Source organism: Rhodococcus sp. USK13, assembly GCF_018343855.1.
GTDB lineage: Bacteria > Actinomycetota > Actinomycetes > Mycobacteriales > Mycobacteriaceae > Rhodococcus_F > Rhodococcus_F oxybenzonivorans.
The window spans coordinates 5,575,038-5,805,723 of the sequence record NZ_CP069242.1 but is presented as its reverse complement, the minus strand read 5'-3'; the positions used below and the strand labels follow the sequence as shown (position 1 = coordinate 5,805,723).

General features: G+C 65.8%; 206 protein-coding genes and 5 pseudogenes (1 of these 211 running past the window's edge). 130 read left to right on the top strand and 81 right to left on the bottom strand.

Features of this window, described 5'->3' with window-relative positions:
* Positions 1–67 precede the first annotated feature (67 nt).
* Positions 68–678 (top strand): annotated as a pseudogene (locus JQT59_RS29175) (zinc ribbon domain-containing protein); the annotation flags it as partial.
* A gap of 13 nt (positions 679–691) precedes the next feature.
* Here JQT59_RS29175 and JQT59_RS29170 read toward each other — a convergent pair.
* Positions 692–1,375, bottom strand: a complete 684-nt coding sequence (locus tag JQT59_RS29170) for a TetR/AcrR family transcriptional regulator (RefSeq protein WP_249353938.1) — start codon at positions 1,373–1,375, stop codon at positions 692–694.
* A gap of 168 nt (positions 1,376–1,543) precedes the next feature.
* Between JQT59_RS29170 and JQT59_RS37810 the strand changes: the two genes are divergently transcribed.
* Both JQT59_RS37810 and JQT59_RS29165 read left to right on the top strand, forming a co-directional pair.
* Entirely contained in the window at positions 1,544–1,672 is a 129-nt protein-coding gene (locus tag JQT59_RS37810; protein ID WP_283254026.1) for a hypothetical protein, read from the top strand.
* A complete protein-coding gene (locus JQT59_RS29165; protein ID WP_249353936.1) occupies positions 1,669–2,382 on the top strand; it encodes a carboxymuconolactone decarboxylase family protein in 714 nt (237 codons plus the stop codon). Before JQT59_RS37810 ends, JQT59_RS29165 begins: the two co-directional genes overlap by 4 nt.
* 203 nt (positions 2,383–2,585) lie before the next feature.
* On the opposite strand, the gene JQT59_RS29160 is transcribed toward JQT59_RS29165, so the two are convergent.
* From JQT59_RS29160 to JQT59_RS29115, 10 genes are all read right to left on the bottom strand, one after another.
* Positions 2,586–4,118 carry a 3,4-dihydroxy-2-butanone-4-phosphate synthase gene (locus tag JQT59_RS29160; RefSeq protein ID WP_213573005.1) on the bottom strand — a complete coding sequence of 511 codons (1,533 nt, stop codon included), beginning with the start codon at positions 4,116–4,118 and terminating at the stop codon, positions 2,586–2,588.
* A 372-nt stretch (positions 4,119–4,490) separates the two neighbouring features.
* Entirely contained in the window at positions 4,491–5,639 is a 1,149-nt protein-coding gene (locus JQT59_RS29155; RefSeq protein ID WP_213573004.1) for a cytochrome P450, read from the bottom strand.
* A 164-nt stretch (positions 5,640–5,803) separates the two neighbouring features.
* On the bottom strand, positions 5,804–6,544 hold the full coding sequence (locus JQT59_RS29150; protein WP_213573003.1) for an SDR family oxidoreductase: 741 nt from the start codon (positions 6,542–6,544) through the stop codon (positions 5,804–5,806).
* Between the two features lie 83 nt (positions 6,545–6,627).
* Entirely contained in the window at positions 6,628–6,951 is a 324-nt protein-coding gene (locus tag JQT59_RS29145; RefSeq protein WP_109328131.1) for a 2Fe-2S iron-sulfur cluster-binding protein, read from the bottom strand.
* 14 nt (positions 6,952–6,965) lie between these two features.
* Positions 6,966–8,285: an NAD(P)/FAD-dependent oxidoreductase gene (locus JQT59_RS29140; protein ID WP_249353934.1), complete on the bottom strand. Its 1,320-nt coding sequence runs from the start codon at positions 8,283–8,285 to the stop codon at positions 6,966–6,968.
* Positions 8,286–8,791: 506 nt separating this feature from the next.
* On the bottom strand, positions 8,792–10,102 hold the full coding sequence (locus JQT59_RS29135; RefSeq protein ID WP_213573002.1) for a PucR family transcriptional regulator: 1,311 nt from the start codon (positions 10,100–10,102) through the stop codon (positions 8,792–8,794).
* A gap of 419 nt (positions 10,103–10,521) precedes the next feature.
* Positions 10,522–11,295, bottom strand: a complete 774-nt coding sequence (locus JQT59_RS29130; RefSeq protein WP_213573001.1) for a deoxyribonuclease IV — start codon at positions 11,293–11,295, stop codon at positions 10,522–10,524.
* 142 nt (positions 11,296–11,437) lie between these two features.
* Entirely contained in the window at positions 11,438–11,692 is a 255-nt protein-coding gene (locus JQT59_RS29125; protein WP_213573000.1) for a hypothetical protein, read from the bottom strand.
* Positions 11,693–11,827: 135 nt separating this feature from the next.
* Positions 11,828–12,307 (bottom strand): nucleoside deaminase, encoded by a 480-nt coding sequence (locus tag JQT59_RS29120; protein ID WP_213572999.1) that lies wholly within the window; start codon positions 12,305–12,307, stop codon positions 11,828–11,830.
* A gap of 3 nt (positions 12,308–12,310) precedes the next feature.
* Positions 12,311–12,970 carry a TetR/AcrR family transcriptional regulator gene (locus JQT59_RS29115; RefSeq protein WP_213572998.1) on the bottom strand — a complete coding sequence of 220 codons (660 nt, stop codon included), beginning with the start codon at positions 12,968–12,970 and terminating at the stop codon, positions 12,311–12,313.
* Between the two features lie 147 nt (positions 12,971–13,117).
* Between JQT59_RS29115 and JQT59_RS29110 the strand changes: the two genes are divergently transcribed.
* The 3 genes from JQT59_RS29110 to JQT59_RS29100 all read left to right on the top strand — a co-directional run bounded on the left by JQT59_RS29110 (position 13,118) and on the right by JQT59_RS29100 (position 15,738).
* Positions 13,118–14,641 (top strand): LVIVD repeat-containing protein, encoded by a 1,524-nt coding sequence (locus tag JQT59_RS29110; protein ID WP_213572997.1) that lies wholly within the window; start codon positions 13,118–13,120, stop codon positions 14,639–14,641.
* Entirely contained in the window at positions 14,638–15,252 is a 615-nt protein-coding gene (locus JQT59_RS29105) for a DUF305 domain-containing protein (RefSeq protein ID WP_213572996.1), read from the top strand. The genes JQT59_RS29110 and JQT59_RS29105 overlap by 4 nt, the downstream gene beginning before the upstream one ends.
* A 228-nt stretch (positions 15,253–15,480) precedes the next feature.
* Positions 15,481–15,738, top strand: coding sequence for a DUF7218 family protein (locus JQT59_RS29100; RefSeq protein ID WP_109328146.1), 258 nt, complete (start codon positions 15,481–15,483; stop codon positions 15,736–15,738).
* A gap of 48 nt (positions 15,739–15,786) precedes the next feature.
* On the opposite strand, the gene JQT59_RS37330 is transcribed toward JQT59_RS29100, so the two are convergent.
* Entirely contained in the window at positions 15,787–16,428 is a 642-nt protein-coding gene (locus JQT59_RS37330; RefSeq protein ID WP_249353932.1) for a hypothetical protein, read from the bottom strand.
* Between the two features lie 110 nt (positions 16,429–16,538).
* Here JQT59_RS37330 and JQT59_RS29090 point away from each other — a divergent pair, with 110 nt between their 5' ends.
* A complete protein-coding gene (locus JQT59_RS29090; protein ID WP_249353931.1) occupies positions 16,539–17,756 on the top strand; it encodes a hypothetical protein in 1,218 nt (405 codons plus the stop codon).
* A 63-nt stretch (positions 17,757–17,819) separates the two neighbouring features.
* On the opposite strand, the gene JQT59_RS29085 is transcribed toward JQT59_RS29090, so the two are convergent.
* Entirely contained in the window at positions 17,820–18,113 is a 294-nt protein-coding gene (locus JQT59_RS29085; RefSeq protein ID WP_109328148.1) for a WhiB family transcriptional regulator, read from the bottom strand.
* A 293-nt stretch (positions 18,114–18,406) separates the two neighbouring features.
* Here JQT59_RS29085 and JQT59_RS29080 point away from each other — a divergent pair, with 293 nt between their 5' ends.
* From JQT59_RS29080 to JQT59_RS29070, 3 genes are all read left to right on the top strand, one after another.
* Positions 18,407–19,654 carry an alpha/beta fold hydrolase gene (locus tag JQT59_RS29080; RefSeq protein ID WP_213572995.1) on the top strand — a complete coding sequence of 416 codons (1,248 nt, stop codon included), beginning with the start codon at positions 18,407–18,409 and terminating at the stop codon, positions 19,652–19,654.
* A gap of 154 nt (positions 19,655–19,808) precedes the next feature.
* On the top strand, positions 19,809–20,408 hold the full coding sequence (locus JQT59_RS29075) for a helix-turn-helix domain-containing protein (protein ID WP_249354675.1): 600 nt from the start codon (positions 19,809–19,811) through the stop codon (positions 20,406–20,408).
* 73 nt (positions 20,409–20,481) lie between these two features.
* Positions 20,482–21,078, top strand: coding sequence for a cupin domain-containing protein (locus tag JQT59_RS29070; protein ID WP_213572993.1), 597 nt, complete (start codon positions 20,482–20,484; stop codon positions 21,076–21,078).
* Positions 21,079–21,147: 69 nt separating this feature from the next.
* Here JQT59_RS29070 and JQT59_RS29065 read toward each other — a convergent pair.
* Positions 21,148–21,564, bottom strand: a pseudogene (locus JQT59_RS29065) (ammonium transporter); the annotation flags it as partial.
* Between JQT59_RS29065 and JQT59_RS29060 the strand changes: the two are divergent.
* Positions 21,555–21,974: pseudogene (locus JQT59_RS29060) on the top strand (M20/M25/M40 family metallo-hydrolase); the annotation flags it as partial. The pseudogenes JQT59_RS29065 and JQT59_RS29060 sit on opposite strands and share 10 nt — an antisense overlap.
* A 153-nt stretch (positions 21,975–22,127) precedes the next feature.
* Here the strand turns inward: JQT59_RS29060 and JQT59_RS29055 are convergent.
* A complete protein-coding gene (locus tag JQT59_RS29055; protein ID WP_213572992.1) occupies positions 22,128–22,664 on the bottom strand; it encodes a hypothetical protein in 537 nt (178 codons plus the stop codon).
* 206 nt (positions 22,665–22,870) lie between these two features.
* Here JQT59_RS29055 and JQT59_RS29050 point away from each other — a divergent pair, with 206 nt between their 5' ends.
* From JQT59_RS29050 to JQT59_RS29040, 3 genes are all read left to right on the top strand, one after another.
* Positions 22,871–23,329, top strand: a complete 459-nt coding sequence (locus tag JQT59_RS29050; RefSeq protein ID WP_213572991.1) for a helix-turn-helix domain-containing protein — start codon at positions 22,871–22,873, stop codon at positions 23,327–23,329.
* A gap of 6 nt (positions 23,330–23,335) precedes the next feature.
* Positions 23,336–24,526 (top strand): VapC50 family PIN domain-containing toxin, encoded by a 1,191-nt coding sequence (locus JQT59_RS29045; RefSeq protein WP_213572990.1) that lies wholly within the window; start codon positions 23,336–23,338, stop codon positions 24,524–24,526.
* A gap of 227 nt (positions 24,527–24,753) precedes the next feature.
* Positions 24,754–25,101 (top strand): hypothetical protein, encoded by a 348-nt coding sequence (locus JQT59_RS29040; protein ID WP_213572989.1) that lies wholly within the window; start codon positions 24,754–24,756, stop codon positions 25,099–25,101.
* A gap of 243 nt (positions 25,102–25,344) precedes the next feature.
* Here the strand turns inward: JQT59_RS29040 and JQT59_RS29035 are convergent, their stop codons facing one another.
* From JQT59_RS29035 to JQT59_RS29025, 3 genes are all read right to left on the bottom strand, one after another.
* Complete coding sequence (locus tag JQT59_RS29035; protein ID WP_213572988.1) at positions 25,345–26,466, bottom strand: anti-sigma-D factor RsdA; 1,122 nt, start codon at positions 26,464–26,466, stop codon at positions 25,345–25,347.
* 825 nt (positions 26,467–27,291) lie between these two features.
* Positions 27,292–27,564 carry a hypothetical protein gene (locus JQT59_RS29030; RefSeq protein ID WP_213572987.1) on the bottom strand — a complete coding sequence of 91 codons (273 nt, stop codon included), beginning with the start codon at positions 27,562–27,564 and terminating at the stop codon, positions 27,292–27,294.
* Positions 27,561–27,698, bottom strand: a complete 138-nt coding sequence (locus tag JQT59_RS29025) for a hypothetical protein (RefSeq protein ID WP_213572986.1) — start codon at positions 27,696–27,698, stop codon at positions 27,561–27,563. Before JQT59_RS29025 ends, JQT59_RS29030 begins: the two co-directional genes overlap by 4 nt.
* Before the next feature lie 391 nt (positions 27,699–28,089).
* On the opposite strand from JQT59_RS29025, the gene JQT59_RS29020 reads away from it, so the two are divergent.
* Together JQT59_RS29020 and JQT59_RS29015 are read left to right on the top strand one after the other, a co-directional pair.
* Positions 28,090–29,271 (top strand): thiolase family protein, encoded by a 1,182-nt coding sequence (locus JQT59_RS29020; RefSeq protein ID WP_213572985.1) that lies wholly within the window; start codon positions 28,090–28,092, stop codon positions 29,269–29,271.
* A gap of 11 nt (positions 29,272–29,282) precedes the next feature.
* Complete coding sequence (locus JQT59_RS29015) at positions 29,283–30,431, top strand: acyl-CoA dehydrogenase family protein (protein ID WP_213572984.1); 1,149 nt, start codon at positions 29,283–29,285, stop codon at positions 30,429–30,431.
* On the opposite strand, the gene JQT59_RS29010 is transcribed toward JQT59_RS29015, so the two are convergent.
* Entirely contained in the window at positions 30,412–31,890 is a 1,479-nt protein-coding gene (locus JQT59_RS29010) for a flavin-containing monooxygenase (protein WP_213572983.1), read from the bottom strand. The two genes, JQT59_RS29015 and JQT59_RS29010, sit on opposite strands and share 20 nt — an antisense overlap.
* Positions 31,891–32,055: 165 nt before the next feature.
* Between JQT59_RS29010 and JQT59_RS29005 the strand changes: the two genes are divergently transcribed.
* The 7 genes from JQT59_RS29005 (at position 32,056) to JQT59_RS37320 (ending at position 39,678) form a co-directional block, all read left to right on the top strand.
* Positions 32,056–32,655, top strand: coding sequence for a TetR/AcrR family transcriptional regulator (locus tag JQT59_RS29005; RefSeq protein ID WP_159920744.1), 600 nt, complete (start codon positions 32,056–32,058; stop codon positions 32,653–32,655).
* Between the two features lie 155 nt (positions 32,656–32,810).
* On the top strand, positions 32,811–33,488 hold the full coding sequence (locus JQT59_RS29000; protein WP_213572982.1) for a chymotrypsin family serine protease: 678 nt from the start codon (positions 32,811–32,813) through the stop codon (positions 33,486–33,488).
* 27 nt (positions 33,489–33,515) lie between these two features.
* The gene (locus tag JQT59_RS28995; RefSeq protein WP_213572981.1) at positions 33,516–34,451 is read left to right on the top strand and encodes a LysR substrate-binding domain-containing protein; all 936 of its coding nucleotides are present in this window, start codon (positions 33,516–33,518) and stop codon (positions 34,449–34,451) included.
* A 131-nt stretch (positions 34,452–34,582) separates the two neighbouring features.
* Positions 34,583–35,896, top strand: coding sequence for an MFS transporter (locus tag JQT59_RS28990; protein ID WP_213572980.1), 1,314 nt, complete (start codon positions 34,583–34,585; stop codon positions 35,894–35,896).
* Position 35,897: 1 nt separating this feature from the next.
* Positions 35,898–37,844 (top strand): FAD-dependent monooxygenase, encoded by a 1,947-nt coding sequence (locus tag JQT59_RS28985; protein ID WP_213572979.1) that lies wholly within the window; start codon positions 35,898–35,900, stop codon positions 37,842–37,844.
* A gap of 189 nt (positions 37,845–38,033) precedes the next feature.
* A complete protein-coding gene (locus JQT59_RS28980; protein WP_213572978.1) occupies positions 38,034–38,828 on the top strand; it encodes a hypothetical protein in 795 nt (264 codons plus the stop codon).
* A gap of 127 nt (positions 38,829–38,955) precedes the next feature.
* Positions 38,956–39,678 (top strand): TrbL/VirB6 family protein, encoded by a 723-nt coding sequence (locus JQT59_RS37320; protein ID WP_249353928.1) that lies wholly within the window; start codon positions 38,956–38,958, stop codon positions 39,676–39,678.
* 11 nt (positions 39,679–39,689) lie between these two features.
* Here the strand turns inward: JQT59_RS37320 and JQT59_RS38480 are convergent, their stop codons facing one another.
* Positions 39,690–40,052: a hypothetical protein gene (locus JQT59_RS38480; RefSeq protein WP_502939751.1), complete on the bottom strand. Its 363-nt coding sequence runs from the start codon at positions 40,050–40,052 to the stop codon at positions 39,690–39,692.
* A 1-nt stretch (position 40,053) separates the two neighbouring features.
* On the opposite strand from JQT59_RS38480, the gene JQT59_RS28970 reads away from it, so the two are divergent.
* Together JQT59_RS28970 and JQT59_RS28965 are read left to right on the top strand one after the other, a co-directional pair.
* The gene (locus JQT59_RS28970; protein WP_502939749.1) at positions 40,054–44,226 is read left to right on the top strand and encodes a cation-translocating P-type ATPase; all 4,173 of its coding nucleotides are present in this window, start codon (positions 40,054–40,056) and stop codon (positions 44,224–44,226) included.
* 11 nt (positions 44,227–44,237) lie between these two features.
* A complete protein-coding gene (locus JQT59_RS28965; RefSeq protein ID WP_213572977.1) occupies positions 44,238–44,528 on the top strand; it encodes a hypothetical protein in 291 nt (96 codons plus the stop codon).
* Positions 44,529–44,538: 10 nt separating this feature from the next.
* Here the strand turns inward: JQT59_RS28965 and JQT59_RS28960 are convergent, their stop codons facing one another.
* A complete protein-coding gene (locus tag JQT59_RS28960; RefSeq protein WP_213572976.1) occupies positions 44,539–45,042 on the bottom strand; it encodes a WKL family lipoprotein in 504 nt (167 codons plus the stop codon).
* 218 nt (positions 45,043–45,260) lie between these two features.
* On the opposite strand from JQT59_RS28960, the gene JQT59_RS28955 reads away from it, so the two are divergent.
* Positions 45,261–46,358, top strand: a complete 1,098-nt coding sequence (locus JQT59_RS28955; protein WP_213572975.1) for a GIY-YIG nuclease family protein — start codon at positions 45,261–45,263, stop codon at positions 46,356–46,358.
* On the opposite strand, the gene JQT59_RS28950 is transcribed toward JQT59_RS28955, so the two are convergent.
* The gene (locus tag JQT59_RS28950; RefSeq protein WP_213572974.1) at positions 46,333–47,247 is read right to left on the bottom strand and encodes an MSMEG_6728 family protein; all 915 of its coding nucleotides are present in this window, start codon (positions 47,245–47,247) and stop codon (positions 46,333–46,335) included. The genes JQT59_RS28955 and JQT59_RS28950 overlap by 26 nt on opposite strands.
* A 171-nt stretch (positions 47,248–47,418) precedes the next feature.
* Here JQT59_RS28950 and recC point away from each other — a divergent pair, with 171 nt between their 5' ends.
* Genes recC through recD form a run of 3 tightly spaced genes read left to right on the top strand, consistent with a single transcriptional unit; the run spans position 47,419 to position 55,864 of the window.
* Complete coding sequence (recC, locus tag JQT59_RS28945; protein WP_213572973.1) at positions 47,419–50,679, top strand: exodeoxyribonuclease V subunit gamma; 3,261 nt, start codon at positions 47,419–47,421, stop codon at positions 50,677–50,679.
* Complete coding sequence (locus tag JQT59_RS28940) at positions 50,676–53,999, top strand: UvrD-helicase domain-containing protein (protein ID WP_213572972.1); 3,324 nt, start codon at positions 50,676–50,678, stop codon at positions 53,997–53,999. The genes recC and JQT59_RS28940 overlap by 4 nt, the downstream gene beginning before the upstream one ends.
* A complete protein-coding gene (gene recD, locus JQT59_RS28935) occupies positions 53,996–55,864 on the top strand; it encodes an exodeoxyribonuclease V subunit alpha (protein ID WP_213572971.1) in 1,869 nt (622 codons plus the stop codon). The genes JQT59_RS28940 and recD overlap by 4 nt, the downstream gene beginning before the upstream one ends.
* Before the next feature lie 34 nt (positions 55,865–55,898).
* Here the strand turns inward: recD and JQT59_RS28930 are convergent, their stop codons facing one another.
* From JQT59_RS28930 to JQT59_RS28915, 4 genes are all read right to left on the bottom strand, one after another.
* Positions 55,899–56,396, bottom strand: coding sequence for a DUF4188 domain-containing protein (locus JQT59_RS28930; protein WP_213572970.1), 498 nt, complete (start codon positions 56,394–56,396; stop codon positions 55,899–55,901).
* 133 nt (positions 56,397–56,529) lie between these two features.
* Complete coding sequence (locus tag JQT59_RS28925) at positions 56,530–57,009, bottom strand: pentapeptide repeat-containing protein (protein ID WP_213572969.1); 480 nt, start codon at positions 57,007–57,009, stop codon at positions 56,530–56,532.
* A 233-nt stretch (positions 57,010–57,242) separates the two neighbouring features.
* Positions 57,243–57,632 carry an excalibur calcium-binding domain-containing protein gene (locus tag JQT59_RS28920; RefSeq protein WP_213572968.1) on the bottom strand — a complete coding sequence of 130 codons (390 nt, stop codon included), beginning with the start codon at positions 57,630–57,632 and terminating at the stop codon, positions 57,243–57,245.
* A gap of 254 nt (positions 57,633–57,886) precedes the next feature.
* On the bottom strand, positions 57,887–58,975 hold the full coding sequence (locus tag JQT59_RS28915) for an alpha/beta hydrolase family protein (protein WP_213572967.1): 1,089 nt from the start codon (positions 58,973–58,975) through the stop codon (positions 57,887–57,889).
* Between the two features lie 105 nt (positions 58,976–59,080).
* Between JQT59_RS28915 and JQT59_RS28910 the strand changes: the two genes are divergently transcribed.
* From JQT59_RS28910 to JQT59_RS28900, 3 genes are read left to right on the top strand one after another with little or no spacing between them, the layout of a single operon-like run.
* Positions 59,081–59,935: a tryptophan 2,3-dioxygenase gene (locus JQT59_RS28910; protein ID WP_213572966.1), complete on the top strand. Its 855-nt coding sequence runs from the start codon at positions 59,081–59,083 to the stop codon at positions 59,933–59,935.
* The gene (gene kynU / locus JQT59_RS28905; RefSeq protein ID WP_213572965.1) at positions 59,932–61,167 is read left to right on the top strand and encodes a kynureninase; all 1,236 of its coding nucleotides are present in this window, start codon (positions 59,932–59,934) and stop codon (positions 61,165–61,167) included. The genes JQT59_RS28910 and kynU overlap by 4 nt, the downstream gene beginning before the upstream one ends.
* Entirely contained in the window at positions 61,151–62,014 is an 864-nt protein-coding gene (locus JQT59_RS28900) for a PaaX family transcriptional regulator (RefSeq protein WP_213572964.1), read from the top strand. Before kynU ends, JQT59_RS28900 begins: the two co-directional genes overlap by 17 nt.
* Before the next feature lie 5 nt (positions 62,015–62,019).
* Here the strand turns inward: JQT59_RS28900 and JQT59_RS28895 are convergent, their stop codons facing one another.
* From JQT59_RS28895 to JQT59_RS28850, 10 genes are all read right to left on the bottom strand, one after another.
* Entirely contained in the window at positions 62,020–62,469 is a 450-nt protein-coding gene (locus JQT59_RS28895) for a flavodoxin domain-containing protein (RefSeq protein ID WP_208962239.1), read from the bottom strand.
* 37 nt (positions 62,470–62,506) lie between these two features.
* Positions 62,507–64,276: a sulfite reductase subunit alpha gene (locus JQT59_RS28890; protein WP_213572963.1), complete on the bottom strand. Its 1,770-nt coding sequence runs from the start codon at positions 64,274–64,276 to the stop codon at positions 62,507–62,509.
* Positions 64,273–69,765 carry a glutamate synthase-related protein gene (locus tag JQT59_RS28885; RefSeq protein WP_213572962.1) on the bottom strand — a complete coding sequence of 1,831 codons (5,493 nt, stop codon included), beginning with the start codon at positions 69,763–69,765 and terminating at the stop codon, positions 64,273–64,275. The genes JQT59_RS28890 and JQT59_RS28885 overlap by 4 nt, the downstream gene beginning before the upstream one ends.
* A gap of 372 nt (positions 69,766–70,137) precedes the next feature.
* On the bottom strand, positions 70,138–70,533 hold the full coding sequence (locus JQT59_RS28880; RefSeq protein WP_213572961.1) for a nitroreductase/quinone reductase family protein: 396 nt from the start codon (positions 70,531–70,533) through the stop codon (positions 70,138–70,140).
* A 44-nt stretch (positions 70,534–70,577) separates the two neighbouring features.
* Positions 70,578–71,960: a dicarboxylate/amino acid:cation symporter gene (locus JQT59_RS28875; RefSeq protein ID WP_213572960.1), complete on the bottom strand. Its 1,383-nt coding sequence runs from the start codon at positions 71,958–71,960 to the stop codon at positions 70,578–70,580.
* Between the two features lie 190 nt (positions 71,961–72,150).
* Entirely contained in the window at positions 72,151–73,611 is a 1,461-nt protein-coding gene (locus tag JQT59_RS28870; RefSeq protein WP_213572959.1) for a CYTH and CHAD domain-containing protein, read from the bottom strand.
* Positions 73,611–74,603 (bottom strand): isopenicillin N synthase family dioxygenase, encoded by a 993-nt coding sequence (locus JQT59_RS28865; RefSeq protein ID WP_213572958.1) that lies wholly within the window; start codon positions 74,601–74,603, stop codon positions 73,611–73,613. The genes JQT59_RS28870 and JQT59_RS28865 overlap by 1 nt, the downstream gene beginning before the upstream one ends.
* A gap of 99 nt (positions 74,604–74,702) precedes the next feature.
* Positions 74,703–76,208: an MFS transporter gene (locus JQT59_RS28860; protein ID WP_213572957.1), complete on the bottom strand. Its 1,506-nt coding sequence runs from the start codon at positions 76,206–76,208 to the stop codon at positions 74,703–74,705.
* A gap of 205 nt (positions 76,209–76,413) precedes the next feature.
* A complete protein-coding gene (locus JQT59_RS28855) occupies positions 76,414–77,622 on the bottom strand; it encodes an enhanced intracellular survival protein Eis (protein WP_213572956.1) in 1,209 nt (402 codons plus the stop codon).
* Between the two features lie 75 nt (positions 77,623–77,697).
* A complete protein-coding gene (locus JQT59_RS28850; protein ID WP_213572955.1) occupies positions 77,698–79,080 on the bottom strand; it encodes a DUF2252 domain-containing protein in 1,383 nt (460 codons plus the stop codon).
* Between the two features lie 115 nt (positions 79,081–79,195).
* Here JQT59_RS28850 and JQT59_RS28845 point away from each other — a divergent pair, with 115 nt between their 5' ends.
* A complete protein-coding gene (locus tag JQT59_RS28845) occupies positions 79,196–79,828 on the top strand; it encodes a hypothetical protein (RefSeq protein ID WP_213578184.1) in 633 nt (210 codons plus the stop codon).
* Here JQT59_RS28845 and JQT59_RS28840 read toward each other — a convergent pair.
* Positions 79,786–80,682: a dienelactone hydrolase family protein gene (locus JQT59_RS28840; RefSeq protein ID WP_213572954.1), complete on the bottom strand. Its 897-nt coding sequence runs from the start codon at positions 80,680–80,682 to the stop codon at positions 79,786–79,788. The genes JQT59_RS28845 and JQT59_RS28840 overlap by 43 nt on opposite strands.
* Before the next feature lie 61 nt (positions 80,683–80,743).
* Complete coding sequence (locus JQT59_RS28835) at positions 80,744–81,133, bottom strand: VOC family protein (RefSeq protein ID WP_213572953.1); 390 nt, start codon at positions 81,131–81,133, stop codon at positions 80,744–80,746.
* A 121-nt stretch (positions 81,134–81,254) separates the two neighbouring features.
* Between JQT59_RS28835 and JQT59_RS28830 the strand changes: the two genes are divergently transcribed.
* The 4 genes from JQT59_RS28830 (at position 81,255) to JQT59_RS28815 (ending at position 85,227) form a co-directional block, all read left to right on the top strand.
* Positions 81,255–82,004, top strand: a complete 750-nt coding sequence (locus tag JQT59_RS28830; protein ID WP_213572952.1) for a DUF429 domain-containing protein — start codon at positions 81,255–81,257, stop codon at positions 82,002–82,004.
* 60 nt (positions 82,005–82,064) lie between these two features.
* Positions 82,065–82,520 carry a tellurite resistance TerB family protein gene (locus JQT59_RS28825; protein ID WP_159920810.1) on the top strand — a complete coding sequence of 152 codons (456 nt, stop codon included), beginning with the start codon at positions 82,065–82,067 and terminating at the stop codon, positions 82,518–82,520.
* A gap of 451 nt (positions 82,521–82,971) precedes the next feature.
* Complete coding sequence (locus tag JQT59_RS28820) at positions 82,972–84,396, top strand: aldehyde dehydrogenase family protein (RefSeq protein WP_213572951.1); 1,425 nt, start codon at positions 82,972–82,974, stop codon at positions 84,394–84,396.
* A gap of 69 nt (positions 84,397–84,465) precedes the next feature.
* A complete protein-coding gene (locus JQT59_RS28815; protein WP_213578182.1) occupies positions 84,466–85,227 on the top strand; it encodes an SDR family NAD(P)-dependent oxidoreductase in 762 nt (253 codons plus the stop codon).
* Here the strand turns inward: JQT59_RS28815 and JQT59_RS28810 are convergent.
* The 3 genes from JQT59_RS28810 to JQT59_RS28800 all read right to left on the bottom strand — a co-directional run bounded on the left by JQT59_RS28810 (position 85,221) and on the right by JQT59_RS28800 (position 89,152).
* Entirely contained in the window at positions 85,221–86,603 is a 1,383-nt protein-coding gene (locus tag JQT59_RS28810) for a flavin monoamine oxidase family protein (protein ID WP_213572950.1), read from the bottom strand. The genes JQT59_RS28815 and JQT59_RS28810 overlap by 7 nt on opposite strands.
* A 178-nt stretch (positions 86,604–86,781) precedes the next feature.
* Complete coding sequence (locus JQT59_RS28805) at positions 86,782–87,852, bottom strand: LLM class flavin-dependent oxidoreductase (protein WP_213572949.1); 1,071 nt, start codon at positions 87,850–87,852, stop codon at positions 86,782–86,784.
* Between the two features lies 1 nt (position 87,853).
* Positions 87,854–89,152 (bottom strand): O-acetylhomoserine aminocarboxypropyltransferase/cysteine synthase family protein, encoded by a 1,299-nt coding sequence (locus JQT59_RS28800; RefSeq protein WP_213572948.1) that lies wholly within the window; start codon positions 89,150–89,152, stop codon positions 87,854–87,856.
* Positions 89,153–89,387: 235 nt separating this feature from the next.
* On the opposite strand from JQT59_RS28800, the gene JQT59_RS28795 reads away from it, so the two are divergent.
* From JQT59_RS28795 to JQT59_RS28745, 11 genes are all read left to right on the top strand, one after another.
* Positions 89,388–90,086 carry an alpha/beta hydrolase gene (locus JQT59_RS28795; protein ID WP_213572947.1) on the top strand — a complete coding sequence of 233 codons (699 nt, stop codon included), beginning with the start codon at positions 89,388–89,390 and terminating at the stop codon, positions 90,084–90,086.
* 53 nt (positions 90,087–90,139) lie between these two features.
* Positions 90,140–91,504 carry an aminotransferase class I/II-fold pyridoxal phosphate-dependent enzyme gene (locus JQT59_RS28790; RefSeq protein WP_213572946.1) on the top strand — a complete coding sequence of 455 codons (1,365 nt, stop codon included), beginning with the start codon at positions 90,140–90,142 and terminating at the stop codon, positions 91,502–91,504.
* A gap of 150 nt (positions 91,505–91,654) precedes the next feature.
* A complete protein-coding gene (locus JQT59_RS28785) occupies positions 91,655–93,046 on the top strand; it encodes an LLM class flavin-dependent oxidoreductase (RefSeq protein ID WP_213572945.1) in 1,392 nt (463 codons plus the stop codon).
* 34 nt (positions 93,047–93,080) lie between these two features.
* A complete protein-coding gene (locus JQT59_RS28780; RefSeq protein ID WP_213572944.1) occupies positions 93,081–94,604 on the top strand; it encodes an ABC transporter substrate-binding protein in 1,524 nt (507 codons plus the stop codon).
* Positions 94,601–95,626 carry an ABC transporter permease gene (locus JQT59_RS28775; protein ID WP_213572943.1) on the top strand — a complete coding sequence of 342 codons (1,026 nt, stop codon included), beginning with the start codon at positions 94,601–94,603 and terminating at the stop codon, positions 95,624–95,626. Before JQT59_RS28780 ends, JQT59_RS28775 begins: the two co-directional genes overlap by 4 nt.
* A gap of 6 nt (positions 95,627–95,632) precedes the next feature.
* A complete protein-coding gene (locus JQT59_RS28770; RefSeq protein ID WP_213572942.1) occupies positions 95,633–96,490 on the top strand; it encodes an ABC transporter permease in 858 nt (285 codons plus the stop codon).
* Positions 96,480–97,346 carry an ABC transporter ATP-binding protein gene (locus tag JQT59_RS28765; RefSeq protein WP_213572941.1) on the top strand — a complete coding sequence of 289 codons (867 nt, stop codon included), beginning with the start codon at positions 96,480–96,482 and terminating at the stop codon, positions 97,344–97,346. The genes JQT59_RS28770 and JQT59_RS28765 overlap by 11 nt, the downstream gene beginning before the upstream one ends.
* A complete protein-coding gene (locus JQT59_RS28760; RefSeq protein ID WP_213572940.1) occupies positions 97,339–98,166 on the top strand; it encodes an ABC transporter ATP-binding protein in 828 nt (275 codons plus the stop codon). The genes JQT59_RS28765 and JQT59_RS28760 overlap by 8 nt, the downstream gene beginning before the upstream one ends.
* 196 nt (positions 98,167–98,362) lie before the next feature.
* Positions 98,363–98,869: an NADPH-dependent FMN reductase gene (locus tag JQT59_RS28755; RefSeq protein WP_213572939.1), complete on the top strand. Its 507-nt coding sequence runs from the start codon at positions 98,363–98,365 to the stop codon at positions 98,867–98,869.
* Positions 98,869–99,357, top strand: a complete 489-nt coding sequence (locus JQT59_RS28750) for a flavin reductase family protein (RefSeq protein ID WP_213572938.1) — start codon at positions 98,869–98,871, stop codon at positions 99,355–99,357. Before JQT59_RS28755 ends, JQT59_RS28750 begins: the two co-directional genes overlap by 1 nt.
* Before the next feature lie 723 nt (positions 99,358–100,080).
* Positions 100,081–100,410 (top strand): ANTAR domain-containing protein, encoded by a 330-nt coding sequence (locus JQT59_RS28745; RefSeq protein WP_109328269.1) that lies wholly within the window; start codon positions 100,081–100,083, stop codon positions 100,408–100,410.
* A gap of 31 nt (positions 100,411–100,441) precedes the next feature.
* Here JQT59_RS28745 and JQT59_RS28740 read toward each other — a convergent pair whose 3' ends face one another.
* The 3 genes from JQT59_RS28740 to JQT59_RS28730 all read right to left on the bottom strand — a co-directional run bounded on the left by JQT59_RS28740 (position 100,442) and on the right by JQT59_RS28730 (position 103,741).
* On the bottom strand, positions 100,442–101,305 hold the full coding sequence (locus JQT59_RS28740; RefSeq protein ID WP_213572937.1) for a class I SAM-dependent methyltransferase: 864 nt from the start codon (positions 101,303–101,305) through the stop codon (positions 100,442–100,444).
* 170 nt (positions 101,306–101,475) lie between these two features.
* Positions 101,476–102,429, bottom strand: a complete 954-nt coding sequence (locus JQT59_RS28735) for a DUF808 domain-containing protein (RefSeq protein ID WP_213572936.1) — start codon at positions 102,427–102,429, stop codon at positions 101,476–101,478.
* Between the two features lie 490 nt (positions 102,430–102,919).
* Positions 102,920–103,741: an alpha/beta fold hydrolase gene (locus JQT59_RS28730; RefSeq protein WP_213572935.1), complete on the bottom strand. Its 822-nt coding sequence runs from the start codon at positions 103,739–103,741 to the stop codon at positions 102,920–102,922.
* A gap of 249 nt (positions 103,742–103,990) precedes the next feature.
* Between JQT59_RS28730 and JQT59_RS28725 the strand changes: the two genes are divergently transcribed.
* The gene (locus tag JQT59_RS28725; RefSeq protein ID WP_213572934.1) at positions 103,991–104,593 is read left to right on the top strand and encodes a C40 family peptidase; all 603 of its coding nucleotides are present in this window, start codon (positions 103,991–103,993) and stop codon (positions 104,591–104,593) included.
* Between the two features lie 61 nt (positions 104,594–104,654).
* Here the strand turns inward: JQT59_RS28725 and JQT59_RS28720 are convergent, their stop codons facing one another.
* Positions 104,655–106,241, bottom strand: coding sequence for a GMC family oxidoreductase (locus JQT59_RS28720; protein WP_213572933.1), 1,587 nt, complete (start codon positions 106,239–106,241; stop codon positions 104,655–104,657).
* A gap of 30 nt (positions 106,242–106,271) precedes the next feature.
* Positions 106,272–108,014: an aldehyde dehydrogenase family protein gene (locus JQT59_RS28715; protein ID WP_249353926.1), complete on the bottom strand. Its 1,743-nt coding sequence runs from the start codon at positions 108,012–108,014 to the stop codon at positions 106,272–106,274.
* A 198-nt stretch (positions 108,015–108,212) separates the two neighbouring features.
* Between JQT59_RS28715 and JQT59_RS28710 the strand changes: the two genes are divergently transcribed.
* The 8 genes from JQT59_RS28710 (at position 108,213) to JQT59_RS28675 (ending at position 117,358) form a co-directional block, all read left to right on the top strand.
* Entirely contained in the window at positions 108,213–109,391 is a 1,179-nt protein-coding gene (locus tag JQT59_RS28710) for a PucR family transcriptional regulator (RefSeq protein ID WP_213572931.1), read from the top strand.
* An 88-nt stretch (positions 109,392–109,479) separates the two neighbouring features.
* Entirely contained in the window at positions 109,480–111,423 is a 1,944-nt protein-coding gene (locus tag JQT59_RS28705) for an acyl-CoA thioesterase/bile acid-CoA:amino acid N-acyltransferase family protein (RefSeq protein ID WP_213578180.1), read from the top strand.
* Positions 111,423–112,724: a type I glutamate--ammonia ligase gene (locus JQT59_RS28700; protein WP_213578178.1), complete on the top strand. Its 1,302-nt coding sequence runs from the start codon at positions 111,423–111,425 to the stop codon at positions 112,722–112,724. Before JQT59_RS28705 ends, JQT59_RS28700 begins: the two co-directional genes overlap by 1 nt.
* A 154-nt stretch (positions 112,725–112,878) precedes the next feature.
* Complete coding sequence (locus JQT59_RS28695) at positions 112,879–113,283, top strand: hypothetical protein (RefSeq protein ID WP_213578176.1); 405 nt, start codon at positions 112,879–112,881, stop codon at positions 113,281–113,283.
* Positions 113,280–115,628 carry a WXG100 family type VII secretion target gene (locus JQT59_RS28690; protein WP_213572930.1) on the top strand — a complete coding sequence of 783 codons (2,349 nt, stop codon included), beginning with the start codon at positions 113,280–113,282 and terminating at the stop codon, positions 115,626–115,628. Before JQT59_RS28695 ends, JQT59_RS28690 begins: the two co-directional genes overlap by 4 nt.
* A gap of 104 nt (positions 115,629–115,732) precedes the next feature.
* The gene (locus tag JQT59_RS28685; protein ID WP_249353920.1) at positions 115,733–116,365 is read left to right on the top strand and encodes a hypothetical protein; all 633 of its coding nucleotides are present in this window, start codon (positions 115,733–115,735) and stop codon (positions 116,363–116,365) included.
* Between the two features lie 98 nt (positions 116,366–116,463).
* Positions 116,464–116,934 (top strand): MaoC/PaaZ C-terminal domain-containing protein, encoded by a 471-nt coding sequence (locus JQT59_RS28680; protein WP_109328289.1) that lies wholly within the window; start codon positions 116,464–116,466, stop codon positions 116,932–116,934.
* 91 nt (positions 116,935–117,025) lie between these two features.
* A complete protein-coding gene (locus tag JQT59_RS28675; RefSeq protein ID WP_109328291.1) occupies positions 117,026–117,358 on the top strand; it encodes a hypothetical protein in 333 nt (110 codons plus the stop codon).
* 52 nt (positions 117,359–117,410) lie between these two features.
* Here the strand turns inward: JQT59_RS28675 and JQT59_RS28670 are convergent, their stop codons facing one another.
* Positions 117,411–117,773 (bottom strand): VOC family protein, encoded by a 363-nt coding sequence (locus tag JQT59_RS28670; protein WP_159920866.1) that lies wholly within the window; start codon positions 117,771–117,773, stop codon positions 117,411–117,413.
* 246 nt (positions 117,774–118,019) lie between these two features.
* Between JQT59_RS28670 and JQT59_RS28665 the strand changes: the two genes are divergently transcribed.
* The 12 genes from JQT59_RS28665 to JQT59_RS28610 all read left to right on the top strand — a co-directional run bounded on the left by JQT59_RS28665 (position 118,020) and on the right by JQT59_RS28610 (position 131,279).
* Complete coding sequence (locus tag JQT59_RS28665) at positions 118,020–118,778, top strand: TauD/TfdA family dioxygenase (RefSeq protein ID WP_213572929.1); 759 nt, start codon at positions 118,020–118,022, stop codon at positions 118,776–118,778.
* The gene (locus tag JQT59_RS28660; RefSeq protein WP_213572928.1) at positions 118,775–119,791 is read left to right on the top strand and encodes an AurF N-oxygenase family protein; all 1,017 of its coding nucleotides are present in this window, start codon (positions 118,775–118,777) and stop codon (positions 119,789–119,791) included. Before JQT59_RS28665 ends, JQT59_RS28660 begins: the two co-directional genes overlap by 4 nt.
* Entirely contained in the window at positions 119,788–121,101 is a 1,314-nt protein-coding gene (locus tag JQT59_RS28655) for a KamA family radical SAM protein (protein ID WP_213572927.1), read from the top strand. Before JQT59_RS28660 ends, JQT59_RS28655 begins: the two co-directional genes overlap by 4 nt.
* On the top strand, positions 121,098–122,582 hold the full coding sequence (locus tag JQT59_RS28650; protein ID WP_213572926.1) for a GNAT family N-acetyltransferase: 1,485 nt from the start codon (positions 121,098–121,100) through the stop codon (positions 122,580–122,582). The genes JQT59_RS28655 and JQT59_RS28650 overlap by 4 nt, the downstream gene beginning before the upstream one ends.
* The gene (locus tag JQT59_RS28645; RefSeq protein ID WP_213572925.1) at positions 122,579–123,634 is read left to right on the top strand and encodes an Ldh family oxidoreductase; all 1,056 of its coding nucleotides are present in this window, start codon (positions 122,579–122,581) and stop codon (positions 123,632–123,634) included. Before JQT59_RS28650 ends, JQT59_RS28645 begins: the two co-directional genes overlap by 4 nt.
* Positions 123,631–124,857, top strand: coding sequence for an ATP-grasp domain-containing protein (locus JQT59_RS28640; protein ID WP_213572924.1), 1,227 nt, complete (start codon positions 123,631–123,633; stop codon positions 124,855–124,857). The genes JQT59_RS28645 and JQT59_RS28640 overlap by 4 nt, the downstream gene beginning before the upstream one ends.
* Positions 124,854–126,122 (top strand): GNAT family N-acetyltransferase, encoded by a 1,269-nt coding sequence (locus JQT59_RS28635; RefSeq protein ID WP_213572923.1) that lies wholly within the window; start codon positions 124,854–124,856, stop codon positions 126,120–126,122. Before JQT59_RS28640 ends, JQT59_RS28635 begins: the two co-directional genes overlap by 4 nt.
* The gene (locus tag JQT59_RS28630; protein WP_213572922.1) at positions 126,119–127,039 is read left to right on the top strand and encodes a branched-chain amino acid transaminase; all 921 of its coding nucleotides are present in this window, start codon (positions 126,119–126,121) and stop codon (positions 127,037–127,039) included. The genes JQT59_RS28635 and JQT59_RS28630 overlap by 4 nt, the downstream gene beginning before the upstream one ends.
* Entirely contained in the window at positions 127,036–127,785 is a 750-nt protein-coding gene (locus JQT59_RS28625; protein WP_213572921.1) for a hypothetical protein, read from the top strand. Before JQT59_RS28630 ends, JQT59_RS28625 begins: the two co-directional genes overlap by 4 nt.
* Positions 127,782–129,089, top strand: coding sequence for an MFS transporter (locus JQT59_RS28620; RefSeq protein ID WP_213572920.1), 1,308 nt, complete (start codon positions 127,782–127,784; stop codon positions 129,087–129,089). The genes JQT59_RS28625 and JQT59_RS28620 overlap by 4 nt, the downstream gene beginning before the upstream one ends.
* A gap of 3 nt (positions 129,090–129,092) precedes the next feature.
* Positions 129,093–130,349 carry an ATP-grasp domain-containing protein gene (locus JQT59_RS28615; protein ID WP_213572919.1) on the top strand — a complete coding sequence of 419 codons (1,257 nt, stop codon included), beginning with the start codon at positions 129,093–129,095 and terminating at the stop codon, positions 130,347–130,349.
* Between the two features lie 111 nt (positions 130,350–130,460).
* Positions 130,461–131,279, top strand: coding sequence for an oxidoreductase (locus JQT59_RS28610; protein ID WP_213572918.1), 819 nt, complete (start codon positions 130,461–130,463; stop codon positions 131,277–131,279).
* Positions 131,280–131,601: 322 nt separating this feature from the next.
* On the opposite strand, the gene JQT59_RS28605 is transcribed toward JQT59_RS28610, so the two are convergent.
* The gene (locus JQT59_RS28605; RefSeq protein WP_109328315.1) at positions 131,602–131,820 is read right to left on the bottom strand and encodes a hypothetical protein; all 219 of its coding nucleotides are present in this window, start codon (positions 131,818–131,820) and stop codon (positions 131,602–131,604) included.
* Between the two features lie 169 nt (positions 131,821–131,989).
* Positions 131,990–132,466: a DUF1707 SHOCT-like domain-containing protein gene (locus JQT59_RS28600; RefSeq protein WP_213572917.1), complete on the bottom strand. Its 477-nt coding sequence runs from the start codon at positions 132,464–132,466 to the stop codon at positions 131,990–131,992.
* Between the two features lie 103 nt (positions 132,467–132,569).
* On the opposite strand from JQT59_RS28600, the gene JQT59_RS28595 reads away from it, so the two are divergent.
* The 3 genes from JQT59_RS28595 to JQT59_RS28585 all read left to right on the top strand — a co-directional run bounded on the left by JQT59_RS28595 (position 132,570) and on the right by JQT59_RS28585 (position 136,978).
* Entirely contained in the window at positions 132,570–133,103 is a 534-nt protein-coding gene (locus JQT59_RS28595; protein ID WP_213578174.1) for a PadR family transcriptional regulator, read from the top strand.
* A gap of 244 nt (positions 133,104–133,347) precedes the next feature.
* Positions 133,348–135,702, top strand: a complete 2,355-nt coding sequence (locus tag JQT59_RS28590) for an arylsulfatase (RefSeq protein WP_213572916.1) — start codon at positions 133,348–133,350, stop codon at positions 135,700–135,702.
* 10 nt (positions 135,703–135,712) lie between these two features.
* The gene (locus JQT59_RS28585; protein WP_213572915.1) at positions 135,713–136,978 is read left to right on the top strand and encodes a cation:proton antiporter; all 1,266 of its coding nucleotides are present in this window, start codon (positions 135,713–135,715) and stop codon (positions 136,976–136,978) included.
* A gap of 17 nt (positions 136,979–136,995) precedes the next feature.
* On the opposite strand, the gene JQT59_RS28580 is transcribed toward JQT59_RS28585, so the two are convergent.
* Positions 136,996–138,603: an SLC13 family permease gene (locus tag JQT59_RS28580; protein ID WP_213572914.1), complete on the bottom strand. Its 1,608-nt coding sequence runs from the start codon at positions 138,601–138,603 to the stop codon at positions 136,996–136,998.
* 245 nt (positions 138,604–138,848) lie between these two features.
* Positions 138,849–139,229, bottom strand: coding sequence for an SHOCT domain-containing protein (locus tag JQT59_RS28575; RefSeq protein ID WP_213572913.1), 381 nt, complete (start codon positions 139,227–139,229; stop codon positions 138,849–138,851).
* Between the two features lie 195 nt (positions 139,230–139,424).
* Between JQT59_RS28575 and JQT59_RS28570 the strand changes: the two genes are divergently transcribed.
* The 3 genes from JQT59_RS28570 to nhaA all read left to right on the top strand — a co-directional run bounded on the left by JQT59_RS28570 (position 139,425) and on the right by nhaA (position 142,601).
* On the top strand, positions 139,425–140,126 hold the full coding sequence (locus JQT59_RS28570; RefSeq protein ID WP_213572912.1) for an alpha/beta fold hydrolase: 702 nt from the start codon (positions 139,425–139,427) through the stop codon (positions 140,124–140,126).
* Positions 140,127–140,232: 106 nt separating this feature from the next.
* Positions 140,233–140,673: an SRPBCC family protein gene (locus JQT59_RS28565; protein WP_109334961.1), complete on the top strand. Its 441-nt coding sequence runs from the start codon at positions 140,233–140,235 to the stop codon at positions 140,671–140,673.
* Positions 140,674–140,738: 65 nt separating this feature from the next.
* On the top strand, positions 140,739–142,601 hold the full coding sequence (nhaA, locus tag JQT59_RS28560) for a Na+/H+ antiporter NhaA (RefSeq protein ID WP_213572911.1): 1,863 nt from the start codon (positions 140,739–140,741) through the stop codon (positions 142,599–142,601).
* Between the two features lie 2 nt (positions 142,602–142,603).
* Here nhaA and JQT59_RS28555 read toward each other — a convergent pair whose 3' ends face one another.
* A complete protein-coding gene (locus JQT59_RS28555) occupies positions 142,604–143,860 on the bottom strand; it encodes a serine/threonine-protein kinase (RefSeq protein ID WP_213572910.1) in 1,257 nt (418 codons plus the stop codon).
* A gap of 463 nt (positions 143,861–144,323) precedes the next feature.
* On the opposite strand from JQT59_RS28555, the gene JQT59_RS37805 reads away from it, so the two are divergent.
* On the top strand, positions 144,324–147,434 hold the full coding sequence (locus tag JQT59_RS37805; RefSeq protein ID WP_213572909.1) for a protein kinase domain-containing protein: 3,111 nt from the start codon (positions 144,324–144,326) through the stop codon (positions 147,432–147,434).
* Between the two features lie 47 nt (positions 147,435–147,481).
* Here the strand turns inward: JQT59_RS37805 and JQT59_RS28545 are convergent, their stop codons facing one another.
* Complete coding sequence (locus JQT59_RS28545; protein WP_213572908.1) at positions 147,482–148,204, bottom strand: FadR/GntR family transcriptional regulator; 723 nt, start codon at positions 148,202–148,204, stop codon at positions 147,482–147,484.
* A gap of 301 nt (positions 148,205–148,505) precedes the next feature.
* On the opposite strand from JQT59_RS28545, the gene JQT59_RS28540 reads away from it, so the two are divergent.
* A complete protein-coding gene (locus JQT59_RS28540) occupies positions 148,506–149,384 on the top strand; it encodes an SDR family oxidoreductase (protein WP_213572907.1) in 879 nt (292 codons plus the stop codon).
* A gap of 103 nt (positions 149,385–149,487) precedes the next feature.
* On the opposite strand, the gene JQT59_RS28535 is transcribed toward JQT59_RS28540, so the two are convergent.
* The 3 genes from JQT59_RS28535 to JQT59_RS28525 are packed head-to-tail and all read right to left on the bottom strand — an operon-like array spanning position 149,488 to position 152,202.
* Complete coding sequence (locus JQT59_RS28535; RefSeq protein WP_213572906.1) at positions 149,488–150,555, bottom strand: acyl-CoA dehydrogenase family protein; 1,068 nt, start codon at positions 150,553–150,555, stop codon at positions 149,488–149,490.
* Positions 150,555–151,712, bottom strand: a complete 1,158-nt coding sequence (locus JQT59_RS28530; protein WP_213572905.1) for an acyl-CoA dehydrogenase family protein — start codon at positions 151,710–151,712, stop codon at positions 150,555–150,557. The genes JQT59_RS28535 and JQT59_RS28530 overlap by 1 nt, the downstream gene beginning before the upstream one ends.
* A 58-nt stretch (positions 151,713–151,770) precedes the next feature.
* A complete protein-coding gene (locus JQT59_RS28525) occupies positions 151,771–152,202 on the bottom strand; it encodes an SRPBCC family protein (RefSeq protein ID WP_213572904.1) in 432 nt (143 codons plus the stop codon).
* Positions 152,203–152,445: 243 nt separating this feature from the next.
* Here JQT59_RS28525 and JQT59_RS28520 point away from each other — a divergent pair, with 243 nt between their 5' ends.
* The 3 genes from JQT59_RS28520 to JQT59_RS28510 all read left to right on the top strand — a co-directional run bounded on the left by JQT59_RS28520 (position 152,446) and on the right by JQT59_RS28510 (position 155,472).
* Complete coding sequence (locus JQT59_RS28520) at positions 152,446–153,195, top strand: SDR family NAD(P)-dependent oxidoreductase (protein WP_213572903.1); 750 nt, start codon at positions 152,446–152,448, stop codon at positions 153,193–153,195.
* 10 nt (positions 153,196–153,205) lie between these two features.
* Complete coding sequence (locus tag JQT59_RS28515) at positions 153,206–153,994, top strand: amidohydrolase family protein (protein ID WP_213572902.1); 789 nt, start codon at positions 153,206–153,208, stop codon at positions 153,992–153,994.
* 281 nt (positions 153,995–154,275) lie between these two features.
* Complete coding sequence (locus JQT59_RS28510; protein WP_213572901.1) at positions 154,276–155,472, top strand: cytochrome P450; 1,197 nt, start codon at positions 154,276–154,278, stop codon at positions 155,470–155,472.
* Positions 155,473–155,788: 316 nt separating this feature from the next.
* Here the strand turns inward: JQT59_RS28510 and JQT59_RS28505 are convergent, their stop codons facing one another.
* The 5 genes from JQT59_RS28505 to JQT59_RS28485 form a co-directional block, all read right to left on the bottom strand.
* Positions 155,789–156,145, bottom strand: a complete 357-nt coding sequence (locus tag JQT59_RS28505) for a Rieske (2Fe-2S) protein (RefSeq protein WP_213572900.1) — start codon at positions 156,143–156,145, stop codon at positions 155,789–155,791.
* Between the two features lie 59 nt (positions 156,146–156,204).
* Complete coding sequence (locus JQT59_RS28500) at positions 156,205–157,377, bottom strand: thiolase family protein (protein WP_213572899.1); 1,173 nt, start codon at positions 157,375–157,377, stop codon at positions 156,205–156,207.
* Positions 157,374–158,540, bottom strand: a complete 1,167-nt coding sequence (locus JQT59_RS28495; RefSeq protein WP_213572898.1) for an acyl-CoA dehydrogenase family protein — start codon at positions 158,538–158,540, stop codon at positions 157,374–157,376. The genes JQT59_RS28500 and JQT59_RS28495 overlap by 4 nt, the downstream gene beginning before the upstream one ends.
* Before the next feature lie 76 nt (positions 158,541–158,616).
* On the bottom strand, positions 158,617–159,621 hold the full coding sequence (locus JQT59_RS28490) for a PDR/VanB family oxidoreductase (RefSeq protein ID WP_249353918.1): 1,005 nt from the start codon (positions 159,619–159,621) through the stop codon (positions 158,617–158,619).
* Positions 159,605–160,738, bottom strand: coding sequence for an amidohydrolase family protein (locus tag JQT59_RS28485; RefSeq protein WP_213572897.1), 1,134 nt, complete (start codon positions 160,736–160,738; stop codon positions 159,605–159,607). Before JQT59_RS28485 ends, JQT59_RS28490 begins: the two co-directional genes overlap by 17 nt.
* A gap of 223 nt (positions 160,739–160,961) precedes the next feature.
* Here JQT59_RS28485 and JQT59_RS28480 point away from each other — a divergent pair, with 223 nt between their 5' ends.
* Positions 160,962–162,452: an aldehyde dehydrogenase family protein gene (locus tag JQT59_RS28480; RefSeq protein ID WP_213572896.1), complete on the top strand. Its 1,491-nt coding sequence runs from the start codon at positions 160,962–160,964 to the stop codon at positions 162,450–162,452.
* A 183-nt stretch (positions 162,453–162,635) separates the two neighbouring features.
* Here JQT59_RS28480 and JQT59_RS28475 read toward each other — a convergent pair whose 3' ends face one another.
* Complete coding sequence (locus tag JQT59_RS28475; RefSeq protein ID WP_213572895.1) at positions 162,636–163,424, bottom strand: crotonase/enoyl-CoA hydratase family protein; 789 nt, start codon at positions 163,422–163,424, stop codon at positions 162,636–162,638.
* Complete coding sequence (locus tag JQT59_RS28470; protein WP_213572894.1) at positions 163,421–164,185, bottom strand: SDR family NAD(P)-dependent oxidoreductase; 765 nt, start codon at positions 164,183–164,185, stop codon at positions 163,421–163,423. Before JQT59_RS28470 ends, JQT59_RS28475 begins: the two co-directional genes overlap by 4 nt.
* Before the next feature lie 272 nt (positions 164,186–164,457).
* On the opposite strand from JQT59_RS28470, the gene JQT59_RS28465 reads away from it, so the two are divergent.
* From JQT59_RS28465 to JQT59_RS28415, 11 genes are all read left to right on the top strand, one after another.
* A complete protein-coding gene (locus JQT59_RS28465) occupies positions 164,458–165,324 on the top strand; it encodes a hypothetical protein (RefSeq protein ID WP_213572893.1) in 867 nt (288 codons plus the stop codon).
* Positions 165,324–165,746, top strand: a complete 423-nt coding sequence (locus tag JQT59_RS28460) for a Zn-ribbon domain-containing OB-fold protein (protein ID WP_213572892.1) — start codon at positions 165,324–165,326, stop codon at positions 165,744–165,746. Before JQT59_RS28465 ends, JQT59_RS28460 begins: the two co-directional genes overlap by 1 nt.
* Complete coding sequence (locus JQT59_RS28455) at positions 165,743–167,284, top strand: class I adenylate-forming enzyme family protein (RefSeq protein ID WP_213572891.1); 1,542 nt, start codon at positions 165,743–165,745, stop codon at positions 167,282–167,284. Before JQT59_RS28460 ends, JQT59_RS28455 begins: the two co-directional genes overlap by 4 nt.
* Positions 167,281–168,456, top strand: a complete 1,176-nt coding sequence (locus tag JQT59_RS28450) for a thiolase family protein (protein ID WP_213572890.1) — start codon at positions 167,281–167,283, stop codon at positions 168,454–168,456. The genes JQT59_RS28455 and JQT59_RS28450 overlap by 4 nt, the downstream gene beginning before the upstream one ends.
* Before the next feature lie 37 nt (positions 168,457–168,493).
* A complete protein-coding gene (locus JQT59_RS28445) occupies positions 168,494–169,276 on the top strand; it encodes an enoyl-CoA hydratase/isomerase family protein (protein WP_213572889.1) in 783 nt (260 codons plus the stop codon).
* Positions 169,277–169,490: 214 nt separating this feature from the next.
* Positions 169,491–170,792 carry an MFS transporter gene (locus JQT59_RS28440; protein WP_213572888.1) on the top strand — a complete coding sequence of 434 codons (1,302 nt, stop codon included), beginning with the start codon at positions 169,491–169,493 and terminating at the stop codon, positions 170,790–170,792.
* 218 nt (positions 170,793–171,010) lie between these two features.
* Positions 171,011–172,234: a cytochrome P450 gene (locus tag JQT59_RS28435; protein WP_213572887.1), complete on the top strand. Its 1,224-nt coding sequence runs from the start codon at positions 171,011–171,013 to the stop codon at positions 172,232–172,234.
* 5 nt (positions 172,235–172,239) lie between these two features.
* A complete protein-coding gene (locus JQT59_RS28430) occupies positions 172,240–172,440 on the top strand; it encodes a ferredoxin (protein WP_213572886.1) in 201 nt (66 codons plus the stop codon).
* A 143-nt stretch (positions 172,441–172,583) separates the two neighbouring features.
* On the top strand, positions 172,584–173,627 hold the full coding sequence (locus JQT59_RS28425) for an alcohol dehydrogenase catalytic domain-containing protein (protein WP_213572885.1): 1,044 nt from the start codon (positions 172,584–172,586) through the stop codon (positions 173,625–173,627).
* Positions 173,628–173,810: 183 nt separating this feature from the next.
* Positions 173,811–174,206, top strand: coding sequence for a WhiB family transcriptional regulator (locus JQT59_RS28420; RefSeq protein ID WP_502939747.1), 396 nt, complete (start codon positions 173,811–173,813; stop codon positions 174,204–174,206).
* Positions 174,207–174,248: 42 nt separating this feature from the next.
* On the top strand, positions 174,249–174,578 hold the full coding sequence (locus tag JQT59_RS28415; RefSeq protein ID WP_213572884.1) for an amphi-Trp domain-containing protein: 330 nt from the start codon (positions 174,249–174,251) through the stop codon (positions 174,576–174,578).
* A gap of 26 nt (positions 174,579–174,604) precedes the next feature.
* Here JQT59_RS28415 and JQT59_RS28410 read toward each other — a convergent pair whose 3' ends face one another.
* Positions 174,605–174,952, bottom strand: a complete 348-nt coding sequence (locus tag JQT59_RS28410) for a hypothetical protein (protein WP_213572883.1) — start codon at positions 174,950–174,952, stop codon at positions 174,605–174,607.
* Between the two features lie 127 nt (positions 174,953–175,079).
* Between JQT59_RS28410 and JQT59_RS28405 the strand changes: the two genes are divergently transcribed.
* From JQT59_RS28405 to JQT59_RS28380, 6 genes are all read left to right on the top strand, one after another.
* Entirely contained in the window at positions 175,080–176,471 is a 1,392-nt protein-coding gene (locus tag JQT59_RS28405) for a plasmid pRiA4b ORF-3 family protein (protein ID WP_213572882.1), read from the top strand.
* Positions 176,472–176,740: 269 nt separating this feature from the next.
* Positions 176,741–178,801 carry a TerD family protein gene (locus tag JQT59_RS28400; RefSeq protein ID WP_213572881.1) on the top strand — a complete coding sequence of 687 codons (2,061 nt, stop codon included), beginning with the start codon at positions 176,741–176,743 and terminating at the stop codon, positions 178,799–178,801.
* Between the two features lie 127 nt (positions 178,802–178,928).
* A complete protein-coding gene (locus tag JQT59_RS28395) occupies positions 178,929–180,002 on the top strand; it encodes a DNA polymerase IV (protein WP_213572880.1) in 1,074 nt (357 codons plus the stop codon).
* The gene (locus JQT59_RS28390; RefSeq protein ID WP_249353917.1) at positions 180,003–180,761 is read left to right on the top strand and encodes a DUF6920 family protein; all 759 of its coding nucleotides are present in this window, start codon (positions 180,003–180,005) and stop codon (positions 180,759–180,761) included.
* A 76-nt stretch (positions 180,762–180,837) separates the two neighbouring features.
* The gene (locus JQT59_RS28385; RefSeq protein ID WP_213578170.1) at positions 180,838–182,190 is read left to right on the top strand and encodes a wax ester/triacylglycerol synthase domain-containing protein; all 1,353 of its coding nucleotides are present in this window, start codon (positions 180,838–180,840) and stop codon (positions 182,188–182,190) included.
* 56 nt (positions 182,191–182,246) lie between these two features.
* Positions 182,247–182,588 carry a hypothetical protein gene (locus JQT59_RS28380; protein WP_213572879.1) on the top strand — a complete coding sequence of 114 codons (342 nt, stop codon included), beginning with the start codon at positions 182,247–182,249 and terminating at the stop codon, positions 182,586–182,588.
* Between the two features lie 26 nt (positions 182,589–182,614).
* On the opposite strand, the gene JQT59_RS28375 is transcribed toward JQT59_RS28380, so the two are convergent.
* Positions 182,615–183,265 carry a response regulator transcription factor gene (locus JQT59_RS28375; RefSeq protein WP_213572878.1) on the bottom strand — a complete coding sequence of 217 codons (651 nt, stop codon included), beginning with the start codon at positions 183,263–183,265 and terminating at the stop codon, positions 182,615–182,617.
* 101 nt (positions 183,266–183,366) lie between these two features.
* Entirely contained in the window at positions 183,367–183,813 is a 447-nt protein-coding gene (locus JQT59_RS28370; RefSeq protein ID WP_249353916.1) for a pyridoxamine 5'-phosphate oxidase family protein, read from the bottom strand.
* 249 nt (positions 183,814–184,062) lie between these two features.
* Between JQT59_RS28370 and JQT59_RS28365 the strand changes: the two genes are divergently transcribed.
* Positions 184,063–185,769, top strand: a complete 1,707-nt coding sequence (locus tag JQT59_RS28365) for a sensor histidine kinase (protein ID WP_213572877.1) — start codon at positions 184,063–184,065, stop codon at positions 185,767–185,769.
* Positions 185,770–185,805: 36 nt separating this feature from the next.
* Here JQT59_RS28365 and JQT59_RS28360 read toward each other — a convergent pair whose 3' ends face one another.
* Complete coding sequence (locus JQT59_RS28360; protein WP_349307040.1) at positions 185,806–186,180, bottom strand: alkaline phosphatase D family protein; 375 nt, start codon at positions 186,178–186,180, stop codon at positions 185,806–185,808.
* 282 nt (positions 186,181–186,462) lie between these two features.
* Between JQT59_RS28360 and JQT59_RS28355 the strand changes: the two genes are divergently transcribed.
* From JQT59_RS28355 to JQT59_RS28335, 5 genes are all read left to right on the top strand, one after another.
* Positions 186,463–187,935: a GNAT family N-acetyltransferase gene (locus JQT59_RS28355; RefSeq protein WP_213572875.1), complete on the top strand. Its 1,473-nt coding sequence runs from the start codon at positions 186,463–186,465 to the stop codon at positions 187,933–187,935.
* A gap of 99 nt (positions 187,936–188,034) precedes the next feature.
* Complete coding sequence (locus tag JQT59_RS28350; RefSeq protein ID WP_213572874.1) at positions 188,035–188,211, top strand: hypothetical protein; 177 nt, start codon at positions 188,035–188,037, stop codon at positions 188,209–188,211.
* 166 nt (positions 188,212–188,377) lie between these two features.
* Positions 188,378–191,164 (top strand): cation-translocating P-type ATPase, encoded by a 2,787-nt coding sequence (locus JQT59_RS28345; RefSeq protein ID WP_213572873.1) that lies wholly within the window; start codon positions 188,378–188,380, stop codon positions 191,162–191,164.
* A gap of 45 nt (positions 191,165–191,209) precedes the next feature.
* Positions 191,210–191,572, top strand: coding sequence for a hypothetical protein (locus JQT59_RS37310; protein ID WP_249353915.1), 363 nt, complete (start codon positions 191,210–191,212; stop codon positions 191,570–191,572).
* 220 nt (positions 191,573–191,792) lie between these two features.
* The gene (locus tag JQT59_RS28335) at positions 191,793–193,337 is read left to right on the top strand and encodes an FAD-dependent monooxygenase (RefSeq protein WP_213572872.1); all 1,545 of its coding nucleotides are present in this window, start codon (positions 191,793–191,795) and stop codon (positions 193,335–193,337) included.
* On the opposite strand, the gene otsB is transcribed toward JQT59_RS28335, so the two are convergent.
* A complete protein-coding gene (gene otsB, locus JQT59_RS28330; protein ID WP_213572871.1) occupies positions 193,334–196,969 on the bottom strand; it encodes a trehalose-phosphatase in 3,636 nt (1,211 codons plus the stop codon). The genes JQT59_RS28335 and otsB overlap by 4 nt on opposite strands.
* Positions 196,970–197,181: 212 nt before the next feature.
* On the opposite strand from otsB, the gene JQT59_RS28325 reads away from it, so the two are divergent.
* From JQT59_RS28325 to JQT59_RS28310, 4 genes are read left to right on the top strand one after another with little or no spacing between them, the layout of a single operon-like run.
* Positions 197,182–198,696: a DUF4389 domain-containing protein gene (locus tag JQT59_RS28325; protein ID WP_213572870.1), complete on the top strand. Its 1,515-nt coding sequence runs from the start codon at positions 197,182–197,184 to the stop codon at positions 198,694–198,696.
* A complete protein-coding gene (locus tag JQT59_RS28320) occupies positions 198,693–199,229 on the top strand; it encodes a flavodoxin domain-containing protein (protein WP_213572869.1) in 537 nt (178 codons plus the stop codon). Before JQT59_RS28325 ends, JQT59_RS28320 begins: the two co-directional genes overlap by 4 nt.
* Positions 199,226–199,963: a hypothetical protein gene (locus tag JQT59_RS28315; RefSeq protein ID WP_213572868.1), complete on the top strand. Its 738-nt coding sequence runs from the start codon at positions 199,226–199,228 to the stop codon at positions 199,961–199,963. The genes JQT59_RS28320 and JQT59_RS28315 overlap by 4 nt, the downstream gene beginning before the upstream one ends.
* A 26-nt stretch (positions 199,964–199,989) precedes the next feature.
* The gene (locus JQT59_RS28310) at positions 199,990–200,187 is read left to right on the top strand and encodes a hypothetical protein (RefSeq protein ID WP_213572867.1); all 198 of its coding nucleotides are present in this window, start codon (positions 199,990–199,992) and stop codon (positions 200,185–200,187) included.
* Positions 200,188–200,244: 57 nt separating this feature from the next.
* Here the strand turns inward: JQT59_RS28310 and JQT59_RS28305 are convergent, their stop codons facing one another.
* A complete protein-coding gene (locus JQT59_RS28305) occupies positions 200,245–200,775 on the bottom strand; it encodes a flavodoxin domain-containing protein (RefSeq protein ID WP_213572866.1) in 531 nt (176 codons plus the stop codon).
* A 272-nt stretch (positions 200,776–201,047) separates the two neighbouring features.
* On the opposite strand from JQT59_RS28305, the gene JQT59_RS28300 reads away from it, so the two are divergent.
* Entirely contained in the window at positions 201,048–201,956 is a 909-nt protein-coding gene (locus JQT59_RS28300) for a universal stress protein (RefSeq protein WP_213572865.1), read from the top strand.
* Between the two features lie 393 nt (positions 201,957–202,349).
* Here the strand turns inward: JQT59_RS28300 and JQT59_RS28295 are convergent, their stop codons facing one another.
* On the bottom strand, positions 202,350–203,249 hold the full coding sequence (locus tag JQT59_RS28295) for a universal stress protein (RefSeq protein ID WP_213572864.1): 900 nt from the start codon (positions 203,247–203,249) through the stop codon (positions 202,350–202,352).
* Between the two features lie 238 nt (positions 203,250–203,487).
* On the opposite strand from JQT59_RS28295, the gene JQT59_RS28290 reads away from it, so the two are divergent.
* From JQT59_RS28290 to JQT59_RS28285, 3 genes are all read left to right on the top strand, one after another.
* Complete coding sequence (locus tag JQT59_RS28290; protein WP_213578166.1) at positions 203,488–203,742, top strand: SHOCT domain-containing protein; 255 nt, start codon at positions 203,488–203,490, stop codon at positions 203,740–203,742.
* Positions 203,743–203,778: 36 nt separating this feature from the next.
* Complete coding sequence (locus JQT59_RS37800; protein WP_283254025.1) at positions 203,779–203,913, top strand: hypothetical protein; 135 nt, start codon at positions 203,779–203,781, stop codon at positions 203,911–203,913.
* Positions 203,914–204,009: 96 nt separating this feature from the next.
* Complete coding sequence (locus JQT59_RS28285; protein ID WP_213578164.1) at positions 204,010–205,395, top strand: wax ester/triacylglycerol synthase domain-containing protein; 1,386 nt, start codon at positions 204,010–204,012, stop codon at positions 205,393–205,395.
* A gap of 54 nt (positions 205,396–205,449) precedes the next feature.
* Here JQT59_RS28285 and JQT59_RS28280 read toward each other — a convergent pair whose 3' ends face one another.
* Complete coding sequence (locus tag JQT59_RS28280) at positions 205,450–206,022, bottom strand: CBS domain-containing protein (protein WP_213572863.1); 573 nt, start codon at positions 206,020–206,022, stop codon at positions 205,450–205,452.
* A gap of 198 nt (positions 206,023–206,220) precedes the next feature.
* On the opposite strand from JQT59_RS28280, the gene JQT59_RS28275 reads away from it, so the two are divergent.
* Positions 206,221–207,324 carry a 3-oxoacyl-ACP synthase III family protein gene (locus JQT59_RS28275; protein ID WP_213572862.1) on the top strand — a complete coding sequence of 368 codons (1,104 nt, stop codon included), beginning with the start codon at positions 206,221–206,223 and terminating at the stop codon, positions 207,322–207,324.
* Positions 207,308–208,219, top strand: a complete 912-nt coding sequence (locus JQT59_RS28270; RefSeq protein ID WP_213572861.1) for a 3-oxoacyl-[acyl-carrier-protein] synthase III C-terminal domain-containing protein — start codon at positions 207,308–207,310, stop codon at positions 208,217–208,219. The genes JQT59_RS28275 and JQT59_RS28270 overlap by 17 nt, the downstream gene beginning before the upstream one ends.
* Here the strand turns inward: JQT59_RS28270 and JQT59_RS28265 are convergent.
* Positions 208,184–208,858: a hypothetical protein gene (locus tag JQT59_RS28265; protein WP_349306989.1), complete on the bottom strand. Its 675-nt coding sequence runs from the start codon at positions 208,856–208,858 to the stop codon at positions 208,184–208,186. The two genes, JQT59_RS28270 and JQT59_RS28265, sit on opposite strands and share 36 nt — an antisense overlap.
* Before the next feature lie 147 nt (positions 208,859–209,005).
* On the opposite strand from JQT59_RS28265, the gene ppsA reads away from it, so the two are divergent.
* Complete coding sequence (gene ppsA, locus JQT59_RS28260; RefSeq protein WP_213572860.1) at positions 209,006–211,348, top strand: phosphoenolpyruvate synthase; 2,343 nt, start codon at positions 209,006–209,008, stop codon at positions 211,346–211,348.
* 4 nt (positions 211,349–211,352) lie between these two features.
* On the opposite strand, the gene JQT59_RS28255 is transcribed toward ppsA, so the two are convergent.
* The 3 genes from JQT59_RS28255 to JQT59_RS28245 are packed head-to-tail and all read right to left on the bottom strand — an operon-like array spanning position 211,353 to position 214,325.
* Positions 211,353–212,315 carry a 1-phosphofructokinase family hexose kinase gene (locus JQT59_RS28255; RefSeq protein WP_213572859.1) on the bottom strand — a complete coding sequence of 321 codons (963 nt, stop codon included), beginning with the start codon at positions 212,313–212,315 and terminating at the stop codon, positions 211,353–211,355.
* Between the two features lie 43 nt (positions 212,316–212,358).
* Positions 212,359–213,816, bottom strand: coding sequence for a bifunctional aminoglycoside phosphotransferase/ATP-binding protein (locus JQT59_RS28250; RefSeq protein WP_213572858.1), 1,458 nt, complete (start codon positions 213,814–213,816; stop codon positions 212,359–212,361).
* Positions 213,816–214,325, bottom strand: a complete 510-nt coding sequence (locus JQT59_RS28245; RefSeq protein WP_213572857.1) for a GNAT family N-acetyltransferase — start codon at positions 214,323–214,325, stop codon at positions 213,816–213,818. Before JQT59_RS28245 ends, JQT59_RS28250 begins: the two co-directional genes overlap by 1 nt.
* 176 nt (positions 214,326–214,501) lie before the next feature.
* Here JQT59_RS28245 and JQT59_RS28240 point away from each other — a divergent pair, with 176 nt between their 5' ends.
* The 11 genes from JQT59_RS28240 (at position 214,502) to JQT59_RS28190 (ending at position 223,675) form a co-directional block, all read left to right on the top strand.
* Positions 214,502–214,774 carry a hypothetical protein gene (locus JQT59_RS28240; RefSeq protein ID WP_249353913.1) on the top strand — a complete coding sequence of 91 codons (273 nt, stop codon included), beginning with the start codon at positions 214,502–214,504 and terminating at the stop codon, positions 214,772–214,774.
* 12 nt (positions 214,775–214,786) lie between these two features.
* Positions 214,787–215,074, top strand: coding sequence for a dsRBD fold-containing protein (locus JQT59_RS28235; RefSeq protein WP_249353912.1), 288 nt, complete (start codon positions 214,787–214,789; stop codon positions 215,072–215,074).
* A gap of 131 nt (positions 215,075–215,205) precedes the next feature.
* Entirely contained in the window at positions 215,206–216,360 is a 1,155-nt protein-coding gene (locus JQT59_RS28230) for a 4Fe-4S dicluster domain-containing protein (RefSeq protein WP_213572856.1), read from the top strand.
* On the top strand, positions 216,357–216,818 hold the full coding sequence (locus JQT59_RS28225) for a cyclic nucleotide-binding domain-containing protein (RefSeq protein ID WP_213572855.1): 462 nt from the start codon (positions 216,357–216,359) through the stop codon (positions 216,816–216,818). The genes JQT59_RS28230 and JQT59_RS28225 overlap by 4 nt, the downstream gene beginning before the upstream one ends.
* Positions 216,819–216,822: 4 nt before the next feature.
* On the top strand, positions 216,823–217,656 hold the full coding sequence (locus JQT59_RS28220) for an FAD/NAD(P)-binding protein (protein ID WP_213572854.1): 834 nt from the start codon (positions 216,823–216,825) through the stop codon (positions 217,654–217,656).
* On the top strand, positions 217,656–218,438 hold the full coding sequence (locus JQT59_RS28215; RefSeq protein ID WP_213572853.1) for an NADH-quinone oxidoreductase subunit B family protein: 783 nt from the start codon (positions 217,656–217,658) through the stop codon (positions 218,436–218,438). Before JQT59_RS28220 ends, JQT59_RS28215 begins: the two co-directional genes overlap by 1 nt.
* Complete coding sequence (locus tag JQT59_RS28210; RefSeq protein WP_213572852.1) at positions 218,435–219,724, top strand: Ni/Fe hydrogenase subunit alpha; 1,290 nt, start codon at positions 218,435–218,437, stop codon at positions 219,722–219,724. The genes JQT59_RS28215 and JQT59_RS28210 overlap by 4 nt, the downstream gene beginning before the upstream one ends.
* On the top strand, positions 219,721–220,188 hold the full coding sequence (locus tag JQT59_RS28205) for a hydrogenase maturation protease (RefSeq protein ID WP_213572851.1): 468 nt from the start codon (positions 219,721–219,723) through the stop codon (positions 220,186–220,188). Before JQT59_RS28210 ends, JQT59_RS28205 begins: the two co-directional genes overlap by 4 nt.
* Positions 220,182–221,054, top strand: coding sequence for a universal stress protein (locus JQT59_RS28200; RefSeq protein ID WP_213572850.1), 873 nt, complete (start codon positions 220,182–220,184; stop codon positions 221,052–221,054). The genes JQT59_RS28205 and JQT59_RS28200 overlap by 7 nt, the downstream gene beginning before the upstream one ends.
* 139 nt (positions 221,055–221,193) lie before the next feature.
* A complete protein-coding gene (locus JQT59_RS28195; protein WP_213572849.1) occupies positions 221,194–222,594 on the top strand; it encodes a WS/DGAT/MGAT family O-acyltransferase in 1,401 nt (466 codons plus the stop codon).
* A gap of 40 nt (positions 222,595–222,634) precedes the next feature.
* The gene (locus JQT59_RS28190; RefSeq protein WP_213572848.1) at positions 222,635–223,675 is read left to right on the top strand and encodes an NAD(P)-dependent alcohol dehydrogenase; all 1,041 of its coding nucleotides are present in this window, start codon (positions 222,635–222,637) and stop codon (positions 223,673–223,675) included.
* A gap of 118 nt (positions 223,676–223,793) precedes the next feature.
* On the opposite strand, the gene JQT59_RS28185 is transcribed toward JQT59_RS28190, so the two are convergent.
* The 3 genes and pseudogenes from JQT59_RS28185 to JQT59_RS38475 all read right to left on the bottom strand — a co-directional run.
* The gene (locus JQT59_RS28185; RefSeq protein ID WP_213572847.1) at positions 223,794–224,675 is read right to left on the bottom strand and encodes a universal stress protein; all 882 of its coding nucleotides are present in this window, start codon (positions 224,673–224,675) and stop codon (positions 223,794–223,796) included.
* A gap of 149 nt (positions 224,676–224,824) precedes the next feature.
* Positions 224,825–224,974 carry a hypothetical protein gene (locus JQT59_RS28180; protein WP_213572846.1) on the bottom strand — a complete coding sequence of 50 codons (150 nt, stop codon included), beginning with the start codon at positions 224,972–224,974 and terminating at the stop codon, positions 224,825–224,827.
* A gap of 588 nt (positions 224,975–225,562) precedes the next feature.
* A pseudogene (locus JQT59_RS38475) lies at positions 225,563–225,781 on the bottom strand (hypothetical protein); the annotation flags it as partial.
* Between the two features lie 279 nt (positions 225,782–226,060).
* Here JQT59_RS38475 and JQT59_RS28175 point away from each other — a divergent pair.
* From JQT59_RS28175 to JQT59_RS37295, 3 genes and pseudogenes are all read left to right on the top strand, one after another.
* Positions 226,061–226,666 carry an Rv1733c family protein gene (locus JQT59_RS28175; RefSeq protein WP_213572845.1) on the top strand — a complete coding sequence of 202 codons (606 nt, stop codon included), beginning with the start codon at positions 226,061–226,063 and terminating at the stop codon, positions 226,664–226,666.
* A gap of 52 nt (positions 226,667–226,718) precedes the next feature.
* Complete coding sequence (locus tag JQT59_RS28170) at positions 226,719–227,717, top strand: Acg family FMN-binding oxidoreductase (protein ID WP_249353911.1); 999 nt, start codon at positions 226,719–226,721, stop codon at positions 227,715–227,717.
* Positions 227,717–228,038: pseudogene (locus JQT59_RS37295) on the top strand (hypothetical protein). Before JQT59_RS28170 ends, JQT59_RS37295 begins: the two are co-directional and overlap by 1 nt.
* Before the next feature lie 251 nt (positions 228,039–228,289).
* Here JQT59_RS37295 and JQT59_RS28165 read toward each other — a convergent pair.
* The 3 genes from JQT59_RS28165 to JQT59_RS28160 form a co-directional block, all read right to left on the bottom strand.
* Positions 228,290–229,348, bottom strand: a complete 1,059-nt coding sequence (locus JQT59_RS28165) for a lysylphosphatidylglycerol synthase transmembrane domain-containing protein (RefSeq protein ID WP_213572844.1) — start codon at positions 229,346–229,348, stop codon at positions 228,290–228,292.
* Between the two features lie 192 nt (positions 229,349–229,540).
* Entirely contained in the window at positions 229,541–229,669 is a 129-nt protein-coding gene (locus tag JQT59_RS37795; protein ID WP_283254024.1) for a hypothetical protein, read from the bottom strand.
* Between the two features lie 181 nt (positions 229,670–229,850).
* Entirely contained in the window at positions 229,851–230,051 is a 201-nt protein-coding gene (locus JQT59_RS28160) for a hypothetical protein (protein WP_213572843.1), read from the bottom strand.
* Positions 230,052–230,481: 430 nt separating this feature from the next.
* On the opposite strand from JQT59_RS28160, the gene JQT59_RS28155 reads away from it, so the two are divergent.
* Positions 230,482–230,686, top strand: partial view of an inorganic phosphate transporter gene (locus JQT59_RS28155; protein WP_213572842.1) — the 5' end (the start) only. It continues 800 nt past the right edge of the window; 205 of the gene's 1,005 nt are visible here — the first part of the coding sequence; its start codon is at positions 230,482–230,484; the stop codon falls past the right edge of the window.

Here is a 230,686-nt window from a genome sequence, read left to right as displayed (position 1 = left end):
TACAGGTTCTGCAGCGAGTATGTGATCGCGCTGATCTCGATGCGTATCTCGGCCGACCTGCCCCTGACAAGGTTCCGTCGACGACAAGATCGCTGTCCTCCCCGCCCACCGCGCCGCGGTCGGTGTCAAACGGGGCAAGATCAACCGGGAACTCGCCTTCCATTTCGCCCGTCACACCGTCGACTACGCCGCCGCGGCGGGCGCGGAGGTGATCGGGGTGGAAGATCTCACCACCCTCGAAACGCGGGGTCACGGCCGGGTGAACAACAATCGGGCCGCGCAGTCCGCGCGCCGCAAAGCCGTCGACGCTCTCGCGCACACCGGTGCCGGTGTCGGTGTGACGGTGGTGTTCGTCCCGGCCCGCGGCACGTCGGCACTGTGCCCGGGCTGCAACGAGAAACTCTCCCGCCCGGGCGGCTATCACCGGGCATGGTGCGCACGGTGCAAGGTAGGCGGCAATCGTGATCACGTAGCAGCTGTGAACCTCGCTAAACGTGCACTACTCGGGCGCGGCAGAGTTGTTCGCAAGCGCGGCCAGAACCCTTTGTTCCTGTACCTCGAGCGTCGGTGTGGGGCACGGTCAAGCCCGCAGCATCACAAGGCGCTACGCGCAGCCGTGAAGTACTTACATCTCCCACGTCGGCCACGTCAGTGTCAGAAAGTATGAGAGTTACGTAGACGCTGGACGGATCTAAGCGGGTTTGGCCAGTGCGCCCTGGAAGAACAACGCGCAGAACGCGTCAATGGTCTGTCTGGCGTCAACCCTGTGCGAGCCAGGCTTGAGCCACCGATGGGTCCAGTTGATCATCCCGAACAACGCTTTCGCCATCAGTGCAGTAGGAACATCTTTACGAAAGGTTCCCTCTGCCACCCCCTGCTCGAGGACGCCGGCAACGATTGCCTCGAAACGCTTCGTCTTCCGGAGCATGTCCTTGGCCCACGGGGTCGACTGGAACTCGAGCTTCGCCATGTCCTCCTGGATATACAGGTAGATGTAGGGATAGTTGTTCTCGTACGAGAGCATCAGTAATTCGACGAGTCGACGGAGCTTCTCAGGGGCGTCGGCGTCGATCTCCGCGATCTCTGTTCCAGCAGAAACGTTATCGTCGAGAACGCCGATCACAACGTCCTGAAACAGGGCCTGGAACAATTCCTTCTTACTGGCGAAGTAGTAGTAGATCGACGCCCGATCGGTTCCGAAACGCTCCGCAATGTCGTTCAACGTGGCGGCGTCGTAACCCTTTTCCTGGAACACATCAGCCGCCGTTTGGAGGAGTTCACGGCGTTTCGCCTGATAGCTGGGGCTGCTGTCATTCTGCGCGCTACGGCGGCGCCGGCTCATACCGCTGCTTCTCGTCACTGGTGTTCTGGCCACGTAGGGGATGCTACGCGGCGGAAGACGGGAAATCCATCAACGTTGATGTAAATCTACTTCAACGTTGATTGACACGGTGTTCGCGATCGCATAGCGTCGGAAGGCGGAAAACACGAGTTCTGTGGCCTCACCCAGAAGCCGCTGTACCGACTCACGAGCGAGGCCGACATGACGAATACCGACGACGGGGAACGGATCACGTCCGTCGGTGGTTCCGTGGTGTGCGGTACTCGCCGTAGTCCCGATGAAGCCACCGTTATCGTCCGATTGCTGCACACGGAAGCCGTCCCGCGGTGACCGAGTCCGAGGGCCCGCCCGACTCTGCGCGGCCGTCGGTACCGTCCATCCGCGATGAAGTTTCGCTCGATCAACTGCGCGCCGTTGCCGACGCGTACCTCAATGACGTCGGCGACGGGGAACCGTTGGACCCGCTGACCCGCGCGCTGGTCGAACTCGCAGTCCGCGCGTCCGTGACCACTATGGATATCGTGGGTGCCGAACGCTACATGCAGGAGGCGCTCGACCTGGGAGCGACCGCGGATCAAGTCCACGAGGTACTCATGCTGGTGTCGGGGCTCGGAGTGCACACCCTCTTCGCAACCGCCGAACACCTCCACGCTCTCAACTCGGAACGGCACAACGAGCAGGCGAATTCAGCGCTCGATGCCGACCAGCGTCTCCTCTGGGAGCGATACGTAGGAAGCGACCCCTACCGTCAGCGCCTAGAGGATGAGCTACCTGGTTTCCTTGCTGCGCTGATACGGATCTCTCCCGAAGGATTCGCTGCATTCTGCGAGTATTGCGGTCTCCCATGGAAGACGAAAAACGTGCGCGCCGTCACCAAAGAACTTATTGCCCTGGCGGTGGATGCAACGCCGACCCATCGTTTTCTTCCCGGCATGAAGCTGCACCTGCGCAATGCGATCGAACTCGGCGCCGGCCGCATCGCGATACTGGAGGTCCTCCTGATCGCATCCCACGCGCCACCGCACAGGGGAGTGCGCTGACCGTCTCTATGGGGCCGCAACCAGGGTTGAGGAGGTCGCAACCACGGTTGAGCGCAGCCAGTCGTGACACGTCGTCTGGATTCTGCGGAGTCGCGACGAAGGTTCTGGAGCGGTCACTGATCGAGGATCGCGCCAGCCGCCGAACTATGGCACGCATTCATCACGTCGCTGATCGGTTCCGTCTCCGTCAGGGATCCGCTCAGCTATCCGGCGGTGGGATAAGTGTCGGACAGAAGCTCCTTGGTGCGCCGAACATCGTCCTCGAGCGCGGCAATGAGTTCTTCCTTCGAGGCGAAGGTCGCTTGGCCGCGAATCCAGTATTCGAGATGCACGGTGACTTCGAGGTCATAAAGATTCGCATCGAAATCGAGTAGATGTGCCTCCAGCAATCGCGTCCCCACACGGCCGTAGAATGTCGAACGTCGACCGATCGAAACTGCGGCGGGGATCGACCTGCCATCGGGAAGCGCGCAGTGACCTGCCCACACGCCATCCACCAGGTGAGCCTCGGACGAGGGACTCCCCGCTTCGGTGTCGAGTTCGAGATTCGCGGTGGGGAAGCCGAGTTCACGACCCCGCTGGTCACCATGTCGCACCAGCCCGGCGACGGTGTGTGCGGTGCTTGTCGTAGTGCAGGTCCGTGCCTTCACAGTCGAACCCGCATCAGCTTGGGACAGCACCGACGCCTCGATTCCCATGATCTCCAGGGTCCCGAGAAGATCGGCTGGCGGGTCCAGCAGCTGCAACGACGAAATTCCGAGCTCTCGGATTACCTGTGCAATGTCCGCATTCCGGTCAATGCGTCTGCGGTCCTGCTGCTCTGAGGTGAGGGTGTACGAATCGAGGTCGTTCGTGTTGCGTTCGATCAGTACTACGCCGTCACCGTGTGCGGCTATCCGCGCAAACATGGCCTGACGATCAGGGTCTGTGGAGTCGGCATGCGGGGCGAAGTCTGATTCGCGGTGAACGTGGATCCATGGCGCGTCCGCACTCTGGGGTCGACCGATTCGGTAGGCGATGTAATCGGTGCCGGTCACTTCACTCCGAAATCCAGAGGTGAGTAGCTCGCCGTAAGGGCTTTCCCGAGTGATGGTGAAGGTGCATCGGACGTGTAGTTCGGATACCCGGCGATAGATGACAACGTCGTCCGCAGACAACCATGTCAATTGTTGTGCCTGAGCGAAATCACGGGTTTCGTCCTCGTTCGCGATGCGGGTGGGATCTTTCTCCGAGACGAGCGCAGCAAAGGCGCCGACCGGTCGTAGACCGGCCGCACGAGCGAGGTCCGTTACGACTTCCGCTGGACCGCGGGTCTCGAGTACCCCGTTCTCGCGCGCCCGGGCCGGTACGACATGGCCGGGGCGGGTGAAGTCGCCGGTCGCGCTGTCGGGGTTGGCGAGCATTGCGAGGGTGCGTGCCCGGTCGGCGGCAGAAATCCCCGTACCCACCCCAGCGATCGCATCCACCGAGACGGTATACCAGTCGCTGGCCTGGTCCGGGATCGTCCCCACCATCGGTGGCAACCCGAGACGTTCGCAGACACGCCGGGTGACCGCCGCACAGACGAAACCAGAGCTATGGCGGACCATCGATGCGAGCGCGGCAGGGGATGCCTTCTCCGCCGCCAAGAGCAGGTAGCCATCGGGATCGCCGCCCGCACTGCCCGCGAGCGCAACGGTCCGGCCGGCGGCGAGGTCGGACAGAGCTTGCTGGACTCGGGTCACCGAATTACTCATGCGTGCATCTCCAATCTTGGGGGCGAACGGACGTCGGAGTCCTGCCTTGGTCACGTTCTCGTAAGGCGGCGTTTCCCCTGTGACCAGAATCGCAGCTGCGTCGCGACTTGTCAACGTCAACGTAGATGTGCGCACTGGGAGGATTCTCCTCGGTGATCGATCGGTTCGATGTCGAGTCATCGCGACGGGCAGACACATGCGGAACGACAGCGCCCGCGGCGAGGGAGTGGCTCACGGCGAATAAGGGGAGACCCTTGATAGCCGTGAGGCCACTCCCTCGGCGGCATCCGCTACGAATGCCACCTACGGTGCACTGCCCTCGTTCCTGAGAGGCGTTGATCGGCCAGTATGTCGATCGCGGCGTGTCTTCGATTAATCAGTAGTCCACTGCAATGGAACCGATGTCATGGAGCTCACGATTCCTGACTGGAAGCCCACCCCCGACGGGTCGGCAACCTCGAATTCGGGAATCTGCCCCAACCACTCCTCCAAGGTCGTCTGAATTTCGACACGCGCCAAATGAGCGCCCGCACAATGGTGTACGCCGTGACCGAACGTAATGTGGTCGATTTCCTCCCGACCGAAGTCGACATCCATCGGGCACTTGTTCTTGCGGTCGTCGAGACCGTAGAGCATGGTCGGCAACGCCACCATGTCGCCCGCTTTGAGATCGACGCCGTCGATGGTGATGTCCTTCTTGATCAGGCGGGCATCGGATACCAATCCGAAGCGCCGCAGCAACTCCTCGGTGGCGGTCGGTATCAGCTGGGGATCAGCGACAAGGGCGCGCCGCTCCTCAGGATGCGTGGCCAGGAAGTGCATCGTGAAGCTCAAGAAGTTCACCACGGTGTCCAGCCCTGCCAGCAGAAGAAGGCCGCAGATTTTCAGTGCCTCGTCCTTGGTGATCGGTCGGCCGTTGACCTGGCTTTGCACGACGGTGCTGATCGCGTCATCGCCCGGATTCTCCGTACGAGCGTCGATAAAGGGTGACAGGTACTCGAAGAAGAGATCGATTGCCTCGCCCATACTCATCGAGCCGTCAGGCCTGGTCATCTGATCCCCGATGTACTTCAGCTTCGGGGCATCGCTGAGCGGAAGGTCCACGATCATGAGAAAGATCTTGATCGGGAAGACCTCCGCGTACTCCTTGGTGAAGTCGCAACTGCCGGTGGTGCGGATGTCCCCAATCAGTGCCCGTGCGGTCTCCCTGATGTCATCGCCGATGCGGTCGATGGTATGGGGTCCGACGCTCGCGTTGAGAATGCGCCGATACGGTCGCTGCTCGGGCGGATCCATCGATGTGGGAATGAAACTGTATTGTTCGCCCGCCTCGCGGGGCAGGAAGGGGCATTCGCTCGAAAAGTGCTCGAAGTCCGTGAACATTTGCTGGATCAGTGAGCCCCGCGTTGCAATCCAGTGCCCACCGTTGTGGGGAGTCCACACGAGATCGCGCATGCCGGGATCCTGGAGGTGCTTCCATGCCTCCTGGGCGCCTTGGTCGATGTGGGGCGGGTTGAACATGTCGAAATCAACCACCCGGTCCGGCGAAACATTCGCCGGCAAGTTACTTGCGGGGGTTGGGACGATCGTTTCAGGTGCTGTTCCCATTATTCGCTCACTTCCGCTATAGCTTGTTGGTGATGTGGGACCGTTCGGTCTCTGTTGCTGTCTATCTTCAGGTGGTGCTATTTCGAGCTGAGCGGCCCCATGCCCGCCAGTTCCCCTCCATCGATGAGGAATTCGGCCCCAGTAACGAAGCTGGATTCGTCGCTGGCGAGGTAGATGATCAGTTGTGAAACCTCCTCGACGCTGCCCATGCGTTTCATCGGGTTGAAGTCCGCCACATCCAAGTCGGCGTTCATCGGCGTCGATACGGTCCCGGGATGGACGGAGTTCGACCGAACGCCGTGCTGGGCCAGTTCGAGCGCGACCGATTTGGTCAGACCACGCACGGCGAACTTGGAGGCCGTGTAGCCGTGAAGTTCGGCGATGCCTTGGAAGCCGGCGGTCGACGAAATATTGATGATGGACGATGGCGCAGACGAAATCAGCGACGGCGTGGCGGCTTTGATGCCCAGGAACGGTCCGGTCTGATTCACGGCGATGATGTCGTCCCATTCCTTGATGGAATAGTCGGTCAGCGACCCCATATTGACGATGCCCGCGTTGTTCACGAGGACGTTCAGCTTGCCGAACGTCCTCACTGACAGGTCGACAGCGTTTTGCCAATCGGCGTAATCGGTAACGTCGAGTCGTGTGTAGACCGCCTTGTCCGCTCCCAGTTCCTTTGCCAGACTTTCGCCCTCGTCATCAAGGATGTCGCCGATGACGACCTTCCCGCCCTCGGCGACGATCATTCGAGCGTGGGAAGCGCCCATACCTCGTGCGCCGCCCGAGATGAGTGCGACCTTGTCCTGCATTCTCATGTGAGCTCCTTCATCTGTCTGTCGACGTGTGCGGCATTAAGAACCGCTGATCAGTACTGTTTGGTTTGCGTCTGTTCGGTCAACTACCACTGGGTCGGGGCGACTTCGACGGTGATTCCGTCGAGGTGGTCGTGCATCGCGATCTGGCAGCTCAATCGGCTGTTGTCTTGCACGGGGGAGGAGGCGCATTCGAGCATCTCTTGCTCGTTGGAATCCATGGGAGTGAGCTTGTCGAGGAACTCCTGCTCCACGTAGACGTGGCAGGTTGCGCAGGCACCGCTGCCACCACAGTCACCCACGATCGAACGGATGCCGTGCCCGACTGCAGCTTGCATAAGAGTGGTTCCGGACGCGACGCTCAGTTCGTCGTGGTTTCCGTCAGGGGAGATGAAGGTTGCTTTCGGCATGGTCGGTAAACCTCCTAGGTTCTGGCTGTGGAACTTGCAATTGACGGTTGTGTCGAAGTGACGAGATCCCGGAGCGAAACGTCGCTCGCTGCGAGCAGGTCCGCGGTCACAGGAATTCGCTCCGAGATAAGTCGCTTGGACACGTTGAAATCGGCAGGTCGGTTGATTGTGTCCACCGCAAGCACTCGGTCACCCACTACGTAGAAGGCGCTGAAGGAACGGTCTTCGGGCCTTCCTCGTAACACCAAGCGGTCGTACCCTTCCGACAGGCCGACCATCTTCAGATTCAGGTCGTACTGATCGGACCAGAACCATGGAGCGCCAGTCGGGCGGGTCGGCTTGTCGCACAGTACGGCAGCGGCGTTGCGTGCCTGTTCGAGTGCGTTGGGGACCGACTCGACACGGACAAAGCGGTCGTACAAATGGCTGTACTGGCGAACACAATCTCCTACAGCCATGATGTGGGGATCAGCTGTGCGAAGGTCGTCGTCGACCACGATGCCGTTATCGACCTCGAGGCCTGCTTCTGCGGCCAATTCACTGTTCGGTATCAGCCCGATACCGACGACGACCAGATCGGCGGCGAGTCGTGTGCCATCCGAGCAGCGAACTGCTTCGATGCGGCCGTCTCCTCGAGTCTCCAGCCCTTCTACCACGCAGTTGGTAAGGATATTGACCCCCGCCTCACGGTGAACGGCCTCGTAATATTCGGAGATCGGCTGTGCAGTAACGCGAGCTAGTACGCGGGACGCAGCCTCCAGCACGGTGACGGTCATGCCGATCCGGACGGCGGCCGCGGCCACCTCCAAACCGATGTATCCGGCGCCGATGATAACGACGCTCCGTTGGGGGTGCAGTTCATCTCGAAGCGCGTCTGCATCAGTCCTTGTGCGGAGATAGTGGAGATTCGAGGGCTTCTGGGGAAGCGCGTCTGCGACCGGAAGCGTCCGCGGTCGGCCTCCCGTTGCAAGAATCAGCTCGTCGTATCCGATTTCGGTACCGTCGGACATTGCGACCTTGCGATGCTTGCGGTCGATCGCCTGAGCGCGATGGCCTGCGTGGAGGGTGATCGCACTGCGCTCATATGCCACGTCGCCCCGCAGGTGCAATGATTCTGCGGTGACTTCACCCTTGAGGTAGGTCTTCGAGAGGGGTGGTCGATGGTATGGCTGAAACCTCTCGTCACCCAGCAGGGTAATAGGTCCCTCCCATCCGGAGGTGCGTGCGGCAAATGCCGCTTCGGTACCACCGCAGCCATTGCCTATGACAAGCAGGTGTCGGTTCGACATCTGGAAGTCCCCTTCTCTGTTTTCTTTCGCGAACGAACCGGTCACGCGGGCGTCCGGCTGTTCCCGGACGGTGAGCTACCCGTCAAAGCGTTCTGTCTTCTGCTTTTGCGGCGGTAGCGTTGGTGGCATGAAATCTTTCGTCTCCGAGAGGTTCTGGCCGCCTCCCGGCTCTGTGTCCACATGTCGTCGCGTCGGCAGGATTGAAGTTGTTACTTAGACGCTAAGAGGGTGCCGGCGGCATATCACCGTGCTGGCCGCACACAGATGTGGTCCAGTTTTGTGCGCCCCATCACATTCGGTAACGGCTGTGTGGGTTGTCATAATCTGGGCTGCGTCCGACACTCACCGGCGGCGGCTGCATTGGTGCGCGACAGACCTCAGTTGCCGACTGCACGTTGCCCAGGTGTCCGGCATGAGCGTGCGCGAGCACCGGCACCGAGCGTGCGACTAGGTGATCGCTTCCTCGCGTGGCCCCTACAGGAAGCAGAGACGCCCTTCGCGGGTCGTCCGACGTGTCCGGTTGCCTCTCGGTGCCGGCTATAGACCAGTAATCAGGATGTCCCGGCTTTGTCCGGGTCCGGAGCGAGCACCGCCCCGCCGAGCCAGAAGCACAACTCTAGAGCGTTCTCGAGTTCCAGCCGTCTTTCGCGCACGTTCTGGCCGAGCTGATCTTCGATTTTGTGGATCCTGTAGACGACGGAGTTCCTGTGCATGTGCAACTCAGTGGCGGTGGCGGCATAACTCCCACCGGTGCGAAGGAATTCACGCAATGTAGTGCGTAGATCCTCGGCCGCCGGATCATCAGCGGCCAACGGACCCAGAACTTCGGCGACCCAGGCGCGAGTCGCGCTGAGGTCGCTGCACATCAGCGCGACCGCGCCGATATCGGCAATGGAAATGATTCGTGGGGTCGGGACGCGCGAGGCCTGGGCAACAGTTCGAGCTTGATTGGCCTGGGAGTGAGTGCGGACGAACCCGGCGACGCCCTTCTGAGGTGCACCAACCGCCACCGAAACTGGCTGGTCCCAATTCGCTGTGATCGAAGCGAATTTCTCGAGGTCGAGGTTGTCTTGTTGTCCAAGGGGTAGCCAAGCCCATCCGGTGTGTTCGTCGCGCGGCTCGAACAGCGGGTGGCCGGAGATGCCTAGGTGCCGGGCGAGTGCAATTACCGCTCCTTCATGATGACTGAGCTCGTCATCGGGCCTTTCGCTCCGTACTGTCCACACGATCACCCCGATGTGGTATTGGTTGAGGCGGTAGCCAAGTGCTGCCTCGGCTGAAGCGATATCGATCGCTTGGTTGCCCAGTATGTCCTTGATACGTGCCGAGCGGGAGGCGCTCCGCCGAAGCCGCCATGCATCTCGCTCAGCCTCATACGTCGTCAACAAATTCTGGGCAATCAGGTTGACGTGGGCAGATACCAGTGTGGTGATCTCCAATGCAGCCTGTGCGGTTACGGCCGCGTCGTCACTGCGGATCGCCAGCTCCCGAAGGCACCATCGAACAACACTGTCCTGGTACAGGCGGTAGGCGTGCTCCAGTGCGGTGATCGGAATCTCGCGTTGGGCGAGTAGTCGGGCAAGTTCATTCGCAGGTTCGGACGGATCAACCTGATCGATCTCGATTTCGTGTCGAAGTATCCGCATGGTGATGGCGAAGTTGTGTGCGGCACCAGCGTTCAACTGTTCGACAATGGGCTCGTCGGCGGTGAACTCAGCGATCTCGAAAGTGAGTCGTGCGACGATCTCGTCCGCGATTTCCAAGAGGTTTCTGTCCGCGGCCCTTGTGATGGCGAGGATTACTTCGTGGACACCGATGCCCGAATATGCCACCCACTCGCCGACGCCGTCAGCTCTCTTCATCCGCAAACTCTTTTCTCGAACGTGTGACAAGAATACTGACCACCAGGCACCGAGGTTCGTCGATGGGCACCGCACATCGTGCTGGGGCGCGCCCAAGCGATCGCGACGGCTGCGGCTCGGCCATGATCTCGACCGACACAGTATCTGTTGACCGAGTCGTCCGCCGATGGCTTTGCCTCATATGCATACCCGCCGGTCCACCCCTGGCGAAGCTGCGACTCACCCAGATACGTTGGGCAGTACCAACCGGTTGACTGTCTACGTGGCCAGTTACGTGTGCAGTGATGTCAAGGTACCTCCGGTGTGGATCCACACCAGGCGGTGCTGAAAAGTCTGGCAACTTCGGCCCGAATACGTGAACGTGGATGAATGGGCCCTCGCGTGCACTCCCCGGCTCGTCCCGCGGTTAGCCATACCGGCTAGCTTCCGACCGTCTCCCGGAGAAAAGCCAGATCTTCGGCGAGTCCTTCACCCGGCGTTTCGAGGACTACGGGTGCGTCTGCCGTGCGTACGACCTCGGCGAGCAGTTCCGGGTCGATGGTTCCGTCGGCGAGGTTGGCGTGCCGGTCCCGCGCGGAGTTGAACTCGTCCCGCGAGTTGTTGAGGTGCACGAGGTCGATGCGTCCGGTGATGGCCTTGATCCGCTCGACCACACCCACCAGGTCTTCACCGCCGGCCCAGGCGTGGCAGGTGTCGAGGCAGAAGCCGGCACCGAAGTCGCCGACCTCCTGCCACAACCGGTCGATCGCGTCGAAGTGGCGGGCCATCGCGAAGTCGCCACCTGCCGTGTTCTCGATGAGGATCGGCACCGGGAAACCGCCCTTGTCGGCTTGGCGCTCGAAGAGTTTGCGCCAGTTGACTATCCCTTCGTTGACGTCCTCACCGTCGCGGACGTGGCCACCGTGCACCACCAGTCCGAATGCGCCGATGTCTGCGGCGGCCTGAGCTTGCTGCGCCACAGCGTTACGTGAGGGCATACGGAGCCGGTTGTTGAGGCTCGCCACGTTGATCACGTAGGAGGAGTGGACGACGACGTCGATGGGGCTCTCGCGGATCTCGTCGGTTCGCGGATGCGTGGGCGGTTTGTTCCACTTCTGGGGGTCGGTGAGGAACATCTGGATGATGTCTGCCCCCAGGCGCTCGCCGTATCCAATCGGATCGTCGTCCTGGCGGACATGTGCTCCTATGCGCATGCACTCAGGGTAGGGGGTGGGTGTCGCGTGTGGGGCGCAACACCTGGCCGGAATGCGGTCGATTCGGGACGCACGGACCCGGACACGCCGACACCCCTCGCTCCGTGTGCGGGGCGAGGGGCTCTGTGTCGGCTGGTCTTTGTCAGGCGGGCGGCGGTGGCGGGGGCGGCGGCGGAGGTGGCGGCTGCGCCGGTCCGCCGGGTGTCGATGTGCAGAACTGGCAGCTGTCTCCGAGGTCCTTGGGTAGTGGCTTCGGATTCGGCTGATGGCAGTTGACCTTGCAGGGACGCTCGGCGGAAGCCACAGCCGCCGGACCCACCATCCCGATCGACAATGCAGCGGCGGCTCCTACGAGCGCTGCGATCACGCGGGTTCGGGGTGAACGACTCTTCGACATCTGGTGTTCCTTCTCGGAGGCGGCGAGGGTGTCAGCTCGGTGTTTCTGACGTGATTCCATCTTGTGCGAGCGTGCTCGGTACCGATACCGACCCCGGGGTGAGGATCAGGCCACCCTGCGCAGAGCAGGCTTCCCTCAGTCGGCGACCCCGATGTCCTCGTTCCACAGTTCCGGCTGGGTCTCGATGAACTCGGTCATCAAGTCGATGCAGTGCTGATCGCGGAGAACCGTCACATCGACCCCGTGCTCCCGGAGCCATTCGTGCCCTCCGGTGAAGGTGACGCTCTCGCCGATGATGACCGCCCCGATGTTGAACTGGCGGATCAGTCCACTGCAGTACCAGCACGGCGACAGCGTCGTCACCATGACGGTCGAGCGATAGTCACGCTGACGTCCGGCGGCCCGGAAGGCATCGGTTTCACCGTGCACCGAGGGGTCGTCGTGTTGGACGCGACGGTTGCGGCCACTGCCGAGGAGGTCTCCGTTGCCGGCGAAGAGGGCGGCGCCGATCGGGATGCCGCCCTCCCGGGCGCCCAGTTCCGCTTGGGCAACCGCGGCCGCGAGCAATACTTCCGGATCGAGGGTGAGTCGGGTGGGCTTCGGCGACGTCGACATCCGTCAGCGCTCCGCTGTTCCGGAACTCTGCAGGATCGCTATCGCTGCCCGCGTCATCATCGGAGCAAGCGACGGAAGACTGTGCCCGTCACGCGCGCGCAGATTCGTGCGCAACAGTTCGTCGAAGCCCCCGACAAGTAGCCGCAGAAGGTCGTCGGGCAGGTGGGGGAGCGTGCGATCTTGCTGACGGGCGAGCTGATGAAGTCCGCGCATTCGATCGAGAAGACTGTCGAACATCGCCTCGCGGGCCTGCCGAAGCTCGGGGGTGGCGAACGTCTGCACAGTGAGGGCATACGCTGCGCCGGGTTGTGCGGCCAGGACTTCGAGGTAGCGCTGAATGTGGGCGCGCAGCTGCAGCTGCCAGGGCAGCGAGGTGTCTGTGGCCGCGTCGAGTTCTTCCGCCATGATCCGGGTCGCGAGCGCGCACACGGCGACGAAGCACTCACCCTTGTTCGCATAGAACTCGTAGAACGTGCGTCGGGACACGCGCGCGGAAGTGATGATGTCGGCCACTGTTGCTGCCGCGTAGCCTTTTTCGGCCAGAACGTCGAGGGCGGCAATGTCGATGCGGTACCGCTGGGAGGCCGCTACCGCCGTCGGGTCGAGCCGATGGCGGCCTGCGGGAAGTGGCTCAATGGCTGTGGATCCTGCCGACTCGCGCATGGTGCCAGGGTAGACGTGCACCGAGCCTGTTCGGCGTCGCTACACCCTCGGCACCGTTTCGGCGCGGTGCCGGTGCGCGAATCGAAGAATCGAACTGTTTTCCAGAAACGCCGGTGTTTCTGGTGTGAAATACCTAGCATGTCGCGCATGGGTTCACACCGCTCCCACCGAGGTCGCCGGGTTGCCGCGTTAGCTGGAGTCCTCGCTGTCTGGCTCGTTGCCGCGCCCGCGGTCGCAGACCCGGTGACGGATTTCCTTTCCGTCCAACGCACAGCGGTCGATCGCGCCGAGTGCGGACCGGGGTCGGATCAGGAGTCGGGGATACAAGGGCAGGTGCCGCTCGCGGACCGCCGGAGTGGACGCAGCCAGGAACCGTACTCGTGCAACCTCGGACTGGTCGGCCAACTCCAGGGTCAAGGGGCGGGAATCGTCAGCGCCGCGTATGGCAACTGCGTGTATGTGGGATCGAATATTCCCACCCGGCTCGACCGCCCAGGCCCTGGCGTCCAGGTAGTGGATGTATCCGACCCGGCCCGCCCGCGTCACACCGGGACCCTGATCGAGCCGCCGATGCAGGCCGGCACCTGGGAGTCGCTCAAGGTCGATCCAGGGCGCGGTCTGCTCGCGGGCACGGGCGTCGGACTGTTGACCGGCATCGGCGGATTCTCGATCTACGACGTATCCCAGGACTGCACGCGTCCGCGGCTCCTCAATCCGGGGACGGGAACGCAGCTGTCGCTCCCGCTGCCGATCACGACGCACGAGGGCGGCTTCTCGCCGGACGGCCGGACATATTGGGCTGCAGGCACTGCCGGCGGCCAGTTGTCGGCTGTCGACGTCAGCAACCCCGCCGAACCCCGCGTGGTCTGGACGGGCCTGACCGGTGTGTCGAACCACGGCTTCGGGATCACGCCTGATGGAAACCGCATGTATATTTCGACGCTGGCGGGTATCACCGTGCTGGACATCAGCGCCGTTCAGCGCCGCGATCTCTTTCCCGTAGTGCCGCACGTGGGCCGCAGACTGTGGTCGGACGGTCAGCTGACGCAGCACACCATCCCCGTCACCGTGGACGGCGCACCGGTCATCTTCACCGTGGACGAAGGCGGATCCGGTGGCGTGAAGGTGATCGACTCGTCCGATGATGCGAATCTGCGTTTGATCAACACGATCAAGCTCGAGGTGAACCTGCCGCAGAACATGGACGTGTGGGCCCAGGACAACGGTGGCAACGGCGCCTTCGGTTACGACGCGCACTATTGCAGTGTGGATCGGCCCGTGGACCCCACGGCGCTGGCTTGCGGCTGGATCCAATCCGGTATTCGCGTCTTCGACGTCCGCGACTTGCACGACATCAAGGAGATCGCGTACTTCGTTCCGCCGGGGCAACCGGACAAGGCCGGTCGGCTCGAGAACTCGACGCACGCGACTCTGGGCTCGATAGTCGGCCTTCCGCTGATCGGTTCGATCGCGGTCGCGCGGGCCGCATTGGAGGGCGATATCAACGGAGCGGACGCGGTCGGGCCGGGTACCCGGCCGATCGGAATCGACATGTCCAGCGATTGGTGCATGTCGCCTCCGGAGTTTCGCGGCGACCAACTATGGGTGACGTGCATGGACAACGGCTTCCTGGCGCTGCAGTTCCGGAACGGTGTGTACCCGCTGACATGAAACGTCTTGCTTATGCGGCCGCAGGGCTCGCGTGTGTCCTTCTCGGCGTGGTCGTCGGGGCATGGTGGCAGCACCAGCCCGACCAGCCGCGCGCCGCCACCATGTCGCTCGAGCCTCTGGAAGTGGGCTTCGCACAGGACATGTCGAGCCATCACCTGCAGGCGATCGAACTGTGTCACGCCCTGGCGTCTCCGCGTGAGCCCATGATCGATGCACTGTGCACGCAGATCACCGCCGCCCAGAACCAGGAGATCGGTGTGCTCAGCGGCTGGCTCATGCTGCTCGACCAACCGCAGACTTCCCCGCAACCGATGGCGTGGATGGGAACCGACCGTCACCACTCCGGCGCCCACATGCCTGGAATGGCGAGCTGGGCCGAGATGGACGAGCTTCGTCGGCTCACGGGACCGGCGGCCGAGACGGCCTTCCTTCAGCTCATGATCCGCCACCATCGTGGTGGCCTCGACATGGCCTCCTACGCCGCCCAGCACGCCACCACGCGCGCGGTGGCGCAGCTGGCGACATCGATGATCAAGGAGCAGAGCGAGGAGATCGGCGTCGTGGAGCCGATCCTGGCGGCCCGCGGCGGCGAGCAGCTTCCGTACCCGTAATGCCGCTCCGGGGGAGCCGCCACTTCCGATGCACGCCGTCACAGCAGTGCATCCGCTGACACCCCGCTCGTCACAGACGTCGGCGACCGTCACCGCATTGACGACAAGCTGATTCCCCGGAACCACCATCGTTGATCCGGCCGGCGTGACGCCGAGTCATCTTGTGTGATCTACAGCCGCCCGGGTAATCGGACAGTGCCGGACCTTTTCCCATCGAGGAGACACACCATGCCGCGGTCATCGATCAAAGACGAGAAGGTATACGAGGAAGTACGCAAGGACGGCGCGTCGAAGCAGAAAGCGGCGCGGATCGCGAACGCGGCCGCCAAGCGCGGGCGCTCCGGAACCGGCCGTAAGGGCGGAAAGTCGCAGTCGTACGAGGACTGGACCGTCGACGAGTTGAAGAAGAAAGCCAAGGATGTCGGACTATCCGGATACTCGTCGAAACGCAAAGGTGAGCTGATTGATGCCCTGCGAAACCACTGACAGCGGATGCCACCGTACGCACCCGGCTGCGCCGTCGTGAGGGGCCCTTCACCACACGCGGAACTTCCTGTCGGACACGGTGAATCCGTGCCCGGCGTCGCTCGTGCAGGTGACGCCCGCGGTCTCCTCGACGTGGCAGGTCAGATCATTCACGCGTAGCGACCTGCCGTACGGCAGAACGGTGGCCGGCGAACCGCCCAGCGGGTAGTACCGCGGATCACCCGCGCTGATGAACTGACCCGAGCGGGAACCAGTCACTTCGACGGCGTTGGGCGGTACCGGGATGTCGGGGGCGCCGGATCCGGGAACCTCCGGAGCCGACTCCGGCATCTGGCCGTGACAACCTGCCGTCGGGAGGTCGCCGCCGGTCAGGATCGCGCAGTGGAACTTCGTACTGGGCGTCGTGAAGTAGGAGCTCCCCGCCGCGGTACCCGCGTAATGCTGCGGATCGACTTCCCGGGTTCTTGCGGGCACGCTCGTCACTGCACTGGGAACCACGCTCGGAGTTGACGGGGCCGCACTCCGCATCGAAGTAGGGGGCGTCGACGTGGTCGTTTTCGACGGGGTAGTGGCGGAAAAGGCGGTCGACGGGGCGGCCGCGGTATCGGCGGATCCGCTCACCGAGCCTGCGCACCCGGTCATCAGCAACGCCGTGGTGAGTAGCAGCACCGCGCGGACCGAGAGACTCATGCGGAGAGCTTAGAACTGCGTCCGGCCGAAGCGGTCGCGGCGCGTCCGTCGACTTTCTGGGACAGTAGTTAGAGAGCGATCTGCCCAGAAGCCGGTGTGCAGGAGGTCCGATGTCGGAGAGTGGCCAGTCCCCGTACGGCGAGATCCCGCCGATGATCGACACCGACGAAGAGCGTAGGGCTCGGATTTCTTTCGAGGTTCGGCGTTGGTGTGAGCGAGCCACGATTTCGGGAACGCACCCGCCGTTGTCCGATCAGGCTGCCGTGCTGATCGCTGCCGGACACCTCGACGCGGCCACCCGGCAGGTGCTCGCGAACCGCCGTCGCACCGGCAGGACGATCCCATCGATCGGTGGGTTCGGTCACCTGCGTCTTCTGACGGACGAATACCACCAGGTGGCCCATCGTTGCGACACACTGCGCCCCGGGCCGGCGCAGCTGCTCTTCAAGTACCGCGCCACCGAACTCGCCAGGAAACTGCAGGCGTATCGGTCGGCAGTGGTGATGTCGACAGCGCATTACGGTAGCGGTGTGAGGGCGATGCGCCGTGATCGGAGGGAGGGCGTGCATCTCGACCTCGAGAAGCGTGAGGCGCTCTTTCGGGCTCTGCAGCGGACGCCGACACCGTTGACCGGAAGCGCCTTCGAGCGGGCTGCGAAAATTGCGCGCGGTACCGCTGCGGAGCGGATCGGCCAGGCGTCGCAGAACACTGTAATGGCGGCGGCCGGAAGAATGGTGGCCGACGCTCTCGGCCGCGGCGTCGACCTCGACGAAGACACCTTCGCCGACGGTTACGACACGCTCCTCTACCTCGCCGGAATGCTGTACGACAGGATCGACGGGTCCCCGGTGTGGCGCTCCGAGCACTTCGCTGTCCAGCGGCACCAACTCGACCTCGCCGACGAGCTGACGCAGATCGCTGTCGACACCGTGGCGTTGCGCGGCATTCGCCTCGAGCTCGACGAGGCACTGCGCGTCACGCACTCCGACAGTGGTCGGCGGCAGATTCAACTCCGGCAGACTGCACTGACACCGGTGTGGGACCAGCTGGTGGACCGCGTTGCGGCGCTGGCGCGGATCGGTGACCTGCTCTCCCGAGCCGAAGTGCAGTTGCGCTCCGTGCTGGCCGTCAACCGGGCGATGAGCCTGGACAGTCGAATCGACGACCTCATCGCCCGCTCAGGCGACCGGGAACTATCGGCCGTGAACACCCACCACGTGGGAGATCAGTTCGACGGAGTGGAGGAGCTGATGCTCACCTACCAGTCGGCGCTGTACGGCGACATCGCCGAACTGACGGCATGGTCGGGGAGTCCGGAGCGCAAATAGAGCCGCTGCACCGGATTTGAACCGGCGCGCACACGTATCCAATCTACGGGCCGAGGTCGGCGATCATATGGCGATGTCGCCTCGCCGGTGTTCGATGGCGGCTTGCCGCTCGGATTCGGACATTCCTCCCCACACTCCGAAGGGCTCCTCGACAGCCAGCGCGTGCTCACGGCACTGGACGATCACCGGGCAACGGTTGCACAGCTGCTTGGCTCGCAGCTCACGCTGCTTCCGGATGCGCCCGCGCTGTCCGTCCGGGTGGAAGAACAGCGACGAGTCGACGCCACGGCACAAGCCATGCACCTGCCATTCCCACACGTCCGACAGTGGCTTGGGAAGGTCCGTATATGAAGGCATGTGAACTCCTCGATCGTGACGTGACGTAGGTGGCGGCGTTCTCGCCACCCGACGCTCACCCAGCCCGCACTGCTGGAGCGCGGTGAACATGTGAGGAAACCTGTACCCAGAAACGGGATGTGTCACGCACGCGTCAGAAAACTTTCACGTCGAGGCGTCGGACATTGTCATTCGCCCGATGAACGAGGAGTCCCCTTCGGAAGCTCGGAATGTTCAACTTCCGATCAGCCGGGTAATCGGCTGCCCACGACGCCGGGGGACACGCGCCGCGGCAGTTAATGAAGGAAGAGCACATGGGCGAGGGGCAACCGATCGATCCAGCCAGCATGCTGGCCACCCACTTCCCGCGCGACCTCACCGACACGGTGATGAGCGGCGAGTCGGCCACCGTGGTACTCGACATCGCCGGTCACGGTCACTGGACCGTGTCGATCGACAGCGGTGTCGCAGAACTCCGCAGTGCGGACGGTCCTCGGAAGCCCACGTGCACCATCCGGACCGACGCAGACACGCTCGCCGACGTCCTGATCGGTCGACGTAGCGGGGTCGACGCGTTTCTGGACGGCGACCTCGTCACACGCGGCAGCCTCGCGACCGTGCTTCAGATCGGCGGGGCGTTTGCGCCGGATGTCGAGTTGTCGACGCGGCCGCAGTCGCGGGAAGTCGACGCAGGTGGCGTACGCACGGCCTACCTGGAAGCGGGCCGAGCCGACGCGCCGCCAGTCGTTCTCCTCCACGGCCTCGGTGCCACCAACGCGTCCATGCTCCCGGTGCTGGCCGACCTGGCCGAGGACCACCGCGTCATCGCGCCCGACACCCCGGGGTTCGGTGCCTCAGAAGCACCGTGCTGGACCTATACCGCCCATCAGCTGTACTCCTGGCTTCGCGCCTTCCTCGATGCGGTCGACGCCCGCGGCGCCATCGTCGTCGGCAACTCTCTCGGTGGCCGCCTCGCACTCGAGTTGGCCATGCACGATCCCGAGGCGGTCGCCAAGCTGGTCCTGCTCTGTCCGTCGCCGGCGTTCCGCCGATTCCGGCAGTTGGTACCACTCGTCAAGTTGCTGCCCGTGGATGTGGCGCGCCTACCCACGGCTCCCGTGCCGCGTCCTGTTGTGATGGCGGGTGTGAAGGCGATGTTCGCCGACCCGAGCCGAGTGCCACAGAGTTGGTTCGACGCTGCCGTCGACGAATTCGAGATTGCCATGAGCTCCGGTGCACACCGTCGCGCTGCGCTGTCGGCCTTGTTCAACATCTATACCGAGGAAGCTTTCGGCGATACCGGGTTCTGGGGACGACTCCCCAACCTTCGGACACCGGCGTTGTTCCTGTGGGGGAGCGAGGACCGACTCGTTCCGGCCGGCTTCGCTCGCCACGTCAGCGAGGCGATGCCTACCGCGGAATCGGTGGTCATTCCTCATTGCGGGCACGTTCCTCAGCTGGAGCTGCCCGCTCTGACGATGCAACTGGTCCGCGAATTCCTGAACTCGGAACGCACTCCGAGCGCGCATTCGTCGACCGAGTATGACCTGGCTCTGGGCTGAGCTCGGGAACTCTCTTTCATGATCAGTGTCGTCGAGGTGGTTGCACGGCTCACCAGTAGAAGATCGCCGCGGCCGGGAAGTCCGCTGCAGCGAGGCGCGCCCGGAGACCGGGGTTCACCGCGACACGGGTGATCCCGCGCCCGTCGAGCGTGAGGTGCCGTCCGATACGCCGACCGGCCCTGATCTCGAGAAGGTGATCGGCAAGCAGGTGCGCGCGCTCCGCAAGGCCAGTGGGCTTTCCGTGGGGGACATGGCGACAAAAGTCGGGATCTCCAAGGCGATGTTGTCGAAGATCGAGAACTCGCAGACGTCGTGCAGTCTGTCGACGTTGGCGCGGCTAGCGGCGGGACTGGACGTACCCGTGACCTCACTCTTCCGGGGTGCGGACACTGCCCGCGACGCCGTGTACGTCGAGGCGGGCCACGGTGCGGTCATCGTCGGGCGAGGGACCCGGGTGGGGCATCACTACGAACTTCTCGGCGCACTGCGCGGGCAGCACAAGCGACTCGGACCGGTGCTGGTCACACTCACCGACGCCAGCGAGACGTTCCCGTTGTTCCAGCACGCCGGCACCGAACTGCTCTACATGCTCGAAGGTGTCATGGTGTATGGGCATGGTGAGGCCGAGTGCACGCTGCGGCCGGGGGATTCGCTGCTCCTCGACGGTGAAGGTTTGCACGGTCCCAACGATCTCGTGCGGTTGCCGATCCAATTTCTCGCGGTCACCGCATACCCCGACCACCACGAGGACTGACGGCAGTCATCGAGATTTCTACCTTCCTCTGCCTCCGCGCCGGGCGTAGAGTGGCGGTTGATTTCGAAAGGTCGTGGTTTCCGTGTTAGCGACAGTTCAGATAGCGTCCGACGACGGGTCCGCGTTGCCCTTCGATCGTCTGGAGCCGGTTTATCTGGCCACCGCGGGCGCGATCGGGCTCTACTATTTCGACTACGGCACCGATGCGCGGATGAGCTCGGATGAGCTCGGCGACTTCTTCCTCGTTCAGATCCCGCTGTCGGGTACGGCCCGAATTACCTCTGGCGCTGAGGAGTTCGATTCGACGATGTCGGTCGCGTCGATTCTGCAGCCGGGACGCCCCGCGACCATGCAGTGGCATGAAGGGCAATCTCAGCTGATCATCCGGCTGGCGCGCCGAAGTCTCGAGGAGCACTTGCAGGAAATCCTGGGAAGCCCTCTCGCTGAACCGCTGATATTCGAGCCGCAGATGGAACTCGGAAGCCCCGCAATCCGCGGCTGGCGTGATGCGGTCGAACTTCTGGAGCGCGAGGTGTCGAATCATGATCCGATTACTGCAGATTCGGCCGCCATGGAGGAATTCGACACGATCTTGCTGAGTCAGTTCCTGTCCGCTCAGCCGAACAACTACAGCGCGAGGCTGCGGAGTCTGGCTCAGAGTCTGACGTAGCTGATCACACGGTGGCCCTGCCCCGCGGAGTGCTGCGGGGCAGGGCCATCGGCTGTGTCGAGACCGGGATCAGGCCTTGGCGGGGTCCGCCGCCCTGGTCGTGATTGCTTCCGCACCGAGCACCGCGTCGGTGCCGTGCTTCGAGGCGCCGGTGAGGCCGACGGCATCGAGCACGTAGGCCGTCTCGCCGTGCACGGACACGTCGAGGCCGTCGTATTCGCTGTCCTGGTCGGCGCGGATGCCCATGAACTTCTTCAGCGCCGCGGCGATCACCAGCGTGACGATGAAGCAATAGCCGACAACGGCTGCCACGGCGACACATTGGCGCCACAGCACGTCCACACCGCCGCCGTAGAAGAGTCCCGCGGCGCCGCTGGGTGCGGCCGGATCTGCGAGGAATCCGATCAGAACGGTGCCGAGGATGCCGCCGACGAGGTGCACGCCGACGACGTCGAGCGCATCGTCGTAGCCGAGCCGGTACTTCCACCATTCCGTCGGAAGTGCGGGCGTGGCTCGACGCGCGGGCCGCCGACGAGGAGACGTTGACCAAGCTGGTCCAGCAAATCACCGCGGAGGCACGGGCATACGCGGCCGCCGACGGTATCGGTCTCGACGTCGACGCCGAATCCGTCACACCGATCGTCGAGTTCCCGCAGTCCACCCGCGAACGACTGCGCCACTCACTCGCGCACCTCGGTGACGTGCCCGTTCTGCCGACGGCGGCCGGACACGACGCCGGGATCCTGTCCGCAAAGGTGCCCACGGCGATGATGTTCGTCCGCAACCCCACCGGCGTGTCCCACTCGCCCGCCGAGTTCGCCGAACCAGGCGACTGCAACCGCGGCGCCCAAGCCCTGGCGGACGTGATGGCGGACTGGGTCAGCGAGCAGCAGTAGGCACACCAGGGGCAGCGCCAATCCCTCAGCGTTTCGGCGACCGCGGTGACGGTGTCCTCGACGTCCACGACGGGGTTCGGCGTCGACGGGAAAACGTGAAGTCCCTCGTCCGGAAAGGCTGGTCCCGTCAACCGCATCCGCCCTGGACGGCTGTCAGCGTTGGTTCGCGTTCGCCGACGGTTCTGTGCTGCCCTCAAATACCTCTGTGCCGATAACCTGCGGCACTAGTTCTCGTTGTGGTGGGGTGTCATTCCATGCGCGGAGAAGGTCGTTGCAGAGGGTGGTCTTGAGGTTGCGCAGGTGGCCCAGGTCTGATGGTCGCGGGGTCATCGCGGCTTGGAGGAGATGGAGGAACCTGTTGCGTTGTACGCCGAATCTGATGAACAGGTCCTCGGCGTCGGCGCCGCCGTAGGGGGCCCATTCGATGGCGAAGGCAACGAGCGCCCGGTCCGTGGGGCTGATGGAGTGCACGCTGGTGAGGAGATCGCAGGCGTGCAGGGATTGTCGTAGCCAGTCGAGCTCGGGAGAGCCGGTGGGAACGCCGGTGCGGGCGGCGCGTCGTCGCCGGGCCAAGCGGTTGCCGGTTGGGCTGGGCTCGGGGCGATCCCGGCAGAGGGCGCCGGTGTCTGCAGCGGAGGGGTTGAGCGTTGCCGGTGATGTCCTCGGGGGTGGGGCGGGGTTTTCAAGCATGGAAGCCTCGAGCGTGTGAAGAATTGATCGGGTGTTTCTATAGTTCTCCATGCCCCACCGATCCGGACCGGCCATTCGGCGGGGTGAGGTGCCTGTCCAGGTGCTCGCGTGCAGCTCGGCGTGGGATTGGCCGGCTCGGTAGGTGCGCGGCCAGGCCTGGCGGTGGCGCTGATTGCGTGTTCGTTTTTTTCGTTTTATGGTGGGCTATGGCCGCTCTGATGAACCGCACGGTGTTGCCGCCACCCACCGACGATCGGGATCGTCTCGCCGCGCTGAAGGATGTTCTCGCTGGTTCTGAGGAGGTATCGATCTCGACTCCGGAAGGGTCGGTGCCCCTGCCGGACAGTGTCCGAGGGTTACTCGTCGACGCGGTCACTGCGTTGGATCGGGGGCAGGCGGTGACGGTGGAGCCGCATCGCACGGTGCTGACGACGCAGGAGGCCGCGGACCTGTTGGGCGTCACCCGGCCAACGTTGGTGCGGTTGTTGGAGGCGGGGAAGATCCCGTACACCTCACCTGGTCGGCATCGGCGGGTGGAGTTGGCGGACGTGCTCGAGTTCCAGCAGGGTGAACGGGCGCGTCGTGGCCAGGTACTCGAGGAGATGGCCCGCGAGGAAACCGCGGATTCCGGCGATGCCGCTGACGGCTTCATCTCGACCCGCTGATCCGAGATGGCTGCCTTCCGGGTGGTTCTCGACGCGTGCGTTATGCTTCCCCAGACGCTGAATGATCTGCTGCTCACCCTCGCCGATGCCGAGTTGTTCCGGCCGGTCTGGACGCCGGATCTACTCGACGAGGTCGAACGGAATCTGTCTGGCGAGCGGTTCGGGAATTCACCCGAACAGGCGGCGCGGCGAGTGCAGCAGATGCGCAGGGCGTTCCCCTTCGCGGAGGAGGAATCACGCGGATATCGGGAGCTGATTCCCGCGATGGCCAACGAGCCGAAGGACCGGCACGTTCTGGCTGCGGCGGTACGATCCGGCGCGGCTTTGATCGTGACCGCCGATCTGAAGGACTTTCCGCGTGCGGTGCTCGACCCGTTCGACGTCGAGGTCGTCCACCCCGACGAATTCCTGTGCGATCAACTCGATCTGGACCCGGAAGCGGTGTTCGAGTGCATACACGTGCTGGTCGCCCGCAACACGCTCCCGCCGCGCACGGTGGGGGAGTTGCTCGAGTTACTCGCGCGGCTGACCCCGCGGTTCGTCGACGCCGTCCGGGCATTGCTCGGTGCCCCGGACGAAGCCCCCGGCGCAGGTGCGGAATCGGTGGCGTCGTCTCTTCCGGAGCTGACCGACGAGCAGATCGACTCCCTGCCGCCCGAGGTGCGGCAGACGTACCGGCAGCTTCGTGCGATGGATCCGGTCGAGCGGGTGCGGTTCCTCGGGCATGCCGAGTTGGTGAGTGCGGCGTGGGCGTTCTTGACTCCGGTGTGTGTGGACGGGGATCTGCTGTCGGTGTGGCCGAATGTGGATCCCGATTTCCGGGTGGTACTGGCCCGGAACTGGGTGCAGGACAATCGTCGCGATATCGATGCGGACGGTTGGGATGGTGAGGCAGTTGCGGCAGCCCTCGCCGAACCAGAGCCGGATCATCCGTTGTGGGTACATTTCGAGCGCGTACACGTGCGGTCGTTCCGGGCGATGCTGCCGGATCCGGCGACATGGGGAATCGGTAGCGGCACACGGCTGGTCGCCCCGGGAGTCGAAGTGCTCTATGTGTACGACACCTCGACACTGGCGGGTGGCGTGTGGCAGCCATACGACCCCCGCTATGTGTGCCCGGTCCTCATGCATCTGGTCGACGGGCGATGGCTGGTGCGAAACTTGGGGTCTGAGGAGGACCCGGTCATTTGGGGCTGAGTCGACGGTCTCTCCGGCGAATACCCGCACGGGGAGATCGTGTCGGTCGCAGTGAACTGGGTGCTGGGTGTGTCATGGAGGACGCCGGAGCCCACGGCTGTCGCAATAAGGCGGCGATCGGGACGATAACCACTGGGCGCGAGCGCGCTCTGCGGAGAATGTGGAAATCAACAACGGGACTTAAGGCACTAGGCACAAGGTATTTCGTCGTGCTTACGATTCCGAGCGTGACACTCAGCTCCCTGCCCTTGGCCCTTCTACGTGTGAACTATCGACTGGCGCGGCTTCCGCTGCAGTTGGTCGAAGACGTGGCGGTGGCTCGGCTCGACGAACAGGCGCCGATACGGCTTGCGTACGAGCAGATCCTGATCGAGTGTGACCGTGCTGCGGCGTACTTGCTCGGCGATCGGACAGCGGCCAGGCGGGCGACCGAGCTGACGCGGCGGACCGCGTCGGTGCGCCTGCTGATTGCCCGTGAACATCACCGCGTTCAGCACCGTGGTGTGGTGTTGCTCGATGATCAGCGCGAGCGGTTTCTTCAGCGTCGTCAGCGGGGCGTGGGTTCGTTGACATGACGTGTGTCGTTTCGCCGTTCCGGTGCTGCGTGGTCGGCATACTCGACCGGTGAGCCGACGGGCCCAGGTGGGGCGTAGGGAAGTTTCGCGCATCATCGGGGCGCGCCCGCCGCGCGGACCTTCCACCTTTCGTCCGGTGTCAAGCGTGCATCGCATCTGACTTCGGGCCGGGCGCGTCCTGGTGCCCAGCATTCGCAGCGAATGTTTGCGGGAACCGCAGAGCGCCGCGCGGCCGCCGTGTCCTCAGCTGGTCGGGATTGGCGGCGGGAGCGGTGCCGGAGAAGGCTCCGGTGGTGGTTCCTGGGTGGGCGGTTGGGTACTCGGGTTGTCCGACGGTGGGGGTGGCTGCATGGTCGGGTTGTCCGACGGTGGGGGTGGCTGCATGGTCGGGTTCTCCGACGGTGGGGGTGGTTGCGTGGTCGGGTCGTCCGGTGGCACAGGCGCGGGCAGCTGCGGAGGCGGGACCATCGTGATGGTGGGTTCAGGGCTGGGGGACTGCCATGTCTCGGGTGGAAGCGTGAGCGTCGTCGTGAGGAGCGGCGGCACTGACGTGGGCGGTGGTCCGGGAAGCTGCACATCTGGGGGCGGGGTTTCCGGCAGCTGCTCGACTCCGGGCGCCGTCGTGGAACCCGGTGCTTCCAGCACGGTAGCCGGCAGTTCGGTGGTCGTCGTCGGCGCTTCGGTGGTGGCGGTACCGGCCGTTGTGGTCGTCGTCGGCGGGGTGGTGGGAGCGATCTTCTCGAGTTCTGCGGCCAGCTTCGCCCGCCATGCTTCGAGTTCGTTGCGGGTGTCGGCGTCGCGGACCCCGCCGGCACGGTCGGCGGCCCCCTCGAGCAGGTTCTTCGCCGCCTCCGCGTCGCCCGCGGCGATCAGCCGCTCGGCTTCCTGCAGCTGGGAGGTGGTGTCGATCTGCGCGACGGTCGAATCGGCCTGCTGGCTGAACACCACCGATTTGACGCTCCAGAGTGGATCGCCGGGTGCGGCGTTGTAAGAGAAGATGGTGACGCCACCTATGACGATCGCGATCGCGGCGGCAGCGCCGGCGATGGGTCGCAACAGGCGGAGCGTGCCGCGGGCGGCGCTGCGTGCGGAACGGGTGTCGGAGGCGTCGATCGCCGCGATCACGTCGTCGAGCAGCGGACCGGTTGGCATCGGCGCCGCGACGATATCGGCGCGCCAGTTGGTCAGCAGAAGCGCGAGTTGGTCCTGTTCCGACGAATCCGATGCGACGGGACCACCACCGGCGATCGCGTCGATCAGCGCGTCGTCGCGGCGTACTGCCGCGACGTCCACCGGTGCGTCGTCGTCTGGGAGATCGGCATCGGGATTGCCGTTGCGGGTGATGCCCCTAGCCAAATCTCTCACCTACCCTCGTCACCTGCGATGGCTCGGTGTTGAGCCATGCCGCCAGCTTCCGTGGTACTCCCCACGGCCGGGTCCTGGCTGACTTACCGACCACGAGGCGAAGGATCACGATCTCCCGGTGCCATTCCGGCAGCGTGCTGAGCAGTCCGTTCACCTGCCTGCTCGCCTTTCGGCTCCAGCGCCCGCGGTTGACTGCGTCATCTGTTATTTCGGTGACGGGCTCCGACTTGTTACCGCATGTCAGCGAAGAAAGATCAATCGGAGCGCTCCACGTCGGTCGTTGCTTTCCGGTGTGGGTCCGCACGCAGTTTGCTGCCGCACGAGCACACCCGTCCTGCTCGGGCCGACCCCGGCACACTCGGGCGGTCCTGAGGCCCTGGGCCGGGGTCGACGTTTGTGCAAGGGCATCGTCTTCGGCGCGAACGATCCTCCTAGTGGGATTATCCCCCGGCAGCCGGTACTTGGCGAGGCCCGGCGGTTGCCGAGGCGTGACCCCCACGGATCTCAGCCAGCTTACAACTGCGGAGGCTTGTTTCCGGTATACCCCGGTGGCGGTGGTCACCGGCAGCGGGTTGTCGCCGCACCTGTGGATGTGTCCGCCCGATCTCGATCAGTTCCAGTGGGCAATCACCCCAAGCTTCGGGACTGTCGCGGTGTCCTAGGTCCGCCGGCCGAGGCTGGTGGACTTGCCCTTTTTGGGAATTCGTTCGGGGTGTGCGTCGGTTCGAACCGATTCACGACCATTCGCCGAGGAGAGGTGGGGTGGACCTTCGGCGGACTTTCCAGCGAGTTGAACCGCCGGGACACCGCGGAAGCCGGCCGCGGTCATTCGCGCCTTTTCAGCCGTGAGGTGTGTCGTTTCGCCACGTCGAGGTCGGCGTCAGCAGTTCCGAGGGTGTCCTGGGCGGCGCGGAGGGCATCGACGGCGCTCTCCAACACCTCCGGCGCCGTGGCCGGGGCACCGAGGTCGTCCACCGCGAGCGCGGTCGCATCGAGGTCTGCGTAGTTGCGCTCGAGGTCGAGGAGGGTTCGGCGTAGGCCGTGTAGCGCATCCCGCACTGCGGTGACCTGCTCGTCAAGGTCGGCGGGCGTGCTCATTCGATCACGTCCGCGAACACCGCGGCGGCGTTGTCGAGGTGGCGCTGCACGTCGCCCAGCGTGCCCCACTGCTTGCACACGTCGGCTGTCTGCTGGCCAAGGTCGGTCCTGCGATTGCTTCGTCTGTTGTGCATGACTACAGCATGTCGTGCCGGACGGCCCGTCCGATAGCACTTGGCACGCAACGCGCGTCTGATGTGCCGCTCGGCGGGCAGGACGGGCATCGGCGCCCTAAAGGGAGCGGCACTGCGCGAGGCCCGGTTATGGGTGGACCGAGAGACGTCCATGGGCATCTCTGGATCGGCAAGATCGGGGTGCCACGGTCACGCGGAGACGCCGAGGTGCAGTGCTGTCTGCACAAATAACGGCCCTCTGGGCGTACCCGGGATAAAGACGACGAAGTTCGTCGACGCAGTGGGGTCGCCGAGGAACCACACGCAGGTCACTCGACACCCGTTTCGACGGGCGCGCTACTTTGATGTCCTACTATCTCCCCGGACCGGGAGCAAGACGGAAGGGCATCTGATGAATTCTTCTGAACCGATCGTGGTGATCGACGGCGCGCGGACGCCGGTCGGCAGCTTCGGTGGCACGCTCGCCGGTGTGCCCGCGCACGAGCTGGGTGCGACCGCGGCGCGGGCAGCGCTGGGGCGGGCCGGGGTCGCCGGTGACGACATCGACGAGGTGGTCATGGGCTGCATCGGTCAGGTGGGGCCGGACGCCTACAACGCCCGCCGGGTCGCCCTCGCAGCCGGTCTGCCCGAGAGCACCCCCGCCTACACGGTCAACCGGCTGTGCGGCAGCGGCCTGCAGGCGGTGTGGTCCGCGGCGCAGCAGATGCGCTGGGGTGGAGTGAACTTCGCCCTCGCCGGTGGCGACGAGAGCATGTCCCGGATGCCGTTCTACGACTTCGGCGCCCGGTCGGGGTACAAGCTCGGTGACCGTTCGCTCGTCGACGGCACAGTCGCGATCCTCACCGACCCGTTCGGTGGTGTCCACATGGGCCGCACCGCCGAGGCCGTCGCCCGCAAGTGCGACGTGAGTCGGCAGCAGCAGGACGAGTTCGCTGTCGAGAGCCAGCGCCGCGCCGCCACCGACGCCGCGAAGGCCGCATTCGCCGAGGAGATCACCCCGGTCGCGATCAGCGGGCGCCGGCCGATCACCGTCGAGGTCGACGAGCACCCCAAACCCGGCACCACCCTCGAGACCCTGGCGAAGCTGCGTCCGGCGTTCGAGGAGGGCGGCTCGGTGACCGCCGGCAACGCGTCCGGTATCAACGACGGAGCCGCGGCCCTGGTGCTGGCCACCCAGTCCGCCGCCCGCGAGAAGGGCCTGACCGGGCTCGTCACCCTCGAGGCCGTCGCGACCGCGGCGATGGACCCGGGTCTGATGGGGTACGCCCCCGTTCTGGCGCTCCAGAAGCTGTTCGAGCAGACCGGCACCACCCCGGGTGATATCGACGTGATCGAGCTCAACGAGGCGTTCGCGTCGCAGGCGGTCGCGGTGATCCGGGACGCCAAGCTCGACCCGGAAAAGACCAACCCGTACGGCGGGGCCATCGCGCTCGGGCATCCGGTCGGCGCCACCGGCGCCATCCTGAGCTTGCGGGTCGCCAAGGACCTGGTCCGCCGGGACCTCGAACTGGGCATCGTCACCATGTGCATCGGTGGGGGCCAGGCCCTCGCCGCGCTGTTCCGTCGAGTCTGAGGCGTACGGACATGAAGAAGCATGTCCCATCGTGGCACGACGACGAAGTAAGGGCCTTGTCCGAGCTCGCGACCGGGTTCTTCGAGCGAGAAGTGGTCGCGCACAACGACAAGTGGGACGCGCAACATCGCATCGACCGATCTGTGTGGCACACTGCCGGTCAGCTCGGACTGTTGTGCTGCTCCGTGCCCGAGGAATACGGCGGGGGCGGGGGCACGTTCGCCCACGACCTTGCCGTGTTCGAGGCCCAGGGCTACGCCGGTGACCTCGCGTTCGGAATCGCCGTGCACAGCGGTATCGTCGCGCACTACCTCGTCGAGTACGGCTCGGAAGCGCAGAAGAAGGCGTGGCTGCCGGGAATGGCGACCGGGGAAATCCTCGGTGCGATCGGCATGACGGAGCCGGGCGCCGGTTCCGACTTGAAGGCGATCAAAACCACGGCCATCCGTGACGGCGACGACTATGTGATCAACGGTTCGAAGACGTTCATCACCAACGGTGCGTCCGCCGACATGATTGTGCTGGCGGTCAAGACCGATCCGAAGGCCGGCGCCAAGGGTGTGTCGCTGGTGATCGTCGATCTGCGGGACTGTCCCGGCTTCACCGTCGGACGCGTCCTCGACAAGGTGGGCCAGCAGGGGGCCGACACCTCGGAGTTGTCTTTCACCGACGTGCGGATACCCGTCGATAATCTGCTCGGTGAGTCCGAGGGGCAGGGCTTCGGGCAGTTGATGGCCCAGTTGGTGCAGGAACGGTTGATCATCGGGGCGCAGGCCGCGGGTGCGATGAAGCGTGCGGTCGAAGACACCGTGGCGTACACGAAGTCGCGGCAGGCGTTCGGTCACAGCCTGTTCGAGTTCCAGAACACTGCGTTCGAGCTTGCCGAATGCCAGACCATCGCGCGCACCTGCCAGGTGTTCCTCGACCATTGCATCGAGGCGCATCTGCGCGGTGAACTCGACCCGTCCGAGGCGGCCATGGTCAAGTACTGGCTCACCGAGAAACAGTGCGAGGTGATCGACCGCTGCGTCCAATTGCACGGTGGATACGGCTACATGCGCGAGTACCTCATCGCCCGCATGTACGAGGACGCCCGCGTCCAGAAGATCTACGCGGGCGCCAACGAGGTGATGAAGGGCATCATCGCGAAGTCGCTGTAACCGCAGGCTCGCGCGACACCTCGTACGCCGCCTCGTCGAAACGGCCGAGGCGGCGACGCATTCGATCGGTCGACCACGGCCAGTTGAAGCTGTTGCGCCCGTTGACGTCCAGGAAGTAGCTCTGGCACCCACCCGCGTTGTAGACGGTGGTGGCCAGAGCCTTCTGCACCTGCGCGTTGAAGGCGTCCTGCACCTCTCGGCGCGGTTCCCACCGGCTCCACCCCCTGTTGCGGGCGTGCGTGAGCGCCTGCATCACGTAGTCGAGTTGCGCCTCGAGGATCATGAATGCCGAAGTGTGGCCGGTGCCCAGCGCGGGTCCCAGCAGGACGAAGGCGTTGGGGAAGCCAGCGACGGTGGTGCCCAGATACGCCTGAGGACTGCCCTTCCAGTGATCGTCGAGGCTCCGGCCCTCGCCATCGAAAACTCGTGCCCCGATCGGCATGTCGAGAATGTGGAAGCCGGTGCCGAAGACGATGGCGTCCACCTCCCGTTCCTCGCCGTCGGTGCCCACCACCACGTTCCCACGCACCGACGCGACGGCATTGGCATGCACCTCCACGTTCGGCTGCGTCAGCGCCGGATAGTACGTGTTCGACATCAGCAGGCGCTTGCACCCGAGCGTGTAATCGGGCGTCAGGGACGCTCGGAGTTCGCGATCACGCACCTGGGCCAGCAACTGTGCCTTACCGATCTGCTGTACCACCTTCAGAATCCAGGGGTGCCGGAATCCGAGTCCGAGCGACTCCATGATGGCGTACTCGACCCGCCGCAACGCCCGGATCGCGCCGGGAACCCGGTGCAGGACGGCGCGCTCGACGCCGCGCAGTGCGACATCGGGTTTGGGTAGAACCCACTGCGCCGTCCGCTGGTAAAGGTGCAGTTCCGCCACGTGCGGTTGGATCGCGGGAACGAACTGCACCGCGGACGCCCCGGTTCCGACGACGGCGACGCGTCGACCGGTGAGGTCGAAGTCGTGGTTCCAGCGGGACGAGTGGAAGACCTCACCGGGAAAGGTGTCGAGTCCGGGGACGTCGGGGACGAGCGGTTCGTTCCATGGTCCCGCCGCGGCGATGATCGCGTCGGACGTGAAGGTTCCTGCGGTGGTGGCGACCGTCCATCGCCGGGTGTCCTCGTTCCACTGAGCGCGCTGGACTTCGGTTCCGAACTGCACGTGCCCGGGAATTCCGTGGTGGCCGGCCGTCCGCTCGATGTAGCGGCGAATCTCCTCCTGCCCGGCGAACAGTCGAGACCATTCCCTGTTGGGGGCAAAGGAATAGGAATACAGAGCGGAGGGTACGTCACACGCGCAGCCCGGGTAGGTGTTGTCGCGCCAGGTCCCGCCGAGCGCGTCGCCCTTCTCGAGAATCACGAAATTCTCGATGCCGTTCTGTTTCAGCCGGATGGCCGCTCCGATGCCGGATATGCCGGCGCCGATGACGAGGATGTCGTAGTGCGTCATGCGCGCATTCCCTTCGCGAGTTGAGTTCGAGTGCTACCAACGACCACCAAGCCGCTACTGAGATGTGTGTCACTGGGCGTCATACACAGAACCTAGCAGATTTCAGATACCGACGGTATATGAAAAGTTGGATTAATCTCGAAGGCCGCCGAAGAAAGGGTGCACATGGGGCGTTTGACCAGGTCGGAGAGTCAGGCGCAGACGCGTGCGCACCTCGTGTCCACGGCACGGGACCTGTTTCTGGCCGACGGCTACGCGGGAACGTCGCTCGAAAAGGTCGCCGACGCGGCCGGCTACTCGAAGGGCGCGGTCTACTCCAATTTCAAGAACAAGAAGGAGTTGTGCCTCGAGGTCCTCGGTTTGATCCACGCGACGAAAGGCGCCGAAATCGCAGCGGCGCTCGGCCACGGTGACACCGCGGAAGACCGGCTCGGCGCATTCGAGTCCTGGGCGGAGAACACTCTCGGTGACGTGGGATGGACGATGCTCGAGTTCGAACTGATCGTGCTCTCCCGGCACGATCCGGAGCTGCGCGAGGCGCTCACCGCCACACTCGGCGCCGCGCGCGACATCGCGGTGAACCTCTTGACGTCGTTCACGGAGTCGCTCGGGGTCACGCTGCCGATGCCGGCCGAGGACGCGGCGAGCAGCATCCTCGGTCTGGGCGTGGGCCTGGGCATTCAGCGCGCGATCGATCCCACGATCTCCGCCCGCGTCGTCACCGACAGCCTGCGGGTGTTGCTGGCCACGAGCTCCCCGATGTGAGTGAGACAGTGCGTCCCCGGCGCACTGTCGTCGGAGCTGAACGCCTGTGGTGCAAGGATGCTCGCCGCCGACTGACGCGCCGTCCGGGGCGAGGTCGGTTAGGCTGTGGCCGCGGAACTTCGGGACCACGCGTCGGCAGGCGGACAGGACTGACCATGAAGAAAGCACTTCTCATCCTCACCGGGCTGCTGGCTGTGGCATTCGTGAGTACGCCTGCAGCGCATGCCGACCCGGGCGTCCATGTCGGACCGGGCACCGCATACACGACGAATCCCGACGTCGACGGCTTCTGCACCATCGCGGCCGTCGGGAATGACGACGCCGGCCGTCTCGTCGCCCTGACGATCGGGCACTGCCATCAGCAGGCCGGCACCCCCATTTACAAGATCGGGGAGGCGGACCGCGGACCGATCGGGTGGGAGACCGACATCTGGTCGACGAATCCCGCCGGAACGTTCCATGCGGTGGATTACGCGGTGCTCGAGTTGAATCCGGCGGTCGTCGCGCCGAGTAGGTACGGCGAGGGCAGTGACGTCATCGTGAATAGTGTCGGCGACGCAGAACCCTGGAACATCGCCTGTAAATACGGCCCTACCACCGGCAAGACGTGCGGGGCCCTTGCTGCCTTCGCGGGAATTCACCTGCAGAACTGGGCCCTCATGGGTCCGGGTGATTCGGGTGGGCCGCTCGTCGTGGGCGACAAGCTGGTCGGGATCAGCGCCGGGCTCGACGCCGCCCCGGAGGCGCCGTTCATCTACGGAAAGATCGGTCCCATCCTGGCGGACATCGACGCACAGCAGAGCTTCGGAGCAGGCTTCAGACCTGTTCGCTGACCGGCGGCGCACGTTACCGTGTCGTTCATGCCCCGGACCGACAACGTTCCCGCGTACACGATGCGCCAGCTGGCGGCGTTCGTGGCCGTGGCGGAAACGGGCACCATCAGCGGTGCTGCCGAGCGGTTACATCTGTCGCAGTCCGCGCTGTCCGCGGCCGTCACCGACCTCGAAAAAGCACTGAAGGCCCAATTGTGCGTCCGCCGCCGCGCCCGCGGGGTGCAGTTGACGCCGACGGGCGAAGCGGTGCTGTCCCGGGCACGCACCCTGTTGCAGCAGGCGGGCGAATTGCAGGCCGACGCGTCGGGTGCGGGAGGTGTGGTGGCCGGCCCCATTGCGGTCGGGTGTTATCCGGCGCTCGGGCCGACGATTCTCCCGGCCATGCTCTACTCGTTCACCGCCGAGTATCCGAGGGCTTCCGTCGAGTTCCGGGAAGACACGCAGAACCGGCTCCGCACCGAACTCGAGGGCGGCGAACTCGACGTCGCCATCGTGTACGACCTCGAGCTGTCGCCCGAGTGGCGCACCGTTCCCCTGATGACCCGTGAGCCGATGGTGGTGCTCGGGGCCGATCACCCGCTGGCAGGCATCGACGGGCCGGTGCGGCTGGCGGACTTGGCCGAGCACCCGATGGTCCTGCTGGACGCGCCGCCGAGCACCCATCACGCGATGGACGTCTGCCGAGGCGCCGGGTTCGCCCCGCGCGTGGCCTACCGCACCGCCAACTTCGAAACGGCCCGTGCCTTCGTGGGGCGTGGGCTGGGATGGACGCTGCTGCTCCAGCGACCCCGGGTCGACGTGACCTATGAGGGCCTGCCCGTTGTGGTGAAACCGATCGCCGAACCGAAGCCGCCGTCGGTGACCGTGGTGGTCGCCTGGCATCAGGGGGCGACGCTGAGCCGGGCGGCGCGAGCATTCATCCGGTTCGTTTCCACCAATACCGGCGACGGCGATCCGGCCTGAACTGGGCCTCTTCCACCTTCCGCGGATTTTCCGCACATGAACCGGGGATAGTCCCGCTTTTCAAGGCTTGTGAGGCGCGTCATTGTTTTCCTAGCGCGATGAGTGGGCGCGGCAGACGGGAAGGCAGATTCATGACGGCAATCACCGAGGCGGCACCGACGGTGTCTCCCAAGGAAGCTCGCAGGGCGGTCCTGTCGAGCTTCGTCGGCACCGCGATCGAGTGGTACGACTTCTTCATCTACGGCACTGCCGCCGCCCTGGTGATCGGACCCCAGTTCTTTCCCGGCGCTTCGACGTTCGCCGGCACACTGGCCGCGTTCGCCACCTTTGCCGTGGGTTTCATCGCCCGGCCGATCGGTGGCGTCGTCATGGGCCACTTCGGTGACCGGATCGGCCGCAAGTCCATGCTGGTGTTGTCGCTGACGATGATGGGCGCCGCGACCGTCGGCATCGGGTTGCTGCCCAACTTCGAGGCGATCGGTGTGGCCGCCCCGATCCTGTTGGTGGTGTTGCGGTTCGTCCAGGGCATCGGCGTCGGCGGCGAGTGGGGCGGGGCCGTCCTCATGGCCACCGAGAACGCGCCTGCCGGCAAGCGCGGACTGTATGGTGCCGCTCCGCAGATGGGCGTACCCGCCGGGGTGATCATGGCCAACGTCGTGTTCCTCGCCGTCACTCAGCTCTTGCCGGACGACGCGTTCCAGACCTGGGGGTGGCGGGTGCCGTTCCTGATGAGCGCGGTACTGGTCGGAGTCGCGATGTGGATCCGCTTGGGCGTGCTCGAGAGTCCCGCCTTCACCGAGGTGAAGAAGACCGACGCCGTCGTCAAGATGCCGATCGTCGAGGTTCTGACCAAGAACTGGCGGACCGTCCTGCTGGCGGCGGGCACCTTCATCGCGACCAACGGCATCGCCTATGTGTTCATGGTCTACGTCCTCACCTACGGCACCACAGAACTCGGCTTCAGCCGCGGAACGATGCTCACCTTGTTGATCGTGGCATGCCCCGTGTGGATGGCGGGAATGGCGATCTCGGCCGCAAAATCCGACACCTTCGGTCGTAGGCGCGTCTACACCTGGAGTTCGGTGGCGCTCGTCGTCATGGCGGCGGTGTTCTTCCCGCTGATCGACACGGCATCGATTCCGGTGATGCTGCTCGCCATGGTCGTGATGGCTGCGGTTCTGGGCACCACCGCCGGCCCGCAGTCGGCACTGTTCGCCGAACTGTTCCCTGCGCACATCCGGTACAGCGGGGCGTCGCTCGGCTACCAGATCGGCGCCATCTTGGGCGGCGGGCTGGCGCCGTTCATGGCGACGTGGCTGTTCCAGGTGTTCGAGAACTCGATGGCCGTCACCGCGTACTTCGTCGTGATCGCGGTCGTCAGTCTGGTCGCCATTCTGCTGTTGCCGGAGACGAACGACGTTCGCGACGAAGAGAAGGTTTCCTGACATGTCCACCTATTTCCAACCCCCGAAGTACCCGGCGACCGACTTCACGTCGATGACAGCGGTTGACGAGCCACTGCCCGTCGTCGTGGTGGGCGCCGGGCCGGTGGGTATGGGCGTCGCGCTGGGACTCGCGCAGCGCGGAATCGCGGTAACGGTCCTCGAGTCTGCCGACCAGGTGTCGTTCGGTAGCCGCGCCATCTGCATCTCCCGGCACAGCCTCGAGGTGGCGGTCCGACTCGGCGTCGGACCCGAACTCGAGAAGATCGTTCTTCCGTGGGTCGGCGGTCGCAGCTACTACCGCGATCAGGAGGTGCTGCACTTCCAGATGCCGCACAGTGAGCACGATGTGCGGGGACCGATGGTCAACGTCTCGCAGTCCGAGATCGAGCAGATCATGACAGAGGCTTTGCTCGCGCATCCGCTGATCACGCTGCACTGGTCGGCGCGCGTCGTGGGCGTCGTGCGGGCGGGCACGGAAGTGACGCTCGACATCGATACTGCCTTCGGTGCGCGGACGCTCCGTGCCTGCTGGGTCGTCGCCGCGGACGGTGGCCGAAGTCGGATGCGTGAGTTGGCAGGACTTCGGTTGCAGGGCAACAGCTATGAGGGAAGCTACGTGATCGCCGACATTCACTGGGAGTCGAAGCTGCCTGCCGAGCGGATGGTGTGGTTCGATCCGCCGAGCAATCCCGGGTCCACGATCATCATGCACCAGCAGCCGCGGGACATCTGGCGCATCGACTACCAGCTCGATCCTTCGGACGACGCCGAACTCGAAACCCAGGAACACCGGATCAGCGACCGCATCGCCCGGCACCTCGAGTGGCTCGAGAATGACGTGCCGTGGACCCTCGAATGGCACGGTTTCTACCGAGCGCACGCGCTCGCATTGGAAACCTTCACGCACGACCGGATCTTGTTCGCGGGTGACGCCGCCCATTTGGTGCCGATCTTCGGTGTGCGCGGGTTGAACTCCGGAATGGAAGACGCGGAGACCCTGGCCTGGCAGCTTGCCGCCGTCGTGCACGGAACCGCCGACGAGGTGCTGCTGCAAGCGTATTCGACGGAACGCCGGGGGGCGTGGCAACAGAACGTCGACAACGCCGGCAAGTCGACGCTCATCATGTCGCCGGGGAGTCACGGCTACCGGACCACCCGCGACGCAGTGCTGGCGCTGGCAACCACCCGTCCGGAGTTCGCTCACCTGATCAACCCGCGACAGTCCAGCGCCACGCACGCACACCTGTCACCGTTGACCTGGCCGGTGGTCCAGGGCACGACCGGAGTGCTGCCCGGCGACCCGATGGAGGATCGGCGGGTGCGCGTCGTCACGACGAGCGGCACGGTGGAGTCGTCATTGAATGAGGTATGTGGAACGGGATTCGCTGTGCTCGGCATCGGACTCGACGTCGCAGCAGCAGACGTGATCGCGGTTCACGCCGCCGCACTCGCCATGGCGCTGTCGCCCGAATCGGTGCGGGCGATCGTGGTTCCTCCCGCCGGTGTCGAGGTGGACCCGGCCACCGACCTGACGGTGCTCGACGACGGCGACGGTGTGCTGTCGCGGGCCCTCGGCGCGTCCGAGGGGGAGTTGTTCGTCATCCGCCCGGACGGGCTCGTCCTGTGCCGGATCCGCGATGTATCGCTGCTCGGGAAGGTTCACGAGCACCTGAGGTCTGCGACCGCGCCGACCTCCGGTGTCGTCCCCGCTCATACCGAGGCTGGTGCGACACCGGAGGAACTGGTACGCGAGAACGTGTGGATGGGACTGTCGGAGGCACTCGACCAGGCGGACGAGACGGACCGGGAAGGTTTCCTCACCCGGCTCGCGATGCTGCTCGGATCGCAATCGGGTCGACGCGAGTTCGAGGAAGCGCTCGCTGCTGCATCGGCTGTGAGCAGCAAAGCACGTCATAGTGCGTCGAAACACTCCGTGGTGGACGCTTAGCCCGGCGCGCCGGTGTCGGCGTGGTTTCGCCGAGGCGCGGGATGCGGCTCGCGCGCCCGGGTGATACCGCTGGGCGGGTAGTTGCACGTATGGTGAGGGAAGAACGCCGAGTCGTGCTGTGCAAACCCGTCGCCACACCTCTCTCCACCTGCGTACGGGACGCAGCATCACGGATGGACACGTACACAAGTGGAAGACACCGCCAGCCGGGGAATCCAGGCCTTCATCGCCGACGTCACGGAACGAGGCGGCAAAGCAGTCCGGCTCACCCATTCGCGGCGCAATCCTGTTCAGGTCTGGGGTGACGACGGCCAGAGCCGCATCGTGCGGGTGCGGTCCAAGCTCAGCGGCGACTGGCAGGCCCGTAAGCAGGACGAGTCGCTCGACGACGACGACACGGGCTCGCAGTTCTGGGTGTTCGTCGACCTGGCGAGCGAACCTCACGAGTTCTTCGTGGTTCCGTCCGCCGAGGTCGCCGACGACATCCGCGCCGAGGTGGACCTGTGGATGATGGACACCCCCGGCCGCACGCGAACCGGACACCACGCCATTCCACTGAGTCGCGTCGCGCACGGACGGGGTCGCTGGGATCTGCTGGGACTGTCGGGGGCAAAAGACCCGAGCCTGTACAGCGACGCCCAGCGGGCGAAGACCGCGGAGGCGCTGCACGCCGACGCGCTGGCTCGCACGAATGCCCGGAAGAAGCCCGCCAAAGCGGCCGCTCTGTTGGACGAGGTGATCGATACCCGACTCGAGGTGGTCGCCGACTTCGAGGGGTACCGGTTGGTGGGGCGCTTCGACTCCGATACACACAGCCTCGAAATCGTGCGCGGTCCGATGCAGGGCCGCCGCTTTCCCGACCCCACCACCGCGGCCAGCGCGGTTGCCAGTCATATCAGCGGTGACGTGGAGACGCACGACGGGTGGAGTTTCTGGCGCACCGAGCAGGGCGAGCGAATTGACTTGAGGCAGAACAGCATCTGAGTATCGGCCAGGTGTTGCAAAATCTGGCTCGCCGGTCTGCGGGATTGAGAATACCCTGGGGTGGGTAACGCAGTGTGTGATGCCGCCGCGTTGCGGTGGTCTGTGGACACAGCCGAGGGGAGCCGATATGGACATCGTCGACGGCACTGTACGCGCCGTGACCGGGGTCGCGACCGCCACGACGAGTGCTGTCGGTGCGGTCGGCGGTGCCGCGATCGGTAGCGTCGTCGGCGGTCTGCGGGGCGTCGCGACCGGGGCTGTGCGCGGCGCCGCGAGTGGGGCCCGAAGCGGGTTCGACAGCGGCAGCCATTCGACGTCGACGGCGGTAGCGACGTTGGCGGCGGTAGGTGCGATCGGTCTCGTCGAGTGGCCGGTGGTCGTCGCTGTCGGTGGAACGGCGTTGGCGCTGCGGCAGATCAACGCCGCCCGTTCCCGCGTTCGGACAAATTCGGAATCCGTCACCTCGTCACCGCCGCAGAGGGATGTGCCGGCCGCGAACGCTGCTCCTACCTCCGGCGCTGCTCCTGCTTCGAACCCTGCGGCGACGTCGGTCGTTGCGCCCTCTCCCGGGGCCGCCCCGGCACCGGAGAAGGCGGCTCCTGTCGAGAAGGCCCCGGCAAAGAAGGCCCCGGCAAAGAAAGCTCCGGCAAAGACGGCGGCTGCGGCAACAAAGATGCCGGCGGGCACACCGGACGCTCCCGTCAAGGACGCTTCCGCCAAGAAAGCCCCCGCAAAGAAGTCGGTCCCGGCGAAGAAGGCGATTGCCCGCAAGACTCCGGCGAAGGCGCTACCGCCCGCGAGGTCGCGTGCAGGGTCGGCGTCGGACTCACGATCGACGCGCGCGAAGTAGGCGACGTGGGTTTACGTCGATATCTCGCCGCCGCCGCGTCCGTACCGGTACGCAGCGTCGGTTTCGGGGTGGGTGTGGTGACGCACAGCGGCGCCGTCGCGGCCGATCTGATGACGACCACCGCTCGGGTCGCGACGTCGATCGCCGCCGAGGCTGTCGGCGGAACGCCGGCACGCCGCACCAGTGCCGGGCGTGGCCGGGTTTGGATAGAGGTTCGTGGACTCGACAGTCCCCGCGGCGACGACGTGGCCGCCGAGGTACTCGACGCTGTCCGCGCCACGACCGGCGTTCAGAGTGCAGCTCAACCGCCCGTTGTCCCGGCTGATCGTGTCCCACGGCGAGGGTGCCCCGTCGGTCGAGGAGCTGAGCGCCATCGTGTCCACCGCCGAGAAGCGGGCGCGAACCGGGGACGATCGCGACCATCCGTCGGAACTGCCCGGCGACGATGTGACGCTCGCCGAGAGCTGCCTCGCTCTAGCGGCGGTCACCACCGGCCTGGCGGTGGCCGTCGCGGGCCGCGCCCTGCGTCTTCCCCAGGTGCCCGGTTCGGCGTTGACCACGGTGGTCACGGCCGTGAACTATCAGCCGCGACTGCGAAAGCTCGTCGAAGACCGGTTGGGGCCGGATGCGGCAGAACTCGTCCTGGCCACCGCCCAGGCACTCAGTGATGTCATTCGTCAGGCGCCGTCGTCCCTGGCGGTGGACGTGGGCTTGCGGTCGGCGCTGACCGCCGAAGCGTGGTCTGCCCGGCAGGCCTGGCACCGCCGTGAGCCTCAGCTGGCGGCGAACGCTGCCGATCACACCTCCCCGCATCAGCAACAACCCGACCGCACATCCGGTCCCGTCGAACGGCATGCCGACCGCGCGGCTGTTGCGCAGCTGGTCGGCGCGGCCACCGTTGGTGTCGCCACACGCAGTGCCGCCGGGGCAGGCGACGCCGTGCTGGTCGCAGCCCCCAAGGCGACCCGCACCGCCCGCGAGACATTCGCGGCCACGTTGGGACGTGGTCTGGCGGACCGCCACGGCGCGTTGACGTTGCGCCCCGGCGCGCTCCGGTGCCTCGACCGGGTAGATACGGTCGTGATGGATCCGTCGATTCTGCAGACGGCGGAGCTGCGTGTCAGTCGCATCCGCGGAGTGCGCGACGCCGATCGCACCAAGGTCTGGGAAGCCGCGCGATCGGCCGTCGACCGCGAAGAGCTCGGGCCCGGCTGGCACCTTCTGGCCGACCTGCCGGGTGATCTCGACGCTGCAGGCGAGCACGAGGACGCGGCCGTGTTCGTCACACCGGCTCATCACCCGCTCGCGGCCGCGGTGCTCGCGCAGGCACGCACCTCCGGAGTCGCGGTGGTCTCCGTGGACACGGAGTCGCTCGGGAGTCTCCGTTCAGCATTCGACGATCTCCATCCCAGCAGTGGCGCGGGCGAGTTCCGCGGCCCACCCGACCGCGATCTTCGCGACACGGTCGTTCATCTGCAGGCCGAGGGCGCGACTGTTGCGGTGGTGGCAGCGGGGGCGCCCAGCGCGCTGGCGTCCGCTGATGTCGGCGTCGGAGTCCTGGTGGACGGTGCGGCCCCGCCGTGGCCGGCGGACGTGCTCGTCGACGATCTCGCCGGGGTGTGGCGGATTCTCCGTGCACTGCCCGATGCGCGGACCGCGAGCCGGCGCGGCGTCGAGATCGCCACGGCGGCATCGGTACTCGGCGCACTCTTGATGCTTCCCGGTGTGCGCGGCCGGGGCCCGGGGCCGATCACGGCCGGTGCGGCGGCCGGCCTGTGGACAGGACACTCGCTGGCGCGGCGCGTGATCAACGCGTCCGTTCCGCCGTCGGCCCCCGTGCACGCCTGGCACGAGATGCCTGTCGAGGAGGTGCGGCGACTCCTTCCTGCTCAGGAAGGCGACGGCGACATAGGTGCGCGCCCCCGTGCGCTCGACTGGGCGCTGGCACCGCTCGAATGGGGTAGCAGTCTCGCGGCCTGGCCGGTGGCGCTCGTCTGGGACTTCGGCCGCGCGATGCGCACCGAACTGTCGGATCCGCTGACACCCATTCTCGCGACCGGTTCGGCGGCGAGCGCCCTGCTGGGTTCGCCGATCGACGCTGTGCTCGTGGGATCCGTGCTGACCGGGAACGCGGCACTGTCCGCCGTACAGCGCCTGCATGCGGAACGACTGCTGAGCCGGCTCCTCGCTGCGGGCGACCCGCCCGCACATCGGGTGAGCGGATCCGGGCAGGAGCGGGTCAGCGAGCGAGTCGAGGCCTCGCGGTTGCGGATCGGTGACGTGATCGAGATCGGTCCGGGAGAGGTCGTTCCCGCGGACGGCCGGTTGATCGAGGTGTCCGGTGTCGAGGTCGACGAATCCTCCCTCACCGGGGAGTCGCTGCCGGTGGCGAAGCAGACGTCGCCGACACCCGGTGCACCGCTGAGCGAGCGCTCCTGCATGGTGTTCGGCGGTAGCACAGTTCTCACCGGAACGGCCACCGCGGTCGTCACTGCCGTGGGGGAGGCGACGGAGGCGGGACGTGCCGGGGCGATCAGTCCCACCGGTGCATCGCACGTCGGCTTGCAGGCTCAGCTGCGCAGCCTCACCGACCGTGTGCTCCCGGTCAGCGTCGGTGGCGGGGCCCTCGTCACCGCGGTCGGCTTCCTCCGCGGAACGGGACTGCGTCAGGCGGTCACCAGCGGCGTCGCGGTCGCGGTCGCGGCGGTTCCCGAGGGGCTGCCGTTGGTCGCCACTCTCGCGCAGCAGGCGGCGGCGCGCCGGTTGACCAAGTCGAATGCTCTTGTGCGAGCGCCGCGCTCGGTGGAGGCACTCGGCCGCGTCGACGTAGTGTGCTTCGACAAGACGGGAACGCTGAGCGAGAACCGGCTCCGTGTCATCAGAGTCGTGCCCGAGCCTGCCGTCGACCACGACGAGTTGCTGATGTGCGCTGCGCGTAGTGCCGTGACGCCCGACGGACGTCCCGCGGACCATGCCACCGACGTCGCCATTGCGGAGGCCGCCCAGCAGCTCGACTGCGGCGACGAGGCGCAGTGGTCCTACCTCCCGTTTCGATCGGGACGACCCTATTCGGCGGCACTGTCCGGCACACACCTGTGTCTCAAGGGTGCACCGGAGACGGTTCTGGCCGCATGCCCCGATATCGACGACGACGAAGTGCAATCCCGGGTCCTCGCGATGGCCGCCGACGGGCTTCGGGTGATCGCCGTCGCGCGGCGCACCGTCACCGCGTTCCAGGCCCGGCGCGCTGCCGACGACGGTGCCGTGTTCGAGAAACTCTGCAGCAGCGGGCTCGAACTCGTCGGATTCCTGGGGATCGCGGACACACCGCGTCCGGAGGCCGCCGGCCTGCTGCCGGAACTGGAACGCCAGCAGGTCGGGGTGCGGCTGCTCACCGGTGACCATCCCGTCACTGCCACCGCCATCGCACAGGAACTGGGATTGACCGTGTCGTCCGAGCAGGTGATCAGCGGCTCCGACTGGGACACCCTCTCGCATCGTGGTCAGGAGGAGGCCGTCGAGAAGTGTCTCGTGTTCGCGCGGATGACTCCGGAGAACAAGGTGCAGGTGGTGCAGACTCTCGAGCGCGCCGGACGCGTGTGCGCCATGGTCGGGGACGGTGCCAATGATGCTGCGGCTATCCGCGCGGCCAGCGTGGGTATCGGTGTCAGTTCCCGCGGCAGCGATCCGGCCCGCAGTGCGGCCGATGTGGTCCTCCTGGACGGCCGGGTGGACGCACTGCTCGACGCTCTGGACGAAGGGCGGCAACTGTGGCGGCGCGTTCAGGCAGGGGTGTCCGTCCTCCTCGGCGGCAATGCCGGTGAGGTGGCGTTTGCGCTGATCGGGAGCGCGACTGCGGGTAAGTCGCCGCTGACCGCGCGTCAGCTCCTCCTGGTGAATGTCCTCACGGATGCTTTGCCTGCGGCGGCGCTCGCGGTGAGTCCGCCGAACGAGGACGTGCGAGGAGAAGGCCGCGGACCCGACAGCGCAGCCTTGTGGCGCACAGTCGCGATCCGCGGTGCCGCGACTGCGATGGGTGCGACGACGGCGTGGACGATGGCGAGTCTGACGGGCAGGCAGCGCCGCGCCTCCACCGTGGGATTGGTGGCATTGGTCGGAACGCAACTCGGTCAGACGCTCATCGATTCACGCAGCCCGTTGGTGGTGCTCACAGCGGGTGGTTCGCTCGCCGCCCTGACGGTTCTGGTGAGCACACCCGGCGTCAGCCAGCTGGTCGGGTGCACACCCCTCGGTCCGGTGGGGTGGACGCAGGCGCTGGGGTCGGCGGCTGCAGCCACCGCAGCCGCGGCATTCGCACCGGGAGTCCTGGCGAAGCTGGCGGGAGATCAGTCGACGATGTCGAGTACGCCAGCCCTCACCAATACGGCGTACACCTCGTGCAACGGGGGAGTGAGCGCGCGTGTCACCGCGCCGGTCCAGAAGTCGCCGGGGGCGGAGACGGCACCGACAGCGGTCCGGGCTGCAGAAATCAACACATCGGTCACAGTCCTCGATCAACGTGACCGGCAGGTGAACAGCACGGACTAGGGAGGCGAACTATGGCCGACAACACACCGAGGGCCGAAGAAGCACCGAGCCGCGACGCACACCGGGACGCCGTCGCACGGGTGCGGGAGGCGTCCGGCTTCACTGTCCAGTTGCCGATACTCGGACGTGTACCCGTCCCACGTCCCGAACAGTTGGCGTTCTTCGCCGCGATCGGGCTCCTCGCGGCCGTCGAAATCATCGAATGGCCGGTTGCGCTGACCATCGCGGCCGGGCACATCCTGATCGCCGATCAGCACAACAGAGCTGTTCAGGAGATTGGGGAGGTCCTGGAAGCGGTGTGAGCGCACACGATCAGGCAGGGCATGCCGGTGAGGTGAGCTGTGCGATGGCCACGATCGAGCACGCCGTCGCCTTCGACAGGCGCCACGTCCCGTTCGGTCCCGGTACGAAAATTGCCGGAAGGTTGTTCTGCTGAACCTGTCCGTTGATGGTGAGCTGCAGCTGAGCGCTCGCGCTCCCGTCACCGTTATCGATCACGGGGTCCAGAACCTGTACCTGCGCTCCGGCCTGCTGCGCGGCCGCGGCTACCTGAGCAAACAGATTCGGATCCTGCTCGGACCCTTCCACCATCGCGACCTTCTCCTCCACGGGAGTTGCAGGATCGAGTCCCCGCTCCATCAACTCGTTGAGCTCCGCCGCTGTGGGCAGTTCGAGTGGGGGCGACGTTTCGGCGGTCGACGTTGCCGATGCCGTGGTGGTTCTGTTCGGCGGGGCGGGATCGTCCGATCCGCACGCGGACATGGTCAGCGCTGCGGCGATCGCCATTGCGGCCACCGTCATTCTTCGAAGCGACACTCGCTTACCCCTTCGCTGTGGGCTCTCGATGCGGGACGGTCTCACTATCGAGTGTGGGGGTTCGGCGGCCCCTTCGCCGTCGAAGCAACTGTTTTCTCAGAGTTTTGCCACTATTTCCGCGCACCGAGCATCTCGTCGTCGCCGCAGGGCTTCGGAGACGCGCGGGCAGCAGAGCGCCGACGGCATTGTTCACCGCGCTTTTCCCTTACGGTGGGAACATGGCTACCGTCTGGACGATCCCGATCGACATCACTTCTCGCTGGCTCGACTCCGCCGAGGTCCAGGCCTTTCTCGCGTCCAACGACCTGGACAACGCATCCCCCGACCCCCTCGTACGGTTCGCTCAGTTCTCCGACGTCACGAAGTCGCTGCAACGGAACATCGGGCACACCTATTCTTCGGTGCAGGGTGCGGCCACCGCGCTCTTCGACGGAATCGACGGTGGGGTGCCCGTTGCCCTGAAGCTGGCGGCGCTGCGTCTGATCCTTCGTGAGGTCTATCAGACCCGCCGCGCCCCGGAACCGTTCCCGAAAAGGGTGGGCGACGAGCTCGGGTCCTACGTCTACGCACTCCTCGACCCCCGGAACCGGTCGGTCTTCTACGTCGGGAAGGGTCGGGGTACCCGGGTCTACGGCTACGTGTGGGAGGCGTTGGCCGTGGACGAGCACAGGAAGACGCTCGAAGACTCCGAGAAGGACGCCTCAGAGGTGACAGCGGCCACGATCGCCCGCATCCGGGAAATCTACGACTCCGGCCACGAGGTGGAGCACTACATCGTGGCGCACCGACTGAACGCAACCGGTGACGTCGCCGAAGCCATCAGTGATGGGCTGATCGGGGCTCTGGGCCTGCTGGAGGGCTCCGTACTCACCAACCTCGCCGCTGGTGCCGGCGAGCACCGCGCCGTACCCGTCGACGACCTGGTGTTGCAGTACGCGGCTGAGCCCGTGCCCAACCTGCCGACACCCTGCGTGCTTCTCGAGGTGCCGCGCGCCGCCGAGCGCGGAGTGACCCCGGACGAGATCTACGAGCGCGCCCGGGGACCGTGGGCGGCCGGTGCCGCCGTCCGCAACACCGAGAACATCCCGGTGATCGTGTTCGCCGACAACATTGTTCGCGCCGCCTACCGGGCGAAATCGTGGTCCGGAGTCGCTCGGCCGGGTGACGCGCAGTTGTGGAAGTTCACCGGTGACGTCGACCCCGACCTCGAGGTGCAGTTCGTGAACAAGCGGATCGTGCCCGCACAGGTCAATCTGAAGAAGTGGCCGACACACGGATGGGTGCCGCACCTCACCCAGGCTCGCCCCGGCCGTTGACCGCCAGAGTGGGTACTCCTTGCAGCTCTGCCGGGGTTGTGTCCGACACCGTGATCACCAGTCCGTACCGGTCGGGCTCGGGAATCGGCTGACCCCGGCGGAAGAACCGTAGTCGGTGCGGGTCTGCTGCCTCGGCTTCCATCGCCTCGCGGTCTTCGGGGGTCGGCTGACGGGCGATGGACGGGGACGGCGCTTTCGCCACCTCCCGTATTGCGGCCGGAGTCGGTTCCTCGTCGTCCGGAACCGGGTCGGCGTCCAGAATCACCGCGGTCAGACCGGGACGTACCAGACTGGCCGCCACGATCGTCGAGGGCGTGGCGGTCTCGGTCGCCACGGATTCCCCGCGGTGCAGCAGCCGCAGCACATCCCAGTTGTCCGCGCCCTCGACGAGGGTTTCGGCCTGCACCGGCGTCAGCACCTCGGCCGGGTCGGCGCTGCGGAGCGGCCACCGCGGGTACACCGGGGTCGGCCACACGTACCCGCCGTCACCGCGCCACTGCGGGGGATACGCGTCCGGCGCCTTCTCGGCGAGGACCCGTCGATGGCTGGCGTGCACGTCGGCTCTGCCGAGCCAAGGGGGCAGCAATCCGTGGTCGCGTAGGTGGGCGAAGGTGTCGGTGCGACCACCGCTGTACTCGAGGAGCTGCGGCGCGAGCGCCTCGGTGTGACCTCGCGCGGCCCACTCGCCGCACATGGCGACGCCATATGCGACCAGGGCGGGGGTGAAACCTCGCCACATCGCCGTCGCGGGATGATTCTTCCAGCCGTACGACGGCCAAACGAGGGCCCGCAGGATCTGGAAGGTCTCGACGCGCTGCTTTCCGAGGCGCCGGTCGTCGAGCAGCCTCGCACTGCGCACGAAACCGGAGTCGGGCACGAACGTCTGCATCCGCGAACCTTTCCGGGGCCGCGGCGCCGTCGGGCCCCTCTCGAACCAGGCTCCCACAGGCGAGCGTTGTGTGCGCCGGAACGTATATCGGCCTGAGCTTCGCTACGTAAGTCGGTGCTCTGTGGTAAGTCTGACCCGACACCGGAGTGGGGAGCGAAGGAGGGTGGTGACGTGTTCGTACTGCATCGTGCCGAGCGTTCGACCACCCTCGCCGCCGCGCTGGGCGATGTCCTTGCGACTCCACTTGCCGACCCGTTCGCGCGCGAGGTGATCGCGGTTCCCGCGAAGGGTGTGGAGCGCTGGCTGACGCAACGGCTCTCGGCGGTGCTGGGCGCGCGAGCAGACAACGGTGACGGTGTGGCCGCGAACATCGACTTCCCGTCCCCGACACGGCTGGTGGACGACGCCCTGGCTGCGGCCACCGGACTGTCCGCCGAGGATGATCCGTGGAATCCCGCCCGACTGCTGTGGGTGCTGCTCGACGTCGTCGATGGTTGCCTCGGCGAACCCTGGTGCGCTGTCCTTTCGAAACACCTCGGGTCCGGCCTGTCGGCACAAGATCGAAACGATCACCGGCCGGGTCGCCGTTACGCCACCGCGTCGCACCTGGTGGAACTGTTCCGGAGTTATGCCGCCCAGCGGCCGGCAATGCTCGTCGGCTGGGCGGGTGGCCACGACATCGATGGAACCGGTGGGCCGCTCGACGAGGATCTCGTGTGGCAGGCCGAACTGTGGCGTCGACTACGGACACGCGTCGGCGCCCCGAGCCCCGCGGAACGGCTCGACTCCGCCTGTTCCCGGCTGCGGGACGAGCCCGGGCTCGTAGATCTCCCGCAACGCCTCTCGCTGTTCGGGCCCACCCGCCTCGCCACCGACCAGATTGCAGTGCTTTCCGCACTGGCCGCGCAACGCGACGTACACCTGTGGCTGCCGCACCCGAGTCCGGCCATGTGGGCAACCCTGACGACAACGCAGGAGGTGACTGCCCGCGCCGACGACCAGAGTGCGCTCGCCGTCCGTCACCCGCTCCTCTCGAGCCTGGCCCGTGACGTCCGCGAACTCGAAGCGCGCCTTGTGCGCCTCGACCTCGACGACGTCCACCACGACGCGCCACCGAGTCCGCAGACGCTACTGGGTCGCCTGCAAACCGACATCCGGGACGATCGGACACCGGTGCATGCCGGGATGGATCCCGACGACTCCGTGCAGGTGCACGCCTGTCACGGGCCGGCCCGCCAGGTCGAGGTCCTGCGTGAGTGCCTCCTTCATCTGTTCCAGGACGACCCCACGCTCGAACCGCGCGATGTCGTGGTCATGTGCCCCGACGTCGAGTCCTACGCACCGCTGATTCGTGCCGCATTCGGCCAGGACGTGCTCGGTCATCCCGGACACCGGCTGCGGGTACGTCTCGCCGATCGTGCTCTGCACCAGACCAATCCGGTGCTCGCGGTGGTCGCGACGCTGCTGGGGCTGGCCGATTCCCGCGTCACCGCCAGTCAGGTACTCGATCTCGCCGCTGCGGTCCCGGTGCGTAAGAAGTTTCGTTTCGACGACGACGATCTCGAACGTATCCGGGAATGGGCTACCACCACCGGTGCGCGGTGGGGGATCGGGCCACGTCAGCGCGCGGCCTACGGCCTCGGCGACTTCCCGCAGAATACCTTCACGACGGCACTCGATCGGATTCTGCTCGGCGCCGCTGCCGACGAGTCGGACAGCGAATGGCTCGCGCTGGCCCTGCCCCTCGATGACGTCGACAGCAACGACATCGACCTCACCGGCAGGCTGGCCGAGTTCGTCGATCGCCTCGACGTCGCCCTGCGAGGACTCGGTGGGCCACAATCGGTGGCGGAGTGGTCGCGGGCGCTGGCAAGGGCTCTGGACCTCCTCGTGGAGGTGGGTGCGGCAGACGCCTGGCAGTCCGCGCAGGCGCGGCGCGAGTTGGGCGCCGCGATGGAACACGGGGGAGAGATGGTGCTGCGGTTGTCGGACGTGCGCGCCATGCTCGCCGGCAGGCTGGCGGGACGCCCCACGCGGGCCAACTTCCGTACCGGCGAACTGACGGTGTGCACGATGGTGCCGATGCGGTCCGTCCCGCACCGTGTCGTCGTTCTCCTCGGGCTCGACGACGAGGTTTTTCCCCGTTCGGCCGGCGTGGACGGCGACAACGCTCTCGCCCGCAATCCTGTACTCGGCGAACGTGATCCGCGTAGCGAGGATCGGCAACTCCTCCTCGACGCGGTGATGTCCGCCGGTGAGAAACTGCTGCTCTTCTACACGGGCGCCGACCCGGTCACCGGTATGGTGCGGCCGCCGGCGATCCCGTTGTCCGAGTTACTCGACACGGTGGCCGTCACGCTCGGCGGCGACGCGTTGAGCCAGGTGATGACCCGTCACCCCCTGCAGCCGTTCGATGCGCGCAACTTCGAGCCCGAGCATCCGTTCAGCTTCGATCGCGTGGCCCTTGCCGGGGCTCGGGCGGCTCGGTCTCCCTCCGTGCCGAATCCGGCTTTCCTTCCGGACCCGCTGCCCGCGCCGCCGTCCGAAGACGTCGACCTGGCAGACCTCATCGCCTTCCTCGTACATCCCACGCAGGCGTTCCTCCGGCAACGGCTGGGTCTGCGCATTCCCGAGGTGGCTGAGGACATCGCCGACGCACTCGATATCGCGCCCGACCCCCTCGCGCGGTGGGATCTCGGACAACGGATGCTCGTCGCGCGGCTCGCCGGAACCGAGCCGGCCGATTTCCGCGCCGCCGAGTGGCGCCGCGGCACACTGCCGCCGTTCAAGCTGGGGGAGTCGGTGCTCGGGGCCATCGAACACGGTGTCGAGGCGCTCGTCGCCGTCAGCGCACCCGTCCATGTGGGCCGCGCGCAGACCGTGGATGTGGACGTCGACCTCGGCTCCGGCCGGCGTCTCACCGGGACCGTCGGCGGCGTCCACGGTTCGGTGATCGCGAACACCACCTATTCACGGCTCGGTCCGAAACATCGCCTCGCCGCGTGGGCGCAACTGCTGGCAGTCGCGGCGTCGGGCAAGGGCGGCGCATGGTCCGCCGTCACTACGGGCCGCGGCGCGTACAGCAGACCCGCGTGGCGTTCCACGTTGACCGCTCCACCCGACGCGCTCGAGCAGCTCAATCGCCTCGTCGAACTCCGCGACCTCGGGTTGCATGCGCCGCTGCCGATCGCGACCGGTGCCTCGGCGGCCTACGCGGAACGGCGGTACGGCGGAAGCAGCGTCGAGGATGCGATCGAGGCGGCGCGGCGGGAATGGAGCAGCGACTTCGGGGATGCCAAAGACCGTCACATCGTTTATGTTCACGGACCCTCGCCGAGTATCAACGCTCTCGGTGATTCGGTGGTGTTCGACGACTACGCCCGGAGACTGTGGGCGCCGCTGCTGGCGGCCGAGACGCTGGCGCAGCCATGACCGACACCCGAGGGTTCGATCTGCTCGGACCGTTGCCGTCGGGCACCACCGTGCTCGAGGCCAGCGCTGGGACGGGGAAGACCTACGCGATCGTCGGACTCGCCGCCCGCTTCGTCGCCGAAGGTGGAATCGACCTCTCGCGACTCCTGCTGGTCACCTTCAGCCGCGCGGCAACCCAGGAACTGCGCGAGCGCACCCGGGAACGCTTCCGCAGTGCGGCAACCGAATTGGCCGATCCTAGGCAAGCCCTCCGCGGCGAGGATCAGGTCATCCGGCACCTGGCCGACGCCGACCCCGAGGAGGTGGCACTGCGACGTCGACGACTTCTCCAGGCTCTGTCCGACTTCGATGCGGCGACCATCGTCACCACCCACAGCTTCTGCCAGCGCATGCTCGACGGCCTCGGCATCGCCGGTGAACGGGACCCCGACGCGGTGCTCGTCGAGGCCGCCGACGACCTCGTCACCGAGGTGATCGACGACCTCTACCTCAGCGCCTACAGCCGTGCCGAGTCCGCACCGTTCACCCCGGCGGAAGCCACCGCCGCCGCACGGGCCGCCATCTTCGATCCCCAGGCCGTGCTCGCACCGGAAGACGCGCGCGGCACCCCCGCAGGCGAACGGGTTGCGTTCGCCGAGGCGGTACGCGCCGAGGTGGAATGTCGCAAACGCGCTGTGGGACTGCGTGACTTCGACGATCTGCCGGCTCTCCTCCATCGCGTACTCACCCATCCCGAACACGGTGCGGCCGCCTGCCGGCGAGTGCGGGACCGGTACGACGTCGTCCTCGTCGACGAGTTTCAGGACACCGATCCCCTGCAATGGGACATCCTGGGTAGAACCTTCCACCGGGGCGGTCAGGCTTCTCGGCACCGCGCGGGAACGTTGGTGCTCGTCGGTGATCCGAAGCAGGCGATCTACGCATTCCGGGGGGCCGAGGTACTCAGCTACCTCGACGCAGTCCAGTCGGCCGACAGTCACGAAGAACTGGTCACCAACTGGCGCAGCGATCAGGAACTGCTCGACGCACTGGAGTACCTCCACGGGGGAGCGGCCCTCGGCCATCCCGACATCGTCGTGCACCGGGTGGACGGCGCTCGGCCGAAGTCGCGGCTCACCGGGGCGGCACCGCTGCGTCTGCGTTACCTGCCTCGCACCGGCGCGGGTGCGATCAACAAATCGGGCTACCCCGCCGTCGGTCCGCTGCGCAACCGGGTGGCCGCCGACCTCGCAGCAGACATCGTCCGCACCCTCGACGGCGGTGTCACACTCGACATCGGCGGCGTGTCCCGGGCGGTTCAGCCGGGCGACATCGCCGTACTGGTGCGGACCAACGCGCAGATCACGCTGGTGCACGATGCCCTCGACCGCGCCGGGGTCCCGTCGGTCCTCGCAGGCGGAGCCAGTGTGTTCACCACACCCGCTGCGCAGCACTGGCTGTGGGTTCTGCAGGCACTCGAGCAACCGCACCGTTCCGATCGCGTCCGGCTCGCCGCTCTCACGCCGTTGCTCGGACACACCGCGGAGGAACTCGATGCCCGCGGTGACGACATCGTTGCCGAAGTCGGTGGGTTGCTGCGTGAACTCGCCTCGGTGTTCGCGCTGTCCGGTTTCGCGGCCCTCTTCGAACGTCTGGCGGCGATCGGGCAGCTCGAGGCGCGGCTGCTCGCCGTCTCCGCCGGTGAGCGCGCCCTCACCGATCTCCGCCACGTGGCGCAGTTACTCAACGGCGCCGCCGTGGAGCAGTCTCTCGGACTCACCGCCATCACCCGGTGGCTCACCGAACGGATGAAGGATCCGTCGTCCGGCGGCGTCGACCGCAGCCGGCGTCTCGACAGCGACGCCGCGGCAGTGCAGATCGCCACCGTCCACGCCAGCAAGGGTCTCGAGTTCCCCCTCGTCTACCTGCCCTACGCGTGGGATGCTGCAAAGAATCCGAAACCGAGCAAGCTGCTGCTGCACGACGAGAACGGGCGGCGCATCCTCGATGTCGGAGGCCCGAACAGTCCGGGCTATGCGGAACGTAAGGGCCGGCACGACGCGGAAGAAGCGGGCGAGGAGCTTCGCCTGCTGTATGTTGCGCTCACCCGGGCGATGTGCGGACTCGTGCTGTGGTGGGCGCCCGCGTTCTCGACGGCGGGTGCGCCGCTGCACCGGATGATCCTCGGCCGCGCGCCGGGACATCGCGACGTGCCACAGAAAGCGAACGTTTCGGAAGACCCGGTCGTCGCCGATCGATTGTCGGCGTGGGGTGCCGGCGGCCCCGACACCGTGCACGTCGAGCCCGTCGGCTCCGAAGCGGTGCCACCCGCGCAGTGGTCACCGCCCAAAGAGACGGGTGGTGACCTCGAGGCGGCCCGGTTCCAGCGTCTTCTCGACACTCGGTGGCGGCGAACCTCGTACTCGGCGTTGACCGCGTCCGCGCACGAAAGCCCGGCAGTGGGCAGTGAGGCTGAGGTCGATGTCAAAGCGGACGAACCAGACGAGCCGCCGCTGCACGCGCCGGAAGACGGGGGCACCGGTATCGCCTCGACGATGAACGACCTTCCCGGCGGCGCGACGTTCGGAACCCTCGTCCACGCCGTGTTCGAAATCGTCGACACCACCGCCGCCGACCTCGAAGCCGAACTCGTGCGCTGCTGCACCGAGGTGATCGCCTCGACCATGTCGGAGATCGATCCGGCGCGGCTCGCTGCCGCCCTGCTGCCCGTACTGCACACACCCCTTGGGTCCGCGGCGACACGGACGCTCGCGGAGGTTGCGCCCGCAGACCTGCTCGCCGAACTCGAATTCGAGCTTCCCCTCGCCGGCGGAGACACACCCTCGCTCACGGTGATGCTCGACGGCGTCGGCAGACTGTTGCGCACCCACCTTGCCGCCGACGATCCGTTGAGGCCGTACGCGGAGGCCGTGACTTCTCTGGAACCCACGCCGTTGCGTGGATACCTCACCGGCAGTATCGATGCCGTGATACGGCTGCCCGGCCCTCGTTACGTCGTCGTCGACTACAAGACGAATCGACTGGCGCAGGGTGAGTTGACCACCGCCCATTACACGCGGGAGCGGATGGCCACGGAGATGATCCGGTCGCATTATCCGCTTCAGGCTCTGTTGTATTCTGTTGCACTGCATCGCTATTTGCGGTGGCGTCAGCCTGGCTACGACCCAGCCCTGCATCTCGCCGGCGTGCAGTATCTGTTCGTCCGCGGAATGGTCGGGCCCGATACGCCGCCGGGATGTGGGGTATTCGACTGGACGCCCCCGGCCGCGCTGGTGACCGAACTGTCCGACCTGTTGTCCGGGATCGAGGCGACGCCATGACCGACGTCCGGGTAGCCCAGCGCGGCAAGGGTGTGCTGCGAATCTTCAACGAGGCAGGAGTGCTCGCGGCTGCGGATGTCCATGTGGCGCTGCGGTTGTCCGCTCTGGCCGGGGAGACGTCGCCGGACGTCTACCTGGCCACCGCCCTCGCGGTCCGGGCAGTGCGGGCCGGCTCGGTATGCCTCGATCTGACTCGGCTCCGGGAGGTGACGGTCGACGAGGAGTCCGAGGTCGACCTGGACGATCTGCCGTGGCCGGACGACTCCACGGTCATCGAGGCGCTGCGCCGCAGTCCGCTCGTCGTCGGTGGACCGGCCGGACCGCTGCGACCGCTGCGGCTGGTGGACACCGCTGAAGGCGAATTGCTCTACCTCGACCGGTATTTCCGGCAGGAGGAGACGATCCGCCGCGTCCTCGACCAGCGTGCTTCCGGGCACCCCGTCGTCGACGAGGCATCACTACGCCGCGGGTTGAACACTCTGTTCCGCGATCAGAACGATCCGGCCGGCTCCTCGGCCCCGCCGGATCGGCAACGGATCGCGGCTGCTGTCGCCGCGACCCACTGGACCTCGGTGATCGTCGGAGGACCGGGTACCGGAAAAACGCACACCGTGGCCCGCGTGCTGGCCCTGCTGTCGATGCAGACCGACCGACCACGACGCATCGCCCTCGCCGCACCCACGGGCAAGGCGGCGGCGCGGTTGCAGGAATCGGTGCGTGATCAGGCCGGCGAGCTGGGCTTGCCACCTGATCCGACAGCGATGACGCTGCACCGCATGCTGGGCTGGCAACGCGGACGGGGCAGTCGGTTCCGCTACAACGCCGACAATCATGTGCCCTACGACGTGATCGTGGTGGACGAGACCTCGATGGTGTCGTTGACCATGATGTGCCGGCTCCTCGAGGCGCTGCGTCCCGACACGCAACTTGTGCTCGTCGGCGACCCGGACCAGTTGACGTCCGTCGACGCGGGCGCGGTGCTGGCCGACCTGGTGGCTCGACCGATGTCGGGGAAGGAGAATCCGCTACTCGCACGTCTGGTCGGGAAGGACCTGGATGCGGCGGACGACCCGGACGAGGCCGCGCTGAGTGCGGCGGAACGGGATCGGCTGCGCGGGGGAGTCGTGCGGCTCAGCCGGGGCCGCCGTTTCGGCGGTGGCATCGCCCAACTCGCTGTCGCGGTGCGAGACGCGGACGAGGACCGCGTGATGGAGTTGCTGCGCAGCGAAGCCCCCGAGGTGTCGTTCCACGACGTCGATGATCTCGGGGCGCTGCGGAAGGACGTGGTCGACACTGCAGCGGGTGTCACCGAGGCCGCGTCGGGCGGCGATGCCTCGGCGGCACTGCAGCTTTCGGAGGCGCATCGCCTGCTGTGTGCGCACCGTGAGGGTCCGTACGGTGTCGCATGGTGGGCGCGGCAGGCCATGGAGTGGATCGGTGAGGCTTCAGGGCAGCGGCTGGACCCGGAGCGCTGGTATCCCGGTCAGCCGCTTCTGGTCACGGCCAACGATCACGAGACGCGCATCTACAACGGTGACACCGGGGTGATCGTGCGCCGCGCCGACGACGAACTCGTTGCCGCCTTCGCGCGCGGCAACGAACCCTTTCTGTTGCATCCCACGCATCTGTCGGCGGTGCAGACCGTCTACGCCATGACGATTCACCGAAGTCAGGGCAGTCAGTACGACACGGTGTCCGTGGTGCTACCGGGAGCGGAGTCCTCGCTGCTGACCCGGGAACTGCTTTATACGGCGATCACACGGGCCCGTCGGCACGTGCGGATCATCGGGACGGAGGAGGCGATGCGGGCGGGTGTGCAACGCCGGGTACTGCGGGCGAGTGGGCTGCGGCGGACCTTCCGGTAGACCGGCCCCGCCGGGAGGAGATCGTGATCGTGTCTCAACGGTCGGTGCTGGCGGTCGGTGTGGTGTGGGCCAGTCGATTGCGGGCCCGATTGCCTGCCGGTGTGACGGGAACGCGGGCGGTGAACCGCGCCAGCCCGAGCGCCGGAGCGCCGACATAGATCGACTCCGCGCGATCGACCGAATAGGTTTCGTGCCACACCCCCACTGCTCCCGGCGCCCGGCGGGCCCGTCGATTGAAGGCGGCCCAGGCAGGCCGGTGTCGGGCGTCGGAGTTGCTCGCGTAGGCGTACAGCTTGTCGGCCGAACTCCAGTACTGGATCAACGTGGGTCCGCGCCCCTCGATCACCAGGCGGTAACCCAGCAAACCCGAGTCGGGGTCCTGCGACAGTTCACGCAACATTCTCGGCATGGCGAGGAAGGCGGGCAGCCACAAATCCGGGCGCCACGGTCGGTTGATGGTCATCCCGATCAGGAAGATCACCAGCTCATCGTCGTAGTGGTGGGTGGAACGGCCGGGTTCGATCGTCGACATCGGATGCCTCCCGAGATTGGATATCTGCACTATCCAACAGTGGATAGTGCAGATATCCAATGTCAAGGGGTCCGGGCATGCGAGTTGCCGGGATACGCAGTGCGCAGCCCGGTCGTGAGGTCGCGGATGGGGACTACGGGGACGGAGCGGGAGGCGTGACCGGAACGACGGAGGCGAGCGCGCGCTCGTGGGCGTCGGTGGACCAATTCGGGTCGGTCATGATGTCGAGGTCACCGACGATTCGGCCGAAGATGTCGATGCCGGTGCTGTACAAGACCATGGCGTTGCGCTGCGAGTCCGTGAAATTCGTGTCCGTGAGGTTGGCGTCGCTCAGATTCGCGAACGACAGGTTCGCTGCCGTGAAGTTTGTGCCGGCGAGATTGGCGAACGTCAGGTTTGCGCCCGACAGGTCGGCGAAACTCAGATTCATGCCCGCGAGATTCGCCCTGCTCAGATCGGCGCCGGGGCAGGTGGTGCGATGCTCGGGTGTCGGGTCGGCCACGATCGTGCAGCCGTTGATCTGGGTGTCCGCCGAGGCGGCACCCACACCGCAGGTGAGTGCGACACCAGCGGCCACTGCCACCGCCACAGCTCCGAAATACGTCCTGCTCATGCCGGACCGCCCCCTCGCCGAGAACCTCAACCTTCACCGCCGAACATAGTGCGGAGCGCACTGCCCCGCACGAGGAATGGCGACACCGGTTCGTCGTGCGAGGCGTTGTGAGGCTGCGAGGCGTTGTGAGACACAGACGCACCCCTTCTCGGTAGACGCACCCGTTCTAGGGCCCGAAAACGGGTGCGTGGGCACAGAAGGGGTGCGTGTGTGGGTGCCGCGCCGGGGATCGACTACTCGCAGGCGATGCCGTCGTTGTCCCGGTCGAGGTGCGGTGCGTAGCCGTCCTGGCCGCGGTAGATCGGCGTCACGCCGGCGTTGCGAGCCTCGGTGCAGTTCTTGTACCCAGCCCTCGGCGCGGGAGCAGGCGGTGCAGGAGCCAGCTGGGGCGCGGGGGCGGCCTGCGGGGCCGGCGCCACCTGCGGTGCGGGTGCCGGTGCTGCCGGGGCGGCGGGTGCGGGCGGCAGAAGCGGGTTCACGGCGTCGGCCGAACCGCTCGGGATCAGTGCGGCGATCTCCGGCGGCAGGAAGTCGAAAACCGTGGACGCCTGCGCGGTCGGCGTAGCTGCCAGGGCAATGGCCGCAGATCCGAAGATGGTGAGAGCTGCACGTCGTGCATTCATGGTGTTTCCTCGTTCATAGGGGTGGGCTGCGACAGGACGCGGGGTCGAATAGCCGAACCGCACTGTCTTGTCGGATGTTAGCCACGGCATAGCGGAGCGCGAAAACCGGTGTAGGTCAGTGCGGTTCGTTGTCGGTCGAGTGAATGACATTTGTGCCGAGTGACTCGCGCACTTCTTTTCGTCAGACGCACCCGTTCCAGGGCCCGAAAACGGGTGCGTGAGCGCAGAACAGGTGCGTGTGTATGCGCGGGCTTCTACGCGCCGGGGAGCATCCGTGCTTCGATTGCCTCGGCGATGGTGTGCCAGATCCGGCTTGTCGGATCGATGACGGCGAAGTGATCGCCCGGCCCCTCGATCAGGGCGACGTCATCGGTGGTCGCCGCGGCGGCCGCGGAGTACTCCCTGCTCATTTCCAGCATGTCCGGTTCGTCCTGCAGGGCGCAGGCGACCAACTGCGGGATGCCGAGGGGGAGTCGGTCGATCGGCGACGACGCCTCGTACGTCTCGCGGTCCTCGGACCAGTGATTGCCGACGGCCATCGCGACGGCACCTTCGCCGAGGTGGCGATCGTCGGCAAGTCGCAGGTTGAGCACACCGGCGAGGCTGACGGCGAGCGCGAGAGGAACCGCTGGCGCATCGGCGGCGGCCCGAAGCGCGAGCTGAGCACCCGCCGAGTGGCCGAGCACGACGAGGCGGCTGGGGTCCACACCCGGAAGAGTCGCTACGGCCGCAACGGCGGCGGCGACATCGGACGACATGTCCGCCCAGCGATGTGCGGTGTTCCGTCGATACTCGACGTTCCACGTGACATACCCGCGGGCGGTCAGATCGACCGCGAGGGCATCCATCAGGTCGAACTCCCACCGTGTGCGCCAGAACCCGCCGTGGATGAGAGCGACCGCGGGGAAGGGGCCGTTCCCGTCCGGGATTCGGAGTTCGGCGCGCTGATCCGGGTGGCTTCCGTACCGGATCATCGTCCCGGGATGGAAGCGGTGGTGGTACCAGCTGTCGACGGCGTACCGCAGGCCGTCGAGTCCTCTGCCGCGTATGTGGGTGCGGACGCCCGCCGAGCGATCGGCGTCGCAGTCACCGAAGTCGACGCGAGTCACGCCGCCTTTCGGGGGTGTGAAGGATTTCCCGGTTCCGGGTACGACGATGAACTCGCCTCGCCTCGCCGCCGAAACCATGGCCCGGTCCAGCGCGGTGCCGTCTCGGGTGAACGTCAATTCGCCGGTCAGCCCGCGCGCACTCAGTGCCCGGTGCAGGAGCTCTTCCACGGTTCCGCGGTGTGCCACGACCCCGGGGGCGAAGACGACATCGACTCGGCGACTGGGTGCATTCACGGATCCACCGTACTTTCCGATAATGACATCTGCCTAACGATCGCCACGATTATGTAATATGAAGGGCGAGGGCCCGGTACTCGAACACCAGCAGTGAGGACAGTCATGGGCGTGCAGGCCAACACCAGAGCCATCGAGAAAGACATCGTCACCGACTTCAGCGAGCGCATGAGCTATGGCTCGTACCTGGACCTCGACACCCTGTTGAGCGCCCAGAAGCCGGTGAGCCGCCCGGAGCACCACGACGAACTGCTGTTCATCATTCAGCACCAGACCACCGAACTCTGGCTGAAGCTCGTCCTCCACGAAACCCTCGCGGCGCGTGCCTCTTTCGACGACGACGACATCGGTAAGGCGCTCAAGTGTGTGGCGCGCGTGAAGCACATCCAGAAGACGCTGACCGAACAGTGGTCGGTCCTCGCCACGCTGACTCCCACGGAGTACTCCGAGTTCCGCCAGTTCCTCGGCAATTCGTCCGGGTTCCAGTCGTACCAGTACCGCGCCGTCGAGTTCGTGCTCGGCAACAAGAACGCGGGAATGCTGCGGGTGTTCGAAGCGGATCCTGCCGCCCACGATCTGCTGGGGCGGCTCCTCGCCGAGCCCAGCCTCTACGACGCGTTCTGGCAGTGCCTGTCGCGGCTCGGGTACGACGTGCCGGCATCGGCGCTGAACCGCGATGTGACCGCCGCCTACACGCTCAACGAGGACTTGATGCCCCTGATCAAGTTCGTCTACGAGAACCACGACGACCACTGGGCCGTTTATGAGGCGTTCGAGGAGTTCGTCGATCTCGAAGAGAACTTCCAACTGTGGCGCTTTCGGCACATGCGCACGGTGCTGCGCACCATCGGTATGAAATCCGGGACCGGAGGATCGAGCGGAGTGGGATTTCTGCAGAAGGCGCTGGAGCTGACATTCTTCCCGGAACTGCTGGCCGTGCGCACCGAGATCGGACGATGATGACCACGTCCACCGATGTGCTGACCGCCCGCGCCGAGCACCTCGACGCCGCCGACCCGCTGCGTTCCTACCGTGACCTGTTCATCGGCGCCGACGATCCTGCGGTGGTGGCGTACCTCGACGGCAACTCGCTCGGACGGCCCACCCGAGCGAGTGCCGAGCGGATCAACTCCTTCGTCACCGGGGCGTGGGGTGGCCGGCTGATTCGCGGCTGGGACGAGGAGTGGTTCGAACTCCCGATCACCATCGGCGACACCCTCGCGCGGGTTGCGCTCGGAGCGGCCCGTGGGCAGACGACCATCGGTGATTCGACGACGGTCCTGCTGTACAAGCTTGCCCGCGGCGCCCTCGCGTTGCGGCCGGGGCGCACCGAGATCGTCGTGGACCGCGACAACTTCCCGACGGACCGGTACGTGCTGGAGTCCATTGCCGGAGAACTCGGGCTCACGTTGCGATGGATCGAGTCGGATCGGCGCGGTGGCGTCAGCGTCGACGACCTGGAATCCGTCGTGTCGGAACACACGGCGCTCGTCGTTCTCAGTCATGTCGCATACCGCTCGGGTTACCTGGTGGACGCCGCCGGGGCCGCGCGCGTGACTCATGAGGCGGGCGCACTACTGCTGCTCGACCTGTGTCACTCGGTGGGGTCGGTTCCACTCGAGCTCGACAGCTGGGGTGTGGATCTGGCGGTCGGGTGTAGCTACAAGTACCTCAACGGCGGGCCCGGGTCACCCGCGTTCGCGTACGTCCGAGCCGAGCACCAGGGGAAATTCGTGCAGCCGATCTGGGGTTGGATGGGTCGCGACAACCCGTTCGCGATGGCCCAGGGCTACGAACCGGCTCCCGGTATCCGTCGGGTGATCAGCGGAACGCCTTCGGTCCTCGGCATGCTCGCGATGCAGGACACTCTCGCGCTGATCGACGAGGTCGGAATGGCGGCCATCCGGGCCAAGTCGGTGGCACTGACGGAGTACGCGCTCGAACTCGTGCGAACGTTGCTGTTTCCGCTGGGCGTGGAGATCGGATCGCCGGAGGATCCTGCCGAGCGGGGTGGTCACGTCATCATCGATCACCCGCAGTTCGAGGCCGTCATCGAGAAGCTGTGGCGCAAGGGCGTCATCCCCGACTTTCGTGCCCCCCACGGGTTGCGTCTCGGCCTCAGCCCTCTGAGCACGAGCTTCTCCGAGGTGTGCGCCGGAATACTGGCGATCCGTGATGAACTCACCGCCTGAACCGGCAAGCGCGATCCTCGACGACTTCGATTCGCGACCCGGCAGCGCGACGTCGCTGATCCGAACCGTCCTCGGCGCGTACGTGCGCGACCTCGGCGGGTGGGTGGCGATCGCGGACTTCGTCGGATTGATGCAGGCCGTGGGCATCCCGTCCGAATCGACGCGCATCGCGGTGACCCGCTTGAAGAAGAAGGGGGTGCTGCGGGCCCGCGTCTGCGACGGGCGGAACGGGTACGAGGTGACCGAGCAGGCGGAGGCGATGTTCAGCCGCGGCGATCCGCGCATCTTCGGCTTCCGTCAGATGGCGGAAGGCGACCCCTGGCGTCTGATCTCGTTCACCATTCCTGAAACGCAACGGACCGCGCGACACCAGTTGCGCAGGCGGCTCGGGTGGATCGGGTGCGGAACGGTGTCACCGGGTCTGTGGGTTGCCCCCGAATATCTCGCGGAGGAGGTGGGGGACATCGTCAACGCGCTGGGCCTGTCCGCGTATGTGACCACCTTTGTGTCGACGTCGATGTTCGTGCCCGACTCGACAGCGGATGCGGCAGCGAGGTGGTGGGATCTCGACGGCATTGCTGCTCGCCACCGGGACTTCCTGACCCATCACCGCGCTGCTCTGTCGACGACAGAGCAGGTTTCACCGCGCGAGGCCTTCGTTCGGTTCGTTCCGCTGCTCGACGAATGGCGGATCATCCCATACATCGACCCGGGACTGCCTGCCGAAATGCTGCCCGACGACTGGCCCGGCTCCGACAGTGTTCGCCTGTTCGCATCGGCGCGGGACCGCTACCTCACCGGAAGCCGAGAGTGGGTGCGCAGCATCCAGTCCCGACTCCCGGCGTGAGGCGGCTATCCCAGAAATTCCTCGCCGATGATCTTGGCCCATTCCTCGGCCTGGTCCTTGGGGCGGATGCTGCTCGAGCCGTCGTGCCGGCCGTGTTCGCCCACCTGGACGGCGCCGAGCGAGACGAGCTTTTCGGCGAGGATTTCGCCGCCCCGGTTGTAGGTGTCTTCGTAGACCTTGTCGCCGAGGCCGAAGAGCGCGAAGCGCAATCCGTTCAGGTCCGGTTCGTCCTCGTCGAGTCCTTCGAAGAAAGGTTCAGCGCCGGTGGGCAATTCACCCTCACCGTAGGTGGAGCACACGATGACGTGGAAGTTCTCCGGGTCGAGATCGCCGGCGTCGTACTCCATCATGTCGTACAGGGACGTGTCGTCGTAGGCGCCGAGCACGTCGGCGAGATGATCGGCAACCAGTTCGGCGGTACCGCCCTCGCTACCGTACAGAATCACCACTGCCATGGTTCTTGCTTCTCCTCGTAAGTCGGTGCGGCCGTGCTCAGTACACGTCGCGTAGGTAGCGCTTGTCCTTCTTGAGCTTGTTGACGTACTCCGACGCGTCCTCGGCCGAGAGACCGCCGTGGGTGGCGATCACCTGGTGCAGCGCGCGGTCGACGTCCTTCGCCATGCGGGTGGCGTCGCCACACACGTAGAAGTGGCCGCCGTCCTCGAGCCAGGCGAAGAGCTCCTTGCCGTTTTCGAGCATTCGGTTCTGGACATACACCTTCTCGGCCTGGTCGCGGGAGAAGGCCAGGTCCAGGCGGGTGAGGAGACCGCTGTCGCTCATGGCGCCGATCTCGTCCTCGTAGATGTAGTCGGACGCGCGGTGCTGGTCACCGAAGAACAGCCAGTTGCGTCCCGCCGCGCCCCGCGCCCGGCGTTCCTGCAGAAACGCGCGGAACGGTGCGATCCCGGTTCCGGGGCCGACCATGATCATCGGCGCGTGGTCGTCGGCGGGCACGCGGAACGACTTGTTCTTCGACACGAAGATTCCACCGGTACCGCCCTCGGCGACGCGGTCGGCCAGGTAGGTCGAGCACACACCGCCGCGGTCGCGCCCCGCGGAGGTGTGCCGGACGCTGGCCACGGTGAGGTGCACGCTGCCCGGGTCGGCGAGGGGACTCGACGAGATGGAGTACGCGCGGTGCTGCAACGGCTTGAGCACGCCCACGAACTCGTCGGCGGTCATCGACAGCGCGGGAGCGAGGAGGAGCAGATCAAGGACGTCCTTACCCCACAGCCACGCGTCGAGTGCCTCCTTGTCGCCGTGCCGGAGAACGTGAGTCAGTTCGTCGTTTCCGGCCCGCTTCTCGATCTCGTCGAGGAACTCGTGCGACGGCGTGGAGATTTCGTAGCTATGCATCAGCAGATCGCTGAACGGGCGTTCCTTGCCGGTGACGGCGGCGTCGGCAGGAATGCAGAGCCGTGACACCAAAGCGTCCACGAGCTGCGGATCGTTGACCGGCATCACACCCAGGGCGTCGCCGGCCTCGTACTCGAGACCGCTGTCGGCGAGCGCGAACTCGTAGTGCCGGATCTCCTTCGCGGAGGCGTCACCCGACAGTCTCTGATTGACGGCCAGCGTGGACACATAGGGGTTCTTGCGATTCCACTGCGAACGCTTACGCGCGGGCTTCGCGTCCGGTGTCGCGACATCGGCCACCGGCGACTCCCCGCGAATGCCCTCGACTGCCGCCAACAACGGCAACGTTTCCGCCACCCATGCGGCAGCGGCGTCCTCGTAGTCGACGTCGCAGTCGACGCGCGGAGTGACGCGGCGGGCGCCGAGCTGCTCGAGCCGGGTGTCGATCATCTTGCCGGCCTGGCAGTACCCGTCGTAACCGGTGTCACCGAGTGCGAGCACCGCGAAGTCCGTGGCCTCGAGACGGGGCGCGGTCTCGGCAGACAGTGCCTGCCAGAACAGTTCCGCGTTGTCGGGCATCTCGCCCTCACCGTAGGTGGAGGTGACGACGAGAACACGCTGCATCGACGCCAGGGCGTCGACCTCGACGTCGTCGAGCGCACTGACCACCGGGGCGAAGCCGTGCGAACGTGCCGCGGCGGCAGCATCTTCCGCGACGCCCTCGGCATTGCCGGTCTGGCTGCCGTACAGCACGTGGACAGCGGGGAGTTGCCCACCGGAGGCGGCGGGTGCGGCGGAGCTGCTGCCGACCGCGAGACGCGAACTCATTCCGGCCAGGAAGCCGGTGAGCCACACGCGCTGATCGTCGCTGAACGGCGCGTCCTGAGGGATGTACGGCATTTTCATGAGGGAACAGCGTCCTTCGTGGGGATCAGGTCGGGCAGAGCGTGCTGAGCGAACAGTTCCTCGAAGCCGGGCAGCCGGCCGATCTTGTCGACGTTCTTCGCATCCTGGTGCAGGATCCAGCCGTACGTGCCGGGCGCGTCGATGGACCGGACGTTGCGTTTGCGCAGGGCGTCCTTGTAGTCGGCGAGGCGCTTGGCCGCCACCATCACCGCCAGGTCCTCGTCGCTGTAATCCTTCAGGGCTTCGCGGGCGTACCGCTGCAGTCGCTGCATCAGGAAGAAGTCCTCGGTGAGCAGCAGATTGCGCACGGCCTTGTCGACCGCCGGATCGGACGGGTCGGTGGCGCCCGGCAACTTCGACAGCGCCATTTCCTGCGCGGCATTGAGCACCGTGTAGTTGTTGAGCAGCGCGAACATGGCTTCGGTGTCGGCCTCGCCGTAGCCGGGAACGGCGCCGCCCAGAACTGCGCGTCCGTCGCGGTAGTCCAGCTTGAACTTGCGCACCTGGTGGGCCACCAGCGCGGCCGCGAGTTCGTCGGCCAAGTCCTTGCGCGACTTGGCTTTCAGGATCTCGTCGCTGTCCTGGTACTGCAGCAGTGCACGCGGCATGCCGTACACGAAGTTGTGCTGTTCGGTCTCCCAGTTCTCGAGAAGCCAGGCCGCCTTCGCGGACCCGGTGGCCTCGAGGTGCCAGCCGAGCAGCAGGTGCACAGCATGGTGGTGCAGTGCCGCGTGCTCGTCGTCACCGGTGATCGCACCGAGCAGGATGGAATCGGCACTGGCCTTGCCGGCGAGCTTGCCCTCGGGGTCGTACTGGTAGACGAACCCACCGCTCATGCCGTTGCCGACACCCTTGCCGAACCCGCCGAGGTTGAGCACCGCGCCGTTGGTCATGTACTCGCAGGCGAAGTCGCCGACGCCCTCCACCACTGCGGTGGCGCCCGAGTTGCGGACGGCGAAGCGGTCACCGGCCTGACCCTCGACGAACAGGCGTCCGCCGGTGGCCCCGAACAACGCGAAGTTGCCGATCAGCACGTTGCCACCGGCCGCGGTCGACCCGCCCCCGGGGGAGCGGACGACGATGCTGCCGCCACACGCACCCTTGCCGACACCGTCGTTGGCGGTGCCTGTGTGGACCAGAGACATTCCGTCGTTGCAGAACGCACCGTACGACAGGCCGGCGGACCCGGAGGTGGCGATCCGGACACTGCCCTCGCGCAGGTAGCCGCGACCGCGCTCGTCACGCAGTACCGCCGGCAGATCCTGTTCGGTCAGTTCGTGATTGAGCATGCGCTCGATGTCGACGGCCAACTGTGCGCCGACGCTCTTGTTGCGGTTGCTCAGTCGTACACCGTCACCGAGGTCGACGGTGCGCTCGCCCTGCTCGACCAGGGCCGCCCGCAACTGGACGAGCCAGCCGTCGTCGAGCGTGTAGTCCTTCTCGAGGTATACCGGATCACCGATCGTGACCTCGTCGACTACAGCGAGCATCGCCCGCAGGTCGAGCTGGCCGACGCTCGACGGGTGATCGAGCAGGTGCAGCAGGTCGGACCGGCCGCGAGCCTCTCGCAGCGAGGTCATGCCCAGTTCGGCGAGCACCTCCCGCGTCTCGTGGGCGATGTTGAGCAGGTACTGCGCCATCGCCCGCGGGTCACCGTCGAACAGTTCCGGGTTGGTGGTGAGGCCGGCGGGGCACTTGACGTTGCAGTTCTTGGCCATGACGCACTTGAGCATCATCAGCGCGGTGGTCCCGAACTCGAAGCTGTCGGCCCCGAGAAGCGCAGACTTCACCACGTCACTCGCCGTCTGGTGCGCGCCGGAACACCGGAGCAGCACCTTCTGCCGTAAGCCGTTAACGCACAGCGCCTGGTGAACCTCGGCCACGCCGATCTCGGCGGAACGCCCCGCGTACTTGAGGCTGGTGACCGCAGCGGCACCGGTGCCGCCGGTGTTGCCGGCGACGTTGATGACATCTGCGCCCGCCTTCGCGACACCGACCGCAATGGTCCCGATGCCCTCCGACGACACCAGCTTGACGATCACGCGGACCCGCGCGGCCTTGCAGTCGTGGATCAGCTGAGCCAGATCCTCGATCGAGTAGGTGTCGTGGTGCGGGGGCGGGGAGACCAGTTCGACGCCGGGGGTGCCGCCGCGCGCAGCCGCGATCTCGACGGTCACCTTGGGGGCGGGCAGCTGCCCGCCCTCACCGGGCTTGGCGCCCTGCGCGATCTTGATCTCCAGCTCTTCGAGCATGGGATCGGCCAGGTAGCCGGCCCACACACCGAATCGGCCCGAAGCGAATTGCTTGATCCGCGAACCGCGGATGGTGCCGTAGCGGGAGATGTGCTCGCCGCCCTCACCGCTGTTCGACATTCCGCCGACCATGTTGGTGCCGTGCGCGACAGCCTCGTGCGCATTGGAGTTCAGCGCGCCGTGGCTCATGGCCCCGGAGGTGAGGAACGGCGTGATCTCACTGGCCTTCTGGACCGTGGCGAGCGGGATGCTGGGCGGTGCGGGGCGCAGCAAGGCCAGGCATCGCAGTGCCTCTCCGGACGCCCGTACCACCAGGGCGTCACCGTCGATCCGGTGCTCGCACAGGTGGTCGCCGAACCGCAGGACCAGTGACTCGCCCAGTGCGGCAAGCACGGTGGGTTCGCCGGCGTGCGGGCCGGTGAGCCGCAGGCGGAACTCGTCGTCCCCGACCTGCTCGGAGGCGAGCCCACGGACCGCGAAGCTGTTGTTGCCCTTACGGGAGAACCGGCCCATTTGCCGGCGGAACTCCTGCGCGGTGGTGAGGAATGTGACGTCGGCGGGCAGGTCGAGAACGTCCCGCAGTGCGGCGGGGCGACGGGTGCGCTCCTCGGCCATGGTCCGGATGAATGCCCGGTAGCCGGGTGTGATTTCGAACCCGTCGATCGCCTCGGGGGTGAGCTTTTGGAAGCCGGCGTTGCGGTAGGCGTCGTCGTCGAGACCGAACGCGTCCTCGAGCCGGTTCAAGGGAAGCAGGCGGAGGGACTCGGTGTGGTCCTGGGTGCCGGCGGTGTCGAAGGCGATCGGTTCCTCGGTGAGGTCGACGAAACCGCGCACGGCAGCCGTGCCGTACGAGTGCCCGGCACCTTCTGCGCGTTCCTTGAAGAGGCCGAGCAGGGGGACGTCCTTTTCCCCGGTGACGGTCGCAGCCTTTGCGTGCCAGTCGGCGACGGCCTGGGCGATCACGGCGAATCCCACGCCGCCCACGGGCGTCTTGACGTTCGCGAAGAAGCGGCGCAGGACCGGGTCGTCGGTGTCGAGGTAGTTGGGTTCGAAGAACTCACCGCCGATGTAGCTTTCGGCGGTGCACAGACCCACCCGGCCCATCGTCTTCATCAACGACTTCTCGGCCGCCTTGGCGAAGCGGGTGAACGCCTCGTCCGCGTTGTCCGCGAACTTCTCCTCGGCCCGCAACCGGACGGCGAGGGGGTAGATCGCGGCGGCGCCGAACCCCAGGGCAGCGGCGACGTGGTGCGAGGACGAAATCTGCCCGCTCTCGGCCACCACCGACACCCGCAGGCGCAGACCCGCCTCGATCAGCCGCTGATTGACGGCCGAGATCGCGATGATCATCGGCAGGGCCGCGCGGTCCGTGGCGACGTGCCGGTCCGTGAGGATCGCGATGCCGCCGCGCTCCCGGGCGAATGCCTCCACCTCGTCGCACAACCCGTCCACCGCCGCCTCGAGCGCGGCCGCGTTGGCAGCGGCGTCGCCGGGAACAGGGCTGTACAGCATCGGAAAACGCTGCACCGGTGTGTCGGTCTGCTTGCGGATCCGCAGCATGTCCAGATGAGTGAGGATCGGCGACGGCACCACGATCTGCGGGGCAGACTCCGCACCACTGTGCAGCTTGGCGCCCAGCGCGACTCGCAGAGTCATGCCGTCCGACTCCCGGATGCTGTCCAGTGACGGGTTGGTGACCTGTGCGAAGCGCTGCGAAAAGTACTTGGCCACACCGCCTTCCTGATCGGACAGTGCGTTGATGGCGTTGCCGTAGCCCATCGCGGAGATCTTCTCCTGACCCGAAGCCAGCATCGGGTCCATCATGAACTTGAAGCTTTCCTGGTTGTGCGAGTACGCGACGTACCGCTGATGGCGTTCCAGGTCGCCGTTGTAACGCAGTGGGCCGGGCTCGGCCTCCACCTCGGGCAGGGCGTCGATCGTGCGGCGCGCCTCGGCGACGAGGGCGCGGTAATCGTGCCGTGCGGCCAGCAACTCGAGCGCCTCGTCGGAGGAGTACGCGCGGCCCTCGCGGTGGTCGAAGTACAGCATGCCGCCCGCCTCGATGCGGCCGCGGTGACGCACCGTCTCGGGGTCGAAGTCGATCTGCCCGGCCTCCGAGGTGACGCACAGGAAGTCGTCGGTTTCCACGCTGCGCAGCGGACGCAGCCCCAGGCGGTCGAGGCGCGCTCCGACGACGGTGCCGTTCCCGAAGATGACCGCGGCCGGGCCGTCGTTTTTCTCCTCGTAGAGCGAGAAGTACTCGAGCATTGCCCGCACCTCGGGGGAGAGGTTCGTGTCGTTTTCCCACGCCGGGGGCATCATCGACACCACGGCGGTGACGAGGTCGAGGCCGTCCTCGACGACCCGGCTCTGCAGCGTCTGATCGAGACGGCAGCTATCCGACTGGCCGTGCGGACGCACGATCTCCCGGTTCCGGGCACGGGCCACGGCCGTCTCGGAGAGCCGGTTCTTCTTGTCGGTGTTGAGTTCGCCGTTGTGCGCCATGAGCCGGAACGGCTGCGCCATCGTCGGGTGCGGGTCGGTGTTCGTGGAGAACCGGGTGTGGAAGAAGAGGGTGTGAACGGCGTGCGCCGGATCGACCAGGTCGCAGAAGTACGGGATCACCTCGTGCGAATTGAGGCGACCCTTGAGCACTTGGGTGCGGGCGCTGAGCGAGAGCGGGTACATCCCGGCGAGGTCGGGCCGGGTGTAGGCGACGGCCTCGATGGCGAGCAGGGCATCGTGGATGCGGCGGTCGAACTCGACCCCGTCCGTACACGCCTCGGGAGCGGTGAACACCCACTGCCGAATGGGCAGCTGGTACTTGATCGCGGCCGGACGCAGGACGGTGGCGTCGACGGGGACGTCACGTTCGAGCAGCACCTCGAAGCCCTGCGCGGCGAGTGCCTGCTCGATGACGGCCTCGGCGTCGGCGTGGAACGCGACGTCGGTGGGGAGGAAGAAGTTGCCGACACCGAAGCGGCCGGCTTCCAGCTCACCCCGCCCGGTGAGGGCGCGGAAGAAGGGCACCGAGAGGTCGACACAGATTCCGGCCCCGTCGCCGACGCCCTCGGCCGACATGCCACCACGGTGAGGAACAGCACACAGGGCCTCGTTGCCCAGGGTGAGAATCTCCGGGGTCTGCACGCCATCCTTGCGGGTGATGAAGCCCACGCCGCAGCTGCTCTTGTCGAGCGTCTTGTCGTACAGGCCGAACTCACTGGCACTCGTCTTCAACCGACTGTCTCCTCGCGATACTCGCCGAAATGGGGTCCGTGCAGCACACGGGTGGCGTCGGCGAGAGGATCACGGCGGAGAACCGGCCCCGAACCGATACGCCGGTGAGGCAGACGTCGTTGTCTGTGGTGCGGACCCTGACGAGTCCACGCGAAACCGCAGATTAGCGGAGGCTAAGTCCCCACTGCAAGCGGCTCGTTTCCCAGCAGTGGAGCGCCGGCAAATCCGCTCCCGGCGTGCGGGCAGAACACCTAGTTGCGAATGTCACACCTGGCCAGGACGCTGGGCCGACTCGTAGATGCACGGACTTTGGTCGGGTGCCGACGCTTCTGCGGGTGCGGATGACTATTCCGTGGGGGATGTGAGGGCATCTCAGTCGGTGAGATCGATCCGCACGGTCAGGAGGTCGGTGCCGACCGCCCGGACCGCCGCGCTGTTGAGCCGCGGGAGCTGCGCCAGCCGGGCGACGGCGTCGTCGTCGGGCAGCACAGTTGCGGTGCCGGTGTGCCAGGTGCCGTGCAGTCGCAGCCGCACGGCGTTGTTCGCGCGGATGTTGCGGATGTAATTCGACTGGCCGCCGTGCTCGGCGACGAGCCAGAACTGGTTGCCGGTTCGCCGCCCGCCGATCGGGGTGACCCGTGGTTGACCGCTCGACCGTCCGACGGTCTCCAGAAGAGTCTGGCTCGGCAACCGGGTGGTGAGCGGGTTGAGGACCCGCTTCTGGAACTGGGTGATGATTCGCCGCTTCCACGCGTTGACGTCGGCCATGGACGAGAGCCTTCCACGCGGAGAAGGCCCTCGTCGACCTTTCACTACGCGGCGGCCTCGACCGTGTCTTCGTCCTCGGCGAAGGGATCACCGTGACGTTCGGCGTTGTACCGGGCCTCGTCGAGGATGCCTTCACGCTTGGCGACGATCGTCGGGACGAGTGCTTGACCGGTGACGTTCACCGCGGTGCGGCCCATGTCGACGATCGGTTCGACGGCGAGCAGGAGGCCCACTCCGGCGAGGGGCAGTCCCAGCGTCGACAGGGTCAGCGTCAGCATGACCGTGGCACCGGTGGTGCCTGCGGTGGCTGCCGACCCGATTACCGACACCACCACGATCAGCAGATAGTCGGTGACGGACAGCGGCACCCCATAGAACTCGGCAACGAAGATCGCGGCGATGGCGGGGTACACGGCGGCGCAGCCGTCCATCTTGGTGGTCGCTCCCAGAGGGACCGCGAACGACGCATACTCGCGGGGAACGCCGAGATTGCGTTCGGTGACGCGCTCGGTGAGGGGGAGTGTGCCGATCGACGACCGGGAGACGAACCCGAGCTGGGTGGCGGGCCACACACCGGAGTAGAAGGCGCGCACCGACAGCCCGTGCGCACGTATCAGCACCGGGTAGACGACGAAGAACACCAGCGCCAGCCCGATGTAGACGGCTGCGGTGAACCAGCCGAGCGAGCCGATGGCATCCCAGCCGTAGGTGGCCACCGCATTGGCAATCAGTGCGGCGGTGCCGATCGGAGCAAGGCGGATGATCCACCACAGCACCTTCTGCACGATCGCCAGCAGCGAGGCATTGAACTGCAGGAACGGCTCCGCCTTGGCCCCGACCTTCAGCGCGGCGATACCGATGGCGGCGGCCACGACCAGCAGTTGCAGGACGTTGAAGCTCAGTGACGTGCTCGCGACGCCCTCGGTGACAGTCGTTTTCGCGCCCAGGCCCAGGAAGTTGCTGGGCACCAAACCGGTGACGAACGCCCACCACGATCCGGTGGTCGCCGGCTCCTTGCCTTCGCCGGACACCGTCGTATGGGCACCGGGCTGCGTGAGGAGCCCGACGACGATTCCGATGACCACCGCGATGAATGCGGTGATCGCGAACCACAGAAGGGTCTGCACCGCCAGCCGGGCGGCGTTGGCCACTTCCCGCAAGTTGGCGATCGAACTGACGATGGCGGTGAACACCAGCGGGATCACCGCAACGGTGAGGAGTTTGACGTAGCTCGTGCCGATGGTGTGGACGGTGCCGACGAGCCAGTTCTCGTTGCCGTCGGCGGCCGCGGGGAGGCTTCGGGCGACAAGCCCGAGGATGACGCCGACGACGAGGCCGGCGACGATCTGCGGGCCGAACGAGCCGGCCCATTTCGGTAGGCGCCGAGAGGTGTTCTCGGCGCGCGTGGACAGCGCGGAACTGGGCATGGGTGTGCCTTTCGCATGAAGCCGTCAGCCGATGCCTGGTAAGGCAGGATGCGGCGGGGAAGGTTCCTGAGAGTTGTGAGAAGGGTCCGTCAGAGCGGGCGCGGACAGATGGCGCTCGCCTGCAGCCGGAGGTCGACGTAGCGTCGAGAAGTCAGGAACAACACCGAAGCGACTGTACTCGCCGACTCGATCACTTCACGAGATGGGCGGCGTCCGCGCGGGCTTGCCGGGCATTCTCGAGTTCGAGTGCGTACAGCAGGCCGAAGGTAAACCCGTTCTCGCCCTCCGTAACTCCGGCGCGCGCTCCGAGAGCGCGAAGGTTGTCGGCGGCGAGCACGCTGTCCTGGTGCTCACCGAGCACCTTCTGGACGTGCTTGTACTCGGACACCTTTTTCTCTGCTTTCCCGCCGAGCAGTGGTGTGGCCAGCTCGGCCGCGTACCTGGCGCGTTTGGCCGCTTTCCGGGCGCGGTGCAACTCCGTCGCGTCGGAATCGGCTACAGCGGCAGTGAGTCGTTTCCGTGCCTTGCGCCCGGCGCGCTTGACAGCCTTCGCGATCACTTTCGGACCGGCGCCGGGTTCGATGGTCAAGGGTGGGGCCGTACGCCATTGCGCGAGCGTCACGAGAAGGTCGCGGTAGCGTGCGTCGTCGAGAGCGGACATGACGACGGTCAGGCAATGCAGCTGTTCCCCCAGCAGGTCCTGTTCGATTCGTGCGGCGACGGGACCCATGACCAGCTCGGCGGGCATGCCGGCGACCAATTCCCCGAGCCGGTGCCGTTGCACCTGACGATCGCGCACCTCGCCGAGTAGCCCCGCGTACCAGACGAGTTCGTCCTCGAGCCTCGACCGAGCGTCCGGGTCGACCAGATCCTTGAACACGCGAAGAGTGCTGCGGAACCGGCGAATGGCCACGCGGGTGGCGTGTATCGGGTCGAGTCCGCGGCGCAGCCACACATCACCCGCAACGATTTCGTCGATCTGGGTGCCGAGATAGTCGGTGAGCGCTCGCCGTGCCGGGTTCTCGGAATCGTCGTCCGCGCGGTGCGGCTCGAGTGCCAGAGCGCGAGCCAGTTTCGACGCGTACGACGACGTGTGCGCCCCGCTCCGAACGAGGCGGCCACCGATGTCGCGCAGCAGTCGTTCTTGCCCGTGATCGCCGAGTTCGACCTCGACTTCGCGCCACTGACTGGCAATGGCTCCACCGTTGTGGGCGGTTGCGGTGGCGCGCACCGAATCGTCTGCCAGTTCGGCCAGCGAGTTGCCATCGGAGTCGACCACACGGTGGCGCCGCCGGACGGTCGAGAGCGAAGCCACTCGCAGAAGAGGTTTGCCGAGCGCCACACCCGACACCGCGTTCGCCAGCTCGTCCGGGACGGACTCGTCGCCGGTCGGCGGAAGCCGGACCTCGGTGCGGGCGTCGCCTGCGGGCACCTTGAGTTGCCATCCGAGGTCGTCGTCCCCCGAGCGGCGGCGAAGCGTCAGATGGTGACGGAGAAGGTCACGGTCGGCGGTGTCGAAGTAGACACTGTCGAGCCGGATGGTATCGATGTCTTCCCGGCCCTGGTCGGGAACCAGGTCTCCGAGAGCCGGTACGACGAAGTCGAGGCTCACGTCGTATTTGTCTTCGCGTTCCGTCTGCTCCGCCGCCATCAGTCCAGTTTGCACCCCGCCTCTTTCGGATACCAGCGGCGGAAAACGTCGGGGTGCGCGCGGGTCCGGCTCTTCCACGCGTTCTCGCCGTATGTGCGGTACAACGGGTTGGCAGGGTCCCGTTCGACTCCCCGGGCTCGCGACGCCAGGTGCGGGGGCAGCGGAATCGTCGGAACGGCCGCGTCGAGTGCGGGATTGAGGAAGTACGGCACCGACAGCCGCTCCGGTGCCCCCGCCGGTGTGAGCACCCGGTGTCGGGTTGCCCGCAGATATCCACCCGTCGCCACCTCGAGTAGTTCGCCGATGTTGACCAGGAACGAGCCCGCGCGCGCCGGAGCGTCGATCCAGTTGCCGTCCTCACTCTCCACCTGCAGTCCCGTCGAGCCGGGCTCGAGGAGCAGGAGGGTGAGGACGCCTGAGTCCTTGTGGGCGCCCACACCCTGCTCACCGGTGTGATCGTCGCTCGGCCGTGGCGGGTACCGCACCACTTTGATGAGTGTGGCCGGGGCGTGGGCGAAGGCGTCGTCGAAGATGCCCGGATCGGCGTCGAGGGAGGCTGCCCAGTGTCGGAGCAGACGCATCCCGACCTCGGCCAGTGCCGCGTCGAACTGCTCGATTGTGGACTTCAGCGCGGGTAGTGCTGCGGGCCACTGGTTCGGGCCCTGCAACCGCAAGTAGTCGGTCGCATCCGGAACCGGGTCCCGTTCCGGTCCGATGTCGATCTGTTCACGCCAGTCGATCTCGCCGTTGGTCAGTTCACCGCCCAGCCGGTTGTAGCCCCGGAAATGGGGACTGTCGATCATGGCGATCGACATCTTCGACTCTTCGGGCAGCGCGAAGAACTCCCGGGCAACCGAGAACACCCCGTCGAGGAGGCGGCGATCGACGCCGTGACCGTCGAGGTAGAAGAACCCGACGTGATGGGTGACCTCCCGCAGCCGCTCACGCCCGGCGGGGGTGTCCAGGTCGGCGAGGTCGATGACGGGAAGCACGTCTCCACGGTATCCCCGTGGCGAACTCCGGGCGAATGTACCGTTCGACGCGACCAGTGCGTCCGAAGGTACATTCGCCCGGCAAAGGAAGGGCCGTGATCAGCGATTCAGCACTGGCTCGCCCTCGTGGACGATCACTGCCGGGGGAGCGTCGACCTGATCGATTCTGCGGGGAATCAGCGCGGCGAGGATCGCTCCCACGGCCGCCGCTGCGGCGCCGATCAGGAATGCGACCTGGAATCCTCTGTCGGTGTACAGGATTGCGCCCTGCGTCACCTCCGGCGGGATCGGGGCGATGTACGAGTTGTTCATCACCGTGAACGCGACCACCGGCAGGACTGCGGCGACGATGCTCTGTGTCACGCTCACGATGCTCGCCGTGGTGGCCTGCAGTTGCGGCGGAACGGCCTCGATCAGCAGGTTCGGCACCGCTGCGTAGGCCAGCCCCATGCCTGTGCCGGTCAGGCCGGCGAAGATCAGAAGCAGCGCTTTGGAGTCGTGCAGCTGGGCGGTGAGCAGGAATCCGGCCGACATGAACAACAGGCCCACGATCATCAACAGGCGAGGTGGGACGTTCTTGCCGACCAGGATGCCGACGACGATGCCGCCGACCACCACCATGCCCCCCAACGGAACCTGAAAGATCGCGAATCCTTCGGCGCTGACCCCGAACCCGTAACCCAACCCCAAAATCGCGGGAGTCATGGCCATCATCGGGAGCAGGATGGTGAACAGCGCACTGCAGCCGTACGCGAGCCCGGAGCCCATCGACGTCAGCAGGATCGGCCGCCTGCGGAGGACGTCGAGGTCGACGAGGGGTTCCCGCACGATCCGGGCGGAGACGAGCCAGGCCGCCACCAACGCGACGCCGCCGGCAAGGAAGGCGAGCGTCGACGCGTTCGACCAACCCCAGATCGGTCCGAAGCTGACCGCGATCAGAATGCCCGCGATGCCGCCGCCGAGGAGGACCGCACCGAGGACGTCCATCCTCGACTGCAGACGTACCGGTGATTCGTCCGTGCTGAGCATGATGAGCACACCGACGACGCCGAGTCCGACGACGAAGAACCAGAAGATGCTGCGGAAGCCGTGATTGTCGAGGAACCAGCCGGTGAGAAACGGCGCGGGGATGGCGATGAGGCCCATGCCGCTGGTAGCGACACTGACCGAGAGGGCGACGGTTTTCGGCGGGAAGATGTCCCTGATCAAGGAGTAGCTCAGGAAGATGCAGGGAATCAGCACGCCGGACAGCGACCGGCCCACGATCAAGACCGCGTAGCTGGGCGCGACCGCGGAGACGAAGGATCCGAGTGCGGCAATGAACGTGCACGCCAGCAAAATCTTGCGCTTTCCGTACACGTCGGCCGATTTGCCGAGGAGGGGCCCGGTGACGGCTCCGACCAGCAGGAACGAGGTGAGCAACCACGCGCCCTGCGTAGTGTGGTAGTGCTGGGAAATCGCCGGAACCGCCATCGAAATCATGATGTAGCTGACCGCGAGAATCTCCAGGAGCAGCATGATCGAGGCCAGGGAGAAAAGTAGCCGCGGCGACCAGTTCGGTGTCTCTCCGGGCAAGTCGATGGACGTGGTAGCAGGATCTATCATCGGGGTCCTCTCGGGTACCCACACGGTCCCTGTTCGGGATTGCGCCGTGCAGTGTGTCGGTGACCGCACCCGCCCTCCATTGGGTGAGAAGTGCGTGTTCGACATCACACTTCGCCACGGACGCACCCACCATGGGTGTGACCGCTCAGCGGAAGAACTGACCGCGGTGCGTCCGCTCACCGGAACAGTGCGCAGGCGAACGGGTCTAGAACCCCCAGCCCATCTGCGCGGAGTATTCGGAACCGAAGGCGAGGTCCAGGGCATCGAGGGTTGACGAGTCGACGGCCCACAACCTGGTCGCTGCGGCGAACGCGCGTGCGCGGTGCGCACCAAGGTACAGGCTGCCCAGCACGTCCAGGGCGAGCACCACCTGTGGGTCCGCTTCGGTGCGGGTGCACACCGCGCGGCCGTCCCGCACGCGCAACGCGAATCGGCCGCCGGCATCGAGGAAGCCATCGTCGACCTGCATCACGACGTCGAGATCGCACCGGTATACCCGAGCCTCCAGCGCGGCGGGAACGTCCATGATCCGTACCCACAATTCGTCGTGACGGGAGGTCGTACGGACCAGCCTGCTGTCAGTCAACAGGTACGGCAGCGGATCGTCGGGAACAACGGAGGCCTCGATCCGCCGCATGAGGTCCAGTCCGAGCAGGGCCCGCCACAGGGCGATATGGCTGTCGTCGGTGACCGAGCGGAACTCCTGGACGCGCGCGGTCGTCCCGTGCTCTCCGGAGACGCAGCGGTAGAGCACGTACCCGTCGTCGTGGAGCAGCCCGAACAGGCTCGTACCGCCGCCGCGCTCGTTCTCCGGGTCGGCGAAAATTCGGTCCCACACGTTGTCCGGGCGTACCTGGGCGCCGGGTGTACGTCGCTGCCACCGGTCGTAAATTTTGGTGATCGACGGACGCGCCTCGACGGGGCGGACCATGCGCACACCACCGGGATCGGGTACATCCGGATGTAGTGCTGCGAACCGGCGATCGATTCCGACCGTGGATTCGACAGTGGTCGGACCGTACCCGAACCGGCCGTAGATCCCGCCCTCGCTGGCGGTCAGAATCGACAACGGCACACCCGACCGCCGGATACGCGCGTGTTGTTCTGTGTAGAGCGCGCGAAGGATGCCCCGCCTGCGATGTGTGGGGGCAACGGTCACCGCGGTGATCCCGGCGGCCGAGACGCCGACACCACCGGGCACGGTGACCGTCATCGGAATGTCCATGGTGGCGCCCACCACGTCAGCACCGTCCAGTGCGATGACAGGACGGTCGGCGCCCACCAGTCCTTTCCAGAAGGCTGTGAGCTCCGGCGTCTGCGGCGTCGCGAAACAGATTTCGTTGAGCAGCACGATCTTCGGCCAATCCTGCTCCGTCGCCGTCCTGATCGTGATGCCGCCGGTGGTGGTCGTCATACCCCGACACTGGCACACCACACTCCGCCCTGCACGCGAATTTCAGCCGACCGTGAGCGATGACGGCGCACCAGCTCAGGCCGGGTCGGCGGCGATCCGTCCCGAGTGCACCGCGTCGACCAGGACCGCGTGGTCAGCTTCGGTTCGATCGGCGTAGCGGACGGCGTACCGCCCGATCGCTTCGTCCAGTTCTTCGTCGCCGGCGAAGTAGCCGGCGAGTAGCCGCGGATCGAGCGAGCGGGTATGTGCACGTGCGAGGAGCGCGCCGGCCAGGCGGCCGTAGTCGTCGAGATGGTCCTGCGCGAGACCGGTGGGATCGATGTCGCCTTTGAGGTTCCGGAACTGTCGCACGATGTAGGGAAGGCCGTCGATTGTGGTCCAGCCCAGGAGAATATCCGACTCCGCCTGCACCAGCCGGGCACCGTGCACGATCCGCTTGCCTTCGTGTTTCGGCGTGCTGACAGGCAGGTACGGCGACAGTGCCGACGGCCGCGCCTGCTTGAGCTGCAGGACGAGTGCCTCGTCCCGGTTGCCCTGCAGCAGGGCGATGTAGCTGCGCAGTCCCACACTCCCGGTTCCGACGATCCGGAACGCGACATCGGATACGGCGAACCGGGTGATCAGGTTGCGGCGCGACTCGCGCAGTGACTCGACATAGAATTCGAGTCCATCGATCACCGCATCGGCGGTGGCCTGTTCGACACGTGTGAGAACCGGCGGGTTCTCCACGAATCGCCGTCGCCGTGTCCCGGATTCGTGGTCTTCGAGGTGCTCGGTCCATTTGGCCGCCACCTTTTCGCTGGTGTTGCGGCGGGCCTTCTGCGCGGCCTTGTCGAAGTCGTCGAGAAGATCGTCTGCTTTCGCCCGTTCGAGCGCCGACTTGTCGGGGAGAGCGTTCCACGACTGCAGGAATGGCTGTTCGGCGAGTTCGCGGATGGTGCGCCGATACGAGGTGACGGCATCCTCGGCGGCCTCGATGCAGCCGCGCTCGGAGACACTGCCCTCGCGTCCGGCGAGGACCAGGCTCGCGGCGAGACGTTTGAGGTCCCACTCCCACGGACCCGGGAGCGTCTCGTCGAAGTCGTTGATGTCCATGACGATCTGTCCGTCCGGTGTCCCGTACAGGCCGAAATTGGCGGCGTGGGCGTCGCCGCACAGTTGCGCCGTCAACCCGGTGACCGGTGAACCGGCGAGGTCGGCTGCCATGAGGCCGGCAGCGCCTCGGAAGAACGAGAAAGGGGAGGCGATCATTCGTCCGATTCGCAGCGGCAGCAGAGACGTCAGCCTGCCCTCGTTGGTGGCCTCGACGAACTCGAGCACTCCGGGCCGCTCTGCCCCGGCGGCGAGGTGGTCGTGCGCGCTGGACGGCACGGATGCCCGCAGCGCGTTGCCGCGCGCAGCGACGTCGTCCGCCTCGACCCTCGTTCGCAGGTCGACCCGCGCTCGGTCGGTCGTCACGATGGTGACCTTATCCCAGGCGCTCGGCGTTCGACTAAGGTCCGGTGCATGCGGAGCAAGTGTGGCAACCGTGCCGCAGGGTGAGGCCGGAACCTTCCGACGTCGGGAACCGGTCATGCGCCGCGAATCGTGGGGTTTCGCGATCGGGTCGGTGTTGTTCGCGCTCGGAGCACTGCAGGTGTACGGGGACGCTGTCGGCCGGGAGATCGACAATGCGACGTATTTCGTGGGATCGCTGTTCTTCACGGCCGCCGCGTACATCCAGCTCCGACTCAGTGGACGACCGGTGCCCGGTGCCGAATCCTTACGCGCCGAGCGCTACGACTGGTGGGCGGCGCTGATTCAGTTCGCCGGCACTCTTCTGTTCAACCTCAGCACGGGGGTGGCACTCGTCCACGACCTGACGGTCGAACAGGACGAAGCGTGGCAGTGGCGGCCGGACCTGTTCGGGTCTACCGCCTTCCTCGTTGCCAGTGGCCTGGCGGTAGTGGCCACGACCGAAACCGACAAATTGTGGGATCCCCATGCTCGCAACTGGCGGAGCACCTGGCTGAACATGATCGGGTCGGTGGCGTTCGGCGTGTCGGCCGTCGCCTCCTTCATACTGCCGGGAACGGACATGCCGGCCGATCCGGTGGCTGCAGATCTCGGAACGTTCGTGGGCGCGCTCTGCTTCTTGGTGGCCGCGCTGTTGATGCGCCCACCTCACCGCACGTATTCGTCGAACCAGTCGAGTACCCGGTCGTAGGCATCGCTCGCTGCCGCGGGGTTGTAGCGCTGCCCGGTGTCGTTGAAGAAGGCGTGGTCGGCACCCGGAATCGTGACGATCTCGTGTGGCAGTGCGGCACGAGCCAATGCGGCGGCTGCGGCGTCCCGGCTCGCGTTCACCCGGGCATCGTGCTCCGCATAGATGGCCAGCACCGCGGCACGGGAACCAGAAAAATTCGCGTTCTCCGGCAGGGGTCCGTAGAACGGGACGGCGGCGGCCAGTCGAGGTTCACCGGAGGCCAGAAGTAGCCACACCATGCCACCGCCGAAGCAGAACCCGACCGCGGCCGTTTTTTTGTTCGGCACCCGTCGTTCGAGTTCGTCGACGCCGGCCTTCATGTCGGCCACGAAGCGTTCGGGCGGCACCTTCGCCAGTGTCGCCGTGGCCTGAGCGGGATCCGTGAAGGACGCGGTGCCGCCCTCTTCCGACAACAAGTCGACGGCGAGAGCGGAGTACCCTGCTCCTGCGAATCGACCTGCGACCGAACGAATATGGTCGGTGAGCCCCTTGTTCTCATGGATGACGAGCACTGCTCCGCGGGGCGAGTCCGCCGGCGCCCAGGCTCCTTGGAGGGTTCGTCCGTCGGGTCCGGGTAGCGTCACCGATTTTGTGGCGACGGCGCCTGCCGCACCGGGTGGTGGGGATGCCTCACTGGACGCGGTGCTCGCCGCGGTCGTGCCTGGGTCGTTGGTGCAGGCGGCGAGGAGTGAGGTGGCGGCAGCGACACCGAGGCCTATCAGGCCCAGTCTTCGCAGCGCTTCTCGTCGGGTGAGGAGTCCGTCGGCATGGTCGACCGCGATCTCCTCAGCAATATAGCGTTGCAGTGGCGTCATGATCGTCCCCGTCCGAACGGCCGTTTCAGAGCACTATCGCGCGTCAGCGACGCGACCAGACCTACGCCGGTGCGAAGAACTCCAGCGCGATGTTGTCGGGATCGCGGAACGAGATACCGGATCCGTAGTGGGCGGTCTTGATGCCTCCGTGCTCGATGCCGAGGGCGTCCAGGCGATCCCGCCACACCACCAGATCGGAACACTGGAACGCCACGTGGTCGAGCCCCACCTGCCGTTCGTCGAATGTGCTTCCGGAACTGCCGCCGGTGTGCGCGTGTAAGCCGAACAGCATCCCACCGTCCAGAGCGAACACGGTGTGATGGAAGGTGCCCGATTCCTCGTCCTCGTCGAGGACGGGTGCCGAATCGAACAACGCGCTGTACCAAGCGGTGCTGGTCGGCAGGTCGGAGACCGTGATCGCGATGTGGGCCAAGCCCGGGAAACTGGACATGTGTGGCATCCCTTCTCCGGCGAAGTTCGTGCGCGGATCCATACGACAGTATCGACTTCCGGCACCCGGCACACCCAGAAACCACTCGAGCCGACTCGGCTGGGACGGCTAGCCTGGGGCGATGCGCACCGTGGGCGTCGATCTCGCCGCCGAACCGAACAGGACGGCCATGGCCGCCGTCGAGTGGTCGGAAGGCGGGGCCCGCGTCGAATCGGTGATCCTGGGCGTACGCAACGACGCCATCACCGCCGCAATCCTCGACAGCGACCGGGCGGGAATCGATGCACCTTTCGGCTGGCCCGACGCCTTCGTGCAGATGGTGTCCGCACATCATGCCGGCAGGATGGCGGCCACCGAAGAACTGTCACACCGCGCCGGCCGGCGACCCCTGACGAAACGTCGGACCGACCTCGTCGTCCAGGCTGCCACCGGCATCGCACCGCTCAGTGTCTCCGCTGACCTCATCGCGCACGTGGCACTGCGCTGCGCCGGAATTCTCGCCGAACTCGGCGACCTCGGCGCCGACGTCGACCGCGTCGAAGGCCGGGCAGTGGAGGTGTATCCCGCCGCTGCCCTGCGGCGGTGGGGACTGCTCTCGCGCGGCTACAAGCGGTCTGCGAATCGGGTGACCCTGGGAGAGTTGGTCGACACGCTTCTCACCTCGGCGCCGTGGATGGACCTCGGGGCGCACGAACCACTCTGCCGCACCTCGGACGACGCCCTCGACGCCGTCCTGTCCGCTGTGATCGCGCGCGCGGCGGCCGTGGGACGCACGGAGATGCCTGACGACGCGGACCGCAGGATCGCCCGCCGCGAGGGCTGGATCCACGTGCCCGTGGGCAGCCTGCAGTCGCTGCGGCCGACGCTGTGAACCGAAACCAGGCAAAGTGGACAGCACACGCACAGTGCGTGGCGAGGACAAAGGAGACCCATGGCTTTCTGGGATCAGCTGAAGGCAAAGGCGTTCGAAATGAACGGCCAGCTCAAGACGAAAACGGCACAGTTCCAGAACAAGGAGTTCGCCAACGCCAGCATGGCTATGTGCGCGCTCATCGCCGCGGCTGACGGCACGATCGACCCGTCGGAACGACAGAAGACTGCGACGCTGATCACCAGCAACGAAGCGCTCAGTGTCTTTCCCTCGGATGAGCTGCGTCAGAAGTTCGAGTGGTACTGCAGCAAGCTGCAGTCGGACTTCGAGTTCGGCAAAATCGAAGCCACCGCCACCATCGCGAAGTTGAAGTCCAAGCAGGATCAGGCGCGGGCCGTGATTCAGATCGGCATCGTCATCGGCGGCGCGGACGGCAACTTCGACCAGCACGAGCGAAATGTGGTGCGCGACGCCTGTTTCGCCGTCGGGATTGCTCCGGCGGAATTCGAACTGTGACGTAAACGGTGGCGCGCCCCTAAGAGGTGGCGCGCCACCGACTGCGACGTCGATCCCATGATCGAACAGTGGCTGACACGAGAAGTGGGCGTCACCCGGCGCAGCGGAACCTCCACGCCGGGGGCGTGCTCATCCGGGTCGCGGGTGTCAGCGGCACCAATGCTGAAGGACCTTTGCCGTGAGCTCGGCCCGACTCAGGTGGTGATGGTGATGGCGCGGTCCCCGCTGGTGCTGCACCTCGGAATGGACTTCGCGAATGATTTCGAACATCCCTCCGCCCTCCATTCTCTGCATCCTGCCCCGGAGCAGGACGCACCGGGGCGTCTGATTCCGTTTTACCCCATCGGTGGGCTTTCAGACGGGTTTCGGGCATACCTTTTCCGGCGTCGTTCGGCGGGGCCGCCGTAGGGTCGAGGCAGTGGCACAACCCGATATCGATGGAGGCTGACCGATGACCGAAGTTCTGGACCGCAGCAAGATCTACATCGACGGAGCGTGGGTCGATTCGCAGGGGACGGGGCGTATCGACGTCGTCAACCCCGCCACCGAAGAGGTCATCGCTGTGGTCGCGGACGGCACCGCAGAGGACGTCGACCGCGCCGCCGAGGCCGCCCGCGCCGCGTTTCCCGCGTGGTCGGCGCTCAGCGGCGAAGAGCGCGGCCAGTACCTGCGCAAAGCGGCCGGTCTCGTGAAGGAGCGAGTCGACGAACTCGCCGCCCTGGTGTCGAGCGACATGGGGATGCCTGTGCGGTTAGCGAAGCCCGTGCAGATCGGGATGCCATTGGCGAACCTCTCGGCCTTCGCCGAACTGGCCGCAAACTACAACTTCGACGCCCAGGAGGTCGGGAATTCGCTGATCGTGCGGGAGCCGATCGGCGTGGTCGGTGCCATCACCCCGTGGAACTTCCCCCTCCATCAGGTGGTCCTGAAGGTCGGTGGCGCCCTCGCCGCGGGTTGCACCGTGGTGCTCAAGCCGACCGAGGTGGCGCCCCTCATCACCTACGCCCTCACTGACATCTTCCACGAGGTCGGTCTGCCGGCCGGCGTGTTCAACCTCGTCAGCGGGTACGGTCCCGTGGTCGGGGAGGCAATCGCCGGACACCCCGAGGTAGACATGGTCTCCTTCACCGGCTCCACCCGCGCCGGTAAGCGCGTCGCCGTCGTCGCAGCCGAGACGGTGAAGAAGGTGGCGCTCGAGCTGGGCGGCAAGTCGGCCAACGTCATCCTCGACGACGCGGACCTCACCAAGGCCGTCACCGACGGGGTGGGCAAGTGCTATTTGAACTCGGGTCAAACGTGTTCGGCCCTCACGCGCATGCTCGTCCCGGCCGACAAGGTGGACGAGGCGGCCGCGATCGCTGCGCAGGCCGCCCAGAATTATGCCGTCGGCGACCCGACCGCGGCTACGTCGGTCCTCGGGCCGCTGGTCAATTCGAATCAGCTCAAACGCGTCCGAAGCTACATCGAGCAGGGAATCGCCGAGGGTGCCGAGCCTGTCCTCGACGGACGCGAAACCGGTCAGGAGAAGGGCTATTTCGTCGGCCCTACCATCTTCTCCGGGGTCACCGAAGACATGACGATCGCCCGCGAAGAGATCTTCGGACCTGTGCTCTCCATCATCGGGTACCAGGACGAGGAGGACGCGGTCCGGATCGCCAACGCCACCGAGTACGGGCTCGCCGGTGGCGTCTGGTCCGGCGACAAGGATCGTGCCGATCGCGTCGCCCGGCGGCTACGGGCCGGCCAGGTCGAGGTGAACGGCGGCGCCTTCAACACCAACGCCCCGTTCGGTGGGTACAAGCAGTCGGGTATCGGGCGTGAAGCCGGTGTACTCGGCTTCGAAGAGTTCCTCGAGGTCAAGTCGATCCAGCTGTAGGCGGCTTCGCCGCCCGTGAGTGGTTAACGAGTCTCTGGACTCGTCAACCACTCACGGGCGCGAAGCGCAATTGGCGGCAGCCGCGGAATCGGTCTCGCGATCGCGCGCAGTCTCGCGTCGGAGGGGGTCGACGTGGTGCTCGCGGCCAGGAGTGTCGAGACGCTGGAGTTGGCGGCGAAGACACTGTCGCAGGAGACCGGGCGGCGGGTGATCGGGGTTCCCACCGACACCGGTGACGACGACTCGGTGCGCGCCCTCGTGCAGCGAACGGTGGACGAACTCGGTGGTGTCGACATCCTCGTGAACGCCGCCGCAACCCCGTGGAGTGCGGGCAAGCCGAGCGACTTCGCGTCCACCACCGACGACGTGGTGCGCGGCGAACTCGAAATCAAGGTGCTCGGGTACCTGCGGACCGCCCGGGCGGTGGCACCGCACCTCGTGGAACAGGGGTGGGGGCGGATCATCAACATCAGCGGACTCGGTGCACGCCAGGCCAACTCCATCGCCCAGACCGTGCGAAATGTCGGTGTGTCGGCGCTGACGAAGAACCTCGCCGACGAACTCGGACCGCACGGCGTCAACGTCACCGTGGTGCATCCGGGACTGACGCGGACGGAACGTCTCGTAGACCGACTGGCCAAGCAGTCCGAGGACGAAGGTGTGCCGGTGGCCGAGCTGGAGTCGCGGCTGGCCACCAACTCGATCCACCGGTTGATCGACGCGAGCGAGGTTGCCGACGTCGTCACCTTCCTCGCGTCACCGCGCAGCGTCGGGATCACCGGCGACGCGGTCGCCGTCGGTGGCGGTGTTCCGGGGGCCGTCTACTACTGAGGTCGGGCGGGGGACGGCGCGCGGTCGCGTTCGGTGACCTCCCGTGCGGCGTGTTCACCGGACCGGACGGCTCCGTCGATCCAGCCACACATCACGGACGAACTTTCCGTGCCGGCCCAGTGAATGCGGCCGCAGGGCTTGCGGAGGGCGTGCCCGAATTGGGTGAGCACTCCCGTCGGCGCATGACTGAGCATGCCGCCGCCGGAGTACCGCTCGACGCTCCAGTTCTGCTCGATGTAGTCGACGGGGGAGGCTGCCTTATTTCCGAACCTTGCGGTCAACTCCGCGAGCACCGCCTTCCTCCGTTCCGCTTCCGGCAGCGTCCCCAGCTTGCGGGCGATCGGTCCCTCGACGATGACGCACAGAACACCGGGACGTCCCGTGTCGGTACTGGCGTCGATGGTGATCGTCGCGGGGGAGTCGGGTGCCGCCGACTGCCCCGACAGTCCGGCGGCGCGCCAGAAGGGTTCGTCGTAGAGGACGGCGATCTTCATGACCGCACCGCTCGGCATTCGCTGGTGCAGGAAGGACCGATCCATCGGCAGCAGCGGTTCGTAGACGATCTGGCTCGCGATCGCCAGGGGTACCGCGACGATCGCCCTCCGAGCCCGCACAGCCAGATCCGCGGAGCGGACGGTCACGCCGTCGCGGTCCTGCGCGATGTCCCGGACGGGTTGTGACAGGTGGAGCGCGTTGCCGATCTCGGTTGCCATCGGACGATAGACGGCACCCATTCCGCCGACCGGCCGCGCGTCCTCGGCGGCGTCCTTCACACCGAGGACGAAACTCGGACCGCCGCCGGATGCCATCTGGTACAGGACGAACAGCATCGACACCTCGGACGCCGCGGACGTGTAGCAGCCGGCGATGGCGGTCTCGAGAAGGTCGTGGGCGGGTGTGGACAGCGTGTTGTCGCCGAGCCATTTGGCGAGGCTGATCGAGTCCCACTTCGCTGCCTTCTTCGCCTCCCACGGCGCGTCGAGCGGGATCGTCTTGCACATCTCGCCGAGTTCGACGAACACGGCCCCGAGATTCGCGGCCGCCCAGGGACTCATCGTCAGGGGAATCGTGCCCTTGTACCGGTACTGCTTGCCGTCGACGACCATCATCGCCTCGCCGTCGGTGTACTGCTTGTAACTCTTGACGCCGAATTCGTCCATCAGGGCGTAGATCCGGTCCTGTCCCGGCCCGATCCACGCACCGCCCCGATCGATCCACGAACCGTCCTCGCGGACCTCGGTGAACGTCCGGCCGCCGATCCGGTCACGCGCCTCCACGAGCGCGACCGATTGTCCGGCCTGTTTCAAACGCAGTGCCGCCGTCAGTCCGGCGAATCCGGCGCCTACGACGCAATAGTCGACCTCGATGTCTGCCATGACACATCCCCTCGCGCTGCGCGCGCGGCCCTCGTGCGGCCGTATGTAACGGGTGCGCCGCCATTGGTCCTGGGGGTGTGAATTCCTCTCTCCGGGAATGAAATCGCCGCGCACAGAACATCTTCATCCTTACTCGCGGCGAGTAGTGCGGTCAAGGGCGTCCCCCCGTGAGTACTTATTAACCGCCCGTTGTTAACAAGTACTCACGGGTGGGGACCAGCGGAAACACCTGCTCGGCGATGCGCTCGAGCTCCTCGTGCGCGGGGGAGCACTGGATGAGCAGGAGTGTCAGACCGGCGTCCTGGTAGGCGCGGATCTTTTCGGCGACTTGTTCGGGGGTGCCGACGAGGTCGGGTCGCAGACCGCGCGTGCCGACGGAGTATTCGCGCTTGGACAGCTCGACGTCGAGTTCGGAGTTCTTCACGAACTCCTCGAACGACGCGTACCCGGGCGAATGGGGGTCGACCGTGGTGATGCGTTCGAGTTCGGCGCGGGCCTCGGCTTCGGTGTCGCGCACGATGATGTATGTGGACATGCCGAATTCGGCCATGTCCCGCTGGTGGATTCGCTGCGACCGCGCGTTCATGTCCGCGATCTTCGACCGCACCTCGTCGACGGTGCCGCCGTGTAGCACGTACGAGTCTGCGAAGGTCGCGATTGATTCGCGGCCGCTCTCGCTCTCACCGCCGGCGAAGACCGGGGGATGGATTCCGGGCTTCGGCGACAAGATCGAGTCGCGCACGCTGAAGTGCTCGCCCTGGTAGGTGAACGGGGTCTGCTCCCAGAGCCCACGGAGAACGTCGACGAATTCGCCGGCCTGCCGGTATCGGTCGTCGTGCCGGGTGAAGGCGCCGCCGTACTGCCGGGCTTCCTCCTCCCACCACGCGGCGACGACGTTGAGCGCGAACCGTGCCCCACCGGCATCGGTTGTTCCGGCGATGTCGGTGATCGTCGCCGATTCCTTCGCGGTGACCGCCGGCAGGTGGAATCCGGGTCGCACCGCCGTCATCACCCGGAGGTGTTCGGTGACCGCGAGGATCGCCGACGACAGCGACCACGCCTCGAGACTGGGCGCGTCGACGCCCTTGCGGTCGTTGAGATAGAGCTCCGGCACGAGGGTGGTGTTGTATCCGAGACGATCGGCGAGCTGTGAGAGCTTCTTGACGTAGTCCCAGGTGGCGGGCATCCCTTCGTCGCCGAGGTTGCGCAGGAAGCCGCCGTAGATGGGCGTCCAGTAGCCGAAGTGCATGTCATTCCTCCGTGATGGCGTCGAGCGAAACACGCAGATCGTCGACGAGGTCTTCCAGGTTTTCCAGTCCGATCGACAATCGGACGGTGCGGTAGCCGAATCCGGCGTCGCGGAGTTGCGTGTCGTCGAGGTGACTGTGCGTGGTGGTGGCGGGGTGCACTACCAGCGACCGCGCGTCGCCGATGTTGGCGACGATGGCGAACAACTGCAGCGAGTCGATGAACTTCGCCACCTTCGAGTCGTCGACGGCGAGATCGAAGGAGAAGACCGAGCCGGCGCCGCGCGGCAGGTACCGCTGGGCGGCGTCGTGCCACCGGTTGTCCGGCAATCCGGGGTAGTTGACCTTGGAGACCGCGGGATGACCGTCGAGAAATTGTGCGATCGCCAGTGCCGAGCCGACTTGCCGTTCCAGCCGCAAGTCCAGCGTCTCCAACCCCTGAAGCAGCTGGAACGAATTGAACGGGGACAGTGCGGGACCGAGATCGTGGACGAGCTTCGTCTTCGCGTAGACCAGATACGCGCTCCGCTCGCGGCCGAACTCCTCCCACAGCACGAGGTCGCCGATGCGCGGGTACGGCTCGGTGAACTGGGTCCACCGCTGCGGTTCCGCACCGAAGTCGAATGTGCCGAGGTCCACGATCACACCACCCAGCGAAGTGCCGTGCCCGCCGATGAACTTGGTGGCCGAGTACACGGTGATGTCGGCGCCGAAGTCCTTCGGGCGGAGCAGATATGGGGTGGCGATCGTGTTGTCGACGATCAGCGGGACCCCCGCCTGGTGCGCGATGTCGGCCACCGCCCGGACGTCGAGCACGGAGGCGACGGGGTTGCCGATCGTTTCGGCGAAGAAGGCCCTTGTCTCGGGGCGCGCGGCCGCACGCCAGGCGTCGAGGTCGTCCTGATCGACGAGCGTGACCTCGATCCCGAAGTCCGCGAAGGTGTCGGTGAGGAGATCGACGGTTCCCCCGTACAGCTGCCGGGCCGCGACGATGTGCTCTCCGGACTTGGCAAGGGTGAGGAGTGCGACCGCGACAGCGGCCTGCCCGGACCCCGTGGCCAGGGCGGCGACTCCGCCGTCGAGATCGGCGAGACGCTGCTCGAACACGGCCTGGGTGGGATTCCCGGTGCGGCTGTACAGGTTTCCCTTCCGCCGTAGGGAGAAGATGTCCCGCGCCTGTTCGAAGCTGCCGAAATCGTAGGCAACCGATTGGTAGATCGGGGGGATCGCGGTGTTCTGCGGCGTTCCGGGTTGATAGCCGGTGCGGACCTGCCGGGTCGCGAACCCTGTGGTCTCGGGCATCGGTGTGCCTGTCCCTTCGTCGATACTTCTGATTGGGCCTGAGTGAACTGCAAAGCGGATGAATGGCAAAAGCGGGTGAATGGCAGAGCAAAACGAATATGTTCGGAACAAAACACGAAGCGCGGCGAGAAGGCACGCGTTTTGTTCTGCTCGAGCTTTAGTCTTGTTCGACCTCGCGCGTGTGGGTCAGGGTGACGCAGTCAATCCTGCGAACAACCCCCGAATGAGGTAATCAGTGGACATCGACTGGCTGGAACCCGAAGCGACTGTGCGTGGCTCGGTGATCGTTGTCGCCGGCCGCGGTGAGCGTGCTCACGTGTACCGCCGGTTCGCCCGCCGGATCGCCTTCGATGGCTACCGTGTCGCGGTGGTGGAGAACGATCCCGCGGCGACTGCTCGGGCGATCGCCGATGCCGAGACCGAACTCCCACTCACCGTCGTCGGGTCGGATAGTGGCGCTCTGACCGCCCTCGACCTGGCCGCGACGCATCCGGCCGTGTCCGGGGTGGTGGCCGCCGGTCTTCTCGTCGCGGGCGCCGAGGCCTTCACCGGAGAGTGGGACGGCGAACTCGAGATCCGCTCCGCGTGTCCCGTGCATAGAGGGGTCCTGTCGTCGGCCGACGCTCTCGAGCGGGGAACGCTCGATGCGGAGACGCCGGTGGCCACGGCTGATTCGCTGACCCACGTGCAGGTTCCGGTCCTCGTCGTGCACGGAGGCGCCGACGTTCTGAGCCCGGCAGCGGACGTCCTGGCTGTCACGTCCGCGTTGCCCTGCGCCCGGGTCGTCGTCGTTCACGAGGGGCTGCACGACATCCTCAACGACGTGTCCCACCGGTCGGTCGCCGCTGAGGTCGTGCAGTTCCTCGAGCGTCTCCGCCTGCCCGGGACGCCCGATATCATCCTCCGCGAACCGGCCGGGGCACTCGCGCAGTGACCGTGACCCCCGCGGCGCGGTGCCGGTAGTGGTTGTCGATCGAAGGGGTGTGGATGTCAGCGGTGCTGGAGTCGGAGACGATTGCTCCGGAGTGGTTGCTCGACAAGATCGACGGCCGCACCGCGGAACTGGCCGATGCCGTCGCCGACCTCATCAAGTCGGGTGAGCTCGGCCCCGGCGATCGCCTGCCGACCGTCCGCGCACTCGCGAAATCGACCGATCTCAGTGTCGGTGCGATCGTCAACGCGTGGGGCCGGTTGCAGGAACAGGGGTTCGTGCAGACCCGCCGCCGCGGCGGCACCGTTGTTCTTCCGCCGCTCGACAGCGTGCCCGAGCGTGGCATACCCGACTGGCGTGGTGTCGACCTGGCGCAGAATGCACCGGACCTGGCGCTGCAGCCCTCCCTGTCCGACGCTTTGTTGTCCAGTCTGGATGCCGAGACGCTGAATGTGTTCGGCCGCGAACTGATGACCGAGCGGTTGAGGAATGCCGTGGCTCCGGGTTGGCCGTTCGAACCGGAGGCCTGGGCCACGGCGGGCGGCGGCACCGAGGCGCTGTTGCTGGCCGTGGAGGCGGCGGCCCCACCCGGTTCGATGGTGGCCGTCGACGAGCCCCTGGGCCCGGGTGTTCTCGACACCCTCCGCGACCTGGGGTTGGATGCGGTCGGGGTCGGCGCCGACCGCGACGGCCCTCGGCCGGACGCTCTCGATGCGGCCCTGACCGCCGGCGCGGTGGCCTTCGTGTTCCAGCCCGGTGCGCCGTTCGCCGTCGACCATGCGGTCAGCGCGCGGCGCAGGAGTGAACTCACCGAGGTGTTGCGGCGGCATCCGGCTGTGTGGGTCGTCGAGGACGACTCGATCGGACCGCTCGAACCGCAGCAGCCTCCCTCTCTGGGATCGGTACTGCCGCAGCGTGTCGTCCGGATCCGCAGCTACTGCAAGGCATACGGGATCGACGTGCGGACCTCCGTTCTCGGCGGGTCCCGCGAACTGATCGAGAAGGCCATGAAGGTGCGCAGCCACGGAGTCGGCTCGAACAGCCGGATCCTGCAGAACACCCTCGCCCATCTGATCGGCAGCGCCGACGCCGAGCACGCGGTCACGGCGGCGCACGAGCGCTACGCCGCCAGACGCACGTCGCTGCTGGGGGCGCTGATCGACCGTGGCATAGAGGCTTTCGCGGGTCCGCACAGTCTGGTCGTGTGGGTGACGGTGTCGGACGAGACCGCGGCCCTCGTCGCGTTGGCGCGGCAGGGCATCTCGGTGGGGGCCGGATCCCGCTCGTTCGTGCAGGCGCCCGCACGCCAACTCCTACGCCTGTCGGCCACCCAATTGCCCGACGACCCGGACCTGATCGGGCAACTCGCCGACGTCGTCGCGGTGGCCGTCGCGGAGTCGTCGCGCGAGTTCTTCGACTGATCGGACTTTGTTCGACAGCCCTGCGGGACATACGAAATATGTTTTGAAACATCGAGAATTTAATACTCTGCACGCGTCTGTTTGCTCCATACACTTCAACGCGGCGTGCCGAGGCAGGTGCCTCACGGCGAACGACGAAGGAGCGAGAACATGACGAGACGGCAACTGAAATTGGGAGCTGTCCTCACCCCCACGGGTGGGCCCGGGCACCCGTACACCTGGCTGGACCCGGAGATTCCCGCCGACGCGAGCGTCGACATCGACTGGTACATCCGGTACGCCCGGCTGGCCGAACAGGCGCGGTTCGATCTCGTGTTCATCGTCGACAGCCAGTTCATCACCCCGGACTCGCCCCCGCACTACCTGAACCGGCTCGAGCCGTTGACGCTGCTCTCGGCGCTCGCGGTGGCCACCGAGCACATCGGGCTCGTCGGCACGCTGACCACGTCGTTCAACCAGCCGTTCAACCTCGCGCGACGGTTCGCGTCCCTCGACCTGATCAGCCGCGGCCGCGCCGGCTGGAACGTGGTCACCAGTGGCGACTCGGGTACCGCCGGAAACTACGGTCTCGAGGAGCATTACGACTACGCCACCCGCTATGGTCGGGCCCTCGAACACGTCGAGGTCGTCAAGGCTCTGTGGGACTCCTACGAGGACGACGCGTTTCCGCGCGACCGGGAGGCCCGCCGCTTCCTGGACCCGGACAAGCTGCACACCCTCGACCACCGGGGTGAGCACTTCTCGGTGGTGGGCCCGCTCAACATCCAACGCTCGCGGCAGGGGCAGCCGGTGATCTTCCAGGCCGGCGACTCCGACCAGGGCCGCGACCTCGGGGCGCGTATCGCCGACGGGATCTTCACGCACGCGCCTAGTTTCGAGGCGGGAGCGGCGTTCTACGCCGACATAAAGACCCGCGCGGCAGCTTACCGGCGCGCTCCCGAGGACATCGTGATCCTGCCGGGAGTCAGCGTCACCGTGGGCGACACCGACGCCGACGCGCGCGAGATCGAACGCGTGACCCAGTTGGCGGACAACGACTTCGGAAAATCCCTCCGGGAACTGGGCCGGCCCTTCGGCTGGCACGACTTCCGGCAGTACGACCTCGACGCGCAGTTCCCTGCCGAGGCACTGCAGCACGCCGAGCGCAGCTTCTATACGCAGGCCAAGAAGATCGCCGACCTCGCCGCCGATCGGGGGCTGACACTGCGGCAGACCGTCGAGGCGCTGAGCGCACCGAAGACGTCACCGTTCACGGGCAGCGCCGAGACCGTCGCGAACGAACTACAGCGCTGGCTGGACGGCCACGCCCTCGACGGCATCAACATCCACATCGGCCACCCGGCACAGTTCCAGCGCTTCGTCGACGAGGTGCTGCCGATCCTGCGTGAACGCGGGGTCGTCCGGGAGGACTACGAGCAGAACACGTTGCGCGGCAACCTGGGCCTGCCTTTCCCGGAGAACCGCTACACCCGCGCGCGGCGTGAGGAAATCGACCCCGCCCCGCTGCCCGGCACCACCGCATCGCTGTCCGCGAGCGTCTGAATCACCACCCCCTTTGCATGGTCAGGAGCACCCAGTGAGCAAGAAGAGCCGGCGGATCGTCGGCGCCGTAATACTCGGAGTGATCGTCGGGCTCGTTGCCACCGCGTGCGGCGGCGGCAGCAGCTCGGACGGCGACGAGGTCAAGTGGGCGTTCAACCTCCCCACCTCCTGGGATCCGGTGACGAGCCGCACCGGAAACGACATCAACACGATCAGCCTCGCGTACGCCTCGCTGACCCGGCTCGACGCCGAGGGCAACGTCGAGGCTTCGCTCGCCGAGAGCTGGAAATACAACGCCGACGGCACCGCCGTGACCTTCACCCTGCGTGACGGTCTGACGTTCACCGACGGGACCACTCTCGACGCCCAGTCGGTGAAGGCATTCTTCGATCGCGGCAAGTCCCAGGACGACTCGTTCCTCCGCGATCAGCTCGCCGGCGTCACCGAGGTCACGGCCGACAGCACAACCGACGTCACACTGCACCTGGCCGACGCCGACTACCAGATCCCCTACCTGGTCGCCGGGCGTACCGGGGCCATCGCCAGCCCGACCGCGGCCGCCGACCCGCAGAAGCTCAGTGTGTGGCCGGTCGGCGCCGGCCCCTTCACGATCACCGACTTCGTCGCCGAGGACCACGCGTACTTCGAGAAGAACCCGAACTATTGGGACGCCGACAACATCCACATCGACCACTTCGAACTCAGCGTCGCCCCGGACCCGGCCACTCTCGTCGCCGGTGTCCAGTCCGGCTCCATCGACTTCGCGACGCTACCGGCCTTGCAGGCCAAGGAAGCCGAGGCCGCAGGTCTCGATGTGACCGTAAAGCCCTCGCTGGCCGCGAACGACGTCTCCATCAACCTCAACAAGGCCCCGTTCGACAATTCGAAGGTCGTCGAGGCATTCCGCTACGCATTCAACCGGCAGGCGTTCGTCGACGTCATCACGAACGGGTTGGGCAGCACGACGAGCCAGCCGTTCCCCAGCGGGTACCTCGCTTTCAACCCCGAGATCGAGAAGCTCTGGAACTACGATCCCGACAGGGCATCTCGTCTCCTCACCGAGGCGGGATACGGTCCCGGGCAGTTGTCGATCGAGATCACCGCGCAGTCGGCGGCCACCAACCGGGCGGAACTGGTGCAGTCGCAGCTGAAGAAGATCGGCGTCGAATCCACCATCAAGGTGGTGCCGCCGGGATCGTCGACGTGGCAGAGCGAGGTCTACATCGCGAAGAACCCGCAGCTGGCGACGGACGGCACCATCGGGCGTGAATCCCCGGTGCAGAACCTGCTTGCCGTCTACGGTCCGGAAGGCATCATGAACCTCAGCGGCCCCCACGCGTCGCCGGAGTTCATCGCCGCGCTCGACGCCGTGCGTCGCACACCTCTCGAGGACCCGGAGTACAAGCCGCGGCTGTGGCAGGCCGTCAAGGTCGGTGTCGAGCAGTCGCCGACCAACTACATCTTCAGCAATCCGTGGATCATCGTGTCCAACCCGGACCTGAAGAACCTGAACATCCTGCCGTCCCAGGTGCGGTGGGAAGGCGTCACGGTCTCGTGACCACAGCAGACGTCCAGACCGCCGGCACCGGGAGAACATTCGCTCTCCCGGTGCCGGCGGGTGCGCTCGGCACGGCGTTGCGGGTCGTGCTGAGCACCGTGCTGATCGTGGTCCCGGTCTTCCTGTTCTCCACCCTGATCACCTTCCTGCTCGGCGCGGCCAGCGGGCTGAATCCGGCCGCCGGGATTGCCGGCGACGCCGCGACCCCGGAGACGATCGCCCGCATCAACGCCGAATTCGGGCTGGACAAACCGGTCTGGCAGCAGTATGTCGACTGGATGTCGAGCATGCTGAGCGGCGACTTGGGCGTCTCGTGGTTCAGCAAGATCCCGGTCAGCGAGTTGATCGGCGAGCGGCTGGCCGTCAGCGCCTCGATCGCGGGTGTGGCTCTGGTCATCGGACTCGCCTTCGGCGTCGGACTCGGAATACTCGCCGCCGTGTACAAAGGCAGCCTGCTCGACCGGCTGATCACCGCCTACACGTCGGTGGCCTCCACACTGCCGCCGTTCGTCATCTCGATTGGACTGATCCTCGTCCTCAGCGTCGGGTTGCACTGGCTGCCGTCGGCCGGGTACGTCCCGCCGGACGAGGACTTCGGTCGCTGGCTGTCGCTGATCATCATGCCCGCGATCGCGTTGAGCATGGACGTCGTCGCCGACATCGCGCGACAACTCCGCACCGGATTGGTCGCGGAGCTGGACCAGAACTACGTCACCGGCGCGGTGGTTCGGGGCATCGGTCCGTCCCGGATCCTGTTCGTGCACACACTGCGTAACGGCAGCGGTCCCGCGCTGTCCATCCTGGGGATGAAGATCCCCACACTCATCGGCGGCGCCGTCGTGATGGAGACCATGTTCTCCATGCCCGGCTTCGGTCGCCTCGCCGCGGACTCCGCGCTGCGCGGAGACGTTCCCATCGTCCAGGGAACGCTTGTCGTGGCGATCGTGTTCGTGCTGTTCTGCAACATCGTCGTCAACATCGCGCAGAGCGCGTTGCAGCCGGCAACCAAGCGGAGAGACTGAAATCCCATGCTCACAGCAATCCTGCGCTATCACACCGCTCGCGCTGCGGTGCTCGTCCTCGGGCTGATAGTGGTGCTCGCGGTTTTCGGGCCCGCCCTCGCGCCCTTCGACCCGCTCGAGCAGGACACGTCGGCAATCCTGCAGGGTCCGAGCGGAACTCACTGGCTCGGGACGGACAACGTCGGGCGGGACGTGTTCAGCCGGCTGCTGGCAGGTTCGACCGTGTCGGTGCTGTCCGCACTGCAATGCGTCGTCGTCGGATTCCTCCTCGGCGTGATCCCGGGCTTCCTGTCGGTGTACCTCGGGCGCGGCGTGGAATGGTTCACCCTCCGGTTGATGGATGCGCTCATCACGCTGCCGTTCCTCGTGTTCGCCGTCGCGATGACCGCGCTGCTCGGAAACGGGCTCGCTCAGGCGATGTTCGCGGTCGGCATCCTCATCGCACCCGCGTTCTACCGGGTCACGCGTGCCGCGGCACTGACCGTGGCCAACTCCCAGTACGTCGAGGCCGCCGAACTGATGGGGGCCGACACGTCCTGGATCATCCGTCGTCACGCGGTGCGCAAGGTGCTGCCGCCAGTGGGGGTGACGTTCGCGGCGATGACCGGAGCCAGCCTCGTCATCGTGTCTTCGCTGACGTTCCTCGGGATCGGGGTCGTCCCACCCGACCCGACCTGGGGCGGACTCCTCGCCAGCGGACTGCAGTACCTCTACCAGGTTCCGTTCGGCCCCGTCGTCCCCGCCCTGTTGATCGTGGCGACCGTGTGGGCGCTCAACGCGATCGCCGACGCGCTGCGGGATGCAACGGGGCAACCCCAACGCCGCGCCCGCAGGAAACAGGAGGTCACCTCGGATGTCCACTGACACATTGGATGCCACGTCGGCAACCGCAAACACGCGCCCCGACAGGCCGGTGCTCACCGTGAGCGACCTGCGCATCGCACTCGACGACGGAACCGAACTGGTCCACGGCGTCGACTTCTCCCTCGCGCGCGGCGAAGCCCTCGGGATCGTCGGCGAATCGGGCAGCGGCAAGTCGCTGACCTGCCGCGCCATCCTCGGAATCCTGCCCGGCGGAATCGACGTCACCGTCGGCTCGATCGACTTCGACGGCATCGAACTCACCGACCTCGGTCGCAAACACTGGCGGCCACTGCGCGGAACCCGCATCTCCGCGGTGTTCCAGGACCCGGCGTCCTATCTGAACCCGTCCATCCGGGTCGGTGAACAACTGGCCGAGGCGCTCCGGTCGACCCTCGGCCTGGCCCGCGCGGACGCCCGGCGGCGCGGCGTCGAACTGTTCCGGAAAATGGGGCTGAACGACGCCGACACCGTGTACCGCCAGTACCCGCACGAACTGTCCGGGGGAATGCTCCAGCGGGTGCTCATCGCGATCGCGGTGTCCGCGGAACCGGAACTCCTGATCGCCGACGAGGCGACCACCGCCCTGGACGTCACCGTTCAGGCCGAGGTGCTCGACCTCCTCGAGGACCTGCGCAACGAACTGGGTCTCGCGCTCGTCCTCGTCTCGCACGACCTCGCCGTGGTGGCTCAGGTCTGCGACAACGTGATCGTGATGCGGGACGGCGCCGTCGTCGAGTCCGGGCGAGCAGGGGACCTGCTCACCGCGCCCCGACACGAGTACACCCGCCAACTCGTCGAGAACCACCGGGACTACGGGCTCGAGTCGGTCATCGGAAAGGAGGCGGCTCGTGTCTGAGTCGTTGCTGCGCATGACCGGCGTCCGGGTGGAGCTCGGACCCCGCGCGGCCCGCAAGCAGATTCTGCACGGAGTCGACCTGACCATCGATGCCGGCGAGAAGGTGGGACTCATCGGTGAGAGCGGTTCCGGGAAAACGACACTGGCTCGCACGATTCTCGGTCTGATCACCCCGACGTCCGGATCGGTCGAGATCCGCGGGCAGCGCGTCGACGACCTGTCCGCGGCGCACCGCAGGGCGCACCGCCGCACGGGGACCGTGCAGTACGTGTTCCAGGATCCGCTGCTGAGCCTCGATCCGGACATCCCCGTGGGGGAGTCGATCGCCGAGGGACTGCTCGTGCGCGGCGGACTCGACCGCAGCGTGGTGCGGTCGCGAGTGGCAGCGGTACTGGGCAGTGTCGGACTCGACGCCGACATCGCGGCGCGTATTCCCGCAGACCTGTCGGGTGGGCAGCGCCAGCGGATCGCGATCGCGAGGGCCCTCGTCCTCGATCCGGCGCTGCTGCTGCTCGACGAACCAGTCAGCGCCCTCGACTCGGTCAACCGTATTCAAATCCTGAAACTGCTCACCGAACTCGGGCACTCGCGGCAGCTCGCTCAGCTGTTCATCTCGCACGATCTGGGGGCGGTCGCGGCGCTGGTCGACCGGATCGTCGTGCTGTACCGCGGCAACATCGTCGAGGACGGTCCCACCCATCAGGTGATCTCCGACCCCCAGCACCCGTACACGGCGCTTCTCGTCGGATCGGCTCCCACGTTGAGCGGCGGCGCGGTGACCCGGGTACGGCGCCGCGAACTGAGGCTCCGCCTCCTGTGAGTACTTCTTAACTACCCGTTGTTGATAAGTACTCACGGGTCGGCAGTGTAAGCCCGACCATCAGTGAACGGAAGCGTTCGATTCGACGTGATCCGAATTAACTGCGATCGAAAGAGGCTGGCAGTCAATCATATTCGACTATGAACACTTGGCTGTTCTATCGTGGCACCGACAGCACATGAGAGGCGAGGGAACGATGAAGGTAACGGTAGTCGCGGGCAATCCCAAGGCGGGTTCGCGCACGCTGGACGCGGCGACGTTGGTGGCGACGGCGGTGACGGGTTCCCCCGTGGACTCGGTCGTCGACGTCATCGAGTTGGGTCCCGGGCTGCTCGGCTGGGGTGACGACAAGGTCGCGCAAGCGGTCGAGACGGTGGCAGAGTCGGACCTGGTGGTGGTCGCAAGTCCGACCTTCAAGGCCACCTATACGGGAGTGCTCAAGCTCTTCCTCGACCAGTTCGCGACAGCCGAAGGACTGCGGGGCGTGGTCGCGGTCCCGGTGATGCTCGGCGCGGGCCCGGCGCACTCGCTCGCACCTGAGCTGCTGTTGAAGCCGGTATTGGTGGAGCTCGGCGCAACAACGCCGGCGCCGGGGCTGTACCTCGCCGACACCACCTACACCACCGATTCGCGAATCGCCGAGTACGCCGAGCGTTGGGGTCCGGTGCTCACCGCGGCGGCAACGGCACGGACGGAGTTGTGATGAGCGGGACGGTAACGCTGGACCCAGGTTCGTTGCGGGAGGCGTTCTCGCACGTGCCCAGTGGTGTGGTGGCGGTGTGCGCAGAGGTCGACGGTGAGCGGGTCGGGATGGCGGCGAGCACCTTCGTGCCGGTGTCGTTGGATCCGCCTCTCGTTGCGTTCTGCGTGCAGAACACCTCTTCGACGTGGCCCAAGCTGGCCGGATTGGCGCGCATTGGAATCAGCGTGCTGGGGGAGGTGCACGACACCGCGGCGCGGGTACTGGCCGCGAAGACCGGCGACCGGTTCGAAGGACTCACCACGGAAACCAGCGACGGCGGGGCGGTATTCGTCGGTGGTGCCTCCGTGTGGCTCGACACGACAGTGTCGGAGCAGGTGCCCGCCGGCGATCATGCGGTCGTGCTGTTGAAAATTAACGAGGTGCGGGTGCAACCGGACGTGGAGCCGATCGTGTTCCACCGCAGTACCTTCCGATGGCTGCAGGCCTGAGATTTTCTCCACCGTGCGGCCACGAGAACGAAGAGTGCGATCGGCGACCGCGGATCTGAGGGCAGGGCCGGCCGGGCAACCCGCACCGTCGCAGACGTTGCAGCCATGGATCCCTGTCTCGTTCCGTGTGGTGTCCGGGGCGGATGCGAAGGGCCGCCGCCTCGGGGAATTGTGAGCGTCCGATGCGAATTCGGGAGGTTGAGGACGGTGCCTGAGCCGAGTCGGCCCGGTCGGAGTGTATTCCGCTCCGGCCGGGCCTCGCCGGAACGTGCCGTGGGATACCGCCGCGCGAGCTCGCGTGGCGGTCGGCCTCGCCGATCCGATGTCTCCGCGGGCGTTGATGGCATGGCAAGTGCGCAATCGCATCAGAAAATCTTGGTATCGACTGCGTCGGAGCCCCGCATCCAGTGCGTTTCGTGCGAGGTAAATGGTAGATCCAGCAGCTGGTCGCACCTCGATAGTGTGATCCACGCCACATCTATTTTTGCGTGTTGGTCGAACCGGGAGGGCGGTGGAAGAGGGCCGACCGACTCGACGTCGAGGGTGCCCGGCCTGACGCGGAGCAGGGTATTGGACAATTGTCTAGGTGGCAGCCGCCGTGACGTGTGCTAGAACTATTCGGGCATCGGTAGTGACATGACTCACACTTTATGACCGCTTGGGATTGGTTGCCGGCACACCGGCGCATCCCGGCCGATGCACGAGAGCAAAGGACTACGTCACATGATCGAGGACACCGCGGACTTCTCCCTCACTCCTGTTGCCGGCCCCACTCGCCTGATTCCCCGACGGCGTCCCGACGGTCGCGAGCTTCTCGCCACCGCGAAGGGCATCCTGATCGCAGCGCGCCGCTGCAGCGATGCCCAGGCATTCGATGAACTCCTCGACGTTTCCCGCCGCCATCACCTGACCGTTCTCGGTGCCGCCCGAAGCTTGGTCGACCTCGCCGCCGGATCCGCGCCTCATCGCCGCACAGCTGACGCCGTCCGGTTCGACGAGTGGGAGCAGCTGCTCGCCCAACTCCCCTCACATCCGCACGCGCACGCGAGCTGACGCAGCAGGCACGGTTCGCTTTGAACGATAGCTATCCGGCAGGGCCCGAAGTAGGGCTCGTGCCCATGCCGCCGTGAGAGTTGACCCACCGCGCCTCTCGATGATCCCAGTAGCAGCTCCCATTGTGGAGTTGTGCGCGCATAGCGAGCGGTGAAGCGGGCGCAGCTGTGGCCGTCGCGGTCCCCATCTGTGGTTCCGGGTAAGCGCCGAGCGAACCGCTGGCTTGCCTGCGTCCGACGGAAGGGCTGCGTTGGGGCAGTCTGTGCGCGCGCAGGACCACGTCGTGGGTGTGGTGCGCTCCCGCGCCGCCGCTGATCGAACGCTCCCGCACCTCATTCACATCGATGTGCCAGCTGGTATCCAGCAGCGCCGCCACATCACCGGGTGCGACCCAATCATCGGGATCGAAGCCGTGCTCGCGCGCCGCATCCCCGTCGCGCATGTCGTGATGAACAACCAGCAAGATGCCGCCGGGTGCGACGGCGGAGGCCAACGCTCGTTCAGCGGAATGGTCGGCTGTGCTGCGTAAGGCGGGGTACTGAGCTGAGACCAGGTCGAAACCATCTGCGGGCAGATCGGCATCCAGTAGGCCGCTGCACACCCAGGTGATGTCCGTGTTCTGGTCGGCGGCATGTGCCGCCGCCCGATCGAGCGCGACTCGCGAAACGTCCAGCGCGGTCACTGCCCATCCTTGGCGGGCGAGCCAGAGGGCGTCAGCGCCTTCACCGCAGCCGACGTCGAGGGCGCGCCCGGGCGGTGCGCCGGTCATCTCGTCGACAAGTGCACCGTTGGGTTCGCCGCTCCACACTTGATCCCGCTCGTTATAGCGCGCATCCCATTCGGCTGCCTCGCTCGATACTGCCTCGACCTCGATGACCTCGCCGGAATCTTCCATACCGACACAGTGCAATAGCTGCGACCATTCTGGCGAAGGTTCTTGCCGCATCGGCAAGAATCGCGGTCTCTATCGCGTGCCGCTCAACAGGCGGTCATTCCGCTCCCGGGCCGGATCAGAAGATGGGGACCGGACGCGGCATACAGTCCTGATCCCATCGCCCGGACGCGTCAGTGCGCCGAGACGCTCTTCTTCCGCTTCGGAATCAGGTGCACGATCAGGACGACGATCGCGCCGACAACGAGCCCGACGAGGGCAGACACCACGGTCCCGGAAGTCCAGGACAGAACCCCACCGAAACCGCCGTGCGCGAGGTCGCTGAACCAGTGTTCGAGATCGTGGAGGCGATCGGCCGGCCAGTGGAATCCTGCCTCGCCGACGTTGACGAGCAGGATGTGGCCGCCGACCCACAGCATCGCGGCGATCCCGACCACGGTGAGCACCGCCATCACCTTCGGCATCGCGGCGACGAGGCCTCGGCCGATCCGCTGACTGAACGTCGACTCGCGTCGGGCGAGCGCCAAGCCCACGTCGTCCATCTTCACGATCACGGCGACCACACCATAGACCAGGATGGTGATGAGGAACGCCACGACGATGAGCACCAGCAGCCGAGTGACGAACGGTTCGCTCTCGACGGAGGACAGGGAGATCACCATGATCTCGGCGGACAGGATCAGGTCGGTGCGGATCGCGCCGCTGACCATGCTCTTTTCGAGTTCGGGACCCTGCAGCACTACCGGCGCATCGTCGTCGCCGTGGTGCCCGCCGGTGACTGCTTCGTAGACCTTCTCAGCTCCCTCGAAGCACAGGAACAGACCACCGGCGATCAGCAGATAGGGCAGTGCCTGCGGCAGGAACTGACTCAAGATCATCGCCACCGGCAGGATGATCAGAAGTTTGTTGCGGATCGACCCGATCGCGATCTTGCGGATTATCGGCAATTCGCGATTAGGGGAGAACCCATGGACGTAGCGGGGGGTGACAGCGGTGTCGTCGACGACCACACCCGCTGCCTTGATGCTGGCCTTGCCTGCCGCGGCTCCGATGTCGTCGACGGATGCCGCAGCCACTTTCGCGAGTGCCGCGACGTCGTCCAACAGGGCGACGAGACCACCAGCCACGGGAACCTCCCACAGTTCAAAATGTGCAGAGCCGATCGAATGACACGCGGTCGCGGGTCGATACCGAACGCTACCCAATCCATGGTCCCACGCAACAATCATGCGGGCGCTGACCAGCGTGCCGCCTGCGAGCGCGGAGCCATCATGCGCCGACGTCGGGCGACCTCGAACTGCTCACTCAAACCCGAACCGTGAGGGTATGTCGGCCGTCGCCCCCTGTGGCCGTGGCGTCCGCTGTCCCGTGCAAGGGAGTCAGCTGTCACGACACCAATCCCAAGCCGCCTCCCAAGGATCTCGGCGACGGAGGTTGCCAGTTGTGCCCACCTCCCAGTCCCGGCCCTGGGAATTTCCCGACGCCCAAGCCTCCGACTCCCGCGCCCCCGCCGTCGTGACGGTGACCTGAGTATTCACTGCCGAGTGCGGCCCCCATCGATGACCGGTGGGGGCCGCACTGTGGTGTGACAACCGCGGTTGCGGGCGCGATGACCACTCACATGGCGTCGAGCGCCCGGCCTATCGCGTCGGCGAACGCGGTGGGATCGTGGATCAGCCAACCGTGACCGCCCGCCACCGTGAGAACCGGTGGATTGCGGAGCGCGGTCCTCAACGACTCCAAGCTGGCCACCGGGATCGTACGGTCACCGAGGCCCCACAACAGCGTCACCGGCAGTCCTCGGTTCGCAAGGGTTCTGAGTTCGGTCCGCAAGTCCGCACGCCGGGCCAGATGTGCCGTCCGCCACACCGCACCTGGATCGCGCACGGTGTTGGGGATGAAACCGTTGACGAGCGATGCTGCCGTGTGGGCGATCGACCGGATCGACAGGGCCTCGCCCAGCGCCGATGCACCCCAATCCCACAATGGTCTTTCACCGATGTGCCGAATTGCCTGACCGCCGGCAGACCATGCCCCGCCGCCGACGGAGTTGACGAGAACCACTCGTGCTACCCGCTCGGGAAGGTCGTGGGCGGTCTGAATCGCGACGCCACCGCCGAAGGAGTGGCCGACCAGGGTCACCGGCTCGTCGATTCCCGCCGAGTCGAGAAACCGTCCGAGCCAGGCGGCGTAGCCCGCGAAGCTACGCGCGTGCGGCGGATGGTCGGGAGTCCCTCCGAAACCGGGAAGTGTCGGTGTAACGACGCGATGTCCCTGTCGGACGAGAGTCGAGAGGCTGCGGCCATACACCCGCGGGGTCAGGCCCCAGCCGTGGAGGAAGACGATGGGCGGACCCTGCGCCACCACGGTGAGGGTCGGGGCCTTCGGACCTGCGAGCGGCTCGAGGATCTCGGGTTCTGAATTCTGGGTCAGTGACACGCTCCACAGCGTGTCCGACGGGTGTTCCGGCGGTAACGGCCGAATTACCCGCGGACATACCTGTTTTGCGCTTTCGTCACGACCGGTCTGTTCGTTATAGCCCTGTGATCTACGTGGTTTTCCGAAAACAGGTATGTGTATGGGCCATTCGGCCGTTGTCCGCTGAGTCCGTGACCGCGATGTTATGAAACGTCTCGTCCGATCGGCACGAAAGTCGCCGGACATCGAAAAAATGAAGGATTCAGCTCAATGGCCAAGCATAGATTGCGTCGGGGCAATCGTCTGCAGATTTCGACCGGTGGCGTTCTGGTAGCCACCGCGGTGGGGCTGGGAGCATTCGTGCTCCCTGCTGCCCCAGCGGCAGCGGAGCCGATCACTATCCCAGGTATTGGGACGTTCGACATACCAGGTGTACCGCCGCTGCCGCCCGCGCCGCAGGCGCCGGCACCGAACCCCGCTCCACCATCGAACCTGCTACCAGCCTTGCCGCCGGCTCCGGCCCTGCCCTCCACCCGCGGTGCGCAGGCGCTGGCAGCCGCCCAGTCGAAGATCGGCTCACCGTATGTGTGGGGCGCCACCGGACCGAACGCTTTCGATTGCTCCGGATTGATGCAGTGGGCATACAAGCAGGCGGGTGTCTCGATCCCGCGTACCACCTACGACCAGGTGAACGGCGGGGCACCTGTCGCCAAGGGAAATCTTCAGCCCGGCGATCTGGTCCTGTTCTACGGGGCGTCGCATGTCGGGATGTTCGCCGGAAACGGCATGGTGGTCCACGCCCCCAGCGCCGGCCAGCCGGTGAAGCAGGCACCGCTCGATTCGATGCCGTTCCACTCAGCCCGCCGGTACTAGGCGGCTCCGCCGCCCGTGAGTGGTTAGCGAGTCTCTGCACTCGCTAACCACTCACAGGGCGCTAGCGCCCTATGAGGTCGGCGGCACGTTCCCCGATGAGCACGGCGGGTGCGTGTGTGTGGCCCCGGATGATCGTGGGCATGATCGACGCATCGGCGATGCGCAGGCGTTCGACTCCCCGCACCCGTAGGTCCGGGGTGACGACGCTGGCGGGGTCCTTGCCCATCCGGCAGGTACCCACCGGGTGGTACAGCGTGTGCGCATTCTCGGCGAGGGCGCGTTCCAGTATTTCCTCGAGCGGAGTATCCGGCTCGACCGAGGGCCGAATCAGTGTGCCCAGCTTCGACTTCAGCGTCGGGGCCGAGGCGAGGGCATCGCACAGGCGAAGTCCTTCCAGCATGGCTCGCCGGTCCGCGCCCTCGGGGTCGCTGAGGTAGCGGGGATCGATGATCGGTTTTGCCGCAGGATCCGCAGACCGCAGGGTGATGGTGCCGCGACTCTCCGGTTTCACCAGAATGGTGCCGATGACGGCGGCGTGGCCGGTGGCGGGGATCAGCCCCTCGTCGAAGAACGGTGCGGGGCCGTAGATCATCTCGAGGTCGGGTAGTGGCAAGTCGTCCCGGCTCCTCACGAACCCGTATGCCTCCGCGACATTGGAGGTGAGCATGCCGCGTCGGCGCGTGAGGTAGTTGATCAGCTCGGGGATCTTCTCCGCCGCGTACAACGAGTCGGAGTCCACGCTGTAACCGAGGAACGAGACGAGGTGATCCGCCAGGTTCTTCCCGACCTCGGGAAGGTGGTGCTGCACGGGGATGCCGTGCTCGCGCAGCTGCTGCTCGTCACCGACACCGGACAGCATCAGCAGCTGCGGCGTGTTGATCGCCCCACCGGCGAGTATTACCTCTTTCGCCGCCCGGACGGTGTGGCGTGCACCGCCCTTCTCGTATTCGACCCCGACCGCGGCGGTTCCGTCGAACAACACGCGGGTGGCCAGTGCCTCGGTCACCACGGTGAGATTCTTGCGTTTCATCGCGGGCCGGAGGTAGGCGTCGGCGGTGCTCCACCGCGCACCACGCTTCTGGGTGACCATCGTCTGGGAGAAACCCTCGGGCTGTGCGGTATTCGCACGCTCCACGGGATATCCGGTTTCCCGAACCGCGTCGAGGAACGCTCCTGTCAGTGCGCGTGGGCTCCGCTGATGGCACACGTTGATCGGACCTTCGATGCCGCAGTCGGCCTCGGTGGCGCCTTCCACTTTCTCGATGCGCCGAAAATGCTTGAGCACCTCCCGGAACGACCATGACTCGTCGGCGAGTTCCGCCCATTCGTCGTAGTCGGCGGCGAACCCACGCACCCACATCATCGCGTTCATCGACGAGGATCCGCCGAGCATCTTTCCTCGCGGCCAATAAATTTCGCGGCCACCGAGAGTGTCTTGCGGCTCGGTGAGGTAATCCCAGTCCACCTCGCTGCGGAACAATTTCGAGAAGGCGGCGGGGATGTGCGCGAATTTGTTCTTGTCCTCGGGGCCGGCCTCGAGAACCACCACTGCGTTCCGGGAGTCGGCGCTGAGGCGTTCGGCCAGTGCGGCACCCGCCGAACCCGACCCCACCACGACGTAGTCCGCCACCGACGGTGTCTGTTTCATTCGTTCCTCTCCAGTCGAGACAGCGGTGCGTCAGCCACGCAGTGCGGACGCGAAGATGGCCGGGAGCCGCTTCCATGACGGTGCTCCGGCGAAGGCGGTCAGCAGGCGCCCCGTGGTGGCGGCGGTGCGATTGTTCACGAACCACGGCGGTTTGGGTGAAATGGACAGCTCCCGCTTCATCACCGATCGCGGTGACGGGCGGAACGGTCCTCGCACCACGGTGCGTTCGGGGCGGTCGATCAACAGCGCGTTGTGGACCACACCGATTCCGCTCTGGACGTCGTTCACCGTGTGGCCGGGGAAGGCGCCCCAGGTTGCGGTAGCGGTGAGGTATCCCACCCCGGTCCAGGCGTTGATGGCGATGGTCCCGTACCGCAGGCTTTCCACGAAGGAGTCGAACGCCGAACCCATCGAGCGAATGGTCTGCGGTGTCGCGACGATGTTCACCCCGAGCGTGCCGACGAAGTCGTCGTTCACGAATTGTGCCGCCCGCCTCGCGAACTCGTTTCCCTGGTACGGAAGGTCGATCACGCCGAGGACCGGAGCGAAGTACTCCGTCTGCAGCAGTGGCTCGTATTCGCCGGGATCGAGGTTCGTCACCAGCACGCGCCTACCGTTCTTGCCCAGACGCTCGGCCTTGGGGAACGACGCAACCGCTCCGGCCACACGGTTGTCGCTGCCCGGGTAGTAGGCGGAGCGGTCCGGTGCTCGATCGAGGGCGTCGCGCAGAGCGGCGAGGAACTCGTTACGCTGCTTCCACTCCGAGGACACCACGACCGCTTGTGCCGCGACACAGTTGTAGCCACCGTTGTGTAGCCGCTGGGTGGCGATGTGCTCGGCCTGGAACTTGATGTCCGCGTGGCTCCATTCACCGGGCAGCACGATGGTGGGGGACACGCCACCGAGTTCGCTCGAGATCTCTTTTCCGAGGATCGGCTCGTTCGCGGCCTTACGCCTCGCGCCTTCTTCGCCTGCGCCGAAGACGATCGCATCGTGGGTGAGCGCGCTACCCGTCATGTGGACGTGATCGACCTGCTGATGGTGCACCAGATAGGTCCCGACGTCGGCGCCACCGGTGAGGAGACGGACGGCGCCCACGGAGATGAGTGGCTCGAGCACCCGTGTGAGGACCGGCAGCAACGGGTCGGTGATCGGGTTGAGCTTGAGCGCGACGACGCGGTTGTGGGCGATCAATTCGTAGAGCGTGTCCAGCGGGGCGATCGAGGTGATGTTGCCGGCGCCGAGCACCACACCGATGCCCCGGGTGTGGGAGGGGTCTCGCTGAGCCAACCCGGCGTCCCGCTGTGCCGTTGCACGATCGATCCCCGGCTGCAGCCACACCTCGGCGCTGAATCCGCTGAGGAGCAGCTTGTCGAAAATGTTGAGAGGAAGAACCTTGACGGTGGTGCGGTTGCCGGGCGCCGTGCCGAAGGTGGCGCCGTCGAGGGGGCTGCCGCCCGCCTCGAGTTTTGCGAGGCTTGCGGAGAGTGCGGCCGTGGCGGTCGCAACGGAATACGGGCCGGACATCCATTCCTCACCGACCAGCGGCGACTTCGGGTCGAGGCCCTTGATCCCGACAGCAGCGTCCACCCAGTCCGCGGCGTGCTGCACGGTGAGGTCGTGGACTTTGTCGAGAAGCTTCCGGCGTTCGGACAGGGACAGGTCAGCCCAGTTCTTCTCGCCTTCGGCGAGGTCGGCGAGGGCTGCGTCGACGGCCGCGTGCTCGGCCGCGCCGGAGGGTGGGGGAGTGGCCTCGGGGTTTGAAGTGCTCACTGTGGACATCTCCGCTCGGGTCGACTACATGGAGAACATCGCCACAGACGCTGAACGGCTGTGGGCGTAGATTTGTGATTCTCGTCGCATCCCCGGCTGCAGCGCCATAGGCGGCGGCTGTCAAATGTCCACTTTGTCCCTATGCCGTCGCACAACAAGGGTGTGGCGGTACGGACGGCCGGTCGATAGTCTTGCCGAATGGTTGCCAGTCCGGACATCGCGCCGTCGCCCACCGATCTACTAGGTGACATGCTCGAATCGGTGAACGAGCTGTCCCAGACCCTCACCGAGAGAATCCTGTCTGCCGAGCACGGCTACATCGAGGCGACTCTGCTCACCCCCGAGCAGTTGTACGGGGCCTGCCTCGACAACCTGACGGCGATGCTCGGCAATCTCGCCGGCATCGCGCCGATCCGTCTGGAGGCGGCGCGGGCAGCCGGCCAGCTGAAGGCCGAACAGGGTGTGCCGCTCGCCGCCCTGCTCCACGCATTCCGCCTCGGTGGGCGACTGATCTGGGATGAGCTGATGGACCGCTCGGAGGGCCGGGCCACCAACGCGCTGCTCGAGATGGCGGCGCAGGTGTGGGCGCTGGTGGATGTGTACTCCGACAGTGCCGCGGAGTCCTACCGCGAGACCGCTGATCTCCGTGCCCGGGAGGACGCCGAGTCGCGCGGCCGACTCGTGAGAACACTCTTCGGGGAGCACTCGGTGAACCCGGCGGGAGCTGCCGATGCGCTGCGCACGTTTCGCATTCCCGAGCACAGCACCTTCGTGGTCGTGTCGGTCGAATCGGCGGCGTCACCGTCTTCGGCGGATCTGCTGGAGGCCGAACTGCGCGGCGTGGGAGTCGAGTCCGTGTGGGACACGGAGGTCGACGGCCGAATCGGGTTGCTGTGGGCGTCCACCGCCGACTTCGTCGAGGCAGCGCTGGCATTTCTCGGCCGCGCCGACGCCCGGGTCGGGGTCAGCTCCACATTCACCCGGCCGGCCGGGACGAGCGGCGCCGTCGAGCAGGCACGTGTCGCCCGCCGGTGCGCAGGACTTGGTGGTTGCACGGTCACGCGATACGAGTCCGTGCCCGTCTCGCTGCTGCTGGTCAGTGCGCCGGAAGCGAGCAAGCTCGCGGCGGGCCAGATTCTCGGACCGGTGCTGGCACTGCCGCCGGAGGAGCAGGACAGTCTGCTCTCCACACTCGACGTGTGGTTTTCCTGCCACGGCTCCACCACTGCGGCCGCCGCGCAGCTGCACTACCACCGCAACACCGTGCTGTACCGGTTGCGCAGGATCCACAGCCTCACTGGGCGGAACTTCTCGGATCCCATCGACGCCGCCGAACTTTATGTCGGCCTGCGGGCGCATCAACTGCTCGCTTCCTGAAATCGAGTCCCCGAACACGTCGCAGGCCCGACAATAGGTGCCAGTCGGCCGTCGTAGCTCCGGGAATGCCGGGCAGTGGGGCAGTGCATTGGGATTCGTCATCGGATTTGCGCCGTGGATCGTCTACTGGATTCTCGTGGGCAACACGGGGTTCGTTACTGCAGTCGCCGTCGCGTTCGGTATCGCACTGGCCGGGCAGGTGATGCAACGGGCGCGCCGTCAACCGTGGCGCACTCTCGAAGTGGGCACCGTTGCCGTTTTCGCGCTGCTGCTGATTGCCGCCCTCCTAGTCGACGACGCCGTTCTGGCGCGATGGTTGCAGCCGCTGAGCAACTGCGGACTCTTCGCGATCGCCGCGGTCGGCGTACTGGTGGGCCGGCCGTTCGTCCGCGAATATGCGGTAGGAAGCGTCGACGCAGCGACAGCTGCCGGCGGCGGCTTCCGGTACGTCACCACGGCGATGACCTGGATGTGGGTGGCCGCATTCGGTGCAATGACGCTGGTGTCGCTGATACCGCCGATCGTCGATGGTGACGCAACCATGCGCGATGACGGGGACACCCTGTCAATCGTCTGCTACTGGGTTCTGCCCTACACGCTGATGGGTGTGGCCGGGTTGCTGTCAGCGATATTTCCCGGGTGGTTCGACAAGACGTCGCAGTTTCTCGCGGAGCAGTCCTCGATGGAGCCGACGGTGGTAGCGCAACCGTCGCCGCCCGAGGACCTGGCGGAGGGGAGCCTGGTCCTCGATGTCGTCGAGGATTCCCGTCACGATCAACCCTTCGCGGTCGTCGTGCACGGAGCGGAGCCGGGTGCCGCGCTCACTGTCCGGACCACAGGAACGGATCTCTTCGGCTCGCAGTGGCGTTCGGAGGCAATGTTCGTTGTCCCTGCCGACGGAACCGTCGACGTCGCCTCGCGGGCACCGGTGCGCGGCGACTGGGATGTGGCAGACAGCGACGCCCCGCTGTGGGCGATGCGGTTCGTGTCGGACGATCGCGTACCCGACCTGTTCGTGCCCCCGGCCGGTCCATGGAACGTCACGGTCGACGTCACGTCTGCGCAGGGAAGGGTGCGGCGGACCGTGATTCGCCGCGCTGCCGCCCCGGGCGTCACGGTCACCGAACGGGAGGTCGACGGCCGCCCCGCGCTCCTCGCCTTACCCGCCGGCGACGCGCCCGCCGCGGGGTGGCCCGGCGTCGTGTGTTTCGGCGGCTCCGAGGGTGGCGTCGACTCGCAGCGCTCCAACTTGAAGATGCTCGCTTCACACGGCTGGGCCGCGCTGGCGTATTCGTGGGTCGACGAGTCGGGCACGGAGCCGACCCTGGTCGACATCCCGCTCGAACGGTTCGCGACTGCGGTCACGTTCCTGCGGACACTCGCACAGGTGGACGGCGATCGCGTAACCGCCGTCGGTACGTCCCGCGGTGCGGAAGGACTGCTCGCCGCCGCCTGCGACGGATTGATCGACGTGAATGGTCTCGTACTGACGAGCCCGAGTTCGGTGTCGTGGCAAGCCATCGGACCCGAAGGAGAAATTCCCGAAACGCCGTCGTGGACGCGTCGCGGACGGGCAGTCCCGTGGGCGCCGCTCCCGGGCGGGACCCTGATGCCGCAGCTCATCCGGAACGCGTGGCACGCCCACCGCGACATCGCCGCGCGGCGGCCCAGCCTGCTTCGGCTCGGGACGGCCTACCGTGCCGGTCTCGCCGCCGCACCGGCGAATTCGACACTGCACTCCGAGCGTGTCGCAGCGCCGCTCCTGTGCCTGACCGGTGAGGACGACGAGCTCTGGCCGTCGGCCGACATGGCCACCGCCCTTCTGGCGCGGCGCGCGGAACGACACGACGAGCACCGGTGCTTTCCCGGCGCCGGTCACCTGGTTCGGTGGGGGATGTTTCCGTCGGGTGCCCAGTGGACCGGTGGCATCGCCCTCGGTGGAGGCGGCATCGGGCAGGCGCGGGCCCAACGCCAAGCGATACAGTGCGTCCTCGGTTTCCTGTCCCGCACGGCCGCCACGATGAGTGCATGATGGCAACCGGAGGCGGGAATAACGCACCCTCGGACCGCGTTGTCGGATCGATCGTCGACATGGCAGGTGTCTCGCGGGCCAAGGTGTTTCCGCGTTCACGGTTGTCGGCCTTCGCCGAAGCGGGGGCGGGGGCGTCATCGAGCTGGAGTGTGTTTTGCGTCGACGACCATCTCGCGTTCACGCCCGCCTTCTCCGTGACCGGCGACCTTCGGCTCCGCATCGACCCCGACGAGGTCCGGGACCTCGGCAACGGCACGTACTGGGCTCCGGCGGATCTGTGCGAGCAGGACGGAACACCGTCGCAGGCGTGCACCCGGGGCGCGCTGCGGCGGGTGACGACGCGGCTGGCGGAATCGGGCCTGAGCGCACGAACCGGCCACGAGATCGAGTTCACGCTCTTCGACGCGGCGAGCACCGAAGAATGGTCCGCGTATGGTCTCAATGCCGTTCTCGCGCAGGAAGAATTCTTTGAACGGCTGCTGGCGGCGGCCGCGAGCGCGGAGCTGCCGATCGAACAGCTCCACGCCGAGGCCGGGCTGAATCAATTCGAGGTGTCGCTCGCCCCTGCGGATCCCGTCGAGGCGGCCGACAATGCGGTGCTGGCCCGCGCCCTGATCAGCCGGGTCGCGCGCGTTCAGGGACTCCGGGCGTCGTTCTCGCCCATGCCCGCCGCAGGTGGGGCGGGTAACGGTGCCCATCAGCACGTGTCGTTCACCGGGCGCGGCCTGCCGATCCTGTCGGGAGGGCTGGGCGCGCACGGGCTGACTCCCGCAGGTGGCGCCGCGGTCGCTGGGATTCTGCGGGCGCTACCCGAGTTCACGGCCGTCCTCGCCGGATCGGTGTTGTCGCACCTGCGTTTGCGCCCAGGCATGTGGTCGGGGGTGTTCCGCTGCTGGGGCCTGGAGAACCGCGAGGCAGCGGTCCGCCTCTGCGCGGACACTGCTGGGAATCCGCACGGCGCGAACCTGGAAATCAAACCTATCGATCCGTCTGCGAACCCGTATTTGAGTAGCGCCGCCATTCTCGGTGCCGCCCACGACGGCATCACCGGCGGGCTTACGCTCCCGGCGGAGGTGTCGGTCGACCCCGCGGACTTGTCCGGCACCCACGCCGTCGATCTTCTCCCGACCCTGTCGTCCGACATGCTCGGAGCATTCGAGTCGTCGGCGCTCGCGCGCGACCTGTTCGGGCCGCTGATCATGGGAGCGCTCGTGGCGGTCAGGGGTTACGAGCACGCCGAATACCGGGCGAAACCGGTCGACGAGGTCGCGCAACGCTTCCGGTACGCGTGGACGTCCTAGTCAGTTGCGGAACTCCGGATGCGGAACCGCGGTCACACGTTCGTGTGGAGACGTCCGCTATTCTTTGCACGGTCGCCGAGCATGTCGGTGACCCGGGTCCGGGGGAGGACCTCGATGCGGATATCAGGGGGAGAATTCGTTGTCAGAGGGCGATATGACGTGGCCGGACAGTGTCATTGCGTCGTTGGACGGGACCGGTGCGACGCAGCTTCCGCTGGACACCATCCCAGGGTTGCCGGCGATACTCGGCGGACCGGACGTTGCGGTTGTCAAGGTCGACCCCGACATGCTGTGTGCGATGTCCACCGCGCTCGGCGTCATTGCGCGTGAGGTCGAGGCGTTGGGTGGCCGCCGTAGCTTCGAGCATGCGGTTCGGGCCGTCGAGGGGTCCGACACAGCTGCGGCGTGCCGGGACGCCGGCGACATCCTCGCGTCCGCGCTGGGAGTCGCGGCCAGTCGCATTGACGAGATGGCGTTCATCGCGGGTGACGGGGCCGAGAATTACGAGGTCACCGACACGTCGTTCGCGTCGCAGTTGTCGGCGATGGGGGAGATGTGATTCCGCGTAGGTCGCAACTGCATGTCTGGAATCCGCGGGATCTCACACTGGCGGGCGAGGAAATCGGACGGACCGCCGAAGACACGCGTACCCGGGCGGACGACGTCCAGCGTGCTGTCGCGGATCTGGGCCGGAACGACGACTGGTGCGGTCCGGCGCAGGCGGCTGCCGAGCAGCGAGCGAACAGTGAACGCACGGAAATCCGAAGGCTCGCCGACGATCTGGAGGATCTGTCGAACGCACTCGTCGGTGGGGCCGATCGCCTCGGCCATGCGCGGGACTATGTCGCCACCGTGATCGACAAGGCGGCAACCGACGGATTCACCGTCTCCGACGACTGGCAGATCGTCAGCCCGCCGACGACGATGAGCGAGGCCGAGGCCGCTGAACATGCCGACCTGATGGAATACTGGCGCAGCCAACTCAGTGGAGCGCTGACGGAACTCGACACCGCCGATCGGGACATGGCGACGGCGATCCGGGACGCGCTCGGCGCCGTGGCGGCGAGTGCCCCGGCGTCCGCGGGCCTGTCGGGGCACGAGGGCACCGGGCTGGGCGAGCAGGTCGCGCGGGCCGGCTCCGACATTCCGCAGGACGTCCGTGACCGTGTTGCCCGGGAAATCGCGGCCGCACGGCTCACTCCCGAACAAGTGAAGACGCTGGCCGACGGCGGCAAGGTCACCGATCTTCCACAGGGAACGATCGACTTCCTGCAGCAGTTTTATACGGCGGCCGGCAAGGACGGCTTCCTCGCCCTGTCCGAGCAGTACAGCGAGAACGGACGCACCGAGGCCGCCAGCGCCCTATCCAACGGTCTCGCCGTGGTGTCGAACTACAACGTCGGCAGTGCCGGTGGAGACGTCGGTGGTCGGAGCCACATCCCGGAGAGCCTTCGAGGGCTGTTCGAGGGCCCGGTGACGTCGACCGGCAACCTCACGAAGGGCGCGCACGACGCCCCGCAACCGTCTGTGGTCGTCAACAACGGCGACGACCTGGCACGCTTCACCAAAGCCTTCGGTCTCGCGGACCCGGGCGTCCAGCAGGGCAGTGAGCTGAGCGAGAGCCTCCTCTCCCGTGCCGGCGAGATCGCCTCGGCCACCAACGACAAGGGTCTCTTGATCGGGGACTCGTTCGACCACAACACGCTTGGCCGCGACAGCGTGGACACCCTCCTACAGGACATGGTCGGCGTCGGTGGTCGCGATCATGTCGCGGTCCACAACATCCTTTCTGGCGAAGGAATGTCGGCCGACTACAACCGCGACGACGTGATCCTGCCTTTGCTGCAACGTGATTGGGTTGACGGCGGGGAGCAGAAGGTTGCCGGGATGTTCGACTGGATCGCCGACGACGCCAGGCCCTCCGATCCGTCCGATCCCGGCGAAATATTCCGGTCGCGACAGGCCGGCGAGACCGCATTCGGGCTCGCACAGATCCTCGCCGCGAAAGACGCCGAGCTACTCGATATCCCGGGGATGAAGGGGCAGGCGATCGGTGAGGTGAACCCCGAAATCACGCAGGCGTTGGGCGCAACGCTGGCACCCTACATCGGCAATATGGTGGGGGTGCCCGGCGACTTCGCGGGCACTTCGGGTTTCACTAGCTCGACCGGTGGAGAATTCGGGCTCGAGAACGCGCCCCGCCTCTTTTCGGTGATCGACTCCAATGCTGATGCGGCAAGCTACTTCAACGCGCAGGCGTTCGGAATGTCGGCTCAGCTCGAGCAAGCGTGGGCGTTGGATTCACCTGCTCCTCATATCTCGCACGATCAATACGGATGGTGGGCAGGAAGCATTCAGGGCGTTGTAGATAAAGGATTCGACCTCGAGTTCGACGACCGATCTGGGGACGAAGCGTCAAGTACTTCGTCCGGGTTCGAGAACAAAGGCGTTGCCTACGACACCATCAGAACAGTTGTGAGTAAAGGCGTCGAGTTCATTCCTGGTGCCGGCCCCCTGCTATCGAGTGGGATCGATCTTGCGGATCCGGCATTCAAAAGCGCGGTGATGGGCGCGGTGCCCGAGAATACTGCGCAGCAGAACACTCAATTCTCCGATGAGTCGCATCTCGCGAAGCAGTACTACCAAATTGCCCTGGGGATTCAGTCGGCGAATGGTGGAGTGCTTGATCCCTACGAGGGTCTGGACAGATTCCGCGACGGGGAGAACGGCCCCTTGCTGTCATACAACGAGATCGCGGGCGACCGCCCCGATTCGAATCTCCCGGTTCTCGGTGCGAACCTTTCCAGTTACATCGTCGAATCGGGATACACGGGATTGGGTGAGTTCATAGACCAACTGAACGCAGGGCGTGAATACGTTCAGAATGCGACGTACGGCCAGTGAAGAGACGTTTGACCGTCGTAGCGGTCACGACATCCGTGCTGGCAGCAGGGTGCGGATCGAGTGGGTCGGAGCCATCAGCGGTCGAGACGGTCTCGAGGTACTCGGTGCCCGACAATGCCGCTTATAACTATCGCTGGTCGGCAGATCCGGGTATCGATCTGCACAACCGGCAGGCGACGGTTGTTCGCGCGTATGTGGAGTCCTATTACCTCTCGATCAACAGCAATTCTCTCTCGGCCGCGTATCCCGGATTCGCCGAGGCGGTTCCCCGGCGCAAACGAGCCGACTTCGACCACCCGGCAGACCCGACCGAACGGCGGTACGTCGGCACCCAGTTCCAACACCTGATGTGGATGATGAAGACGGACCGTGGTTGGTTCGCCACAATCTGCACGGGCGACTACTCGGTGATGGAAGTGGGTCAGGATGGGAAGTTCTACAACATCGGGTCGAAGTACGTGAATGCGGAGACCGTCGAACTGATCGCACCGAATGACGTGTCTGCGACGCCGGCAAAGTCCTCCGGACCGGAGCGCGCGCCCACCATCAACGTGTTCGAGGGTTGGACACTTGCCGAGCATGTGAAAGGCGCGCGCGATCAGAACGCTTATGCCGAGTGCGACTCGCGGATGCCGGATGCGAGGGATGTGCGACCGCAGAAGGCGAACCTCCCACACGACACCCCCTACCCGACGCTTGCTCCGTATCCGGGGTGGCCGCGGTACGAAGAGAGCTGAGGCCGGCCCCGACCGCCGGTGGAAGGGCACCGTTATCGCCGCATTCGCCCGGTCCTATCCTCGAGTGCGGCCCCTGTGCTCGACGGGGGTTCGCGGGAGTGATCGGACGGTATGAAGTGGGCAGCAGAAACGGTGTCGTCTACGCAGACGACCTCGCGGTGGGTGACAGGTTCGAGCTGGGCTCGTACACGGTGACCGAGCAGGAGCTGGTGGAATTCGCCGGTCAATGGGATCCGCAATCTTTTCACATCGATCGCGAATCTGCAGAGGGCGGATATTTCGGCGGGTTGATCGCCAGCGGTGTGCACACGATCGCCATCTGCCAGCGGCTGACCGTGACCAGTCTCTACAACGACTGGAGTGTCATCGCCGGCAAATGCTTCCGGAACGTCAACTTTCTCCGCCCGGTCCGACCGGGGGAGGTCCTCACCGGGTCCATGCTGATCGACAATGTCGTGCTGGACGACCGCGGGCGCGGCCTGGTGACTGCCGCCGCCGAGATCGTCAACGGGGACGGCAAGCCGATGCTCACGATGGTCACCGAGATGTTCATGCGCAGCAGGCCCTGACAGCAATTCCAGGAAATTTTCGCCGTAAAGGATTGTTTGCCGATTCTTTGGGTATCGCCCATGGGCAGAGTCACCTACCTATGGAGGCATCATGAAGGTCGGCATCAGATTGGCCGCGGTCGCGGTGTGTGCGGCTGCGCTCGGTGTGGGAACTACCGGCGTTGCGTGGGGCGACGCTCTCGACTCGGCTGTGGTTCCGGTCCGAGCACCGGATGTGGTGCAGCCGTTGCCGCCTGGAGTTCCGCAGTACGGCCCTGCCGGTTGCGACGACTGGGCAGAACCGTACGAGAACAACGTTCCGGCCTGGGGTGCCGACCCGTACAACCAATACGACAACTGGTGCGACGGCCCCGACGACGGCATCCCGCAGCCCGCCACCTACAGCGGTGACGAGGGCGGCGGCGACTCCCCGAACGAACCGTAACCTCGGCTCGGTCCCGACGCGCCCCGGCAGCTTCCAGGCCGGGGCGGCGACGTCATGCGCCGGCTGGAGGTTGGTGTAGGCCGAACGCGGATCCCTGGTCGTCGTGGCAGAGCGTGAATCGTCCGAACCGTGCCACCGACTCGGGCTCTTCTCCGAGGTCGACCGCATCGACCGTCCCTCCGAGGGCCAGGACCTTCTGCTTGGCGGCGTCGAGGTCGGCTACCCGGAAGAACACGTACGGGCCCGCACCCGGGTCGCCGCCGTGGATACCGCCCGGAACATTGGGCGTGTTGATTGCGTATCCGGACCCGCCGGGACCGGGTTCGAACTGCCAGCCGAACAGGGCCGAATAGAACTTTCGGCCCTGTTCGGCGTCGGCCACACCCAACTCGAAAAACGACACGTCACCTGACATGAGCACTCCTCCGTCCGAGATCGTGGAGGTGACGCTACGCCGGGCGCCCGAATTTCGGACCGGCCTCGGCAGTCGAGTGACGGTGTCGTGAACTGTCACCGGGTGGCATTTCGGCTCCCCTAGGGTGGGTGGTGTGCGCGGCGTGGCGACCGCATCCTTGACGAAACCGATTCCGAACGATCCCGATCTCCGACGGTCGGCATCACGGATTTCACATCCCGGTGGGGTTTCGAAATGGAGGAACAGATGTCGCCCTATTGCCGTGTCGTTTCCGTGGCGGAAAGCTCAGAAGCAGGAGTGGACCGCCTCGAGGGAAGGACGCTGGAGGAGGACGGCTACGTCCTCGTCCGCGACGTGGCCGATCGTGCCGCAGCTGCCGAAGTGGTTCGCTCCCTTGGAAATTTGGTACCGCAGTACAACGGTCATCTCACGCATGACGTGACCTACCGGCCGGGAAACGATCACCGGGCGTACTCGCAGAGCGCGAACACGATTCTGGCGCATACCGAGGCTCCCGGGTGGGATCCGAGTCCCGCCTATCTCGCGTTGTTCTGTCACCGCCAGGCGCGCTGCGGGGGAGGGCATACCGACCTCCTCGACGTACGGCACTTGGTCGAGGCCCTCGAACCGGCCGAGCTCGCGCTGATGACCGACGCCGAACTGGTCTTTCCGGGCCCGGAGGGCGGAGTGCGCACCACCATGCTGGGCTCGGACGCCACCGGGCGCACCGTTCTGCGGTTCAGCTACAACCTGCTCACCGCCGCCGACTACGATCCCCACCGCGACGCCGACATCGACGACTCCCTGCTGCCGCTCGGTCAGGCCGGCCGCCGGTTGGCGCACCGCGTGAGCGACCTGTTCCACACGCTGCGCACGCGTGTGCTGATCCCGGAGAACGCGCTGCTCATCTGGGACAACCAGCGCATGTTGCACGCGCGGTCGGAGTACGCCGACCGCACCCGTCACCTCACTCGTTTCTGGGCCGGCGACCGGAGCCGCGCATGACCATCGACGACCTTCAACTGCAACGTTCCGATGCCGATGGGCTGGTTCACTTTCCGGGACTGCCGGCCTTCGACCCCGCCGACGAAACCGAGAACGCCATCATCCGCCGCCTTGCGGGGAACTGGCACCGGCGGTCGACGGTGAAGCGCGACGAGCCCGACCTCGACGAGCTGTTCGTTGCCGGCCGGGCGGACTATCCGGAGAAACTCGTGCCGTTCCGGGCGCACCCGACGTGGCAGGCGATGCCCGACGCGATGCGGTCGCGGCTGCTGAGCTGGGCGTGGATCGCCTATAACCGGCATACGGTGCTGGCCGAGCAACGTGTCGCCAACCCAGCCTTTGCTCTGGTGATGGACGGTGAATTTCCCGGACTCGGCGGCCCGGATCTGGAGATCGCGCTCGCCCAGGCCATGGTCGACGAGCAGTACCACTCCCTGATGCACATCAATGCGAGCGCGCTGACGAGACGCAAACGGGGGTCCCTGTTCCCGGACAGCGCGCTTCCCGAGTCGCATACCTCCCGCATGCACAGTCGGTTGCGGGACGAGGCTGCGGAGCGCTGGCAGCGCAGCCTCACCACCTTGGCGTTTGCCACCGTCTCCGAGATTTCGATCAACGCGTACCTCGATCTTCTTGCCGGCGATCGGGACATCCAGGTGGTCAATTCCACCACCGCGCAACTGCACAACCGGGACGAGTACTGCCATGCGTCGATCTCCGACGAGATGGCGAAGCTCGTGTACGACGTGCTGGACGCCGAGAAGCGCCGCTTCTTCCTCGACATGCTCGTGGCCGGGCTGGAGGCGTTCGTGGCCACCGACTACTCCACCTGGGAGAGAATCTTGCGGATCGAGCGGGTGCCGGGCTGGGAACAGATGGTCGCCGACGTTCGCTCCGAGAGTTCGGGGGCGCGGCTCGTGCGCGACTACAGCGGCCTCCACTCGCTGATGTCGGACATGGATGTCCTCGGGGAAGTCGACTTCGACTGGGGTCTGGCGGTGACCAACACATGACACTCGCCCTCGATACCCACACGGCCCTCAACCCCCGGTCGATCAGCGGCGACCGGCTACGCAAGCTCGTCGTCGAACGCACCGGCGACCCGGTCCTCGCACATGAGGCACACGTGGTGTCCCAGGTACTGCCGTTCAAGGTCAGCAGCTACGTGGTGGACGAACTGATCGATTGGGATCGCGCACCCGACGACCCGATCTACCGCCTGACCTTTCCGCACCGCGACATGCTCGAAGCCGAACACTTCGCGGTGATCGAGCAGGCAGTGGTGCAGGGCGACCGGGCCGGAATCCGCAAGGCGGCCGACACGGTTCGCGGCGCCCTCAACCCACACCCCGGCGACCAGATGAGCATGAACGTTCCCCAGCACGACGACATCGACGGCTCGGGGATGCAACATAAATATGCCGAGACACTGCTGGTATTTCCCCGCCAGGGACAGACCTGCCACAGCTACTGCGGCTACTGCTTCCGCTGGGCCCAATTCGTGGACCAGCCCGACCTCAGGATGGCCGTATCCGGGCCGGAGGCGATGACCCGGTACCTCGATCGGCACCCGATGATCACCGACGTCCTGTTGACCGGCGGTGACCCGCTGGTGATGCGGACCGATCTGCTGGCCTCCTACCTCGAGCCCCTCCTCGAACCCGAACGTGCACACGTCGACACGGTCCGGATCGGGACGAAGGCCGTGTCGTTCTGGCCCTACCGCCTGCTGGCCGGACCCGAAGCGGACAGCGTGCTGCGGTTACTCGAGCGGCTGACCGCAGCGGGCAAACACGTCGCGGTGATGCTGCACCTGTCCCACGTCGCGGAGCTGCAGACCGATGCGGCCAAGGCGGCGCTCGCTCGATTGGCGTCGACGGGAGCGGTGCTGCGCGCCCAGGCCCCGGTGGTGCGTCACGTCAACGACGACCCGCGTGTGTGGGCAGACCTGTGGCAGGCGCAGGTGCGTCACAACGTGGTGCCGTACTACATGTTCGTCGAACGGGACACCGGCGCCCGGCCCTACTACGGTCTGCCGCTGGCCCGGGCCTACGACATCTATCGTGAAGCGCTGCAACAAGTCTCCGGTCTCGGCCGGACCGCACGCGGACCGGTGATGTCGGCGTCACCAGGAAAGGTCGTGATCGACGGCGTCGTCGAGCTGGACGGCGGACGCGCCTTCGCGCTGCGTTACCTGCAGGCCCGCAACCCGGAGATGGTCGGCAGGCCGTTCTTCGCCGCATTCGACGAGCAGGCGCAGTGGTGGGACGAACTACGCCCGTACGGCCCGCGCGACCGCGCATTCTTCGGGGGACACTCGTGAGGGTCACTGCGCATGAGATCAGCCTGACGCAGAGGCACGTGTGGCGTTCGGCCAGGGAAGCGATCCCGGTTCAGCGTGCCCTCGTAGTCGAGGTCGAACAGGACGGTGTCACCGGATTCGGTGAGGCTTCCGCTTTCATGACCGCCCACTACAACTCCGGGGTGGACCAGCTCCACGCGGATCTGCGCCGGATCGCCCCGCTGCTGGCCGACCTCGGCCCCGACGACCCGTTTGCCGTGTGGCGCAGGCTGTTCGCGGCGCTGCCCGAGTCGCCGTTCGTCCTGGCCGCCGTCGATACCGCGGTGCACGACCTGCGGGCCCGACTGCTCGGCGTGCCGCTGTGGCGGGCCCTCGCTCTGGACTCTCCGCAGGAATTGCGCTCGAGCTTCAGCATCGGGCTCGACGAGACCGAGATGATGGTCCACAAACTGTGTGAACGGCCCGGATGGGCGGCGTACAAGGTCAAGCTCGCCGATCCGGGTGATCTCACCGTGCTCGAGGAACTCCGCCGCCACACGAGTGCGCCGTTCTATGTGGACGGCAACTGCGGCTGGACCCTGTCCCGACTGCTACCGGTGCTGCCCGCCCTGCAGGACCTCGGCGTGCAGTTGATCGAGCAGCCGTTTCCGCGGTCGGCGTGGTGGGACACGCGAACCCTGAAGCAGCACAGCCCGATCCCGGTGATCGCCGACGAGAGCATCACCTCGATGCAGGATTTCGCCGCGTGCGCCGAGGCGTTCGACGGCATCAACGTCAAACCGATGAAAGCCGGGGGGATCACCCCCTCCCTGGTGTTGCTGCGCCGGGCCCGCGAGCACGGTCTGCTCACCATGCTCGGTTGCATGCCCGAGTCGGTGGCCGGGGTGTCGGCCACCGCCCACCTGGGCGGACTGGCCGACTACCTCGACGTCGACGCCGTCGACCTGCTGGCCGTGAACACCGGCTTCGGGGTCTCGCTCGACGGTTCCGGCCGTGTCAGTCTCCCGGATCGGCCCGGGTCCGGTTACCTGCCCGACCCCACCGCCCACGGCTGGCGCGTTCGGCCGGTGAGCGCCGAAGTGGTACGACCGGTCCGCCACCGAGTGCTGCGGCCCGGGCAACCGGTGACGACCTGCGCCTATCCCGAGGACTCTGCCAGCGGCGCCCGGCATTTCGCCGCCCTCGACGCGGGGCGCGTGGTCGGGGTGGCCTCCCTCTACGACGAGGACCCCGAGTACACCGTGCCGGGACTGGCCGCCGGCCGCGGCCGGCGCCTGCGCGGCATGGCCACTCTCGAGGAGGTCCGCGGCACCGGCGCGGGCAGCGCGCTGCTCCGCACCGTGCGCACCAACGCGGTGCTGTCCGGCGCCGACGCGCTGTGGTGCAACGCGCGCACCACCGCCGCGGGCTTCTATCTCGCACAGGGCTTCCGCGTTCTCGGACCCGAATACGACATCCCGGGCATCGGCCCCCACGTCTTCATGTATTGGAGTGCTTCATGATCAACCCCACTCGATGGCCCGAGCAGCAGGCGCGCACCCTCGCCGCGCGGGCGTTTCTCGAGGCCGGTGTCCCGGCAGGTAACGCCGAGCAGGTCGCCGACGCCCTGGTCGATACCTCCCTGCGCGGCATCGACACTCACGGTCTGCGGCTGCTTCCGCAGTATCTCGACGAGCTCGCGACCGGTGTCGCGAAGGCAACGGCCACGCCGACCGTGGTCTCGGACCGCGGGGCGGGCCTCCTGCTGGATGCGGACGGTGCGCTGGGCGTACTCGCCGGATTGGCCGCCGCCCGGCTGGCCGCGGAGCGAGCCCGGGAATTCGGTGTCGCGGCGGTGGGGGTGCGCAATTCCAACCACTTCGGTGCGGCGTCGGTGTACACCCGGCACCTGGCCCGGCACGGGCTGGTCGGCATCGCGGTGACCTCCGCAGCCTCGCGGGTGGCGCCGTTCGGCGGGGTCGAGCCGCTGTTCGGCACCGACCCGATCAGCGTGGCCGCCGGCGTCGAAGACGACGAGTTCGCGCTCGACATGGCCACCAGCCAGGTGTGCTTCGGTGAGGTGAAGCAGCGCCGGGCCGAGGGACGCCCACTGAACAGCGGCTGGGCGACCGACCTCTGCGGCCGTCCGACCGAGGTGCCCGAAGAGGCGTACGCGCTGTCGCCGCTCGGCGGGTACAAGGGGCAGGGCCTCGCGATGGCGGTCACCCTCCTCGGGGCCGTGCTGACCGGATCGCCGCCGGATTGGCGGCTCGCGCAGGTCGGCGACGGAACACCGGGCCGCAGTCGCGGCGTCGGTCACTTCGTCCTTGCCCTGGACCCCGGTGCCTTCAGCGGGCAGACCAGTTTCACCGCCGGACTGGTCGACCTTCTGGATACCGTCCGCGCGGCGACGCCGGCCACGGACGCCCCCGTGGTGGCGCCCGGCGATCCTCAGCGCGCCCACCAACGAGAACGGTCCGAGCGGGGCATACCGCTGGACGCACGAACCGCGGAAGTGCTGGCCGACCTGGCCGGGAACGTCGCCGCCGACCCGGAGAAGGAGATGGTCCGATGATTCTCGTGCTGATCAGCCCACGCGCTGCGGGGCTGCCGTTCGCCGGATGGCTCCCCGAGGAGCGTGGACGGATGGTCGCGGTCTGCGCCGCGGGAGCGGAACCGGCCGAGGGATTCGCCGAGGTCATACCGGTCGCCGACTACAGCGACGATGCCGCGGTGCTGCGTGCGGCCCGCGCTCTCGCGCGCTGGCACCGCCCGACCGCCGTGCTCGCCTTGGCCGAGGTCGACGTCGAGCGGGCCGCGGTGCTGCGCGGCGACCTCGGTCTGCCCGGGCTCGACACCGGCACGGCGGCCGCCTACCGCGACAAAATTCTGATGAAGGAACTAGCCCGCGCGGCAGGACTGCTCGTGCCGTCCTTCGCGTCGGTGTGCACCCCGGCCGACATCACCGACTTCATGGCGGACCACCCGGGACGTGTGGTGGTCAAGCCGCGCAGTGGATCCGGATCGTCCGGCGTGTATGTCATCGATTCGCCCACACAGGCGGACGGCCTCGCCGACGACCTCGCGGCAACGCCGTACGAGGTCGAAGAGTTCGTCGACGGCGCGGTGCACCATGTAGACGCATTCCGGGTGGCCGGGCACCCGGTGGCGGCGGTCGCCTCCCGCTACACCGGCCAGGGCTGCCTCGAACACTGGACCGACGCCCCGTTCGGCTCGCGGTCCGTCGATACCGCAGACCCTCTCCATGCGCGCCTGGTGAAGGAGACCTGGCGACTCGTCGATGCACTCGCCTCGCCTCCCACGATCTGTGTGCACGCCGAGTTCTTCGTCACCGGCAGCGGCGACATCGTGCTGTGCGAGGTGGCTGCCCGAATCGGTGGCGGCCCGATTCCGATCATGTTGCGGCACATCCTGGGAATCGACCCGCGGCACCTGTGGGCACGCGTGGAATGCGGCCTTCCCGTCGACGTGGACGCGGTACGCCGACACGTGACAACGGCACCACACGCCGCCTTCTACGGCGTGCCACCCCGGCAGGGCCGGGTGCGGCGAATCCCCGACGCACCGCCCGGTGTCCACGACTTCACGGTGAACACCCATGTCGGGGACCACTGGAGCGCCAGCCGATACAGCGGGCGTAAGTCGGCGGACTTCCTCGCGTTCTGGGTGGTCACCGACTCGGACTTCACCGCTCTCGGGCGCCGGCTCATCGCCACCGCCGACCGTGTTGCCGCCGAATTCGACTGGGACCGCGACGAAACGGAGAACGCAGCATGACCGGCAGCAGCACCCTCACCGGCGGCCTCACCGCCCAGCTTCTTCCCCCCGGCGCCCGCCCGAGCGCTCTGGACTTCGCGGGCATCGCCGAGCCGGACATCATCTGGGAGGACGCGCGGTGGTGCCGGTTCGTCGAACGCACCGACCTGCACGACGTTCGTTATCTCGAGGTGCGGGAGGACGGACAGACCGTCGCCCTGGCTCCGCTGCTGTTCACCGCACAGCCCGGTGGCCTGCTCTTCTACGATCCGCCCAGGCTGGTGGGAACCCCGGGTGCATTGGCCGAACCGGAGCTGCTCGACGAGACTGATCGGCAGCGCTGGGCCGAGCTCAGCGCCGCGCTGCCCGGCGCGCGCGAGGCTCAGTATCCGTCGCTCGCGCTCGCTACGTTCGGGAACCACCACGGGGTGGCGCACACTCCCGGCCGCTCGCACGACGAGCGCCAGGCAGTCATGGCCGTCCTGCCCGAGCTGCTTCAGCAGGCCGGCGACGAGCTTGGCTGCCGCAGTGTGGCATTGCTGTACGTCGGCGAGTCGGACGCTGAGGCCGTGGACCACTGCGCCTCCCGTGCCGGATACACGGCAACACTGCTGGGCGCTGAGGGAGTGCAGGACCTGGCCGGTGACAGCTGGGCGGAGTACGTGGCGGGGCTGAGTAAGCGCCGGCGTGTGCGGCTCCGCAAGGAGGTCGCGGACTACGAGCGGGCGGGCCTGCGCACAGCGGTCCGGTGTGGGCCGGAGGCACTCGACGACGAGGTGATCGCCCTCCAGGTCGCACACCGGGCCAAGTACGGGCTGCCCGGCGGCGAGGATCGGGTTCGCCGCGACTTCGATTCCGTCCGAGAGGAATTGGGTGACACGTGTGTAGTGCTGCGCGCCGAACGCGCGGATCGGCTGGTGGGTTTCGTGCTGTATCTACGCACCCGGGACACGCTGTTCGCGCGGACCGCGGGATTCGCTGCCGATGCTCGCGGTTGCTATCTCACGCTGACGTACCACGAGACGTCGAGGTGGGCTGTAGAGCACGGCATCCGTCACGTCCATTACGGCATGGCCGCCTACGAGGCCAAACATGCCCGCGGGTGCCAACTACGCCCCCGCTGGGGCTGGTTCGCCTTCCGCGGAGCGGGCTCCGACATCTTTTCCGAGACCCTGGCGCTGCAATCACAGAGCATCGAACGCCGGCTCGAACTGGTCGGTGCGCCCGCGGCGCCGGTCACCTCCCGACATCTCACTGCCCCCACCGAACCGAAAGTGGAACGATGAAACTGACCCCGACCAGCACTGTATGGATGGACGGCGAGTTCGTCGCGTGGGACGAGGCCCAGGTCCACGTGCTGACGCCGAGCCTGCACTACGGATGGGGCGTCTACGAGGGCATCCGTGCCTATGACACGGAGAGCGGCCCCGCGGTGTTCCGGCTTCGCGATCACCTACGACGGCTCCACGACTCGGCCCGGGTGTATTTGATGGACCCGGGGTGGTCGGTGGACGAGCTCACCGAGGCCTCCCTCGAGTTGCTGCGCCGCACCGGCCTGGACTCCGGCTATCTGCGCCCGATCGTCTACCTCGGTTACGGCTCGATGGGCGTCGCTCCGGCGTTGGACAGCACCCAGGTGGCGATCGCGGCCTGGCCCTGGGGTTCCTACCTCGGTGAGTCCGCGGAACAGGACGGCTGTCGCCTGATGGTCAGCAGTTGGCAGCGCAACGGCATCCACGCCGTTCCACCGCTCGCCAAAGCGACCGGAGCCTACGTCAATTCGGCACTGGCCAAGGTGGGCGCGCTGCGCGCCGGTTACGACGACGCGCTGATGCTCACCGCCACCGGTCACGTGGCCGAGGCGTCCGCAGCGAACATCTTCGCCGTCCGCGACGACGTACTGATCACGCCGCCGGTCAGCGACAACATCCTGCCCGGGCTCACCAGGGACACCGTGATCACCCTCGGCCGGGATCTGGGGCTCACTGTGAAGGAACAGAGCCTGACCCGCAGCGAACTTTACGTCGCCGACGAAGCGTTCCTCACCGGCACTGCGGCCGAGATCGTCCCGGTGGCATCGGTCGACGACCGCCCGCTCGCCGCAGGTGGTTGCGGTCCGATCACCAAGCAGCTGCGCGACGTCTTCCATGACGTGGTCCGTGGGCGTGTGCCCGCCTACCGACACTGGCTGGAGTTCGCATGAACACACGTTCCCTGCTCTCGACCAATGATCAGGTCATCGACGCCTGGGCCGGTGGTGGCCTCGGGATCCTGGAAGGCTTGGTCGCCGAGTTCGTCAGCGGGACAAATCAATCCGACGACGCACCCACCGCTGTCGCTCGACGGGAGGAGGTCGCCGACCGGGTGGTGACCGTGCTGGGTGCGCGGGCATGGCACGCGCTGCCGGAGGCGTCCCACGGTCGGGCACGCCGCGCGGCACGGCGCGCCGTCGCCTACTCGCTCGCCGCGGATGTCGCTTCCGCCGGCGGGCCCACCGGTGCGAGGACCGACTGCTGGGTGCTCACCGTCCACGCACTGGAACTGCTCACGGTGGCCGCGCATTTCGACGCCGTCACCGACCGGACCCGCGAGCTGCTCGGATCGGCGCCCGAAGGACGGTTGCTCGCCGCCTGGCAGATGGTGAACGACGGCCTCGCCGTCGTGGCCACCACACGCCACGAATGGGTCGGGGCAGGTCCCGCGACCGTCGCTGCCGCGGGATGGGTGCTGGTGGACCGGATGAGCCGGCTACTGATCGCCGCGGCTCTGATCGCGCAGGCCAAATCGACCGTATTGCCCGCTCCGACAGTCGAACTACTCGTCAACGCGGCACGCCGGTATGCCTGGAATCATGTGCGCGGCCCTGCGCCCGAGGCCGCCACCGCCACCCACGTGCACCGTTCGGCGGATCTCGTCCGAGCGTTCGCGACCCGAGGAATCCTCCCGTGAACCCGGACCTACGGCGACTCGGTGGTGTGCTGCTTCCCAGCAGTCCCGCGGGTCGCACGCTGGCCGTCGGTGCCGGGATCGACTCGCTCGGTACCGGCATGTTCTTCGCGTCCTTCGCCCTGTACTTCATCGGCGTCGTCGGCCTCAGCGCCAATCAGATCGCCCTTGCGACCACCATGGCGGGTGCGCTCGCTTTGCTCGCCCCGGTGCCCCTGGGCCGGCTTGCCGACCGGGTGGGTCCGGCGAGGTTCTACGTCGCCTTGCTGGTGGTGCGCGGCTTCGGCTACGGCTGCTTTGCGCTTGTCTCCGACTTCACTGCCTACCTACTGCTCACCGTGGTGCTCACCGCCGCCGACCGGTCGAGCAGTCCGATCCAGCAAGCCGTAATCACAGCCGTGATCGGCGGTCACGACCGCACCCGGACGATGGCCACCATCCGCGCTATCCGAAATGTGGGACTCACCGTCGGGTTCCTTCTGGCGGGCATCGTCTTCGCGACGGGCGCACAGGCGGCCTTCACGGCGCTGTTCGTGGGCAACGGAATCTCCTTTCTCGCCGTCGCGGTGGCCGTGCAACGCGTCCTACACCGGACGGGAACGGTGGTGGAGCGCAGACCTTCTCGCGCCGACGAGGATCCGGCCGCGGCCGCGGTGCGCTCACCACTGCGCGACCGGTGGTTCATGGTGTTCACCGTCGGGAACGGCGTGCTGGCGCTGTACGACACGGTGCTGATCGTTCTGCTGCCGATCTGGATTCTCGAGTACACCGCGGTGCCGCTTGCCTGGGTGCCGGTGTTCATGGCCGTCAACACCGTTCTGACCGTGGTGCTGCAGGTGTATGTGGCCCGATTCGCCCGCGGCACGGCCGCGGCCACTCGACTTCTGATCGCGACCGGAGCCCTGATGGCGATCTGCTGTGGGTTGCTCGCTCTGGGGCACCTGGCCGCGACCCCGACCGCGGTGGTCGCCGTTCTGCTCGCGGTCGTGGTGCTGTCCGTTGCCGAGAACGTCCACTCGGTGGCGGCGTGGGAGTTGTCGGCGGAACTGTCGCCGCAGCCTGCCGTCGCCCGCTATCTCGGCGCGTTCAGTCTCGGAATGACCGGCCAGAAGGTGGTCGGCCCCACCCTCCTCGTCGTCGTCCTGTTACCGGCCGGGTTGATCGCCTGGCCCGTCCTGGCAGGCACGTTCGGTGCCGCTGCCTTGGTCTCGCGGACGGCGGCGCGTCGTTGCCACGCCGAACGTGCACGCGCACAAACTCTCTCGGACGAGCAGCTACCGGCGTCCCCACTCCAGAAAGCACGGTGAAACATGAGCGAACATGTTCTGGTCGTCGGCAGCGGCCGCGACCTTCCCAGCCGGGTCCGCAGCGCCCTCCCCGGCACGCAGACCTCCGTGATCTGCCGGCTCGACTTCGTTGCCAAGCTCCGGCAACTGACCGAGCACGCCCGGGTGATCGCCGTGCGGCACGATGCCCCGGACGAGGAATGGATAGCACTGGCCAGGGCGGCGCACGCCCGGCATCCGTTCACCCGCATCGCGACGTTCGGTGAACGCGATCAGGACCGCTGCGCCGCGATCGGCGAGGCGCTAGGACTGTCTACCCACTCGCGGCGCACTGTCGCGTTGATCCACGACAAAGACGCCATGCGCGAGCAGCTTCGGGACTCGGGCATCGACTCCACACCCTTCGCCGTCGTCGCCGACGTGGACGCACTGCACACGTTCGTGGCGAAGCACGGCCTGCCCTGTGTCGTGAAACCGGTCTGCGGCGCGGGCAGCGCCGGGGTGGCCGTGGTTCGGGAGGAGGCCGCGCTCGCGGCGGCGTTCATGCGAGCGGGAGGCAGCTTCGACGGCCTTCCGAACAGCGGCGTGCTGGTAGAGCAATTCCATGAGGGACCGCAATTCAGTGTCGAGGCGTTCTCGGAAAGCAGTGAACACCAGGTCGTTGCCATTACGCGCAAATTCTCCGACCCGGCCACCTTCGTCGAACTCGGTCACGTGGCACCGGCCGAACTTTCGGCGGCCGAGGAAGAACAGGTGCACACCTATGTGGGACGGCTGCTCGACGCACTCGGAGTGGAGTTCGGGGCCACGCACACCGAGATCGTTCTCGGATCTCAGGGTCCGAAGGTGATCGAGACCCATGTGCGAATGGGAGGCGACGAGATTCCAGCTCTCGCCTTCGACGCCACCGGCGTGGACCTCGCCGACTGTGTCGTGCGGCAGACGGTGGGGGAGAAGGTTCTTCCGGGAATCCGGGCGGTTCTCGCCGAGGAGCGGCCCGGTCGCTGTTCCGCGATCTGGTTCGCGGCGGCCCCGGTTGCAGGAGTGCTCACGGAGGTCGGCGGCCTCGATGACGCCCGGAATGTCGACGGTGTGACCGAGGTGCAGTTGCTGGTCCGACCGGGCAGCAGGGTCGAGGTCCTGGAGTCGTCGGACTCGCGGGTGGCCTACGCACGGGCTCTCGGAGACACGGCCGTGCAGGCGCTCGTTGCCGCTCGCGAAGCTGTCGGCTGCCTCGAATTCCAGGTGCGGGTGGCGGCAGCGAACGTGGTGTCGGTGTGACGTGGGGTCGGACGCGAGGAGTGCGAGCGACCTTGTCGCGGGTTGCGACTGAAAACCGATCGGTTTAGGGTGTGGAGGTAAACCGATCGGTTTCAGAAGTCAGGGAGTCCAATGACGACGTCAACTCAGCAGGTGGCCCTCGTTACGGGTGCGTCATCCGGTATCGGGCGAGAATCGGCACTCGCACTGGTCAAGGCGGGTTTCACGGTTGTCGGTACCAGCCGCGACGCCTCGCGAAGCACCCCGCTCGACGGTGTGACGTTCTTCGACCTGGACGTGTCCGACGAAGCATCGGTCAGCGCCTTGGTCGAGCAAGTGATCGCACGGTTCGGGCGGATCGACGTCCTGGTCAACAACGCTGGCATCGGTTTGATGGGCGCGGCCGAGGAAAACTCCGTTGCACAGTCACGGGGCGTATTCGATATCAATGTCTTCGGCGTGATGCGTATGACGAGGGCGGTACTGCCGCACATGCGAGCGCTGGGACGTGGGCGCATCATCAACCTCTCGTCGGTCTACGGGCTGATCCCGGGGCCGTACTTGGCCGCCTACGTCGCGTCGAAGCATGCCGTCGAGGGCTACTCCGAGTCCGTGGACCACGAGGTCCGCGAGCACGGTGTACGGGTCCTGCTGGTCGAGCCCGGCGGCACGAACACCGGGTTCGAGGCGAACAGTACGCGGCCCGATTCACCGTTGCCGGCGTATGAGAAGCAGCGTCGGATCGCCGACCAGGTGCTCGCGACATCGGTCGAAGGCGGCGACACCCCGGCCACCGTCGCACGCTCGGTCGTAGCGGCGGCGACGGATTCGAAGCCGAAGCAGCGTTATACCAGCGGACCGCTGGCCTCACGTGTCAGCATGTTGCGCCGCTTCGCGCCAGTCCGGATCTTCGACACCCAGATGCGCAAATATCACCGCTTGGCCAACTGACGCCTGCTCGACGACACTGGGAAACTCGGCTCGCAGGGTCAACTGATGGGACAGTCGCGATCCGCGTCGGATCGTACTGAGGGAGCTACTTGGAGGCCGCCAGTTCTTCGGCGATTTCGATGTCGATTTCCTGCTCGGTCATTTCTCCGAACAGGTGATTGGTGAACATTTCTCGACTCGATCCCGTGGTGGTGGTCCGGTCGCTGGAGGCTCCAGCAGCGGCTCTACTGAATGTATCGCCGCGGAGTGCACTGGTGTTTCACCCCAGCTCCGGGTTCTTTCAAGGTGCTCTGCCGGTCCGGCGGTGTGCGCCGGACCCCGCTCATTCGCGCATTCCGTCGGCAAGCTCCAGAACGCGCCCGACGTATCGGCTCATGAACGTGTTGAACGCCAGTTGGGACAGTTCGGGGCACCCGGCCTTGCGGAAAAAGTGCTCCAAACCGACGAGTTCGGTGCCGATACAGACTCGTTGGTCATCGAGGTCGGCGAGCCGGCGTACGAGGCGCTCGAGTTCGTCGGCCTTGCTCATCACTTCGTCCATCGGACTTCACCTCGTACTCGATGCGATGGTGGTTTCTCGGTAGGGCGTGCGCGTCAGATGGGGGTCTTTCCGCGTCGCGTCTCCGAGTCTACCAGCCATTCGAACGTGTGTGCGAATAGCCTTGCCTGCATGCGAACGAGGCCTTCGGCGCTGCGGCGTCGAGTGGTGTTCAGTTGTGGGCCGCGGCGCTCAATCGGTTATTGCACCGCCCGGTTCCCGTGACCTTGTTGCACGTGCCTTCGCGGCCGAGCATCGTTCGGCTCAGTAGTACCAAGCCCCAGGGGCCGATCACCCAGATCGGCCAGAAGTAGATCATGGCGCCGGTGGCGAGCGAGATGATGCCCCAGATCACGATGTTGAGGCTTCCGGCGGCGAGCCAGGCAAGCCACTCGATGCGTTGGTGGCTCGGGAGACGCCGGCGTGCAGGCTGGGCTGATCGGCTCTCGCGCGGGGCAGGTGTGGGGGCGGCCGGAAGGTCGCGCAGCACCTGTCTTACCTGTGCTTGGGTGACCGACCGATACGCCTGGGCTACCCGCTGGTCGAACTCGTCGATTGTCAGTCGCCCCGCGGTGAGATGCCGGCCGAGTTCGTCGACGACCTGCTCGCGTTCGGAATCGGATATCCGGATGTTGTCCGCGTACTCCATCGGACCCTCCTCGGCGGTGACATTCCACTGTGGAATGTCGATGTCTTCTATGATCGATATGACACAGTGGAATGTCAACCCCTCGCTTACGAAGGACGATGCCATGGCCGAACGCCCCCTCAATGCCACCGCGGCGTCCCTTCTCGGTTTCCTGCACGAGGGATCGAAGACGGGGTGGGACCTGGTGGTCACCGCCCAGGAACGCATCGGCAAGTTCTGGTCGATCACAACCAGCCAGGTGTATCGGGAGCTTGCAGCGATGGAGCGCGCCGGGTTGATCGAGGCGGGGGAGCGGGGCACCCGCGAGCGCAAGCCCTACACCCTCACCGATGAGGGTCGGCGGGCGTTCGCGGACTGGATCGAACGCGACCCCGCCGCGGAGAACATTCGCTATCCATTGCTGCTCACCGTCGCGTTCGGCGCGCATCTTCCGCCCGAGCGGTTGGCCGCGATGCTGGATTCCCACCGCACCGCACACGAGCATCAGCTCGCCGAGTACGAACGCGAGGCCGAAGTGCACAGCTCCAACCAATATGCTTTGGCGACATTGGACTTCGGGATCGTGTACGAGCGCGCCGTCCTGGAATGGTTCGATCGGGTCGGCAAGCGGCTGGGGCGCGGGAGGCGGAGCCGCTGACGGGTCATTTCGTGCGTCGGTATCTGCAACGAGGGGCGTCCTCCTCGCGCCTCGGAGTCTTCCACCGTGAGATCGGCGAACGCCGTCAGTACTCCGCCGGCCGGCCGCGTGGCGAGCTCACCCGCAGTGGGTGAGGTGCCGGCAGGCTGAGCCTGGGCACGCTGAGGTCGGGCAGTGCTGTGCACTCCGGGACCAGCGGAGGACCGGGAGCGTTCCGACGACACGGAAGAGGTTGTGAGTAGTCATGGTGGAGCGGCGTGAGGTTTTACCCATACCCGACCGGCAGCATCTCGGACTGATCACCTACGACGCGAAGGATCCGGATACGGCCTTTCCACCGATCGAACCGCTGCTCCCACCGGAGAACGCCCCGAACGTACTGGTAATCCTGCTCGATGACGTGGGATTCGGGGCAGCCAGCGCCTTCGGCGGCCCGGTGCACACCCCGACCGCGGAGCGCCTGCAGGCAGGCGGCCTCACCTACAACCGCTTCCACACCACCGCCCTGTGTGCGCCGACCCGGGCCGCGCTTCTCAGCGGCCGCAACCACCACTCGGTGGGGATGGGCATGATCACCGAGACCGCGACCTCGGCGCCGGGCTCGTCCGGGCTGCGGCCGAACACCAAGGCCGCACTGCCGATGACCCTGAAACTCAACGGTTACTCGACCGCTCAGTTCGGGAAGTGCCACGAGGTGCCGCCGTGGCAGACGTCCCCGATCGGGCCGTTCGATGCGTGGCCGACCGGCGGCGGTGGTTTCGAGCACTTCTACGGGTTCATCGGCGGCGAGAACAACCAGTACTATCCGGCGCTGTACGAGGGTGTAGCGCCGATCGAGGTGGACAAGACACCCGAGGACGGCTACCACCTGACCGAGGATCTCGCCGACCACGCCATCGACTGGATCCGCAGCCAGAAGTCCCTCGCCCCGAACAAACCGTTCTTCGTGTACTTCGCACCCGGGGCCACGCATGCCCCGCATCACGTGCCCCCCGAGTGGGCGGACAAGTACGCCGGCCAATTCGCCGACGGGTGGGACGCGCAACGCGAAACAATTCTCGAGCAGCAGAAGCGGCGCGGCGTCGTCCCCGCCGACACCGAACTCACGGCGCGCCCGGAGGCAATCCCCGGGTGGGAGGAAATGGACGACGCACTCAAACCGGTGCTGGAACGCCAGATGGAGGTGTACGCGGGATTCCTCGAGCACACCGACTTTCACGTCGGCCGCGTGATCGACGCGATCGAGACGATCGGCGCCCTCGACAACACCCTCGTCTACTACATCATCGGCGACAACGGTGCCTCCGCCGAGGGAACCATCAACGGCGCATTCAACGAGATGGCGAACTTCAACGGTCTCGCCGCCATCGAGACTCCGGAGTTCATGGCCGAGGTGAAGGACAAACTCGGCACCCCGGAGGCCTACAACCACTACTCGGTGGGCTGGGCGTGGGCGATGTGTGCGCCGTTCCAATGGACCAAGCAGGTCGCCTCGCACTGGGGTGGCACCCGCAACGGCACCATCGTCCACTGGCCCGCCGGGATTCGCAGCAAGGGTGAAGTTCGGTCGCAATTCACCCATGTCGTCGACGTGGCAGCGACGGTGCTCGAGGCGGCCGGACTGCCCGAGCCCACGTTCGTCAATGGGGTGCAGCAGGCCCCGTTCGAGGGCCCGAGCATGCTGTACAGCTTCGATCAGCCGGAGGCGCCGGAACGACACGACCTGCAGTACTTCGAGATGGGGGGTAACCGCGGCATCTACTACAAGGGCTGGAGCGCGGTCACCCGGCACAGCACCCCGTGGCTGCCGAACGAGGTGCTGCCCGCTCTTGATGACGACGTGTGGGAACTCTACGACGGGTCGACCGACTGGTCGCAGGCCCATGACCTCGTCGCCGAGATGCCCGATAAACTCGCTGCACTGCAGCGGCTCTGGTTGATCGAGGCGGTGAAGTTCAACGTTCTTCCCATCGACGACCGCCGCTTCGAGCGGCTGAACCCGACCATCGCCGGCCGACCGCAACTAGTGACGGGAACCTCGCAGGTGTTGTTCCCGGGGATGAAGCGGCTCAGTGAACACAGCGTGATCGACATCAAGAACCGGTCGTTTTCGGTAACCGCGGCGATCGAGACGCCGAAGGACGGTCCCACCAACGGTGTCATCATCGCCCAGGGCGGTCGCTTCGGCGGCTGGGCTTTCTACGTCAGGGAGGGACGAGTGAGATTCGTCTACAACCTGCTCGGCATGAGCGAATTCGTCGTCGGGGCAACTGAAGACCTCGACACCGGCAGTCACCAGGTCCGCGCCGAGTTCGCCTACGACGGGGGCGGTCTGGCGAAGGGCGGGACCGTCACCCTCTACATCGACGGACGGAGCGTCGGCAGCGGCCGGGTCGACCAGACGCAACCGATGGTCTTCTCGGCAGACGAAACCACCGATATCGGCAACGACTTCGGTATGCCGGTGAGCACCGACTACATCGGTGCCGCCAAGTTCAACGGTCGTATCGAGGTCGTGAAGATCGACGTCGGCGAAGACGACCACTCCCACCTCGTCGACCCCGCCGAAGTCGTCCGGGTCGCGACCTCCCGCCAGTAATCGGTCCGCCATGACCTGGGCGCTACCCGCGATCGCCGCCATTCTGCTCGCCTATGCGGCGATCTCCGGCCGGACTACGGGCACGCCGATCACGGCCCCGATCGTCTTCACCGTCGGCGGCCTGCTCCTCGGTGCAAGCACGGTGGGGCTGATCGACGTGCATCCCGCCGCCGAAACGGTGAAACTCCTCGCGGAGGTGACGCTCGCGCTGGTACTCTTCTCCGACGCCTCCCGGGTCGACCTGTCAGCCCTCCGTGCCGAAATCGCCCTTCCCGCCCGTCTGCTCGGCATCGGCCTGCCATTGACCATCGCGGCCGGTTTCGGTGCAGCCCTGTTCCTACTCGGTGATCTGGCGTGGCCCGAGACGCTCCTGCTTGCGGTGATCCTCGCGCCGACCGACGCTGCTCTCGGCCAGGCCGTGGTCACCCTGCCGATCCTGCCGTCCCGAATACGGCAGGGTTTGAACGTCGAGAGCGGGCTCAACGACGGAATCTGCGTGCCGCTGTTCTTGATCGTGCTGGCGATCGCGCAGGCCGAGGCAGGGGCGATCGGGGGCGGCGCCGCGGCCCGGTTGGTCGCCGAGCAGATCGGTTACGGCATCGTCGCGGGAATCGGTGCGGGGGCGATAGCGGCGGCGATCCTGGTCATAGCCGGCCGCCACCGCACGATCGACCCGTTGTGGGCGCAGACCGTTCCCTTGACGGCGGCCCTACTCGCGTACACCGTCGCCGTGCCGTTGGGCGGTTCCGGTTTCATCGCTGCGTTCGTCGGCGGCCTGACCTTCGGCGCCATCCGCCACCGCACCGAGGTCAACCACGGCGATGGCGAGAGCAGTGACGGTGCCGACCTTCTCGACGAGGCCGGTGACCTGTTCAACGCGATCACCTTCATCGTCTTCGGCGCCGTGCTGCTCGGCCCCGCTCTCGGCAATCTGTCGTGGGCCGTGCTCGGCTACGCGGTCGTGAGTCTGACCGTTGTCCGGATGGTTCCCGTCGCGCTGTCGCTGGTCGGGGCACATCCGCGCGCCCCCACCGTCGCCTTCCTCGGATGGTTCGGGCCGCGCGGACTCGCGACCATCGTCTTCGTCATCCTCATCTTCGAAGAATCCGGCGAGCTGCCCCACGAGGAATTACTACTGACCACCGCCGTCATCACCATCGGACTTTCGGTGCTCGCCCACGGACTCACTGCCGCGCCGCTGGCCGATCGCTATGCCTCGTGGTTCCGTCGCCACCCCCGAGGCGAGGGCGTCATGGCACCAGATCCCGGTCGATGACATGGCCGCACGACTGATCACCCCCCGCCGAGGCCGACCACGGCGATCATCAGGGGCAGGAAGACGATGATCAGAATCGCACCGACGATGTCGAAGGTGATTCCGCTTCGGATCATGGTGGTGATCCGGACGGCTCCGGAGCCGTAGACCACGGCGTTCTGCGGCGTCGAGACCGGCAGCATGAATCCGAACGATGCGGCGAATGTGGCCGCGAGCGCGGGCACGAAGGGGTTGACCCCGGCCGCCAACGCCACCGGGATCACGATCGGCACCACGACCGCCGCCGACGCCGTGTTGCTCGTCGTCTCCGATACGGCGATGGCCAGCAGCACCGCGAACACGGTGATGGCGACGACGCTCGTCAGGCCCAGCGAATCCGCGACGGATGTGCCGATCGTCTCGGCAAGTCCGGTGTCGGCGAGCAATGAGCCGAAGATGATGCCGCTACCGAACAGCACGATCGTGCCCCAGTCGATTTCTGCTGCGTCCCGCCAAGTCAGCGTGAATACGCGATTTCCCCAATCTGTCGGCAGCAGATAGAGCAACGCCGCGCCGAAGACCGCGACCATGCCCTCGTCGAGTCGGTCGCTGATCGTGCCGTAAAGGTCCGAGTCGTTGCCGGCGATCACCGCGACGACGCCGGGCAGGATCCACAGCGTCACCGTGACTCCGAACGCGATGAGCGTGTTCTTCTCGGCACGCGACAGCGGACCCATCTCTGCACGCTGCTCCGCCAGGTAGTCGGCGACGCCTTCGATGCGCCGGATCTCCGGTTTGTTGATGCGCAGCAGGATGATGGCGAGCGCGATGAACATCAGCAGGCAGATCGGGATGGCCATCACCATCCACTGCCCGAAGCTGATCCGCTCCCCGGTGGCCTCCTCGATGAGCCCGCGTCCGATCAGGTTGGGTGGGCTCCCGACCGGTGTCAGCAGGCCGCCCACGCTTGCGCTGTATGCGAGCATCAGCATGATCGTGGCACCCACCCGGACGCGCAGAGGATCGAAGTCCTCGGCGACGACGCCGCGGCGCTGCATGAGTTTCGCGATGACGCCGAGGATCCCCAGGGCGGTGGGCAGCAGCATGGCCACGGTCGCGGTGTTGGATACGAACGCCGAGAGTCCGCACGTGATCGCACCGAACGCGACGATCACACCGGTGGTGGACTGGCCGACACGCGGAAGGGTCAGTATCCGAAACGCGAAGCGCCGTGCGACGCCGTGTTTGAGCATCGCCTGGGCAAGGATGAACGCTCCGATGAACGTGAAGATCGTCGACGACCCGAACGCGGCGAGCACGTCGTCGGCCGGCGCCACGCCCAGAAACACCACGATCGCCACCCCGAGCAGCCCGCCGATCGGGATCGGCACCGCCTCGGTCACCCACAATACGATGACGCCGAGCAGCACGCCTGCCAACGTCTGCTGGTTGGGCGGTATGTCGATCGGCAGGGCGAGGAAGACGATCGTGATCAGTGGCGCGAGAAAGAGCCCGATCGTGCGGCGGCCCTTCTCGAATCGCTCCTCGGCGGGTGAGAGCTGTTGTTCGCCGAGGCTGCGATAAGTGGTGTGTCCGAGCAACGCCTTGTCGACGTCGGTGCGGTTGCCCTGGTTCTCGGTTGTCATGGTCCCTCCCCGGCACAGATCGGTACGGAAGTAGTACCCATGAACGAGCGTGATAGTCGTGTCACGACCTGTTAACTCGGCACGACCGAGGCCTGCGACCAGTGTCGGACCCGACCCGTCCTGGGACGACGAGTCCGGTCAACTCTCGGAGCCACCCGCGCACGAAGCGCGCCGGCACCTTCGAGTCCGCGTCGGGGTCGTCCAAACGCCATGCGCGATAGCGGGAATCGGGCTGGTGATATTGCTCAGCCCAGCGCCTTCGCTTTGAGAGTGTCGTACTCGGCCTGGTTGATCGTGCCCGCGTCGAGGAGTGCTTTCGCGTCGGCGATCTGCTCGGCAGCCGACTTGCCGGCGACCTCCCTGATGTAACGGTCAGTTGCCTGCCTCGCCGAGTTGTGTGCCTCGAGTTGCCTTTCCGCGATCCCACGACCGCGGGCGATGAGATACACGAACGCAGTGATGTACGGCAGCACGATCAGGAAAATGATCCAGAGTGTTTTGGTGAACCCGGACATAGCGTGATCGCGGAACAGGTCACCGAAAATCTGGAACAGAATCATCAGGTAAGCGACGAACGCGAACACGACCACCGTGTACCACAGGAAGTCCCAGAATGAGTCCATCATGAGTTTGCTCCTTCGCACTCGTGGACTGCGCTGGTGTGCAGCCCGAAACGTGCACCACTTACCTGGTCAGCATCGTCCTTCGAGCCCGCGATTGTGCGCAGTTCCGCATAACGGGCAGCACGACGTACGCCGACATCGGGTTGCTCCTGCGACCGCACCGTGGTGTGCTTCTGCTCGTGGAAGGGAGACGATGAGATGGCCGTGACTTTCGTCTTGTTGCCCGGCGCCGGATCCGACTCGTGGTACTGGCACCGAGTCGTGCCCATTCTGACCAGCCACGGGCACGCCGCCATCACCGTCGACCTGCCGTACAGCGACGAGAGCGCAGGTCAATACGAGTTCGCCGACGTCGTCGTCAAGGCGTTGCGCGACGTCGAGGGTCCCGTCGTGCTGGTCGCGCAGTCGATGTCTGCGTTTACCGCGGCGATCGTGTGTGAACGAACCGACGTCGACGTCGATCTGTTGGTCCTGGTAGCTCCGATGCTTCCGGCGCCCGGGGAGTCGGCGGGCGAGTGGTGGGAGAACACCGGCCAGTCCGCGGCCCAGCGTGCGTTCGCGGTCAGCGAGGGACGTGACCCGGCCGCCACCAACGATCTGCGCGGACTGTTCTTCCACGATGTGCCGGAGGAGCTCATCGAGGAGGCGTTCCAGGCCGAAGAGGTCGCCATGTCGGACACTCCGTTCGAGACGGTATGGCGGGCGGAGGAGTGGCCGCACGTGAAGACCCGTGTGATCGCGGGCAGTCGAGACCGCCTCTTCCCTGTCGATTTCGTGAAACGGATCGTGCGGGAGCGTCTGGGCATTGCACCCGACGTGATCGATGCGGGACACCTGATCGCCTTGGCCCGCCCCCGGGATTTGGCTGCGGCGCTCGAGGGCTACGTCGAGGGCCTCTGATCGTCACGGTGGCCGTCACCGAGCGCCGACCCCTGAACCGCGGTTAGTCTGCCGAGAACGGCGCAATCCGTTCCCGAGGTCCGAGCACATGGAGGTGCGAGACACGATGTCGTTGTCGGTATCAGGCGAGTTCGAGATCGAAGCAACCCCCGAACAGGTCATGCGTGCCCTTGTCGATGTCGAGCGGATCCCCGAGTGGTCGGCGGTGCACAAGAAAGTCATCGTGGAGTCGCGGTTCGAGGACGGACGACCGCGGACTGTCCGGATGACACTCTCGGTGCTCGGTGTCTCGGACACCCAGTTGGCCGAGCACAAGTGGATCGACGACGAGCAGATGTCCTGGGTTCTCGTCGAGAGCGACAAGCAGCGGAGTCAGGAAGGTGAATACCGCCTCACGCCCACGTCGCGCGGCACCTCTGTGCGCGTCACGATGTCGGTCGATCCTAAGATCCGGTTGCCTCAGGCGGTGCTGCGGCAGGGGCAGAAGCAGGCGATCCGAACCATCCGCAAGGGTCTGACGAAGTTCGTCGTCGACAACTACGTGTGACCCGGCGCCGGCCGCACGCCGCGTTAAGCTGTCGCGCGGCGGCATGAACGTGAGCGAGGGGACAGATGGCGGTCGAGGACAATCCCACACGTCTGGGACGGTTGTCGGCGCGACTTGCCGGAATTCGTGACGGCACCGACGACGACACGTTGTCGGCAAGCTTCCTGCTCGTGGCCACCGTTCTGGCGTTGGTGTGGGCGAACATCGGGACTACGTACGGGTCGTTCTGGCACACGCCGATCACCATTCAGGTCGGGGATTACGGAATCAGCCTGGACCTGAAGCACTGGGTCAACGACGCATTGATGACGCTGTTCTTCTTCGTCGTCGGCCTCGAGGTGAAGCGGGAACTCACTATCGGTGAGCTCACCGACAGAGCCCGTGCCGCAGTGCCTCTGGTCGCCGCCATCGCCGGTCTGGCGTTGCCGGCCGCGTTGTTCCTCGCCCTCAACCCGAGCGGCGACGAGGCCGCCGCGTGGGGTGTGGTGGTGTCGACGGACACGGCGTTCGTGCTCGGTGCGCTGGCGCTCGTCGGACCGAGGTGCCCTGCGCGACTCCGCGTGTTCATCCTCACCCTCGCGGTCGCCGACGACATCGGCGCGCTCGCCATCATCGCCTTCTTCTACACCGACAATCTGCGGCTCGGTCCGCTCGTGCTCGGTGCGGTGGGACTACTGCTGATCATGCAGTTGCGTCGACTGGAGGTGTGGCGTGGAGTCGCCTACTTCATCGTCGCGGCCGGTACGTGGGTGGCCTTCTACGAATCCGGTGTCCATCCCACGCTCGTGGGCGTGTTGATCGCCCTGATCCTTCCCGTGTATCCGCCGAGGCGCCGCGACGTGGAGCGGGCGGGCGAACTTACTCGCGCGTTCCGGCAATCACCGAACTCCGAGTACGCCCGGGCCGCACAGCTCGGTGTCCTGCGGGCTGTGTCCGTCAACGAGCGGCTCCTGCGGTTCTATCAGCCGTACACCGCCTTCCTCGTGGTGCCGATTTTCGCGCTCGCCAATGCCGGCGTGGTCGTCACCGGGCAGACCCTCGCCGACGCCGTGAGGTCGCCGCTCGCCTGGGGCATCGTGCTCGGCCTCGTGGTCGGCAAGTTCGTCGGCATCACCGCCTCCACCGCACTCTTCTCGAAAATGCGGCCGGGCAGCCTGCCACCCGGACTCAACTTGTCGCAGATCAGCGGCGGCAGCGCGTTGGCGGGCATCGGTTTCACGATCTCATTGTTCATCGTCGATCTCGCCATCGAATCGCCTGTCCTGGCGAACGATGCACGCGTCGGCGTCCTGACGGCAGCGGTGATCGCCACCGTCCTCGGCTGGGCGCTGTTCCGGTTCTCGGACTGGCGTACTCCGCCGACCGAGGCGATCGGTACTACCCTTCTGCGGCCGGTGCTGCCAGGGCGTGATCACCTACGGGGACCGGTAGACGCACCGCTCACCTTGGTGGAGTACGGCGACTTCGAGTGCCCGTTCTGCACCAAGGCCACCGGCAGCATCCGGGACGTGCGCGCGCATTTCGGTGATGCGCTGCGCTACGTGTTCCGGCATCTGCCTCTCGACGAGGTGCATCCGCATGCGCGTTTCGCTGCCCACGCCGCGGAGGCAGCCGACCGGCAGGGCCGGTTCTGGGAGATGCACGATCACCTGTTCGCCAACAGTGATGCCCTCGATGAGGACGAGATTTACGGGTACGCGGCGGAACTCGGCTTGGACATGAACCGGTTCGAGGAGGAACTGCGCACCGGTGAATACCTCCACCGCGTCGACGACGACGAACTCGACGCCCAGACCAGTGACTTCCGGCAGACACCGACGTTCTATCTCGGAGCCACGGGCACCGACCTCACCCGGCACACCGGACCTTTCGACGCAGCCACGCTTATTCGCCGACTCGAAGAGGCACGGGACGCGCAAGGCGACTGATCTCAGTTCCCGCCGCGCCCGTTCTCTTTCTCTTTCTCCTTGTCCTTGTTATTTCCGTTCCCGCCGTTGTTTCCATTCCCGTTCCCACTGTTGCCGTTCGGATTCGGCGGTTCGGGATTCTGTACCGGTGGGACAGGAACGGGAACGCCGACCGACACAGGTGGCGCAACCGGAAGTTCTTCGGTGCCGGTCGGTGTCGGCAAGGGTGTAGGAGCCTGACTCGACGTTGCCGGTGCCACAGCGGGACTTCCACCGTCGTTATCGCGCGAGGCGATCGCCAGGGCGCCCACGATCACTGCTACCACGACAGCGGCGATCGCCGCCAGGATCAGCCCCGTCTTCCGTGGCCGCCGGGGATCGGCCGCGGGGAGTGGGGCCGCGGACAGAGTGGCGGGCGCGAACGCCATGGTTCGAGGTGGCACGCCCATCGGAGGGGATGCCGTTACTCGTCCCGCATTGCCCAGAATCGCGTTGCGCATGGCCGCGGCGTCGCCGAATCGGTGCGCAGGATCGTACGCCATCGCGTTCTCGACGGTGGACGCCAACTCGGGGTCGACGTCGGGTCGCACTTCGGTCAGCGGGGGAGCGCCCCCTGCCAGGATCGCGCGGGCCAACGACAGAATGTTCTCGCCGACGAACGGGCGGCGTCCTGCGAGAGCCTCGTATCCGACAACACCCACCGCATAGAGGTCGTCGGCGACCGTCGCCGGTTTCTCCGCGATGCGACTCGGGCTCAGGTACGCGACGGTGCCCAACACCTGACCCGTCGTGGTGTGGCCACTGTCTGCGCTCTTCGCGATGCCGAAGTCGGCGACCTTCACGACACCCGTGCTACTGAACAGCACGTTGGCCGGTTTGATGTCGCGGTGCAAAATCCCGCAGTCGTGGGCAGCGCCGACGGCGGCGAGTATGTCGGCGAGAATTGCGCGTGCTCGAGCCTCCGGGAGTGGTCCGCGGGCGATGTCGTCGGCGAGGGTGCGGCCGGGTAGCCGTTCCATCACGATGAACGGAACACCGCCGTCCTCGCCGCAGTCGTGAACGGCCACCACGTTCGGGTGGTTCAGCGTGGCGGCCACCCGGGCCTCCACCTCGAACCGTCGCCGGATATCCGGAATGGACGCGTACTCGGGACGCAGCACCTTGACGGCGACCGGCCGTCCGAGCCGCAGGTCCCAGCCGTCGTGGACATCGGCCATCCCGCCTCGGCCCAGCACTGCGCGCAGCTCGTACCGAGCTGCGAGGGTCTGGGACGCTGACATAGCTTTCACGCTAGCGCCAGCGGTCCCCACGCGGCCAATGGAGCCGCTGCGAACAACGTTGCGACCCCCATTTCTGTAACACGCAGTTCCTCGGTTCGGTGGAGCGCAGCTTGTGGTGATCGTCGGAAGTCAGTCGGTCGCAGCCCTCGCGACGGATCAAAGGGCAGGAGCGACTGGGCGAGCCCCTGGCCCCGGATCATCCGGCGATCTTTGGCTCGGCAAAAGCGCTCCAGCGGATGGTGATGTGACCGATCGCTGTCGTTTCCGTCGGAGATGACGGGGGGCTCACAGTAAGGCCACCACACCGTCTTCGGCCGTGATCTCGACGGCGGGTACATTCACAGATGAGTTGATGTTGTGACGACGTTCACACGCCGGGCTGCGCGTTGCTGCACCGTCGAAACGCCGTCGCAGCGGGAACTCGACGGAGACTGTGGACGGTGAGAGGGTCGAGGACGGACGGGTGGAGACACGGCAGGACGACGCCGCCCTGAAACGCGAGCTGGTTTCGGCTGGTTTCACGGAGGCCTACGAGATCGGTCGCGGCGGTTTCGGGGTGGTCTATCGGTGTTTGCAGCCCTCTTTGGACCGCACGGTGGCGGTCAAAGTTCTCACCCGCGCGCTCGACGACGAGAATCGGACGCGCTTCTTCAGAGAGCAGCGTGCCATGGGTCGCTTGACCGGCCACCCGAACATTGTCAACGTCCTTCAAGTCGGTTCCACGACGAGCGGCCACCCGTTCATTGTGATGCCGTACCACCCTTTGGACTCTCTCGATACGCTGATCCGGAACGATGGTCCCCTCGGCCCGGACCAGGTGTTGCGGCTGGGCGTCCGGATCGCCGGTGCCGTGGAGACGGCGCATCGACTCGGCATTTTGCACCGCGACATCAAACCGGGCAATATCTTGCTCTCGAGTTACGGCGAGCCAGCCCTCACTGACTTCGGAATCGCGCACATCGCCGGCGGGTTCGAGACTTCCAAGGATATGATCACCGCGTCACCGGCCTTCACAGCTCCCGAAATACTGAAGGGCGATGCGCCTACGCCCGCCTCGGATGTCTACAGCATCGGCGCCACCCTCTTCTGCGCTTTGACCGGTCATGCGGCGTTCGAACGTCGGTCCGGGGAGCAGGTCGTGGCGCAATTCGTGCGTATCACGAGGCACGCCATCCCCAACCTGCGTGACAACGGCATCCCCGACGACGTTGCCGCAGCGATCGAGCATGCGATGGCGCGCGATCCCGGTGACCGTCCCAGCACTGCCGTCGAGTTCGGCGACGAACTCCGCGCGCTCCAGGCGCGGAACGGCCTCGAAGTGGATGACATGGCGCTTCTCATGGAACAACCAGTGGCTCCGCTCGGTCGACGAGAGGCCGTCTCGACGAGTTCCACCGACGAGCACTCGGGTCGCCGTGCCGCACTCCAGAGTCGTACGGGAAATCTTCCTTTGGAGGTGACCAGCTTCATCGGGCGCCAGAACGAACTCTCCCATGCGAAAGGTATGTTCCGCACTGCGCGTCTCGTGACGTTGACGGGAATTGGAGGTGTCGGGAAGACACGTCTGGCGCTGCGACTCGCTGCCGATCTGCGCGACGAGTTCCCCCATGGCGTATGGCTCGCGGAGTTCGGCGAAGTCATGGACGAGTCGGTTCTCATCGACGTGATCGCGAGAGCCCTCGGCCTGCGCACCGGTCATAAGGATCCGATGGACGAGGTCGTTGGGTTCCTGATCGATCGGAAGTTATTGATAGTGCTCGACAACTGCGAGCACGTCATCGCACCGGTCGCTCGATTTGCTGAGACGGTCCTTCGAACGTGTCCGGAGGTCTCGATCGTGACAACGTCCCGCGAGCCGTTGAACATCCCCGGTGAATCTGTCTTGCGGGTGCCGTCCTTGAGGACACCGGACGCCGATCACGAGCCCGCGTTGATGGCCTCCCCCAACTACGACGCGATTGCGTTGTTCGAGGAACGTGCCGCAGCGGCGGTGCCGGGATTCGAACTCTCCGACGACAATATCGAGACCGTCGTTCGCATCTGCCGTCAACTCGACGGTCTGCCGCTACCCATCGAATTGGCGGCAGCGCAGTTACGGGCGATGTCGCTCGGCCAAATCGCCCAGCGGCTGAACGACCGATACAAGCTACTTACCCATGGAAGCCGTTCTGCGCCACCTCGTCAACGCACTCTTCTTCTCTGTGTCGAGTGGAGTTACGACCTGTGCACGCCGCTGGAACGGCAGATATGGATCAATCTGTCTGTGTTCGTGGGCCATTTCGAACTCGATGCTGCAGAGAGTATGTGCGAGGACGTCGATCGAGACGACCTGCTCGAGGGAATTTTCTCCTTGGTCGACAAATCGATTCTCGTCCGGCAGGAGTACGGCAGTGCGGTCGGATTCCGAATGTTGGAGACGATCCGTGAATTCGGACGAGTCAAAGCAAACGCTTCAGGAGACTGGGCGCTACTGCGGCGTCGCCACCATGATTGGTATCGGCAATTCGTGCAAGATGCCAAACGCGACTGGATCAGTGTCCGTCAACTCGAGTGGATTGCCCGACTGTCTCGAGAGCAGTCGAACCTCCGTGAGGCTATGGAATTCGCGATAGTCGAGTCCGGCGAACCGCAGGAAGGTTCCGCACTCGAGATTGCTGCGGCGCTGTTCCCTTTCTGGTTGTCCCGCAACCTGCTCAGCGAGGGGAGATATTGGCTGGATCGTGCCCTGGGAACGCGCCCCGTGCGAAATTCGGCAGATCGGGTCAAGGCCATCTACGCCGACAGCGTGCTCGCTGGTATGCAGGGTGATCTGTCCGCCGGATGGGATCTGATTGCCCAGGGCGAGGCGCTGCTGGCCGAGATGACGGACCCGGTCAGCGACGCCCGTATAGCCCACGCCAAAGGTATTCTCGCGCTGTACAGCGGCAATGTGCTGGAGGCAGCGGAAAAACTCGAAGAAGCGCTCCAAGTGTTTACCGCCGACGGTGAAGTCGCGGTACGCGTATGGATCCTGATGATGCTGGGAGTGGCGTACGAGCTAGGCGGCAACACCGAACGCGCACTCGCTTGTCATCACGAGGTGCTCGCAGTGACCGAATCACGTGGTGAGTCGGTGTATCGGTCGTATTCGCTGTGGGGCATCGGCGTAGCGGAATTCAGACAGGGGAACCCGGTCCGCGCAGCGCAGTATATGGACGAGTGCTTGCGGTTGTGTCGTCTGATCGACGAGCCTCTCGTTGCCGCCGTCAGTCTGGAGATCCTGGCGTGGATCGCCGGCCGCAGCCAGGACTTCGGTCGAGCCGCCACGTTGTTGGGCGCGGCCGAGTCGTTGGGAGCGGCGGTGGGAAGCTCCCCCCTGCTCTTCCAGCAACTTCGTACCTACCACACTGAGTGCAATGAAATGACCCGCACGAGTCTCGGCGACAGAGAATTTCGTGCACGACACCGCAAGGGCCTACGGCTGGGCCCTCGAGAAGCCATAGCCTTCGCCCTTGCTGATACCGATCGTGACACTGCCGACCCGGCAAGGACCGAATCGAGTGCACTGGACGCGTCCGGCGGGCGGCCAGATTAACAAAGATATGGTCGGAGAAATCCAGGACCGCTCACCCTGCCGGCCCGTCAGCCGTACATTCCCCAGCTCAGTGCCTGGTCCATCACCTTGGGATGCTTACGCTCGAAGAAGGCGCGAGTCTCTTTCATATGCTCGCTCATAGCGTCCCGTGCACGATCACTGTCGCCGTCTTCGATTGCTTCACAAATTTGCTCGTGGATCACCGCAACGTGCTTGCGCGAAGAAGGGCTGTAGGTGACTCCCAGTCGGGCGCCGTCGATGATCCAGTCGAGTGAGTTGAGAAAATACGAGATCAGAGGGTTTTGTGCACCTTCGGCGATCAGTTCGTGAAATCTGTGGTTCTCATAGAGAAACACGGTCTCATCGGAGATGTTCGCGCGCATGGCGTCGACAGACTGGCGTAATCCGTCGATGACCCGATCCTCGCCGTTCTGCGCACACAAGGCAGCGGCGATCGGCTCGATGTACTCACGTGTCTCCAACACGGATCGAAACGGTGTATCCGAGAACTGCATCAAGAGCGCGAGCGTGCTCGCCAGGTGGCGTGAGTCCGGCAATCCCACGGTGGGTCCGCCCCCGCGGCCGGGTCGGATCACGATCACCCCCTGCAGTTCCAGTATGCGAAGAGCCTCGCGAAGGGTGCTTCTTCCCACCCCGAAAGACTCATGCATGTCGGCTTCGACCGGGAGGGCGTCGCCGAACTTCAGGCCTTCCTCTTGGATCATCCGCACTATGCGCTGAGCGATCATCTCGGCGCGTTTCGGCGGCATCTCCGGCGGGCGTGTCAGCGGCGTGACGTCTCGTGAACGTGGCAGAATCTGGGTGGTTTCGCCGGTGGCAGCTGGGCGACCGTTGCGTGTGCGACTACCGACCGTAGTCGACCTGGTCGCCTTGTTTCCTGGCATATGTTCATCATACATTTCCGCCCTCCAAGTGCGTGTTCGTGCCGGTGTGCGTCGACCGTTGCGGTGTAGGGGTTGACCGGATTGGTTCGAGCACAGTAAACATGTATATGTTATGCATTGAACTTACGTCGACATAGAGGCGCTGGTTGTTTCGAAGGGGGTCGGTATGCCGACTTATCGGCCGCATCCGCCACAATCTGGCCGTGCCTGGGACGTCGCCGACGTCAGGGTGTTACAGCCGACGCTCCTTTCGGGAATTCACGCCGTCGTAACGGGTGCCGGAAGCGGCATCGGACAGGAGATCAGCGTTCGCCTGGCCGAGCTCGGTGCGACGGTGACCGGGATAGGTCGCACCGAGGCTGCGCTGGAGCAGACGGCCGAGCTGGTCTCGCGCACCGAAGGCACCTTCCGATGGTTTTCGGCCGATGTCCGGGACTGTGAACAGGTGCGGTCGGTCATATCGAAATCCTCGACCGAGCTCGGCATGGATCTTCTCGTCAATAACGCGGGTGGACAGTTCTACGCTGCAGCGGCGGAGATCTCCGACAACGGATTCAGGTCCGTGGTCGATCTCAATCTCAATGCTGTCTTCACCGTCATCTCGGCGGCCAAACCGTTCCTCGCCCGTCGCGGCGGCAGCATCGTCACTATCTCTCTGTCCGGGGTCGAACGGGGCAGTGTCGGTCTCGCGCACTCACTTGCTGCCCGCGCAGGAGTGTTGGCCATGACGAAGACTCTTGCACTCGAGTGGGCTCACCTGGGAATTCGCGCAAACTGCGTGGCACCCGGGGTGGTAATCTCGGACTCGTTGCCTGAAGGGATTGCGTCGTCGCTGCGCGATCGCGTCGTCCCCGAGTCCGTGCCGGCAGGGAGGCCCACTCCGACCGAGGACGTTGCCGAGCTCGTCGCGTTCATCGCGACACCGGCGGGACGAATGATTACCGGCCAACTGTTGCAGATCGACGGTGCCGCTCATCTCGGGCGGGGTTTGCACATGGTCGAGGATTGGCCACCGATGGAAGAAAACGACCAGTACGGTCGCTGACATCCTGGACTGAACCGCCAGGTCGCGGTGTCAGGGTGTGTCGGATGACGGAACAACCGGCTGTGCCGATGCGAAAGTCGGCTCAGCCGGTTGTCGGCGCTGCTCATACCGCGATGTCGAGCACTCCACTCAGTGGGCGTCCTTCGACGATCAGCTTCCAAGCTTCGTCCCGTCCAGCGGCGACCGCGGTCTGGGTGAGCAGTTGGTCCCACTGCCCTACGGATCCGAACTCCGACCGCCAGGAAAGCACAGGCCGGGTGTACCGATGGAGCTCGTGCTCGCGAGTAGTGCCGATGGCGCCGTGGACTTGGTGAGCATTGCGCACCACTGTCGACGCGGCATGACCGGCGCACGATTTAGCTACCGCTACAGCGAACGACGCGCCCGGTGCGTCCCACCCGTTTCGCTCGATCGAGGCAACCGCCGCATCGGCCGCCGAGCGCGCGAGCGCAGTCTCGGTGGCTATTCCGGTGACCAGTCGCTGCACAGCCTGGAACTTGGACAGTTGCCGGCCGAATTGCGTGCGGCTGGAGGCGTGCTCGATGCAGAGCACGACGATCCGTTCCATAGCTCCGCATACCTGCAGTGTGCGAGCGAGGGCCCCGCGGAGCACGAAGGTCTCGGCCACACCGTCGGGTACCGATGTCCACTCGGCAGTCTCGACGTCGATCGTCACCCTGTCGCGTGGTTCGCCGGCGAGATTCTGCGAGGGTGTGAGAGTGGTGTTGGCGCGGGCTACCTCCGCAACCGCCCATGATGCTTCGGTGCGACGACGAAGAACAACCATGAACTCTGCATCACGCGCCCAGGGAACCACGCTCGATGCTGCCGAATCCGCGAGCAAGAATGCCGTCCGCAGACCGCCGTTCATGGGAAGTCCTGCGGTTTCCAAGAGCCACCCCGACAGCAGATCGTGCTCGACGAGGGGAACCGGGACAGCCGCGGCGGCCGCTGCAGAAAGCAAGGCAGAGGCGGCATGCCAGTCTGCACCGCTTCCTCCGTGAGTCTCGCTACCGGTGAGCCGTATCAGGCCCAGTTCGTCCAGCGTGCGCCAGAGCTGTGGGTTGAACTTCGCCGACTCCGCTGAGTCGGCGGCATCATCTCGATGTGCGGTGAACACCGACTTCATCATCTCGACGAGATCAGGGTCCACCATCGTTGGCGTAGTCATCAGCGCAGTCCTAGCTCTCGGGCGACGACACCCTCGAGGATCTCGGTTGTACCGCCCCGCAAGGTGAATCCGGGCCGTTGGAGAATGGCGTGATCGATCAAAGAGCCGAAAGGCCCCTCTTCCTGTGCCGGCCCGTCTCGGTTCATGTGTAGATCGGCGTAGTCCGCTATGTCCCCTTCGGTCACCGTTCCGAGGAGCTTCACGGCAGCCGCGGCGCTGTCGGCTCGCTCTCCTCGATGCAAGGCACCGGCCACCGCTGAGGACATGTGGTGCAACCCGGCGATCCGCGCGATCAGGCGACCGACGCCACCGTCGGCGGGGAATCGATCGGCAGCAGCTTGCTCGGCTGTCTCGGCAAGCAGCGGGAACGTGGAAAGGAAGCGCTCCGGACCGCTGCGTTCGTACGCAAGCTCCGAAGTCACCTGCTGCCAGCCATCACCGACACGACCGAGAACACTCTCATCGCGTACGAAGACTTCCTCCAAGACGACCTCATTGAAATGGTGGCTTCCCGTCATCGAGACGATGGGGCGGACTGTGATCCCCGGCGACCGCAGATCGACGATGAATTGGCTCAGGCCCGCGTGGCGTGCAGCGGGGTCTCTGGGTGCCGTCCGTGCCAACACGAAGAACGCATCCGCGTGGTGGGCGCCTGAGGTCCACACTTTTGTACCGGTAATCGTCCACCCACCGTCGACCCGAGTTGCCTTCGTCCGCACACTGGCGAGATCCGAACCGGAGTCCGGTTCGCTCATTCCGATCCCGAAGAAGCACTCACCGTTGGTGATGGCCGGCAGATACTGTCGCTTTTGTTTCTCGGTTCCGAACTTCAACAAGGACGGCGCGATCTGGCGATCGGCAATCCAGTGGGCCGCGACTGGGGCGCCCGCAGCCAACAGTTCTTCGGTGACGATGAATCGTTCGATGTGGGATCGCCCATGGCCCCCGTACTCGGTAGGAATTGTCATGCCGATCCAGCCCCGCGCGGCCAGTCGCCGCGAGAACTCGGGATTCCACTCGGTCAGCCAGGTATCGACTCCCGGGGTGAAATCACCGGCGTCGATACACTCGCGGACGAAGGCACGCACTTGATCTCGCAGCGGGCCGAACTCGCTCGGATCGTCGACTACGCGAGGGACGAGTCGGTCACGACTCATGAAGGTCTCCTCCCCGAGGTAGGCCGTCCGAGGTGGTGAATCGCGCGGTTGGAGAAACTCACGACTGAACCGATCCGAGAACTTCGGCGATATTCTCGAGCCCGCCCTGATACATGCCCGTGACGGCTCCAGCCAGCTCCGTTCCCTCGGACTCGTTGTCGGCCGCGAACTCCGCGGTCCACAGAATCTCGGACCCGCCGTCAGCCGTCGGAACCACTGCGAACCGCGAACTGAAGGACTTCAGAACAAGCGGACCGTCGAGGTAGTCGTACACGTAGTAATGCCCTGCGTCATCGTGCTCGGTGACACGCTCACGCGCCTGACCGGCGCCGCCTGCGAGCTCGGCGTAGCGAACGTCGCCTTCCATCCAGGACTTCTCCACAGCGGGGAGCCAGGTCTCGATCTCGCCCGGTGCCCCACACAGCTTCCAAATCTGCTCCGCGGAAACGCTGTAGCGCTTGCTCTCATTGATCGTCATCTTCACGCTCATTTTGTCCTCTTTTCTTTGTGGAGCCGGGGATTGACTCAGATGGACCTGACGGGGCATTGCCGGCGGCGCTTCCGCGCCTGCGCGGGTTGTCGAACTCACTGGGGCTGGTATTTCGCCGGGCATTCCCATTAATATGTGAAATATAATCAGGTTAAGCAACTATGGCAAGAGCCCGTTGCGTCAAGCGATCCCGGGTTGCCGGGACGGCGGCGCAACGCGTCGACAATCGGAAGGAGCGAGAACATGGACTTTCAGCTTCAGGGCAAGGTCGCGATAGTGACCGGCGCCAGTCGCGGACTGGGTAAGGCGGCAGCGGAGGCGCTGCTCGACGAGGGTGCTTTCGTGGTCCTGGTCGCCCGTACGCGGGAGCCGCTCGAGGAGTTGCACAGTCGCTATCCCGAGCGCACTGCTGTGCAAACCTGCGATATGCGTGACATGGATGCGGTCGCGGCGCTTGCGGATATCGCTGTCGAAGCGTTCGGGCGGCTGGACATCGTGGTCAACAATGCGGGAATCGCTCCGGCTGGGCGGTTTGACGAACAACCCCAAAAGGAGTGGGACGAGGTGTTCGATGTCAACGTGCGGGCGCCCGCCGTGCTGACCCGTGCAGCGGCCCGATACCTGCTCCCCCAGGGGTCGGGCAAGATCATCAATGTGGCCAGTACCTCCGGCATCAAGGGGAAGCCGACGTTGGTGGCGTACTCCTCCTCCAAGGGTGCGGTTGTGCAGTTCACCAAAGCCCTTGCGGGGGAGTGGGCGAAGAAGGGCGTTCAGGTGAACGCGATCGCCCCCGGAGCTTTCACCACAGACGCGCAAAGCGCAGTGACCGACTCGCCCGACGTCCTGGCGCGGCGATTGAAGAAGATCCCGGCGGGACGTATGGGCGATCCTGCGGAGTTCGGTCCGCTCGTGGCCTACCTGTCCTCACCACTGTCCAATTTTGTCACCGGTTCGGTCGCCGTCATCGACGGCGGCGAAGTCAGCCGGCTCTGAAAGGCGCTCAATGATCATCGACGCACACACCCACATGTGGCCGGACGCGGTCGCCAAACGGGCGCTCGCCGGATCGGTCCCCGACCTCGAACGCCGGGGCGACGGCACGGCGCACGGGCTCAAAGAGTCTATGGCAGCGGCGGGAATCGACCGCTCGGTCTGCCTGGCCGTCGCGAACGACGGTGAGGCCGTCGAGAAGGCCAACAGGTTCTCCGGCTCGCTCGATCCCGACTACTTCATCGGATTCGGCTCCGTGCATCCCGAATTGTCGGCGGAGGAAAACGTCCAAAGCCTGCGCCGGCATGGCCTGAGAGGAGTGAAGATCCACCCCTTCTTTCAGAAGTACGCTCTCGACGATCCCCGGATGGACCGCCTGTTCGATGCGATGCAGGGCGAGTTTGCGGTGATTATCCACATCGGATCCATTGCGACGGCAAGTTCGGAGGGTGTGTGCAGTCCGGCGATGTTGGCGAAGCTGGTACGCAAATTTCCGAAGCTCGACGTCATCGCCTGTCACTTCGGCGGTTACCGTCAGTTCCAGGAAGCAGTCGACACCGTGGTGGGGCTACCGGTGTACCTGGACACGTCATGGCCGCCCAGCCTTGCCGAACTCGACCCGGCCGATGTTCGGAAGCTCATCGAGACGCACGGGCCGGAACGTGTCATTTTTGCCTCCGACTGGCCGATGGCTGATCAAGGCCGCGAAATCCGGGCCGTGCGCGAACTGGGCCTCGCCGACAGTGACGTGGAGCAAATCCTCGGACTGAATCTGGCTCGGCTGTTGAAGCTTTCGCTCTGACGCGCTTGTCGAGAGCTTTTCGGTCCGGGAGGTCGCTGAGCGATCTCCCGGACCGATTGCGTCTGTGGCCCCGACCGATCATGGCCACTGCGACGAAGCGCCGCGAGGCCGCTTCCGCCGCATAAGCCGCGGCGAAATCGACGGGACGGGCTCGACGACCGCCGAGGGTTGTGGACCTAACATGCATATGTTTATTCTGTTTACGTACGTGTGTGGGGGATCACAAAAACAAGCGACCATGCGGCTCTGTCGAGCCGGTCGGTCTCGATCTGGAGGTCAGGGTGACAACCACTACAGGTTTCGATCCACTCGAATTCTTGGTTCAGCAGAACCCCTATCCCTTCTACCGGGAGCTACGGCAGAACGCGCCGGTGCAGTACATCGAGTCGGTGGGTGCGTGGGGAGTGTTCCGGTACTCCGACGTGGAAAACACCTTCAAGCATCCCGAGATCTTCTCTGCCAAGGACTTCACCACCAATGCGTTCGGTGAGTTCGACCCGGTTCCGGAGGTCAAGTCGATCATCGCCACAGACCCGCCGGAACATTCACGCATCCGGCGTCTGGCCAACGCCGGCTTTCGTCCGGGCGCGATCAAGGCCATGGAACCGAAAGTGGATGCCGTGGTCGAACGGCTCCTGAACAACCTGGACAGCAAGCGTGCCGAGTTCGACCTGGTATCGGATTTCGCCGCCTATGTTCCCGTCAATGTCACGGCCGACCTTCTTGGTGTGGATGACCCGGACGTGCGAGAGGATTTCAAACGCTGGACGATGGATCTGCTGAAGTCGCCCAGCCGTGGGGTCCTTGCGCAAGAGGAACTCGACCAGATCCGAACGAGCGTCACCGAACTACGGGCCTACTTCACCGAGCAGATCGAGTACCGACGCAAGAACCCCGGAACCGACTTGGTATCCGACCTGGTGCGCGCTGAGGAAGAGAACCACACCCTCACCGCCACCGAAATCTTGAGCCTGGTTGCTTTGATGCAGTTCGGCGGCTCGGAGACTCCGTCCCATCTGATCAGCTCGACGGTCTACAACCTGTTCTCGCATCCAGCAATTCTGGATGAGGTGCGGCGCGACCCGAACCGGGCGTTGGCCGCAGTTCAAGAAACGCTGCGTCAAAATTCACCCGTGCAGATGGTCTTCCAAACCTCCACGCGTGACGTCGACGTCGCCGGAGTCACCATTCCGGCCGATTCCATGGTGTTCGCATACATCGCGTCCGCCAACCACGATGACACGGTGTTCGACGAGCCGGACAAGTTCATTCTCGACCGGCCCAACCTGAACAAGCACCTCTCCTTCGCCACCGGCGCACATCATTGCATCGGCGCACCACTCGGCCGAATGATGTGCGCCAAGGCCGTCAGCGGGCTCTTGACCCGGTTCCCTGATCTGCAGCCGCTCGAGACGGACCCCGAATGGATGCCGTCCTACTGGGTGCGCGGTCTGGCCCGCTACCGCTTCACTGCCTGAGCCGACGGTCGGTGCAACTGATTCGTCGAGGGAGTCCTGGTCATGTGAGACACCAGGCGGAGGCTTCGGTCCCTTCGTCACCAGCGGCCCTGGTCCGATCTCGCGAAGAGATCGGACCAGGGCCGTTTCGGTTGCGACTGGCCGTTTCGGTTGCGACTGGCCGTTTCGGTTGCGACTGGCCGTTTCGGTTCAGACTGGAGGTGGATGATCACCGAACTCTTCGGCGCTCCGTGCAACCGGTCATCCGCCGGCAGCGCGAAACGACCCGGGCCGGTGGTGACCGGCCCGGGTCGCGTGCTCTCTGAAGTGGTATCGATCAGACGTACAGCGCGACCTCTTCACCCTCGACGTCGACCTTGTACACGCGGGCGCGCAGCTTCAGTTGAGGCGCGAGAACCGATCTGCCGTCTGAGAGATTGAATTCGAATCCGTGCCAAGGGCAGCGCACGATCTCGCCTTCACGTCCCCATTCGTAGACGTCGGGTGCGCTTTCGAGCATCATCCCGGTGGGGGGGAGTGTGCACAGCGGTGCACCCTTGTGTGGGCAGGCGTTCCGCATCGCGTGGAAGGATCCTCTGACGTTGAAGACCGCGACTTCTTCTCCGTCGATGTCGACGACGCGGCGGGTGTCGTCGGGAAATTCGTCCAGTTTGCCGATCACGTGGCGTGTCATTGTCGTGCTCCAGTCTTGCAGTGAGACCGTTCCACCATGGGGAACGGTGCCGGAATGATTCAAATTCTTTCGATCAGCGTGGCGGTACCCAGTCCACCACCACAGCACATGGTCACCAGTCCCCAGCGGCTATCGGTGTTTTCCAACCGATTGACGATCGTCGTCAGCAGTCGAGCCCCGGTGGCGCCCAATGGATGTCCGATAGCGATTCCACCACCCCAAGAGTTGACGCAGCCCATGTCGGGCTCGAATTCGCGCTGCCACGCGAGCACCACCGATGCGAAAGCTTCATTGATCTCGATGGCGTCGATATCACGGATGCTCAGGTTGTTCCGGTCGAGGATGCGCGCCGTCGCGGGAATGGGGCCGGTCAGCATGTCCACCGGGTCGACTCCGAGCACCACCTGGTCTACAACCCGCGCACGCGGCTGGAGCCCGTGTTCCTGCGCGAACTCGGCGCTGGTGAGCAAGACTGCGGCGGCACCGTCCGAGATCTGCGACGAGTTGCCGGCCGTCACCTTCCCGTCTTCCGAGAAGACCGGTTTCAGCGCTGCCAGCGACTCGGGAGTCGAGTCGGCCCGGATACCTTGATCAGCTTCGACTTTGGTGCCGTTGACGTCGATCGGATGGATCTCCCGGGCAAGGTGCCCGTCCCGGGTCGCCGCCGCGGCACGTTGATGTGACAGGGCGGAGAACTCGTCCATCTCCGCGCGACTGATGTTATAACGATCGGCCAGCCGTTCGGCAGCCACTCCCTGCGAAACCAGCGGGTATCGTGATCGCAGTTCGTCGGTGAACGCCTGGCCCCACTGTTCCTGGGATCCTTGATGCACGCGGAACCCGTTGCGTCCCATGTGCTCGACGCCTGCGGCGATCACCGCCCCGTCGATGCCGGCGACGATTGACGACGCCGCGTAGTGTGCCGCCTGCTGGCCGGAGCCACAACGGATGTCCACCGTCGTGGCGCCTGTGGACGCCGGCAATCCCTTCTGCAACCAGGCGGTACGGGCTATGCCTGACGACTGCTGCGCGATCTGGTTGGCGCACCCGGTGATCACGTTGCCGACGGCTGCCGGATCGATGCCCACGCGCTGCAGGACACCTTCGTAGCACTGTCCCAAGAGGTCGGCGGGGTGCACGTCGCGGAGCACGCCTTTCTCGTGGTGGCCACGGCCGACCGGGGACCGGACGGCATCGATGATGACGGCCTCGTGCGCCGCGCGCGGGCTCATCGTCGCTGTCCTTCCGTCGAGCCTGCATGGCCGGCCAAGACGTTGCCGACGAGCGCCTTGGAGATCCCGAGCCGGAGAATTTCCGACGAGCCCTCATAGATCCGCATCGGGCGGGCCTGGCGGTAAAGTCGCTCGAGCTTGGAATCACGAACCAGACCGAAGCGGCCGGAAATCTGCACTGCGCGGTCGGTGATACGACCGGCGGTTTCACTGGCGACCAGTTTCGCCATGGAGCTGAAGTGCAGGGATGCGGCCGGGTCGACCCGGGCCATGTCTGCGGCCTTGTAGGTCAGCAGGCGTGCCGCTTCGAGTTCGGACCACGAAGCACCGAGCATGTCGGCCACCGCGCCCAGCCTGGCCAGGGGACGCCCGAACTGCACGCGCGTGCCCGCATGCCGGGCGGCCTCTTCCAAGGCGGCCTGGGCGAGACCGACCGATGCGCCGGCGACCGAGACCCGGAACACCGCGAGGGTGGCAAGCACATGCTCGAGTCCCTTGCCGATCTCACCGATGCGGTTGCCCTCGTAGACCTCGACGTTGTCGAACGCGAGCTCGGCCAGGATGTGAGGCGCGATGATCTCCGGTGTCGGGGTGAGAGTTAAGCCGGGTGCGTCTGCCGGAACGAGGAACAGGCTCTGCCCCTGACCTTCCTGCGCAAGAACACAATAGAAGCCGGCCGCGCCGCCGTTGGAGATGAAGGACTTGTTGCCGTTCAGCACCAAACGTTCACCGTCTCGACGTACCTCGGTGACGATGTTCTTCAGGTCCGACCCGGCCTCCTGCTCGGTGAGCCCGAGGCCGGCGAGGACCTCTCCGGAGGAGACCTTGGGCAGCCACTCGTCCCGCAATTCGTCGCTACCTGCCCGCGCCAGGCCGAAGCTGCCGATGCCCTGCAGGGCGAAGAGCGAGTCCAGGTGCGCCGACGTTCCCATGAGAATCTCGCGAACGACACACACGGCGAGCGGGTCGACGGATTCGAAACGTCCGCCCCATCTGGCCGGCACGGTCAGTGCCCACAGACCGCTCTCGGCGAGAATTTTCCGCATGCCCTCATGTACGGTGCTCATCGCGTCGGCCTCGACGGCAAACGGTTCGGCCGCGGCCGCGACCGCGATTGCTTCATCACGAAGGTCGAGATACTGCTGATCCAGCTCAAAAGCCATTATTCATCCTTGTCTACCCAAGTGCATTGATTGGGCGCCGGTCGTGCGGAAGACACGCAGTGCGACGCAGCGTTATTCACAGGTCGAGCTTGAGGCATGTGCCCTTCGCGCGCGAGACGCAAATCATCATGCACTCGCCGCTTTCGCGCTCGCTCTCGGTCAGGACCACATCGTGGTGTTCCGGTGTTCCCTCGAGGACCACTACCTCACAGGTTCCACAGGTGCCTTCTTCGCACGATGCGTCGACCATGACACCCGCGTCGGTCAACACCTCGAGAATGCTCTTGTCGGCGGGGACCGTCAGTGTCATGCCGGACTGGGCCAGTTCGACCTCGATCGGACGGGCGTGCGTCAGATCCGGTAGATCGGCGCGGAATCGTTCAACGTGCAACGCCCCTGTGGGCCAGACCGATTCGCAGTAACCCTCGATGGCAGCGAGCAGCGGCTCGGGTCCGCAGCAGTAGATTCCGATACCGGGCACGGGGTCCGCCAGCTCGGTAGCCAACGGAAGCAATCCGTGGGTGTCCTGTGGGTGAAAGGTGACCTTGTCGCCGTAGTGACTCAGCTCCTCCCGAAAAGCCATCGACTCGAGGGAGCGCCCACCGTACAGAAGCGTCCAGGGGGTACCTGAGGCTTCAGCCGCTCGAATCATGGGCAGCATCGGAGTGATGCCGATCCCGCCGGCCACGAAGCGGTACGCACTCGCGGGCTCGAGCGGAAAGTTGTTCCTCGGCCCCCGGCTCTTGACGCTGGTTCCTGTGGGCAGCTTGTCGTGGATGTAGTCGGATCCGCCCCGGCTGCTCGGCTCACGTAGCACGGCAACGGTCCATGTCTGCCGATCGGCCGGATCCCCGCACAAGGAATACTGTCGTGAAAGCCCGTTGTCGAGATTCATCTCGACATGTGCGCCGGGAGACCACGACGGTAGAAGCGCACCGTCATTCGACCGAAGATCCAACGCGACGATGTCCGGCGTCAGCATCCGCCGGGCGTGCACAACGAGGTCGAGGTCGACTTCGGATTCGTTCGTAGTCAGCATGACATTCATGGCCGTGGTATCCCACTCAGTTGATGCGGTCACCGTAGAACTCCCGTGGATTGTCGAACATGATCCGGCGCTGGAGGTCCTCCGGCAGACCGGCGAGGGCATTGGTGGGGTCGTTGTAGTTCCAATGCGGGTAGTCGGAACTGAACATCAGAACCTTCTCCGCGTTGATCATGTCCATCAGGGCAAGCAGATGCTGCTTCTTCGGCGGCTCGACGAACGGCTGCGTGGTGAACCGCATGTTCTCGTTGAGGTACTCACTCGGATGCCGCTTGACCCACGGGATTTCGTCTCGCAGTCCGTACCAGTCGGCATCCAGCTTCCAGCTGAGTTCCGCGATCCACGCGATGCCACCCTCGGCGATGACGATTTTCAGCTCCGGGAAGCGCTCGAAGACTCCGTGGCACAGCAGGCTCGCAGTGTTGGCCTGATGGATCTGACCCAGCAGTGCGTGCCACTCGATGTAGAACGTCGGGGTACCGGCCATCCGGGGCGCGCGAGCGTAAACGTTCTCGGTTCCGCTGGGGTGGACGCAGATGGGGAGCCCGTGCCGCTGCGCCGCTTCATAGATGGGGTAGTAGTGCTTCTCGCCCATCAGAATGTCGTGCAGCGGCATGAAGATCTCGACGATTCCGGGACGATCGGCCATCCGGTCGATCTCCTTGACGGCGAGTTCGGGATCCTGAGGTGCGATGACGAGGCCGCCGCGGTATCTCTTGTCGAACTGGAGCCAACGCTCGCACATCCAATCGTTGTATGCCGATGCGATGGTGGCGGCGACCTGCGGATCGGGCATCGCTCCGATACCCAACAGGTGTCCGGAGAGCAGAATCGCCCGATCGATGCCGGCTCCGTCGAGTAGTTGCGCGGCGGTGAACTCCGGGTCGGTCGCAGGCGACATGCCGGGACGCGAGGTGTCGCCGCGCATACCCCCGGAGGAGTTGATGTAGAGGTAGTCGAGGGGAAGGTGGAACTGAGACGCCACCGTGTGGCCGCCGCCCAGTCCGGCGCCGATGCGCTTCTGCCACGCCGTACTCATGTACGGCACCAGGGTTGCCAGCCCGTTCTCCATGTAGGGGTGAACGTCGGAATCGATGATCGCTAACGACTGCTTCTTCTCGGTGGGCTGAGCGGACGCATATGCGGTGGTCATGAGCACTTCCTTGGTTCGGATGGGGTGTTTAAATAGGCTTATATTATGCAGCTTAGCGCGTGGATACCGCGTTGTCGAGATCTGGATCACACGGCAAGTGGGGCTATCCCGCTCCAGGTGGGTGGGCTTGATTGACGGCTAAAACATGGCTATGTTATACAACTATAGTTGTTACCTCCATCACAGCACCAGTCGCAAATGCGCGTCAACCTGAGAGGTCCAGATGTCGATTACCACCCCCACCGAAAATGAGCTCGACGTCGCAGTTCCAGAGCTCGACAAGGTATTTGTCGCCGGGGACTGGGTTACCCCCGCCAGTGCCGAGACCATTGATGTCGTCATGCCGTCCACCGAAAAGGTGGTGGCCACGGTCGCCGCGCCGAGTGCGGCTGACGCCGACGCTGCCGTTGCCGCGGCAAGGTCCGCGTTCGACGAGGGTCCCTGGCCACGCATGACCGTCGAGGAGCGGGCACGCATCTGCCGCATCTTCGCCGACGAACTCGAATCCCGTCTCGACGCCCTGAACCGGGCATGGATGTTCGAGTCCGGTTACACCCAGGCGCACGGAGAGATGATCAATTCGGGTGCAGGCAGCGCGATCTGGGGTCACGCGATCGCGGTGGCTCCAACCCTGAAGTGGGAGGAGATTCGCAAGAATGCCGGCAGTGAAGTGCTCGTACAGCACCAGCCCATCGGAACAGTTCTCGCGATCCTGACCTATAACGGACCCGTGCCTCTGATGGGCATGAAAGTCATCCCGGCCCTGCTCGCAGGATGCACCGTGGTGGTGAAATTCGCCCCTGAGTCACAGCTGACCTCGCGGTTGATCATGGACGCCGCTCGGGCCGCAGGTTTCCCGCGTGGCGTCATCAGCGGCCTCGCCGCGGAACTCGCCACCAGTCAGTACCTCGTCCAGCACGAGGGCATCGACATGGTGCACATGACCGGCGGCACTGCCGTGGCCATGGAAGTCGTTCGACAGACCTCGCACCGGCTGGCGCGGACCGCGCTCGAGCTCGGTGGGAAGTCGCCGGCGATCATCGCGGACGATGTCGACATCGATGAAGTCCTCGGAACTCTCGTTCCCGGTGCCATCGGCGGCTGCGGACAAGTGTGCGTCGCGCTCTCCCGAATCCTTGTTTCGCGTCGTCGTTACGACGAAGTAGTCGCCAAGCTGGCGGACGCTTTCAATGCCATCAAGGTGGGAGATCCATTCGATCCGAACACCGACCTCGGCCCGTTGGCCAACAAGAGGTCGGTCGAGCGGACCGAGCGGATGTTGGCCAAGGCGGTCGAGCAGGGGGCTGTGGTCGCCGCCGGTGGTGGCCGGCCGAAGGGCCTCGACCGAGGTTACTACTTCGCGCCCACCCTGTTGCGTGACGTCACCAACGACATGGAGATCGCCCAGGAAGAGGTCTTCGGCCCCATCACCGTGGTGATCGCCTACGACGATCTCGACGATGCGATCCGGATCGCCAACGACAGCAAGTTCGGTCTCGCCGCCTCGGTATACGCCAAGGACAGCGACCAGGCGCTGGCTATTGCGCGACGTATCAGGTCCGGTGGTGTGGCACTGAATCTCGCGGGTTGCTCGTTGACCGAGCCCTTCGGTGGAGTGAAGCAGTCGGGTTGGGGTCGTGAATGCGGCGCCGAAGGCATTCTCGAGTTCACCGAGCTGAAGCAGATTCTGCTCAGCGGCGCATACTCCGGATAATAGGTCCAGAGCAAACGCCGGTAGCGGTGGCGGCGAGTCCTCGACTCGCTACCACCGCTACTGACGTATATGAACAGTGTCAATCATGCGTTGTGACATTGCGGTCCGCTTCGTGCGGGGTGGTGCTGCAGTTGACTACAGCACCACCGCCGCGATGACGAAGTACAGCGGCTCGAAGTCGCGTCAGCGTCCGATCCAGTGCGGTGTGCGTTTCTCTGCGAATGCACTAGCGCCCTCGCGTGCGTCGGCCGAATGACGAACGGGGTCGACAATGGCTTCCTGCCTATCGAAAGCCTCTTGGGCCGGCCAGTTCTCGGATTCGATGACAACCCGTTTCGAAGCCTGGACTGCCAAGGGGCCGTTGCGGCTGATCTCCATGGCGAGTTCGAGGGCAGTGTCGAGCACCGCGCCGGGCGGAGCGATCCGGTTGACCAGCCCCTGCTCTGCACACCACGTGGCGCTGAGGCGGCGACCGGTCAATACGGCTTCCATCGCCAGGTGATACGGGATGCGGGACGGCAGCCGGAGCAGACCGCCCCCGGCGGCCGTCAGCCCACGCTGTACTTCGGGCAGGCCGAACACAGAATCCTCCGCTGCGACGATCAGATCGCACGCCAGGGCGATCTCGAACCCGCCTCCCACCGCGGCGCCCTCGACGGCGGCGATGAGTGGGGTGTGGGGAGGTTTGCGGACCAGACCGAATGCTCCACGCCGCTCGTCGACGGGACGCTCACCGGTTGCCCGGAAGGCCTTCAAATCCATGCCAGCCGAGAAGTGGCCACCCGCACCGGTCAGAACGATGACCCTGCAGTCGGGGTCGGAGTCGAGCAGGTCGAAAGTCCGGCTGATAGCCCGAGCGGTGCCGAGGTCGATCGCATTACGCGCGGCGGGCCGGTTGATGGTCAACACGACCACACCGTCCGTCTGCTCGCCGACGAGCAACGATTCGCTTGCAATCTCTGCGGTGCTCATCGCGCCGTCATCCGGATCGCACCATCCAGGCGAATCGTCTCACCGTTGAGCATCGGATTCTCCAGGATGTGCACAGCGAGGTCGCCGAATTCCGTGGGATCGCCGAGTCTGCTGGGATGTGGAACAGACTCGCCCAGCTTCTGCCGGACATTCTCGGGAAGCCGTGCAAGTAACGGGGTATCGAAGATTCCGGGTGCGATGGTGGCCACGCGGATCTGATGCGCCGCGAGATCTCGTGCGGCGACGATAGTCATGCCGACGATGCCTGCTTTCGAGGATGCGTATGGAATCTGCCCGATCTGGCCTTCCCATGCAGCGACCGAAGCAGTCATCACGATGGCGCCGCGGTCGCCGTCGAGCGGTTCGTTCTCCGCCATGCGTGCTGCACTGAGACGCAGAATGTTGTATGAACCGATCAGATTGGTCTGAATGACGCCGGCGTAGTTCTCCAGCGAATTGGGCTGCCCCTGCTTGTCGAGGATTCGCATCGTGTGACTGCGGCCGGCGCAGTGGACGACGGCCCGCAACGGACCGTGTGATTGCGCGAGATCCAGTGCCGCCTCGACTGTTTCCGTATCGGTCACATCGGCGGGAGCAAAGCTCGCGCCTCCACCGAACGTCGATGCGACATCTTTGCCCGCCGAGGTGGGCAGGTCCAGAATGGTGACATGCGCCCCGCGTTTGGCCAGTGCGCGTGCGCTGGCCAAACCGAGCCCGGAAGCGCCCCCGGTCACCAGTGCGGATGTTCCGTCGAGATTCACCGAATTCTCCTTCGTTGTGATGCCCCGCCTGGCCACTCGAGGCGTAGTTCGAGGCGTAGAGTAATGTGCATATTATAGACATGTTTAATCTTTGGCGTCGAGGATCTTGGCCGGACCGCCCCGGGATTCGCGAAGGCCAACCCGTGCGATCCCCGGCTGTGGCGGAATCTTCACCTGAGCTCTTCTCAGGACCGATTAAATATGCGTATGATATCACTACATCGTTCAAAACTGGTGCGGCCATTTCAGCCGATCTGCAAGGAGATAGTGACGTGGGAGAGACACTGCTCGAGCGGGAGAAGGACCATCCGCAGGAGATCGTCGCCGAGCGTGAGGGGCGGCGCATCGTCATCATGGACTCCGCGCGTTGGGTGGACGATCGCAACACCGACCGTGACGTGGTTCTTCCGGCGTCCTATATCGGCGTGCTTCCCGCGCGGATGTGTGCGGTTCATCGACCGCGCGGTGTCATCGGCCACGATGCCTGCGTCGGCAAGGACGGTGCCGGCATCGCCGGGTTGTGGTACCTCGAGGCACTGGGGATACCGGCTGCCACCGCTGATGGGATGACCGTCGAGATGGGGAACGGTCGTGACCTCTACGAGAGTGGTCGGATCTCGCACGTGAACTACCACGCCGAATGTCTCGGCGTCGTCGTAGGCATGCCGGTGCGCCAGGCGGCGGAGTTGTTGCGGGACAGGGATCTGAGAGACACCACGGTGGGAAACAAGATCCGCCGACAGGTGGTCGAGGAGCTCGAGGACGGCAGGCGCATCGTGGTGACCGACTCCATTGTGTGGGCGCTGCCCGAGGACGCCGGCCGCAGTGTGATGGTGACCGCCGGTCACACCGGTCGCAGCGGCGCGAAGTTCCTGCTCGAGGCTGATCCGTGGGGGTTCATCTGCCACGACGGAGGAATGTCGAAGAACGAGTCCGGGATCGTCGGGTTGCGCACCGCAGAGGAAGCCGGACTCGCCGGTGCGTGCATCGACGGTCGAACCGCGCCGATCGGCGACGCCTTTCGTGGATATCACGAGGGGCTGATCAGCGCATGCAACGGACCGGCGCGCGACCGCGGAGTGGCCGTGGGTATGCCGGTCGACGAGGCAGCCCACCTGCTCCTGGTGGGTGGACGGTAATGGACGTTCGACCGGAACGTCCCTTACCCACCGCCAGCTCACTGACCGCGCCGTTCTGGCAGGCGGCCCGCGAACATCGCCTCGTTCGGCCCGTCTGTGACGAGTGTGGGCACAACTTCTTCACCCCCCAGCTGATCTGCCCTCGGTGCCTGAGTGAGCGGTGGACCTTCCAGGCGAGTTCCGGTACGGGAACTGTATACAGCAGCACCGTGATACACCGCTCGCCCTCACCCGCTATTCCGGCGCCGTATCAATTGGCGATCGTCGATATGGACGAGGGCTGGCACCTTCTGACAAACATCGTCGATAGGGGAGACATGCCTACTCCGGTCGGTGCGCGCGTCGAGGTGACGTGGGTGCCGATCGACGAGCAGTGGACATTTCCCGCCTTCCGCACCATCGAGACAAAGGACCCGCGATGAACATCGGACTCGCTTACAGCCGGAACGCCCGACGGAATCCTCGAGCTCTGGCGTGTTTCGCCGGCGCTCGCTCACGGACCTGGGCACAGGTGAACGACCGAGCCTGCCGTCTGGCCAACCTCCTGCGTGATCGCTACGGTGTCGCTCGCGGCGACCGGGTCGCGGTACTGGTCGCCAACCGGATGGAAGTGGTCGAACTCGTCGGTGGCTGCGCCAAGTCCGGAGCGGTCTACGTCGGCCTCAACTTCCGGCTGGGCGAGCCGGAATACGTCGACATCTTCGCCAATTGCACACCAAAGGTGATCCTCGCCGACGGCGAGCTGGCCCCGATGGCCCGGCGCATCACCGAAGGCACGGACGTGGTTGTTCTCGATATCGACGACCCGGTCGACTACGAGGAGCAGCTGGCGGCATCGTCTCCCGCAGCACCGGAAACCGAGCGCCTGGTGGGGCCGGACGACAACTTCTGCATCGTGTACTCGAGCGGCACCACCGGGCGACCGAAAGGCATCCTTTTCGACGTCGGTGCAACTCTGCAGCACGCGGCAGTTGCGGTGGCCGAGTACGAGCTCTCCGAGTGCTCGCGCTGGATGATCGCCATTCCGCACAACTCGAGTATGCAGATCACCATCGCGCCGCTCGCTCTTCTCGGCGGGGCGATCGGTTTCGCGGACTCCCGCGGCTTCAAGCCGGATCGGTTCGCCGAAGAAGTGCGGCTGAATTCCGTCACGCACACTTTCCTGGTGCCCACCATGCTGATTCGCTTGCTCGAATCGACAATTGACTCGGAGGCTGTGCCCACGCTCCGTACGATCGGATACGGATCGGCGCCGATCGCCCCGGACCGGGTCAAGGACCTTGTCGAACGATTCGGGCCGGTGTTCGTGCAACTCTACGGAATGGCGGAGATCGCCTCGATCGGTACCATGCTCCGCAAGAGCGATCACGCGGCAGCGGCGGCCGGTAACACGGAACTGTTCGCCACCTGCGGTAAAGAATCGATGGCCGTGATGGTGCGCCTGGTCGATGACAACGGTGCCGACGTGCCGGTCAGCGAACCCGGAGAAATCGTCTTCGGCACCCCGTACACGATGGTGTCCTACTACGACGAACCCGAGAGGACCTCGGAAGTCCTCATCGACGGGTGGATGCACTCCGGTGACATCGGGCAGTGGGTTTCCGACGGTTACCTGAAAATTGTCGGTCGCAAGAAAGACCTCATCATCCGCGGCGGGTTCAATATCGCGCCGACCGAGATCGAGAACGTCCTGACCCTGCATCCCCAGGTGCGGGAAGCAGCCGTCGTCGGCCTCGAAGATCCGGAGTGGGGTGAAGCCATCGCCGCCGCGGTGATCGCCAGCGGATCGCAGGTGCCGTCGGTCGAGGAACTGCAGCAGTGGTGCCGAACCCACGGGTTGCCCAGCATCAAGATTCCCGAGCGTGTCGAAGTGTGGCCGGATCTTCCGCGCAATGCCGTAGGCAAGATCACCAAAGCGGAAGTACGGGAGCAATTCACGACTGCAGCCGGTGTGTCATGACGCGGCATCACCCGTTCCACGATGTCGCCGTCGTCGGCGTCGGCATGACCCCTCAGGCCAAGCGCCTCGACATGAATTCACTGACTGCCAGTGTCCGGGCGGCGAAGCTCGCACTCGCCGACGCCGGAATCGATCGCAGCGAGGTCGACGGCATCTGTGCCCGTTGGCCCGGCCCGGGTGGCACCGTCTTCCAGCCCGGCTCGGCCGACTGGGCAGGGTTGCTCGGCATCGAGGTCCGCTGGATCGGCGACACCTACCCCCAAGGCGTGCCGGCAGTACTCGACGCGGCCGCGGCGATCGCGACCGGACAGTGCCACACCGTTCTGATCACCGGAGGACAGGCGGGTGTGATGGATGCCGAAGCGGGTCGCGTCGCCTCCTACACCCGCCCCGCCAACGAGTTCGTCGAACCGTTCGGGTCCTTCACCACCGCGCAGTTCGCCCTGGTGGCGCAGCGTTACCTGCACCAATACCCGCACGCGCGGGAGGCGATGGCCGAAGTGGCCGCGACCATTCGCAATACCGGATCCGCCAACCCGGACGCAGTCATGGCTGGTCGTGGCCCATACACGGCCCAGGATGTTCTCGCCGCTCCTCCCTTGGTCGACCCGTTCACCCGGCTGGACGTGTGTCTGGCCAACGAAGGTGCCGCGGCGCTCGTCGTCACGTCGATGGAGCGCGCGCGTGACCTACCGTCGACGCCCGTGCGGATACTCGGCGGCGGGGCTGAATGGATGCGTCAGCAGTACGTCGACCCGCCTAGATACGACGACGTGTGGATGATCGGCGCCGACGCCTCGCAGCGTGCCTACGCCAGTGCCGGGATCGACCCGCACGACCTGGACTTCGTGCAGCTCTACGACGTCAATTCCGCGGAGGTTCTGCGGCAGTACGAGGCCCTCGGATTCTGTAAACAAGGTGACGGCGGGCCTTTCGCACTCGACACCGGAATCGGAATCAACGGAGGGTTGCCGACCTGCACGGACGGCGGCGTCCTCTCCTTCTCTCACATCGGTTGGGGAGCACCAACGTTGAAGATTATCGAGGCAGTCCGACAGATTCGCGGAGACGGCGGCGACAGGCAGGTACCGGGTGCTCGTACCGGTCTGGTGGCCGGTGCCGGGTCCGGCGCCCAGTACTACAACGTGCTCGTCCTCGGCTCTTCGAGCTGACCAACCCACCAGCGTGGCTGACTTAAAAGGTATCTCGATGACAGATCTCGAATACGAGGTGGCCGAACACATCGCCACCATCCGACTCAACCGCCCGCAGCGGAAGAACGCATTCACTCTGGAGATGATCGACGCGTGGGCTCACGCCCTCATCGAGGCCGAGGAGGACTCGAACGTTCGGGTGGTGGTGGTGACCGGGGCAGGCGGGGCCTTCTGCTCCGGCGTCGATCTCTCTGTCCTCGATAGCATCGCGCCCACGCCTCTGGGCGCGAAAGAGCTACTGACCAAACGCGTCCACAAGGTCGCCCACGCAGCGGAGGCGCTCAGCAAACCGTACTTGTCCGCAATTCCGGGGGACGCGATCGGCGCAGGCATGGACATGGCACTACTCACCGATATTCGACTGGCGGGTGAGTCGGCCCGATTCTCGCAGGCCTACATCCGTGTCGGTCTCGTCCCTGGCGACGGGGGCTGCTACCTACTGCCTCGCATCGTGGGCACCGCGACAGCTCTTCAACTCATGTGGACCGGAAGAATTGTCGATGCCGAAGAGGCGCTTTCCCTCGGCATTGTCAGCGCGGTGCATCCCGACGATCAGCTGGACGACGCCATCCACGAATTGGCCTCCGAGATCGCCCGCCAACCGCCTATCGCGGTGCAACTCATCAAGCGCAGCACCCGGTTGGGTGAAAGACATGACTTGAGAACCGCATTGGATCTCATCTCCTCGCATCATGCGGTTGTCACGGCAACCGACGATTCCCGCGAGGCGCGCCGCGCGCTGGCCGAGAAGCGCCCAGCGCACTTCGTCGGCAGTTAGCTGCCGGCCGACACACCCAACTACCCGTCGAGGGGCAGGGCGCGATGCGTCCTGCCCCTCGAGTCGTCGGCCGCCCGTCGCCTCCCGGTTTCGTGTTGACAAGGTCACTGCGGAAAGTAAATATACATATAGTAACTGTAGTTACTTGGGTCACACCGGCGCCTGTGGTGGTGCCTCTTCATCAGGTGTGTCAATGTCAGCGGAGGGTTCATCTATGACGATCCAGGAACGTAACAGCGAGTCCGAACTCGCATCCCGACGACGGCGAAAGGCCTTGATTGCCGGATCTGTGGGAAACACTGTCGAGTGGATCGATTGGGCGCTCTACAGCGCCCTGGCGCCGGTCTTTGCCAGCCAGTTCTTCCCACCGGCCTCCCCGGCAGCGAGCCTGCTGGCGACATTGGCGGTGTTCGCGGTCGGGTTCCTCATGCGTCCGGTCGGCGGCGCACTGATCGGCGTTTTCACCGATCGGCACGGCCGGAAGAAGGGGCTCACGCTGACCATCGTGATGATGGCGGGCTGCGCCTTCGTAATCGCACTGTGCCCCACCTACGCGCAGATCGGAGTCGCGGCGCCGATCATCCTCCTGCTGGCTCGCCTCGTGCAGGGATTCTCGGCCGGCGGCGAGTTCGGCTCCTCCTCGTCGTTGCTGGTGGAGTCTGCGACCGGCATGCGCCGAGCGTTCGCTGGTTCCTGGCAACAGGTTTCAGCCGGACTAGGGGTCCTCATCGCCGCCGTGTTATCGCTCATTCTGACCTCTACGCTCGACGCCGAGACGATGTCCACCTGGGGTTGGCGGGCCGCCTTCATCGGGGGCGGTCTGCTGGGCCTGGTCGGGCTCTGGCTGCGGATCGGATTGGACGAAACCGACAGCTTTCGCGCTGTGCAGGCGGAGGGCCGGGTGGCCCGAAACCCTCTGACCGAAGTGTTCCGGAAACACCCGCGGGAGGCACTGCGCGTGATCGGGATGGCGGCCGCGGGCGTCCTCATCTACTACATCTGGATCAATTACATGCCCGGCTACGTCAGTGCAGCGATCAAGACGATGGATCTGCAGACGGCGCTGGTCGCTAACACCATTGCACTCGCCTACTTCCTCTGCCTCCTGCCCTTCGTCGGCATTCTCGCCGACCGTGTAGGGCGCAAGCCGGTGATGCTCACCTTCGCGGGCGGCTTCGTGGTCTTCGCCTATCCCGCGTTCGCTCTCCTTGGTACCGGGGGATTCTGGACGCTTTTCGCGGTCGAGATGATCGGTGTGACACTGCTTGCCGGGTATGCGGGACTGATCGCCACGGTCATGGCCGAACAGTTTCCGGCCGAGGTGCGCACGACGGGAATCGGGTTTCCGTATGCCATCGCAGTCGCCGTTTTCGGCGGAACCGCCCCATATGTCACCACCTGGTTGGCGACGAGTGGATTGCAGGACTGGGTATGGCTGTACGTCGCTGCTGCAGCCCTTTTCGGTCTGGTCGTGTATGCGCGGATGCCGGAAACACGCGACCGTGTGCTCGCGTAAGAACACTCCGCCCGTGCGTTGGTGTGCCGGCCAGGCCTCCGCGCGGGCCGCTTGACAGCACCTTCAAAGAGTGTAAATATAACTATAGTTTGTTGTGGCAGGAGTCACAGCGAGTGCAGGCAGAGGCTGCCGCCAGATTGCCGAACATCACTCCCTCAGCTCCGGCGTGAACACCTCACCTCGAACGCTTACAGCAATCCCGCAAGGAAGGTTTCCTCATGACCCAGAACCCGTCGGTTCAGCCGTTCAAGCGAGACATGTTCTCGGATTTCGATTTCGAGGATCCGGAATTCAACGAGCGCTTCGATGAGGTGCTCAACGAGATGGCAGCCAAATGTCCGGTTGCGCACAGCCAGACTGGGCACGGCTACAAGGTGATCAACACCTACAAAGATGTGAAGAAGGCTGCGCAGGACTGGCGTACCTTCAGCTCAGCCAAGGGCTACGCGGTCAACCGACCGGAAGGAACACCCACCATCTTGCCCGAGGAGTCGGACCCGCCGTACCACGACAAGTGGCGCAAGGCGCTCAACCCGTTCTTCTCGCCCACGACAGTCGCCGGCTTCGAGGACCAGATCCGGACGATCGCGAACGAGCTGATCGACAATTTCGAGACGAAGGGCAGTTGCAACTTCGTCCGCGACTTCTCCGCGCACCTTCCCGGGATGGTCTTCTTCCGCTGCGTCATGGGAGTGCCCGAGGCCGACCTGCCCGAACTCTTCGAAGGTATCGACAAGGGAACCTTCGGGCCCGTGGAAGAACGCCCCCAATACTTCATGAAGGTAAACGACTATCTGTCGGAATATCTGGAAATGCGGAGCAAGGAAGCGCCACGGGGAGACGTGGTGGACATCGTCAACGCCGGCGTCACCCGGGAAGACGGCGAACCCGCCCCGTGGGAGGACAAAGTCGCGATCGTTCTCGACCTCGTCTTCGGTGGGCTGGCGACGACCACCCATGCGATGACCGCCGCGGTCAACTACCTTGCCCAGCACGAGGATGTGCGTAAGGAACTGTGCGACAACCCCGGCCTCATCCCACAAGCCGTCGAAGAGTTCGTTCGCCTCTTCGCCCCGGTGGTCGCGCCAGCGCGTTACGTCACCCAGGACACCACTCTCGGTGACCTCGAACTTCGCGAGGGGGACTGGATCGCTCTCAATTACGCCGCAGTCTCGCGCGACCCGGCAACGACGGAAGATCCCACCACCCTGGATATTCACCGCAAGGGCGTCGTGCACACGGCCTTCGGTATGGGACCGCACCGCTGCCTGGGTTCCCATCTGGCCCGGCTCGAACTCAAGGTGACGCTCGAAGAATTCCTCCGACGCATTCCCAATTTCCACATCACCGAAGGAACGTCGGTGAAGACCGAAACAGGCCAACTCAGGACAACGACGTCGCTCGAGATCACCTTCGACGTCGACGACGAAGCGAAAGGCTGATCACCATGAAACTGAGAATCGACGGAGGACTGTGCACGGGCCACGGACGGTGCTACTCCATCGCCCCGGACGTGTACGAGCCCGACGACGAGGGCTTCTCGGACAACCGCGACGTTGAACGAGAAGTCCGTCAGGGTCAGGAAGAAGCAGCGCGGCTCGGCGCTTCCAGTTGTCCCGAAGCAGCCATCGTGCTGAGTGAAGACTGACGCGTACGGGACTCATCGGTGCAGGCGGTGGCAATGTGACACTCTCATTGCCACCGCCTGCACCGATATCTTTTTGCCGACCTGTCGGGATTCTCGGCACGGCATATCTGCACGTTCCGCAAGGCTCATAAGGAGACGACCCAATGCGAGCTATCCAATATCTCGGTGTGAACAAGGTCGAACACAGCGAGGTGCCTGATCCGAAGATCACTCCCGGCCACGTGGTGCTGCGCGTCGCCGCCGCGGGTGTCTGCCAAACCGACGTTCATGTCCGCGCGGCACCCGAGCCGATGATCCCCACAGGCGTGGTGCTCGGTCATGAGATCGCCGGCCACATCGTCGAGTGCGGGGAGGGCGTGGACGACCTGTCGATCGGTGACCTCGTTGTGGTGCACCCCGTCTGGTCCTGCGGCCGATGCCGGCAATGTGCCGCCGGCCGGGAGAACGCCTGTCTGAACACGGGCGGACGAATGTACCCCGCAACAACCCCAGGGATCTCCATTGACGGGGGAATGGCCGAATTCGTCACGGTTCCAGCGAGGGCCGTCGTGCCCGCGAATGGCCTCGACCCCGCATTCGCGGCGGTTCTCCCCGACGCAGGCCTCGTGCCCTATCACTCCATCAATGCCGCCAGAGACCTCTTGCGGCCGGGCTCGACGGCGGTGGTCATCGGAGTGGGCGGTCTCGGCCAGTTCGCTGTCGAGTTGCTTCGTGCCCTCACCAGCGTTCGAATCATCGCGCTCGATATCAGGGAAGCGGCGCTCGCCGCGGTGCGACACAAAGTCGACTACACATTCGCATCCGATTCCTCGGACGTCGCCGACCAAGTAATGGGCGCAGCCGGTGGATACGGCGCCGATTTCGTTCTGGACCTCGTAGGGAACTCGGCGACGTTGAAGCTCGCCGGTGCGGTGGTTGCACCGTATGGCTCGATTCGGGTTCCTGGCCTGAACGACGGAGTCTTCGAGTTCGAAACCTCGCAGGTAGCCGCCTCCCTGCCGTGGGGTGCTTCGATCACCCGCCCCTACAGCGGGACATATCAGGACCTGCACGACCTCGTCGCGCTGGCCAGAACGGGCCAGATCGGCATCGATCTCGTTCGGTACACCTTCGACGATGCCCTGAGCGCCTTCGACGACCTCGAAAGCGGCAAGGTCAATGGCCGGCCAGTCGTCGTGATGAGTTGAATCGTCGGCGTCTCCCTCGGTCCGGGTCGGTGCCTAGGCAGGACTAGGGAAAGCTCCTGTGTTCTCTGCTCCGCTGTTCGGGGAGTCTGAAGTGACGACGGGCAACGTCGGTGGGCAAGGGCGGATCACCCGCCGAATGCCGCCGCCACCGACTGCGCCGCCGACACAGCAGAAGGGACTCTCGTGCCGACCGAGACTTCGACAGCTCCCGGACGAGGCCTTTCGTCGCTGAGCGCCGCCACGCATGAGGAGATCGCCACCCTCGTTCCGGGTGACTGGGTGCTGCGCGCCGCGTGCCGTGGCGCTGATCCGGCGGTGTTCTACTCGCCCGACGGGGAACGCGGTTCGGCTCGCGTCCGGCGCGAAGCGAAGGCTCGGCAGATCTGCAAGCCCTGCCCCGTGCTCGCGCCGTGCCGCGAGCACGCTCTGGCGGCGGGTGAAACGTACGGTGTTTGGGGTGGGTTGACCGAGGCAGACCGACGGAAGCGCACTCACCGACTTCGCCGCAGCGAGTCGACCACTCGGCTCGATCCCTTCGCTTCCGGTCGCGGCCGTTTGAGCAACGTCGACTCGTCCTGACAGTTACGGTGAGAACACACTGTGCCGAGGTCAGGAGTCGTCGTGCCCAAGTTGGAGATCAAGCGGACGTCCGAGCTCACTCGGAAGGAGGTGTCCGACAGACTCATCGCGCTCGGGCAGGCCCTCGCGAGTGGCTCCGAGGTGGAACTGGGATCGGGTGGCGACTCGATCACCATCGACGTGGCCGACCAGGTTCGCTGGGAGCTCGAGATCGAGGTCGAAGGTGACCAGATCGAGTTGGAGATCGAAATAAGTTGGCGCGACGGCCCGTCCGGTAACGACGAGGCGGAGGAGGCTTCCGCCGAATCGGAGAGCGAGGTCCCGGCCAAGCCCGCGCGTAGGGGACGACCGCGCAAAGCAACCGCCAAGTGATCTGCCTGCGCATGCCGGTCAGTTACTCACCGCCGCCGCAGATCGGGCCACGGCGGACGGCGTAGAACGGCCAACGTGGCGATCACCGCCGACGCCAACCCGATGAACTCGCCCATTAGCGCGATCCGCGTCGAATCGACGGCCGGCTGCCACCACACCCTGCCGCCGTGGATGACGAACACGCCGACCGGTGACACCGTGAGATCACCGTCCCGCCTAGTCTCTCGTCCGCTCAGCTTGCCGAAGCGAAACCCGCGGTGAACCCGCGCGACGGTGATGACCGTGGAACCGTCCGCCGTCTCATAGGGCTCACCGAAGACGCGCGGCGCCCCGGCATCGTCCTGCCGTAGGTCCACGACTTTCCGAACTTCCATTTCGCTCTCCACACGGTCCCGGGATGCCGACGAACTTCACCATCGTCACACGCCTCGGTGTCCCAGATGCCGGATTGGACTCGCCAGCGTTGTCGCGGCTGTCCGGAGCTGGCCCTACCATGACCCCATGGCAGATTCGGGCTCACGCAGACACCTCTCCGTCGTTCCCGACCAACCGGTCATCGACCGGCCTTCGCAGCGTTCGGGACGACTCGACGTCGTGAGCTACCAGCTGCGCATCGAGCTCGACGACGTGTCGCCCACCATCTGGCGGCAGTTCGTCGTCCCGTCGAATCTGCGGCTCAACCAGCTGCATCCGGTGCTGCAGACGGTGATGGGGTGGTACGACAGCCACCTGCACGCGTGGGTCGGTGGGGAGCCGCCCGCATCCGAGCGGTACGAGATGCAGGAGAGCATCGACGAGGGTTTCGCCGACGAGGACGACGAGTTGTGCGAGGACGACATCCGGCTGGACCAGGTGCTGGTGCAGCCGGGCGACCAGTTGTCGTATGCCTACGACTTCGGGGACGGCTGGGACCATACGATCGTCCTGGAGCAGATCAGGGCCGGCGATCCTGAGCCGAAAACGCAGTGCCTCGCCGGTGCCCGGGCATGCCCTCCCGAGAATTCGGGCGGACCCGGTGGATACGCCGATCTGCTGGGGGTGCTGGCCGACCCGAGCCATCCCGAGCACCAGGACGCGAGCGCGTGGGTGGGTTCGGGATTCTCGCCCGAATCTTTCGACCCCACCGTCGTCAACGCGAGTCTGGGAGGACACGAGGCAGTCCGGTCGCACGGTCCGGTGCCCGACTCGGCATTCGCCGAGTTGCTCCGCCACATGCCGCCCCGCGCTGCGCCGCAGGTCTATTCGATGCTCGAACGTGCCCACCTGACCCAACGATCGGGTGACTACCTCGTCGCGCAGGAGGCGGTGACCCTGCACCTGCGCTGGTTCCTGCAGCGCATCGGAGCCGACGGCATCACCCTGACGAAGGCCGGTCACCTCCCGCCGGCCGTGGTGGCCGAGGCCCGGGAACTACCGGGATTCGACGGCTGGCCGTCGACCAACAACCGCGAAAACGACCAGCGGCCGGTGCACCTGCTGCACGTGTACACGAAGACACTCGGGCTGGCGCGCAAGTACAAGGGCAAGCTGGTGCAGACCAAGCTGGGCGCCGAGTTTGCGGGCAACGCGCGCGGAATGTGGAGCCACCTCCTCAACAGGCTGCCACTCGGCACCGACCGGGTGGAGCGGGAGGCCGGATACCTGGTGCTCCTCGCCCTCGCCGCCGGTGCGTCACCGAATGAACGTCAGAGCGTGGTCGCCGAGGGACTCGCGGCCCTCGGGTGGCGGGCGAGCGACAAAACAGTGGTCGAGGGGCTGGAGGCCTACTGGATCGCTAGGCCGACCATCGAATTCCTCATGCTCACCGGTGCGATCGGCGAAGGTTACGGGGTGCACGACAACAGCGACCCGGAGTGGGGCCGACTCCTCGCGCGCATGGTGTTGTCGATGTGAGGTGGGGGCTCAGACTCCGACGAGGCTCGACGGCAATCACCACAGGGTGTCATTCACGCCACTGACAGCCGTTCGGCCGGTGGCTATTTCGACACGATCCTGTTCCGGGCCGCACGCTGACGAGTTGGGTGCGATTTTTGCCAGGAAGTCGTTTCTCCCCGAACCGGACCGATTAGTATGCGATTCGATGCGACGGACCCTGTAGTCGGCAAGGGCAGTGTTCGGCCGTACAGGTGAATGCGATTCAAGGTCGAACGAAGGCGGGTCCGATGACTTTTCCGATGATGTCCAAGGGGCAGAACATGTCCTTGCCGAGTGATGTGTTCCAGATCGACGTGGTCATCGGGTGGACCGAAGCGGAGATCGAGGTCGACGCGTCGGCCTTGCTCCTGAATGCGGACGGCAAGGTTCGCTCGGACGAGGACTTCGTTTTCTACAACCAGCCGGAATCGTCGGACGGTTCGATCAGGTTCCTGGGCGCCGGTGCCACCGAGGAGGGAGTGCAGGCCCGGATCGCTCTCGACTTGTCGGCAGTGCCTGAGGACGTGCACACGGTGGCGTTGGTCGGCAGCGTCAGCTCAGGCAACTTCGGTGACCTCGGCAAACTCGCCCTCCGGGTGGTCGACGCGGCGGGGCATTCGTTGGCCGAATACGTCACCGCCGACGCCACCACCGAATCCGCATTCGTCTTCGGCGAGGTATACCGCCGTGCCGGTGAATGGAAGGTACGCGCGGTCGGGCAGGGCTGGGAGTCCGGTTTGGCCGGTCTGGCTACGGACTTCGGGGTCGCGATTGATGACGACCCGGATCTCGAAAACGGCGATGCCTCCGAAGAAGTTCCACCCTCCGAAGAACTCCTGGCACCCGAGCCACACGACTCCTCCGCCGATACCCCGCACGACGACGTGGTGCGCGAACAACCGGCCCAAGCGCCCACGCAGCCGAAAGCGAAGAGCCGGGGCGTGCGCACCACCAAGCGGGCGGTGAAGAAGTCCAAGCCACGTGAGTTCATACTCGCCGAACTCGACACCTGGCAGCCGGCGCGTCTGTTCTCGGTGATCGGCGTCGGAACCGGCGAGGAACAGGAGCGGCGCGCGACGTCAGCCCTGATCGCCACCATGCAGGCCGTGCGCCCCTTCGCACGTGCAGTGTGTGCCCGAATGGGCGCACCGACCGGCGCGTTCGAGGGATACGTCGAGGTGCAGTACGAACAGGGTGAGACAAAGGTCATCCCCGACGCCGTATTGAAGGTCTCCCGCGGGAGCCGCCTGTGGACCGCGTTGCTCGAGGTCAAGACCGGCAACGGCAAGCTCAAGAAAGAGCAGCTCGAAAATTACCTCGACGTCGCCCGCAAGAAGAAGTACGACGTGGTGGTCAGCTTGTCGAACGACGTCCCCGCCAGCGCCGGAGAGCTGCCGGTCGAGGTCGACCGCCGCAAGCTCGCGAAGGTCGCTCTGCGGCATCTGTCGTGGGCCGAGGTGGCCCACGAGGCGCGGATGTTGCTCTCGCACGGTGGGATCGACGACGATCTGCAGGCCTGGATCCTGGCCGAGTTCCTTCGCTACCTCGATCACCCTCGTTCCGGGGCGGCTGAGTTCGTCGACATGGGCCGGCACTGGGTCACCATCCGCGATGCGGTCACTGCCGGCACGCTACGAGGCGGCGATGAGAAGGCACTGGCCGTGGCCGACACCTGGGTGTCTTTGTCGCGGCATCTTGCGCTGCGACTGACGGCCGAGCTGGGGGTCACCGTCAAGCACATCCTCCCTCGTCGGTTGAGCTCCGACCCGGCAGCTCGGAACGCGTCGGTGGCCGAGCGGTTGGCGGGCGACGGCGTGTTCGAGGCCGTGCTACGAATACCTGAAACCGCAGGTGATCTTGTGGTGATCGCCGATGTGCGCACCAACAGGATTCGCTGCCGCACCACCGTCGAGGCACCCGATGAGGGCACCTCGGGTCGTCGGTTGTCGTGGCTGCTGAAGCAGCTCAAGGACGTCCCGGGCGATGTCCAGGTCGAAGCGGTGTTTTCCGAGCGAGGCAACGAAGCGTGCGAGCACCTGGACACGGTGCGTGCGGATCCGAAGGTTCTGACCCAGGGTCGGGCCGGTGAGATCGTGTCGTTCAGTCTCGAGCAGACATTCCCCATGGGCAGTAGGCGATCGGGTACTGCGGCCAGCTTCATCACCAGCGTGACCTCATCCACCGACACGTTCTACGGTGCGGTGGTCCAGCAACTACGGGGATGGGTGCCCGCCGCGCCGAAGCAGACGGAACAGGCTCGCCACGGCGCCACAGACACTGACGAAGAGGCACTGGAACCCTCCATGTGATTGGAAGGGGAATCGCGATCCGCTCCGCACTGAGTCTTCGTCGGCCGCCGTTATAGCCTGACCTCTTAGTCTCGGCGGTGTCCTAGATTCGAGGTGCAGGCGACGCCGATTCCGGCACACTGATTCCATGACCACACCGCCGCATCGCAGGTGGGTGCTGCATGTCGATCTCGACCAGTTCATCGCCGCGGTGGAGGTGCTGCGCCGACCCGAGCTCCGGGGCAAACCCGTGGTGGTCGGTGGACGTGGCGACCCCACCGAACGCGGGGTGGTGTCGACGGCGTCGTACGAGGCCCGCGAGTTCGGGGTGGGGTCCGGGATGCCGCTGCGGACCGCGGCCCGCAAGATCCCCGACGCCGTGTTCCTGCCCGTCGACGCCGAGGCCTACACCGAAGTGTCCGCGGTGGTGATGGATACGTTGCGGAAGATGGACGCCGTGGTGGAGGTGATGGGGTGGGACGAGGCGTTTCTCGGTGTGGAAACCGAGAATCCCGAGGCGTTCGCCCGCGCCATTCAGGCGGCGGTGCTCGAGGCGACCGGACTGCATTGCTCAGTGGGGATCGGCGACAACAAGTTACGTGCCAAGATCGCGACCGGGTTCGGGAAGCCGCAGGGCATTTTTCGTCTGACGGGCGCGAATTGGTTCGAGGTCATGGGGGAGCGGGACACCCGCTCGCTGTGGGGGATCGGCAGTAAGACCGCCAAAAAACTTGCCGCCCTGGGTCTGAACACGGTGAGTGAGTTGGCGGCGGCCGCGGACGAGGACCTCGCCGCGACGTTCGGCCCGACCATGGGACCGTGGTACGGCAGGATCGGCCGGGGCATCGACCGTTCCCCGGTGACCGCCGATCCGTGGGTTGCCCGCTCCCACAGTCGCGAGACGACGTTTCAGCAGAACCTCGACGACTGGTCCGCCGTCACCGAGGAGATCCGCCGACTCGCCGTGCGGGTGCGGGAAGACATTGTGGCAGAGAATCGTCCGGCCGTTCGCGTCGCGTTGAAGGTGCGCTACGCGCCGTTCATCACCCGCACCACCAGCAAGGCCCTGCCGGAACCGACCTTCGACGTCGACATCATCTGCGACGCCGCCGCGGCTCTGGTCGACCGGTTCGACCACGACCGCGAAGTGCGCCTCCTCGGCGTGCGGTTGGAGATGACCCCGCCCACAAGGACGATCACCACCCGTGAGGAGGGAATTTGAATGTCTGAGCCGTTGTCGGTTCCTCGGGCCGCCCGCCACGTGAGGGGGCAGTGGAAGAGCTTGGCGAATGTGCACGGGACCGGGCAACGGTTTCACGCCACCCTCGCCGAGGATCTTCCACCCGCGGCCCGCCGGTGGATCATCCACGCCGTCGCCGAGAACACGCCGCTCGCCCGAGTGACACGACTCGAGATGCGTGGACAGATCCGGCTCCGAGCGTGGCGGTCGTTCACCGCCACCCAACTCCTCGCCCCGGGCAATGGCTTCATCTGGGCCGCCACGGCGAAGGTAGGGGGTCTGCCGATTCTGGGTTATGACCGTTTCACCGACGGTAGCGGTGAGATGCGGTGGCGACTCGGCGGACTGATCCCCGTGATGTCCGCCCATGGTCCTGATGTCACCGCCAGTGCGGCCGGGCGCCTCGCCGGGGAGAGCATCTTCGTGCCGATGGCCTTTCCCCTGGCACGCTGGACGGGAGACGGGAACAATGTCTCGGCGACGTGGACCATGGCTGGTCGTGAGGAAACCGTGCACCTGGACGTTGCCGGGGACGGCGCCCTGCGCGGTCTGCGGATGCAGCGGTGGGGCAACCCCGAAGGGCAGGGGTTCGGCCGCTATCAGTTCACCGTGGCCGTCGAGTCCGAGCGTACGTTCGCCGGGATCACCATCCCGGGCCGCCTGCGCGCGGGATGGGACACCGGCGGCGCGTCGACCGGCGAATTCTTCCGCGCCGAGATCACCGACGCCCACTTCCGCTGACACCGCAGCTCAGCCATGAATTGCCGGGAATCGGCGCAAGTGTGCCTGCACAGCACATGCACTCTGGCATCCTCGAATCGTGGCGGAACAGCGCAGAATTGAGCGCCTCGGCCCGAGCGACCTGACCGAACTCGCCTCGGACGTCGGGCCGGTGCCCATGAATGTCGGTGCCGTGCTCTTCCTCGCCGGTGACGGGGCAGTGGACTCGGCGACCATCGAAGCCACGCTCACGAAGCGGATCAGCGGGATACAACGGTTGCGGCAATGCCTGGTCGACGCGCCACCGGGCCTGGGCCGGCCGTACTGGGCCGATGACGAGCACTATGACGTCGGTGCCCATCTCGCACGGGTGCGCTGCCCGTCGCCGGGTGACCGTGACACCGCCCTGGCGCTCGCGGTGGACGCGGTCACCCAGCCGCTGCCTCGCTCACGGCCGCTGTGGAGAGCGATCATCATCACCGACCTTGCAAACGATCACAGGTCCCTCGGCTTGGTGATGGTGCTGCACCATGTTCTGGCCGACGGGATCGGTGGCCTTGCGATCCTTGCGCATCTGGTCGACGGCATGGCCGCGGCGGGATCGGTGGACGAGATCCCCACTGTCGTCGCGGCGCCACGGCCGAAAGATCTTCTCGTCGACTGCGTCGTCGAACGCCTCCGCACGTTGCGGCGATTCCCGCGGACCGTGGCACGCGTGCGCGGCGGCGTGAACGAACTCGGGCACGGTATCGGTCGCCGCGCACCCCGCTGTTCGCTGAATGTGGCGACCGGGCCGCGCCGCAGGGTGACGACAGTGGAGACCGATCTCCGCACTGTTCGGGAAGCCGGGCGAAGATCCGGGGCAACGGTCAACGATGTCCTCCTGGCCGCGGTCACCGGAGCCTTGGCCGCCCTCCTGCAACGGCGCAACGAATTCCCGCAGGAGCTTGTGGTCTCGGTACCGGTCTCCGCCCGCAGGTCGACAACGAGCGGGCACCTGGGAAATCAGGTGGGGGTCATGCCGGTCCGGGTACCACTGGCCGGGAGCCCGGCGGAGCGGGTAACCACCATTTCCGGGATTACCCGTGTCCAGAAAAGGAGAACTCGGGGTACGTCCGCGGCGCTGATCGGGCCCCTTTTCCGGCTTCTGGCAGCTGCCGGACTGTTTCGGTGGTTCGTCGACCGTCAACGGCTCGTCAACTCGTTCCTGTCCAACCTGCCGGGGCCGCCGTCCCCACTGGCCATCGCAGGGGTTCCGATCGCGTCGATGGTGCCGATTACCGTCACCGCTGGAAATGTCGGTGTCGCGTTCGCGGCACTGTCGTATGCCGGCACACTCACGGTCACGATCATCGCCGACCCCGACGTGGTACCGGAGATCGACGACCTCGCCGCAGCCCTGCACGAGCAATTCAAGGCGATCGACGAGGGCCACGAGTCGGCGAGGTAGATGACAGTCGAACAGAACACCTCCCGAACCATGGGCGCACATCCTTGGAGAGGCCGATGCCCGAAGTGCAGACCTTGCGAGTGGAACTGGAAGAGGTCGGTGCCCGGCACTGGTGGGCCGCGCTTGTCGCAACCCTGTCCTCGCAGTACGGCAACGCGTACATGCGGTTCGTGGGGGTGGTCAACGGTGAACCGCGGTACACCAGCGCAACTTTTCCTGTTCCCCGGACATGGGGATCGATTCCTCCGCGAGAGGAATGGGCACCCGGGATGACGGAAAGTCTCGCCGAGTTGCGGCGGCAGATCGAGGACGACGGGTGGCTGCACCTGGGCCACGGAGGCCAACCCTGGCAGTTGACGTATCAGCGACCGGAACAGCGGTCCGACCCCGAGACTTAGCTGGCCGGGATTGCGATGATGCGACCTCAACGCGGTGTGGTGCGGGTGTGCGGAAGTTTGGTGGCGATGACGGCGGCCTGTGTGCGGCGTTCGACGCCGAGCTTGCTCAACAGCCGGGATACGTAGTTCTTCACGGTCTTTTCCGCGAGGAACATGCGCTCCGCGATCTGCCGGTTGGTCAATCCTTCGCCCAGAAGGGTCAGGAGTGTGCGTTCCTGATTGGTCAGTCCGGCGACCAGTCCTTCTTCCTCGGTGGGTTTTGCCCGCAGTTTTTCCATCAGGGCGGCGGCCGCACGGTTGTCGAGAAGCGACTTCCCGGCGCCGACCTCGCGAACGGCGTGGGCCAGTTCGGTGCCGCGGATGTCTTTGAGGGCGTATCCGCTGGCACCGGCGAGGATGGCGTCGAGCATGGCCTGTTCGTCCGTGAAGGAGGTCAACATCAAGCACCGCAGGTCGGGCAGTTGGGAGAGGAGGTCGCGGCACAGTTCGATGCCGTTGCCGTCGGGTAGCCGCACGTCGAGGACGGCGACGTCGGGTTGCAGCGCGGGAATCCGTGCGAGAGCTTGGGCGCAGTTTCCGGCCTCGCCGATGACGGTCAGTTCCGGATCGGTGGACAGCAGATCTGCGATACCCCGGCGCACGACCTCGTGATCATCGACGAGAAAGACTGTGATCATGCGGCTCAGAACTCCATTTCCGGTGGTCAGCGCCCTGGTTGACAGCGTACGTGATGAGGCAGACTCTTCGTTGCTGTCTCGAGAATCAGTGCAGATGGGTGTCAGCGGTGATCACCGGCGGGGCGGAGCAGCGTGGTGCGGTGCCCGCTGATCTGTTCGATGCCGATTACGAGGTAGCGGTCATCACGTGAGCTGCTCCACGGTATGCGGGCCGGGTCGGCGAGTCCGATCAATCCGTCGGTGCCGGACAGTACCCGTGACCTGCCCATTGCCAGGACACTCCAGCCGGTGCGGGTGGCCGGGTCGATGGTCCCCGCCTCGAACGCGAGCACCCCCCGGTCGAACCGGTCGAACCACGGGTTGTTACCGGTGGGGATGACGATGTCACCGTCGAGGGCGGCGAACGTGACCGGCCGCACCGCGGGCAGAGCGTCCTCGGTGTAGACAAGCCGGCCGGTCGGAACCGAGCGCAGCAACTTCCGGCATTCGGCAATCGGGAGCGGACCGTCCGAATCCATGGCCACCACGGGTGATTCTTCTTGATACATGACTGCTTCTTCCGCGGGGGTGAGTACCGTCCCCACCAGCATCGGGGCTGTTGCCAGGACGCAAACAGAGGACAAAGTCGTCACTGTGGCCCTCAAGCGCCCTAACCGCAGTTTCCGGGAATATTTCGGCGGGAATCGTTGATCGTCCTCCTCGAGCCGCGGGATGCGGACGGGTGAACCGCCTTGCCTGCCTGCGTGGTCGTGGTGTGATGGGGGTGAGTGTCGATACTCGGTAAGTGGGAGCGAACGATGAGCGCCGACGAGGAACCGTTACTGACAGGTGGGTTGTCGCAGTTGCGGCTGCGAGAGTTGCTGGTCGAGGTTCAGGATCGCATCGGGCAGGTGATGGATTCCCGCGATCAGATCGACGCTCTCCTCGAAGCCGTGCTCACCGTAGCGTCCGGACTGGAATTGAATGCGACCCTCAAGCGGATCGTGCACGCGGCGATCGAGTTGGTCGACTGCGAATACGGTGCCCTGGGAGTGCTCAATCCTTCTCGGGACGGACTCCAGGAATTCGTCTACGAGGGGATCGGCGAGCAGACCCGGGAATTGATCGGTGAGCTCCCGACCGGGCATGGTCTGCTGGGTTTACTGATCGAGCAGCCCAAGCCCATCCGCCTCGACAGCATCGCTGCGCACACCGCGTCGTCGGGTTTCCCGGACCACCACCCGCCGATGCGCACGTTCCTGGGCGTGCCGGTCCGGGTGCGCGGGGAGGTCTTCGGGAACCTGTACCTGACGGAGAAGGCTGGAGGTCAGTCGTTCACCGAGGATGACGAGGTGGTCGTCCAAGCACTCGCCGCCGCTGCGGGAATCGCGGTCGACAATGCTCGGCTGTTCGAGGAGGCCCGGCTGCGGCAGCGCTGGCAGCACGCGACCAGCGAAATTCGCGGCGAACTCCTCGCGGCCACCGATACCGGTGAAGTACTCGACCTCATCGCCCAGCGAGCGCGAACACTTGCTGGCGCCGACCATGTGCTGATCGCCCAACCCGACGACCCCGATGTCGAGACCGCCGAGGTCACCACCCTGGCGGTCACCGCCTACGCCGGAAACGACCCCGCCGCCTTCCACGGCCGGCATATCCCCGTCGACGGTTCCGACATAGGACGAGCGTTTCGCACCAGCACGCTGACGCAAGCTCCACATATCGCGGACGGCGACCGCTACGGGCCCGCGCTGCTGCTGCCGCTGCGGGTATCACCCGATACGGTCACCGGGGTGCTGGCGATCATCCGCGAACTCGGGGCGGAATCTTTCGACGATCGGCAACAATCGTTGGCCGCCGAGTTCGCCGATCAGGCTGCCTTGGCGCTCAAGCTGGCTGATGATCAACGGCAGCTGGCCGATATGTCGCTGATCTCGGACCGTGACCGGATCGCGAGGGACCTTCATGACCACGTCATCCAGCGTCTGTTCGCCCACGGCCTGAACCTACAAAGCACCCAGGCACGCACCCGGGCCCCCGAGATTCGCGCACGACTCGAGGACATGATCGACGACGTGCAGCAGATCATCACCGACGTCCGGACGACGATCTTCGATCTGCATCGCGGAACGGACGAGGATTCTCGACAGCTGCGGCAGGTACTCAACACTGTTGTTGCCGAGCAGACCGAAAACAGTGGCCTGCGTACTACGGTTCGGATGGCCGGGCCGCTGAACGTGGTCACCGGTCCGCTCGCCGACCATGCCGAAGCGGTGTTGCGGGAGGCGCTCAGCAACGTCGTGCATCATGCCCGAGCCCGCACGGTTACTGTCACCGTCTCGGTCGATGACGACCTCACTGTCGACGTCAGCGACGACGGCATCGGCCTCCCATCGTCGGGGGCACGGAGTGGTTTGCACAATCTCGCCGTCCGAGCCGAGCAGGCCGGTGGAACTTTCACGGTTGCGCCCAGGGAAACGGGCGGGACTCGATTGATCTGGGCGGCCCCGCTGCCGCAGGTGTGAGGGGCGTCGGAGGTGACGGCTGCGAGGGCAGCGATGTCAGTGGGGCACCTCGTACACATAGCGCACGAGCGCCTCACCATCCCAGCGTTTTCCGGTCATGGTTACCGAGATGTGCGTGCCGTCGTCGATCGCGACCATGTGGGCGTCACCGCTGACCATGACCAGGTCCTCGATGTTCGCTTCAGCGATGGCGTCGGCAATCCGACTCCGCTCGTCGGCGTGGCCCGCCCAGCCGTCTGCGCCTGTCCGCGCGCCGCCGATCCACGGCACCGGATCTAGCCACACGGCTGATGTATGTGTGCGACTGGCGGATTGCAGTTCGGCGATCAACCATTCGAGTTGTGGCTGCCCGAGCATTGTTGTGTCTCTTCCGAGCGAATATCGTGCCGCCTCGAGTGGTGTATGGGTAATTGGGGATTACCTTTATCGCGATCGCGTACCAGGTGCGCCGATCGGCACTGACTGGCGACTGACGACCCGGGATATCGGCTCACTTCGACGGATACGCGGCTTGGATCCTCGGGTTTGAGGTGGCCTCCTCATGTAACCCCACGTTGTCGCGTCAGAAAGGGTAAAACCAGCCTTTCCACTTCCTCGGCCGAGCCCACTGACGCCATTGGGGCCGAACGACCCTGTCGAGGAACCACCCTGACGAGGACTGTGGAGGTCGGCACGCGGGCAGGAGGGAGGGGTATGACGTCGGCACAGAAACGAGCGATCGTCGTCGGTGTGGATGGATCGGAGACCGGCGACAACGCAGCACTGTGGGCGGCGAGGTTCGCTGATCGCCTGCAATGCCCCCTCTGTATCGTCCACGCCTTCGGAGACGAATCCTCGTCGATGGCAGGCGCTGCTGTTCCCGGGGAACATCCGGCGACCACGCGGACACATCACCGCAGTGCACACGAGGTGCTCGACCGGACGGTTGCGGCAGTGCGGCGCGGCGTCCCGGGCGTTCGCCTGCGTGCGGACCTGGTACCCGGCCTAGCTGGGCGGGTTCTGACGACGAGGAGTGCCGACGCGCACCTGATCGTGGTGGGGACCGTCGGCACGGACGCGTGGCACTGCTCGCCGATCGGAACGACGGCACTCGAGGTTGCCACCAACGCGTCGTGCCCTGTCGCGGTGTGGCGAGGCATCTCGTTATCAGCGGCACCGGACCGGCGCCCGGTGGTGGTGGGCGTGGACGGCAGTGACACAAGCGAACGGGTAGTCCGCGCCGCCGGCGAGTACGCCGCTCTGCTCCGGGCCCCGCTGATCGCCGTCCAAGCGTGTCCCCACCCCGGCGCAACGTCCACCGGCCGCACACCACTCGGGAAGGTCTGCGCCGCCGCGAAACGGCGAGTCCCCGGCCTCGACATCACCCCACTGACCACCTACGGCGACCCATATGGCGCGCTCCGCGAGCGTGCCGCCCACGCACAACTACTCGTGCTCGGTGACCACCACCGAAGCTGGGACGCGGAGCCCGTACTCGGTCCGGTGAGCGGGGCTCTACTCCGATACAGTCCGTGTCCGACGCTGGTCTGGCGTGGTCTCGGGGACCAGCGCCGATCAGCGAAAAACAACACGGGGTCTGCATCCAGCACTGCTCTGCGGGTGGCCGATACGGCCAAACCCGGTGTCACCGTCCGGTATCTGACAGCCGATGATCGGCAAGCTGTGCGCGACCTGCACGAGCGCATGTCGGTGCATGATGCACACCTTCGGTTCTTCGGAGCCCGCCCCAAGCACCTCGACGAACTGGCGGAAGCCGTCTGCCGACGGGACTACACCCATCTGGCCCTCGGCGCCTTCGACGGCGACGAGTTGGTCGGCGTGGCCAACTACATCGTCACCGATACCAGCTCCGGCCACATCCGGGCCGAGATTGCGCTCGCCGTCTCCGGTCACGAGCAGCGGCACGGCATCGGCACCGAACTGCTCAGACGTCTCGGAGTCGCCGCGTACCAGCATGGCGTGACCCATCTGACCGCTGAGATCCTGGCAGAGAACGACCTCATGCTCGCCGTCATCGCCGAACAGGGCTGGTCTCACACCCTCCACCGAGAGGGTGCCGTCGTACATTTCGACCTCGAATTGGTGTCACGATCCGCCCCGCCCGATGCCGAAGCATCATTGGAGCATCGTCAGTCGGCCCGTGCCGTGGACAAGCGCGGACGTTGACGAGTTATCGCTTCGTGAGCCAAACGGCTCACTGCCGTGAGGGAGCGGAGCGATGGTGACCGGATGCTGGGGCGCTGCATGCGGTGAGGCAGCAGGGCGGTGAGTGCGGAGGCCGACGCCGGCTGTGCTGTGCGGCACGCGGCCTGGGGTGACGGTGTGGTCATGAAAGTGGAGAACGACCGGATCATCGTGTTCTTCGACGAGCACGGCTACCGCACCTTGTCGCTCCCCGCCCTCGCGCATTCGACTGTGCTGCGTGCACGTCCCCGCTCGTGACCGGACAAGGGAGCAGGGAACGGGGGACACCGCGGACCGGTCGGTCGCGATATCGACACCACAAAGTGGTGACTTGTTCCTCTCCCCGACAACCACGCCACCCGGTTGACTGGGCATTTGGCGCACCTGCACCCAGCACCGCACCCGCGAAGAGGCGGCTCAGTACATGACCACGGCATCGACCTCGGCAACAACGTCCGACAGCGTTCTGCCGGTCACTGACCCGCAGGAGACGCTCGACCGGCTCCTACGTGATCTACGTTCACGACGGGACGGTCTGTCGACCCGAGACGCTCAGCGGCGATTGACCATGCTGGGGGCCAACGACTTGGTACGGCAACCCGGCGAGAGTGCGTGGCGTGAGTTGCTTCGCCAACTCGTCCACCCTCTGGCGTTGCTGCTGTGGGTTGCCGCCCTCCTCGCCGGGGTGTCGGGTTCGGGCGCCCTCTCCATTGCGATCGTCATCGTGATCTGCCTGAACGCAGGATTCGCCTTCATCCAGGAACGCCACGCCGAACAAGCCGTCGAAGCGCTCTCGGCCTACCTTCCCCCGCACGCACGGGTGATGCGGGACGGTACCGAAACGCAGATCGAAGCCCGCGACCTGGTGCCCGGTGATGTCGTGGTCATTTCCGAGGGTGACCGCATCTGCGCCGACGCAAGGTTGCTGTCCGGGTCTTTGGAGGTCGACACCTCGACGTTGACCGGTGAATCCGCTCCCGTCACGGTAGGCGTGGACACCGGCGACAGTCACGTCCCCCTCATCCAGGCACGCGATGTCGTGTTCAGTGGAACCACCTGCACAGCCGGGGCAGCCACCGCAGTGGTATTCGCGACCGGGATGCGTACCGAACTCGGGCGGATCGCCGCCCTGTCACAACGGGTCGGGCACGAGCAGAGCCCCCTCGAGAAGCAGGTGAAGCGAGTAGCTCAGCTGATCGCCGTCGTGGCGGTAGGCATGGGCGTCGCTTTCATCCCGCTCGGCACACTACTCGCAGGTTTGTCGCTCGCCGACGCGACCAACTTCGCGATCGGGCTGCTCGTGGCAAACGTGCCCGAGGGATTGCTACCGACCATCACCCTTGCCTTGGCGGTGGGTGTCCGCACTCTGGCCCGGCGGGGCGCCCTGGTCAAACGGATCTCCGCGGTGGAAACCCTCGGCTCGACGAGCGTGATCTGCACGGACAAGACAGGCACGCTCACCCTCAACCATATGAGCGTGGTGCAGATGTGGACCGCCGACGGTGTCCTCGACTCGAGCACCCGGATCGAACCGCCCACACCCGATTCGCCGGCCGCCCGGCTCGCCCGAGCCGCGGTGTGTTGCAGCAACGCCGAACTCACCGACACGGACGCGCGTACCGACGGGAAGGCGGAGCCGGGGGTCGGGGACCCGACCGAACTGGCGTTGCTCGAGGCCGCGGCCGCAATGGGGGTCGACGCACGCACCGGGCACGCCGACCGCATCGCCCACTTCCACTTCGATTCCAACCTGCGCCGGATGTCCACGGTGGACTCGGCGGCGGACGGTGCATGGGTGCACACCAAGGGAGCACCGGAAGAAGTACTGGCCCGCTGCACCCGGATCGCCGTGGGAGCCGGAGGGGACCGGGCACTGACGGTCGCAGACCGGGCTGAGGTCGACGACACCGTCACAAGCTGGGCCCGGCAGGGCCAGCGTCTTCTTGTGATCGCAGAACGGCGGGTCGACGCCGACGCGGCCCCGGCCTTGGGCCGCGACGACGCCGAACGTGACCTTGTGCTGCTGGGAGTGGTGGCCATGATCGATCCGCCCCGCCCGGAGGTGCCGGATGCGGTCGCCCGGTGCCACACCGCCGGAATTCGGCTCGTGGTGGTGACCGGCGATCACGCTCTGACCGCCCGAGGTATCGCGGAGAGTGTCGGGATCGGACAGAACGGACTGACCGTTCTCGGTGGTGCCGAGGTGGACCGCATGTCCGATAGTGAACTCGATGCGATTCTGGCGTCCCCCGGCGAGCTCGTCTTCGCTCGCAGTTCACCGGAATCGAAGCTGCGGATCACCGATGCCCTCCAGGCCGAGGGCCACATCGTGGCGATGACCGGTGACGGTGTGAACGACGCTCCGGCGCTGCGCCGCGCCGACATCGGGGTAGCGATGGGCAAGTCCGGTACCGACGTCGCGCGGGAAGCGGCCACGATGGTCCTCACCGACGACAACTTCGCGACCATCGTGAGCGCGGTCGAAGCCGGGCGCCGAGTCTATGACAACGTCCGCAAATTCATCGTCTACATATTCGCGCACGCCACCCCCGAGGTGGTGCCCTTTGTGGTGTACGCCCTCACCGGGGGAGCCGTTCCACTGCCGTTGACCATCATGCAAATCCTGGCGATCGACCTCGGAACCGAGACCGTGCCCGCCTTGGCGCTCGGACGCGAACGCCCCGAGCCGGGCCTGATGGACCGCCCGCCTCGGCCCCGATCGCAGCCGGTGATCGACCGGGCGATGCTGGTGCGCGCCTGGGGCGTGCTCGGGGGTGTGTCCGCGGTGCTGGTCTTCGCATTGTTTCTCACCACCCTCGTGGCGGGTGGGTGGTCGTTCGGGGCGGACGTCACCTCCGGGCCACTGCATCACACCTGGCAGCAGGCCACCACGATGACCTTCCTCGCGATCGTCGCCTGCCAGATAGGTACCGCGACGGCCGCACGTACCGGACGGGCGTCACTTGCCGGCATCGGGATCACCACGAACCCCCTACTGTTGTGGGGCATCCTGTTCGAGGTGTGTTTCGCGGCCGCCGTGGTGACGGTACCGCTCTTCCAGGACGTGTTCGGCACGGCGCTCCCCGAACCGTGGCAGATCGCGTTGCTACTACCGCTTCCCGTGATGGTGTGGGGCTGTGACGAGGTTTTACGCTGGCGGGCCCGCCGGGCGCAGGAAGGCCGTACACCGGGAAGAACCGGAAGCCGGTGACCAACGGCCCTCGCGCAGCCCGCGATCGTGCGGGATGGTGACCAGGTGACCGACGACGCAGACACGATACCGACACCGCTTCCGCTGCGCGTGGCAGTGCCCCGCATCGTGCGGTGCGCGGCGCGTACAGCGCACCTTCTTGCCCACCGGCGGTTGCATCAACCGCACCAGCACCTCGGGCGCACGATGACCTTCGCCGACGGCAGCACCGGGATCGTCTATCGGGAAACCACCGCCGACCTCGAGTCTGTGGCCGACCCCGCTGTTCTCGTGGTCGCGTTCGCGCTACGCGGTGTCCACGGCAGGCGCGGGCATGCACTGTTCCGAGCGGAAAGCCTGCTCAACACCCCACTGTTCGCCGGATTCCCGGGATTCGTCTCGAAACTGTGGCTCACGGCGGACGAGTAGGGACGCTACCGGGGGTTTTACCAGTGGGATGGTGCCCGGGCCGCTGAGGACTACGTTCGCGCACTGTGGTGGCCGCTGGCCTTGGTGAGCCACCGTCCGTTTATTCGGTACCGGGTGCTGCCCGGTCTACGCCGCGACGACGTCCTCCGCGCCGCGCAATCCGCGGAGAACGCTCGCTTCTCCGGCACGGCGTGGTGGCGGCTGGTGCGGGCGGCGACGGATGCACCTCTTCAACCCGAACGGTGAGCAGTCCGACGTCCTGGTCGCCGGTGCGGGGCCGACCGGACTCGCCGTGGCCCTCACCGCACACGACCACGGTGCCACGGTCCGGGTGCTCGACCGCAGGCCGCACTCCCGTCGTCCCTCGAGAGCCTTTCTCGTCCATCCCCGCACCCTCGAGGTTCTCCGCCCGCACGGGGTGACCGGCGCCATCGTCGGCCTCGGACAACTCGGCCCTCGAATGCACGTCCATTCGAGGGGTCGCAGCGTGTCCGTGACGTTGGGAAATTTCCGGCTGCCCGACACTCCCTACCCCCACCTCCTCCTTGTCCGGCAGGCTGACGTGGAAGCGGTCCTGTGCCGCGCGCTCGGCGACCGCGGTATCGAGGTGGAATGGGACACGGCGGTGCAACGCTACGAGCTCGACCCGGCACACGGTGTCGTGCTGACGCAGTGCGGTGCACAGCAATTCGTGAGTCGTTACCTCGTCGGATGTGACGGGCGATCGAGTACCGTGCGGGCGGCGGCCGGGATCGACTGGCGCGGGGCACCATACCGTTGCGACGTTCTCCTCGCCGACATCGACGTGACCGGCGGCGACGTCCAGACCGGTGTTGCCCACGTCTTCGTCCGGCACCGGGGACTCGCCTTCCTGCTTCCGCTCGGCGAGCGGGCACGCTGGCGGTTGGTGACAGCTGTGCCGGCGCACCGTTCATCGTCCTTGGCCGGTGACGTGCACCCGCAGACGCTGCTCGACGAGCTCGGCGCCGGCTGCAGTGTCACCGAGGTTGCATGGTCGCAACGGGTCCCGATCGAACACCGCCTCGCGGCCCGGTTCCAGCACGGTCCGGTGTTCCTCGCGGGCGACGCCGCCCACGCGTTCTCGCCGGCCGGTGGGCAAGGAATGAATGCGGGCCTACAGGACGCGGTCAACCTCGGTTGGAAACTCGCTTCCGCAGCACGGTGTCGCCTTCCCGATGGCGGTGCCCTGCTGCGGTCCTACGAGGAAGAACGTCGGCCCGTCGCACGGCGTGTACTGGCTCTGACTCATCTGCTGCTGTGGTGGGAAGCCGGGACGGATCCGCTGTCCTCCTGTGCCCGGGGCGCGGTCGCCGCGATGGGGCCGCACCTGCTGCCCCGAGTTCTGCCGGGGCAGCAGCTCGAGACCCACCTGGTTCGGCTGCTTTCCCAACTTCGGTGGGACTACCGGCGCAGCGTGTTGTCAATCGATGGTGGCTCGGGTTCTCCCGTGGAGGTGTCGGCGGGCCAGCGGCTGCCTGATGAGCAGATCACGGTCGACGGTGCTCCTCATCGGCTGCATGATCTGACCGCGGCGCCGGGGATGCACGTGCTGCTGTGCCGTGACACCCCATGGTCCATGACTTCGTCCCTCGACGGCGAGTTCGTTCGAGTCCACCGGGTGCACAGTTGGCCCGGTGCCGGAGTCGTGATCGTCAGGCCCGATGGCTACGTGGGATTTCGAAGCCCGGACAGCCGGGGGATCGAGGCGTGGCTCGACATGGTCGGTGCCGGCAACGGCATCTAGCCGAGAGTGACGGTGCTCCCGGGCTGCAGTGTGGCAACCTGATCGCGGCATACGATCTCGATCGGTCGCTGGTTGCCGGCTGCTGCGCTCACCTGCACCTCTCTACCGATGACGGTGAGCCAGAGGTGGAGTCCTCGGTAGACGATGGGAAACTCCAGTGCACCGAGTTCCTCCGGCCATTGCGGACCGAGTACCAAGCGATCGCCGCGGGTTTCGAGTCCGGTGAAGCACCGCTGGAGCAGGTCGACGCTCCCCGCCATCGCGGCGAGATGTATGCCCTCGGCCGTCGTACCGCCTTGGATATCGGCGATATCGGAGGCGAGTACCCGTTCGAAGTATTCCAGGGCGTTGTCGCGGTTGGCGCGCGCGAGGACCCATGAATGCACCACCGCACTCAGGGTCGAACCGTGCGAGGTCCGGGCGAGGTAATAGTCGACCGTCCGCGGAATGGCCTCGGGTTCGAGGTGATAGCCGAGTCCGCCGAGCAGGTCCCGCAGCTCATCGGCGGACAGCAAGTAGAAGAGCATCAACACATCGGCCTGTTTGGAGGCGCGGTAGCGGTTGACGTCGTCGTCTTCGGCCTCGAGGATCCGATCGAGCCGTTGAATGTTGCCGTATCGCTCGCGGTAGTCATCCCAGTCGAGTTCGGCGAGGTTGTCGTATCCCTCGAACTGGCTGATCACCTGATCGTGGAACGGCACGAACATTCGGCGGCTGACGTCTTCCCACCGTGCCATTTCCTGTGCGTCCACGGCCAGGGTGTCGACCAGATCGACCCGGTCCGGCAAGGCAAGCGCGTCGAGAGCCTCGAGAGCGCGCAGGATGACCCACACCGCCATCACGTTGGTGTAGGCGTTGTTGTCGATTCCACCCAATGGTGACCCCGGGTAGCCGGAGTGGAATTCGTCGGGACCCATGACCGCGGTGATGACGTATCGGCCCCGCACCCGGTCGTAGGTGGCGAGACCGGCGAAGAATCGTGCGATCTCGACCAGAAGCTCGGCACCGAACTCGGTGAGGAACTCCAGGTCGCCGGTCACCTGGTAGTACTGCCAGACGTTGTAGGCGATCGCTACCCCGATGTGGTGCTGGCGCCAGCTCGGGTCCGGCAGCCACCGCCCCGACGCCGGATTGAGATGGAGTTGCTGGCTCTCCTCCCGGCCGTCGCTGCCCGATTGCCAGGGGAACATGGCACCCCGGTAGCCGGCAGCGCTGGCGGCGCGGCGGGCCTCGGGGAGCCGGCGGTACCGGTAGCGCAGCAGTGACCGGGTGAGCGAGGGAACCCGCAGGTTCAGTACGGGGAAGACGAACAATTCGTCCCAGAAGATGTGTCCGCGGTAGGCCTCACCGTGCAGTCCCCGGGCCGGCACCCCCACATCGAGGTCGGCGGTGTTCCGGGAGACCGTTTGCAGCAGGTGCAGGAGATGGACGTGCACGATGCGGGAGGCGTCCTCGTAGTCCTGCAGTTCGATTCCTACCCTGTCCCACAGGTGTTCCCATGCCAGGACGTGACCGTCGAGCACCGCATCGAAGCGGTCGAGTTCCGCGAGCGGGCGTGCAGCTTCGTCCGCGGGATGTGACACCGCAGGATCGCGGCCGGTGAAGACCGTGACCATTTTCTCGAGCGTGACCGATTCGCCCGGGGCCATCTCGACGGCAATGTCGTGCCCGATCTGCCTGTCATCCGCGAACAGCTGGTAGCGGCAGTCCGCTCTCTCCGTGTTGCGCCACAACCGGTTACGGGCGGCCATCGTCACCGGTATCCCGGACTGGTTGGTGTGCATCGACAACAGTACGGAGTCGTTCGTCAGCTCGGTGGCGCGCAGTGGAGTGAGGTGGTCGCTGGCCAGATCGCGGTAACGCTCGACGAGTGTGTTACCCACCGAGCTGTCGAGCATCGAGCGGATTTCGAGCTGCCCCGACCAGTCTTCCGCCACGATCGTCGTCTGCAGCGCACACACGTGGGGCAGGTGCATCGCGACGAAGCGCCGCTGGACTACCGAGGTGGTGCGGCCGGCCTCGTCGCGATAACGCCATCGCCGGGTGAGGACGGCACGGCGCACGTTGAGATATTGGCGGTAGTCGAGGAGTTCGGCCGCATCGATGTCGAACCACGGTGCCCCGTCCACACGGAAGGTGGTCGCAAGCCAATTCGGCGCATTGACCAGGCTTTCGTTGACGATGCTCATGCCGGACCGTTCCTCGCTCAGCCGGTTGTACACGCCGGCGAGGTAGGTGCCCGGATAGTGCACGGCGCCGGCACCGGACTCGGGTGCGCACCCGCGGGTGGCGAAGTATCCGTTTCCGACCGTGCAGAGCGCCTCACGCAGTTTCTCGGCGGCCGGGTCGTATCCGTCGAAGAACAGGATCCAGGCGTCCGACCGCGAGACCGTCTTCGGGTCCCGCACGAGGAGGTCGGCCAGTCGTTGCAGCAGCTCGCATACCTGTGCGGGTCCGTTAACCGCGAACCGGGCGGCGGAGCGTCGATCGCCCGCCTCGTCGCTGCGGACCACGATTCCCGCCCCGGTGTCCGCGACGGCGTCGAAAGCGTCCTCGTCGGTGAGGTCGTCACCGACGTACAGGGGAAGCAGCTGCGTCGAATCGAGGACGTGTCCGAGAATCCACTCCAATGCCCGGCCTTTGTCCCAGCGGATGTCGGGACGTAGCTCGACGACCATGCGGCCCGCTGCGACGCGCAGACCATCAACACCGTGTGCGGCCTCGTACACTGCCGCGATCACCTCGTCGACGCGGGCGGCGGCGACATTGCGGTAGTGGACTGTCACCCCGAACCGCTTGTACTCCACCAGGACACCGGAAATGCCGTGAAGCCGTTTCTCGACGAGACGTCCAGTCTGCGCGAGCAGCGACACCGCGGTGAGCGCGTCGGGATTTTCGTAGTGCTCTCCGTCCGGCCCGCTCAGTTCGAAACCGTGGCTGCCCGCGTACCAGATCCCGTCCATGCCGATGCGCGACCGGATGTCCTCGAGATCGCGGCCGCTGATCACGGCCACGGGACAGTCGCGGGCCAATCGGGCCAGTTGCGCTGCGGCGCCGTCGACGAGGACCGCCGCGGACGGGTCACTGACGATATCGGCGAGGGTGCCGTCGAAATCGAGGAACACCGCGGGCCGCCGGATACGCAGGAGCGCGGTGAGTTCATGCCGGGATGTCACCGCGTCGGGTATCTGCGACAGACGACGATCCCCCTGGCGGATCGTGATGTCCGCCGGGTCGGCAACCATGTGGTCCGCCCCCCAGCAATCCTTCTCCGAGCCGATCCCTACGACCACTGCGAACCCGCTCCGCATGGCTGTTGTCGCAGCCGCTTCCGAACGAGTGACCAGGACTGATGCGGCGGGCTGGGTTCCGAGCCGGTGTGCGGCCTCGGCCGGCGCCACACCATCGATGCGGACAGGAAACAAGTCGGCGATCCCGGTGGCCTCGATCACCGCCTCCACCTCCCCGCTCGGGGAGAACACGGCCGTGTCCACGCCCAGCGCACGCAGCCGGCGCACCAGCATCACGGTGGAATCGACGATCACAGGCTTCCCGGACTCGGTGTCGACTACCACATCGAGGTCGAAGAGGACGGCGCCGTGCCGGCGCAGATCGATCACAGGTCCGGCCATGGGTTCAGCTTTCGCGTTGTGCAGAGCTGTCCGGGTGCTTGTCGAGCGGCGTCCAGAGTACGTCGAACTACTGATGGGTGGAAGTCCGGTCGGGAGCGTAAGTACGGGAGGCTGTTTCGTCGACCAGCGTCGAGTGGTGACCAATGGCCCTCACGTCGCGGCTCGTGCGCCACCACACTGAGGTACAGGACTCATGAACCCGGAGGCGGACAGTGAAACCAGGAAGAATCGTGGCGCTCGTCATCGGCTGCCTGTGTGCTTTGCTCGGGTTCGCCCTGCTCAGCGCATCGGTGTTTCTCGGGTGGGCATACTTCACACAAAATGACGACGGTCATTTCACCTCACCCACGCAGAGGTATCAGTCCTCGGGGAATGCCCTGGTGTCGGAGCGGATCGACCTTTTCGACGAGGCCGATCTTCCCCAGGGCTTCAACACCGAGGATCTCGGCCGGGTGTTGTTGCGGGTCACCGCGGACCCGTCGAACCGGGAGATCTTCGTCGGAATCGGCCCGCGTGAGGCGGTGGAACGCTATCTCTCCGGTGTCGCGCGGACCGAGGTGACGGAGGTCGAATTCGACCCCTTCCAGCCGAGCTACCGTCAAATCACCGGTGACCGCCGGCCGGAAGTCCCTTCGGCGCAGGCGTTCTGGTCCGTCTCGTCCACCGGAGCCGGCACCCAGCAGGTGCAATGGGATCTTCAGCGCGGGTCCTGGACCGCCGTGGTGATGAACGCCGACGGTGGTCCCGGCGTCTCGGTCGATCTCCAGGCCGGTGCACGGCTCGAAATCCTCGGCCCGCTCGCGCTCGGTGTGCTCCTCGCCGCCGTGGTGATGCTCGCAGTGGGCATTCCACTTGTGGTGGTGGGAGCGCTCGGGCTCGGCCGGCACGGTCCACCCCAACCCCACTGGCCGGTACAAACGAGTGGAACTGGTGCGGCGTCCGCCCCCACCGCACCGTCGACCGCACACACACCCACCCCGTCGAAGCCCTATCCCGCGCACCTTCGAGGTGATCTCGACCAACCGCTGTCACGATGGTTGTGGCTGGTCAAGTGGTTGCTCGCGATTCCGCACTACGTGGTGTTGGTCTTCCTCGGTCTGGGCTTGTTCGTGACCACAGTGGTGGCAGGATTCGCGATTCTCTTCACGGGCCGGTATCCGCGGGGGTTGTTCGACTTCAACGTCGGAGTTCTGCGCTGGCTCTGGCGTGTGCAGTTCTACACCTACTCCGCGCTGGGCACCGACCGGTATCCGCCCTTCACGCTGGCGCGCACCGACTACCCGGCCGATTTCGATGTCGAGTATCCCGAGCGGCTCTCCCGTGGTCTGGTTCTGGTGAAGTGGTGGCTGCTGGCGATACCCCACTACCTGATTCTGGCCGTGCTCGCGGGGGGCTGGTTCGGCGGCTGGCGTTTCGGGGTCGCGAGCGGCGACGACGGAGTCCCCGGGCAGCCCTGGCTGTTCGGTTCGCTGCTCGGTGTTCTGATCCTGGTCGCGGCGATCATCATCTTGTTCACCGGCTGCTATCCCCGTCCGCTCTTCGACTTCGTCATGGGTATCAACCGCTGGGTCTACCGTGTCATCGCCTACGTCGCGCTCCTGCGCGACGAGTATCCCCCCTTCCGATTCGATCAGGGGCCACGCGAACCCCACGAACAGACCCCGCCGCCAGGACCAACACCGGACGACCAGCCGGCCGCCGGTCATCCTCAGGAGTCGACCCGATGACTGTCCTGGTGGGTTACGCGACCGCGAGGGGTTCTACCCGAGGGGTGGCCGAGCGCATTGCCGCGCACCTCGAAGCCGCGGGCGAGGCCGTGGACGTACGGTCGTTGAGCGACATCACCTCGGTGCGCGAACACGGGACGTTCGTTGTCGGGAGCGCCATCCACAGTGGTCAGTGGCTTCCCGAAGCGGCGGACGCCATCGGGCGACTCCGCCCGCAACTCACCGGCCGGGCGGTGTGGGCGTACTCGGTGTCCTCAGTGGGGGCGACCAGCACGATCCTGTCGAACCGGGTGGCGTCCTATCTTCGCCGTGTCACCCCTGAACCGCGGGTGGTGCAGCAATTGCGGGAGACCGCGGATGTTCGCGGCCACCGCTTCTTCGCCGGAGCCATCGGCCTCGGTGACTGGCCGGGCTTCGGTCGGGTGCTCTTCCGGCTGATGGGCGGGCATTACGGCGACGCCCGCGACTGGGCGGACATCGATCAGTGGGCAGAGACTATTTATCACCGGGATGCCCAGGTACGCGGCGAATGACCGCATTCGAGTCAGCGCCCATCAATCGCGACCTCGACGGTTCCGCACATCGCGTCCCCGGTCTGTCGTCGACCCGGTGGACTGCTCTGTGTGCCGCAGCGGAGGCCGTTGGCATGACGGCCGCCGCCCTCGCCGCGAAGCTGGCACAAAGGATATCGGGTGACGCTCCTCAGGGGCGCGATGCAGCGCTGGCGCTCGCAGTGGTGGTGACCGGGGGACTGGTCGAGGGGATCGCTCTCGGCGTTCTACAGGCCCGCGGGCTGCGCCGGCTGCTTCCCAGGTTCAATGTGGGCCGATGGGTGGTGGTCACGGCCGTGGTCGCCGGGCTGGGCTGGGCCGCAGCGTCCGTGCCCGGTGTGCTCGGTTCTGACAGCGGCGGCGACGGGCCGCCGCTGCTAGTGGTGTTGGCCGGTGCAGTGGCCCTCGGTGCGGCGATGGGTGCCGTGCTCGGCGCGGTGCAGGCGCTGGTGCTGCGCGGTCTGGTTCGGCGGCCGGGCCGATGGGTGCTGGCCAACGTGGCCGGCTGGCCTCTCGCGATGACGGTCATCTTCGTGGGAGCGAAGACCCCGGGCAGCACCTGGTCGATACCCGCTGTTACTGCACTCGGATCAGTGACCGGGCTGGTGGCCGGGACGGTGCTGGGCGTGATCACCGGACGGTTCTTACCCGGGCCGGACGAGATCGTTCAGCCACATGACGGTGTTCCACTCAGATGGAGAAGGGGAATTAAGTGAGAAGAAGCCGGAAAACGTGGAGTGACATGACAGGTCGTCAGCGCGGCGGGCTGGTGGTGCTCGCGACTGTTCAGGTGGTGCTGGCCGTCGCCGCTTGGTTGGATCTCGCTCGACGCGATCCCCAGGAAATCAACGGCAGCAAGGGCAAATGGGCGGCAGCCATCGCCGTCAATTTCATCGGGCCGGTCGCCAACTTCACGCGCGGGAGGCGCGCCGCACTGTGATCGCCTGTCCCCGGGTGGTGTGGCATACACACAGCACCCGGGCTGAAAGCGCATCGCTCAGGTGTGCGCCGGGGACTGCTTCGCCAGCATCTGACCCCAGTGCTGCGCCCGTGCTTCCTCACCGTCGACGAGCTGGGTGTTCGTGTCGACGAGAAAGCTCTCCGGATCGGCAACGAGCTCGAAGCCGAGGTGCCGCAGCTTCTTGGATATTCCTTTCGACGCCCGTCCGGTGATGAGTGCGGGCTTGTCGATACGGGTATCGAAGGCAGCAGCATTCCCCTCGTCCACGGTGAGGCCGTCGAGCCACTCACGAAGTCCCGCACTGGCCGCGTCGGGTTCCAGTGTCAGGTTGCTCTCCGGTTTTTCGGCGGCCTCGACGGCACCGCGCCGGGTCGATTCGCGGCTCATCCCGTGCACGTGGGTGGGACCGCCCACGATCAGGAGATCGTATGAGGACACGTCCTGTTGGGGCGCCTGCGACACGGGGATCGTCGTGACGTCGCCCGCAGCGCAGATTCCTCGCGCAATCGCCTCTGCTACAGCATGGGTATTGCCGTACATCGACTCGTAGACGATCAGTGTTCGCATGTCGTTGCCTCCTGGTTCGACGTGTTCGGTACCGCTGAATTGCACGGGTGAGGTTCAGCAGCCCGTCACATCTGGTTCACGTTCGAGTCTTTCACCGCCCGAGGTGCCGGCAGAGGGCACAAGGTCATCCGAAAGTCCCTTCCATCGTGCAGACGTCACTCGACATCGGGGTGTGATGACCTAGTGCCCTACCGGCGCCTGCCACAGGTGTCCGATCCTGAAGGTGTTCGGCGCAAGTCCCGAAAGTGTGTTGCGACAACTGGAGTTGGACAATGAGCACTCTTGCGAACCGCCAGTCCGTGGTCGTCGGCGTCGACGGCTCCGAACGCGCGATACGGGCCGCCGTGTGGGCGGCCGCCGTGGCGCGGCGACGATCTGCGCCGCTGCGCCTTGCCCATGCTCTCCCGAGTCCGGGCTACCACTACAGCGAAGCTGCCCTGCTGTTCCAGGACGAGTTCGCCGAGGAAGTCCGGAAATCGGCCGAGGAGATTCTCGAGCGCGCCGAGAGGCGAGTGCGGCAGGAGTTTCCGGACGTTCGGGTGTCCTCGAGCATCCATCCGGGACCGGCAGGGATGTCGCTCACCGGACTGAGCAAGCACGCGGACATGGTGGTGGTCGGTTCCACGGGCGCCGGGATGGTCGAGTCACTGTTCACGGGGTCCACCGTGGTGCGGGTGGTCAACCACGCGCATTGCCCTGTCACGGTCTTCCGATCCGGCTCCGAGTCACCGGTGCCCGATCACCGGCCTGTCGTGGTCGGCGTCGACGGAAGTGCGCTCAGCATCAGGGCGATCGAGTCCGCCGTCGAGTTCGCAGTGCTGTTCGACGTCCCGCTCCTCGCGGTGCACGCATGGGGCACCGGTGACATGTCCGGACGTCGCTCCGCTGCGACGAAGATGGACTGGGCTGCCCTAGCAGAAGAACAGACAGTACTGGTGGCAGAAAATCTTGCCGGTTGGCGCGAGAAGTATCCGGACCTGGAAGTCACCACGGTCATTGATGAGCGGAACGCTGCCGAATTGTTGCTGCACTATGCGCGTGACGCACAACTCGTGGTCGTGGGAAGTCACGGCCACAATCGATTCGCCGGATCGCTGCTGGGTTCGACCAGCCAGAACCTCCTGCACCATGCACTGTGCCCCATCACGATCTGCCGTCCACCGAGGAGTGAGAAGCGATGACCTGGCCACTGGCGCTCGTGTTGATAGCGCTCATCTTTTCTATGACAGCCATCGTCACGTCATACATTGCGGCGCGCGGCAAATCGGGGCCACCGCAGAAATAGAGGTCCCCCGCTCGAACATCCGCCGTCGGACTTGGTGTCGGCGCCGTCACAGACACTGCGCGATGGATTCCGCTGCGCACCCAGTCTCGGCACCCAGTCTCACCAACCCGCAGGTCTGCTCGTGGGCCGTCGCCTGTACGTCGCAATGTGCGCGAAAGTGTCTTCACCGAGCAACCGGATTCGCCGCTGCGCGATGTCCCCTTCACTCATCGCTGAGGTCTGCAGTGTGTCGCAATCTCACCCAGGTATCCGGCAGTCCCTCGGTCGTCGACGCCAGGCGAACTCCGGGTCACTTGCGGACGATCATCACCGGGCATCGGGCGGCATGGAGTACAGCCCGGCTGGTCGACCCGAGGAGCAGGGAGGTGAAGCCGCCGCGTCCCCGGCTGCCGGTGACGATGAGCTGCGCCTGCTCGGACAGTTCGACGAGGTGGTCGATCGGCCGATCCCGGACGACGACCTTCCGGACACTGACGCCCGGGTAGGACTCGTGCCAGCCGGCCACGCTTTCGGCGAGTACGGCCTCTTCCGCGACGGCGATCGCGGGCCAGCCCAGATCGTGAAAGTCCGCGTCGTCGGTCGTGAAGACGGTCGACAAGTCGACATCACTCCACGCATGCACGGCGACCAGATCGCAGTCGCGGAGAGCGGCTTCCTCGAACGCCGCGCCGATCGCCGGTGTGCTGCGCGCCGAACCGTCGACCCCGACCACCACCGGGCCGTCGAGAACAGCGTCGACCGGGTCGGGCATGCCGCGAACCACGACCACCGGGCACGGCGAGTGGGCGGCGACCGCCGTGCTCACCGAGCCGAGGAGGCCGCCGGCGACACCGCCCAGCCCCCGGGATCCCACGACGAGCATGCGGGCCGATTTCGCCAACTCCAGAAGGACAGTCGCGGGGCTGCCCTCCCGAAGTGTGGTGCGCACCGTCAGCGGTGAGTCACCGACCGCCTTGGCTGCCAGTTCCGCCGCCCTCTCCAGGCGCTGCTTCCCGGCGTACTCGAGATCCGTGTAGGCACCTGCCGAGAGGTTGATGGCGTCACCGTAGGTTCCGCGCCGCACCACCAGGGAGGAAGCCAGCAGTAGCGGGGCACGGCGGACCACAGCTTCGTGTGCCGCCCAACGTACGGCTTCGAGTGCATGGGCGGAGCCGTCGACTCCGACGACGATGGGAATGTCTGTTCGCATGGTGGCTCCTGCCAGTGTGACCGGTCTCCTGTCCAGAATCCGGATTCCCGTGAGGTACAGGTAGGGCCGAAGGGCACTTCGTCGGCACCCGTGGTCCTCCGGGTCCCCTAGAGTCCGGTGGTGACGAGAGGCGAAAGACCCTGTGGTGATGCCGGCCTGGCGGGGGACACTCGAGGTACGAGCCGCGCACCGACCCCGAGTCGGGTGCCGCACCGAGAAGCCTGGAGGACTGATCGTGATGTACCACAACGATCCAAGCGGTTGGGGATACGCGTTGATGTTCGTCGGGATGGCCCTTTTCTGGGGATTGCTGATCGTGGGCATCGTCGCGATGATTCGCTATCTGGGCCGCGGGATGCAGACCCCACACAACGCGCCGTCTGCCCTGAATGCCGCGGAAAAGGTTCTGGCGGAACGGTTCGCGCGGGGTGAGATCGACGAAGTGGAGTACCGGACGCGCCTGGCGACGTTGCGCGCCGAGGCAGCGTCCTAACCGAGTGATGACGACGTCGGTGAGGAGGTGATCGACATGGATGCCCTGCAGATGGCCCACGAGCTCATGATGTGGCTGCATGGCGCCGGCATACTGCCACACGAGTTCATGATGTGGCTGCACGGTGCCGGCATACTGCCGCACATGCCGATGCACATGATGCCGATGTAGTGGAGGAACGGGCAGCAGAAGGCATGCCGAAGCGAAGGGACAGCCTTTTCAGTACTCGATTGCAAGGTGATCACGGTGAGCGCAACGAACAGGTATATGACGCAGACGGACTACATGTCGTGGCGGATGGAGGCAGATCCGATCCTGCGCTCGACCATTGTTGCGGTTGCGGTCCTCGATCGGGTTCCCGACTGGCCGCGATTCGTCGACATGATGGAGCGGGGGACCAAGCGGGTTCCGATCTTTCGGCGCAAGGTGGTCACGGCCGCGGTGGGCGTTGCCCCGCCCCGCTGGGTCGAGGACCCCGACTTCGACCTCACCTGGCACGTAAGACGGTGCACGCTCACGGAACCGGGCGATTGGGATGCCGTGCTCGATTTTGCGCGCACCACCGGTATGGCGGCCTTCGACAAGGAGCGTCCCCTCTGGGAGTTCACGGTGCTCGACGGGCTCGACCATCACCGGGCAGCCCTCGTGATGAAGGTTCATCATTGCCTCACCGACGGCGTCGGCGGCATGCAGATCGCCCGGGAGATCGTGGACTTCACCCGGGAAGGGACCGTGCGAGGAGACGACGCCGAGGTGGTGGCAGCGCACGAGGGGCGAATGCCCGGCCCGATCAATAGCCTTGCCCGGTATCGGGATATGACGGGCCGCATCGTACGAGGGTTGTCGACGGAGATGGTCCGGGGAGGCGAGGGGCTGATCCGACATCCGGCCGACTCGCTTCGCCACTCGGTTGATGTCGTGGCGTCGACGATGCGCTTGACGCGTCCCGTCCGCACCACGCTGTCCCCGGTGATGAGAACGCGCACCACCCGCCGCAGGTTCGCCGTCCTCGAGGCCCCGCTCGAACCGCTCGGCCGGGCCGCCGAGTCCGCCGGCGGATCACTCAACGACGGCTTCCTCGCCGCCATCCTGCTGGGTATGGCGAAGTATCACCGGCTTCATGGCGCCGAAATTCCGGCACTGAGAGTGACGTTGCCGATCAGCTTGCGCACCGACACCGACCCGCTCGGTGGTAACCGCATCACTCTGGCGCGGTTCGCCCTTCCGACGAACATCGGCGACCCCGCCCAGCTGATACGGGAGGTTCACGCCGTTGTGGAGAGATGGCGCAAAGAACCGGCGATTGCGTTGTCGTCCCGCATTGCCGGAGCATTGAATCTGCTACCCGCTTCGCTTCTGGCCAACATGCTCGAGCATGTCGACGTGGTGGCGTCGAACGTGGTGGGTTCACCGGTACCGCTCTTCGTGGCCGGCTCGCAGATCACCCGGTATTACGCCTTCAGTCCCACTCTCGGGTCGGCGTTCAACGTCACCCTCATGTCCTACACGTCGCACTGCTGCGTGGGCATCAACGCCGACCCCGGCGCCGTCCCCGACCTCGATACGCTGACCGACTCCCTGGCAGACGGTTTCCGCGCCGTCCTGGCCCTGTGCTCTCCCGCACCCGACACCGCAGTCGTCTCGGTGCCGTGACCAGAAGTCGACCAGAGTAGAGTAGAATGCCGCTCGATCAGGAATGCCACTCGATCAGGAATGCCAGGAGCCGGCGAACCGCACATCGGCGACACCGGGAACCGTCTCCGCGAGGGCGGTGACCACGCCGCGTTCCGGGTCGTCGGCGGAAAGACCGTTGATGGCGACCTTGCCGTCCGCGACCTCGACGGTCCAGCGCCGCGAACCCGCGTACACGTCGAGGCGATGCTGCACCTCCTTCGCGATGTGAGTGTCGTCCATCGTCAAGGCGCCGAGAAGATCACGCCGGGTCACGATCCCGATGAGATCCTTCCCGTGCACGATGGGGATCCCCCGCAGACCCGAGCGCAGCATCGCCGAGGCGAGATCGCTGAGGTCGGTGTCCGCGGTCATGGCGATGACCGGGCTGGTCATCGTCTCCTTCACCGCCGCATCGGCCTGGGGAAATGCTCGGAACTTCTCACGGAGCAGATCACCCTCGGACGCTATACCCACCAGCTGGTGTGCCTCATCGACCACCGGGAGCACGGTGAATCCGAACTCCCCGATGATGCGGAGGCACTCGTCGATCGGTGTCGACGGCGCCACGGTGGTGACCGGGCTACTCATGATGTGTCGCGCCTGCATGACGACTCCTTCCCTCTGCACCAGCCTCACCCGCCCGCGGTCGTGGGGGAAGGGCCATTGGGCCTTTGTCGTCCTCGACGGACAGCGTTCGGGTGCCGCCACTCGATTTCGGTGACGATTTCTGAGAGGAAGGGCCGAAGTGCCCTGGTCGCGGCCGCGTGAAGGGGGCGATCGTGGTGGGTACGGAGGTGGCAAACCATGATCAAGCATTGGCTCGTGATGGAAGCTGGGGGACAGGATGCCCGGACCCCCTACCGCACGCGGGTGGCCGGTGCGGGCCGGCATCTCCCGGTCACACGGCTCACCACCGAGGACCTGATGGCAACGACCCGCCACACCACTCACATCGACCTCGAGCGTTTGACGGGAATCCACGAGCGGCGGGTCTCGGTAGGAGACGAGGATTCCTACACCCTCGCAGTGGCCGCGGCGCAGGACGCGGTGAGGCACTCCGGCCGGACGACGGCTTCCCTCGACGCCGTCATCAGCTGCAGCATCACCAAGTTCCGCGGTGGACTCACCCAGTGGCTCGAGCCGACGATGAGCGGTGCGGTCGCCCGGGCGCTCGGTGCGGATCGGGCGATGACCTTCGACATCTCCAACGCGTGCGCCGGAATGTTGACCGGAGTCACGGTGGCCGACAACTGGATCCGGCAGGGCATCATCGAGCGCGCGTTGATCGTCAGTGGTGAATACATTTCGCAGCTCGGACAGAACGCGGCGCGGCACATCCACAACATCATGAGCAAAGAATTGGCGTCGTTGACGTTGGGAGATGCCGGTGCCGCACTGGTCCTCGAGCGGGCTCCGGCTGGATCGGCTGGGATTCGGTTCGCCGGCTTCACCACCGTCGCCGATTACAGCCGGTTATGCCTGGCCTACCCGAAGGGCAACGAGCCCGGCGCGCGTATGTTCACGAATTCCCGCGGCATTCAGAGAGCCGCTATCGCGGACACACCGCTGCTGTTGCATGAGGTCCTCGACACGCTCGGGATGTCGATGCACGACATCGATCACGTGATCACCCATCAAACCTCCGCCCGGGCCATCCGAAAAGGCATGGCGGAACTCGAGTCGTCGTTCGGCGAGGTTCCCCGGCACGACGCGGTGATCACCGTCGACCGGTACGGGAACACGGCCTCGACGACGCACACTGTGGCGTTGGTCGAGGAACTCGAGGCCGGACATATTCAGCCGGGGGAGACCGTGGCATTGATCTCGCTGGCTTCCGGCCTCGAGATCGGGGTCGTTCTACTGGAACTGGATGAGGAATTGGTGGCTGGTTATGGGCACGATCATTGATCGGGTTGACGTCACCTCGGGTGGGTGGCGAAACCGGCACAGCGCACTGCGCCTCGCCGTGGCCGCGGCGAAGACCTGCCTCGAGAACGCCGACCGGAGCCCGGACGAGGTCGACCTTCTGGTCAACGCCGGGTTGTATCGGGACCGCAATCTCGGGGAACCCGCCCTCGCCGCGATGATCCAGGAGGACATCGGCGCACATCCGGAGGATCCGCATGCCGGCGAGCACGGCACCTTCTCCTTCGATGTCGCGAACGGAACATGTGGTGTGCTGACCGGGTTGCAGATCGTCGACGGGTTCTTACGCTCCGGGACGATCGACTGCGCCCTCGTCGTCGCCAGTGACGCCGACCCCGGCCACGGGATGAGTGAGAACTTCACGTTCTCCGCGGCCGGCGGCGCGGTGTTGTGTCGTTGGACCGACGAGGATTACGGTCTCGGCCGCGTGCACTGGGTGAACGATTTCGACGGCTCCGACGCGTTCTCCGCCACGGTCGGGCAGATCGACGCCCGCAATGTGCTGCGGTTCCGGGAGTCGGCCTCGATGGACGAACGCTATGCCGCCGCGGCCGCGGCCGCCGCCACCGAAGCCCTCACGCAGGCTGGCCTCACCCTCGCCGATATCGATGTCGTGGTGCTCGCACCGCCCCGCCCGGGATTCCGCTCGGCCCTGGCACGCCACCTCGGCCTGCCCGATTCCCGGGTCGTGGTCGCCGCCGACGAACGCATCCATACCGCCGCGCTGGTGGCCGGACTCGATGCGGGTGGTCGCCGTGCCGGCACTCGTACGCTCATCATCGCCGCCGGTGCGGGCGTGACGGCCGGCGCTGCCGTGTACGTCGAGCCGCCCGCGAACGGCTTACCCGCCTTCGGCCAGGTTCCGGATGGTCAGTAACATTCTGCGGCTCATGACGAAGGCGACAGGTTCGATCAGCGTCGGGCCGAAGGCGAGCCGGCTGGACAGCGTAGACCCATAGGTGCTTCGGCCCCTCTCGATGAGTCTGCTGTGCCCGTCGTCGACCTGGAGAACATGAAAGGCCCAGATCGATGAGTCACCCGTTTCGGGATTGGACCCGTGGAGAACCAACGCCGACGGTGGTTCGACCACCGCAACCTTCAGTGGAGGAGCCTTCGGGTGTAAGCGGATTCCGTCACCGACCTCGAGGTGCTGACAATCCGGAAGGACCCGGTTGGTGTTGCGTATCCGGCACCCGATGAGGGTTTCAAGTCCCTCGTAACTGTAGAAACCCCCACGCCCCTGACCGAGTTGGATGATCCAGGGCCACACCTGATCCGGGGGCGCGGCGATCGTGACGGCGTGGGTGTACCCCCAGCGCGTGTTCGGTACCAGTTCGTCTCCGGGTAATGGAGTCACCGCCTCGGCGTCCGTTGCCCCCCAGGTAGTGCGCCAGTGCCGCAAGAGCTTCGTTGTGATCACGTGGAAGCCGATTTGGGCAGCGCCGGACACCGCCTGGATAACCGTTCCGGCACTCTTGGTCATCAGCGGGAGGCGCGCGGTCGATTCGGTCGTCATGGTTCCATCGTGGAGCCGACGACTCGGTGGGGCCAGGGCATTCGGCCCGCTGCACACAATGGTGTGCACCGGAACGCGGTGACCTTCGACTCTGTGCCGTCGACAACTCGCGGTGGTTCGCTGGAGCGAGACGGTGAGGAGTTCACAATGAATGTCCAACAGGCAGTGGTCGAGCATCGTTGGGTGCGGCCGATCGATCAGGTGCGTTTGCCCGACGCGCCTTCCGTGGGCGGAAAGGCGGCAAATCTCGGTGAACTGACCCACGCCCGGTTCCCCGTACCGCCGGGCTTCGTGGTGACGAAGGACGGCTACCTCCAGTCAATGGAGGACGCGGGAGTGCGTGAAATGCTGTGCGCACAGGGACTTCCCCCCGCCGGCGCCGACGATGCCGCACTCACCGCAGCGTCCCGAGAGCTACGGTCCACTGTGCTCGGTGCCCCCGTCTCCGACGCGCTCCGCGAAGAGATCGTCGATGCCTATCACGAACTCGGTGACTCGGTGCGTGTCGCAGTACGTTCCTCAGCTCCTGCCGAAGACGCCGCCGACACCTCGTACGCCGGCATCCACGACAGCTTCACCGACATCTGCGGACCCGACGCCCTCGTCGAGGCGATACGGAAATGCTGGGCATCGCTCTGGTCGGAACGAGCACTGACCTACCGCAGCGTGCAAGGTGTCACCGAAGAGCCCTCGGTGGCCGTCGTCGTCCAGTTGATGGTCGATTCCGACACCTCCGGCGTCACCTTCACCGCCGATCCGCGAACCGGCGCCCGCGACCGCATGGTCGTCGAGGCCGCCGCGGGGCTCGGCGAGGTCGTGGTCGGCGGACAAGTCGAACCCGACACCTACGTGCTGTCCAAGGACGGCTTCCATCTACTCGACGAGCACATCGGATCGCAAACCTTCGCGATCACCGCCGATGCGAGCGGAGAGCGGACCACCGAGATTCCCCTCGACCAGCGCGGTGACCGAGTCCTCACCAACACCCAACTCGAACGGCTCGCTCTCCTCGCACTCTCGGTGGAAGAGCACTACCACGCACCACAGGACCTCGAGTTCGCGTTCGCCGGTGACAAACTCTGGATCGTCCAGACCCGCCCGATCACCACACTCGGCGACCACACACCCCCCGTCGATGCCGGCCGGCCGGAATCGGCACCGACCGGCGCGGTGCTCGCACACGGGCTCGGCGCCAGCCCCGGAACCGTGACGGGCCAGGTACGCATCCTCCGGTCCGTCACCGACGCCCACCAACTGCACGACGGTGACATTCTGGTCGCCCCGATGACACGTCCCGACTGGCTGCCCGTGCTACGCCGGGCCGCGGCCATCGTGACCGACGGGGGCGGTATCACCTGCCACGCGGCGATCGTCGGACGCGAGCTCGGACGCCCCGTCTTGGTCGGAACCCGCACCGCGACAACAACGCTCGTCGATGGCGCCGTCGTCACCGTGGACGGTGACGCCGGAACCGTGTGCGCCGGCACAGCGGGGACCGCTGAACCGGTTGCCGGCTCGGCCCCCGCCGCACCGAGCAGAACACCGTCCGCAGGCTCATTTGCCTGGGCGGAGCCGACAGGGACATCGGTGTACGTCAATCTGGCGACACCGGATGCGGCCGAGCGGGTCGCGGCGATGGACGTCGACGGGGTCGGCCTGCTGCGCGCCGAGTTCATGATCATGGACGCGTTGCAAGGCAGGCACCCGATGACCATGCTCGCCGAAGGACGCCGCGCCGAGTACGTCGACACGATGTCCGCGGCCGTCGAGAAGATCGCTGCAGCCTTCGCCCCACGACCGGTCGTGTACCGGGCCATCGACCTGCGGACCAACGAGTTCGCGAATCTGGCCGGAGGCGACGTGGAACCGGTGGAAGACAACCCGATGATCGGGTACCGCGGGTGCTTCCGCTACGTGCGGGAACCGGAACTGTTCGGACTCGACCTGGACGTGGTGCACACCGTACGCAAACGCTATCCGAACGTGCACCTGATGATTCCGTTCGTGCGAACCCGGTGGGAACTCGAACAGTGTCTCGGCCACCTCGACGCGCACCCGCTGGGCGCCGATCACCGCATGCATCGCTGGATCATGGCCGAGGTGCCGTCGGTGGCCTATTGGATCCCGGAATACGCGGCGCTCGGCATCGACGGGGTGTCCATCGGAACGAACGACCTGACCCAGCTGATCCTCGGCGTCGATCGTGACTCCGAGATCTGCCGGGACCTGTTCGACACGATGGACCCGGCCGTCCTCGACGCCGTCGACACCATCATCGAGCGGGCGACCCGGGCAGGTTTGACCACCTCGCTGTGCGGACAAGCGGTGTCGACCAACCCGGCCCTGGCCGAACACCTGGTGCGCACGGGCATCACCTCGGTGTCGGTGGCACCCGACGTCGCCGCCCGCACGCGCCGGAACATCTCCGTCGCCGAACGCCGCATCCTGCTCGAACAGGCCCGCGACTGTTCGCCGGGCGCGAGAAGCTAGGAAGCTAGTAGGCAGTGTCGGAATGCTGCCCGACAGTGGCACGGCGAACGAGCGCGGCATAACACTGATCGACGTCGTCCCGACGGCACGGCGCCGTGCCCGGTGTCCGCAGCATCGCCACCCCCGCGGCGACACCGTAACGCACAGCCTCCCGCAGGTCCCACCGTCGCTCGAGCCCGACAATGATTCCCGCGACCATGCTGTCGCCGGCCCCGACCGCACTGACCACGGGCACCGCCAGGGACGGGCAGTGCTCCTCCTCCGCCGCTGTCACGTACACGGCCCCGTCAGGGCCGAGGGAGAGAACGACCACAGCACAAATCCCGGCGGTGATGAGTTCTCGTGCCGCGCTCACCTGCTCGTCGAGAGTCCGCAAATCCCGCCCGACGTGGTCGCGTAGCTCGCGAATACTCGGTTTGAGGAGATACACACCGCGTTCGAGCGCGCGCAGCGGCGGGCCGGAAGTGTCGACGACGAGGCGAGCAGACGACTCGGCGAGGGCATCGGCGAGGATTTGATAGAAGGTCACGGGCACCCCCGGGGGTAGGCTGCCACTCGCGACGACGAAGGCGGCGTCCTTCGCTCTCTGCACCAGGGCGTCGAGACAGGACTCGACTTCCCGCGGTGTCAGTGACGGACCGGGGAGCACGAAGCGATACTGCAGACCGGTCTGCTCCTCGTTGATGGTGAAGCTCTCCCTGGTGGATCCGCGGATCGTGATGCTCCGACTTCGCACTCCCTCGGTGGCCAGGAGGTCTTCCAACGCCCGGCCGCTGTGCCCACCGGAAGGGAACACGGCGGTAGCGGAAGCGCCGAGTACATGCAGGATTCGGGCGACGTTGATGCCTCCACCGCCGGGGTCACGCCTGGGGGTGCCGCACCGCACTTTGTCGGTGGCGATCACCCGCCCGGTTGCCGTGGTGATGTCGAGAGCGGGGTTCATCGTCAGGGTTACGATCTCGCGCATGGGTTCTCCGGTCAGGTGCCGCCACCGTCACAGGTGACGTGAGTCAGTAGTTGCGCCATCCCTCCGTGGCATCCCAGAGGGCTCGGACCGCGTCCACCGCGTCACCGAGATCGGTGGTCGTGTCGATCGGGGTGGCCAACGGAGGGTGCGTAACCCGCTGCGCCATGGCGTCGTAAATTTCTGCGGTGGCATCGGAATTGCCGTGCGGGCGGGTGCGGATCCGTTCCACGGCGACGGAGCGAGGCGCGACGCACTCGATCTCGACCAGGTCGCTGTGTTCCTTGCGGGCGGTCGAGGTGGCCCACTGACGCAGCCGCGGGTCCGTCCACGAGGCATCGAGCACCACCGAACGCCCGCGGGAGAGCAATCGGGCCGCGCGCCTGAGTAATTCGGTGTACGTGGTCTCGGTCATCGTGCCGCTGTAGAGGCCGTGCCCGTACTCGTCGGCACAAGAGACGTGTGGGCCGACGCCCGCCAGCTCCTTGCGTACGCGGTCGCTGGAGAGGACAGTTGCACCCACCCGCTCCGCCACCGCACGCGAGAGCGTGGACTTCCCGGTTCCGGGAAGCCCACCGATCAGGGCAAGCCGCACCGCACCCGAGCGCAGATGACGCAGAGCGAGCTGGGCGTGGCCACGCGCATCCACCAGTGCCTCCGTCGAACCCTGGGTGTATCGCAGGCAGGCCACTTTCGCGCGCATGAATGCGCGATACGCGAGGTAGTGGTCGATGAGCGTGGGGGGCGGGTCGTCCGTGGCGTGCGCGCAGTAGCGGCGCACGAATGCCTCCCCGAGATCCGCTCGGCCGAGATACTCGAGATCCATGGCCAGACACGCTGCGTCATCGAGGCCGTCGATGTGGCGCAGGTGGTCGTCGAAGTCCAGGCAGTCGAGTATCCGGGGACCGTCCGGCAGACAGAAGATGTCATCCGCCAGGAGGTCGGCATGGCCGTCGACGATCCGCCCGCACTCGATCCGCTCGGTGAAAACTGGCTCACGCCCAACCAGATACTGGCGTGCTCGCCGAGCGATCTCGTCAACGTCCACCTCCGCAAGCGCCCGCGGCTGATACCCCACCGCCTCGGTGACGTTGGCCCGCCACCGCGCCGCGACGGCGTCTCGAGTGGCATCTTCGTCGATGTCGCGGCCGCGCACTGCCCGCTCGTGGAACCGAGCGATCACGTCAGCAATCTCGTCGAGCTGCGCCGGCGAATCGTCACCACGGACGACGATCGTGGCGAGCCGGCGGTTGTCCGGCATCCGCCGCATCTTGACGAGCGGTTCGGCCGGGCCACCGGTCGGATCGGCGAGTTCGGCGACACCGAGATACACATCGGGACACAGACGGCGATTGAGTTCGACCTCACGGTCACACGCCGACCGGCGCTGGTTCGCCGTGCTGAAATCCAGAAACGCCGTTCGGATGGGCTTTTTGGCCTTGTACACCACGTCGTCGACCATGACGACATACGCCGTGTGCGTTTCTCGAACGGCAATTCCCATCACGACTCACCCACGGCGATGTCAAGGTGCATTTCGGCACCGTCGCGCCGCAACGCAGACCCCCAGCCCTGGTCGCGAATCAGAGCAAGCACGGACGCGTTCTCGGTCAGAACCTCGGCCCTCATCTCCTCGATCCCACATGCCGTCGCGTGCTGCACCAGCCGGGTCAATAATGCCGTCCCGACTCCGTGCATCCGATAAGCGTGGTCGACGACGAGAGCGAACTCGACCACCGAGGGCGCGGCATCGACGTCGGCATCGAGAGAGACATAATTGGCGACGCCGACGAGCGTATCGCCGACGAACGCGCCCAACGCATAATGTGCAGGATCCTGCCGACAGAGCGATTCCGCGAGCTCGGCGAGGTGCGCGGGACGTACGGCGAAGAACCGCATGTACCGGTCGTGCTCGTCGAGCCGCTCGTGCAGGCGGCGCACCGCATCGTGATCATCGGCAAGCAAGCGGCGCACCGTCACGTCCGCTTTGACCTGGGGTACTGCGGTCGCCATCGTTGTCACCCCTCTGCCGGTGTGCCGTCGTAAGCATTCAACCGCCGGACGGCACGTCAGCGTCAGAGGCATAAGTCACCGACTACGGTCCTTCGCCTCTATTGCGTGATCTGCGCTGCGTCGATGCTGAGAAGACAGTCGCCACCCACACCGGCTCGAGAGGACGTCGACACGCAATGAACAGCCCCGATACGAACGACGGCACCGACCATGATCCCGGGCGGGGGATCGTCGACCGCCTGGTATCGGAGTTCGGGCAGTCCTTCGCGCGCGCGGCAATCTGCCGGATGGTCACCGGAAGCATCCGAGACCTCGCCGGTGTGCCGGCTGCGGACATCCCGGAACTCGCGGAGCGCCTCGCCCGTCAGCGCCTGCGCACGGTTGGCGAGCGAGTCGACGTGCACACATGCGCGCTCGGCAGTGGTGACCCAGTGATCGGAGCGACCTAGAAGGAGGGCGTGATGAGTATGCACGAGCGGAAATGGTCGGTCGAAATCGTGATCGACGAACATGATGCCGGTGAGGCCGGATCCCGCACAAGGGCACAAGCGCGGTTGCGGACAGGTGACAAGACCGCATTGATCGGTGTCGGGACGGCCCGGCGCAATCCGAAGGACACCGAGATCCCCGAGATCGGTGACGAGCTCGCCGCCGCCCGCGCGCTGGCCGACCTCGCGCACCAACTCATCGAAGCGACGGTGGCAGATCTCGAGGCCGCGACGCGCGAGCACATCCATCTCGAGGCCTAGCGGAGCCGCGAACCTCCCGGAGGCACGTGTCGGCCCCTATCACCCGGAAAGGCCGAACGGCCCTGTTCTTCACCGGACGCGGCTGGCTCAATGGGAAAGGGAGGGGCGATACGCCCGAAAGGAGCGACCCGATGGGAAGAACTCCTGCAGAACATCGTGACAGCGTCCTGGATCGTCGGGGTGTCGATCAGATGATCGACGTCCTCCGGGGGCGTGGTTACCGTGTGGTCGGTCCCACGGTGCGTGACAGTGCCATCGTCCTCGAGGAACTCGACTCGGGCGCTCAACTGCCGGCGGGTTGGGGTGTGACGACCGGCCCCGGCACGTACCGGCTGCGTCGACGCGACGACGACGCGGTCTTCGGGCACTCGTCCGGCCCCCAGTCGTGGAAGCAGTACCTGCACCCGCCCCGACAGCAGTTGTGGTCGGCGGAATCCGACGGCACCTTCCACCCCCCTGTCGAGGACGAAACCCCCTATGCGTTCGTCGGCGTCCGTGGCTGCGACCTGGCGGCGATCGCCGTACTGCGCCGGGTTCTGTGCCCGGATCCGGACGCGGACAGCGCCACCGCCCGCCGCTTCCGATCCCTGTTCGTCGTCGCCGCCCACTGCACCGAGCCCGGCGAAGTCTGCTTCTGCACCTCCATGGGCACCGGCCCGGCAGCCGGCCCCGGCTACGACCTCGCGTTGACCGAACGCGTCGACTCGCACGGGCATCGGTTCCTCGTCGAGGTCGGCACCGACGCCGGCGCCGACGTACTCGCCGAGATCAACCGAAGACCCGCTGCGGCCACGGACATCGACGAAGCCCGAGCGGCCGTGAGCGCTGCGGCCGGCCGGATGGGACGGGCGATGCCGCAGGTCGATCTCCGTAACCTGTTGGCCGACGCCCGCAGCGAGGACGTCTGGGACGAGGTCAGCAACCGGTGTCTCACGTGCGGCAACTGCACGATGGTCTGTCCCACCTGCTTCTGTACCACCAGCGAGGACATCACCGACTTGACGGGCGAGCATGCCGAACGGTGGGAGCACTGGTCGTCCTGCTTCGAACTCGACTACAGCGAACTGCACGGGGGAACCGTCCGGACGTCAGGGCAGAGCAGATACCGGCAGTGGATGTCCCACAAGCTCGGTACCTGGTTCGACCAGTTCGGAAGTTCCGGTTGTGTGGGGTGTGGGCGGTGCATCGACTGGTGCCCGGTCGGCATCGACATCACCGAGGAGGCTGCACGGCTGGTCCAGACTCTTCCGCGGTACCGGCCGGACGATGCGCGGGAGCAACGATGACCGCGGGCGGCACCGTGTTGCCGTCCCTGCTCGCCGCACTCGGCGACGAGCACCGTCGCAGGCTGACCGCACTGACCTCCCCGGTGCGATTCGGCGAAGGAGAGGTCATCTTCCGGGAGGGCACACCGGCGACTCGGTGCTGGTTGATCGGGTCGGGCAGCGTCGTCCTGACCACGCACGTGCCCGGCCGCGGCGCTGTAGCACTCGAAACCCTTCATGGTGGAGACGTTCTCGGCTGGTCCTGGCTGGGAGCCCGACCGGTCTGGCAGTTCGCCGCCCACGCGGCGGCGGCCACCGAAGCCGCCGAGATCGATATCACCGCCCTCGAGCGGATGGCCGGAGCAGAACCCGAATTCGGGTACGTCGTCACCCGTGCGCTCTCGGGATTGCTCATCGCCCGCCTCCAGTCCACCCGGGCGCGGCTGCTCGACCTCTATGCGAACCGCCGGGAGATGTGACGCCATGTCGACCACCCACATGCTCACCACCGGTTACCGTGTCCACTCCCGCACGCAAGAGACGGCCGACACCGTGACGGTGACCCTGACACCCACCACCGCAGTCCCGAAAACCCGAGTTCTGCCCGGGCAATTCATGATGTTGTACGCCCACGGAGTCGGTGAGATCGCGATCTCGGTGAGCGATGCGCCCCGCGGGGACCTCGGTGTGCTGGTGCACACCGTCCGCAGTGTCGGCGCCGTGAGCAGGGCCCTCCACGACACTCCGGTGGGCGCAGTGGTAGGAGTTCGTGGCCCCTTCGGGCACGGATGGAACCTGCACCCCGATGACGGACGCGACCTCGTCGTGGTTGCCGGTGGGGTGGGCCTGGCCCCCCTGCGGCCCGTCATCGGGTCCGTGCTGGCCGAGCGCGACCGGTTCCGGAGGGTGACCGTCATCGTCGGTGCGCGCAGTCCGTCGAACATTCTCTTCGGCGCCGAGCTGGCCGCCTGGCAGGCCCGCGAAGACCTCGACGTGGAGTTGACCATCGATCAACCGGTATCGGGATGGACGGGGGCCGTCGGATTCGTCACCGAATCGCTACACCGAATCAACCTCGATCCCACCCGCACCACGGCATTGTTATGCGGGCCTGAACCGATGATGCGGTTCTCCGCCCGAGTCCTGCTCGACCGCGGTGTAGACCCCATCGACATTCAGGTCTCCCTCGAGCGGAACATGCAGTGCGGTGTCGGTGTCTGCGGGCATTGCCAGCTGGGCGAGCTGTTGTTGTGCCGTGATGGGCCGGTGGTCGACTTTGCCACCGCCGAACCACTTCTACGGGTACCGGAGCTGTGATGAGCGCACCACCGACCACCAGACCTACCCTCGCGGTGTGGAAGTTCGCGTCCTGCGACGGCTGCCAGCTCACCCTGCTCGACTGCGAAGACGAACTGCTGGCGCTGTCCGAGGCAGTGACCATCAGCCACTTCCTCGAACTGTCCGACACGATCATCGGCGGCCCCTATGACCTGTCGCTCGTCGAGGGATCGATCACCACCGCCGCCGACCGGGAGCGGATCCGGGCGGTGCGCGAGCAGTCCCGCTTCCTGGTCACGATCGGGGCCTGCGCCACGGCGGGTGGTATCCAGGCGTTGCGCAACTTCGCCGACATCGACGACTTCCTGTCGGTCGTGTACGCCCGCCCCGACTACATCGACACCCTGGCGACCTCGACCGCGATCTCCGCGCACGTCCCGGTCGACTTCGAACTACGCGGGTGTCCGATCGACCGGCGGCAACTCCTCGAGGTGATCACCGCCTACCTGGCCGGGCGACGACCGAACATCCCGAACACCACCGTGTGTACCGAATGCAAGCGGCGCGGATTGACGTGCGTGATGGTGGCAGACGGAACCCCCTGCCTCGGACCGGTGACCCACTCCGGTTGCGGAGCACTGTGCCCCGCGGTCTCGCGCGGATGCTACGGCTGTTTCGGCCCCACGACCGACCCGAACCTCGCCTCGCTGATGGGGTGGCTGCGCACCTGTGGCATGAACGACGATGCCATCTCGCGCGTCCTCGCCACCTTCAACGTGGCAGCATTCGGCACCGATTCGCAGGAATCATCACCCACATGACCCCCACCACAAGAGAACTGACCGTCAAGGCTCTCGCCCGAGTCGAGGGGGAGGGTCGACTCGACGTCACCGTACGACACGGTCGCGCCGACCGAGTCGACCTGGCCATCTACGAGCCGCCCCGATTCTTCGAGTCGTTCCTACGTGGCCGACACTACTTGGAGCCGCCCGACATCACCTCCCGGATCTGCGGCATCTGCCCGGTCGCCTATCAAGTCAGTGCCTGCAACGCCCTCGAACAGGCCTGCGGTATCGAGGTCACCGATGCCGTCCTCGACCTTCGGCGGCTGCTGTACTGCGGCGAGTGGATCGCCAGTCACGTCCTGCACATCTACTTCCTGCATGCACCGGACTTCCTCGGCTTCCCTGACTCCATCGCCCTCGCTCGACGCGACCGAGCCGCCGTCGAGCGGGGACTGGCACTGAAGAAGGCGGGCAACGCCATCCTCGATCTCATCGGCGGCCGGGCCATTCATCCGGTCAACGTCCGGGTCGGCGGATTCCACCGCGCACCGACCCGCAACGAGCTGGCCCCGCTGGCGGAGCAGCTGCGCGCCGCCTTGGGGCAGGCGATAGCCACCGTCGACTGGGTGTCCACCTTCGACTTCCCGGACATCGAACTCGACCACGACCTACTCGCACTCCACCACCAATCCCGGTACGCCATCGAAGACGGCGACATCGTCTCGACGAATGGATTACATTGCGGTCCAGAGGAATTCCCCCGGCACGTGATCGAGCACCAGGTGCCGCACTCGACCGCCCTCCACGCCGAACTCGACGGCCGGCGATACCTGACAGGGCCCTTGGCGCGCTACTCCCTCAACTCCGCGCAATTGACGGGTGCAGCCGCCGCGGCGGCAACAGCCAATCTCGGTGTGCAGTGCCGCAACCCGTACCGCAGCATCGTCGTGCGCGCCGTCGAAGTCGTCTACGCGGTGGAGGAAGCCTTACGCATCATCGATCACTATCAGCGGCCCCCGCGACCCTTCACCGACGGACCGCCCATCCATGCAGTGGGACACGGTGTCAGTGAGGCACCCCGCGGAATGCTGTATCACCGCTATGAACTCGATCCGGACGGCCTCGTCCGCACGGCGACCATCATTCCACCCACCTCACAGAACCAGGCGGCGATCGAACATGATCTCCGCGCCGCCGTCGATGCTCATCTGACCCTCCCGGACGAGGAGTTGGCCGCCCTGTGCGAGCGGATCATCCGCAACTACGACCCCTGCATCTCCTGTGCCACCCACTTCCTGACACTCACGATCGACCGCCGATGACGGCCGTGGTGCTCGGAGTCGGGAACGAGGACCGACGCGACGACGGTATCGGGCCCGCAGTCGCGCGCGCGGTCGCCGCCCAGGCGATTCCCGATCTGCTGGTCACGATTTCCGACGGTGATCCGGCGACCCTCCTCGACGCCTGGGCCGATATGGACGTAGCTGTCCTGGTGGACGCCATCGTGTGCGATCCACCACGGCCCGGCACCGTGCACCGATTCGACTCACAAGCGCTCGCCGCTCTGTCGGCGAACACCACCAGCACACACGGGCTCGGACTCACCCAAGCATTGAAATTGGGTGCGGTGCTCGGCCGGCTGCCCCGGCGCTGGGTGCTGTACGCCGTCGAGGTCGCCGACGTCGGTTACGGTCGCGGCCTATCCTCTGCAACAGTGGACATTCTCCAACCGGTGACGTCGGCCGTGTTGGCCGAAGTCGCGGGCGCGCAAAGGAGAACATGGTGAGCACCACCCCGATCGTCGTGGGCGTAGACGGGTCGCCGCCATCATCGCAGGCGGTGCGGTGGGGTGTAGCCGAGGCGGTACTTCGCAGCGCTCCGCTGCTCCTTCTGGCGTGTGTCAGTTACCGGGGGGCCGAGTCCCTACCGCTGGTGGGCGCAGAATTACGTGCGCGAGCCGAGCGTGACCTCGCCGCAGCTACCGAGCTCGCCCGGGACCACGACCCCCGCGGCGTTGTCCACATACGAACGGAGTTGCACTGGCAGTATGCGCCCGCGGTGCTCGTCGACCGATCGGCGTCGGCGCGAATGATAGTGCTCGGCCGCCGAGGACTCGGCGAATTCACCGGCGGCCTGATCGGTTCGGTCACCTCGGCCGTGGCCCGGCACGCACACTGCCCCGTTGCCGTCATCGAAGGTGCCCCACCCTCCGCCGAGGAGACCGGCGTGGGCCCGGTTGTGGTCGGCGTCGACGGCTCCGACAACAGCGCACCCGCCATCGAGCTGGCCTTCGAGGAAAGTGCCCTACGACGAACCACGCTGATCGCACTGCATGCCTGGGCGGACCAGGACCTGTCCGCCGTTCCCCTGGAGACCGGCCCCGAACGCTGGAAGGCGGTGGCAGAGTCGGAACAGGCACTGCTGGGGGAGAGCCTGACCGGATGCGCCGAGCAGTATCCGGACGTCCCGGTACAGCAGGTCCTCGTCAGAGACCGGCCGGTGCGGCACCTGCTGGCGCAGGCGGAAGAGGCGCAGCTACTCGTCGTCGGCACCAGGGGCCGCGGCGGATTCAAGGGAATGACCCTCGGTTCGACGAGCGCGGCCCTCCTGCACACCGCGCCGTGCCCGCTCATCGTCGTCCCGCGGTGTTGAGCGGGCTTGGCGTCTCAGGTGCTGTGTCGAGAGCAGGGATGACTTTCGGCCCCACGAGCCCACCGTTCGACTCTGTCGTGCCCGGCTTGTCTGCGGCACAGTGATCGGTATGCAGGTCTGACGTGGTGAGGCGGGACCGATGGACGATGACACACTGAGTTTTCTGGACGCCGGATTCCTCGAGACCGAGGATTCCGATGATCATGCGAGCCTGACGATCGGCGCGTTGGCGATTCTCGCGGGTCCGGCGCCGCCTCCTGAGCAGTTCCGTGCGGCGGTGGTGGCGCGGCTGGTCGACCTACCGCACGCACAAGACAAACTCCATATCGTGCCACTCGATCTCGGGAAACCTTCCTGGGTGGAGGACCCGGTGTTCGACCTCGGCCACCACGTACGTCGAGTTGCGCTCCCACAGCCGGGGGACGAGGAGACGCTGTTCGGGTTCGTGGCCCGGGTAATGGGGCACCGCCTCGACCGCGATCATCCGCTGTGGGAATGCTGGGTGGTGGAAGGACTCACCGGGGACCGCTGGGCCGTGCTCGCCAAAATGCATCACTGCATGGCGGACGGCATCGCCGGCACCAAACTGTTCGAAGCGATGTGCGACGAGGACCCGCCGGCCACTACACGAACCACACCGGAAATTCTCTCCCCGAAGCAGACCCCCGCCGGCATCATCGACACGATCACCGGAGTTCTCTCGCCGGCGCGTCAATTCCACATGCTCACAACGGTACTGACCACACCACAGCGATTCGCGGCGGCCGCTGTCGGCGCCACCCTGGGTCTTGCTCGCCTCCTCACCGAGATGGTGACGTCAGCGTCCGGCACGTCGTTGCTCGGTCCCATCGGACGCCAACGGCGTTACTGCGGTGCCCGCACTCGCATGGCGGATGTCCGCGAAATCTGCTCCGCCTACGGAGCCACGGTCAACGATGTCGCTCTTGCCGCGATCACCAGCGGACTGCGCACGCTCCTCCTGCGGCGAGGCGAAATCCCGGAAGCCCGCACCGTCCGCACCCTCGTCCCCGTGTCCGTGCGGACCGACCCACCGGGTGGGGGCCCGGTGCACAACGCGGTTTCTCTGATGCTGCCGTTTCTACCCGTCGACATCGAGGACCATGTCGAACAGCTCACTGTTGTGCACCGGCGCCTTGCCGCGCACAAAGCCGGCAACGAGGCGGAAGGCGGAAAAGCGTTCACGGCCCTGGCACAGTACGGGCCGTTCATGCCGTTGGCCTGGGCGATACGCCTGGCCATGCGGTTCCCCCAGCACAGCGTCGTGGCCGTGGCCACGAACATCCCGGGGCCACGGCAGACTCGTCACATCCTCGGCCGGGAGATCCTCGAAATTTTCCCCTACGTACCGATCGCGCTGCGGTTGCGCATCGGCATCGCCATTTTGAGCTACAGCGACCACCTGACCTTCGGTATCACGGGCGACTACGACACCAACCCCGATCTGGCCGACTTGGCCCAGGGAATCGAACACGGCGTGGCATCGCTCCTGGCCGCGGCCCGCCTCTCCGAAATCGGCTAGCGGTCAGTGAAAACAGTGTCAGCACCATGAGGGAGAGAGCATGAAGGCGATCCAGTACCGACGAATCGGCGCGGAACCCGAACTGGTCGAGATCCCCACACCCGAACCCGGCCCGGGCGAAATCCTCCTCGAGATCACCGCGGCCGGGGTCTGCCACTCCGACGCGTTCATCATGGGGTTACCCGAGGAGCAATACACCTTCGGGCTGCCACTGACACTCGGGCACGAGGGCGCTGGACGCGTCGCCGCCGTCGGCGCCGGTGTGGAAGGACTCGATGTCGGCACAGATGTGCTCGTCTACGGGCCGTGGGGATGCGGACAATGCTGGCACTGCTCCCAGGGCATGGAGAACTACTGCTCGCGGGCCGCGGACCTGAACATCCTGCCGCCGGGTCTGGGCGCTCCCGGGGCGATCGCCGAGTACATGGTGGTCGATTCGCCCCGCCACGTCGTGCCGATCGGGGACCTCGACCCGGTGACGGCAGTCCCCCTGACCGATGCCGGGCTGACGCCCTACCACGCGATCAAACGGTCGCTGGGCAAACTCCGTCCCGGCTCGACCGCGGTCGTGATCGGCACCGGGGGACTCGGCCACGTCGCCATACAGCTGTTGCGGCACCTGTCACCCGCCCGCGTCGTCGCTCTCGACGTCAGCGAAGACAAACTCGAGTTCGCCCGGTCGATCGGTGCCCACGAGGCCGTGCTGTCCGACTCGAACGCCGCTGCGAAGGTCCGCACGATCACCGGACCCGCAGGTGCGGCGCTGGTGCTCGATCTCGTGGGGATGCAACCGACTCTGGATCTGTCGATGGCGATCGCGGGGGTCGGCTCCGACGTCGCGATCGTCGGATTGGGCGACGGCCAGGCAGCCGCCCAGGTAGGTTTCTTCCGCGGCGCGTACGAGGTCAACGTCGCCGTCCCGTACTGGGGTGCACGGAACGAGCTGATCGAACTGGTTGACATGGCCCACCAGGGCGTGTTCGACATCGCCATAGAACGCTTCGCGCTCGAGGACGGTGTGGAAGCGTATCGGCGGCTGGCCGCGGGAACATTGCGTGGTCGCGCAGTCATCACACCGTGACCGACGATATCGCGGGGTGACGGACGATCGCGGGAAGTTGTCAAGCGGAGTCGACGTACGTTCACTGCGGCGGGGCTCGGGCCCGGCGCGCTACCCGTCGGCGACGTCCAAGCCGAGGCTATCGAACGATGAGCAGTGGGCAGGCAACCGAGTGCATTAACGCCCTGCTGGTCGATCCCAGCAACATATTGGTGAATCCACCTCGCCCCCGGCTCCCCACCACGAGGAGCTGCGCGTTCTCGGCCTGCTCCCGCAGGTTCCTCGCGGGACGATCCCGGACGACGACGGTGCGCACCTTCACATCCGGGTAATCGTTCGCACGGCCGGCCAAACTCTCGGACAAGACAGCGGTCTCGTTTTCCGCGGCCCGCCTCCACTCGGCATCGCTACCTCCGTCGAACGCAATTACCAAAGTGATATCGGACCACGCGTGCACAGCCACGAGCTCCGCCTGCCGCAGGGCGGCCTCTTCGTAGGCCATCGAGATGGCAGATTCACTGTGCCGTGAGCCGTCGACGCCGACCACGACGGGCCCGGCACGGTCATTGATATCACGATCAGCTGCTCCCCGAACGACTGCAGCGGTGCAATGAGCGTGCGCGGCAACCGCAGAACTGACCGAGCCCAGGAAAGCGCGTTCGACGATTCCCTGCCTGTTCGCGCCGACCACAACCATCGACGCCGTCGCCGAGCGGCCGATCAGCTCACCGGCCGGAGTTCCGGTGCACAGCGTGGCGACGATCTCGATGTTGTGCGCGGGCACCGCGGCACGGGCGATCTGTTCTGCGTGCTCCAATCTTTCCCGACCGTCGCGTTGCTCGTCTTCGAAGAAGCTGGCGGGCATTCCGATCGGCACGCCATAGGCGCCGGGAACGAACGTCGTCGTGATCAGCGACAGAGGCAGGTTGCGGAGCGCGGCTTCCTTGGCTGCCCAGGACACCGCCTGCAGCGATGAGGGTGAGCCGTCTGTTCCTACAACGATCGGGCGGTGGCCGGTCATGGTGCACTCCTCCTGGTTGCCGAGCGACGAATTCTCGTCCCGACATCTATCGTCGCTGTCCGTGACCGACCCCCGTAGGGGACAAGGTCACCACCTCGAGGGCGCAGCGCCCCACCGCGATACGCGGGGCCGGTCGGGTCACAGGGAGTTCACTCCCACAATCCACAGAAGACGACTACTGCCGCACAGCCGACCACGTTCAGCGCGGAGGTCACGAACAGTGCGGCGCCGCCCACGACCGCAGCGGTGACAAACCAATTGTACTGAAGGTCATGAGCGCCGAGATCCTGTGTCTGCACAGTATTCTCCTGTCTCATATACGCCATCAGAAACCACTTCGCCGGGGGAAGAATGCATCGCCAGCACCGTTTTCACCTCTTGGCGGGGAGTCTGCCTCGACGCGTTGTCACCGACTGTGCCCAAGCGAATCAGGGCCTGCGGGAAAGAGAGATCATGGAGAAGTTTGCTGATCATCGCCCGGCTCTGCGGAACCTCGGTCATGTGGGTGAGCGGGCAGGTGGCAACTTTGTTCACCGTTGCGTCGAGTAGTACGGCGGATAGGGCTTCACCGCATCGCAGCCAGTCCATCCGAGTCTCGGTTGCGGTGCTCAGCACCACCACGGTCGACCGATCGACCTGCGTCGAGTCGGCTCCGTGTGTGTCGGTGCCGGAGGGGAAGTTGCGGCCGATGCCGACGCGTGCTGGCTCTTCCGCGGTGCCCAGCGCAGCCGGTGGGATTCCTCCCCGCCGGAATCGAATGACCGGCCCACCAATGTAATTCGGTGTGATACATCGAGTCGTAGCGGCGCGCGGCCGCGGTGAGTTCCGTGGCTTCTGCCAACGTAGGACGCGCGTCGGCGGGGAGCACGGTCAAGCGTGCGCCGTGTCCGCGAACGGTTTCGGAGCGTCCCGGTGCGTCCCTTGCGCGGGCGGCGGGGCATCAACATGGCTGCCGCAAGGCAGAGGGTGCCGACAAGAATCGCTGCCGCACCCACACCCACGAGCGGCGTCGCGAGCCAGACGCCGAGAAAAGCGACCAACCCTGCCACGGTCGCGCCGGACAGCACCGCAAGCACCATCCCGGCCGGGTGCAAGAAGGGAAACTCCCCGACCCGTCGCCGTCCCGATGGTCATCGGCATGTGAGCGTTCGCGATGCTGTCCCACGATGTTCTTTACCTTTCGTGCCGATCGCTGTGAGTCGGCTCATCGACAACGGTCCGGTAACACCGATCACTGTTCCAGGGCGAAGGTCACCGATATCGGTGCCTGGTCCTCGTGGAGCATTCGTGAGCGCACACGACTCGAGGGCAGTTGACCTTCTGCCCTACATTCTTCGGCCTCATCGCGGAACACTTGGGGAAGAGCGTCCTGAGGGGAGGTAGAGATGGACAGTGACCAGCCACTCACCTTGCGATGGTGGCGCCTGGCGCCGTGGAGCCGGAATTCATTGATGCGCCCGAGTGATCGGTTCGAGTCGCTCGCGGCACTGATGACGACCCTGTTCGTGCTTCTGCTGGTGCCGTGTGCGGCGGCATTCGGCACGGTCAGCTACACCGACCTGAGTGAACAGTCCCGGACCGACCGCGCAAACCGGCATGTGACGACCGCCGTCCTCGTCGATGACCCGAAGCCCCGAATGGACGACGGGTATACCCGGTCTCCGCTGACCCACGACTACGCGTCGGCTCGGTGGCTTTCTTCTGACGGATCCTCTCGCACAGGGAATGTGGAGGCGCCACCGCGCGCAATGGCAGGGGACACCGTCGAGGTGTGGATCGATTCGAACGGTGACATCGTGGACGCACCGAGAACCGGGACCGAGAACGCCGCACTCGCAGTGAGCGCGGCGATGAGTGTGTGGGCCATCGGCGCGACCACTGCCATTCTTCTACTGGTTATCACTCGATGGGTAGGCGCGCGCAACCGGATGCGGCAATGGGATCGTGAATGGTGCACCGTCGACCGGACCCCGGGATGGACGATCAACTAGCCCCGCTGCGTGAGGACGACAACAGGAATGATCATGTCAACCGGGAGCAACGATGACCTCCGCAATGCCCGACCGAACCTCTCTCGAATCCGCAGTGGCCCTTGCCTGCAGGGCGCCGTCGCTCCACAACAGCCAACCGTGGCGTTGGGTGGTGGGCCGATTCGGGCTATCACTGTTCAGCGATCCTGATCGCCTCCTACCCGCGACGGACGACTTCGGTCGTCAAATGGTGATCTCCTGCGGCGCTGCCTTGAATCATCTCGAGGTCGCGTTCGCTGCACAGGGCTGGGACATCGAAATAGATCGCATGCCGGCCAGAGCAGACCGTGAGCTCCTCGCCACGGTAGGAATGTTCCGCAAGCGTGAGATCTCACCGGACGACACTCGCCTGGCCGAAGCAATCAAAGTCAGAAGAACCGATAGATTGCCCTTCACTGCACCCCCGTCATGGGACGACATAACCCCGCATCTCCGAGCGGTTTCGGCACAGATCGGGATCAGTCTCGTAGTTCTACCGGAGCGCAGCCGAACAGCGCTCGAGGATGCGTCCCTGCGGCTCTCCGGTCTACGCGGCGCCAATCCCATATATCAAGCTGAACTCCGATGGTGGTCCGGTCACCCCGACTCCTTTCCGCAAGGTGTGCCCGAGGAGGCGCTACCGTCTGCATCCCAACGCCGATCCGTGTCACTGGCTCGCGACTTCCCCTCCGGCACCTCGACGTCGGCCGATCCGGTTGTCGGACACGATCAGGCTGCGATTCTGCTACTCACCACCGCCGCCGATTCCAGGCTGGACTGGCTGCGCTGTGGCGAGGCGCTGTCCGCGGTTCTGCTCGACTGCGCATCCCGCGGACTGGCTACTTGCCCGGTGACCCACCTCACCGAGATGCCCGCAACACGCACGCTCGTCCGCGACCTTTCCTCAGACGCCGGGCTGCCTCAAGTACTCATTCGAGTGGGGACGGCAACCCATGAGCAGACCGCTCCCACCACCACACCTCGCCGTCCGCTATCCGAAGTCCTCTTCCAGGATCGGCCGACACCACATTGATGGTGACTACGCTCCGATCACCAGAGTCGAGTTCCAAGGTTCCAGAGTCGCAGCAGGACATAGCGGTCGCCGTGACCTTCGGTCTGGTTCGGGATGGTGGTGGCGATCTCGTTCCTGGAGGCACACTGAAGTTCCGTGCACCCGGGGTCACGGTGCTGATCGCAATTGGCCTGTGTCCGACTGAAACTGACGCGTCGCTCCGACCGGGTCCTCGCCGGCGAAGATGCTCTACGTTCCCACTTACATCATGTCTACGTCGGATCGGAGACGGTGAAGGTGCTCGGGCTCCTGGTGAGGGGGATATTGTTGCTCGGCGCGTAGCTGTTCGGGCAGCGATCGGTCGTAAGCGGAGATCCGCCGCGCATAATCGGGGTCCGCCAGCAGCGTGAGGGCATTCTGACGGGGGTGGCGGCGGGTGCCCAACCGGCGCGTCGTCGACGGCGGCAGACGCTACCAGTTGTTCTCGCGGCGGGAGCCATTCTCGTCGCGAGGACGGCAGCGCGCTCAGGGAAACGACTACGGGATCACTGCACTGCCAACAGGTCCGGTCGTGCGCTCGCCGCGCGAGAGTTTTACTTTCGGGTGCGCCACAGCGGTGCGAGGTCCGGGCCTTCCTCGCCTTGCGAGGTACCCCGATAGCGCGCCGCGAAGACGATCCAGCCGATGACGGCCATGAGTAGGAAGCTGACCAGCCGGTAGACAACGATCGCGGAGACCGCTTCGGCGCCGGTCATGCCGCTGGCGGTCAGTGCGGGGACGAGCACGGCGTCCATGACACCGAGCCCTGCGGGCAGCAGCGGGATGGCCGAACGGGCGGCGTTACCCGCCGCGTACGCGACGGCGAGTCCGGCGAACCCGGGATGGGCGCCGACCGCGTAGCACGCGAAGGCGAGACACGAGGCGTCGGCGATCCAGTTGAACAGCGACCACCCGAACGCGCGAGCCGTGTCACGGCGATCCATCCGGACGGCACTCATCTGGTTCACGATGTGCTTCCAGTGATGAACACCGGTCAGCGGAGGCTTCTTCCGAAGCACATTGAATCCGCGTAATGCGGTGATGCCGACACCTTCGAGCGCGTCGGGACGCGATGCGGCGTACTGGGCCACGACCAGGAAGGCGCACAGACCACCGACCGTGAAGATCAGCGAAAACGGGTTGGTCTTTGCCCCGACGAGCAGTGCGCCCGCCAGTCCGACGAGCGCCAGACCGATCGCCTGGAGGACGCCGGCCATCACCAGTTGCCACGTCGCGACCATCGGTGAGGCACCCCAAATCCGAGTCTGCCGGTACCTGAACGTCGTCGCCAGAACCGGCCCACCCGGCAGTGTCACGCTCATCGAGTTCGATGCGAAGGTGACCGACAGCGCCTGCCGCTCCCTGATGTGCACACCCGCGACCCCCAACAGACAGCGCTGGACCCGGGCGAAGCTCCACATCGAAGCCAGCGACGCCACGACCGCCGCGGCCACCCATCCCCATTCGAGGTCGCCGAGGTCGCGGACGCTCTTCGAGAGGTCCGGCCAGATGAGGACAATCTCCACGGTGAGCACGACGACGAGGAGGCCGCCGATCACCCACTCGACCCGGCGCCTGCGGGGCGTCGGGCGGGTGTCCTTGGCGTCGTTCATACACGTCCATTACACATGGCCCGGCGATTGCACGGGGTATTCGCAATCGATGTCCTGTTTCTGCATGGTGACGAACCGGGCGCTCCCTGCCTCAGCTGGCTAAAAACTCCTGTCGCCGCTTCAGTGGTGGTCCTTGGTGTCGAGCTAATAGCCCCTTCCCCGGAAGGTCTGCGAGGTAGCCGTGGTTACCGACTACGATGCGCCGAGAAGCACCCGGTTCGACGACACGACGAGGGCGACTACGACGAAGCGGTGGAGCAGCTGCCCGCCAGTCGGGAGCTGATGTCGGGAATCGGCGAGGACACCGACGACGTTCAGCATCGACGTAGCTGCAATTCGACCGCAACGGGGCAAGGTTGGCCTGGCAGAACGTGCGCCGTATCCGGGTTGACGAGCAGATCGCCGGCGAATGCTATCTGGCGCGCGCGGAGTTACCTGGACTCGAGATCCCTATCCGCGATGCGACCGTGGCGAAAATTGGACGGGAGTTGGTGATCGAAGCTCAACGCAACGTCCCTCGCACGTCCCCGGGCGGTCGCAGTTCAGGAACGGCTGCTTCGAGCGGATGATCGAGTTGCCGGTCGATGTCCGCGAGGAGGATGTCACCAACACGTACAGCGGGGGTATCGTTCACTATCTCGTGCCTGGTGGCGGTGCCTTCTCGTCCACGGATAGCCCCCGTCGTCCGTGCGGCGAACTTCACCGGGCCAATGCTAAGGGGTCGAATCCCCCGTGTCGGAAGGTCGTTCGGTAGTGCACCGGTCCACCCGGATGCCCTGCCGATTCAGCCACGCGTACGCCTTGCGGGCAACGAAAACGCTGTAGCTCTCCGCATACACCCGGTGGATCTGCGCGCGTCCCCGTTATCGGACTTTGTATGGGTCGGCGGCTGGTGCGCGACCGTTGTGCACGACGGACGGCAACTCGCGGTTTTGCGGCCCCGTTCATGCGCGCTGCTGTCGTTATGCGGATCAGACTATTGGCCAGGAGGTTTTCCATGAGAACTACCCAAATCAGTCGAGTGCTGCACGACTTCGCGTCGACTGCGGCCCGGGTGCCTCAGACGCCCTCGCGCGGATGGACCCGGCCGTCGATGTCCTCGGGCGCTCGTGCTCGGGTCTGGTACTGAGCTAGTGGAGGTCGCCCTGCTCCTGGCGATCGCAACGGCGTTCGCGTTCGACCTGACCAACGGTTTCCACGATTCGGCGAACTCGATCGCCGCGCTCGTCGCCACCGGGGCTGCCCGGCCTGGGCACGCGCTGATTCTTGCTGCGGCCGGGAACTTCGCGGGTCCGTTGCTTGTCGGTACCGCCGTCGCCGACACCGTCGGCGGGGTGG

Coding starts and splice junctions, on each gene's coding strand:
- JQT59_RS28500 (WP_213572899.1), bottom strand. CDS start 157,377: ATGAGCCCGCGCGCGGCGCACGAGGCCGTCATCATCGATGCCGTCCGG.
- JQT59_RS28215 (WP_213572853.1), top strand. CDS start 217,656: ATGAGCGCACCACCGACCACCAGACCTACCCTCGCGGTGTGGAAGTTC.
- JQT59_RS28610 (WP_213572918.1), top strand. CDS start 130,461: ATGACGACGTCAACTCAGCAGGTGGCCCTCGTTACGGGTGCGTCATCC.
- JQT59_RS29005 (WP_159920744.1), top strand. CDS start 32,056: ATGGGGCGTTTGACCAGGTCGGAGAGTCAGGCGCAGACGCGTGCGCAC.
- JQT59_RS28495 (WP_213572898.1), bottom strand. CDS start 158,540: ATGGCTTTTGAGCTGGATCAGCAGTATCTCGACCTTCGTGATGAAGCA.
- JQT59_RS29055 (WP_213572992.1), bottom strand. CDS start 22,664: ATGCTTGAAAACCCCGCCCCACCCCCGAGGACATCACCGGCAACGCTC.
- JQT59_RS28940 (WP_213572972.1), top strand. CDS start 50,676: ATGACCGACACCCGAGGGTTCGATCTGCTCGGACCGTTGCCGTCGGGC.
- JQT59_RS29115 (WP_213572998.1), bottom strand. CDS start 12,970: ATGCGCGAGTCGGCAGGATCCACAGCCATTGAGCCACTTCCCGCAGGC.
- JQT59_RS29020 (WP_213572985.1), top strand. CDS start 28,090: ATGAATTCTTCTGAACCGATCGTGGTGATCGACGGCGCGCGGACGCCG.
- JQT59_RS29010 (WP_213572983.1), bottom strand. CDS start 31,890: ATGACGCACTACGACATCCTCGTCATCGGCGCCGGCATATCCGGCATC.
- JQT59_RS28630 (WP_213572922.1), top strand. CDS start 126,119: ATGAAACTGACCCCGACCAGCACTGTATGGATGGACGGCGAGTTCGTC.
- JQT59_RS28195 (WP_213572849.1), top strand. CDS start 221,194: ATGGACGATGACACACTGAGTTTTCTGGACGCCGGATTCCTCGAGACC.
- JQT59_RS29150 (WP_213573003.1), bottom strand. CDS start 6,544: ATGAGAATGCAGGACAAGGTCGCACTCATCTCGGGCGGCGCACGAGGT.
- JQT59_RS29145 (WP_109328131.1), bottom strand. CDS start 6,951: ATGCCGAAAGCAACCTTCATCTCCCCTGACGGAAACCACGACGAACTG.
- JQT59_RS28670 (WP_159920866.1), bottom strand. CDS start 117,773: ATGTCAGGTGACGTGTCGTTTTTCGAGTTGGGTGTGGCCGACGCCGAA.
- JQT59_RS29100 (WP_109328146.1), top strand. CDS start 15,481: ATGCCGCGGTCATCGATCAAAGACGAGAAGGTATACGAGGAAGTACGC.
- JQT59_RS28890 (WP_213572963.1), bottom strand. CDS start 64,276: ATGAAAATGCCGTACATCCCTCAGGACGCGCCGTTCAGCGACGATCAG.
- JQT59_RS29025 (WP_213572986.1), bottom strand. CDS start 27,698: ATGCACAACAGACGAAGCAATCGCAGGACCGACCTTGGCCAGCAGACA.
- JQT59_RS28200 (WP_213572850.1), top strand. CDS start 220,182: ATGGTGAGCACCACCCCGATCGTCGTGGGCGTAGACGGGTCGCCGCCA.
- recD (WP_213572971.1), top strand. CDS start 53,996: ATGACCGACGTCCGGGTAGCCCAGCGCGGCAAGGGTGTGCTGCGAATC.
- JQT59_RS28375 (WP_213572878.1), bottom strand. CDS start 183,265: ATGATCACAGTCTTTCTCGTCGATGATCACGAGGTCGTGCGCCGGGGT.
- JQT59_RS28580 (WP_213572914.1), bottom strand. CDS start 138,603: ATGACAACCGAGAACCAGGGCAACCGCACCGACGTCGACAAGGCGTTG.
- JQT59_RS28600 (WP_213572917.1), bottom strand. CDS start 132,466: ATGGAGTACGCGGACAACATCCGGATATCCGATTCCGAACGCGAGCAG.
- JQT59_RS28770 (WP_213572942.1), top strand. CDS start 95,633: ATGCTCACAGCAATCCTGCGCTATCACACCGCTCGCGCTGCGGTGCTC.
- JQT59_RS28655 (WP_213572927.1), top strand. CDS start 119,788: ATGACACTCGCCCTCGATACCCACACGGCCCTCAACCCCCGGTCGATC.
- JQT59_RS28700 (WP_213578178.1), top strand. CDS start 111,423: ATGGCAACCGGAGGCGGGAATAACGCACCCTCGGACCGCGTTGTCGGA.
- JQT59_RS28445 (WP_213572889.1), top strand. CDS start 168,494: ATGACAGATCTCGAATACGAGGTGGCCGAACACATCGCCACCATCCGA.
- JQT59_RS28860 (WP_213572957.1), bottom strand. CDS start 76,208: ATGATAGATCCTGCTACCACGTCCATCGACTTGCCCGGAGAGACACCG.
- JQT59_RS37330 (WP_249353932.1), bottom strand. CDS start 16,428: ATGAGTCTCTCGGTCCGCGCGGTGCTGCTACTCACCACGGCGTTGCTG.
- JQT59_RS28545 (WP_213572908.1), bottom strand. CDS start 148,204: ATGCCGCCGAAACGCGCCGAGATGATCGCTCAGCGCATAGTGCGGATG.
- ppsA (WP_213572860.1), top strand. CDS start 209,006: ATGAATGTCCAACAGGCAGTGGTCGAGCATCGTTGGGTGCGGCCGATC.
- JQT59_RS29015 (WP_213572984.1), top strand. CDS start 29,283: ATGAAGAAGCATGTCCCATCGTGGCACGACGACGAAGTAAGGGCCTTG.
- JQT59_RS28790 (WP_213572946.1), top strand. CDS start 90,140: ATGTCAGCGGTGCTGGAGTCGGAGACGATTGCTCCGGAGTGGTTGCTC.
- JQT59_RS28675 (WP_109328291.1), top strand. CDS start 117,026: ATGAAGGTCGGCATCAGATTGGCCGCGGTCGCGGTGTGTGCGGCTGCG.
- JQT59_RS28280 (WP_213572863.1), bottom strand. CDS start 206,022: ATGCAGGCGCGACACATCATGAGTAGCCCGGTCACCACCGTGGCGCCG.
- JQT59_RS29085 (WP_109328148.1), bottom strand. CDS start 18,113: ATGCCTTCATATACGGACCTTCCCAAGCCACTGTCGGACGTGTGGGAA.
- JQT59_RS28255 (WP_213572859.1), bottom strand. CDS start 212,315: ATGCGCGAGATCGTAACCCTGACGATGAACCCCGCTCTCGACATCACC.
- JQT59_RS28450 (WP_213572890.1), top strand. CDS start 167,281: ATGACGCGGCATCACCCGTTCCACGATGTCGCCGTCGTCGGCGTCGGC.
- JQT59_RS38480 (WP_502939751.1), bottom strand. CDS start 40,052: ATGGCGCTCAGCTCCTCGACCGACGGGGCACCCTCGCCGTGGGACACG.
- JQT59_RS28410 (WP_213572883.1), bottom strand. CDS start 174,952: ATGGAAGTTCGGAAAGTCGTGGACCTACGGCAGGACGATGCCGGGGCG.
- JQT59_RS28920 (WP_213572968.1), bottom strand. CDS start 57,632: ATGAATGCACGACGTGCAGCTCTCACCATCTTCGGATCTGCGGCCATT.
- JQT59_RS28235 (WP_249353912.1), top strand. CDS start 214,787: ATGAGTATGCACGAGCGGAAATGGTCGGTCGAAATCGTGATCGACGAA.
- JQT59_RS28210 (WP_213572852.1), top strand. CDS start 218,435: ATGACCCCCACCACAAGAGAACTGACCGTCAAGGCTCTCGCCCGAGTC.
- kynU (WP_213572965.1), top strand. CDS start 59,932: ATGATGACCACGTCCACCGATGTGCTGACCGCCCGCGCCGAGCACCTC.
- JQT59_RS29030 (WP_213572987.1), bottom strand. CDS start 27,564: ATGAGCACGCCCGCCGACCTTGACGAGCAGGTCACCGCAGTGCGGGAT.
- JQT59_RS28435 (WP_213572887.1), top strand. CDS start 171,011: ATGACCCAGAACCCGTCGGTTCAGCCGTTCAAGCGAGACATGTTCTCG.
- JQT59_RS28845 (WP_213578184.1), top strand. CDS start 79,196: ATGCGCCGCGAATCGTGGGGTTTCGCGATCGGGTCGGTGTTGTTCGCG.
- JQT59_RS28925 (WP_213572969.1), bottom strand. CDS start 57,009: ATGAGCAGGACGTATTTCGGAGCTGTGGCGGTGGCAGTGGCCGCTGGT.
- JQT59_RS28765 (WP_213572941.1), top strand. CDS start 96,480: ATGTCCACTGACACATTGGATGCCACGTCGGCAACCGCAAACACGCGC.
- JQT59_RS28190 (WP_213572848.1), top strand. CDS start 222,635: ATGAAGGCGATCCAGTACCGACGAATCGGCGCGGAACCCGAACTGGTC.
- JQT59_RS28880 (WP_213572961.1), bottom strand. CDS start 70,533: ATGGCCGACGTCAACGCGTGGAAGCGGCGAATCATCACCCAGTTCCAG.
- JQT59_RS28565 (WP_109334961.1), top strand. CDS start 140,233: ATGTCGTTGTCGGTATCAGGCGAGTTCGAGATCGAAGCAACCCCCGAA.
- JQT59_RS28365 (WP_213572877.1), top strand. CDS start 184,063: ATGAGCGCCGACGAGGAACCGTTACTGACAGGTGGGTTGTCGCAGTTG.
- JQT59_RS28170 (WP_249353911.1), top strand. CDS start 226,719: ATGACCTCCGCAATGCCCGACCGAACCTCTCTCGAATCCGCAGTGGCC.
- JQT59_RS28585 (WP_213572915.1), top strand. CDS start 135,713: ATGACCTGGGCGCTACCCGCGATCGCCGCCATTCTGCTCGCCTATGCG.
- JQT59_RS28220 (WP_213572854.1), top strand. CDS start 216,823: ATGTCGACCACCCACATGCTCACCACCGGTTACCGTGTCCACTCCCGC.
- JQT59_RS28270 (WP_213572861.1), top strand. CDS start 207,308: ATGGGCACGATCATTGATCGGGTTGACGTCACCTCGGGTGGGTGGCGA.
- JQT59_RS28515 (WP_213572902.1), top strand. CDS start 153,206: ATGATCATCGACGCACACACCCACATGTGGCCGGACGCGGTCGCCAAA.
- JQT59_RS28535 (WP_213572906.1), bottom strand. CDS start 150,555: ATGACTACGCCAACGATGGTGGACCCTGATCTCGTCGAGATGATGAAG.
- JQT59_RS28310 (WP_213572867.1), top strand. CDS start 199,990: ATGACAGGTCGTCAGCGCGGCGGGCTGGTGGTGCTCGCGACTGTTCAG.
- JQT59_RS28985 (WP_213572979.1), top strand. CDS start 35,898: ATGTCCACCTATTTCCAACCCCCGAAGTACCCGGCGACCGACTTCACG.
- JQT59_RS28165 (WP_213572844.1), bottom strand. CDS start 229,348: ATGAACGACGCCAAGGACACCCGCCCGACGCCCCGCAGGCGCCGGGTC.
- JQT59_RS28480 (WP_213572896.1), top strand. CDS start 160,962: ATGTCGATTACCACCCCCACCGAAAATGAGCTCGACGTCGCAGTTCCA.
- JQT59_RS28595 (WP_213578174.1), top strand. CDS start 132,570: ATGGCCGAACGCCCCCTCAATGCCACCGCGGCGTCCCTTCTCGGTTTC.
- JQT59_RS28555 (WP_213572910.1), bottom strand. CDS start 143,860: ATGTCAGCGTCCCAGACCCTCGCAGCTCGGTACGAGCTGCGCGCAGTG.
- JQT59_RS28840 (WP_213572954.1), bottom strand. CDS start 80,682: ATGACGCCACTGCAACGCTATATTGCTGAGGAGATCGCGGTCGACCAT.
- JQT59_RS28345 (WP_213572873.1), top strand. CDS start 188,378: ATGACCACGGCATCGACCTCGGCAACAACGTCCGACAGCGTTCTGCCG.
- JQT59_RS28590 (WP_213572916.1), top strand. CDS start 133,348: ATGGTGGAGCGGCGTGAGGTTTTACCCATACCCGACCGGCAGCATCTC.
- JQT59_RS28290 (WP_213578166.1), top strand. CDS start 203,488: ATGTACCACAACGATCCAAGCGGTTGGGGATACGCGTTGATGTTCGTC.
- JQT59_RS29110 (WP_213572997.1), top strand. CDS start 13,118: ATGGGTTCACACCGCTCCCACCGAGGTCGCCGGGTTGCCGCGTTAGCT.
- JQT59_RS28440 (WP_213572888.1), top strand. CDS start 169,491: ATGACGATCCAGGAACGTAACAGCGAGTCCGAACTCGCATCCCGACGA.
- JQT59_RS28335 (WP_213572872.1), top strand. CDS start 191,793: ATGCACCTCTTCAACCCGAACGGTGAGCAGTCCGACGTCCTGGTCGCC.
- JQT59_RS28645 (WP_213572925.1), top strand. CDS start 122,579: ATGATCAACCCCACTCGATGGCCCGAGCAGCAGGCGCGCACCCTCGCC.
- JQT59_RS28990 (WP_213572980.1), top strand. CDS start 34,583: ATGACGGCAATCACCGAGGCGGCACCGACGGTGTCTCCCAAGGAAGCT.
- JQT59_RS29130 (WP_213573001.1), bottom strand. CDS start 11,295: ATGCGCATAGGAGCACATGTCCGCCAGGACGACGATCCGATTGGATAC.
- JQT59_RS29000 (WP_213572982.1), top strand. CDS start 32,811: ATGAAGAAAGCACTTCTCATCCTCACCGGGCTGCTGGCTGTGGCATTC.
- JQT59_RS28755 (WP_213572939.1), top strand. CDS start 98,363: ATGAAGGTAACGGTAGTCGCGGGCAATCCCAAGGCGGGTTCGCGCACG.
- JQT59_RS28250 (WP_213572858.1), bottom strand. CDS start 213,816: ATGGGAATTGCCGTTCGAGAAACGCACACGGCGTATGTCGTCATGGTC.
- JQT59_RS28805 (WP_213572949.1), bottom strand. CDS start 87,852: ATGCACTTCGGCTACTGGACGCCCATCTACGGCGGCTTCCTGCGCAAC.
- JQT59_RS37795 (WP_283254024.1), bottom strand. CDS start 229,669: ATGCTGAACGTCGTCGGTGTCCTCGCCGATTCCCGACATCAGCTCCCG.
- JQT59_RS28520 (WP_213572903.1), top strand. CDS start 152,446: ATGGACTTTCAGCTTCAGGGCAAGGTCGCGATAGTGACCGGCGCCAGT.
- nhaA (WP_213572911.1), top strand. CDS start 140,739: ATGGCGGTCGAGGACAATCCCACACGTCTGGGACGGTTGTCGGCGCGA.
- JQT59_RS28245 (WP_213572857.1), bottom strand. CDS start 214,325: ATGGCGACCGCAGTACCCCAGGTCAAAGCGGACGTGACGGTGCGCCGC.
- JQT59_RS28265 (WP_349306989.1), bottom strand. CDS start 208,858: ATGACGACCGAATCGACCGCGCGCCTCCCGCTGATGACCAAGAGTGCC.
- JQT59_RS29160 (WP_213573005.1), bottom strand. CDS start 4,118: ATGAGTAATTCGGTGACCCGAGTCCAGCAAGCTCTGTCCGACCTCGCC.
- JQT59_RS28825 (WP_159920810.1), top strand. CDS start 82,065: ATGGCTTTCTGGGATCAGCTGAAGGCAAAGGCGTTCGAAATGAACGGC.
- JQT59_RS28475 (WP_213572895.1), bottom strand. CDS start 163,424: ATGAGCACCGCAGAGATTGCAAGCGAATCGTTGCTCGTCGGCGAGCAG.
- JQT59_RS28390 (WP_249353917.1), top strand. CDS start 180,003: ATGTCTGAGCCGTTGTCGGTTCCTCGGGCCGCCCGCCACGTGAGGGGG.
- JQT59_RS28615 (WP_213572919.1), top strand. CDS start 129,093: ATGAGCGAACATGTTCTGGTCGTCGGCAGCGGCCGCGACCTTCCCAGC.
- JQT59_RS28355 (WP_213572875.1), top strand. CDS start 186,463: ATGACGTCGGCACAGAAACGAGCGATCGTCGTCGGTGTGGATGGATCG.
- JQT59_RS37810 (WP_283254026.1), top strand. CDS start 1,544: ATGACGAATACCGACGACGGGGAACGGATCACGTCCGTCGGTGGTTCC.
- JQT59_RS29080 (WP_213572995.1), top strand. CDS start 18,407: ATGGGCGAGGGGCAACCGATCGATCCAGCCAGCATGCTGGCCACCCAC.
- JQT59_RS28800 (WP_213572948.1), bottom strand. CDS start 89,152: ATGCCCGAGACCACAGGGTTCGCGACCCGGCAGGTCCGCACCGGCTAT.
- JQT59_RS29090 (WP_249353931.1), top strand. CDS start 16,539: ATGTCGGAGAGTGGCCAGTCCCCGTACGGCGAGATCCCGCCGATGATC.
- JQT59_RS29105 (WP_213572996.1), top strand. CDS start 14,638: ATGAAACGTCTTGCTTATGCGGCCGCAGGGCTCGCGTGTGTCCTTCTC.
- JQT59_RS28910 (WP_213572966.1), top strand. CDS start 59,081: ATGGGCGTGCAGGCCAACACCAGAGCCATCGAGAAAGACATCGTCACC.
- JQT59_RS28665 (WP_213572929.1), top strand. CDS start 118,020: ATGTCGCCCTATTGCCGTGTCGTTTCCGTGGCGGAAAGCTCAGAAGCA.
- JQT59_RS28305 (WP_213572866.1), bottom strand. CDS start 200,775: ATGCGAACACTGATCGTCTACGAGTCGATGTACGGCAATACCCATGCT.
- JQT59_RS28745 (WP_109328269.1), top strand. CDS start 100,081: ATGATCGAGGACACCGCGGACTTCTCCCTCACTCCTGTTGCCGGCCCC.
- JQT59_RS28830 (WP_213572952.1), top strand. CDS start 81,255: ATGCGCACCGTGGGCGTCGATCTCGCCGCCGAACCGAACAGGACGGCC.
- JQT59_RS28785 (WP_213572945.1), top strand. CDS start 91,655: ATGACGAGACGGCAACTGAAATTGGGAGCTGTCCTCACCCCCACGGGT.
- JQT59_RS28625 (WP_213572921.1), top strand. CDS start 127,036: ATGAACACACGTTCCCTGCTCTCGACCAATGATCAGGTCATCGACGCC.
- JQT59_RS28205 (WP_213572851.1), top strand. CDS start 219,721: ATGACGGCCGTGGTGCTCGGAGTCGGGAACGAGGACCGACGCGACGAC.
- JQT59_RS28820 (WP_213572951.1), top strand. CDS start 82,972: ATGACCGAAGTTCTGGACCGCAGCAAGATCTACATCGACGGAGCGTGG.
- JQT59_RS28240 (WP_249353913.1), top strand. CDS start 214,502: ATGAACAGCCCCGATACGAACGACGGCACCGACCATGATCCCGGGCGG.
- JQT59_RS29120 (WP_213572999.1), bottom strand. CDS start 12,307: ATGTCGACGTCGCCGAAGCCCACCCGACTCACCCTCGATCCGGAAGTA.
- JQT59_RS28405 (WP_213572882.1), top strand. CDS start 175,080: ATGGCAGATTCGGGCTCACGCAGACACCTCTCCGTCGTTCCCGACCAA.
- JQT59_RS29050 (WP_213572991.1), top strand. CDS start 22,871: ATGGCCGCTCTGATGAACCGCACGGTGTTGCCGCCACCCACCGACGAT.
- JQT59_RS28300 (WP_213572865.1), top strand. CDS start 201,048: ATGAGCACTCTTGCGAACCGCCAGTCCGTGGTCGTCGGCGTCGACGGC.
- JQT59_RS28955 (WP_213572975.1), top strand. CDS start 45,261: ATGGCTACCGTCTGGACGATCCCGATCGACATCACTTCTCGCTGGCTC.
- JQT59_RS29045 (WP_213572990.1), top strand. CDS start 23,336: ATGGCTGCCTTCCGGGTGGTTCTCGACGCGTGCGTTATGCTTCCCCAG.
- JQT59_RS28395 (WP_213572880.1), top strand. CDS start 178,929: ATGACCACACCGCCGCATCGCAGGTGGGTGCTGCATGTCGATCTCGAC.
- JQT59_RS28315 (WP_213572868.1), top strand. CDS start 199,226: ATGACCGCATTCGAGTCAGCGCCCATCAATCGCGACCTCGACGGTTCC.
- JQT59_RS28930 (WP_213572970.1), bottom strand. CDS start 56,396: ATGTCGACGATCGAACCCGGCCGTTCCACCCACCACTACGACGATGAG.
- JQT59_RS29135 (WP_213573002.1), bottom strand. CDS start 10,102: ATGAAGAGAGCTGACGGCGTCGGCGAGTGGGTGGCATATTCGGGCATC.
- JQT59_RS28230 (WP_213572856.1), top strand. CDS start 215,206: ATGGGAAGAACTCCTGCAGAACATCGTGACAGCGTCCTGGATCGTCGG.
- JQT59_RS28370 (WP_249353916.1), bottom strand. CDS start 183,813: ATGTATCAAGAAGAATCACCCGTGGTGGCCATGGATTCGGACGGTCCG.
- JQT59_RS29155 (WP_213573004.1), bottom strand. CDS start 5,639: ATGTTCAACCCGCCCCACATCGACCAAGGCGCCCAGGAGGCATGGAAG.
- JQT59_RS28725 (WP_213572934.1), top strand. CDS start 103,991: ATGGCCAAGCATAGATTGCGTCGGGGCAATCGTCTGCAGATTTCGACC.
- JQT59_RS28430 (WP_213572886.1), top strand. CDS start 172,240: ATGAAACTGAGAATCGACGGAGGACTGTGCACGGGCCACGGACGGTGC.
- JQT59_RS28455 (WP_213572891.1), top strand. CDS start 165,743: ATGAACATCGGACTCGCTTACAGCCGGAACGCCCGACGGAATCCTCGA.
- JQT59_RS28275 (WP_213572862.1), top strand. CDS start 206,221: ATGATCAAGCATTGGCTCGTGATGGAAGCTGGGGGACAGGATGCCCGG.
- JQT59_RS28485 (WP_213572897.1), bottom strand. CDS start 160,738: ATGACCACCGCATATGCGTCCGCTCAGCCCACCGAGAAGAAGCAGTCG.
- JQT59_RS37320 (WP_249353928.1), top strand. CDS start 38,956: ATGGACATCGTCGACGGCACTGTACGCGCCGTGACCGGGGTCGCGACC.
- JQT59_RS28540 (WP_213572907.1), top strand. CDS start 148,506: ATGCCGACTTATCGGCCGCATCCGCCACAATCTGGCCGTGCCTGGGAC.
- JQT59_RS28965 (WP_213572977.1), top strand. CDS start 44,238: ATGGCCGACAACACACCGAGGGCCGAAGAAGCACCGAGCCGCGACGCA.
- JQT59_RS28720 (WP_213572933.1), bottom strand. CDS start 106,241: ATGAAACAGACACCGTCGGTGGCGGACTACGTCGTGGTGGGGTCGGGT.
- JQT59_RS28320 (WP_213572869.1), top strand. CDS start 198,693: ATGACTGTCCTGGTGGGTTACGCGACCGCGAGGGGTTCTACCCGAGGG.
- JQT59_RS28185 (WP_213572847.1), bottom strand. CDS start 224,675: ATGACCGGCCACCGCCCGATCGTTGTAGGAACAGACGGCTCACCCTCA.
- JQT59_RS28695 (WP_213578176.1), top strand. CDS start 112,879: ATGACGTGGCCGGACAGTGTCATTGCGTCGTTGGACGGGACCGGTGCG.
- JQT59_RS28380 (WP_213572879.1), top strand. CDS start 182,247: ATGCCCGAAGTGCAGACCTTGCGAGTGGAACTGGAAGAGGTCGGTGCC.
- JQT59_RS28605 (WP_109328315.1), bottom strand. CDS start 131,820: ATGGACGAAGTGATGAGCAAGGCCGACGAACTCGAGCGCCTCGTACGC.
- JQT59_RS28295 (WP_213572864.1), bottom strand. CDS start 203,249: ATGCGAACAGACATTCCCATCGTCGTCGGAGTCGACGGCTCCGCCCAT.
- JQT59_RS28175 (WP_213572845.1), top strand. CDS start 226,061: ATGGACAGTGACCAGCCACTCACCTTGCGATGGTGGCGCCTGGCGCCG.
- JQT59_RS28740 (WP_213572937.1), bottom strand. CDS start 101,305: ATGGAAGATTCCGGCGAGGTCATCGAGGTCGAGGCAGTATCGAGCGAG.
- JQT59_RS28900 (WP_213572964.1), top strand. CDS start 61,151: ATGAACTCACCGCCTGAACCGGCAAGCGCGATCCTCGACGACTTCGAT.
- JQT59_RS28460 (WP_213572892.1), top strand. CDS start 165,324: ATGGACGTTCGACCGGAACGTCCCTTACCCACCGCCAGCTCACTGACC.
- JQT59_RS28225 (WP_213572855.1), top strand. CDS start 216,357: ATGACCGCGGGCGGCACCGTGTTGCCGTCCCTGCTCGCCGCACTCGGC.
- JQT59_RS28425 (WP_213572885.1), top strand. CDS start 172,584: ATGCGAGCTATCCAATATCTCGGTGTGAACAAGGTCGAACACAGCGAG.
- JQT59_RS28575 (WP_213572913.1), bottom strand. CDS start 139,229: ATGATGGACTCATTCTGGGACTTCCTGTGGTACACGGTGGTCGTGTTC.
- JQT59_RS28530 (WP_213572905.1), bottom strand. CDS start 151,712: ATGAGTCGTGACCGACTCGTCCCTCGCGTAGTCGACGATCCGAGCGAG.
- JQT59_RS29125 (WP_213573000.1), bottom strand. CDS start 11,692: ATGTCGAAGAGTCGTTCACCCCGAACCCGCGTGATCGCAGCGCTCGTA.
- JQT59_RS28875 (WP_213572960.1), bottom strand. CDS start 71,960: ATGCCCAGTTCCGCGCTGTCCACGCGCGCCGAGAACACCTCTCGGCGC.
- otsB (WP_213572871.1), bottom strand. CDS start 196,969: ATGGCCGGACCTGTGATCGATCTGCGCCGGCACGGCGCCGTCCTCTTC.
- JQT59_RS28750 (WP_213572938.1), top strand. CDS start 98,869: ATGAGCGGGACGGTAACGCTGGACCCAGGTTCGTTGCGGGAGGCGTTC.
- JQT59_RS28810 (WP_213572950.1), bottom strand. CDS start 86,603: ATGGCAGACATCGAGGTCGACTATTGCGTCGTAGGCGCCGGATTCGCC.
- JQT59_RS28660 (WP_213572928.1), top strand. CDS start 118,775: ATGACCATCGACGACCTTCAACTGCAACGTTCCGATGCCGATGGGCTG.
- JQT59_RS28895 (WP_208962239.1), bottom strand. CDS start 62,469: ATGGCAGTGGTGATTCTGTACGGTAGCGAGGGCGGTACCGCCGAACTG.
- JQT59_RS28710 (WP_213572931.1), top strand. CDS start 108,213: ATGGTTGCCAGTCCGGACATCGCGCCGTCGCCCACCGATCTACTAGGT.
- JQT59_RS28950 (WP_213572974.1), bottom strand. CDS start 47,247: ATGCAGACGTTCGTGCCCGACTCCGGTTTCGTGCGCAGTGCGAGGCTG.
- JQT59_RS37800 (WP_283254025.1), top strand. CDS start 203,779: ATGGATGCCCTGCAGATGGCCCACGAGCTCATGATGTGGCTGCATGGC.
- JQT59_RS28855 (WP_213572956.1), bottom strand. CDS start 77,622: ATGACGACCACCACCGGCGGCATCACGATCAGGACGGCGACGGAGCAG.
- JQT59_RS28835 (WP_213572953.1), bottom strand. CDS start 81,133: ATGTCCAGTTTCCCGGGCTTGGCCCACATCGCGATCACGGTCTCCGAC.
- JQT59_RS28400 (WP_213572881.1), top strand. CDS start 176,741: ATGACTTTTCCGATGATGTCCAAGGGGCAGAACATGTCCTTGCCGAGT.
- JQT59_RS28640 (WP_213572924.1), top strand. CDS start 123,631: ATGATTCTCGTGCTGATCAGCCCACGCGCTGCGGGGCTGCCGTTCGCC.
- JQT59_RS28995 (WP_213572981.1), top strand. CDS start 33,516: ATGCCCCGGACCGACAACGTTCCCGCGTACACGATGCGCCAGCTGGCG.
- JQT59_RS28505 (WP_213572900.1), bottom strand. CDS start 156,145: ATGACACGCCACGTGATCGGCAAACTGGACGAATTTCCCGACGACACC.
- JQT59_RS28870 (WP_213572959.1), bottom strand. CDS start 73,611: ATGGCGGCGGAGCAGACGGAACGCGAAGACAAATACGACGTGAGCCTC.
- JQT59_RS28570 (WP_213572912.1), top strand. CDS start 139,425: ATGGCCGTGACTTTCGTCTTGTTGCCCGGCGCCGGATCCGACTCGTGG.
- JQT59_RS28635 (WP_213572923.1), top strand. CDS start 124,854: ATGACCGGCAGCAGCACCCTCACCGGCGGCCTCACCGCCCAGCTTCTT.
- JQT59_RS28525 (WP_213572904.1), bottom strand. CDS start 152,202: ATGAGCGTGAAGATGACGATCAATGAGAGCAAGCGCTACAGCGTTTCC.
- JQT59_RS28285 (WP_213578164.1), top strand. CDS start 204,010: ATGACGCAGACGGACTACATGTCGTGGCGGATGGAGGCAGATCCGATC.